This is a genomic window from Citrobacter sp. Cs237 (genome assembly GCF_030332325.1).
In the GTDB taxonomy this organism is placed as follows: Bacteria; Pseudomonadota; Gammaproteobacteria; order Enterobacterales; family Enterobacteriaceae; genus Citrobacter_A; species Citrobacter_A sedlakii.
Map to the genome: position 1 here is coordinate 1 of NZ_JAOWIB010000103.1, position 230686 is coordinate 230686.

Below are 230686 nucleotides of genomic sequence, written 5' to 3' on the forward strand. Positions count from 1 at the left end.
TGCGTGCCGTTGTTCCGTGTCAGTGGTGGCGCATTATAGGGAGTTATTTCGGGCTGACAAGAGGAAATTTAAAATAATTTCGCAACTGTTCCTTTTTTCACCAAAACAGGCGTTAACGTGCCATAAAATAAGCGTTTTGCTGTTTTTGCAGCCGCAATCACACTTCCTGATGGCATACTAATGAATAAGAAAAAGAGAAAGGACAATCAGTCATGCCTTTAAGCGCACAACAATTGGCTGCACAGAAAAACATTTCCTGGGTACTGGCTGAAAAGCTGGCGCAGCGGATCTTAAAAGGGGATTACGCACCCGGCGACATTCTTCCCGGTGAAATTGAACTGGGCGATCAGTTTGGTGTTAGCCGCACCGCAGTAAGAGAAGCCGTCAAAACGTTAACCGCCAAAGGTATGGTATTACCGCGCCCACGTATCGGAACACGGGTCATGCCACAGGCTAACTGGAATTTTCTCGACCAGGAGTTACTGAACTGGTGGATGACAGAGGAAAACTTCCAGCAGGTGATCGATCATTTTCTGGTGATGCGGATAAGCCTTGAGCCACAGGCTTGCGCGTTGGCGGCAACGGTGGGTACGGCAGAACAAAAAGCGCATCTGAATACCTTAATGGAAGAAATGGTCGCGCTAAAAAAGAACTTTAAACGTGAGCGCTGGATTGAAGTGGATATGGCCTGGCATGAGCATATTTATGAGATGAGCGCGAACCCGTTCCTCACCTCTTTTGCCTCACTGTTCCACTCTGTCTATCACACCTACTTCAATGCCATTACCTATAACACCGTTGTGAAACTGGATTTGCACCAGGCGATAGTAGATGCCATTGCGCAAAGCGACGCTGACGGCGCGTTTAAAGCCTGCCAGGCTTTACTGATGGCGCCTAACGAGCGTCCGGGAAACTAACGGGATACAGAATGATCAGAAAAAAAGCGCGCAGTATGGCTGGATTGCCGTGGATAGCGGCAATGGCCTTTTTTATGCAGGCGCTGGACGCCACCATTCTGAACACCGCTTTACCTGCCATTGCGCAGAGTCTCAACCGTTCACCGCTGGCCATGCAGTCCGCCATTATCAGTTATACCCTGACGGTGGCGATGCTGATACCGGTAAGCGGATGGCTGGCCGACCGCTTCGGCACCCGTCGTGTGTTTATGCTGGCGGTGAGCCTGTTTACGCTCGGTTCACTTGCCTGCGCGCTTTCCAGCTCGCTTCCGGAACTGGTTATCTTTCGCGTTGTTCAGGGCATTGGCGGGGCGATGATGATGCCGGTTGCTCGTCTGGCGCTGTTGCGCGCCTATCCACGTAGCGAGCTGCTGCCCGTTCTGAACTTCGTCACCATGCCGGGGCTGGTAGGACCAATTCTGGGTCCGGTGCTGGGCGGCGTACTGGTCACCTGGGCCAGCTGGCATTGGATCTTCCTGATAAACATTCCGATTGGCGTCGCCGGTATTCTTTACGCGCGCAAATATATGCCGAATTTCACCACACCGCGCCGCAAATTTGATATGACTGGCTTCTTTCTGTTTGGCCTCAGCCTGGTGCTCTTTTCCAGCGGAATGGAGCTGTTCGGTGAAAAGATAGTGGCCACCTGGATTGCGCTGAGCATTATCCTGCTCAGCATTGTGCTGTTGCTGGCTTATGTACGCCACGCTCGCCACCATCCTACGCCGCTCATTTCTTTGTCGTTATTTAAGACACGAACCTTTTCCGTCGGAATTACCGGCAACCTTGCGACACGGCTGGGGACCGGGTGCGTGCCTTTTTTGATGCCGCTGATGCTCCAGGTGGGATTTGGTTTTCCGGCGTTAATCGCGGGTTGCATGATGGCCCCCACCGCGCTGGGCTCAATACTGGCTAAATCAATGGTGACCCAGGTGCTGCGCCGTCTGGGTTATCGCACCACGCTGGTGGGGATAACCGTATTTATCGGCCTGATGATTGCGCAATTCTCGTTGCAATCGCCCGCAATGCCAGTCTGGATGCTGATCCTGCCGCTGTTTGTGCTCGGCATGGCGATGTCGACGCAGTTCACAGCGATGAATACCATCACACTTGCCGACCTGACCGATGACAATGCCAGCAGCGGCAACAGCGTGCTGGCCGTAACGCAGCAACTTTCGATTAGCTTAGGTGTGGCGATAAGCGCCGCCGTGCTGCGCATTTATGAAGGCGTAGAGGGAACCAGTACGGTTGAACAGTTCCACTACACCTTTATTACGATGGGCGCGATCACGATCGTGTCTGCGCTGATGTTCATGCTGCTGAAAGCGAAAGATGGTCGCAACCTGATCAAAGACCGTCACGCGCCTAAACCGACCCCCGCTCCATCAGAACAGGAGTGAGCTGCAAACGCTGTTGCTGCAAATCGGGCTGCGCCATGCGATGTATTAGCACATCGATGGCCAGCTCACCCAGTTCATCTTTGGGCTGATGAATGGTAGTCAGCGGCGGCGTCATGTAGCGCGCCAGTTCGATATCGTCATAGCCAATCACCGCCATATCCTGCGGGATCCGCAATCCAGCCTGATACAACGCCTGATACGCGCCGACAGCCATCGCATCATTCCCGGCAAACACGGCCTGGGGTCGCTGCGGATGCGCGAGCAGTTCCTGCATAGCCGCAAACCCGCCGCCAAACTCAAAATTGCCCATGATTTCATAGCCCACAGGAACGGTAAGCCCCGCGCGCTGCATCGCGGCGCGATACCCCTCAACACGCAGCCGGGCCGGCGTTTTATCCAAAGGCCCGGTGATACAGGCGATACGGGTAAAGCCTTTAGCAATAAGATGCTGCGTGGCTAAGTCGCCGCCGAGCAATGAGTTATCCTGAATGAGATCGCTGTCGCCCTCGCCGTCAAAGGGCGACCAGTCCATCATTACGGTGGGGATCGACGGGTAACGCTGCATGATTTCGCGCGACGGCTGGTGCGTTTCGGTACAAAGCAGCAGTAAACCATCTACCCGTTTTTGCATCAGCGTTTCCAGATTGCGGTTCATACGTTGCTCATCGCCTTCGGTATTGCATAATACCAGACTGTAGCCGCGCTCGAAGCAACTGCGTTCTACGCCGCGCACCAGTTCAGAGTAAAAGGGATTGGTACTCGCGGTGATAAGCATACCGATGGTGCGCGTTTGATTCAGCTTCAGGCTACGCGCCAGGGCTGAAGGGGCGTAATTCAACGTTTTGATCGCCGCTTCGACTTTGTCAGTAATCGCTTCACTGACAAAGCGATCCTTATTAATGACGTGCGAAACGGTAGAAGTGGAAACGCCCGCCAGGCGGGCAACATCCTTCATTGTAGCCAAGCGTTACCTCTGCTGACCTAAAAACGCCTCAATTTCTTCACGCCACGGTACGGAAGGCTGAGCGCCTTTACGGGTAACGGCAATCGCTGCGGCGGCGTGCGCGAAACGAATCGCATCAGACAGCGCCTTGTCTTCCAGTAACGCCGCAATTAGCGCGCCGTTAAAGGTATCGCCCGCGGCAATGGTGTCGACAGCCTCTACCTTAAAGCCCGGCACGCGCTGACCTTCACCTTTCACGCTGGCCCAGACACCGCGGCTGCCTAATGTAATGAGCACCGTATCGATACCTTTTTTATGCAGAACCCGCGCGGCTTTTGCCGCATCTTCATCATTTTCGACACGGATACCGGTTAGCTTTTCCGCTTCAGTTTCGTTCGGAGTGATGATATCCACCAGCGCCAGCAGCTCGTCTGATAATACGCGGGCTGGCGCAGGATTCAGTACGACAGTGGTATGATTTTCATGCGCGATGTTGGCGGCTGCCAGTACACTGTCGATCGGCGATTCCAGTTGCATCAGCAATGCGGAAGCCTCAGCGATGCGCTCACGCTGCGCCTCAACCCGCGCAGGCGACAGCGCCGCGTTAGCCCCGGCATGAATACCGATCACGTTTTCACCTTCGCCGTTGACGAAAATCAGCGCTACGCCTGTGGGTTCGCCGTCAATTACGCTGACAGGGTCGACGTTGATATTGTCGCTCGCCAGCTGCTGACGAATGCTACTTCCGATATCGTCATCACCGGTACAGGCAATAAACGCAATGTTTGCCCCGCTGCGTCCCGCAGCCACTGCCTGATTCGCGCCTTTACCACCAAAAGCGACCTGATAGTGATTTCCGGTGACCGTCTCACCAGGTGCAGGAAATGTCTCAAGATTAAGAATATGGTCGGCATTAATGCTGCCGAGAACGACAAGTTTGCCTGCGGTTTTCATGTTCGGGGTGTCCATCAGAGAGCGCCACCGGTGTGACCCGGTGGCGTATGCCACATTTTACTTTTCTTTATTTGATGTCCCTCAGACGACGCGAGGTCGTCTGAATCGCCTACTACTGCTTAATGACCAGCTTCAGGTCAACCGGGTATTTGGCCTGCACTTTCTCGCCTTTCAGTACTTTGTCTGCCGTTTCTACGCCTTTCGCGCCGATCTGGTCAGGTAACTGAGCGATAGTCGCAGCCAGTTTGCCATCATTTACCGCTTTCTCGCCATCTGGCGTGCCGTCAAATCCGACGACCATCACATCAGATTTACCGGCGGTTTGCAGCGCACGCAGTGCGCCCAGCGCCATCTCGTCATTCTGAGCGAATACCGCCTGCACGTCCGGATGCGCGGTCAGCAGGTTCTGCATCACGTTCAGACCTTTAGTGCGGTCGAAGTCAGCTGGCTGGCTGGCCAGTACATTAAATTTGTGTGCGGCGACCGCCTGCTGGAAACCTTCGCCACGTTCACGCGCCGCAGATGTACCGGCTATGCCCTGCAATTCAATGACTTTCGCGCCTTCGCCAGCTTTCTTCGCAATGTAGTCGCCCGCGATTTTGCCGCCCAACACGTTGTCAGACGCGATGTGGCTGACAACATCGCCTTTCGTCGCCTGGCGGTCAAGGGTGATGACCGGGATCTTCGCCTGGTTTGCCATCTTCACGGCATTACCTACCGCGTCGGAATCAGTTGGGTTGATCAGCAGGATTTTAGTGCCACGAACGGTTAAGTCCTGAACGTTCGCCAGCTCTTTCGCCGGGTTGTTCTGAGAATCCAGCACCACCAGGTTGTAGCCCAACTTATCGGCTTCTTTCTGCGCCCCATCTTTCAGGGAAACAAAGAACGGGTTGTTCAGCGTGGAGACCACCAGCGCAATGGTATCTTTCGCCATCGCATTCGCGCTTACGGTGGCGCTTAGCGCAACAGCTGAAACCAGGGTAGCCAGTTTTTTCATGTTCATATTTAAGATGTCCTGTAGTCGTTGTTACTGCTTTTTGTTGTCTACCAGTACCGCCAGCAATATCACCACCGCTTTGACGATCATCTGGTAATAGGAGGAAACACCTAACAAATTCAAACCATTATTCAGGAAACCAAGAATCAATGCGCCGATCAAGGTCCCAACAATGCGCCCTTTACCTCCCGCCAGACTGGTCCCGCCAAGCACAACAGCCGCAATGGCGTCGAGTTCATAGCCCGTCCCGGCTGTAGGCTGCGCGGAGGAAAGACGCGCCACTTCAATGATGCCCGCCAGCGACGCCAGCAGGCCGCAGAGCGAATAAACGATAATTTTGATTTTACTGACGCTGATACCGGACAAGCGGGTTGCCGCTTCGTTACCGCCCAGCGCGTAAATATAGCGGCCCAGCCGGGTATGGTGCAGCATGTACCACGCCGCCAGGAAGACAATCCCCATGATCCACACCGGCGTCGGAACACCCAGCGGACGGCCAATACCGAACCAGCCAAACAGATCGGCGTTTTCGGTAAAGCCGGTATTCACCGGGCTTCCGTTGGTGTAAACCATCGTCACGCCACGTAACAGCAGCATCATTACCAGCGTGGCGATAAACGCCTGTACTCGCCCTTTCGCCACGATAACGCCAGTCACCGCGCCCACGGCGGCACCTAATGCCAGCGCGGCGGCAACGGCCACCAGCGCGTTCACCTCCAGCCCAACAATGGAAGCGGCAACGGCGCCGGTGAGTGCCAGCAGGGAACCGACGGACAGATCGATACCCGACGTCAAAATCACCAGCGTCATCCCGACCGCCATAATGGCGTTTACGGAGGTCTGCTGAAGAATGTTGAACAGGTTATTAACGGTAAAAAAGTTAGGGCTTAAGGTCGATACAATCGCGATCAGCACCAACAGCGCAATGAGCGACTTCTGCTCCATCAACCACGCTTTGGTGAAATAACGGCGACCAGAAACAGCCTGGGTAGTCATTTTTTTTACTCCTGATTCACGCGATTAAGCTTGCCCACAGCGGCAGCCATCAGAACTTCCTGGGTGGCCTGCTCGCGAGTGAATTCACCGCCGAGATGCCCTTCATGCATGACGATAATGCGATCGCTCATGCCTAATACTTCTGGCATCTCAGAGGAGACCAGAATGATGCTCAGGCCATCGGCCTTAAACTGGTTGATCAGCTGATAAATTTCTTTTTTGGCGCCCACGTCGACGCCGCGGGTAGGCTCATCAAGAATCAACACTTTAGGGCGGGTCATCAGCCCGCGGGCAATCGCCACTTTCTGCTGATTCCCGCCGGACAACAGGCCAATCGCCTGCTCCATCGACGGGGTTTTGACGTTAAAGAGACGGATAAAATCGCTCACCGCCTGTTGCTCATCTTTATGCTTCAGGCTGCCGCCGGCACGGCTGAAATAACGCAGCGCGGTCAGTGACATGTTCTCTTTCACTGACATCCCCAACACTAAGCCGTCGCGTTTGCGGTCTTCGGAGATATAGACAATGCCATTCGCCAGTCCGTCTTGTGGCGCGCGGGTGATCACCTCGTGCCCGTCGAGCGTCACGTTACCGCTGGTGCGCGGCAGTGCCCCGTACAGCACTTTCATCAGCTCGGTACGGCCTGCCCCCATCAATCCGGACACGCCGAGGATCTCCCCTTTGCGTAAGGTAAACGAGACATTGTTCACGCCGGGGCCGCACAGGCTGTCGACTTTCAGACGCACGTCGCCCGGCGCTTTATCCAGCCGCGGATACTGATCTTCCAGCTTGCGCCCCACCATCATTTCGATCAGTGAATCTTCGGTCAGCGAGGCCACTTCCCGTTCGGCAATAAACTGCCCGTCACGGAAAACGGTGACGTCGTCGCAGATCTCGAAAATCTCTTTCATGCGGTGGGAGATATAGACAATGCCGCGCCCCTGCGATTTCAGCTCGCGGATAACGCGGAAAAGAGATTCGGTTTCGGTATCGGTCAAAGCGTCGGTCGGTTCATCCATGATGATGACTCTGGACTCAAAGCTCAGCACTTTGGCGATCTCGACCATCTGCTGATCGCCAATCGACAGCTCCCCTACCAGCCGATCGCTCTTAAAGCGCAGGTTGAGCTTCGCTAACAGTTGATCCGCTTCGGCGTACATTTTTTTCCAGTCGATTTTGCCAAAACGGTTAACAAATTCGCGACCAAGAAAGATGTTCTCCGCAATGGTGAGCTGCGGGATCAGGTTCAGTTCCTGGTGGATGATGCCGATCCCGGCTTCTTGCGAAGATTTCGGTCCGTTAAAAGTGGTCTCTTTCCCCAGCCATACCAATGACCCTGCATCGCGGGTATAGATACCGGTCAGCACTTTCATCATGGTGGATTTGCCCGCACCGTTCTCGCCCACCAGCGCCATCACGCGGCCCGGGTAGACGTTGAGTGCGGCGCCGGAAAGCGCCTTCACGCCCGGGAACGACTTATCGATCCCTTTGAGTTGCAGTAATGCGTCCATGGTGGCCTCAGAAAGTGACGCCGGCACAGAGAATGATATTCGCATACGGGGAACACTCCCCGCTGCGAATTACCGCCTGACTGTCTGCGGTTTGTTGTTTAAAGTGTTCATGCGTGGTGTAACGAATTTCAATGGTGTTTCCCTGGTGTTGCTGCAGTTGCTCAAGAGAATTGAGCAACGCTTCGTGGAGTTGCGGATTATGTTGTTTTATTTCCGTCGCGAGAATGGCCGACTCAACCTGCATCTCACGGGTGACAACCTCCAGTACCTGCATGAACGAAGGTACGCCCTGGGTTAATGCCATATCGATACGCGTTGTACTGTTTGGGATGGGTAAACCTGCGTCACACACTACCAGCGTATCGGTATGTCCCAGACGGGAAATCACCGATGAAATCTCAGAGTTAAGTACTGCGCCTTTCTTCATTTTTCTTGCTCCACTAGCGAAACGTTTCGCTGACATCAGTTTTATCTTAACGGTGTTCAGAAAACCATCATGACGTAACAGATTTGTGATCGGCGTCGAAACGTTTCGCTACGTGAAACAGAGCGTCATATGGGCGGGAAGATAAAGCGGGGAGTATGCCGGGTAAGCGAAGCGCCACCCGGCATTTCAAGCAAACTTAAATCTCGACCTGGGTGCCTAACTCAATGACGCGGTTAGGCGGGATCTCAAACTGGTCAGGCGCACGCAGGGCGTTACGTTGCAAAATAAGATACAGTTTGCCCCGCAGGCGTAAGTACCAGGGGCGCTTGCCGATAATTAACGACTCGTGCGACATAAAGAACGACGTCTCCATCATCCGGCAGCTCAGCCCTTCCAGACCGCAACGGTGGAACACTTCCTCTACATTTGGCGTTTCGCGCCAGCCGTAGCTGGCCACCACGCGCCAGAAGGTCGGCGACAGCTGCTCAATCTGTACGCGGCGGACGTTATGCACATACGGTGCATCTTCGGTTCGCAACGTCAGCAGGATCACCCGTTCGTGCAGCACCTTGTTATGCTTCAGGTTATGCATTAACGCGAAGGGGATCACATTCAGCGCACGGGACATATACACCGCCGTCCCCGGCACACGCACCGGCGGTGATTTTTCCAGCGAAGCGATCATCGCTTCCAGCGAGTTTCCGTGCTCATGCATACGGCGCAGCAGACGGAAGCGTTCGCTTTTCCAGGTGGTCATGATAGTGAACATCACCAGCCCCAGAGATAGCGGCAGCCAGCCGCCGGACAGAAGTTTATCGAGGTTGGCGGAAAACAACGGAATATCGATGCACAGGAACGCCACCAGAATCAGCGCCACAAAGTACTTATTCCAGTGCCAGTTTTTACGCGCCACGGTGGTGGACAGAATAGATGTCAGTACCATCGTACCGGTAACGGCAATACCGTATGCCGCCGCCAGGTTGCTGGAATGCTCGAAGCTGACAATAACGATCACCACCGCGATATAGAGCATCCAGTTCACAAACGGAATGTAGATCTGCCCGGACTCCATTTCGGATGTGTGAATAATGCGCATCGGTGACAGATATCCCAGACGAACCGCCTGGCGAGTGAGCGAGAAAACGCCGGAAATGACCGCCTGCGAGGCGATAACGGTCGCCAGCGCGGCAAGGATCAGCAGCGGGATCAGCGCCCAGTCAGGCGCCAGCAGGAAGAACGGGTTTTTGATCGCTTCCGGTTGCTTCAACAACAACGCCCCCTGACCAAAGTAGTTCAGTACCAGCGAAGGCAGCACCACCGAAAACCACGCCAGGCGAATCGGAAACTTACCAAAGTGCCCCATATCGGCATACAGCGCTTCCACACCGGTGATCGACAGCACTACCGCGCCCAACGCAATAAAGGAGACGGTTTTATATTCAAGGAAGAAATGTACCGCCCACATCGGGTTTAATGCGTGCAGGACTTCCGGATTACCGATAATACTGCGCACGCCCAGCACCGCCAGAACCAGGAACCAGGTCAGCATAATCGGCGCGAACAATTTGCCTACCATCCCGGTACCGTGCTTCTGAATCATAAACAGCAGCGTCAGGACGACAATCGACAGCGGTACAATCCAGGTATCTAACTGCGGCGCGACAATTTCCAGACCTTCAATGGCCGACATCACCGAGATGGCTGGAGTGATCACGACCTCGCCATAGAAAAAGCTGCCGCCGATCAGCCCCATGATCACCAACAGGGAGGTCGTTCGCGCAGAGGTATTCCGCCCGGCGAGCGACATCAGCGTCAGGATCCCCCCTTCACCGGCGTTATCCGCGCGCATGACGAAGGTCAGATACTTAATGGAAACAACAAAGATCAGCAGCCAGAAAATTAGCGACAGGAAGCCAAACACGGCATCGCGTTCAACGCCAAAACCAAACTGACCGGACAAACATTCACGAAGTGTATAAAGTGGGCTGGTACCAATATCACCGTAGACAACCCCAATGGCCGCGAGCGTAATCGCAGACAATGATTGCTTTTTATCAGTGCTCATAGACTAGTCTTTCGTTATAAAAGAAATGTGTACCTGGTCCCTTGGCCCACAAAAAAGCGCACAGTATGCACGATTAATCGCAAAATCGTACCCCTAAATGAGTCCAGATTAACCTGGCTCAAAAAAAATAAATCCACCTCCCGGACCCGTTCAGCCCACGGAGCGAAACGTCTATACTCGCTGTTAACGCAGTACTTTTTACAGAAGGACGCCACTCTATTATGGCTCACCCACATCTCTTAGCAGAAAGAATTTCACGTCTGAGCAGTGCGCTGGAAAAAGGATTGTTTGAGCGCAGCCACGCCATTCGACTTTGTCTGCTGGCGGCCCTGAGCGGCGAGAGCGTTTTCCTGCTTGGCCCGCCAGGAATAGCTAAAAGCCTGATCGCGCGCCGGCTGAAATTCGCGTTCCAGAATGCGCGCGCGTTCGAATATCTGATGACCCGTTTTTCCACGCCGGAAGAGGTTTTTGGACCTCTTTCCATTCAGGCGCTAAAAGATGAAGGCCGCTACGAACGCTTAACCGCCGGGTATCTACCCGAAGCGGAAATCGTTTTTCTTGATGAGATCTGGAAAGCGGGTCCGGCCATTCTGAACACGCTGTTAACCGCCATCAATGAACGCCATTTTCGTAACGGCGCGCATGAAGAAAAAATTCCAATGCGCCTGCTGGTGGCGGCGTCCAACGAACTGCCGGAGGCGGACAGCAGTCTGGAAGCACTGTATGACCGTATGCTGATCCGCCTGTGGCTGGATAAAGTCCAGGACAAAACCAACTTCCGCGCCATGCTGACCAGCCAGCAGGACGAAAATGAAAACCCCGTCGCCGCGTCGCTCCAGATTAGCGATGATGAGTATCATCAGTGGCAAAAGGAGATTGGCGCGGTTTTGCTGCCCGATCATGTATTTGAGCTGGTTTTTACCCTGCGCCAGCAGCTGGAAAATGTCCCCAACGCGCCCTATGTTTCTGACCGACGCTGGAAGAAAGCCATACGCCTGTTGCAGGCCAGCGCCTTCTTCAGCGGACGCGACGCGGTGGCGCCAATCGATCTTATTCTGCTGAAAGATTGTCTGTGGTACGACGCCCAGAGCCTGAATTTGATGCAACAACAGCTCGAAATATTGATGACCGGGCACGCCTGGCAGCAGCAGGCAATGCTGACACGCCTTGCCGGTATCGTCCAGCGGCGCATTCAGCTTCAACAGCAACAAAGCGATAAAACCGCTTTTACCGTCATTCGCCAGGGCGGCATGTTCAGCCGCCGTCCACATTACGACTTGCCGCCTGACATCACCGCCTCATCCCTGACGCTGCTGCTACAACAGCCGCTGAAGCTGCACGATATGGAAGTGATCCACATCGCTTTTGAACGTAGCGCGCTGGAGCAGTGGCTGGCGAAAGGTGGAGAGATCCGCGGTAAACTCAACGGGATTGGATTTGCCCAGACGCTGAACATGGAGGTGGATAGCGCTCAGCATCTGGTTGTGCGCGATGTCAGCTTACAGGGCACACGTCTGGCGCTCCCCGGCTCCTCTGAAGAAGCCATGCCCGGCGAAATCAAACAACAGCTGGAAGAACTGGCTAACGACTGGCATCTGCAACATACCCGCTTTAGCGAGCAGCAAAAATGCCTGTTCATTCATAGCGACTGGCTGGGGCGCATTGAAGCCAGCCTGCAGGACGTTGGTGAGCAGATCCGTCAGGCGCAACAATGCTGACGCTGGATACGCTGAATGTGATGTTAGCCGTCAGCGAAGAGGGGATGATCGAAGAGATGATCCTCGCGCTACTGGCCTCGCCGCAGTTGGCTATGTTCTTTGAAAAATTTCCTCGCCTGAAAACAGCGATAACGAACGATCTCCCGCGCTGGCGTGAAGCGTTACGTAGTCGGCTAAAAGATACGAGGGTGCCGCCGGCGCTCACGGAGGAGGTGATGTGCTACCAGCAGAGCCAGCTTCTCTCCAGCGCTCAGTTCGTCGTGCAGCTTCCGCGCATTCTCGCGCTGCTGCACCGATTACATTCTCCCTGGGCCGCGCAGGCTCAGCAGTTGGTGGACAACAATGCGGTGTTTACCCCTGCCCTGCATACGCTTTTTCTCCAGCGCTGGCGCTTAAGCCTGGTCGTGCAAGCCACCACGTTAAACCAGCAGTTGCTGGAAGAAGAACGCGAGCAGTTACTCAGTGAGGTTCAGGAAAGAATGACCCTCAGCGGCCAGTTGGATCCTGTGCTGGCGGAAAACGATACCGCGGCAGGTCGCCTGTGGGACATGAGCGCCGGACAGCTCAGGCGCGGCGATTATCAATTGATCGTCAAATACGGCGACTTCCTGGCCGATCAGCCTGAGCTTCAGCGGCTGGCGGAACAGTTAGGGCGCTCCAGAGAGGCGAAATCCGTCCCGCGTAAGGACGCGCCAATGGAGACTTTCCGCACGCTGGTGCGCGAACCCGCGACGGTGCCTGAGCAGGTTGATGGCATTCAACAGAGTGATGACATTCTGCGTCTGCTGCCACCGGAACTGGCGACGCTCGGCATTACAGAGCTGGAATATGAGTTTTATCGGCGGCTCCTGGAAAAGCAACTGCTCACTTACCGTCTGCAGGGCGAGGCCTGGCGCGAAAAAGTCACCGAGCGGCCGGTGGTTCACCAGGCTGTCGACGAGCAGCCGCGCGGACCGTTTATCGTCTGTGTGGACACGTCTGGTTCCATGGGCGGCTTCAACGAACAGTGCGCAAAGGCGTTTTGCCTGGCGTTGATGCGCATCGCCCTCGCCGATAACCGTCGCTGCGTTATTATGTTGTTTTCCACTGAAGTGGTGCGTTATGAGCTTTCCGGGCCGGAAGGTATCGAACAGGCGATTCGCTTTTTAAGCCAGCGCTTTCGCGGCGGTACGGATATCGCCAGCTGTTTTCGCGCCATCATTGAACGGATGGATGGACGGGAGTGGTCTGATGCCGACGCGGTGGTGATTTCGGACTTTATTGCCCAGCGCCTGCCGGATGACGTGATAAGTCAGGTAGGGGAACTCCAGCGCGTTCATCAACATCGGTTTCATGCGGTAGCGATGTCCGCGCATGGCAAACCCGGCATCATGCGTATTTTCGATCATATCTGGCGCTTTGACACCGGGATGCGAAGCCGCCTGCTGAGACGCTGGCGGCGCTAGAGAATTACAGCAGAGACGAGACGCTTTCACGCACCTGCGCTGGCCACACGCCGCACTGAACCTGACCAATGTGCGGCAGTTGCAGTAACAACATGGTCAGACGGGACTGGCCGATACCACCGCCGATAGTTTGCGGCATTTCACCGCGCAACAGCGCCTGGTGCCACTCCAGGCTCAGACGATCTTCATCGCCGGTCAGTTTAAGCTGGCGTTTCAGCGCGTCGGCATCAACGCGGATCCCCATTGAAGACAGCTCAAAAGCGTCTTCAAGAACCGGGTTCCACACCAGAATATCGCCGTTCAGACCGGCATAGCCCAGATCGGAATCGGAACTCCAGTCGTCGTAATCCGGGGCGCGAACGTCGTGACGATGACCGTCGCTCAGTTTCCCGCCAATGCCGACCAGAAATACTGCGCCCAGTTCTTTGGCGATCGCCCGCTCGCGGCCTTTGGCATCGAGATCCGGGTAACGCGCCAGCAATTCCTGGCTGTGAACGAACTGGATCTGATCCGGCAGGAACGGCGCCAGACCAAACTCTTTGCTTACGGCGGCTTCGGTCGTCTTAATCCCTGCCCAGATCGCCTCTACCGTGCTTTTCAGGGTGGAGAATTGACGCTCGCCGTCACCCATGACGCGCTCCCAGTCCCACTGATCGACATAGACCGAGTGAAGCGGGGAAAGTCGGTCTTCATCCGGGCGCAGCGCTTTCATGTGCGTGTACAGCCCTTCGCCCGCGCTGAAGTCGTGTTGTCCCAGTGTCTGACGTTTCCACTTGGCCAGTGAATGCACCACTTCAAACTGGGCTTCAGGCAACGCCTTCACTTTAACCTGTACCGCTTTTTCACAGCCTGACAAGTTATCCTGCGTGCCATCACCAACCCGGCTGAGAATCGGCGCCTGGACTTCAATCAGACCCAGACGCTCTTCCAACTGGCGAGAGAAGTGCGATTTCACGAAGCTAATTTGACGTTGTTTGGCGATATAAGCGGTTTTCATTGTATTTACTCCTGCGTCCTGTTGCCTCTGATTAAGCAACAGAATGCGGTCATTATTCAATAATCCACAAACAAAAAGCCGTTGTCGATTTTAATTCGATAAAAATCGGGTCTAAAATAGAGTGAATCATTAATCAACATAAGAAAAACCTATGGAAAATTATCAGATCGACAATCTGGACCGCGGCATCCTCGACGCTTTAATGGAAAATGCCCGCACCGCCTACGCCGAACTGGCAAAACAGTTTGGCGTAAGTCCCGGGACCATTCACGTACGTGTAGAAAAGATGAAGCAGGCAGGGATCATCACCGGCGCACGCATCGATGTCAGTCCTAAGCAGTTGGGTTATGACGTTGGCTGCTTCATCGGCATTATCCTTAAAAGCGCGAAAGACTATCCCTCTGCGCTGGCCAGGCTGGAAAGTCTTGATGAGGTCACTGAAGCGTATTACACCACCGGGCACTACAGCATCTTTATAAAGGTCATGTGCAAATCGATCGACGCGCTCCAGCATGTACTTATCAACAAGATCCAAACAATTGATGAAATTCAGTCCACCGAAACGCTGATCGTCTTGCAGAACCCGATTATGCGCACCATCAAGCCATGAATGGCTTTTTTAATCCCACATTTTTCCACAGGTAGATCCCAGCTCGCTCACAGCGTACAATACCCGCCTCTTTAGATGAGCGAGCGATCCATGGCAGATATTACCCTTATCAGCGGCAGCACCCTTGGCGGTGCGGAATACGTAGCGGAACACCTGGCAGAAAAGCTGGAAGACGCCGGTTTTTCAACCGAAACCCTGCACGGTCCGCTGTTAGAGGATCTCTCGCTCTCCGGGATCTGGCTGATAATCAGTTCCACACATGGCGCAGGGGACATTCCGGACAACCTGGTGCCTTTCTATGACGATCTTCAGGCGCAGACCCCCGATCTCTCACAGGTTCGTTTTGGCGCAGTGGGCATCGGTAGCCGCGAATATGACACTTTCTGTGGCGCAATCGAAAAGATAGAAACAGAAATGAAGGGCGCAGGAGCAAAACAGCTTGGCGAAACGCTGAAGATCAACATTCTCGATCACGACATACCGGAAGATCCAGCGGAAGCCTGGCTGGGATCGTGGATTAATTTACTCAAATAAGTGTAAAGATCGTGCGATCGAGTGTGGATAACTCTGTCAGGAAGCTTGGATCAACCGGTAGTTATCCAAAGAATAACCGTTGTTCAGTTTTTGAGTTGTGCATAACCCTTCATTCTGATCCCAGCTTATACGGACCAGGATCACCGATCATTCACAGCTAATGATCCTTACCAGGTCATTGATCTTACTGGCGGGATCCGGCTTATCCACAGCCTGGCGCGATCCTAATAAGAGATCACAATAGAACAGATCTCTAAATAAAAAGATCTTCTTTTTAATACCCAGGATCCCGGGTCTTTCTCCATCGGCTAAAGTTGAGTAGAATCCACCGCCCGGGCTTCAATCCATTTTCATACCGCGTTATGCGAGGCAATTACCATGTTTTATCCGGATCCTTTTGACGTCATTATCATTGGCGGGGGTCATGCAGGCACTGAGGCCGCGATGGCCGCAGCGCGTATGGGTCAACAAACCCTGCTTTTGACACACAATATCGACACGCTGGGGCAGATGAGCTGCAACCCGGCGATTGGCGGTATTGGAAAGGGACACCTGGTAAAAGAAGTGGATGCGCTCGGGGGGTTGATGGCAAAAGCGATCGACCAGGCAGGTATTCAGTTTAGGATACTAAACGCCAGCAAAGGGCCCGCGGTTCGCGCCACGCGCGCCCAGGCGGATCGCGTTCTGTATCGCCAGGCGGTGCGAACGGCGCTGGAGAACCAACCGAACCTGATGATCTTCCAGCAAGCGGTTGAAGATCTGATTGTCGAAAACGATCGTGTGGTTGGCGCAGTAACCCAAATGGGGCTTAAATTCCGTGCGAAAGCGGTCGTTCTCACCGTCGGAACGTTCCTTGACGGCAAAATACATATTGGTCTGGATAACTACAGCGGTGGCCGTGCGGGCGATCCGCCGTCTATCCCCCTTTCCCGCCGCCTGCGGGAACTGCCGCTGCGCGTGAGCCGTCTCAAAACCGGCACACCGCCACGTATTGATGCGCGCACTATTGATTTCAGCGTGCTGGCGCAGCAACATGGCGACAACCCGATGCCAGTCTTCTCGTTTATGGGCAATGCGGCGCAACATCCGCAGCAGGTGCCGTGCTACATCACCCACACCAACGAGAAAACCCATGATGTGATCCGTAATAACCTCGATCGTAGCCCAATGTACGCTGGCGTGATCGAAGGGATCGGCCCGCGTTACTGCCCGTCGATCGAAGACAAGGTTATGCGCTTCGCCGATCGTAACCAGCATCAGATCTTCCTCGAACCTGAAGGACTGACCTCCAACGAGATTTACCCGAACGGCATCTCCACCAGCCTGCCGTTTGATGTGCAGATGCAAATTGTTCGCTCAATGCAGGGCATGGAAAATGCCAAAATCGTCCGTCCGGGTTACGCCATTGAATATGACTTCTTCGATCCGCGTGACCTGAAGCCGACGCTGGAAAGTAAATTCATCCAGGGGCTGTTTTTTGCAGGCCAAATCAACGGTACCACCGGCTACGAAGAAGCAGCTGCGCAAGGTTTGCTTGCCGGTCTTAACGCGGCTCGTCTGTCTGCTGACAAAGAGGGCTGGGCGCCTGCGCGTTCACAGGCCTACCTCGGCGTGCTGGTGGACGATCTGTGTACGCTGGGTACCAAAGAGCCGTACCGCATGTTTACTTCTCGTGCGGAATACCGCCTGATGCTGCGTGAAGACAACGCCGACCTGCGCCTGACCGAAATGGGCCGTGAGCTGGGGCTGGTGGATGATGAACGCTGGGCGCGTTTTAACGAGAAGCTGGAAAACATTGAGCGTGAACGCCAGCGGCTGAAATCCACCTGGGTAACGCCGACAGCGGAAACCGCGGACGAAGTCAACGCTCACCTGACCGCGCCGCTCTCCCGTGAAGCCAGTGGTGAAGACCTGCTGCGCCGCCCGGAAATGACCTACCAACAGCTTACCGCGCTGACGCCGTTTGCGCCTGCGCTTGACGATGTTCAGGCCGCTGAGCAGGTTGAAATTCAGGTGAAATATGAAGGGTATATCGCCCGTCAGCAGGATGAGATCGAAAAACAACTGCGCAACGAGAACACGCTGCTGCCTGCGGCCCTGGATTACCGTCAGGTCTCCGGGCTGTCGAACGAAGTGATCGCCAAGCTTAACGATCACAAACCGGTCTCTATCGGTCAGGCTTCGCGCATTTCTGGCGTGACGCCGGCGGCGATCTCCATCCTGTTGGTATGGCTGAAAAAACAGGGAATGCTGCGCCGCAGCGCATAACGTTTTGAAAAACGCCCGGTGGTGCTACGCTTACCGGGCCTACAAACCCGTAGGGCGGGTTAGCCAGGTGCCACCCGCCACGTAAGCATCTCAACAGGTAATCACCGTGCTCAATAAACTCTCTCGCCTGCTGGCTGACGCTGGCATTTCGCTTACCGATCACCAGAAAAATCAGCTGATTGCGTATGTCGACATGCTGCATAAATGGAACAAAGCCTACAACCTGACCTCAGTGCGCGATCCTAACGAGATGCTGGTCCGTCATATTCTCGACAGCATTGTGGTTGCGCCGCATTTGCAGGGCGAGCGTTTTATCGATGTGGGGACAGGCCCTGGGCTGCCGGGTATTCCGTTGTCCATCGTCCGTCCTGAATCACATTTCACCCTGCTCGACAGCCTGGGGAAGCGGGTTCGTTTCCTGCGCCAGGTACAGCATGAGCTTGCGCTCAAAAATATCACCCCGGTCCAGAGCCGCGTTGAAGATTTCCCCGCTGAACCGCCGTTTGACGGGGTGATCAGTCGCGCGTTCGCCTCACTCAATGACATGGTGAGCTGGTGTCGCCATTTGCCTGGCGAGAACGGCCGTTTCTATGCGTTGAAGGGGCTCCTGCCAGAGGATGAAATCGCCGCGTTGCCTGCGCCGTTCCAGGTTGATTCCATTGTCAAACTGGCGGTGCCGCAGCTGGAAGGCGAGCGTCATCTGGTGGTGATTAAGCCAAATAAAATTTAATTTTTATCAAAAAAATTAAAGAAAAATGGCCCTGTTGCGTGTTAACAGGCGGCGTCATTTGGAGCGCGAAAACGGAGTATGCTTAACGCCATCTTCACTGACTGTTAGCACTTGGGTAACGTGGCTTTTTTTGGTAAAGACAAAATTAGTCAACATGGAAAATATCAGCCTGCTAAAAATCGAGGCTACCAATTAAAATGGCATGTTAAGTTTTTATTAAAAATGTCAATGGTAGGTTTTCGAGGTGTAAGCTGCCGTTTTTAAAACAGTGAGTAAATTTAGGCTTAAATATCAGAAAGTTGAAATGGCATCATTTGCCAAGTAAATATATGGCGTCGGGGCGAATATGCTCAATATGTGATCTGAAGCACGCTTTATCGCCAGTGTTTACGCGGCATTTGCAGTTTTGCTTGAACGTTCACAGTTTGGCAAAAAGTAATAAATGTGGCCTGTCGAAAAATATTTAAACATTTATTCACCTTTTAGCTACTTATTGTTTGAAATCACGAGGGCGCACCGTATAATTTGTCCGCTTTTTGATGCTTGACTCTAAGCCTTAAAGAACGTTTTATACGACACGCGGCATACCTCGTAGGGAGCAGGAGTTAAAAACGTGATGTCTGTGTCGCTCTTGAGTCGAAACGTTGCTCGTAAGCTTCTGTTCATTCAGTTTCTGGCGGTAGTGGCAAGTGGATTGCTGTTCAGCCTCAAAGACCCCTTCTGGGGCACTTCCGCATTTTGCGGAGGTATGGCAGTCTTTCTGCCTAACGTGTTGTTTATGATATTTGCCTGGCGTCACCAGGCGCATACACCTGCTAAGGGCCGAGTGGCCTGGACGTTCGCCTTCGGTGAAGCCTTCAAGGTGTTAGCGATGTTGATATTGCTGGTGGTGGCGCTGGCGGTTTTGAAGGCGGTTTTTTTGCCGCTGATCGTTACGTGGGTTTTGGTGCTGGTGGTTCAGATACTGGCGCCGGCTGTAATTAACAACAAAGGGTAAAAGGCATCATGGCTTCAGAAAATATGACGCCGCAGGATTACATAGGACACCACCTGAACAACCTTCAGCTGGACCTGCGTACATTCTCGCTGGTGGATCCGCATAACCCCCCAGCCACCTTCTGGACGCTCAATATTGACTCCATGTTTTTCTCGGTGGTGCTGGGTCTGTTGTTCCTGCTTATGTTCCGTAGCGTGGCCAAGAAGGCAACCAGCGGCGTACCAGGCAAGTTTCAGACCGCGATTGAGCTGGTGATCGGCTTTGTGCATGGTAGCGTGAAAGACATGTACCATGGCAAAAGCAAGCTGATTGCGCCGCTGGCCCTGACGATCTTCGTCTGGGTATTCCTGATGAACCTGATGGACTTACTGCCTATCGACCTGCTGCCGTACATCGCGGAGCACTGGCTCGGTCTGCCGGCACTGCGTGTGGTCCCGTCTGCTGACGTGAACATCACCCTGTCTATGGCGCTCGGCGTATTTATCCTCATTCTGTTCTACAGCATCAAAATGAAAGGCATCGGCGGCTTCACGAAAGAGTTGACGCTGCAGCCGTTCAATCACTGGGCGTTCATCCCTGTCAACTTAATCCTTGAAGGGGTAAGTCTGCTGTCCAAACCGGTTTCTCTCGGTCTGCGACTGTTCGGCAACATGTATGCCGGTGAGCTGATTTTCATTCTGATTGCTGGTCTGTTGCCGTGGTGGTCACAGTGGATCCTGAATGTGCCGTGGGCCATTTTCCACATCCTGATTATTACGCTGCAAGCCTTCATCTTCATGGTTCTGACGATCGTCTATCTGTCGATGGCGTCTGAAGAGCATTAATTTACCAACACTACTACGTTTTAACTGAAACAAACTGGAGACTGTCATGGAAAACCTGAATATGGATCTGCTGTACATGGCTGCCGCTGTGATGATGGGTCTGGCGGCAATCGGTGCTGCGATCGGTATCGGCATCCTCGGGGGTAAATTCCTGGAAGGCGCAGCGCGTCAACCTGATCTGATTCCTCTGCTGCGTACTCAGTTCTTTATCGTTATGGGTCTGGTGGATGCTATCCCGATGATCGCTGTAGGTCTGGGTCTGTACGTGATGTTCGCTGTCGCGTAGTAAGCGTTGCTTGAATTAAGAGCAATATCAGAACGTTAACTAGATAGAGGCATTGTGCTGTGAATCTTAACGCAACAATCCTCGGCCAGGCCATCGCGTTTGTCCTGTTCGTTCTGTTCTGCATGAAGTACGTATGGCCGCCGTTAATGGCTGCCATCGAGAAGCGTCAAAAAGAAATTGCTGACGGCCTTGCTTCTGCAGAACGAGCACATAAGGATCTTGACCTTGCAAAGGCCAGCGCGACCGACCAGCTGAAAAAAGCGAAGGCGGAAGCTCAGGTAATCATCGAGCAGGCGAACAAACGCCGCGCTCAGATCCTGGACGAAGCCAAAACGGAAGCAGAGCAGGAACGTACTAAAATCGTGGCCCAGGCGCAGGCGGAAATTGAAGCCGAGCGTAAACGTGCCCGTGAAGAGCTGCGTAAGCAAGTTGCTATCCTGGCTGTTGCTGGCGCCGAGAAGATCATCGAACGTTCCGTGGATGAAGCTGCTAACAGCGACATCGTGGATAAACTTGTCGCTGAACTGTAAGGAGGGAGGGGCTGATGTCTGAATTTGTTACGGTAGCTCGCCCCTACGCCAAAGCAGCTTTTGACTTTGCCGTCGAACACCAAAGTGTAGAGCGCTGGCAGGACATGCTGGCGTTTGCCGCCGAGGTAACGAAAAACGAACAAATGGCTGAGCTTCTCTCTGGCGCGCTGGCGCCGGAAACGCTCGCTGAGTCGTTTATCGCAGTATGCGGTGAGCAACTGGACGAAAACGGTCAGAACCTGATTCGGGTCATGGCTGAGAATAACCGTCTGAACGCGCTCCCGGATGTTCTTGAGCAGTTCATTCACCTGCGCGCCGCGAGTGAGTCTATCTCTGAGGTAGAAGTCACGTCCGCGACCGCACTGAGTGAAGAACAGCTTGCGAAGATTAGCGCTGCGATGGAAAAACGTCTGTCACGCAAAGTTAAGCTGAATTGCAAAATCGATAAGTCTGTAATGGCAGGCGTAATCATCCGCTCGGGTGATATGGTCATAGATGGCAGCGTACGCGGCCGTCTTGAGCGCCTTGCAGACGTCTTGCAGTCTTAAGGGGACTGGAGCATGCAACTGAATTCCACCGAAATCAGCGAACTGATCAAGCAGCGCATTGCTCAGTTCAATGTTGTGAGTGAAGCTCACAACGAAGGTACTATTGTTTCTGTAAGTGACGGTGTTATCCGTATTCACGGCCTGGCCGATTGTATGCAGGGTGAAATGATCTCCCTGCCGGGTAACCGTTACGCTATCGCATTGAACCTGGAGCGCGACTCCGTGGGTGCGGTGGTGATGGGTCCGTACGCTGACCTCGCCGAAGGCATGAAGGTGAAATGTACGGGTCGTATCCTGGAAGTTCCGGTAGGCCGTGGCCTGCTGGGCCGTGTGGTTAACACCCTGGGTGCGCCAATCGACGGTAAAGGTCCGGTTGAGCACGACGGCTTCTCTGCTGTTGAAGCTATCGCGCCGGGCGTTATCGAACGTCAGTCCGTCGATCAGCCGGTACAGACCGGTTATAAATCCGTTGACGCCATGATCCCAATCGGTCGTGGTCAGCGTGAATTGATCATCGGTGACCGTCAGACCGGTAAAACCGCGCTGGCAATCGACGCCATCATCAACCAGCGTGATTCCGGCATCAAGTGTGTTTACGTCGCTATCGGCCAGAAAGCCTCCACCATCTCTAACGTGGTGCGCAAACTGGAAGAACACGGCGCGCTGTCCAACACCATCGTGGTGGTCGCAACCGCGTCTGAATCTGCCGCACTGCAATACCTGGCGCCGTATGCCGGTTGCGCAATGGGCGAATACTTCCGTGACCGCGGCGAAGATGCGCTGATCATCTATGATGACCTGTCCAAACAGGCTGTTGCTTATCGTCAGATCTCCCTGTTGCTCCGTCGTCCGCCTGGACGTGAAGCATTCCCGGGCGACGTATTCTACCTCCACTCCCGTCTGCTGGAACGTGCTGCGCGTGTTAACGCCGAATACGTTGAAGCCTTCACCAAAGGTGAAGTGAAAGGGAAAACCGGTTCTCTGACCGCGCTGCCGATTATCGAAACGCAGGCAGGTGACGTTTCCGCTTTCGTTCCGACCAACGTAATCTCCATTACCGATGGTCAGATCTTCCTGGAAACCAACCTGTTTAACGCCGGTATTCGTCCTGCGGTTAACCCCGGTATCTCCGTATCCCGTGTAGGTGGCGCAGCGCAGACCAAGATCATGAAGAAACTGTCCGGTGGTATTCGTACCGCGCTGGCGCAGTACCGTGAACTGGCAGCATTCTCCCAGTTCGCCTCTGACCTTGACGATGCAACCCGTAAACAGCTTGACCACGGTCAGAAAGTGACCGAACTGCTGAAACAGAAACAGTATGCGCCGATGTCCGTTGCGCAGCAGTCTCTGGTTCTGTTCGCGGCAGAACGTGGTTATCTGGCGGATGTAGAACTGGCGAAAATCGGTAGCTTCGAAGCCGCTCTGCTGGCTTACGTCGACCGTGATCACGCTCCGTTGATGCAAGAGATCAACCAGTCCGGTGGCTATAACGACGAAATCGAAGGCAAGCTGAAAGGCATCCTCGATTCCTTCAAAGCAACCCAATCCTGGTAACGTCTGGTGGCCTGCCTTAAGGCGGGCCGCAAGGCATTGAGGAGAAGCTCATGGCCGGCGCAAAAGAGATACGTAGTAAGATCGCAAGCGTCCAGAACACGCAAAAGATCACTAAAGCGATGGAAATGGTCGCCGCTTCCAAAATGCGTAAATCGCAGGATCGCATGGCGGCCAGCCGTCCTTATGCAGATACCATGCGCAAAGTGATTGGTCACCTTGCGAACGGTAATCTGGAATATAAGCACCCCTATCTGGAAGAACGCGACGTTAAGCGCGTGGGCTACCTGGTGGTGTCGACCGACCGTGGTCTGTGCGGCGGCTTGAACATTAACCTGTTCAAAAAACTGCTGGCGGATATGAAAGCATGGTCCGATAAAGGCGTTCAGTGCGACCTCGCAATGATCGGCTCAAAAGGCGTGTCTTTCTTTAACTCCGTTGGCGGCAACGTTGTCGCCCAGGTAACGGGCATGGGGGATAACCCTTCCCTGTCCGAACTGATCGGCCCGGTTAAAGTGATGTTGCAGGCCTACGACGAAGGCCGTCTGGACAAGCTGTACATTGTCAGCAACAAATTTATTAACACCATGTCTCAGGTTCCAACCATCACTCAGATGCTGCCGTTACCGGCTTCAGAAGATGATGAACTGAAACGTAAAGCCTGGGATTACCTGTACGAACCAGACCCGAAAGCGCTGCTGGATACCCTCCTGCGTCGTTATGTGGAATCTCAGGTTTATCAGGGCGTGGTAGAAAACCTGGCCAGCGAGCAGGCCGCCCGTATGGTGGCGATGAAAGCCGCGACCGACAATGGCGGCAGCCTGATTAAAGAGCTGCAGTTGGTATACAACAAAGCTCGTCAGGCCAGCATTACTCAGGAACTCACCGAGATCGTCTCGGGGGCCGCCGCGGTTTAACCAGGTTATTTCGTAGAGGATTCAAGATGGCTACTGGAAAAATTGTCCAGGTAATCGGCGCCGTAGTTGACGTCGAGTTCCCTCAGGATGCCGTACCGCGCGTGTACGACGCCCTTGAGGTACAGAATGGTAATGAGCGTCTGGTGCTGGAAGTTCAGCAGCAGCTCGGTGGCGGTATTGTACGTACCATCGCCATGGGTTCTTCCGACGGTCTGCGTCGTGGTCTGGAAGTAAAAGACCTTGAGCACCCGATCGAAGTCCCTGTAGGTAAAGCAACGCTGGGTCGTATCATGAACGTACTGGGCGAACCAGTAGACATGAAAGGCGACATCGGTGAAGAAGAGCGTTGGGCTATCCACCGTGCCGCGCCGTCCTATGAAGAGTTGTCTAACTCTCAGGAACTGCTGGAAACCGGCATCAAAGTTATCGACCTGATGTGTCCGTTCGCGAAGGGCGGTAAAGTCGGTCTGTTCGGTGGTGCGGGCGTAGGTAAAACCGTAAACATGATGGAGCTGATCCGTAACATCGCGATCGAGCACTCCGGTTACTCTGTGTTTGCGGGCGTGGGTGAACGTACTCGTGAGGGTAACGACTTCTACCACGAAATGACCGACTCCAACGTTATCGACAAAGTATCCCTGGTGTACGGCCAGATGAACGAGCCGCCGGGAAACCGTCTGCGCGTCGCACTGACCGGTCTGACCATGGCTGAGAAGTTCCGTGACGAAGGTCGTGACGTTCTGCTGTTCGTCGATAACATCTATCGTTACACCCTGGCCGGTACGGAAGTATCCGCACTGCTGGGTCGTATGCCTTCAGCGGTAGGTTATCAGCCGACTCTGGCGGAAGAGATGGGTGTTCTGCAGGAACGTATCACCTCAACCAAAACCGGTTCTATCACCTCCGTTCAGGCGGTATACGTACCGGCGGATGACTTGACTGACCCGTCACCAGCCACCACCTTTGCGCACTTAGATGCAACCGTGGTACTGAGCCGTCAGATCGCGTCTCTGGGTATCTACCCGGCCGTTGACCCGCTGGACTCCACCAGCCGTCAGCTGGACCCGCTGGTGGTTGGTCAGGAGCACTACGACACCGCGCGCGGCGTCCAGTCTATCCTGCAACGTTACCAGGAACTGAAAGACATCATCGCCATCCTGGGTATGGATGAACTGTCTGAAGAAGACAAACTGGTGGTAGCTCGCGCACGTAAGATCCAGCGCTTCCTGTCCCAGCCGTTCTTCGTGGCGGAAGTATTCACCGGTTCTCCGGGTAAATACGTTTCTCTGAAAGACACCATCCGTGGCTTTAAAGGCATCATGGAAGGCGAATACGATCACCTGCCGGAGCAGGCGTTCTACATGGTCGGTTCCATCGACGAAGCCGTGGAAAAAGCCAAAAAACTTTAACGCCTTAATCGGAGGGTGATATGGCAATGACTTACCACCTGGACGTCGTCAGCGCAGAGCAACAAATGTTCTCTGGTCTGGTCGAGAAAATCCAGGTAACGGGTAGTGAAGGTGAACTGGGTATTTACCCGGGTCACGCCCCGCTGCTCACCGCCATTAAGCCTGGTATGATTCGCATCGTTAAACAGCACGGTCATGAAGAGTTTATCTATCTGTCCGGCGGCATTCTTGAAGTGCAACCGGGTAGCGTGACCGTTCTGGCTGATACCGCGATTCGCGGCCAGGATCTCGACGAAGCGCGAGCTCTGGAAGCGAAGCGTAAGGCTGAGGAGCACATTAAGAGCTCTCATGGTGACGTGGATTACGCTCAGGCGTCTGCGGAACTGGCCAAAGCGATCGCTAAACTGCGCGTTATCGAGTTGACCAAAAAAGCGATGTAACACCGGCTTGAAAGCATAAAAACCAGTCTCTTTGCAGGCTGGTTTTTTTTTGCCTGGGAAACAGGCGTCAGGCGCGATCTTTCTTTATGTCTCAAAAAAATAGCAAAAACATCGTGCTAACGCTTTAATCAAGGTTCGACGCGACTTTTCGCAAGACAAAAACCGCGTCAATGGTCGAAAATGTCGCTCTCGCCGTCGGAGAAAGTCCGATAATGAGCGTTTTATCTTCTTCCCATTTCACGCTGAAAAAAATGTAGTATTTTCAATGTGAAACGGTATAAATTCGTTCTCAAATTACAGTCAGGACGCGTATGTTGAACAAAGCTATGAGCGTAGTGATCCTTGCCGCAGGCAAAGGCACACGTATGTATTCCGATCTTCCTAAAGTGCTGCATACCCTTGCCGGTAAAGCGATGGTCCAGCATGTCATTGATGCGGCGAATGAATTAGGCGCTTCTCAGGTTCACCTGGTCTATGGACACGGTGGCGATCTGCTTAAAAAGACGCTGAAAAATGACAATCTTAACTGGGTACTCCAGGCTGAACAGCTGGGAACCGGCCATGCGATGCAACAGGCCGCGCCCTTCTTTAGTGATGACGAAGACATTTTAATGCTCTACGGCGACGTGCCGCTGATCTCCGTTGAAACGCTGACCCGACTGCGCGACGCCAAACCGCAGGGCGGCATTGGCCTGCTCACGGTTAAACTGGATGACCCAAGCGGTTACGGGCGCATTACGCGTGAGAACGGTCAGGTTACCGGCATTGTTGAACATAAAGACGCCACCGATGAACAGCGACAGATCCAGGAAATCAATACCGGTATCCTGATTGCTAACGGCGCGGATATGAAGCGCTGGCTGGCGAAACTGAACAATAACAATGCGCAGGGTGAGTACTACATCACCGATATTATTGCGATGGCGTACCAGGAAGGGCGTGAAATCGCCGCCGTGCACCCGGCTCGCATCAGTGAAACCGACGGTGTGAACAACCGTCTGCAGCTTTCCCGACTTGAGCGTATTTACCAGTCCGAGCAGGCGGAAAAGCTGCTGCTGGCAGGCGTGATGTTACGTGACCCGGCGCGTTTCGATCTGCGCGGCGTCCTTAATCACGGGCGCGATGTTGAAATTGATACTAACGTTATCATCGAAGGGAATGTGACGTTAGGTCATCGCGTGAAGATTGGCGCGGGCTGTGTGATTAAAAACAGCGTTATTGGCGATGACTGCGAAATCAGTCCCTACAGCGTGGTGGAAGATGCGCATCTGGAAGCGGCCTGCACCATTGGCCCGTTCGCACGTCTGCGTCCAGGAGCGGAGCTGCTGGAAGGCGCGCATGTGGGCAACTTTGTTGAAATGAAAAAAGCGCGTCTGGGCAAAGGCTCTAAAGCGGGTCATTTGACCTATCTGGGCGATGCGGAAATTGGCGACAATGTGAATATTGGCGCAGGGACGATTACCTGCAACTACGATGGCGCGAACAAATTTAAAACTATCATTGGCGACGATGTCTTTGTCGGTTCTGACACGCAGCTGGTGGCGCCAGTGAGCGTAGGCAAAGGAGCGACCATCGCCGCAGGAACGACCGTGACGCGTGACATCGCGGATAACGAGCTGGTGCTGAGCCGCGTGCCGCAGGTTCATAAGCAAGGCTGGCAGCGTCCGGTGAAGAAAAAGTGATTTTGTCGGCCAGATAAGCGTTAGCGATATCCGGCAGACACGGGATGAGGCGATAAAAATATATCGCCCGCCAACATGCAGTACCCATAAAAATAACCCCACTCTCTACAAGGCTCGGGGCGCCCGGAAAGACGGGTTTTATCTTAAGGATTTCGCATTGTGGCAAAGCGGCAAGCGAATGAGTCAATGGGAGCTTATCTGAGTAAGTGACCATGGCGAAAGCGTGCGGCCAGCACAGCCACGGCGTGAAAGACGAAGGATAAATACAGGTCGAAAGACAACGAGAGGCATAATGCCTGGATTCGGAATCAAAAAAATATGTGTGGAATTGTTGGCGCAATCGCGCAGCGTGATGTAGCTGAAATCCTTCTCGAAGGTTTACGTCGTCTGGAATACCGTGGTTATGATTCTGCGGGTCTGGCGGTAGTGGATGCGGAAGGTCATATGACCCGTCTGCGTCGTCTGGGGAAAGTGCAAATGCTGGCGCAGGCTGCGGAAGAACACCCGCTGCATGGCGGTACCGGCATCGCTCACACCCGCTGGGCAACGCACGGCGAACCTTCAGAAGCAAACGCGCATCCGCATGTTTCTGAACACATTGTGGTGGTGCATAACGGCATCATTGAAAACCATGAACCGCTGCGCGAAACGCTGAAAGCGCGCGGCTACACCTTCGTTTCTGAAACCGACACCGAAGTGATTGCTCACTTAGTGCACTGGGAGCTGGAACAGGGCGGTACGCTGCGGGAAGCGGTCCTGCGGGCGATCCCGCAACTGCGCGGCGCATACGGCACAGTAATCATGGATACCCGCCAGCCGGATACGCTGCTGGCGGCACGCTCGGGTAGCCCGCTGGTGATCGGACTGGGAATGGGCGAAAACTTCATCGCCTCTGATCAGCTGGCGCTGCTGCCCGTGACTCGCCGCTTTATCTTCCTTGAAGAAGGCGATATCGCGGAAGTGACGCGTCGTAGCGTCGCTATTTTTGATAAAACCGGTGCGGATGTGCAGCGCCAGGATATCGAATCCAGTCTGCAATATGACGCGGGTGATAAAGGTATCTACCGCCACTACATGCAAAAAGAGATCTACGAACAGCCGAATGCGATCAAGAACACCCTTACCGGACGTATCAGTCACGGTGAAGTGGATCTGAGCGAGCTGGGACCGAAAGCCAACGAACTGCTGGCGCAGGTTGAGCACATTCAGATCATCGCCTGCGGCACATCTTACAACTCCGGGATGGTTTCTCGTTACTGGTTTGAATCGCTGGCAGGCATTCCTTGCGATGTCGAAATTGCCTCAGAGTTCCGCTATCGCAAATCCGCCGTACGTCGCAACAGCCTGATGATCACCCTGTCGCAGTCGGGCGAAACGGCGGACACGCTGGCTGGCCTGCGCCTGTCGAAAGAGCTGGGCTATCTGGGCTCGCTCGCTATCTGTAACGTGCCGGGGTCATCGCTGGTGCGTGAATCGGATCTGGCGATGATGACCAATGCCGGTACTGAAATTGGCGTGGCGTCGACCAAAGCGTTTACCACGCAGTTGACCGTTCTGCTGATGCTGGTGGCGAAACTGGCGCGTCTGAAGGGACTGGATGCCGCTATTGAGCATGACATCGTGCACGGCCTGCAGGCGCTGCCGAGCCGTATTGAGCAGATGTTGTCGCAGGACAAACGCATTGAAGCGCTGGCAGAAGACTTCTCTGACAAGCATCACGCGTTATTCCTGGGGCGCGGCGATCAGTATCCGATTGCGCTGGAAGGCGCGCTGAAGCTGAAAGAGATCTCTTATATCCATGCGGAAGCGTACGCGGCAGGGGAACTGAAGCACGGTCCACTGGCGCTGATTGACGCGGATATGCCGGTTATTGTGGTGGCTCCGAACAACGAACTGCTGGAAAAACTGAAATCCAACATCGAAGAAGTCCGGGCGCGTGGCGGCCAATTGTATGTATTCGCCGATCAGGATGCGGGCTTTGTCAGCAGCGACAACATGCACATTATCGAGATGCCGCATGTCGAAGAGGTGATCGCCCCTATCTTCTACACCGTTCCGTTGCAACTGCTGGCATATCACGTGGCGCTGATTAAAGGCACCGACGTGGACCAGCCGCGTAACCTGGCAAAATCGGTTACCGTAGAGTAAAACCAGAAGGCCCCGCGAAAGCGGGGCTTTTTTTCTTCATTGTTCTGTTTTTCATCAATTCTCCTGCCGTTTAACTGTGACAAATCGTCATCTTCAGCTATTTTTTTCAGTGTCACAGAAAGAAAATTTTTCTGAAAACAGACTGTCATGTTAATGGCTAACTTACTGAAATATATTGGTTAAATTAACTGGCTTTATGTGAAATTTTCATTGTCATAAAACTGTCATATTTCGTACATTTAACTGTCACCTGTTTGTCCTATTTTGCTCATCGTAGCCACTTAACAATGATTTACGAAAATCTTGCAGGAGACATTATGAAAGTTATGCGTACCACTGTCGCAACTGTTGTCGCCGCGACCTTATCCATGAGCGCTTTCTCTGTATTCGCAGCAGCAAGCCTGACAGGCGCAGGTGCAACTTTTCCTGCGCCGGTGTATGCCAAATGGGCCGATACTTATCAGAAAGAGACCGGTAGTAAGGTTAACTACCAGGGTATCGGCTCCTCCGGTGGTGTTAAACAAATCACAGCAAATACCGTTGATTTCGGTGCTTCTGATGCGCCGTTGTCTGACGAAAAACTGAACCAGGAAGGTCTGTTCCAGTTCCCGACCGTGATCGGCGGCGTGGTGCTGGCGGTAAACATTCCGGGTCTGAAATCGGGTGAACTGGTACTGGATGGTAAAACCCTGGGCGATATCTACCTGGGTAAAATCAAGAAGTGGGATGACGAAGCCATCACCAAACTGAACCCGGGTCTGAAACTGCCTTCGCAGAATATCGCCGTGGTTCGTCGTGCTGACGGTTCCGGTACTTCCTTCGTCTTTACCAGCTACCTGGCGAAAGTGAACGAAGAGTGGAAAACCAAAGTGGGTTCTGGCTCTACCGTAAACTGGCCGACCGGTCTGGGCGGTAAAGGTAACGACGGTATCGCCGCATTTGTACAGCGTCTGCCGGGCTCTATTGGTTACGTTGAGTACGCTTACGCGAAGCAAAACAACCTGGCTTACACCAAGCTGATTTCTGCCGATGGCAAACCGGTTAGTCCGACGGAAGAGAGCTTCTCCAACGCGGCGAAAGGCGCAGACTGGAGCAAATCTTTCGCTCAGGATCTGACGAACCAGAAAGGTGACGATGCGTGGCCAATCACGTCCACCACCTTCATCCTGGTCCACAAAGAGCAGAAGAAACCTGAGCAGGGCGCAGAAGTGCTGAAGTTCTTCGACTGGGCTTACAAAAATGGCGGCAAACAGGCGAACGACCTGGACTACGCCAGCCTGCCAGACAGCGTGGTTGAGCAGATTCGTGCTGCATGGAAGACCAACGTGAAGGACAGCAGCGGTAAAGCGCTGTACTAAATACCCGCATATTGTGAGCCGCAGCGGTATTGGCTGCAGCTCGAATTATTTAGGGTATGGCATTACGTTAGCCAGGAAGCACGATAAAATACGCGCTTCCTGGCCCAAACTTAAAGAGTGATTTATGGCTGCAACCAAGCCTGCTTTTAACCCACCGGGTAAAAAGGGTGACATGATCTTCAGCGCGCTGGTAAAACTGGCTGCGCTGATTGTGCTATTGATGTTGGGTGGCATTATTGTCTCTCTGATCATCTCCTCCTGGCCGAGCATTGAGAAGTTTGGTTTCTCATTCCTGTGGACCAAAGAATGGGATGCGCCAAACGATATCTACGGCGCGCTGGTGCCGATCTACGGTACGCTGGTGACCTCTTTTATCGCACTGCTGATCGCCGTTCCGGTGAGCTTCGGCATTGCGCTGTTTCTGACAGAACTTGCTCCCAACTGGCTGCGTCGTCCGCTGGGTATCGCCATTGAACTGCTGGCGGCAATCCCCAGTATCGTTTACGGCATGTGGGGGCTGTTTATCTTTGCGCCGCTGTTCGCCACTTACTTCCAGGAGCCGGTCGGCAATATTCTTTCCAACATTCCGTTTGTTGGCGCGCTGTTCTCCGGCCCGGCGTTTGGTATCGGTATCCTCGCGGCAGGCGTGATCCTCGCCATCATGATCATTCCGTACATTGCGGCGGTGATGCGTGACGTATTTGAACAAACCCCGGTAATGATGAAAGAGTCAGCCTACGGCATCGGCTGCACCACCTGGGAAGTTATCTGGCGTATCGTCCTTCCGTTCACCAAAAATGGGGTGATTGGCGGCATTATGCTGGGCTTAGGCCGCGCGCTGGGTGAAACCATGGCGGTGACCTTTATTATCGGTAACACGTACCAGCTCGATAGCGCGTCGCTATACATGCCTGGCAACAGCATTACCTCTGCGCTGGCGAACGAATTTGCGGAAGCTGAATCCGGTCTGCACGTTGCGGCGCTGATGGAACTGGGCCTGATCCTGTTCGTGATTACCTTTATCGTACTGGCCGCGTCTAAGTTTATGATTATGCGCCTTGCGAAGAACGAGGGGGCACGCTAATGGCTACGCTTGAAATGCAAAATACCGCTGCGCTGGCAGAGTCCCGTCGCAAAATGCAGGCGCGTCGCCGCGTGAAAAACCGTATCGCCCTGACGCTTTCTATGGCAACGATGGCGTTTGGTTTGTTCTGGTTAATCTGGATCCTGATGTCCACCATTACGCGTGGTATCGACGGGATGTCGCTGGCGCTGTTCACCGAAATGACGCCGCCGCCGAATACCGCGGGCGGGGGCCTTGCGAACGCCCTGGCGGGTAGCGGTCTGCTGATTCTGTGGGCGACTGTATTCGGCACGCCGTTGGGCATTATGGCGGGGATTTATCTGGCTGAGTATGGTCGTAAGTCCTGGCTGGCTGAAGTGATTCGCTTTATTAACGACATTCTGCTTTCCGCTCCGTCTATTGTGGTCGGTCTGTTTGTCTACACCATCGTGGTGGCGCAGATGGAGCACTTCTCCGGCTGGGCTGGCGTAATCGCGCTGGCGCTGCTGCAGGTGCCAATCGTGATCCGTACGACCGAAAACATGCTGAAACTGGTGCCGGACAGCCTGCGAGAAGCCGCTTACGCGCTGGGCACGCCGAAATGGAAGATGATTTCGGCGATCACCCTGAAGGCGTCTGTTTCCGGGATCATAACTGGCGTGCTGCTGGCTGTTGCGCGTATTGCCGGTGAAACCGCGCCGCTGCTGTTTACCGCGCTCTCCAACCAGTTCTGGAGCACGGACATGATGCAGCCGATCGCCAACCTGCCGGTGACGATCTTTAAATTTGCGATGAGCCCATTCGCGGAATGGCAGCAACTGGCCTGGGCCGGGGTGCTGATCATCACCCTTTGCGTACTGTTGCTGAACATTCTGGCGCGCGTCATTTTCGCGAAGCAGAAACACGGTTAAATTTTTACGGCGCGGCACATCGCGGCGCCGAATGAGGAAATGAGTCAATGAGTATGGTTGATACTGCCCCGGGTAAGATTCAGGTTCGTGATTTGAACTTCTACTACGGCAAATTCCATGCCCTGAAGAATATCAACCTGGATATCGCGAAGAACCAGGTGACGGCATTCATCGGTCCGTCTGGCTGTGGTAAATCCACGCTGCTGCGTACCTTTAACAAGATGTATTCGCTCTATCCGGAGCAGCGTGCGGAAGGTGAAATTATGCTGGACGGTGACAACATCCTGACCAATACCCAGGATATCGCCCTGCTGCGTGCGAAAGTGGGGATGGTGTTCCAGAAACCAACGCCGTTCCCGATGTCGATTTATGACAACATCGCCTTTGGCGTGCGTCTGTTTGAGAAACTCTCCCGTGCGGATATGGACGAGCGCGTGCAGTGGGCATTGACCAAGGCCGCATTATGGAACGAAACCAAAGATAAACTTCACCAGAGCGGGTACTCTCTCTCCGGTGGTCAGCAGCAGCGTCTGTGCATTGCGCGCGGTATCGCCATTCGCCCGGAAGTGTTGCTGCTGGATGAGCCGTGTTCAGCGCTGGACCCGATCTCAACCGGGCGTATCGAAGAGCTGATCACCGAGCTGAAGCAGGATTACACCGTAGTGATCGTTACTCACAACATGCAGCAGGCTGCGCGTTGTTCTGACCACACGGCGTTTATGTACCTGGGCGAGTTGATTGAGTTCAGTAACACGGACGATCTGTTCACTAAGCCCGCGAAGAAACAAACCGAAGATTATATTACTGGCCGCTACGGTTGATTTGCCTTAGTGCATGTGGAGAAACCATGGACAACCTCAATCTTAATAAACACATTTCCGGCCAGTTCAACGCAGAGCTGGAAAGCATTCGCACCCAGGTGATGACCATGGGCGGCATGGTCGAGCAGCAGCTTTCTGATGCGATCACCGCAATGCATAACCAGGACAGCGAACTGGCGAAACGTGTTATCGACGGCGATAAACACGTTAACATGATGGAAGTGGCGATCGACGAGGCCTGCGTGCGCATTATTGCCAAGCGCCAGCCGACGGCGAGCGACCTGCGTCTGGTGATGGCGATCATCAAAACCATCGCCGAGCTGGAGCGTATTGGCGACGTGGCGGACAAAATCTGCCGTACCGCGCTGGAGAAGTTCTCTCAGCAGCACCAGCCTCTGCTGGTGAGTCTGGAGTCACTGGGCCGCCATACCGTGCAGATGCTGCACGACGTGCTGGATGCGTTTGCGCGCATGGACCTTGACGAAGCGGTCCGTATCTACCGTGAAGACAAAAAGGTCGATCAGGAATACGAAGGCATTGTGCGCCAACTAATGACCTACATGATGGAAGATTCACGTACCATTCCGAGCGTCCTGACGGCGCTGTTCTGTGCGCGATCCATTGAGCGTATCGGCGACCGTTGCCAGAATATCTGCGAATACATCTTCTACTTCGTGAAGGGACAGGATTTCCGTCACGTTGGCGGTGACGAACTGGACAAGCTGCTGGCGGGTAAAGATCCGAAAGAGTAAGGTTTAAGGCGGGCGGCGCTTAGCGCTTACCCGCCCTGTTTTCATTTAACGCGTAATATTCCACCCACGCGCTTTCCACAAAGCGGGCAGTTGCGCCAGTTCGGTAAAGGTCGTCACTTTGGGATGTTCGATCGGCTTGTTGTGCGGATCGGCGCAAAAATAGAAAACTTCCATTCCCGCATCAATCCCCGACTGGGCGCCAGCGGATGAATCATCCACCAGAATACAGTTTTCAACGTTAACGTTCATCGCTTTAGCGGCATGTAACATCAAGGCCGGATCGGGCTTCCAGCGTTGAATATCGTAGCCGCTGAACAGTTTTTCCGGGAAATGATGCAACATACCGAGCTTGCCCAGCGAGTGCTGCATTTTGCTTACTGGCCCGTTAGAGACCACGCAGATCGGCACCGTCATCGCATCCAGCAGCGCGTTTGCACCGGCAATAACCTCCAGTTCGGCGTCGAAAAGGCGTGCGACCTCGGCGCGATAAACGGGTTCTAAGTCGGCTATTGCCAGCGAAACGCCCTGTTCCTCATTAATGATATCAATGATTTCGTAGAGCTTGACGCCTTTAAAGCGCTTAAACACTTCGTCGAGATCGAGGGTGATACCGAATTCCTGGAACATCGCCACATACGCGCGGGAACAGATAACTTCACTGTCAACCAGCGTACCGTCACAGTCGAAAAATACCGCTTCAATTCCGGACATGCCTTTCCCTTTTTACGAGTTTAACGTTTACGTACTGCGCGATCGTGAGACGCAATCGTTGCCGTATAAGCAAATTCAATGAAAAAAACATCACACAACCGCCCCCTATTGTCGCATTTTGGTATAGGATAGCGACGAATTTTCCCTCCTTGTTCGGAAATTGATAATGAGTCAACAACACACAACCCAGACTTCTGGTCAGGGGATGCTGGAACGCGTGTTTAAACTGCGCGAACATGGCACGACGGCACACACCGAAGTGATCGCCGGTTTCACCACCTTCCTGACGATGGTTTACATCGTTTTTGTGAACCCGCAAATTCTCGGCGTCGCTGGCATGGACACCAGCGCCGTCTTTGTTACTACCTGTCTGATTGCCGCGTTTGGCAGCATCCTGATGGGGCTGTTCGCTAACCTGCCCGTGGCGCTGGCGCCCGCGATGGGCCTGAACGCCTTCTTTGCGTTCGTTGTGGTTGGCGCGATGGGGCTGCCGTGGCAGGTTGGTATGGGCGCGATTTTCTGGGGCGCGGTTGGTTTGCTGCTGCTGACCATCTTCCGCGTGCGTTACTGGATGATTGCTAACATCCCGGTCAGCCTGCGCGTGGGGATCACCAGCGGTATCGGCCTGTTTATTGGGATGATGGGGCTGAAAAACGCCGGTGTTATCGTCGCGAACCCGGAAACCCTGGTGAGCATTGGTAACCTGACCTCCCACAGCGTGCTGCTGGGCGTACTCGGCTTCTTTATCATCGCGATCCTCGCCTCCCGCAATATTCATGCCGCGGTGCTGGTGTCTATTATCGTTACCACCCTGTTGGGCTGGCTGCTGGGCGATGTGCATTACAATGGTATCGTCTCCGCTCCGCCGAGCATTTCTACCGTGGTTGGCCATGTCGATCTGGCGGGTTCGTTTAATCTCGGTCTGGCGGGGGTTATCTTCTCCTTCATGCTGGTCAACCTGTTCGACTCCTCCGGTACGCTGATCGGCGTTACTGATAAAGCGGGTCTGGCCGATGAGAAAGGAAAATTCCCGCGCATGAAACAGGCGCTGTTTGTCGATAGCGTCTCTTCCGTAACGGGGTCGTTTATCGGGACATCTTCCGTGACCGCCTACATTGAGTCGTCTTCCGGCGTGTCCGTTGGCGGGCGCACCGGTCTGACGGCCGTGGTTGTCGGTCTGCTGTTCCTGCTGGTGATCTTCCTGTCGCCGCTGGCGGGGATGGTGCCGGGTTACGCAGCGGCTGGCGCGCTGATCTACGTCGGCGTGCTAATGACCTCCAGCCTGGCGCGCGTGAAATGGGAAGATTTAACCGAGTCTGTTCCGGCTTTTATTACCGCGGTGATGATGCCGTTCAGCTTTTCGATTACTGAAGGGATTGCGCTGGGCTTTATCTCTTACTGCGTGATGAAATTGGGTACCGGACGACTGCGCGATCTCAGCCCATGTGTGGTGGTGGTTGCTCTGCTGTTCGTGCTGAAGATTGTGTTTATCGACGCGCACTAATATTGCGATGTTGCCGGATGGCGCAACGGCGTCTCCGGCAAATGTCTAAGAAGATTGGCGCTTACGCTTTTACGCGCTGGATGTAATCGCCAAATGCCGTTAACTGCCCGGTCAGGTGGTCCAGCGTGCTTTGATCAATCACTTCTCCGCTTTGCGGATCCACTTTGTTCTGAATAACACCGCCCATAAATTCCGGCTTGTTCATCACCATTGCATCCAGGAACACCAGAATCTGACGCAGATGATACTGGCAGCGCGCGCCGCCAATCGCGCCCATTGAGCTGGTCTGAATCAGCACCGGCTTGCCAGTCAGCGGCTGATCGGGAAGGCGGGACAGCCAGTCGATGGCATTCTTCAGACCGCCGGGTACCGAATAGTTGTATTCCGGCGTAACGATGACGACGCCGTCGGCATGGCGGATCTGTTCGGCCAGCGCTTCGACGCTCGCCGGGAAACCCTCCTCCTGCTGCAGGTCTGCGTCGTAAAGCGGAATATCAGCGATAGACGGGAGTGGACTTACCTCCATTCCTGCCGGAGCGATCTTCGGCAGCGTACGGGCGACCATTCCATTAAACGACCCTTTGCGCAGACTTCCCAGTAACGTGACAACCTTTAACGTTTCAGACATGGTGACTCCATCAGTTATGCGTATAAGACTTCGCCGCGGATAATTGCGCGAATCGCATCAGACGACCCGTTTCCGCATTAGCGCGGGTCTGGATATCAGGCAGGTTTTTCCAGCCCTGCTTACCATCAAACTCCCAAACCTGTAATTTATCAATGCCTGGCGTAACCGCCACTGACCACACCAGCAGATCTTCCGCATCGCAGATCGCTTCCAACGGTGCGACATGCGCGCACTTCAGGCGCCCCGCGCCCGGCAGCAGTTGAAGCTCGCGGGGATCGTCATTGCGAACATCGCCAGTGAGTTTCAGGATGCTCTGACGCAAGGTGATCATCTGCGCGCGCGCCTCGTTGGGATCGTTTTGCTTGCTGATCCACAGACGTTCATTACTGGAGAAGACAGGGGGTGGCGAACAGTGAGGCGGGACAAAGCTGCGGGTGGCGCGCTGAAGTTCCATATCCAACCCGCATTCGCCTTCGGTCGCCAGTGCCACACCAACGACATTTCCTGCGTAGGCGATAGAAAAACTGGGGAGATTTTGCTCACGAAACGCGGGTTTGCCTTTCGCTTTTATGATGATTTCCGGTAACTCAAGCGTGCCATACAGCATGAACATCAGCTCGGCGAGAAGGCCTCTGGACGCCAGGAAACGTGTCTGTCGATGCGCCGGAAGGTTTCGCGCGTCAAGGTGGCAGGAGGTGGGTAAACGCACTGAAATCAAATGCCCCTCCGTGAGTATCCCTCTGGCAAAATGTATCCCCATTTTTCGCTCCATGATTAATGGTCCTTAATAATGACGAGAGTAACATTTACGTGATTTATGGACATAGGAAATCACAAAAAAGTGCGACCGAAACCGCGTCTCTTACGTGCTTTTACATTTCAGGGAAAAGATGCCAAAGAAGTGGCGTCAGAAAGAAGCTGACCGGATGTTGGCATCTGCCGCCATCCGGCGCTATTTGGGTTACTTACCAATACAGAAGCTGGAGAAAATCCGTCCCAGCAGATCGTCCGAGGTAAACTCGCCGGTGATCTCACTCAGCGCCTGCTGCGCCAGACGCAGTTCCTCCGCCAGCAGTTCGCCCGCCCAGGCGCCCAGCAGCTGGTTTTTGCCCTGCTGGAGATGTTCTGCGGCTTCAGCCAGCGCCTGAAGATGACGGCGACGGGCCAGGAAGCCGCCTTCCATATTGGTGTCAAAGCCCATGCTCTGCTTGAGATGGTTACGCAGTACATCTACACCTTCGCCGGTTCGCGCAGAGAGGCGAACCAGTGAGTGACCATTCACCTCGCTGATGCCCAGCGTCTCTCCGGTAATGTCCGCTTTATTACGTACGACAGTTATCGGCAATTTAGCCGGCAGACGGGCGATAAAGTCCGGCCAGATCTCCGCCGGGTCGACGGCGTCGGTCGTGGTGCCGTCCACCATAAACAGCACGCGGTCGGCCTGCTCGATCTCCTGCCAGGCGCGCTCGATACCGATACGCTCAACCTCGTCGCTGGCATCGCGCAGACCGGCGGTGTCGATGATGTGCAGCGGCATGCCGTCGATATGGATATGCTCGCGCAGCACGTCGCGGGTGGTGCCAGCAATGTCGGTCACAATCGCTGCTTCACGTCCCGCCAGCGCATTCAGGAGGCTCGATTTCCCGGCGTTAGGGCGTCCGGCAATGACCACCTTCATCCCTTCGCGCAGCAGGCTACCCTGACGCGCTTCGGCGCGCACCGCGTCGAGGTCGGCAATAACGTCATTCAACTGCGCTTCGATTTTGCCATCCGACAAGAAATCGATCTCTTCATCCGGGAAGTCAATGGCCGCTTCCACGTAGATACGCAGGTGAGTGAGCGCTTCCACTAGATGATTAACGCGGGTGGAAAACGCCCCCTGAAGCGAGTTCAGCGCCGAACGCGCCGCCTGTTCGGAACTGGCGTCAATCAGATCGGCAATGGCTTCTGCCTGTGCCAGATCGAGCTTATCGTTAAGAAACGCACGTTCGGAAAACTCGCCGGGACGGGCGATACGCAGACCAGGAAGGGTCAGAATGCGTTTTAACAGCAGATCGAGAATGACCGGGCCACCGTGTCCTTGTAGCTCCAGCACGTCTTCGCCCGTGAAAGAGTTCGGGCCGGGGAACCACAGGGCGATCCCCTGATCCAGCGCCGAGCCGTCGGCATCCTTAAACGGCAGATAGTCGGCATAGCGCGGCTTGGGCAGTTTACCCAGAACGGCTTCGGCCACCTCGCGCGCTTTCAGGCCGGAGATGCGCAGAATACCGACGCCCCCGCGTCCCGGTGGGGTTGCCTGGGCGACGATAGTGTCGTTATGGCTCATGATTGCTCTCTCTAAAATGTAAAAAAGGCGGTCTATTGACCGCCTTCTCTGGCATTAACTTTACCGTAGATTCTCGAAATAATTCAAGTTGCAGGAAGGCGGCAAGTTAGTGAGGCCCCAGGAGCTGACTGGGGCGAACTAACGAAGCCAACGCATCTGCGGCTTGAAGAATGAAGATAATCAGGATTTTTTCTTCTCGCGGCTATGCAGACCACGTTTTTCCAGCCCGCGATAAATCAGCTGCTGCTGGATAATGGTCACCAGGTTGCTGACGATATAGTACAGCACCAGACCTGACGGGAACCACAGGAAGAACACGGTGAAGATGACCGGCATAAAGGTCATGATCTTCTGCTGCATCGGGTCGGTCACGGTGGTCGGCGACATCTTCTGGATGAAGAACATCGTCACGCCCATCAGGATCGGCAGGATGTAGTACGGGTCCTGTGCGGACAGGTCATGGATCCACAGCGCGAACGGCGCGTGACGCAGCTCCACGGAACCCATCAACATGTAGTACAACGCCAGGAAGATAGGCATCTGGATCAGCAGCGGGAAGCAGCCGCCCAGCGGGTTAACCTTCTCTGCTTTGTACAGCGCCATCATCTCCTGGCTCTGACGCTGTTTGTCGTCGCCCAGACGCTCACGCATGGCCTGAATCTTCGGCTGCAGCATACGCATCTTCGCCATGGAGGTGTACTGCGCTTTGGTCAGCGGGTACATGATGCCACGAACGATAAAGGTGATGATGATGATCGAGAAGCCCCAGTTACCCACGAAGCTGTGGATCCACTTCAGCAGTTTGAACAGCGGTTGAGAGATGAACCACAACCAACCGTAATCCACGGTCAGATCCAGGTGCGGTGCAACGGCCGCCATTTTATCCTGAATTTCCGGGCCAACCCACAGGGTGCTGGTCATCGCGCCAGTCTGACCAGGCTGTACCAGTACCGGCTGAGATTTATAGCCGATAGCCGCTACGCCGTTGCCCAGATTCGCGGTATAGAAGTTGTTGGTGCCGTCGTTACGCGGAACCCATGCCGTTGCGAAATACTGTTGCAACATTGCGACCCAACCGTCTTTAGCGTTGACGTTCAGGTTTTCGTTTTCAGCAATGGTGTCGAATTTGTATTTCTCATACTTCTCATCCGGCGTGGAGTACGCTGCGCCACGGAAAGTATGCAGCGCAAAGTTGCTGCTTCCGGTGTCACGATGAGACGGCAGATTGATGGATTGCTTCAACTGACCAAAGGTGGAGATCTCCAGCGGTTTCTCGCCGGCGTTCTGCACGCTGTAGTTGACGTTGACCGCATAGTCGCCACGTTTCAGGACGAACGTTTTCGTAAACGTGTTGCCTGCGGCGTCGGTATAGGTCATCGGGATCTGCAATTCGTTTTGACCGTCTGCCAGTACAAACGCGTCTTTTTCAACGTTGTACAGCGGACGCGGACCGTTAGCCGGGTTATCCGGGCCGTCGCGACCGGTCAAACCACTCTGGGCCTGATAGATAAACTGTGGGGTAGTTTCCAGCAGTTGGAATGGTTCGCTGGAACCGAGCTCTTTCGGGTAAGCGGGCAGCAGGGCCTGTTCCACATCACCACCACGGGTGTTAATGGTCAGATCAAGCACGTCAGTCTTAACCGTAATCAGTTTCCCCTGGCCACTGGCCGGTACGCCCTGGTCGGCGGCGCTACCCGCTGCGGTGGTCGTTGTCTGCGTGGTCTGTTGGGTCTGGGGTTGCGGATTTTTATCCTGCTCCCAGGCTTGCCAGATCATGAAAGACACGAACAGCAAAGCGATGATAAGAAGATTGCGTTGCGAATCCATCGTTAGTGTTCTCTGGTATCAAATGGTCCGGGCGGGACGGGATCGTCACCACCAGGGTGTAAAGGGTGGCATTTTAATACGCGTTTCACCGTCAACCAACTGCCTTTTATCACTCCAAACCTGCGCAATGCCTCAATTCCGTAGCTTGAACAGGTTGGCGTGAAACGACAGTGCGGCCCAAGCAGCGGACTGATCAGGCGTTGATAGACCCGAATAAGGGCTATCAGGACCCGCGAGCCAGGCGACAGTGGCGGCGCCATAATTTTTCCAACGCTTCCGAGAGAGCACGGTTATCGAGGTCGGCAACCCCCTTTTTCGCCACCACCACGAAGTCCATTGCAGGAAGTTCGTGCTGACGCAGACGAAAGCTTTCACGCGTCAGACGTTTAATCCGATTGCGTTCATGGGCGCGTCGAACGTTTTTCTTGGCGACGGTAAGACCGATACGGGGATGCCCCAGCGAATTCAGGCGGCCGAGGATGGTGATTTGCGGCGTGCCAGCCCGTTGTGGCTGCTGGAAGACGAATGTGAAATGATTGGGAGTTAACAAACGTAACTCCCTGGGAAATGCGAGCTTAACCACTCAGGGGTTAGCTTTATTACTTGGAAACGGTCAGACGAGCGCGGCCTTTAGCACGACGACGTGCCAGAACCTGACGACCATTTTTAGTAGCCATACGAGCACGGAAGCCGTGAGAACGGTTGCGCTTCAGTACAGACGGTTGAAAAGTGCGTTTCATGGCGATTTCTACCTAAACTTGAATAAATTCACTGACTTTTGCGTATACCCGAACGAGTTTCGAACGACTTACGCCACAGTGTGGGTGATTAAAGAGGCCGGATTGTAATAATTGTACACTCCGGAGTCAATTCTCTTTCCTTAAATCCCTGCCTTTTTCCGCACCTTTTCGCACGAAAAACAGACAGCGTTGACGCCGTTTCACAGGCATCGCGCGACGGGTGGAGAATTATACGGACTGGTGGGTAAAGCGCAAGGATCGCCCGGGATCTTTATTAGATCGTTTAAGGCGTAAACCGTCTTTACTCATTAAATTTTCCGATATGGGCGCGAAATCGCCCTGATCCTCTCCAGGATCGTTTACACTTACCCCGTCTTGTGAAGACCTGTGGATAAATCGGGAAGAATCTGTGAGAAACAGAAGATCTCTTTCTCAGTTTACGCTATGATCCGCGGTCCCGATCGTTTCCAGAGATCCTGATCGGGTAAAATTGCAGATAGCAATTCGCACGTCACCCTTTGCATAGGGTCTTGTCGATGTGCGTCAACAATCATGAATGTTTCAGCCTTTGTCATTTATCGACTTTTGTTCGAGTGGAGTCCGCCGTGTCACTTTCGCTTTGGCAGCAGTGTCTTGCCCGATTGCAGGATGAGTTACCAGCCACAGAATTCAGTATGTGGATACGCCCGTTGCAGGCGGAACTGAGCGATAACACGCTGGCTTTGTATGCGCCAAACCGTTTTGTGCTCGATTGGGTAAGAGACAAGTATCTCAATAATATCAATGGGCTGCTGAATAATTTTTGCGGCGCTGACGCCCCGCAGCTACGCTTTGAGGTCGGCACGAAGCCGGTCACCCAGACGCTGAAGACGCCGGTCAATAACAATGTTGCCGCGCCCGCTCAGGTGGCTCAGGTACAACCGCAGCGTCAGGAACCCGCGGCGGCGCGTCCCGGCTGGGACAACGTACCGGCGCCCGCTGAGCCTACCTACCGTTCTAACGTTAACGTGAAACACACGTTTGATAACTTCGTCGAAGGTAAATCTAACCAGCTGGCGCGCGCGGCGGCGCGTCAGGTGGCGGACAACCCTGGCGGCGCCTATAACCCGTTATTCCTGTATGGCGGCACCGGTCTGGGGAAAACCCACCTGTTGCACGCGGTAGGAAACGGTATTATGGCGCGCAAGCCCAACGCGAAAGTCGTGTATATGCACTCCGAACGCTTTGTGCAGGACATGGTGAAGGCCCTGCAAAACAACGCGATCGAAGAGTTCAAACGCTACTACCGTTCCGTTGACGCGCTGCTGATCGATGACATTCAGTTCTTTGCCAATAAAGAACGATCCCAGGAAGAATTTTTCCACACCTTTAACGCCTTGCTCGAAGGTAATCAGCAGATCATTTTGACGTCGGATCGTTATCCTAAAGAGATCAACGGCGTCGAGGATCGTTTGAAATCCCGCTTTGGTTGGGGGTTGACGGTGGCGATCGAACCACCTGAACTGGAAACCCGCGTGGCGATCCTGATGAAAAAGGCAGATGAAAACGACATTCGTCTGCCTGGCGAAGTGGCGTTCTTTATCGCCAAGCGACTGCGCTCTAACGTGCGTGAGCTGGAAGGGGCGCTGAACCGCGTGATTGCTAACGCCAACTTTACCGGTCGGGCGATCACCATCGACTTCGTTCGCGAAGCGCTGCGCGATCTGCTGGCGTTGCAGGAAAAACTGGTCACTATCGACAATATTCAGAAGACAGTGGCGGAGTATTACAAAATCAAGATTGCGGATCTGCTGTCCAAGCGTCGTTCTCGCTCGGTAGCGCGTCCGCGTCAGATGGCGATGGCGCTGGCCAAAGAGCTTACCAACCACAGTCTGCCGGAAATTGGCGACGCGTTTGGCGGGCGTGACCACACCACCGTACTCCACGCCTGCCGCAAGATTGAGCAGTTGCGTGAAGAAAGCCATGATATTAAAGAAGATTTCTCCAATTTAATCAGAACATTATCTTCGTGACGCTATGAAATTTACCGTTGAACGTGAACATTTATTAAAACCGCTTCAGCAGGTCAGCGGCCCGCTGGGTGGTCGTCCTACGCTGCCGATTCTCGGTAACCTGTTGCTGCAGGTGGCTGACGGTACGCTTTCGCTGACCGGTACCGATCTTGAAATGGAAATGGTGGCGCGCGTTGCGTTGATTCAGCCGCATGAGCCTGGCGCGACCACTGTCCCGGCACGCAAATTCTTTGATATTTGCCGTGGCCTGCCGGAAGGCGCTGAAATCGCCGTTCAACTGGAAGGCGATCGCATGCTGGTGCGCTCTGGTCGCAGCCGATTTTCGCTTTCCACCCTGCCTGCCGCCGACTTCCCGAATCTGGACGACTGGCAAAGCGAGGTCGAATTCACGTTGCCGCAGGCGACGATGAAACGTCTGATTGAGGCCACGCAATTCTCCATGGCGCATCAGGATGTGCGTTACTATTTAAACGGTATGCTGTTCGAAACGGAAGGTGAAGAGCTGCGTACGGTGGCGACCGATGGTCACCGTCTGGCGGTCTGCTCCATGCCGATCGGCCAGTCGCTGCCGAGTCATTCAGTGATTGTGCCGCGTAAAGGCGTGATTGAACTGATGCGTATGCTCGATGGCGGCGAAAACCCGCTGCATGTGCAGATCGGCAGCAACAACATCCGCGCTCATGTGGGCGACTTTATCTTTACGTCCAAGCTGGTGGATGGCCGCTTCCCGGACTACCGTCGCGTGTTGCCGAAAAATCCGGATAAACATCTGGAAGCCGGCTGCGATATTCTTAAGCAGGCGTTTGCCCGTGCGGCGATCCTCTCGAACGAAAAGTTCCGCGGCGTGCGCCTGTATGTGAGTGAAAACCAGCTCAAAATTACCGCCAATAACCCGGAACAGGAAGAAGCAGAAGAAATTCTGGATGTGACTTATCCGGGAACGGAAATGGAGATCGGCTTTAACGTCAGCTACGTGCTGGATGTGCTGAATGCGCTGAAGTGTGAAACCGTGCGCATTATGCTGACCGACTCCGTCTCCAGCGTACAGATTGAAGATGCCGCATCACAAAGCGCGGCATACGTCGTCATGCCTATGAGACTTTAGTGAAAAATATCGGGCTATCTTGCTTGCCATTATCAACCTGGGCTGTGCTCGCCCCTGTCACGTACTTCGTGTACGCTTCAGGGTTTGTGCGCAGTCCGCGTTGAAACTGGCTGCGCCGATTACGCCCTGGCCCGAAGAAACCCTGATATGTCACTGACGCGCCTTTTAATCAAAGACTTCCGCAATATCGAAAGCGCGGATCTCGCTTTATCCCCCGGCTTTAACTTCCTGGTTGGCGCCAACGGCAGCGGCAAAACCAGCGTGCTCGAAGCCATCTATACGCTCGGCCATGGCCGGGCGTTTCGCAGTTTGCAGCCAGGCCGCGTGATTCGCCATGAACAGGACGCGTTTGTTCTGCATGGACGTTTGCAGGGCGCAGAGCGGGAAACCGCCATCGGCCTGACCAAAGACAAACAGGGCGACAGCAAAGTGCGCATCGATGGCACCGACGGTCACAAGGTCGCGGAGCTGGCGCACCTGATGCCAATGCAACTGATTACCCCCGAGGGGTTTACTTTGCTCAATGGCGGCCCCAAATACAGAAGAGCGTTCCTCGATTGGGGATGCTTTCACAACGAAACCGGATTCTTTACCGCCTGGAGCAACCTGAAGCGGCTGCTGAAACAGCGTAACGCCGCGCTGCGCCAGGTGAGTCGTTACGAACAACTGCGTCCGTGGGATAAAGAACTCATTCCGCTGGCGGAACAAATCAGCACCTGGCGCGCTGCGTACAGCGCCGGTATCGCGCAGGATATGGCGGACACCTGCCAGCAGTTCCTTCCTGAATTCACGCTCTCGTTCTCTTTCCAGCGCGGCTGGGAGAAAGAGACGGAGTATGCCGAGGTGCTGGAGCGCGGTTTCGAACGCGACCGCATGTTGACTTACACCGCGCACGGTCCGCACAAAGCGGATTTTCGCATTCGCGCCGATGGCGCGCCGGTGGAAGATACCTTGTCGCGTGGGCAGCTTAAGCTGCTAATGTGCGCCTTACGTCTGGCGCAAGGCGAATACCTCACCCGCGAGAGCGGGCGGCGGTGTTTGTACCTGATAGATGATTTTGCCTCTGAACTTGATGATGCGCGTCGCGGGCTGCTGGCCAGCCGCTTAAAAGCGACGCAATCGCAGGTCTTCGTCAGCGCAATCAGCGCTGAACACGTTCTGGACATGTCGGATGAAAATTCGAAGATGTTTACCGTGGAAAAGGGTAAAATAACGGATTAACCCAAGATTAAATGAGCGAGAAACGTTGATGTCGAATTCTTATGACTCCTCCAGTATCAAAGTCCTGAAAGGACTCGATGCGGTGCGTAAGCGCCCGGGTATGTATATCGGCGACACGGATGACGGCACCGGTCTGCACCACATGGTATTTGAGGTGGTAGATAACGCTATCGACGAAGCGCTCGCGGGTCACTGTAAAGACATTATCGTCACGATCCATGCTGACAACTCCGTTTCCGTACAGGATGACGGGCGTGGCATCCCGACCGGTATCCATCCGGAAGAGGGCGTCTCGGCGGCGGAAGTGATCATGACCGTCCTGCACGCAGGCGGTAAATTCGATGATAACTCCTATAAAGTGTCCGGCGGTCTGCACGGCGTTGGTGTTTCCGTGGTAAACGCCCTGTCCCAGAAACTGGAACTGGTTATCCAGCGCGATAACAAAATCCACCGTCAGATTTATGAGCACGGCGTACCGCAGGCTCCGCTGGCGGTGACCGGCGACACTGACAAAACCGGTACGATGGTCCGTTTCTGGCCAAGCCTGGAAACCTTCACCAACGTCACTGAGTTCGAATACGAGATCCTGGCGAAACGTCTGCGTGAGCTGTCCTTCCTCAACTCTGGCGTCTCTATTCGCTTGAAAGACAAGCGCGACGGTAAAGAAGACCACTTCCACTATGAAGGCGGCATCAAGGCGTTCGTTGAGTATCTGAACAAAAACAAAACGCCGATTCACCCGAATATCTTCTATTTTTCTACAGAAAAAGACGGTATCGGCGTGGAAGTGGCATTGCAGTGGAACGACGGTTTCCAGGAAAACATCTACTGCTTTACCAACAATATTCCGCAGCGTGACGGCGGTACACACCTTGCGGGCTTCCGGGCGGCGATGACCCGTACCCTGAACGCCTACATGGACAAAGAAGGTTACAGCAAAAAAGCCAAAGTCAGCGCCACCGGCGACGACGCCCGTGAAGGCCTGATTGCCGTGGTGTCCGTGAAGGTGCCGGATCCGAAGTTCTCCTCCCAGACCAAAGACAAGCTGGTGTCGTCTGAGGTGAAATCGGCGGTGGAACAGCAGATGAATGAACTGCTGAGCGAATACCTGCTGGAAAATCCGTCTGACGCGAAAATCGTTGTCGGTAAGATTATCGACGCGGCGCGCGCCCGTGAAGCGGCGCGCCGCGCCCGTGAAATGACTCGCCGTAAAGGCGCGCTGGACTTAGCCGGTCTGCCGGGTAAGCTGGCGGACTGTCAGGAACGCGACCCGGCGCTGTCCGAACTGTACCTCGTGGAAGGGGACTCCGCGGGCGGCTCTGCGAAGCAGGGGCGTAACCGCAAGAACCAGGCGATTCTGCCGCTGAAGGGGAAAATCCTTAACGTCGAGAAAGCGCGTTTCGACAAGATGCTCTCTTCGCAGGAAGTGGCCACGCTTATCACCGCGCTGGGCTGCGGCATTGGTCGCGACGAGTACAACCCGGACAAACTGCGCTATCACAGCATCATCATCATGACCGATGCGGACGTCGACGGCTCGCACATCCGTACGCTGCTGTTGACCTTCTTCTACCGTCAGATGCCGGAAATCGTCGAGCGCGGGCACGTCTACATTGCTCAGCCGCCGCTGTACAAAGTGAAGAAAGGCAAGCAGGAACAGTACATTAAAGACGATGAGGCGATGGATCAGTACCAGATCTCCATCGCGCTGGACGGTGCGACGCTGCATGCCAACGCCAGCGCGCCGGCGCTGTCCGGTGAAGCGTTAGAAAAACTGGTGTCTGAGTACAATGCGACGCAAAAAATGATTGGTCGTATGGAGCGTCGTTTCCCGAAAGCACTGCTGAAAGAGCTGGTTTATCAGCCGACGCTGGTGGAAGCCGATCTTTCTGACGAGCAGAAGGTCACCCGTTGGGTGAACGCGCTGATCGCCGAGCTGAACGAGAAAGAGCAGCACGGCAGCATGTGGAAGTTCGACATTCAGCACAATGCGGAACAGAACCTCTACGAGCCGATCGTCCGGGTACGTACTCACGGCGTGGATACCGACTATCCGCTGGATCACGAGTTTGTGACCGGTGCGGAATACCGTCGCATCTGCACGCTGGGCGAGAAACTGCGTGGTCTGATCGAAGACGACGCATTTATCGAACGTGGCGAACGTCGTCAGCCGGTCGCCAGCTTCGAGCAGGCGCTGGACTGGTTGGTGAAAGAGTCTCGTCGTGGCCTCGCTATTCAGCGTTATAAAGGTCTGGGCGAGATGAACCCGGAACAGCTGTGGGAAACCACCATGGACCCGGAAAGCCGTCGTATGCTGCGCGTTACCGTGAAAGATGCGATTGCCGCCGACCAGCTGTTTACCACGCTGATGGGCGATGCCGTCGAACCGCGTCGCGCCTTTATCGAAGAAAACGCCCTGAAAGCGGCGAACATCGATATTTAATCGGACCACAAAAGGGGAAATCCGTTTCCCCTTTCAATCCTCCTTTTGATAGCTGTTTTTTGAGCGGAATCGCGTTAGCATGAGTCAGGACTCATTTAATGCGGGGAATTCATGGCTATCAAACTCATTGCTATCGATATGGATGGCACCCTTCTGCTGCCCGATCACACCATTTCGCCTGCGGTAAAAAACGCGATTGCCGCTGCCCGGGAAAAGGGGGTCAACGTAGTGTTAACCACCGGTCGTCCCTATGCTGGTGTGCACAGCTACCTGAAAGAACTCCATATGGAACAGCCTGGCGACTACTGCATCACGTATAATGGCGCGCTGGTGCAGAAAGCAGGCGATGGCAGTACCGTTGCGCAAACAGCGCTAAGCTACGACGATTACCGTTACCTGGAAAAACTCTCCCGCGAAGTGGGTTCACACTTTCACGCCCTGGATCGCAACACGTTATATACCGCCAACCGTGACATAAGTTATTACACCGTGCATGAGTCCTACGTTGCGACCATTCCGCTGGTGTTCTGTGAAGCGGAAAAAATGGACCCGGCAACCCAGTTCCTGAAAGTGATGATGATTGACGAGCCCGCGATCCTCGATAAAGCCATTTCCCGCATTCCGGCAGAAGTGAAAGAGAAGTACACGGTACTGAAAAGTGCGCCGTACTTCCTCGAAATCCTGGATAAACGCGTCAATAAAGGCACCGGCGTGAAGTCGCTGGCCGATGCGCTGGAGATCAAGCCGGAAGAGATTATGGCGATTGGCGATCAGGAAAATGATATCGCCATGATTGAATACGCTGGTATGGGCGTGGCGATGGACAACGCTATACCGTCGGTGAAAGAGATCGCCAACTTTGTCACCAAATCCAATCTGGAAGACGGCGTGGCATACGCAATCGAAAAGTTTGTGCTGAATTAATGCCTGATCGTTAACACGCGAGCCGTTATTCGGCAAACAACCCCACCCGCATTTATTGCGGGTTTTTTTATGTCTTTCGTTTCTCTCTCATAACATTTTTATTACCGATTGTCGTTTTTGTGATCTAAATTGTAGTACAACACAATAGTGTTGTACTACAGTGCGCGCATTGCAATGACGAATGACGTCACGTTAGTACTACAAAATTGAGGCGAATTTCAGCGGTAACGGTAAAGTAGAGCGGTACATTCAGAGCAGAAGGACTTTTCATGACTCTCAATAAAACCGATCGCATCGTTATCACGCTGGGCAAACAGATTGTTAGCGGTAAGTACGTACCTGGTTCAGCGCTTCCGGCAGAAGCGGAGCTGTGTGAGGAATTTGAAACCTCACGCAACATCATTCGCGAAGTGTTCCGTTCGCTGATGGCGAAACGCCTTATTGAAATGAAGCGTTATCGCGGGGCGTTTGTTACGCCACGTAATCAGTGGAATTACCTTGATACTGACGTCCTGCAATGGGTACTGGAAAACGACTACGACCCGCGCCTGATTAGCGCAATGAGTGAAGTGCGTAACCTGGTCGAACCGGCTATAGCACGCTGGGCAGCGGAACGCGCGACCTCAAGCGATCTGGCGGAAATCGAGTCGGCGCTCAATGACATGATCGCCAACAACCAGGATCGGGATGCCTTCAATGAAGCGGATATTCGCTACCACGAGGCGGTGTTGCAGTCGGTACATAACCCGGTTTTACAGCAGCTTAGCGTGGCGATTAGCTCGCTACAGCGGGCAGTTTTTGAACGGACCTGGATGGGCGATGAGGCCAACATGCCAAAAACGCTCCAGGAACATAAGGCGCTATTCGATGCAATACGGCATCAGGATAGCGATGCGGCAGAGCAGGCGGCCTTAACCATGATCGCCAGCTCGACACGAAGGCTCAAGGAAATCACATGACAGCACGCTACATCGCAATTGACTGGGGATCGACCAATCTGCGCGCCTGGCTATATCAGGGCGAGCAGTGCCTGGAGAGCAGGCAATCCGAAGCGGGCGTAACGCGTCTGAACGGTAAATCCCCGGAGGCGGTGTTAGCAGAAGTGACCGATGCCTGGCGCGACGGCGCTACGCCGATAGTGATGGCGGGAATGATCGGCAGTAACGTGGGCTGGAAAATCGCCCCTTATTTACCGGTTCCCGCCAGTTTCTCGGCCATTGGCGAGCATGTAACGTCTGTTGGCGACAATATCTGGATTATTCCCGGGCTTAGCGTTTCGCGCGAGGATAATCATAACGTGATGCGTGGCGAAGAAACCCAACTGCTGGGCGCCCGTACGCTCTCTCCTTCCGCTGTCTATGTCATGCCCGGAACCCACTGCAAATGGGTGCAGACCGATGCTGAGCAAATCCACGATTTTCGCACTGTGATGACAGGAGAACTGCATCACCTGCTGCTGCGTCATTCGCTGGTGGGCGCAGGTTTGCCTGATCAGGTTCCGTCTCCGGAGGCGTTCGCCGCCGGTCTGGAGCGCGGTCTCACCTCGCCTGACGTTCTGCCAAAACTCTTTGAAGTTCGCGCTTCCCACGTGCTGGGAAGCCTGCCGCGAGAGCAGGTCAGCGAATTTTTATCCGGCCTGCTGATTGGCGCGGAAGTCGCCAGTATGGGCGATTTTATCCCAGGCGAGCAGGCCATCACCCTTGTTGCTGGCTCATCGCTGACCGCGCGCTATCAGCAGGCATTTCACGCTGTCGGGCGCGAGGTGGCGACGGTAGCCGGCGATACGGCATTTCAGGCAGGCATAAGGAGCATCGCACATGCAGTGGCAAACTGACCTTCCGCTAATCGCAATTCTACGCGGCATTACGCCCGACGAAGCGCTGGCACACGTCGGCGCGGTCATCGACGCCGGTTTCGATGCGGTTGAAATTCCGCTTAACTCTCCGCAATGGGAAAAAAGCATTCCGACAGTCGTCGATGCGTTTAGTAACAGGGCGCTGATCGGGGCCGGAACGGTACTTAAACCCGAACAGGTAGACCAGCTCGCACAGTGGGGATGCAGGCTGATTGTTACGCCAAATATCAACCCAGACGTGATTCGCCGCGCGGTGGGCTACGGCATGACCGTCTGCCCGGGATGCGCTACGGCCACAGAAGCCTTTACCGCTCTCGATGCGGGCGCGCAGTCTCTCAAAATTTTCCCGTCGTCGGCCTTTGGCCCGGATTACATCAAAGCGCTGAAAGCGGTCTTACCCCCCAGCGTGCCGGTCTTTGCCGTGGGCGGCGTAACGCCGGAAAACCTGGCGCAGTGGATAAACGCAGGCTGTGTGGGGGCGGGGCTGGGCAGCGATCTCTATCGTGCGGGTCAGTCAGTGGAACGAACCGCGCAGCAGGCGGCAGCATTTGTTAAAGCGTATCGAGAGGCAGTGAAATGAAGATAACGAAAATCACCACGTACCGTTTACCTCCGCGGTGGATGTTCCTGAAAATCGAAACCGATGAAGGCGTAGTTGGCTGGGGCGAACCGGTCATTGAAGGACGCGCGCGCACGGTGGAAGCGGCAGTCCATGAATTTGGCGATTACCTGATTGGTCAGGATCCAGCGCGTATCAACGATTTGTGGCAGGTCATGTACCGGGCCGGGTTTTACCGCGGCGGCCCGATCATGATGAGCGCCATCGCCGGTATTGACCAGGCGTTATGGGATATCAAAGGGAAAGTGCTGAACGCGCCGGTATGGCAACTGATGGGCGGTCTGGTGCGGGATAAAATCAAAGCCTACAGCTGGGTCGGCGGCGACCGTCCTGCAGAGGTGATTGATGGCATCAATAAGCTGCGTGGGATTGGTTTTGACACCTTCAAACTCAATGGCTGCGAAGAGCTGGGCGTTATCGACAATTCTCGGGCGATAGACCGCGCCGTCAATACCGTGGCGCAAATCCGTGAAGCCTTTGGCAGCGAAATTGAGTTTGGCCTGGACTTCCACGGGCGCGTCAGCGCGCCGATGGCAAAAGTGCTAATTAAAGAGCTGGAGCCGTATCGCCCGCTGTTTATTGAGGAGCCGGTACTGGCCGAGCAGGCGGAATACTATCCGAAACTGGCAGAACAGACGCACATTCCGATCGCGGCGGGTGAACGTATGTTCTCGCGCTTTGAGTTCAAACGCGTGCTGGAAGCCGGCGGCATTGCGATATTACAGCCCGATCTCTCCCACGCGGGCGGCATCACTGAATGCTACAAGATTGCCGGGATGGCGGAAGCGTACGATGTGGCCCTGGCGCCGCACTGCCCGCTTGGACCCATCGCACTGGCGGCCTGTCTGCATGTGGATTTTGTCTCCCGCAACGCGGTGTTCCAGGAGCAAAGCATGGGTATTCACTACAACCAGGGCGCGGAGCTGCTCGACTTTGTGAAGAATAAAGAAGACTTCAACATGGAAGGCGGTTTCTTCAGGCCATTAATGAAACCGGGTCTGGGCGTAGAAATTGATGAAGCGAAGGTCATCGAGCTGAGCAAAAATGCGCCGGACTGGCGTAATCCTTTATGGCGTCATGAAGACGGCAGCGTAGCGGAGTGGTAATACGCGCCATACTTCGCGCATTCCGGTTACGTTTTTAATTAAAAAAATTAAACACACCCTCTGTAAATTACAGGGCATGGTGAGCGGCTTCGCTATGCCCAAAATCTGGAGACAGATTGCGATGGATATTCCAGTTACTGCTGCAAAAACCGGGCGTCGTCGTTATGTGACGCTGATTATGATCTTTATTACCGTGGTGATTTGCTATGTTGACCGTGCCAACCTTGCCGTGGCTTCAGCGCATATCCAGGAGGAGTTTGGCATCAGCAAAGCGGAAATGGGCTATGTTTTCTCGGCGTTTGCCTGGCTGTATACGCTGTGCCAAATCCCCGGCGGCTGGTTCCTTGACCGCGTGGGGTCGCGCCTGACTTACTTTATTGCCATTCTCGGCTGGTCGGTGGCGACCCTGTTCCAGGGATTCGCGACCGGATTGCTGTCGCTGATTGGCCTGCGTGCGATTACCGGGATTTTCGAAGCGCCCGCTTTCCCTACCAACAACCGGATGGTGACCAGTTGGTTCCCGGAGCATGAACGCGCTTCCGCTGTGGGTTTTTACACCTCAGGGCAGTTTGTCGGCCTGGCATTCCTCACTCCACTCCTTATCTGGATCCAGGAGCTGCTAAGCTGGCACTGGGTGTTTATCGTCACTGGCGGGATTGGCATTATCTGGTCGCTGATCTGGTTTAAGGTCTACCAGCCGCCGCGCCTGACCAAAAGTATCAGCAAAGCGGAACTGGACTATATTCGTGACGGCGGCGGCCTGGTGGACGGCGACGCGCCGGTGAAGAAAGAGGCGCGCCAGCCGCTGAGCAAAGCCGACTGGAAATTGGTGTTTCACCGCAAGCTGGTGGGCGTCTATCTGGGGCAGTTTGCGGTAACCTCGACGCTGTGGTTCTTTTTGACCTGGTTTCCGAACTACCTGACGCAGGAAAAAGGCATCACTGCCCTGAAAGCCGGTTTTATGACGACGGTGCCTTTCCTCGCCGCGTTCTTCGGTGTCCTGCTTTCCGGCTGGCTGGCAGACAAACTGGTGAAAAAAGGCTTCTCCCTCGGCGTGGCGCGTAAAACGCCGATTATCTGCGGCCTGTTAATCTCAACCTGTATTATGGGGGCGAACTACACCAACGATCCGGTCTGGATTATGACTCTGATGGCGCTGGCCTTCTTTGGCAATGGGTTTGCCTCTATCACCTGGTCGCTGGTTTCATCGCTTGCCCCGATGCGACTGATCGGCCTGACCGGCGGCGTTTTTAACTTTGTCGGTGGGCTCGGCGGGATCACCGTACCGCTGGTTATTGGTTACCTGGCGCAGGATTACGGCTTTGGCCCGGCGCTGGTCTATATTTCAGCCGTTGCCCTGGTGGGCGCCCTTTCTTATATCCTGCTGGTGGGGGATGTAAAACGCGTCGGTTAAGGCGTGTTTACCAGCCTGCCAGCGTTAACGGTGGGCTGGTCATCCTGCGTTACGGGAATATGCGCCACGCCGCTTTGCATGATCCACCTACGGGTCATCGCCGAGGTTAATACCCGACTCTTCAGGATTTTGCCATACAGCTTAAGGCGTAATTTGCGGGTCGCTTTTCGGTAAGCGCTATTTTTGTCCGCTGTTTCCTGCCCGAAAATACCGTGAAGGATCTCCGCGCTGTCCAGCGCATAGCTGATGCCTTCCAGTGAGCTGGCGCTGATAAATCCTGCCGCTTCGCCAATCAGAAAGGCATTCTCTTTACCGCAGACGAAGTCCGCCCAGCGCGACGGGAACAGAACCGTGCATTTCTCGCTTTTTACCGGTTTGCCGAAGCGGAACTGAAATGCTTCCATCCTGGCTTTTAATGCTTCAAATCGGGCTTGTCCGTCCTTCATCGGATACGCCCCGCCAAAGATAAAATAGCCATCCTTACTGATGCTCCAGGAATAACAGTCCGTTGCGGCGTTATCGAAAATACAGGAATAAAACGGCACCGGATGGCTTTCCGCAAACCACTGCTGGATAGCGACGTATTTGCGAATCCGATGTTGTGGATAAAGAACACGGCGTACCAGTGAGTTTGCGCCATCGGCACCGACCAGATAGCGGGCGCTAATCTGCTGCTCCCAGCCGTCGGCGCGAAAAATAACGTGCCATTTGCCCTCTTCCCGCCAGACTTTACGGCACAGGCTGTCGTGGTAAACCTGCACATCGTCAGGGATCAGCGACTTCATCCATAAATCAAAGGCATGGCGATTAATGTTGATGTAACTGCGCGGGTAGTTACGCGTGAGGGCTGCGTCAACGTCTACCGTTCTAACGCTGAATATTTGCGGATTAGCGATCACGTCCACAGGGAGCGTCATTCCGTCGCGAATAAATGAACGTTGTGCATCTGGCGCCAGCAGGCCGCCGCAAGGTTTAGTAAAGCCTTCGTTTCCGCACTGACGCTTTTTATCCAGCGCGATGACCCGCATCTTACCGCTTAACTTACGCGCCAGGGCTGCGCCCGCCGGGCCAAGGCCAATAATCGCAACGTCGAAATGTTCCATCTTTCTGTCCGCAAAAATAAAGATGACGCTACGCTAAAGCCTGAAAGTGAAGTCCTTGTGAAGTATGATGAGCAAAATCGTTTTGCAACGGGCTAACTCATGAAGCAAGTCACCTTTACGCCGCGTCATCATCAGCTGACCAATATCAATACCTGGACGCCGGACAGCAGCTGGCTGGTTTTTGATGTTCGCCCGTCCGGCGCGTCGTTTACGGGAGATACCATTGAGCGGGTCAATATACATACCGCTGAGCGGGAGGTGATTTACCGTGCCGATCGGGGGGCGCACGTTGGCGTCGTGACCGTTCATCCGCAGGTTGAAAAATATGTGTTCATTCACGGACCGGAGCATCCGGATGCGCACTGGCAGTACGATTTTCATCACCGTCGCGGAGTCATCGCTGAAGCGGGAAGCGTGTCGACTCTTGATGCGATGGACATCACCGCGCCCTGGACGCCTGGCGCGTTGCGTGGCGGCAGTCATGTCCATGTGTTTAGCCCGAACGGGACATTTGTCAGCTTTACCTATAACGATCATGTGCTTCATGAGCGCGACCTGGCGCTGGATTTACGCAACGTTGGCGTCGCGACGCCGTATGGTCCGGTTACTGTTTCCGCAGAGCATCCCCGTGAGTACAGCGGCAGCCACTGGTGTGTACTGGTCAGTCAGACCACGCCTTCGCCACAGCCGGGTAGCGATGAAATCAACCGCGCCTACGAAGAAGGCTGGGTGGGCAACGCTGCGCTGGCGTTTATTGGCGACACGCTTTCCGTGACGGGCGAAAAGGTGCCGGAACTGTTTCTGGTCGATCTCCCTCAGGATGAGGCGGGCTGGAAAACCCCCGGCGACGCGCCGCTGGAAGGAACGGCGTCAACCTTGCCCGCGCCGCCGCGCGGCGTGAATCAGCGTCGCCTGACGTTCACCCACTCGCGTCGTTTCCCGGGGCTGGTCAACGTGCCGCGCCACTGGGTACGTAGCAATCCACAGGGAAGCGAAATTGCCTTTTTGATGCGCGATGATAAAGGGATTGTGCAGCTCTGGCTTATTCCGGCGCAGGGTGGCGAACCGCGGCAGTTGACGCGCCATGCTACGGGCATACAGTCTGCGTTTAACTGGCATCCGTCGGGAAAATGGCTGGGATTTGTGCTGGATAACCGCATCGCCTGCTGCGATGCGCAAAACGGGGTGACGACGTTTCTGACCCAGCAACACGGGAATCCGCCGTCTGCGGATGCCGTCGTGTTCTCGCCGGATGGCAAGTGGGTGGCATGGATGGAAGACGTTGACGGTTTCCGGCAGCTTTGGGTGACAGAAACCAGTCTGTAATTATTGTACGGGCATTCTGGCTGGCGGGATCACGGCATTGGTGGCCTGAGTGCTCTCCTCGCTTTTTTCAACGCGCGACCTGACCGAGCTGTCTTTGCGGAACAAATCCCACGGCAAAAGAATCGTGTCCATTACCGCGGTAAAAGGCATATCCAGAACCGCCAGCGATTTGGTGCCCCAGTTGGTTTCATCGTCGCCAATCATCGCGGCGCTGGCGCGCGTGCCTGGGTAAGTTCCCTCTTTACCGCCAGTATGTGACATTACGCTGGAGCAACCGCTCAGTATAACCATCCCACTGCACATCATCAGCGTTAACAACACATTTCTTATCATGATTTATTCATCTATTGATTATGGGTGTTTGCATGATGAGTTATAGCTGTCCCTTGCCAGAAAAACATCCTCATCATGTCGCTCTGTGGCGGTTATCGCACTTTACCATTACGTGCCTTACCCACCCAGTCTATGCAATAGACACCAAACTGCAAAAAAAAGTCCGCCGGACGCGCTTGAAAAGTTCGCAATCAGACCCATTTTGATGTTGTAGACGAATGAAGGACACGCCTGATGGGTGTTCTGACTACCAGACCTGTCCATGATGGAAGGTCATATATTCTCGCTGATTTCAGGAGCTATTGATTATGCGTAACTTTGATTTATCCCCGCTGTACCGTTCTGCAATTGGTTTTGACCGCCTGTTTAACCTGCTAGAGAACAACCAGAGCCAGAGCAATGGCGGCTACCCTCCGTATAACGTTGAGCTGGTAGACGAAAACCACTACCGCATTGCGATTGCCGTTGCCGGTTTCGCAGAAAGCGAACTGGAAATTACCGCGCAGGATAACCTGCTGGTGGTGAAAGGCGCTCACGCGGATGAGCAAAAAGAACGTACTTACCTTTACCAGGGCATTGCGGAACGCAACTTTGAGCGCAAGTTCCAGTTAGCCGAGAACATTCATGTTCGTGGCGCGAATCTGGTAAACGGACTGCTGTATATCGAGCTTGAGCGCGTGATTCCGGAAGCGAACAAACCGCGCCGTATCGAGATCAACTAATTCCGCGGGCCGCGCTGCGCGGCCTGTTAAACAGTGCTTGCCGTCAGGGAGCACAGGCGAATCTGCGGATTCGCAAGCTTAACTCGCTTCTTAGAAGGAGAAACAACGATGCGTAACTACGATTTATCCCCTCTGCTGCGTCAATGGATCGGTTTCGACAAACTGGCCAGCGCGTTGCAAAATGCCGGTGAAAGCCAGAGCTTCCCGCCCTATAACATCGAAAAAAGCGACGATAACCACTACCGCATTACCCTTGCGCTGGCCGGTTTTCGTCAGGAAGATCTGGACATTCAACTGGAAGGCACACGGTTAACGGTAAAAGGCACCCCCGTACAGCCTGAAAAAGAGACCAAATGGTTACATCAGGGGCTGGTCAGCCAGGCGTTCAGCCTGAGCTTCACCCTGGCTGAAAATATGGAAGTCTCCGGCGCCACTTTCGTTAACGGGTTGCTGCATATCGATTTAACCCGCAATGTGCCGGAAACCCTTGCTCCGCAACGTATCGCCATTAGCGAACGTCCCGCGTTAAACAGCTAATAAAATAGCTCCTTGCCATTGCCCCGCCAGAAATGACGGGGCTTTTTTGTGTGAAGCGTACAACACGCCCGTCTTAAGCGCCTTTCCGGTTTTTTGTAACATCATAATGTGCGCCAGTCTGCATATATGCCTGAACGATTCAGTCATAATCCTTATAAATTCAAATGTTATTCACAGGGAATAAAAATGAGTGATATAGCATTGACGGTCAGCGTTCTGGCGTTGGTGGCAGTTGTCGGATTATGGATCGGCAATATCAAGGTGCGGGGTGTCGGCTTCGGCATTGGGGGCGTGCTGTTCGGCGGGATTATCGTCGGCCACTTTGTCGACCAGGCAGGCGTGACGCTGAGCGGCGATATGCTGCACTTCATCCAGGAGTTTGGCCTGATCCTCTTTGTCTACACTATTGGCATTCAGGTGGGGCCGGGCTTCTTCGCCTCGCTGCGCGTTTCAGGCTTACGTCTCAACCTGTTTGCGATTCTGATAGTCATCATGGGCGGCCTGGTCACCGCAATCCTGCATAAAATCTTCGCTATCCCGCTGCCGGTGGTGCTGGGGATATTTTCTGGCGCGGTGACCAATACCCCGGCGCTGGGGGCAGGGCAGCAAATTCTGCGCGATCTGGGTACGCCCATGGAGGTGGTGGATCAGATGGGGATGAGCTACGCGATGGCTTATCCGTTTGGTATTTGCGGCATTTTGCTGACCATGTGGCTGATGCGGCTGATTTTCCGCGTCAATGTCGATGCGGAAGCGCGACAGCATGAATCGACGCTCACTCATGGACATTCACTGATACAGACCATCAATATCCGCGTTGAAAACCCTAACCTCAACAATATGGCGATCCAGGATGTGCCCATCCTGAACAGTGACAAAATTATCTGCTCGCGTCTGAAGCGTGAGGAGACGCTAATGGTGCCGTCGCCGACCACCGTCATTCAGATTGGCGATCTGTTGCACCTGGTTGGGCAGCCCGGCGATCTGCATAACGCCCAGCTGGTTATCGGTCAGGAAGTGGATACCTCGCTTTCAACGCGGGGCACCGATTTACGCGTTGAGCGGGTGGTGGTGACTAACGAAAAAGTGCTCGGCAAGCGCATCCGCGATCTGCATTTTAAGGAACGTTACGATGTGGTGATCTCCCGACTCAACCGCGCAGGCGTTGAGCTGGTCGCCAGTAGCGATGCCAGCTTGCAGTTTGGCGACATTCTCAATCTGGTGGGCCGTCCAGCCTCGATCGATGCCGTGGCCAATGTCGTTGGAAACGCCCAGCAGAAGCTGCAGCAGGTACAGATGTTGCCGGTATTTATTGGTATCGGTTTGGGGGTATTGCTGGGCTCCATTCCGCTGTTCATTCCTGGCTTCCCGGTGGCCTTAAAACTGGGGCTGGCGGGTGGGCCGCTGATTATGGCGTTGATCCTCGGCCGTATCGGCAGCGTCGGTAAGCTGTACTGGTTTATGCCGCCGAGCGCCAACCTGGCGTTGCGGGAACTGGGTATTGTGCTTTTCCTGGCGGTTGTCGGCCTGAAATCAGGCGGTGACTTTATCGATACCCTGACCCAGGGCGAAGGCTTAAGCTGGATTGGCTACGGCATATTTATCACCGCGATCCCGCTGATTACCGTTGGTCTGCTGGCGCGAATTTTCGCCAAAATGAACTACCTGACGCTGTGCGGAATGCTGGCCGGTTCAATGACCGATCCGCCCGCGCTGGCGTTTGCGAATAACCTGCATGCCACCAGCGGCGCGGCGGCGCTCTCTTATGCCACGGTGTATCCGCTGGTGATGTTCCTGCGAATTATCACGCCGCAACTGCTGGCGGTGATTTTTTGGGGGTTAGGATAACGTTGGCTGCCGGATAGCGCTGTGAATTGCGCTTATCCGGCATACTCATTTTTACGTTTCAGCACTGCCGATGGCGCATAGCCAAATTTCTGTTTAAACGCCTTGCTGAAGTGAAACGAATCAAAAAAGTTGAGCCTGTCCGCCACCTGCCCGACGGTATTTCCCTCTTGCTTTAACAGCGACAACGCCAGTTCCAGCCGGGCATCCAGTACATATTCCTTCGGCGTCTTGCCGGTATAGCGTAAAAAGAGCCGACGTAGCCAGGCTTCGCTACAGGGAAGCGTTGCCGCCATATCAGCGACGCTCCAGCGCTGTTGCAAACTGGCATGGAGAGTGGCAATAAGTTTTTCAATTTGCAGACGTTGCGGATCTTTTTTACCTTCTGCGTCAATAAGACAAATCCACTGATAAATTATTTTGGTGAGAAACGCGACGGCAAGGTTATTTTTGATCGGCTCTGGCGACGTGATTAATTGTGAGACATATTCCAGTTCATTATTATAATCCTCACCCTGATAAATAACGCTTTGTTGACGAACAGGAATATCCATAACGCTGGTGGGCGTAAACTCCATCCAGTATTGTTCCCACAGCAATCCGTCACAATGATAAGACTGAATATCCGTCGGTTTTAAAAAAATGATGCAATTGCCATTAAGTGTAATTTGTTCACCGTCTTTTAAGCGTATTTTTCCGCACCCCTGAACGGTATACACAGCGACCCAGGCGTTGGCGATTAGCGGTTTTTTCTTATCGCGTGGCCAAATAACCCGATACTGTTCATCGGCGAAGGTGTGCCACAGCGATATCAATGAAATGCCGCTGGAGATCACATTTTCATTAATCAACAGCGGAATATTGTACGTCGTTTCGTTTTTTACATGCGAACTTTGCAAATTTCCATTCATTTTAATTTCTCGCCGGAGAATTATGCTCACAACCTGAACATAACAGAAAAGGATCCGTTCAGGGATATGACGTATGTACTTTAAGAAATCTGACTGCCTGAACCGGCCTGTTATTGCTCTTCCCTACACCGAGCGCGCCGGGACATAAACACTAAAAGGGCTAAGAGATGAATACGCTACAAATTTTGAGCTTTGTCGGCTTTACGCTGTTGGTGGCGGCGATCACCTGGTGGAAAGTACGCAAAACGGATACCGGTTCGCAACAGGGATATTTTCTGGCGGGGCGTTCACTCAAAGCGCCGGTTATCGCCGCGTCGTTAATGCTGACCAACCTGTCCACCGAACAGTTGGTGGGCCTTTCTGGCCAGGCGTACAAGAGCGGGATGTCGGTCATGGGATGGGAAGTGACGTCCGCTGTTACCTTAATTTTCCTCGCGCTGATCTTCCTGCCGCGTTATCTCCAGCGCGGCATCGCGACCATTCCTGATTTTCTTGAAGAGCGCTATGACAAAACGACGCGCATTATTATTGACTTCTGCTTTCTGATTGCGACTGGCGTCTGTTTTCTGCCGATCGTGTTGTATTCCGGCGCGCTGGCGTTAAACAGCCTGTTTCATATCAGCGAATCGCTGCAAATATCCCACGGCGCGGCGATCTGGCTGTTGGTTATTTTACTCGGGCTGGCGGGGATTATTTACGCGGTTATCGGCGGTCTGCGGGCAATGGCGGTGGCCGACTCTATCAACGGTATCGGTCTGGTGATTGGCGGTCTGTTAGTGCCCATATTTGGCTTAATGGCCATGGGGCAAGGCAGTTTTTTACAGGGTATTGAACAGCTCACTACCGTGCATGCGGAAAAATTAAACTCCATTGGCGGGGCGAACGATCCGTTGCCCATTGGCGCGGCGTTTACCGGCCTGATTCTGGTAAACACTTTTTACTGGTGCACAAATCAGGGCATTGTGCAGCGCACGCTGGCGTCGAAAAGCCTGGCGGAAGGGCAAAAAGGGGCGTTATTAACAGCCGTACTGAAAATGCTCGACCCGCTGGTGCTGGTATTGCCGGGATTGATTGCGTTTCACCTGTATCAGGATTTACCTAAAGCGGATATGGCGTACCCGACGCTGGTGAATAATGTGTTGCCGGTTCCGCTGGTGGGTTTTTTTGGCGCGGTATTATTTGGTGCGGTGATCAGCACCTTCAACGGTTTTCTTAATAGCGCCAGCACGTTATTCAGCATGGGCATTTATCGCCGCATCATCAACCCGCAGGCGCAACCAGACCAGCTTGTGCGCGTCGGACGTAAATTCGGCTTCTTCATCGCCATTATTTCCGTTCTGGTGGCGCCGTGGATCGCCAACGCGCCGGAAGGGCTTTACAGCTGGATGAAACAGCTTAACGGCATCTATAACGTACCGCTGGTGACGATTATTATCATGGGCTTTTTCTTCCCGCGGATTCCTGCCCTGGCGGCAAAAGTGGCGATGGCGCTGGGAATTGTCAGTTATATCACCATCAACTATCTGGTGAAGTTTGATTTTCACTTCCTCTATGTCCTGGCCTGTACCTTCTGCATCAATGTTTTCGTCATGCTCATCATCGGCGCGATCAAACCGCGCGCCACGCCGTTCAGGTTTCAGGACGCGTTTGCGGTGGACATGCAGCCGTGGAAAAACGCGAAGATCGCCTCCGTTGGCATCCTGTCCGCCATGATTGGCGTCTATTCCGGCCTCGCGCAGTTTGGTGGTTATTCTACCCGCTGGCTGACCATTCTCAGCTACGGCATAACAGCGCTGGTCATTGTTTATTTGATCTACAGCAGTTGGCAGACCCGCCGTTCTGCCGCTGCGACCTGTGTCCCTGACGCTAAGGAAAACGCATGACCCGGCCTAACTTTCTGTTCATCATGACCGACACTCAGGCAACCAATATGGTTGGGTGTTACAGCGGTAAGCCGCTGAACACGCATCATATTGACCAGTTGGCCGCCGAAGGCATCCGCTTCAATTCCGCCTTTACCTGTTCGCCGGTGTGCACGCCCGCCCGCGCGGGACTGTTTACCGGCATCTACGCCAATCAGTCCGGACCGTGGACGAACAATGTCGCGCCGGGGAAAAATATCTCCACGATGGGGCGTTATTTTAAAGACGCTGGTTATCACACCTGTTATATCGGGAAATGGCATCTTGACGGGCACGACTATTTTGGGACTGGCGAATGCCCGCCGGAATGGGACGCTGACTACTGGTACGACGGGGCGAATTACCTGGCGGAACTGAGTGAGAAAGAGATCGCCTTGTGGCGTAACGGCCTGAACAGCATAGACGATTTACAGGCCAACAACATTGATGAGACGTTTACCTGGGCGTATCGCATCAGCAACCGGGCGGTGGATTTTCTTCACCAGCCCGCCCGCGCTGACGAGCCATTTTTGATGGTTGTCTCCTACGACGAACCGCACCATCCGTTTACCTGCCCGGTTGCGTATTTGCAGAAATATCAGGATTTTTATTACGAACTGGGGGCGAAAGCGCGCGATACGCTGGCAAACAAGCCTGAACATCATCGCTTGTGGTCCCAGGCGATGCCCTCGCCGGTGGGCGAAGACGGACGCTATTACCACCCGCTCTACTTCGCCTGCAATGATTTTGTTGACGATCAGATCGGACGGGTCATTAATGCTTTAACGCCGGAGCAACGGGAAAATACCTGGGTGATCTACACGTCCGATCATGGCGAAATGATGGGCGCGCATCGGCTGATCAGTAAAGGGGCGGCGATGTACGATGACATCACGCGCATACCGCTGATCATCCGTTCGCCACAGGGCGAGCGCCGTCAGGTGGATACGCCGGTCAGCCATATCGATCTGCTGCCGACCCTGATGGCGCTGGCGGGTATGGATAAGCCGGATATTCTGCCGGGTGAAAATATTCTGGCCGCGCATTCGCCGCGCGGCGTGATGGTGGAGTTCAACCGCTACGAGATTGAACACGACAGCTTTGGCGGGTTTATTCCGGTGCGCTGCTGGGTGACGGAGGAGTACAAGCTGGTACTTAACCTGTTCACTACTGATGAACTCTATGACCGGAAAAACGATGCGGATGAGTTAAATAACCTGATCGATGACCCCGGTTTCACTGAGGTTCGCAACACGATGCACGATGCGCTACTGGATTATATGGACAAAATCCGCGATCCGTTTCGAACGTACCAGTGGAGTCTGCGCCCGTGGCGCAAAGACGCGCAGCCGCGCTGGATGGGCGCTTTCCGCCCGCGTCCTGAAGACGGTTATTCGCCGGTTGTACGTGATTACGATACCGGTTTGCCCACTCAGGGCGTGAAAGTGGAGGAGAAAAAACAGAAGTTCTGACTACAATGTTTGCTTGCCCAGCCTGCGTTTACGCCTACCCGTAGGCCGAATAAGGTGTCAGCCGCCCCGGCGCCAGGCAATATTGATGAAAAGGAGTCCTGATGAAGATTTCCCGCCTTGGAGAAGCGCCGGACTACCGCTTCTCGCTGGCAAACGAGCGTACATTTCTGGCGTGGATCCGCACCGCGCTGGGTTTTCTGGCGGCAGGCGTCGGTCTCGACCAGCTCGCGCCGGATTTCGCCACGCCGGTGATTCGTGAACTGTTGGCCCTACTGCTGTGCCTGTTTTCGGGCGGTTTGGCGATTTACGGCTATCTTCGCTGGCTGCGTAACGAAAAGGCGATGCGCCTGAAAGAAGATTTACCCTACACGCATAGCTTGCTGATTATCAGCCTGATTTTGATGGTTGTGGCGGCGATCGTCATCGCGCTGGTGCTGTATGCCGGATAGCCGGAAAGCGCGGCGGATTGCCGACCCCGGGTTACAGCCTGAACGCACATCGCTGGCCTGGTTTCGCACACTGCTGGGCTATGGCGCGTTGATGGCGCTGGCGGTCAAACACAACTGGCATCAGGCCGGATTTCTGTTCTGGGTCTCCATCGCGGTGCTGGGGGTGGTCGCGATTATCCTCTGGCGCTACACCCTGAATCGTAACCTGATGGACGTGATGCACCCGGATTTTTCGCAATCCAGAGCAGTGCGTGACAAATTTATGATCTCCCTCGCGGTGTTATCCCTCGCAATACTGTTTGCTGTTACGCACATTCGCCAACTTATTGCCTTTATCGGGAATTTCGCATGACAGGATGTCAGGTCATGGCCAAGCCGGCCAGTTCACGTTGTAACCTTGATTGTCGTTACTGTTTTTATATCGATAAACCCAGCCAGCCAGTGATGGATGACGCCACGCTCACGGCGTTTATCCAGCAACATATTGCTGCGCAGTCGGGGCCGGAGGTGCTGTTTGCCTGGCAGGGCGGCGAACCGACCCTTTGTGGCCTGGATTTTTTCCACCGCGTCGTTGCCTTACAAAAACAGTACGGCGAGGGGAAACAGATCCGCAACGCCTTCCAGACAAATGGCATAGTACTTAATGACGACTGGTGTCGTTTTCTGCATGACAACGGCTGGCTGGTTGGACTGTCGCTGGATGGTCCGGCGGCGCTGCACGACGCGTATCGCGTGAGCCGAAGCGGGCGCCCAACCCATCATAACGTCATCAACGCACTGGAGAAGCTTGTCGCGCATCGCGTCGCGTTCAACCTGTTGGTGGTGGTCAATCGGCTCAACAGCCAGCAGCCAGAGGAAATGTATCGCTATCTTCGTCAGCTCGGCACGCCGTTTTTGCAGTTTATTCCGTTGGTGGAATATGACGAAACCGGCGCGTTGAGCGCAGAGTCCGTCGAGCCGCGGGCGTGGGGGGATTTTTTGAGCCGCGTGTTTGACCTCTGGGTGCGGGAAGATATTGGCCGCGTCTATATCCAGCTTTTCGATTCGACGCTGGGCGTATGGTGCGGCTACCCGTCACAGATGTGTGCGTTAAGTAAAACCTGCGGTCATGCGTTTGCGCTGGAGGCGAATGGCGATCTGTATCAGTGCGACCATTACGTTTATCCGCAGTATCTGTTAGGTAATATTCATCACACGTTATTGAAAGTCATCAATGAGATGCCGCAGGTGGAGGCATTTGGTCGCAGTAAAAACACCACCCTGACCGCAACCTGTCAGCGCTGCGTCTGGCTAAAATTCTGCCATGGCGACTGCCCTAAACATCGGGATGCCTCAGGAAAAAGCCCGCTGTGCGCGGGCTACAGAGCCTTTTTTTCCCATACTGCGCCATATATGCGGGTGATGCGCGACCTCATTAAAAGGCATCGCTCACCGATGGAACTGATGGCGATGCTGCGCTAAGTGGCGGCAGACCGGTTACGCACTGCGCCATCCGGCCTGTTTCAACAGGAAACTAACGCCCTTTCGCAAGGTATTGCGCCATTTCCGCTTCCGGCACCATGCCGCCGCCGGTTGCCCAGACCACATGCGTCGCGCTGGCGAGCTGAGACGGCGTAAAACGGTGCATTCGCGAGTAGTCCGCCGAGGCGCAAACGCGTTGCGGCCCGGCCATACCCGCCAGTGCTGACGGTTCCAGACGGATATTTTCTTCCTGCGCCAGCCAGCCCAGCATGTCGTACATGGTCTGATCGTCGAGGGTATATAGCCCGTCCAGCAGGCGCTCCATGGCCCGGCCAACAAATCCTGAGGCGCGTCCCACGGCCAGCCCGTCAGCGGCGGTCACGTTATCAATCCCAATGTCCTGCACCGAGAGCGCGTCATGCAGGCCGGTATACACGCCGAGCAGCATACACGGCGAATGGGTTGGTTCGGCGAAAAAGCAGTGAACATGGTCGCCGAAGGCCAGTTTAAGACCAAACGCCACCCCGCCAGGACCGCCGCCCACGCCGCACGGCAGATAGACAAACAGCGGATGCGCGGCGTCCACCACCCGCCCCTGTTTTTCAAACTGCGCCTTCAGACGCTGCCCGGCCACCGCATAGCCTAAAAACAACGTGCGCGAGTTTTCATCGTCGATAAAGAAGCAGTTCGGGTCGGCCTCCGCCGCCTTGCGCCCCTGCTCCACCGCCACGCCGTAATCCTCTTCATACTCAACCACGGTAACGCCGTGGCTGCGCAGTTTAGCCTTTTTCCACGCGCGGGCGTCAGCGGACATATGCACGGTGACCTTAAAGCCGATGCGGGCGCTCATAATACCGATCGACAGCCCGAGATTGCCTGTTGAACCTACCGCAATACTGTACTGGCTGAAAAAGGCTTTGAACTCCGGACTGAGAAGCGCGCTGTAATCATCTTCGGTGGTCAACAGACCGGCTTCCAGCGCCAGTTTCTCTGCGTGAGCCAGCACTTCATAAATGCCGCCACGGGCTTTAATGGAGCCGGAGATTGGCAGATGACTGTCTTTTTTGAGCAGGATTTCGCCGCTGATGGCCTGTCCATACTCTTTTTCCAGCCGTTGTTGCATTGCCGGAATCGCCACCACGTCAGATTCAATAATCCCGCCGCTAACAGCGGTTTCCGGAAAGGCTTTCGCGAGATACGGCGCAAAGCGGGCCAGCCGGGCGTGCGCACCTTTTACGTCGGCTTCCGTTAACCCCACATAGGGTAAACCTTCTGCAAGAGAGGTCGTGGCAGGGTTAAACCAGGTGGTTTCTTTCAGCGCCACCAGATCCTCTACCAGGGGATAACGGGTCATGAGTTGTTGAATGTTTTCCATAGTACGTCTCTTTGCATTCAGATGATAAAGGAAAGCAGGAATGTGCAGGCCAGCGCAATGACCGAGGCGATAAATGTCGCGGTCGTATAATATTTGAACGTTTCATTCAGCGTTGCGCCACAATACTGCTTCACCAGCCAGAAGAGGGAATCGGTCACGATCGTGCAGCCAATGGCGCCGGAACCGATGGCAATGGCGATGATCTCAGGACTTACGTTGGGATAGAGCGGCAGCATCGGGGCGACAATCGCCGTTGCCCCCATCATCGCGACGGTGGCGGAACCGACCGCGGCATGAAGAATCAACGCCACCAGCCAGGCCAGCAGGATCGGATGCATATCCATGTTCGAGAGGATCACCGCCAGCGTATCCGCCAGTCCGCTACTTTTAAGGATCGCGTTAAACGCGCCGCCAGCACCGATAATCAGCAGGATATTGGCAATCGAACCGAAGCCGTTTTCGGTGTGGGTCAACATCGTGCCCATGCTCATCTGCTGGCGCAGGCCAAGAATGTAATAAGCCACAAAGACGGCGATGAACATGGCGGTAATTGGGTTGCCGATAAACTCCAGCAGCGTATACAACGTGCTGCCTTTGGCCATGTTTAACTCTGCGACGGTTTTCAGCAGCATCAGGCCAATGGGCAGCAGCACGGTAAACAGCGTTGCGCCTAAAGACGGCAGCGTACTTTCTTCGCGCACCTTAAGGTCGGAAAACTCGGCCGGTACTGCCTTAAACGGCAGGCGGTTGCCGAGAAACTTCAGGAACAGCGGCCCGCCAACCAGCGACGCCATCAACCCTACCAGCAGGCCGTAAACGATCACCGAACCGATATCTGCGCCCAGTTTATTCGCCACAAACAGGGCGGCCGGGTGCGGCGGCACCACGCAGTGGACGGCCATCAGCGCGGTACAAAGCGGAATGGCGAGCTTAAGCAGCGAGGTATTGGTTTTCTTCGCAATAGAGAACGCCAGCGGAATGAGCAGCACCACGCCCACTTCCACAAACAGGGTGATCCCGCAGATCAGCCCCACCAGCACCATAATGACGTCGGCGGAGAGCCAGCGGCAACGCTGGAGCGTCAACCCGATGCGTTCCGCCGCGCCGGAAACTTCCATCATTTTGCCAAGAATGGTGCCAAGCCCGATAACTGCGGCGAGGAAGCCCAGCGTACCGCCGATCCCGCTTTCAACGGCATTGACCATGTCCAGCGGTCCCATGCCCATCATGGTTCCCACGAAGAAGCTGGCGAGCAACAGCGCCAGAAACGGGTGGAATTTGAATTTCACGATGGTCAATACAATTAACACGATGCTTACCAGCAGCGTGCTCACAACCCAGATTTGAGAGTGCATATCTCACCTTGCCCTGTGATTTACCTGCTTCCATTGGACGAAAAAACAGCACGCGCTGACAAACGATATAAATACGCTTTCACATGAACCAGATTGAACCAAACAGGTGATATATGTCGAAAAAAGAGGCGTAATTGCGATCTGATTCACTGTAGTTCATCTTAGTGCTGAATTTTTGCGCGCGATTTTTTACACTTTGTCAGGGATTGTTTTTACTGAGGCATCGATGGAACCTGTTCGCGACGTACGCAACCAGCTACTGAACGGCTGGCAGCTCTCTAAACTCTACACTTTCGAAGTGGCGGCCCGGCATCAGTCGTTTGCCCTGGCGGCCGACGAACTCTCGCTCACGCCGAGCGCCATCAGCCATCGCATTAACCAACTGGAAGAGGAACTGGGGATTCAGCTGTTCGTGCGGTCGCACCGTAAGGTTGAGCTGACCCATGAAGGCAAGCGGGTATTCTGGGCGCTGAAGTCATCACTGGATACGCTGAACCAGGAAATACTCGATATTAAGAATCAGGAACTGTCCGGGACCCTTACCGTCTATTCGCGACCATCCATTGCGCAATGCTGGCTGGTGCCCGCGCTGGGCGACTTTACCCGACGTTATCCCTCCATTTCCCTAACGATCCTGACTGGAAACGACAACGTCAATTTACAGCGGGCCGGGGTTGACCTGGCGATCTACTTCGACGACGCGCCGTCTGCACAGTTGGCGCACCATTTTTTAATGGATGAGGCCATTCTGCCGGTCTGCAGCCCGGACTATGCGCGCCGTTTCGCGTTGGAGGGACGGCTGGCAAATCTGCGTCACTGTACGCTGCTGCACGATCGTCAGGCGTGGAGCAACGATTCGGGAACCGACGAGTGGTACAGCTGGGCGCAGCATTTTGAGGTGAATTTGCCGCAATCGTCAGGGATTGGCTTCGATCGTTCGGATTTAGCGGTGATTGCCGCAATGAATCATATTGGCGTGGCGATGGGGCGTAAGCGGCTGGTGCAGAAACGTCTGGAGAGTGGTGAGCTGGTCGCCCCATTCGGTGAAATGGCCTTAACCTGTCATCAACATTATTACATGACAACGCTGCCCGGCAGGCAGTGGCCGAAAATCGAGGCGTTTATCGGCTGGTTACACGAACAGGCCGGACGCTAAGCCCGGCCTGCCAGGGTTAAATGGCCTGTCCCTGATGCGACAGGCGGGACGCCAGCGGCAACCAGCAAAGTAAAATCAGCAGTCCCATCAAAGACATTAACAGACCGAGACTGCCCTGGCCGGTTTGCGGCAGCATCGCCGAAAGCCAGGCCAGCACGCCGGAGCCGATATTTTGCAGGCCGCCGACCAGCGCGCCCGCCGTCCCGGCGAGAAACGGAAACGGCTCCATTGCGCCGCTGGTCGCCAGCGGGAACAGCATACCTGCGCCAAAGAAAAACAGCGCAGCGGGGATCAACAGCGTCCAGACATTCATCACGCCGAACCAGCCGGGGACCCACATCATCAGTCCCGCCAGCAGACAGCTAATCACTGACTGCCACATCAGTGTGGAAAAGCGCTTATTCGGCCGACCGGCAAACCACGCGCCGAAAAACGCCGCCGGAATCGGCAGGATAAACAGAATGCTGACCACCATGCTGTTCAGGCCGAGTACGGCGCCCATCAGCACGCCGGAACAGGCTTCAAATACCGCAATCCCGGCCAGACCGCCAATCAGCATCAGCAGATAACAGTTAAACGCGCCGTTGCCGAACAGGGTTTTATAGCTGACGATAAGTCGCGTGCGTGGCGCACCCGCCGGGCGCGTTTCCGGCATCCAGCGCGCCATGCTGAAGGTGACGCCCGCGCAAAGCACCAGCAGGAAAACGTAACAGGCGCGCCAGTTCCACATTGTATCCAGCAGGCCGCCGAGCAGGGGAGCCAGCAGCGGGCTGACCAGAATCCCCATATTCAGCAGACTGTTGGCGTGGCGCAGTTGCGTGCCTTCGTACAGGTCACGCGGCAGGGTACGCGCCATCACGCCGCCGACGCCGGTACCCATCCCCTGTAGCGCGCTGGCGGCAATTAATACCGTCAGGCTATGGGTGGTTATGGCAACAAGGGTGGCGAGCATAAAAATGGACATCCCGACGAGGATCACCGGGCGACGGCCCACACGGTCAGACAGGGGACCATAGATCAGTTGCGACACGCCGTAAGTCAGAAGATAGGCCGCCATTACGCTCTGAACGGCCCCTTCCCGGACGTTCAGATCTCGCGCCATATCGGCGATGGCGGGGATATAAATGGTTTGCGCCATCTGACCGACCGCCACAAGTAGTACCAACATCAACAACAAATTGACGCTTCTCTGCCTTTTCATTTCGCTGATTACTTTTCAAAAAGAGAAAAAATAAGAATAAGGTGCTGTGCATTCCCATAAATGCGAGTGAAATCTACCACACAAAACGCAGAAGGCCAGTGAGCAGGCAGGAATGAAAAACAGCTGAACGGCAGGAAATGTAAACAAATAGCGGCAATAAATGTTGCCGGAATGCATCAGGTTACATCGCTGTCGGATAAGGCGTAAGCGCCGCCACGCGACTGTCACGCCTCACGACAGACGCAGTAAAATCGCCCCGGCGGCAATGCCTCCGGCGGCTACCAGCCGCAGTCCGGCGACTCGCTCTTTCAGCAGAAGCCAGGCGATCAGCGCGCCAAACAGAATGGAGGTTTCCCGCAGCGCGGCGACCACCGCCAGCGGCGCCTGGGTCATTGCCCACAGCGCCAGGCCATAGGAGCCCATGGTGCCGATACCGCCAAAAATCCCTTTTTTCCAGTGCTGTGCCAGATAGCGCGACGCTTCGCGACGCCGGGCAAGCATTGCCCAGCCGAGCAGACACGAACCGTTGAGGAAAAAGGTCCACAGCGTATAGCCCAGCGCGGTTTCCGACAGCCTGACGCCGGTACCGTCTACCAGCGTGTATCCGGCAATGAAACAGGCGTTAATCAGTGCGAGCACAATACCCTGCTGCGAACTGGCGCGACCGTTAAAAGCCATGCCGAGGATTGCCAGGCAGATCACCGCAATGCCCGTCCACGCCAGTGACGACAGACTGTCCCCCAGAAACAACACGCTGATAACCGCGACCAGTAACGGCGCAGTGCCGCGCATCAGCGGGTAGGTTTGGCTCATGTCCGAAACCTGATACGTCCGCGCGACCAGCACGGTGTAAATGACCTGCAGGGCGGTTGAAGCGGCTAAAAACGGGATGCTGGCGCTTGAGGGCTGCGGCGCGAAAGGCAGGAAGATTAACGCCATGATGGCGGCCGATCCGCTGACGCTGATAGCGGCATACAGCTTATCGTTTCCGGCTTTCACAATGGCGTTCCAGCTGGCATGCAGCAGTGCGGCGAACAGCAAAATACAGAAAACGGAAAGGGTCATGGCTCAGGCATCGTCAGGGAGTGTCATAAAAACGTAACATAACCAGCGGACGCACGCATCCGGGGAAAGCGCCATGTGAAAGGGGAGCGGTTGCCCGCTCCCCTTTGGTGCGACTTGAATCTGAATTACTTGTAATATTTCAGAACGGCATCAAGCAGTTGCATAACTGCAACAATGAGTTTCAGGATAAGAATGGTGATATCCACGAGGCTCATACGCGTCTCCTTATGGTAAAAGGAGCACGGTGCTGACGTGCCTTTCCGCCGCCTGTTGCCAGCACCTTCGTTGACATAACACAGTGTGCTCTCTGGGGGGGTTAAGGCGCTGACGGCACCACCCGTTTCAGCCAGGACTTCATTGCGCCGGTTAACGATGCGGCCCCACCTGACACACTGTGTACTGAGTTATTATAGATAAATACTGTATGGATGAACAGTAATTTATGGACAGATTTAATCTTCTGATCCATACTCAAAAACGTCAAAATTCGCGCCGAAATTGCGTGTTCCTCACAGAACGCGTATACTTTTGCTGTTGACATAACACAGTGTGCTTTGCGGTCACCAACCGCATTACGCTGAAAAAACCTCGCTCCGGCGGGGTTTTTTGTTTTTAGCGTTTTTTTCCCTGAAACGTGATCGTTGACGCATTTTCAAGCAGATGAAATTTTTTCCATTGTCTCGCTTAAAAAGCTGTGCTTGTATAAATCCAGTTAATGAATAAACAGACAAGGCCCCTAATGACCCCTTTCATGCTGACTGCGACCCTACTAAACACTGCGCCATCTCGCGCAGCGGTCGTCGTGCGTGTGGTGGTGGTCGTCGGCAATGCGCCGTAGGGTCCGGAACAACACACGATTCCAAAACCCCGCCGGCGCAAACCGGGCGGGGTTTTTCGTTTAGAGACCTGCCCGGCGCCCCGGCCAAGAAAAAAGGACTGGAGCATGGCAAGTTCGGGCACAACAGCAACATCCACGCGTAAGCGCTTTACCGGCGCGGAATTTATCGTTCATTTTCTGGAGCGACAGGGTATTCAGATTGTCACCGGTATTCCCGGCGGGTCGATACTCCCCGTCTACGACGCCTTAAGCCAGAGCACGCAAATTCGTCATATTCTGGCGCGTCATGAGCAAGGGGCGGGTTTTATCGCCCAGGGCATGGCGCGTACCGACGGCAAACCCGCCGTTTGTATGGCCTGTAGCGGGCCTGGCGCAACCAACCTGGTGACCGCTATCGCCGATGCGCGTCTGGACTCTATCCCGCTGGTTTGCATCACCGGCCAGGTTCCGGCGTCGATGATTGGCACCGACGCCTTCCAGGAAGTCGACACCTACGGCATTTCTATCCCCATCACAAAACACAACTATCTGGTCAGACATATCGATGAATTACCGCAGGTGATGAGCGACGCCTTTCGCCTTGCTCAGTCAGGTCGTCCTGGCCCGGTGTGGATAGACATACCTAAGGACGTCCAGACCGCAGTTTTTGAGATCGACGCGATGCCCGCTCCGGCGGAGAAAATGGCGGCGCCAGCCTTTAGCGAGCAGAGCGTGCGCGACGCGGCGGCAATGATTAACGCGGCGAAGCGTCCGGTGCTGTATCTCGGCGGCGGCGTGATTAACGCCCCCGAGCGGGTACGCCAACTGGCGGAAAAAGCGCAGTTGCCGACCACCATGACGCTGATGGCGCTGGGCATGTTGCCGAAGGCGCATCCGTTGTCGCTGGGTATGCTGGGGATGCACGGCGCGCGCAGTACCAACTACATCCTGCAGGAGGCCGATCTGCTGGTGGTGCTGGGCGCGCGTTTTGATGACCGGGCGATTGGCAAAACCGAACAGTTCTGCCCGAACGCCAGAATTATTCACGTGGATATCGACCGCGCCGAGCTGGGCAAAATCAAGCAGCCGCACGTGGCTATTCAGGCGGACGTGGACGAGGTACTGACACAGTTAATTCCGCAGATTGAGGCGCAGCCGCGCACGGAGTGGCATCAGCTGGTGCGCGATCTGCAGCGCGAGTTCCCGTGTACCATTCCGCAGGAAAGCGATCCGCTCAGCCACTACGGGTTGATTAACGCCGTAGCCGCCTGCGTGGATGACAACGCGATTATTACCACCGATGTGGGGCAGCACCAGATGTGGGCGGCGCAGGCGTATCCGCTGAACCGTCCGCGCCAGTGGCTGACCTCCGGCGGTCTGGGCACCATGGGCTTTGGCCTGCCCGCGGCGATTGGCGCGGCGCTGGCGAACCCGGACAAAAAAGTGCTGTGCTTCTCCGGCGACGGTAGCCTGATGATGAACATTCAGGAGATGGCGACCGCCAGCGAAAACCAACTGGATGTGAAAATCATCCTGATGAATAACGAAGCGCTGGGGCTGGTGCATCAGCAGCAGAGCCTGTTTTACAAGCAGGGTGTGTTTGCCGCCACTTATCCGGGAATGATTAACTTTATGCAGATTGCCGCCGGGTTTGGTCTGGAAACCTGCGATTTAAATAACGAAGCCGACCCGCAGGCGGCGCTGCAGGCGATTATCAGCCGTCCGGGTCCGGCGCTGATCCACGTGCGTATTGATGCAGAAGAAAAAGTGTATCCGATGGTACCGCCGGGCGCGGCCAATACTGAGATGGTGGGGGAATAAGCCATGCAGAAACAATCACATGAAAACGTTATTCTGGAACTCACCGTCCGTAACCACCCCGGCGTCATGACGCACGTCTGTGGGTTGTTCGCCCGTCGCGCGTTTAACGTGGAAGGGATCCTCTGCCTGCCGATTCAGGGCAGCGACCAAAGCCGCATCTGGCTACTGGTGAACGATGATCAACGTCTTGAGCAGATGATCGCCCAGATCGACAAGCTAGAAGATGTGGCGAAAGTGGTGCGCAACCAGTCCGATCCCACCATGTTTAACAAAATTGCGGTATTCTTCGAATAAATCGCTCATTGCTTGAACACCCGCGCGCTTATCGTTAAGGTAAGCGCGTTTTTTTATCCGCCCGCCAGGAACGCGCTATGACCACCATCGCCCTTATCGACGACCATCTTATCGTCCGCTCTGGATTCGCCCAGCTTCTGAACCTTGAGCCTGATTTTCAGGTGGTGGCTGAGTTTGGTTCCGGGCGTGAGGCGCTTGCTGGCCTGCCGGGGCGCGGCGTGCAGGTGTGTATCTGCGACATCTCAATGCCTGACGTTTCCGGGCTGGCGTTGCTGAGTCAACTGCCAAAAGGCATGGCGACCATCATGCTTTCGGTACATGACAGCCCGGCGCTGGTGGAGCAGGCGCTAAACGCCGGCGCACGGGGATTTCTTTCCAAACGTTGCAGCCCGGACGAGCTGATTGCCGCTGTGCATACGGTTGCGACCGGCGGCTGCTATCTGACCCCGGATATCGCCATCAAGCTGGCTGCGGGCAGGCAGGATCCGCTGACAAAACGCGAGCGTCAGGTGGCGGAAAAACTGGCGCAAGGGATGGCGGTCAAAGAGATTGCCGCCGAGCTGGGCCTCTCGCCTAAAACGGTGCACGTGCATCGCGCGAATCTGATGGAAAAACTGGGCGTTAACAATGACGTTGAGCTGGCGCGCAGAATGTTTGACGGCTGGCAATGAACACGCATCTTTCCCGATTTATCACCGTAATCGCCTGCTTTTTTATCTTCTCCGCCGCCTGGTTTTGCCTGTGGAGCATCAGCCTGCATCTGGTGGAGCGCCCTGAGCTGGCGGTGCTGCTGTTCCCCTTCGGCCTGCGCCTGGGGTTGATGTTGCAATGCCCGCGCGGCTACTGGCCGGTGCTGCTGGGCGCGGAGTGGCTGCTGGTTCTCTGGCTGGCGCAGGAAGTGGCGCTGGCGCACCCGATATTATTGATGATCGGCAGTGCGCTAACGCTGATACCGGTGGCGCTGATCTCCCGTTACCGTCACCAGCGCGACTGGCGCACATTGTTGCTACAGGGGGCGGCTCTCACCGCAGCGGCGCTGTTGCAGTCCTTGCCCTGGCTTGGGCAGGGAGAGCAGGCGTGGAACGCCCTGCTGCTGACGCTCACCGGCGGCTTAACGCTGGCCCCCATCTGTCTGGTGTTCTGGCATTATCTCACCAGCGCCATCTGGCTGCCGCTTGGTCCGGCGCTGGTTTCGCAGCCGGTAAACTGGCGCGCCCGGCATCTCATCTGGTATCTGCTGCTGTTTGTGGTCAGCCTGTGGCTACAGCTTGGTCTGCCTGCTGAATTATCGCGCTTCACGCCGTTTTGTCTGGCGCTGCCGATCATCGCGCTGGCCTGGCACTACGGCTGGCAGGGAGCATTGATTGCGACGCTGATGAACGCCATCGCGCTGATCGCCAGCCAGACCTGGCACGATCATCCGGTGGATTTACTGCTTTCACTGCTGGCGCAAAGCCTCACCGGACTGCTGCTTGGCGCAGGGATCCAACGCTTGCGCGAGCTGAACCAGTCGCTGCAAAACGAACTGGCGCGCAACCACCGTCTGGCGGAACGGCTGCTGGAAACTGAAGAGAGCGTCCGCCGGGAGGTGGCGCGCGAACTGCACGATGACATCGGTCAGACCGTTACCGCCATCCGCACCCAGGCCGGTATCGTTCAGCGACTGGCGGGAGATAACGGCGGCGCGAAGCAGAGCGGGCAGTTGATCGAACAGCTGTCGCTCGGCGTGTACGATTCGGTACGTTGTCTGCTGGGGCGCCTGCGCCCGCGTCAGTTGGACGATCTTACGCTTGAACAGGCCATACGTTCTTTGATGCGTGAAATGGAGCTGGAAAGCCGCGGCATCATCAGCCATCTCGACTGGCGGATAGACGAGTCTGCGCTCAGCGAAAGCCAGCGGGTGACGCTGTTCCGCGTCTGTCAGGAAGGGCTGAACAATATCGTCAAACATGCCAGCGCCAGCGCGGTCACGATACAGGGCTGGCAGCAGGACGAGCGCCTGATGCTGGTGATTGAAGATGACGGCTGCGGCCTGCCGCCGGGCTCCGGTCAGCAGGGATTTGGCCTGACTGGTATGCGGGAACGCGTGACGGCGCTCGGCGGTTCGCTCTCTATTTCCTGTACTCACGGCACGCGCGTCAGCGTTTCGTTGCCGCAGCGTTATGCCTAAGGAGCGGCGATGTTTCAGTTTTTAAAGGCCCCGGCCAGCGCGCCGTTGATGACCGATAAACAGGAAATTGATGCCCGCTACCGCTACTGGCGACGGCATATTCTGTTAACCATCTGGCTTGGCTATGCGCTGTTTTATTTTACCCGTAAGAGCTTCAATGCCGCCGTGCCGGAGATCCTCGCCAGCGGCGTGCTGACCCGCAGCGATATCGGTCTGCTGGCGACGCTGTTTTATATCACCTACGGTCTGTCGAAGTTTGTGTCGGGTGTCGTCAGCGACCGCTCGAACGCGAGATACTTTATGGGGGCAGGACTTATCGCCACTGGCATGGTGAATATTCTTTTCGGCTTTTCCTCCTCGCTGTGGGCGTTTGCGCTACTGTGGGCGCTGAACGCCTTTTTTCAGGGATGGGGCGCGCCGGTGTGCGCGCGTTTGCTCACCGCCTGGTACTCGCGCAACGAGCGCGGCGGCTGGTGGGCTATCTGGAATACCGCACACAACGTCGGCGGCGCGCTGATCCCCATCGTGATGGCCGCCACCGCGCTGCACTACGGTTGGCGGGCAGGGATGATGATTGCCGGAACGTTGGCGATTGCCGTCGGCATTGTGCTGTGCTGGCGGCTGCGCGACCGCCCCCAGGCCGTGGGTCTACCGCCCGTGGGCGACTGGCGGCACGATGCGCTGGAGATTGCCCAGCAGCAGGAGGGCGCAGGCCTTAACCGTAAAGCGATCCTCACCAAATACGTGCTGCTTAACCCGTACATCTGGCTGCTGTCGCTCTGTTATGTGCTGGTGTACGTGGTGCGCGCGGCCATCAACGACTGGGGCAACCTGTATATGTCTGAGACGCTGGATGTGGATCTGGTGACCGCCAACTCGGCAGTGACCATGTTCGAGCTGGGCGGATTTATTGGTGCGCTGGTGGCGGGCTGGGGCTCGGACAAACTGTTCAATGGCAACCGTGGCCCGATGAACCTCATTTTTGCCGCCGGGATCCTGCTTTCCGTCGGCTCGCTGTGGCTGATGCCGTTCGCCAGCTACGTGATGCAGGCGGCGTGTTTCTTCACGACGGGCTTTTTCGTTTTTGGCCCACAAATGCTAATCGGCATGGCGGCGGCGGAGTGTTCGCACAAAGAGGCGGCGGGCGCGGCCACCGGCTTTGTCGGGCTGTTTGCCTATCTTGGCGCCTCGCTTTCCGGCTGGCCGCTGGCGCAGGTGCTGGAGATCTGGCACTGGACGGGATTCTTTGTGGTGATTAGCGTGGCATCGGGCATTTCTGCACTCTTGCTGCTGCCATTTTTAAACGCACAGGCGCCGCGCATGGTCAGCGAAGCGTGATGTACCTCACCTTTTAACCGCAAACGGGACAAAACTAAGACATTTTCCCGGTTTTACCTGGACGCTGTCTCAGGCTCAATTCCCGGCTGATTTTTACAATGCCTGCCATTCGCAGGTAAAAAATTAGCTCGGGAGAGATCTATGCTGGCCTTTCTGAATCAGGTGCGCAAGCCGACCCTGGATCTGCCGCTCGATGTGCGGCGTAAGATGTGGTTCAAACCGTTCATGCAGTCTTATCTGGTGGTCTTTATCGGCTACCTGACCATGTACCTGATCCGCAAAAACTTTAACATCGCCCAGAACGACATGATCTCGACCTACGGGCTGAGCATGACGCAACTGGGGATGATTGGCCTTGGCTTCTCCATCACCTATGGGGTGGGGAAAACGCTGGTTTCTTATTATGCTGACGGTAAGAATACCAAGCAGTTCCTGCCGTTTATGCTGATCCTCTCGGCGATCTGTATGCTCGGCTTCAGCGCCAGCATGGGCAGTGGCTCTGTCAGCCTGTTCCTGATGATCGCCTTCTACGCCCTGAGCGGTTTCTTCCAGAGTACCGGCGGGTCGTGCAGCTACTCCACCATTACCAAATGGACCCCGCGGCGCAAGCGCGGCACCTTCCTTGGCTTCTGGAACATCTCTCATAACCTCGGCGGCGCGGGCGCGGCTGGCGTGGCGCTGTTCGGCGCGAACGTCCTGTTCGACGGCCACGTGATCGGTATGTTTATCTTTCCGTCGGTTATCGCCCTGATTGTCGGCTTTATCGGCCTGCGCTTCGGCAGCGATTCCCCGGAATCTTACGGTCTCGGCAAAGCCGAAGAGTTGTTCGGCGAGGAGATCAGCGAAGAGGACAAAGAGACCGAAGAGAACGAGATGTCCAAATGGCAGATCTTTGTTGAATACGTGCTGAAAAACAAAGTGATCTGGCTGCTGTGCTTCTCGAATATCTTCTTGTACGTCGTGCGCATCGGCATCGACCAGTGGTCAACCGTGTATGCTTTCCAGGAGCTGAAGCTCTCGAAAGAGGTGGCGATTCAGGGCTTTACCCTGTTCGAAGTGGGCGCGCTGGTCGGCACGCTGCTGTGGGGCTGGCTCTCGGATCTCGCCAACGGCCGTCGCGCGCTGGTGGCGTGTATCGCGCTGGCGCTGATTATCGCCACGCTCGGCGTATACCAGCACGCCAGCAACCAGTATGTCTACCTGGCGTCCCTGTTTGCGCTCGGCTTCCTCGTCTTTGGCCCGCAGTTGCTGATCGGCGTGGCGGCGGTCGGCTTCGTGCCGAAAAAAGCGATCGGCGCCGCCGATGGGATCAAAGGCACCTTCGCCTACCTGATCGGCGACAGCTTCGCCAAGCTGGGCCTGGGGATGATCGCCGACGGCACGCCGATTTTCGGCCTCACCGGCTGGGCGGGCACCTTCGCGGCGCTGGATGCGGCAGCGATTGGCTGTATCGTCCTGATGGCGATGGTGGCGGTGCTGGAAGAACGTAAGATCCGCCGTGAAAATCGTGCCCAGAAATTAAAAGTAGCCTGAGTGTGCAGGTAACTTCTTTGCCCGGTGTGGGATGCCGGGCTTTTTTGTTCTGAACTCCACTCTTTACCCCGCTTTACACACCCGCTCCGTCTGATGCTCTACAGTGTTATTTTGCTGCCGCCTTTCGCGCAGCCTTTGGCCTTTATTTCCTGGAGAGCTTGCATGATGTCCCGACGATTATCCTGTCTGGCGCTGTTGATGGCGCTGGCGCCCCCCGCAATGGCTGCGGATGCCCCCACATACGGCGAGAAGCTGGAAGGTTTCGACTACGGCTGGCCGGTAAAACACTTTACGTTTACCTCGCAGAATCAGTCTCTGGATATGGCTTATCTGGACGTGAAGCCGGAAAAACCTAACGGCCGCACCGTGGTGCTGATGCACGGCAAAAACTTCTGCGCCGGAACGTGGGATGGCACGATCCGCGCGCTGTCGGCGAGCGGTTATCGGGTGATCGCTCCCGACCAGATCGGCTTCTGTAAATCCACCAAGCCGGAGAGCTATCAGTTCACCTTCCAGCAGCTGGCGGATAATACCCATGCGCTACTGGAGAAGCTGGGCGTTGAACGGGCGACGGTGATCGGGCATTCCACCGGCGGCATGCTGGCGACCCGCTACGCGCTGATGTGGCCGCAGCAGGTGGAGCAGCTGGTGATGGTCAACCCGATAGGCCTGGAGGACTGGAAAGCGCGCGGCGTGCCGCATATTACGGTCGACCAGTGGTACCAGCGCGAGCTGAAGGTCAGCGCCGACGGCATTCGTCAGTACGAGAAAAATACCTACTACGCCGGAGAGTGGAAGCCGGAGTACGAGCGTTGGGTCACCATGCTCGCCGGGCTGAACAACGGGCCGGGAAAAGAACGTGTGGCCTGGAACTCGGCGCTGCTCTACGACATGATCTACACCCAGCCGGTGATCTACGAATTTAGCGAACTCAACATGCCGGTATTATTGATGATCGGCACCAGGGACAACACCGCCATCGGGAAAGATCTCGCCCCGCCGGAGATCCGCAAAACGCTCGGCAACTATGCGGTGCTCGGGAAGGAGACGGCGAAGCGCATCCCGCACGCGACGCTGGTGGAATTTAACGACATGGGCCATGCGCCGCAGATGCAGGACCCCGCGCGCTTCCACGAGGCGCTGCTTAAGGGGCTTCAGGCTCGCTGACTGGTTTGCAGTAACAGCCCGCGCAGCCACGCCTGCGCGGGATTGCGGTGCGTTCTGCCGTGCCAGGCCATGCTTTTGGTAAAGCCAGGCACGGGAACTGGCGTCTCGCAGACGAACATCCCCGTCTGATTTTCCGCGATGCGTGACGGCACGACGGCAATCATATCGCTGAGGGCCAGCACGTCCGGCAGGACTAAAAAGTGGCTCACCGAGAGTCCCACGTGCCGCGTCCGGCCAATTTTCTCCAGCGCGCTATCGGTTACCCCGCGAAAGCCGTCTCCCTCGTAAGAGACCAGCACATGCTCAAGGGCGCAAAATCGGTCTACCGTCATTGGCTCTCCGGCGTTTGGATGATCGGCGCGCATCATGCATACGTACCGTTCATCATAAAGCGCACGGCTGTGAAGCTCCTCGGGCGTGGTATGGGGGGTGATCAACGCCACGTCAATATCGCCCTGCTCAAGCTGGCTGACAAGGCTGCCGGGGGTAACGGGCACCACGCGCACGCGGATGCCAGGCGCCTGTGCCTTAAGGGCGGCGATAAACGGCACAACAACCGCGCGCAGGGCGTAATCCGTAGCGGCAAGAGTGAAGGTGAGGCGAGCGGTATTAGGGTCAAAGGCAACGGGCTGAAGCAGTACGTCGATATCCGCGAGAATGCGCTTCACCGGAGCGGCCAGCGCTTCCGCGCGCGTGGTTGGCACCATGCCGTGCGGGGCGCGGATAAAGAGCGGATCGTCGAAGTAGTCCCGCAGGCGGTTGAGCATGCCGCTGACCGCAGGTTGGGTCAGAGCAAGACGCGCCGCCGCGCGGGTGACGCTGCGTTCATCCAGCAGAGCGTCGAGCGTTTTCAGCAGGTTAAGATCCAGCGTGCGCAGATCCGCTTTCATGACGATTTTCCACCTCTTTTCCGTTCACTATTATGGCGCTGCCCGCTGTCGACGCATTGCGTTTCCCGCTATGATGAGCGGCTAGTCTAAGGAGAACGCATGGTCTGGATAATGCTGGCAACGCTTGCCGTGGTGTTTGTGGTTGGGTTTCGCGTCCTGACTTCCGATTCCCGCCGCGCCATCAAACGTTTAAGCGAGCGTCTGGGAGTCACCCCGATGCCGGTCGAGTCGATGATTGACCAGTTCGGCAAAACGCCGGGCAATGAGTTTATCCGCTACCTCGAGCGCCCCGACGAGGCGCACCTGCAGAATGCCGCCCAGGTGCTGCTGATCTGGCAGGTCTGCGTTGTCGACGGTAGCGAAGAGAATCTGCATTCCTGGCACCGCATGCTGCGTAAAGCCCGTCTGGCCGCGCCGATCACCGATGCGCAAATCCGCCTCGCGCTCGGCTTCATGCGCGAGATAGAACCCGATCCGCAGGAGCTTAACGCCTTCCAGCTGCGCTATAACCAGCTTTTCCTCCCGGAAGAGGGCGTGTTTTATCTTCACTGATATCACGAAACGTGATGAAGAGTATAAAGCATCGTCATTAGATTTATATCTGCCACAGGCGCACCATCACCTCATCCACTCGCTGATGAGGTGAACCATGAAACAATCCGCCATTATCTGGCCGAACGACTACCTGCCAGGCACCACCGATAACTTTGCATCCAACGAAATCATCGTCGCCGGGCTGAGCGCAAAAGAGATTTGGGCGCAGCTTAACGACACAACCCTGTGGCCGAACTACTACAGCAACGCCGAAGATATCCGTTTTCACGACGGCAGCGGTCCGGAACTGAGCGCCAACGCTCGCTTTCGCTTCACGACCTTTGGCTTCCCGGTTGAGGCGCAGGTCACGGAGTATGTTCCACCCGTGGACGGTGAAGCCGCACGGATCGCATGGCACGGCTGGGTGGAGGGCGATGCCAGCTCGCGTCTGGATGTGATCCACGCCTGGCTGTTTGAAGACTTGCCGGGAAACCGCGTCCGTATTCTGACTCAGGAGTCACAGAAAGGCGTTCCTGCACAGGAACTTGCTCGCACCGTGCCGAATCCGATGATTAACGGGCACCAGGAATGGATCGTCGGGCTGGCGAATGCGGCGATGCAAGAAAAGTTGTCGAAACGTTAAATTCGTCACACTTTTGATGATAAACTGCGCGACTTTTCCGCACGTTTTTATCTCAGGTGATGCCATGACAGAACATATCCAGCCCACAATTCCACCGCAGGCCAAAGCGGTTTCGCGCCCAAACTGGTCGGCGGTCTTTGCCGTGGCGTTTTGTGTAGCCTGCCTGATTACCGTTGAGTTTCTGCCGGTTAGCCTGCTGACGCCGATGGCGCAGGATCTGGGCATCACCGAAGGCGTAGCCGGGCAGTCGGTGACGGTGACGGCGTTTGTCGCGATGTTCGCCAGCCTGTTTATTACCCAGATCATTCAGGCCACCGATCGCCGTTACGTGGTGATCCTGTTTTCTGTGCTGTTGACGCTCTCCTGCCTGCTGGTCTCTTTTGCGCATTCCTTTACGCTGCTGCTGGTGGGGCGTGCCTGCCTTGGGCTGGCGCTCGGTGGATTCTGGGCGATGTCGGCGTCGTTGACGATGCGACTGGTGCCGCCGAGAACGGTGCCGAAGGCGCTGTCGGTAATTTTTGGCGCGGTCTCCATCGCGCTGGTGATCGCCGCTCCGTTGGGCAGCTTTTTGGGTGGGATTATCGGTTGGCGCAACGTCTTTAACGCTGCGGCAGTGATGGGCCTCCTGTGCATCGTCTGGATTGTAAAATCGCTGCCGTCGCTGCCCGGCGAGCCGTCACATCAGAAGCAGAATATGTTCAGCTTGCTCAATCGCCCAGGGGTGATGGCCGGGATGATCGCCATTTTTATGTCCTTTGCCGGACAGTTCGCGTTCTTCACCTATATTCGCCCGGTGTATATGAATCTGGCGGGATTTGATGTCGATGGCCTGACGCTGGTCTTGCTGAGCTTCGGAATTGCCAGCTTTGTCGGTACTTCGCTCTCGTCCGTTATCCTCAAACGTTCGGTGAAACTGGCGCTGGCCGGTGCGCCGTTGGTACTGGCGGTGAGCGCGCTGGTGCTGACCCTGTGGGGGGACGATAAGACGGTAGCGGCAGTCATTGCGGTTATCTGGGGACTGGCGTTTGCGCTGGTGCCGGTGGGCTGGTCGACATGGATCACCCGTTCGCTTGCCGATCAGGCAGAAAAGGCTGGATCCGTTCAGGTCGCCGTGATCCAGCTTGCCAATACCTGCGGGGCTGCGGTGGGAGGCTATGCACTCGATAACCTCGGCCTGCTGTCGCCCCTGATGCTTTCCGGCAGCCTGATGCTGCTGACGGCGCTTCTGGTGGCAGCGAAAGTGCGCATAAAGGATATGCAATGATCGCCTGAGCCGAGAGCTGGCCTACCTGCAGGTAGGCCAGCTACATCCACATACTGCCGTCAGAACCACGCTTCCCACATCGCGCCAATGTTGAAATCATCCAGGGTTTCGTCATCCGTACCGTTCACTCGCGCGGTGCGGTCGTTTTCCACCTTGCCGCCCGTCACATAGAAGCGCAGCATCGGACGGAACTCCGGCCCCATCGCGATCGACATGTTCTGTGACAGAGTCAGCTTCCAGCCTGAGTTATCGCCGCCGGTGTCATAATCGACACGCTGATAACCCGCCTCCAGCCAGGTAGAGTGGACGTCGTTCCAGAAATACATTGGACGCACGATCGCGCCATAGTTCTTACGGTTTTCACTCTGATCGGAACTGTTGTCGTAGTCATGGAACGCCAGCAGATACTCCACCTGCGCCTGCTGCGTGAATTTGTGGCTACCTTCGAAGCTGGCGTAAACGGTGGTCAGATCGTCGGTTTTGTTGTAAACGCTGTTATCTGAGTTGTCGGAATAGCGGGCGATCACTTTGTTCACTCCGCTGTCGTTAGTATGGCTGACCACAAACGCGCCTTGCCAGGCTTTCAGGCGCTCTTCGCTGTCGACGGCTTTCGAGTCAAAGCCGTAGTTGGCGTAGATTTCCAGATCCAGCGGGCCGAGCTTCATGCCGTGAATTTTCGAGGTCACTGCATAATTGCCCTTATCGCCAGTGCCGGAGCCGCCGGTACAGGTAATGCGCGACGGGTTCGCTTCGTCTTCCATGACTTCCGGGCTGCACGACTCCACCGCGGCCACGGTCGCCACGTCAAACTGGACGCCGCCAATGTCGACGTTTTTCACCCCGGCTCCCTGACCGTCGTGGTTCATCCAGAAATAGTCGTTGATACCCTGTTGAGGACGCTGGTGGAAGTCGCGGCCCGCCCAAATGTAAGCGTTCGGGTTAGAGGCCAGCACGTTCGTCACGCCCGCGTAGGCTTTTTTGAGGTTTACCTCATCGCCCCAGTGGTCGATCATTACGTTAATATCCCAGATGGCGCCGTTATCGCTTTTGAAGGCTTTCGACAGTTGGAATTCCCCGCCGTTGCTTTCATTACCCAGACGACCAATCGCCGACGCGCCGTTATAGGAACCGTCGACGCCGACATATTTCTGATCGCCGCTCTGGAAGTGCGCCCCGTAGCGCGCGTAGCCGCTAAATTTCACGCCAAAGGGGATGGCCATATCCGGAGACTGGGCGGCGCTTTGCGGTTCGTTAATGACATCGGCTTTCTGCGCTATCGCGGCGTCCATTTTCGCCTGCCGCTCCGCCAGCGCTTTATCCACGGCTTTAGCGACGATAGCGTCGATCTGTTCCTGAGTAAATTCCTGTGCGAGCGCAGATATGGGACACAGCGCGGCCATGACCGCCAGCGTTACTGGAAGTTTTTTTATCATGTTCATGGTTATCTCATTGGCACTTTATCCTTCAGGCTGCTTTCGCATTCTGAACAGATGTGACCATTAATTTATTTTAAGATAATAACCATCCCGTCTCGGTTTAATTGCTATCACCAAAACAAGTTGATCTGTTTTTTATATAAAGGGTACAGAAAACGTTTATTTAATCGTGGTGTCGTCTCCGTGTATTATTTAAATGAATTTAGCGTTGATAGAGATGAATAATTTCCTCTGATAGCTCGCGGGCTAGCAGCGACGTCATTAAATGATCCTGCGCATGCACCATAATTAATGTCATCGGTTGCCGGGCTTCCCCGGCATCCTGTTCGATCAATTTGGTTTGCATGTGGTGAGCCTGACGCGCATAGCCATCAGCCTCACGAAGCAGGCTTTTCGCTTCGTCAATGTTGCCAGCGCGCGCGGCGTGCAGCGCCTCAAAGCAGAGGCTGCGTGACTGTCCGGCATTGACGATGATTTCCATTACCGCTTCTTCTAATGCAATCATGATGTTCTCGTATTAATCGAATCCATTACTGGCGGCAGTTTTCGCAAACCACTCGCCGCTCTTTTTCACCGTACGCTGTTGCGTGTCTAAATCTAACTGCACAAAGCCGTAGCGGTTTTTATAACCATTGAGCCATGACCAGTTATCAATAAAGGTCCACATATGGTAGCCAAGGCAATTGCAGCCTTCGCTTATTCCTTTATGCAGCCATTTAAGATGTTCTGTGACAAACTCAATACGGTAGCTGTCGTTAATTTTCCCGTCCTGAATAAAGCGCTGTTCGTTTTCCACACCCATGCCGTTTTCGGAAATAAAACAGCGCGGATTGCCGTAATTATCCCGCAGGTTGGTAATAATATCGTAAATACCCGGCTCATAAATTTCCCAGCCGCGATACGGATTCATTTTACGCCCCGGCATTTCGTAATAATCAAATAAACACTCCGGCATAAACGGCGCGTCAGGATTGACGGCGCTGTCCCGGCACTTCACCCGGCGCGGCTGGTAGTAGTTGATCCCCAGCAGATCGATTTTGCCGTCGGCGATCAGCTGCGCGTCGCCGGGCTGGCAGGCCGGAAGCTGGTCGTACTCTTTCAGCAGCGTCACCAGGTCCGCCGGATATTCCCCTTTCAGCACCGGGTCGAGGAAGCTACGGTTAAACAGCAGGTCCGCATGGTGCGCGGCCTTCACATCCGCCGGGTTTTGCGAGCGCGGATAGGAGGGCGTCAGGTTGAGGACGACGCCGATCTCACCGTCATAATTTCCGGCGCGATACGCTCGCACCGCCGTAGAATGTGCCAGCACGGTGTGATACGCCACGGTAGCTGCGCGTCTGAAATCCACCACGTTCGGGTAATGGAAGTCATACAGATAGCCGCCTTCAACCGGTACAATCGGCTCGTTGAAGGTGAACCAGTGCTTCACCCGGTTGCCGAACAGGTCGAAACACGTTTGCGCGTAGCGGCCAAACGCGTCCACAACATCGCGGTTTTCCCAGCCGCCTTTTTCCTGCATCACCATCGGCATATCGAAGTGGAACAGGGTAATAAACGGCGTGATGCCCTGCGCCAGCAGCGCGTCGATAACATTGTTATAGAAGGCCACCGCCTCGGGATTCACCTCGCCGGTACCGTCCGGGATAAGACGTGTCCAGCTGATCGAAGTGCGAAAGCTGTTATGGTTTAACTGCTTAAGCAGTGCGATATCCTCTTTCCAGCGCTGATAAAAGGTCGAGGTGTTCGTCGGGCCAACCCCCTGATGGAAACGGCCAGGCTGGCGATCGAACCACGCATCCCATGTGGTCTGGCTTTTGCCGCCGTTCAGGCTATCCCCTTCGGTTTGCAGCGCTGAGCAGGCGCTGCCCCACCAGAAGTTTTCAGGAAAACGGTATCTCATTGTTCTGACTCCTTGATTCATTATGAGTTGCTACGGGCTGCATTCGCCACGGAGACGGCATCCTGCGCTTTTTGTTCTTCTGTTTTCATCAGCGAACGTTCGTAGGCGCGCAGGAACGGCAGGTATATCAGCGCCGACATCACCATACAGATGAGACACATTACCACCGGGCTAAAGGCCCAGTTCGCCGCCCAGGAGGCGCCGATCGGCGCGGGCGTGGTCCACGGCGTTAAAGAAACCACCTGCTCCAGCCAGCCCAGACGGGTCGCGGTGTAAGCCAGTACGGCGTTGATCATCGGCACAAAAACAAACGGAATAAACAGCATCGGGTTCATGATGATCGGCGCGCCGAACAGAATAGGCTCATTGATGTTGAAGAAACTAGGCACAATTCCCATTTTGCCGATAGTTCGCAGGTGCGTGACGCGGCTGCGCAGGAGCAGGAAGGCCAGCGGTAAGGTAGACCCTACGCCGCCAATCAGCAGGTAATGGTCCCAGAACCCTTGCAAATAAACGTGCGGCAGCGCGGCGCCAGCCGCCAATGCGGCCTGATTGGCAGAGAGGTTAGCCATCCAGAACGGGTTCATGATGCCAGTGACAATCAGCGCGCCGTGGATCCCGGCGAACCAGAAAATCTGACACAGCAGGACAGAAAGTAAAATCGCGGGCAGCGAATCCGATGCCGACACCAGCGGCTCCAGCAAATGCATAATCGCCTGCGGAATAATCATCCCGGTCTGCGCTTCAATAAACAGATTCAGCGGATGCAGGGTGGCGATCACTACCAGAACCGGAATCAGGATTTCAAACGAACGGGCGACACCGGTTGGCACTTCTTTTGGCAGGCGGATCGTCACGTTGTGCTGCTTTAGCCAGGCGTAGACGCGGGTAGAATAAATGGCGGTGATTAACGCGGTGAAGATCCCCTGACCGGAAAGGTACTGAGTGGAAATGTTACCGTCGGCATACGGGGCGGCGACCAGCAAAAACGCCATAAACGCCAGCAGGCCGGACATGATCGGATCGAGGTTAAACTGACGGCCCAGGCTTGCGCCGATGCCGACGGAGATAAAGAACGTCATAACGCCCATGCTGAGGTTAAACGGCAGCATCAACTGTTCACGATACGTGGCGGAGAAATCAAGCCAGCCACGGGCAAAGCTGTTGGTGGTTTCGGCAGAAAACGGCGGGAAGATAAACACCAGCATAAACGAGCCGATGATCATAAACGGCAGCGCCGCGGTAAAACCGTCACGAATCGCAATCACATACTTTTGCTGGCCCAGTTTCCCGGCAAGAGGAGTGATGGATTGTTCTATGACAGCAACCATTGACTGATATAACGAACTCATAATGACACCTTCTAGTGTGTCGCTTCAATCAGCGACAGAGCATAGTCCAGCACCTTGTCACCGCGTTGCATTCCGTAATCCAGCATATCGATTGCTTGTACGGGTATACCCTGGGTGGCAGCCTTCTCAGAGAGCGTGTTAAGCATGTACTTTACCTGGGGGCCGAGCAGCACCACCTGGTAATTTGGAAACTGAATGTCAAATTCGGAAACGCCGTAGGCGTCAATTTGTACCGGTAGTTTCCGTTCCTCCGCTGCTTCGACCATTTTACGAACCAGCAGACTGGTAGACATCCCTGCGGAACAACACAACATAATCCTGAACATTGTTAACCATCCTCAAAATGTAAAAACTTATTGCGAGTCTGATTTGATATCATACGGAAACCGGTTTCCATTTGAAGCAAACAGAACTGTGACACTCATCAAGAACTTATTCTTATAAGGCTAATTATTTGGATTCAGCTCACGATTTTGGCTGCAAAAATGTCTTTTTGAGTGAAAATGGAAAATCGGTTTCCATGAAAAACGGAAACAGCTATACTGCCTTTGGCGATAAAATGAGCCAATGTTAACTTCAGGATTTGAGGAGCCAGGCGGGCTCTGTCAGGGGAGAATGATGTCTACTATCAACGATGTATCGCGTTTGGCTGGCGTGTCGAAAGCCACGGTGTCGCGCGTGTTGAGCGGATCGCGTGGGGTAAAGGAAGCCAGCCGTCTTGCCGTACTGAAAGCGGTGGATGAGCTAAATTACCGCCCGAATGTGATTGCCCAGTCGCTGCTAAGCCAGACCACGGGCTGTATCGGCGTGATATGCGCCCAGGACAACATCAACCAGACGACGGGCTATCTTTATGCGCTGGAAAAGCATCTGAGCCAGCACCAGAAACATCTGCTGCTTCGCTTTGCCAATACCAAAGCGGAAGTGCTGAGCGCACTCGACGAGCTGAGCTGCGGTTTGTGTGACGATGTGCTGATCATTGGCGCGCGTTTTCCACTGAACATTAACCAGGAGAACGTCATTCTGGTGGACTGTCTGGAAGTGGGGGACGACGTTAACAGCATCCAGTTCGATCACGCTTTCGCGACCGAAACCGCCTGTAACTATCTCATCAGCCAGAATCGCCGACAGATTGCGCTGATTCATCCTCACGGGATGGGTTTTTCCGATCAGGTTTTACTGGGCTATAAACTTGCACTGGAGAAAAACTTCCTGCCGTTTAACCGTAACCTGGTCTTTATGGACGCGACGTCGTCTTCCGTGGCCCTGCAGGAGCTGCTGAATAACGCCTCGACGCTCAACTTTAACGCGCTGTTGGTGGCGGACGAACAGCAGGCGCAGCGGGTTATTCCGCAACTGCAGGCGTTCAATAAGTCCGTTCCGGAAGACATTATGGTTTTCAGCCTGGCGGGATCGCTGCATCTGCCGGGTATTCCCACCATTCCGGCAATTGAATATTCTATGGACGCCATGGCGGCGCGTATTGTCGGTTGGCTCAATGAAAAAACGCAGCATATGCTGGGATCGTATACCCTGCGCGGCGACCTCATTATTCCGGACGTGCATCAGCGATAATTATGATGACCGGGCGTGGGGCTGCGGCTTCACGCTTACATATCCGGGCATTCAACCTTACCTAACGCTTCCCAATAGTTGTTCTGGTTATTTCTCTCCATCGCCACAATCGCTTCGCGAATATGCAACTGATTCCCTTCTGTAGACATAATGGTTTTTTCCCATGCGTCGTCAGAAGGCGATCCCTTCGGCGAGCAGAGCTTTCGTAGATCCTTCAGAATGGTATTTTTCTCGTGTACTGACTGGAGCGCGCCATAAGGCGAGTCGGCCCGGGCGAATCCCGATAGGGTAAAAAGTACGGCAACCATCGTCATAACGGCGAGTTTCATGGTAATAATCCTTTTGTCGATGCGCTTCTCGTTAAGAATAAGTGTAGACGGTAGGCGGCTCACTCGGCATTCCGTGTGAATGCTGAAAATAAAGTAAGCCAGAAGCGGTATGTTTCAGGAGGATAATATGCAGATACAGGTTACAGAGACGGTTACCGAAGACGATCAGAACGCACTGCTCACCGGGTTACGCGCTTATAATCTTCAGTTCCTGAAAACGACCCATTTTGGCAATCTGGCGGTGTACTGGCGCAATGATCGCGAGATTATCAAAGGGGGGCTGATTGGCGAAATCAAAGGCGAGTGGCTGTGTATAAAATACCTGTGGATGGATGAATCGTTGCGCAGGGGCGGCTACGGCAGACAGCTGATGCAGGCAGCGGAACAGGCAGCGCAGGAGCGAGGCTGCCGTCACGCGCTGGTGGATACCATGAGTTTTCAGGCGCTGCCGTTTTATCAGAAGAACGGATATCAGCTAAAAATGACTCTCGATAATTTCCCGGAAGAAGGCGCGTCGAGACATTATTTAACGAAGACATTTTGATGACCGGTGAGTGAGCCTCTGGAACGTCTTTCACTTTCTTACGCAGCAGAATCGTGTATGTTCTGAACAATCAGTTAATGCTTAAGCGGTAGAGAGATGAGAAGGATTGAGATCGTTCTGGGTGAGCTTGAAAGGTTGACGCGTGGGCTGGAAACGGCGGATTTGGCGCAGGAAACGGCGTTTACCGCAGAAGCGATCGGCTTTAACCTCGGGCTGGCGCGCAATTCGGTCAGTAAAGATCTCAATCAATTGTGGAACGATGGCCTGGTCATCAAAAGTCGGGGAAGACCGGTATTTTTCCTGCATTGCCAGGCGCTGGAAACGCTTTTAGGTCGTAAGCTGACGGATGCCGAGCGTGAAGTACGCTCGGTTGCCGAACTGCTGCCGCAGCAGGAAATGGCATCCGTCGACGATCCGTTTACCGGCCTGATTGGCTACGATCGCAGCCTGCGCGATGCGGTGGAAAAGGGTCGCGCCGCAGTGCTTTATCCCCATGGTCTGCACGTACTGCTGACCGGTCCTTCTGGCGTCGGTAAGACGTTCTTTGCCGAGCTGATGCATCGCTTTGCCTGTGAACATACCGCAGGTTCCCCGCCGCCCCTGGTCTATTTTAACTGTGCGGAGTATGCCCATAACCCGGAGCTGCTTTCGTCGCATCTTTTTGGTCATCGGCAGGGAGCGTTTACCGGTGCGAACGAAAACAAGCCCGGCCTGGTCGAACAGGCTGACGGCGGCTATTTGCTGCTCGACGAGGTCCATCGTCTGCCCTACGAAGGGCAGGAAAAATTATTTTCCCTTCTCGATAAAGGCGAATATCGCCCGTTAGGTTCCAGCGCCGCGGCAAGGCCGATTTCGGTACGGCTGATTTGCGCCACCACGGAAGCGGTCAACTCTTCACTGCTGCGGACTTTCCAGCGACGTATCCAGGTGACAATCGACCTGCCCGGTATTCGCCAACGTTCTGTTGAGGAACAGGTGGAGCTGATTGTCGGGTTCTTGCAGCGCGAAAGCCGTAAAATCGAGCGTACGGTGAGCATCGATAAATCGCTGCTGCTGTGGCTGCTGAACAAGCCGCTGGAAGGAAATATCGGCCAGCTTAAAAGCGATATTCAGTTTCTCTGCGCGCAGGCGTGGGCGGCAGGCATGACGGAACACAACGAGACGCTACAGCTCGACAAACGGCTGGTGGAGATGCCGTTTCAGGCTTCGGTGGAGCAACGTTTGCTGGTCGATGCGTTGTTCAACGGTCAGGAGCGCCTGAGCATTGATGCCCGCACGCTGCCAGCGCTGAAAACTTCGCTTGCTACGGGGGCGGAGATTGAAGAGAGCGATCTGTTTTACAGCTTTTTGACTCGCGAATACGTCAATTTGCGCAACAGTAACGTGCCGCCAGCGGAAACGCTGGCGATACTGAAAAATAAACTCAGTTCTATTTTTGAGTACGGCCTTTACAGCCGCGACAGTATTGCGCACCCCCCGCGCTATGGTAGCCAGATTGAAGAACGCGTCACGCTGCTGATTGCTTGCGTGGAGCAGGTACTGGGCTTTTCCCTGCCGCAAAATCTGATAAATCCTCTGCGAAAACACTTTCTGGCGCTGATTGGCTATGTGCAACGGGGCCTGATTCCGCAGCTTTACTCCTCCAGCCTGATCCTCGATCGCTGTAAAGATGAATATGACAACGCCACGCTGTTATGCCGAAAAATCAACGAATTGTTGCATATTCAGTGCCCGGCGACGGAAGTGGTCTGGCTGTGCCTGTTTCTGAAAGAGTGTCGTCACTACCGTCAGCGCATAGACGCCAGTCCGGAGTGCGGGGTGATTCTGGTCGCCCACGGCGCGACAACGGCGACCAGCCAGGCGCAGTATGTGAATCGCGTGCTGGAGCGGGAATTGTTCTGCGCTATCGATATGCCGTTTGAACAGTCGGTACATGACACGCTGGAAACCCTTATCCAGATGATTCAGGCGCATCGCTGGCAACGGCTGATCCTGATGGTGGATATTGGTTCACTGGTCCATTTTGGCAGCACCATCAGTAAGTTATTTCAGATCGACGTATTGTTGGTACCCAATATTACCCTTACCAGTCTGTTGGAAGTGGGGCTGGATTTAAGTTATGAAACCAGCGACTTGCCGCAGTTGGCGGCGTTAATACAGAGCAAAAGCATACCCTGCCAGCTCTGTACGCCTCAGCAGGAAAACAGCGGGAAAGTCTTGGTTATCTCCTGCATTACCGGCATGGGCACGGCAGAAAAAATTAAAAAGGTGCTGGAGGAGAGTTTTGGCGAACTGATGTCGCAGGATACGCGAATGGTCATCCTGGATTACAACGAAGTGCGCAGCCTTGAGCGCGTCCAGCAGGCGCTAAATGCCAGCGAACGCCTGGCGGGGATTGTCGGTACCTTCCAGCCGGGGCTGCCGGATATTCCGTTTATCTCGCTGGAAGAACTGTTTTCTGAACAGGGTCCGGAACTGGTACTGAGCCTGCTGACGCCAGATCTATCCAGTGCGGAACGCCGCCTGGAAATGGAGCGCAGTGCGATGCGTTTTATCAGCGCCCTGACGATGGAAAGCATTATTAATCATATTTCAGTGCTTAACCCGCAGCGCATTTTGAAAGAGATGGAAGGCGTGCTCAACCATCTAACCAGCGCGCTTTCGCTGAAGCCAAGCCGCCAGGTGACACTACGCTTTCTGATCCACTGCTGCTGCATGGTTGAGCGTATCGTGATTAACCGCAAACCGTTACAGATGGCGCTGGAAAACAAGCCGGAACTCGATGTCCGCGCGTTTAGTGTCATCAAATCCGCTTTTTTGCCCATCGAAGAAGCCTATGCGATTCGGTTGTCGGACGCGGAATATTTTTATATTTACGAACTTCTCTATAGCTGATCCCTTAACTGGCGCGGCCCGCCGCTTCGCCAGTTCACCTGTCTTGCCTGCGTGACACAAACTCTGGCACAGCTCTTGCTCTTATTACTGACGTAAACGTAATGAAGCCAGGAGGCCATTTTGACTACCACTCAACCGTTGCCCCACATCTTGCTGCTGACCCATGGCGGCTGGGGACAACAGCTTTGCAACAGCCTGCGCATGGTGATGGGCGAAATTAACGGCGTAACGGAAATTGCGCTGATGCCTGTCGATACGCTGGGTGAGTTTTATCAGCGCGTCGAAGCCGTTGTCCAAACCCTGCCGGAAGGCTCGCTCATCCTGACCGACTTTATTGGCGGCACGACGTCCAACGTGGCGGCGCGGTTGAGCGCTGACTATCCGGTGGCGGTGATTTCCGGCTTAAACGCATCGCTGCTGCTGGAGGCGCTGGACCGACGTGAACATGGCGCGCTCACCGCCTGCGTGACCGATCTGGTTGAAGCCGGGCGCAGCAGTTGCCTGGACGTTGTCGCTCACGTTCGTCAATTACAACACGCAAAAGAGGGATAAAACGATGGCAAAGGTCGTGTTATGTCGTATCGACAGTCGTCTGATTCACGGGCAGGTCGTCACCAAGTGGGTCGGACAATCGCAGGCTAACCGTATCGTCGTCGTCAGCGACGAACTGGACGCCGATCCGTTTATGAAAAATATCTACCTGATGGCCGCGCCGCCGAACATCAAAGTGGACTGCTACGGCAACCAGAGCTTTGCCGCCGCGTGGAAGGAGAATCAGCTTGGCGACGGCAGCGTACTGGTGCTGTTTCCGTCCCTTGCCGCCGTGCAGGACGCCGTTCAACTGGGCTTTGACGTCAGCACCCTTCAGGTGGGCGGTTTAGGCGGTGGGCCCAACCGTAAGGCGGTTTTTCAGAACATCACACTGGATGAAAAAGACGTTGGCATTCTTAACGACCTGAAAAATCGCGGTATTCAGGTGTACTTCCAGACTATCCCGGAAGATAAGCCACAGTCTCTGGACGATATCCTGAAAAAATTCTAACCCTCTGATAATGGGATAACACTATGGATACCTTACTTTTTGCAAGCCTGATGGGGTTGTATTACTGGTTTGCCCGTTTACGCCTTGGCTACACTTTCTCGGCCATGCTGTTACAGCCTGTGGTCATCGCGGTCTTTGTCGGTCTGCTGCTCGGCAATATGCAGACGGCGATGATCATTGGCGCCGGTATGCAGTTGGTTTATCTCGGCGTGACCTCTACCCCTGGCGGCAATGTGCCGTCCGATCCGGCGCTGGCGGCCTGTATTTCCATTCCGATTGCGGTTAAGGCCGGGATGGACCCGAACCTGGCCATCGCGCTGGCGATACCGTTTGGCGTTATCGGCGTGTTCCTCGACCAGTTGCGCCGTACGCTGAATGCCGCCTGGGTACATATGGCTGACAAACACGCGGAAACGGCGAACATGGCCGGCATAATGCGCTGCGCCTTCCTCTACCCGGCGTTACTCGGGCTGGTACTGCGTTTTCCGGTGGTATTCGCCGCCAACTACTTTGGCCAGAACGTGGTGGAAAGTTTCCTCAAGCTGATGCCGCACTGGTTGACCCACTCCTTTGAAATCATGGGCGGGATCCTGCCGGCGCTGGGCTTCGCCATCACCATTATGGTGATCGGTAAAAAGAGCCTGCTGCCGTGGTTTATCGGAGGATTCTTCGCGGTGCTGTATCTCAAGGTCGACATCATGGCAATGGCCATCTTCGGCACCTGTGTGGCCTTCCTGATTAAAGGCCTGGCGAAAAATGAAGGAGCAGCATGATGAGCAGCGACGTAATGCAACATGAACTGGTTGAGCGTGCGCGGGAAAGCGGGGCGCTGACCAAAGCGGATATCACCAAAGCGTGGTTTATCTACTGGCTGGGCGCGGAAGTGTCTAACTCGTATGAACGTTTACAAAGCCTGATTTTCTGCGCCTCAATGACGCCGATCATCAAAAAACTCTACCCGCAAAAAGAGGAGCAGGTGGAAGCGCTCAAGCGTCACCTGAACTTTTTTAACTCGGAGCAGACGTTTGGCGCGGTTATCCAGGGGATCTCTATCGCCATGGAGGAACAGAAAACGCGCGGCGAACCGATCAGCGACGCATCAATTACCGGCATCAAAACCGGTCTGATGGGGCCGCTGGCCGGGATGGGGGACTCTATCGTCTGGGCGGCGGTGATGCCGCTGTTGATTGCGATTTTTATCCCATTCGCGGCAAATGGCAGCGCATTCGGCGGTATTGCGCCGCTAATCCTCTATCCGGCGATCACCCTGGCGATAAGCTATGGACTGATCCACAAGGGTTACACGCTCGGTCGCGACTCCATCGTAGGGCTGTTACAAGGGGGGCGAATCAAGGAACTGATCTACGGCGCCAACGTGCTGGGGCTGATCATGATGGGGGCGCTGTCGGCGAGCTACGTCAAAATTACCACGCCGTTGAAGATCAGTGCGCTGAAAGGGTCTGAAGTGGTGGTTCAGCAGATCCTTGACTCCATTGCGCCGGGCCTGCTGCCGCTGGCGGCGGTATTTGCCATCTATATCTTCCTGGTGAAAAAAGGGCCGCGTTACACCACCATTTTGCTGTCCATTGTCGCGCTTAGCGTGGTGTGTTCGCTTCTGGGAGTGTTGTAAGCCATGACGCAAAATATCTATCAACAGCTCGGGCTTAAGCAGGTGATTAACGCCTGCGGCAAGATGACCATTCTTGGCGTCTCCAGCGTCGCGCCGGAGGTGATGCAGGCCACGGCGCGGGCGGCCTCATCTTTTGTAGAGATTGACCGGCTGGTGGACAGTACCGGCGAGCGGGTTTCGCGCTATACCGGCGCGGAAGACAGTTACATCACTTCCTGCGCGTCGGCAGGGATTGCGATTGCCGTCGCTGCAGCCATTACGCGCGGCGACCCGCATCGCGTGGCGTTGATGCCAGACAGTACGGGAATGGCGAATGAAGTGGTGATGTTGCGCGGGCACAACGTTGATTATGGCGCGCCAATCGGTACTGCGATCCGTCTGGGCGGCGGACGCGTGGTGGAAGTGGGAGCGAGTAATCTCGCCGCCCGCTGGCAGTTGGAGAGCGCGATTACCGACGCCACAGCGGCGCTGCTGTACGTGAAGTCTCACCATTGCGTACAGAAGGGCATGCTGGAGATAGAAGATTTCGTGCAGGTGGCAAGCATTCATAACCTGCCGCTGATTGTGGATGCCGCGGCCGAAGAAGATCTCCACTCCTGGGTGGCGAGTGGCGCAGATATGGTGATCTACAGCGGCGCGAAAGCGTTCAATGCGCCAACGTCAGGGTTTATTACCGGCAAACAGCGGTGGATTAGCGCCTGTAAGGCGCAGCATCACGGGATCGCGCGGGCGATGAAGATTGGCAAGGAGAACATGGTCGGCCTGGTAACCGCTCTGGCGCATTATCACCAGGGGCAAGCCGTGGTTAGCGCAGAACAGCTGCAACCGGTGGCAGAGGCGATTTCAGCGATCCGCGGATTTCATGCCGATATCGAACAGGACGAGGCTGGACGTGCGATCTGGCGCATTCGCGTCAGGGTCAATGCCGGGGAACTGGGGTTGAGCGCCCGTGAAGTTGAGGCGCAACTGCGCGGCGGAGAGATTGCTATTTATGCCCGCCGCTACAACCTCCATCAGGGCGTTTTTAGCCTCGACCCACGTACGGTCGCCGAGGGGGAGATGGCGCTGATTGTCGCGCGGCTTAAGGAGATTGCAGAACATGCAGCAGATTAATTTTTATCGTCAGCGTGTGGCGATTAACGTGCTGGCGAAAGACATCGCCAATGCCCGGGAAATCTACGACGCCGCAGAGGGACATGCGGTGATTGGCATTCTCTCCGCGCAGTTTTCGTCGGTAGACGAAGGCGTACAGGAGGTGAAACGCTGGATGGAAGAAGTACCGTCCATCTCGGTTGGGTTGGGGGCGGGCGATCCGGCGCAGTATTACAAGGCGGCGATGATTGCCGCCCAGGTGCGCCCGGCGCACGTCAATCAGACCTTTACCGGCAGCGGTTTTGCGGCGGGGGCGCTGGCGGCGACGGGAGGTGAGCTGACGCATATCAATGCGCTGGTCAGCCCGACGGGGACGCCTGGCGAAGTGCTGATCTCCACTGGCGTCAGCAGCAGCCAGGGAACACCGGCGCGTGTTTCCTGCGATGCCGCCGTGCGAATGATGCAGGATATGGGCGCGCACGCGGCGAAGTTTTTCCCAATGGGCGGCGAGACGTCGCTGCCGGAGCTATATGTGCTGGCGACCACCGCGGCGCGTAACGGCATGACGCTGATCGAACCGACTGGCGGTATCGATCTGGCTAATTTCGGCGTGATTCTGCAAACCTGCATGGAAGCGGGCATGCCTCGCGTGATGCCGCATGTGTACAGTTCAATTATCGACCCGCAAACCGGCAATACACGTCCTGAAGATATCGTCAGGTTAATGGAAATTGTCAAAGCATTGGTCTGAACCGGAGGGTGTTGCGTGCGAGTCGCGCAGCGCCATTTGCTTTAACATTGAATTCCGCTTTATGCCTTTTTCTTCTTATTGATACCGATAATCCGCGTCATTTGCAGATTATGGAACTGGAAGGCGCGCAGTTACCGCGCGTGCTCGACGACCCGAAAGTCGATGTGGCGATCATCAGCACCACATATATCCAGCAAACCGGGCTTTCACCGATGCATGACAGCGTTTTTATCGAAGATAAAAATTCGCCTTACGTGAATATCCTGGTGGCGCGGGAAGATAACAAAGACGCGGAAAACGTGAAGGTATTTTTGCAGTCTTATCAGTCGCCGGAAGTGGCAAAGGCGGCAGAAAAAATCTTTAACGGGGGCGCGGTGCCGGGCTGGTAACAAAGACCAACGCCGCGCCGGAGGTATTACGCCGCCCTGGCGCGGCGGCGGGAGTCCATTGAAATCAAAACGACTGACGAGAGGATCAGTAGCGTGCCAAGCCAGTCCGGCAAGGTAAACGTAATGCCTAACAGCAGTAGCGACAGTAGCGCGCTGCTCAGTGGTTCCGCGCAGCTTAAAATGCTCGCTTTCGGCCCGCCTATCATCTGCGCGCCTTTCAGGTACAGGCTAAAGGTTAATGACGTACCCACCACCACCAGATAGAAAAACGCCAGAATCAGGCTGCCATTCACCACAAAATTGGTCCCTTCTCCGGCATAAAACGGCAGCAGACACAGACCTCCAATTAACATACTCCAGCCAACGATCGGTAATGTGCCGTAACGGGCAATCAGCGTGGAAGGGTAGGTAGTGTAAAACGCCGCAGCAAACGCTGAGGCAATTCCCCAGAACAGCGCGGCGGGAGAAATCGACAGTGACGTTGGATTACCGTGGGTCACTAACAAAAAGGTGCCCACCAGAGACGTCAGGATCGCGGTTAATACCAGTACGCCGGGACGAGCCTTACGCACCAGCGCAAACCACGCGACGATGATGGTGGGGGACAGAAACTGCAATACTGTGGCGGTCGCGGCGTTTGATTTTTCAATGGTCAGCAGGAAGGTAAGCTGTACAGTAAGCGCGCCTAGAATGGAAAACAGCAGCAGACTCAGGGCATCCTGACGATTTTTGAAGGCCGAAAAGATTTTGTCGCCATGAACGAATGACAGCATCAGCAAAATCATCCCGGCGAAGATCAAACGCGTCATGGTCAGAAACGGCGAAGACATCTGGCTCTGCTCCATAATGTACTGCGCGCAGACGCCGGAACTTCCCCACAATACGGCGGCAACCAGGACGTTGAACATCCCTTTTCTGGTGGAACCCATATTTTCCTCAGTATTGATTTTTGGCGTGGTTTTACCGTCATGATAGCAGATTAGGCAGGCGGTTTATCATCCACAGAACAGGGGGATTTCCTCTCGACGTAACAATAAAAAACCAGGAATGAGGGAGATTGCACCTTTTTTCGCCGCGTTCTATTGTGATGATGTATCAACACCTGGAAGGAACACATTATGGGTAAGCGTCGTGGTTTAACGGCTGTGCTGGCCACTCTGGTTTCTCTCTCCCTGCTTGCTGCCCCTGTTATGGCAAACCCGGGAAATGGGAATGGTAATGGCGGCGGCCATGGTAATAGCAGTGGTAATCATGGAAATAAAGGCAACCAGGGAAATCAGGGGAATAAAGACCACAAAGGAAATTCCGGCGATAAAAAGAACGTCTCATCCGACAAACGTAAAAATTACGGTAAGCCCGATCATGTTGACTCCGACATCAGTTTTGCAACAGCGCGTCATCTGGCCGTGAACTACGGTCTGACGGGTTACGACGCCTTACCGCCGGGGATCGCGAAGAACCTGGCGCGCGGTAAACCGCTTCCTCCAGGCATCGCCAAAAAAGCCGTACCGGCCTCAATGCTTGGCGAACTGCCTTACTATCCGGGGTATGAATGGCGAATCGTTGGCGACGACCTGGTGCTGATTGCGCTCAGTACTGCCGTGGTCACGGCGATTATTAACGGGGTATTTGATTAAGCCTCTATACAACGTAACAAAAAGTCGGGAGATTCCCGGCTTTTTTATATCCGGAATTCGCCATTTTCATTCTAATGAATAAACTCTTTTCCGTAGCACGGACAATGGGGACGGGGCAGCATAATGATTTAATGCACGAGAATTAATAAGCAATAACGACGGATATTTTGGCGGAAGATCACAGGAGTCGAACCTGCCCGGGACCGCTGGCGGCCCCAACTGGATTTGAAGTCCAGCCGCCTCACCGGAGACGACGATCTTCCGCGCCTGCATTGCTACATGGAGGCGGGCGCATTATAGCCACTTTCGCAAGGTTTCCACATCCCCCTGCGTCATTTTTTAATTTACCTTTCGCCTTACCATGATCGGTTTCATATAAAACCTCTTAAATTCCGTTAGTTACAATTTTTCACATCTTCTGGCGCAACCGCGATCACAGAAAAGAAGAATCGTAATTTGATAACAAAATATCGGAATACCCGCCCCCAGGAGGATGGTTTACAAAAACTGTAACCGGTATCAGCGCGTCAGGGGATGCAAAATGAAGAATCCTGTGTTGTCCGTTAAAGAGAAGATTGGCTATGGGATGGGTGATGCCGCCAGCCATATTATTTTCGATAACGTTATGTTGTACATGATGTTTTTTTATACCGATATTTTTGGTATCCCCGCAGGGTTCGTCGGTACGATGTTTTTACTGGCGCGGGCGCTAGATGCTATTTCAGACCCATGTATGGGGCTATTAGCTGACCGCACGCGTTCTCGCTGGGGGAAATTTCGCCCATGGGTGCTGTTTGGCGCGCTGCCGTTTGGTTTGGTGTGCGTACTGGCATACAGTACGCCGGAGCTCAGCCTCAATGGCAAAATGATCTATGCCGCGGTGACTTATACCCTGCTGACCCTGCTTTATACCGTGGTAAATATCCCCTACTGCGCGCTGGGCGGTGTGATAACTAACGACCCGGCGCAGCGTATTTCTTTGCAATCCTGGCGTTTTGTGTTGGCGACGGCAGGCGGCATGCTCTCCACCGTGTTAATGATGCCGCTGGTGGACTTTATCGGCGGTGGCGATAAAGCGCTCGGTTTTCAGGGCGGGATCGCGGTGCTGTCCGTCGTGGCGTTCCTGATGCTGGCGTTCTGCTTTTTCACCACCAAAGAGCGCGTGGAAGCGCCGCCTAACAGCACTTCAATGCGTGAGGATCTGCGCGATATCTGGCAAAACGACCAGTGGCGGATTGTCGGCCTGCTTACCATTCTTAACATTCTCGCCGTCTGCGTCCGCGGCGGCGCCATGATGTATTACGTCACCTGGATTATGGGGACGCCGGGGGTGTTTGTCGCCTTCCTCACCACCTACTGCGTCGGCAACCTCATTGGTTCTGCGCTGGCGAAACCGCTCACCGACTGGAAATGCAAAGTCAGCGTATTCTGGTGGACCAATGCCGCGCTGGCGATGCTTAGTCTGGCGATGTTCTTCGTGCCGATGCACGCCAGCATCACTATGTTTGGTTTTATCTTCGTGATTGGCGTACTGCACCAGCTGGTGACGCCAATCCAGTGGGTGATGATGTCGGATACCGTCGATTATGGCGAATGGCGCAACGGTAAACGCCTTACCGGTATTAGCTTCGCGGGCACGCTGTTCGTGCTGAAACTCGGCCTTGCACTGGGCGGAGCACTCATTGGCTGGATGCTGGCGGGCGGGGGCTACGATGCCGCAGCGAAAGCCCAAAACGGCGCGACAATCAGCATCATCATTGCCCTGTTCACTCTCGTCCCGGCTATCTGCTACCTGCTGAGCGCCGTGATTGCCAAACGCTATTACACCCTGAAAACGCCGTATCTGAGAACAATCCTCGACCAGTTGGCACAGGGCGCGCGCCGCAATCAGCACGAATTTACGCATAAAGAATTTCAGAACTTAAGGAACTGAGCATGAAAATTAGCGACGGTAACTGGCTGATCCAGCCTGGTCTTAACCTGATTCATCCCATCCAGGTCTTTGACGTCGAACAGCATGGCAATGAACTGGTGGTCTATGTCGCGCCGCGTGACGTTCGCGAACGTACATGGCAACTGGATACCCCCCTGTTTACCCTGCGCTTTTTCTCGCCGCAGCAAGGCATTGTGGGAGTGCGCATGGTGCATTTTCAGGGCGCGCTGGACAACGGCCCGCATTACCCCCTGAACGTGCTGGATGACGTGAAGGTTGAGATTGAAAATAACGATGAATACGCCGAGCTGAAAAGCGGCGATCTGAGCGTTCGCGTAACCAAAGGCGAATTCTGGTCGCTGGATTTCTTGCGCAACGGCGTGCGCATTACGGGCAGCCAGCTGAAAAATAACGGCTACGTGCAGGATACCCATACCCAGCGTAACTACATGTTCGAGCGTCTCGATCTCGGCGTGGGCGAGACGGTATACGGGCTGGGCGAGCGCTTTACTGCGTTGGTGCGCAACGGCCAGACGGTTGATACCTGGAACCGTGACGGCGGCACCAGTACCGAGCAGTCCTATAAAAACATTCCTTTTTACCTGACGAATCGCGGTTATGGCGTGCTGGTAAACCATCCGCAGAACGTGTCGTTTGAAATCGGCTCAGAGAAAGTGTCGAAAGTGCAGTTCAGCGTGGAAAGCGAGTATCTGGAATACTTCGTCATCGACGGGCCGACTCCGAAAGCGGTGCTGGACCGCTATACCCGGTTTACCGGGCGTCCGGCGCTGCCGCCAGCGTGGTCCTTCGGGCTGTGGCTGACCACCTCGTTCACCACCAACTACGATGAAGCCACGGTAAACAGCTTTATTGACGGCATGGCGGCGCGCAACCTGCCGCTGCACGTCTTCCATTTTGACTGCTTCTGGATGAAAGCCTTTCAGTGGTGCGATTTCGAATGGGATCCGGTAACGTTCCCGGACCCGGAAGGAATGATTCGTCGCCTGAAAGAGAAAGGGCTAAAAGTCTGCGTCTGGATCAACCCGTACATCGGGCAAAAATCGCCAATATTTAACGAGTTGAAAGAGAAAGGCTATTTGTTGAAGCGCCCGGATGGTTCCTTGTGGCAGTGGGATAAATGGCAGCCCGGGCTGGCGATTTATGACTTCACCAACCCGGAAACATGCCAGTGGTATGCCGACAAATTGAAGGGGCTGGTGGATATCGGCGTTGACTGTTTCAAAACTGACTTCGGCGAGCGCATTCCGACAGATGTTCAGTGGTTTGACGGCGCCGATCCGCAGAAAATGCACAACCATTACGCCTATCTCTACAACAAACTGGTGTGGAACGTGCTGAAAGAGACCGTGGGCGAAGAAGAGGCGGTGCTGTTTGCCCGTTCAGCCTCCGTCGGTGCGCAACAGTTTCCGGTGCACTGGGGCGGAGACTGCTACGCCAACTACGAATCGATGGCGGAGAGCCTGCGTGGCGGCTTGTCCATCGGTCTGTCCGGCTTTGGTTTCTGGAGCCACGACATTGGCGGCTTCGAAAACACCGCCCCGGCGCACGTTTACAAACGCTGGTGCGCGTTTGGGCTGCTTTCGAGCCACAGTCGCCTGCATGGCAGTAAATCTTACCGGGTGCCGTGGGCCTATGACGATGAGTCCTGCGATGTAGTCCGTTTCTTTACCGAACAGAAATGCCGCCTGATGCCGTATCTGTATCGTGAGGCAGCGCGGGCGAACGAACGCGGGACGCCGATGATGCGCGCAATGATGCTGGAATTCCCGGACGATCCGGCGTGTGATTATCTCGATCGCCAGTACATGCTCGGCGATTCGGTGCTGGTGGCGCCCGTGTTCAGCGAGGCGGGGGATGTTCAGTTTTATCTGCCGGAAGGCCGCTGGACGCATCTGTGGCGTAACGACGAAATTCAGGGGAACCGCTGGCATAAACAGCAGCACGATTTTCTCAGCCTGCCGGTTTATGTACGCGACAACACACTGTTAGCGCTGGGCAACAACAGTCAGAAGCCGGACTACCCATGGCATGAGGGCACTGCGTTCCAGTTATTCCACCTTGAGGATGGGCGTGAAGCGGCTTGCGAAGTGCCTGCGGCGGACGGTGCTGTGATGTTTACGCTTAAGGCGTTACGTCAGGGCAATGTTCTGACCATGACGGGCACAGGCAAAGCGCGGAACTGGTCCGTCTGCTTGCGCAACGTGCAGACGCTGAGCGGCGTGAAGGGCGGCTCACATGAGGGTAGCGAGTGGGGCGTAGTGGTGAAAGCAGAAGGGGATGAGATTGTTATCCACCTTTGAGTCGTAAGAGAAAGAACCCGATGGCGCCAACGCCGCCATCGGGCTTGTTTACTGGGCAGTCGTCGACACGACTCCGCCAGTCATGGTCTGCGTCACCTGTTGTTGCTCGGCGTTTACCGCATGCAACTGTCCGTTGACCGTGGGTTTCAGTGGCACGTCCGCCTGTATGCTGCCGCTGGCGGTTAGCTGAATATTTCCATCGCCAGCGAGGGGCAGCGCAGGCCATCCCCACTGCTGCAGCACGTTAACCGGTACGCCGCGTCCGGTCAGGCTAATTTGTGTCTGGCGCTGCGGAAGCTGCGATACGCTGGCAGTTGCCTCCAGCAATCCTTTTTCTGTGAATGCGCTCAGTTCGCTGATATTCACCGTACTGGCGTTGGCTGTCAGCGACAGTGACGGTCGGCGCACGTCTACCCGGTTGAAGGTTGCGGCCGCCGCATTCAGCGTTGCGTTTCCGCTCCAGACACCCCATTTGCGATCCTGTACCAGACCGAGGTTCGCGCCGTAGCCATCCAGCGCGGTCAACTGCCAGGGAAAGGTCGGGTCGATATCGATCAGCAAATTGCGGCTGGCGCTCAATTTTTTTAGCGTCAGGCTGTTCAGCCAGGCGGGTAGCGGTTTCATCCACTGCTTTTTCCAGTTTTCCGGCAGGGTGTACTCCACTCCAGCCAGCGCGGCGTCATCCAGCACCAGCGCTTTGCCGTCGCGCAGCCAGTTGCCCGACGTTCTGATCATCCCACCTTCCCAGCGGGAGGTGAACTGGCGCAGCGCAATGCCCTGCGGTGAAAACTCCGCGTTCAGGATAGGATCAAACAGGTGTAGCGAACCGAAGATGAATTCGCTGGCGTTCATCGACAGCTTACCTTCCTGACTTTGCCAGTCGTCCTTGCTGAAGGTCAGATTGCGCAGACTGAGATCAAGGTCGGTTACCGCCCAGTCCGGTCCTTGCAGGCGGGCGTCGGTCACTTCGAGACGGCCAATCTGCAAGGAAGGAACGGTTGTCAGCGGGGCAAAAAAGTCGCTGAGCGACTTATCGCTTTGTAGCCGGATATCGTTCAGGCGCAGATTTTCCACCATCCAACTGCCGTCGGCATTGCGCCTTGCCACTCCGGTTAATGCGCCGCGGGCCACGTCTGCGCCAATGTTGCTTAAGTTCACCTGCTCGTTATCGATGCTGCCTTCAATCAGGACGTTGGTGGCAGGAACGTCGTTCAGGGTCAGTGAACCCGCGCTCAGTTGAATTTGCGCTTTTCTGCCAAGGACGTGACCGGCTTCCGGCAACCACGGGATCACGCCGCCATTTACCCGCTGGGCGCTCAGATCCCATTCGCTGCCCGGGCTGTTAAACGCCATCCCCTGTAACTGCAGGCGATCGGCCTGGAAGGGGAAGGGCGCCGTCTGGAGCGAAATGTTCAGCGTGCCGTCTTTTAGCAAGATGGTGTCGACATGAAAGGGATCGGTGAGCTGGCGGCTGCTCAGGCCAATATCGACAGTTTTCGCCACCAGCGTGGCCGGTTGGCCGTCGCGACCAAAGGTAACGTTTTCCAGCAGAACATGCGTAGGCGAGGAAAAGCGATGATCCATCGCATCAAAGGCCAGACGATACTGACTGTTCTCTGATACCCAGGCGCTGACGTGCTCTGCTCCCCAACGGGTTTGCAGCAGAAAATAGAGGCCGAGAATCACCACCAGAAGGGCGATGAGCAAATAGAGAATCAGCTTTCCAATAAATTTCATGGTCTTCCATCCCGCGAATACATATAGCTGAGTTATGCACGATTTACGCGCGATCCTCAAGGCAGGAATCGTGAAAGAGTATTATAGCGACGGTGAATTGAACTCACCGTCGCATAAGGCTTACTGCTTTTCAGGCGGGAAAATCAGATTCAGAACGATAGCGGTAATCCCTCCGGCGGCGATGCCGGAAGAGAGCAGGTTTTTCACCCAGTCTGGCGCAAATTGCAGGATCAGCGGCTGCTGTGACACGCCAAGACCGACCGCCAGTGAGAGTGCGATGATCAGGATAGCGCGGCGGTTCAGCGGCTCGCGGGACACAATGCGCACGCCAGAAGCGGCGATGGTGCCGAACATCACCAGCGTTGCGCCACCCAGCACCGGCTCCGGAATATGCTGTACAAAACCGCTTACCGCCGGAAACAGACCGAGCAGGATCAGCATCAGCGCCACTACGAAACCAACGTAGCGGCTGGCAACGCCGGTCAGTTGAATCACGCCGTTATTCTGGCCGAAGCAGGAATTCGGGAACGTGTTAAAGACGGCAGAGACGAAGGAGTTCAGGCCGTTTGCCAGTACGCCGCCCTTCAGGCGCTTCATATACAGCGGGCCAGAGACCGGTTGTTCAGAAACGTCAGATGTGGCGGTGATGTCGCCGATAGTTTCCAGTGACGTGATCATAAAGACCAGCATCAGCGGCAGCAGCAGGCTCCAGTCGATACCCAGGCCATAGTACAGCGGCGTTGGCACCATGATCAGTTCCTGGGAGGCTGGCGCGGTGTTTTCCGGCAGCATCCCCATAAACCACGCCAGCGCGTAACCCGCCGCCATCGCGATAACCAGTGAGGCGACGCGCAGGTACGGGTTGCGTTGACGGTTAAGCAGAATAATCAGCAGCAGCACCACGCCTGCCAGCAGCAGGTTTTTCGGCGCGCCGAACGTATTGTCGCTCATGGCGGCATAACCACCGCCAATAGACGTCAGACCGACCTGAATCAGCGACAGGCCGATAATCATCACCACGACGCCTGAAACCAGCGGCGTAATGATGCGGCGCGCGAGGTGCAACACACGGGAAATTACCATTTCGGTGCAGCTTGCCAGCATTAGCGTACCAAACAGCGCGGCCATCATGGTTGGGACATCTGCGCCGCCGGTCTTCAGCGCGGTGCCGCCCATGATCAGCGGCGCCACGAAGTTAAAACTGGTTCCCTGAATCGATAACAATCCCGAACCGACCGGCCCCCACGCTTTAATCTGAATAATCGAGGCCACGCCGGAGGCGAACAGCGACATGCTGATGATGTGTTGCGTATCCTGTGCCGGTAACCCGAGCGCCTGACAGATAAGCAGTGCCGGGGTAATGACCGCAACAAACATCGCCAACAGGTGCTGGCAGGCGGCGAAAAGGGTTTGCGGTAGCGGCGGGCGATCTTCCAGACGATAAATCAGTTCACTGTTTTGATTATGCGCAACCGGTTGCGCACTTTCTGATTCAAGGGTGTTAACAGACATCAGAGGCAATCCCGTGGTGGAAAAGCGGGCATTTTAGCTGACCAGAAGGTAAAAGCAAACGATTGCCACTCGCTAATCCTAATATTTAAAACAACTAACCTCACCTTTTTATATAACTTTTACTGCCTTTCTGCTTAAAATCCATGCCGATTACTCATGAAGAGCAGAAATTTCAGGAAACCGTGCATGTACGAACCATGCACACAACAGGAGCTAGTCTATGTTTCATCTCGATACGTTATCGACACTTGTTGCCGCAACGCTAACGCTTCTACTGGGGCGCAAGCTGGTCCAGTCAGTCTCCTTTCTGAAGAAATACACCATTCCGGAACCCGTTGCCGGTGGCTTACTGGTCGCGCTGGCTTTGCTGGTGCTGAAAAAGAGCATGGGCTGGGAAGTTGACTTTGACATGACCTTGCGTGACCCGTTAATGCTGGCCTTTTTTGCCACCATTGGTCTAAACGCGAACATCGCCAGCCTGCGCAAAGGGGGCCGCGTCGTTGGTATCTTTTTGATCGTGGTGGTTGGTCTGCTGCTGATGCAAAACGCTATCGGCATCGGAATGGCAAGCCTGCTGGGACTGGACCCGTTAATGGGGCTGATTGCCGGGTCAATTACGCTGTCCGGCGGTCACGGCACCGGCGCGGCGTGGAGTAAGTTGTTTATTGAGCGCTACGGTTTTGCGAACGCCACGGAAGTGGCAATGGCCTGCGCGACCTTTGGTCTGGTGCTTGGCGGGCTGATCGGGGGGCCGGTTGCCCGTTATCTGGTGAAGCATTCCACCACGCCGGATGGTATCCCTGACGATCAGGAAGTGCCGACAGCGTTTGAAAAACCGGACGTTGGACGCATGATCACCTCGCTGGTGCTGATCGAAACCATCGCCCTCATCGCCATCTGTCTGACCGTGGGGAAAATTGTTGCCCAGTTGCTGGCGGGTACGGTGTTTGAACTGCCTACCTTTGTCTGCGTACTGTTTGTCGGCGTGATCGTCAGCAATGGTCTGGCGCTGCTGGGCTTTTACCGCGTCTTTGAACGTGCCGTGTCCGTTATGGGCAACGTCAGTCTGTCGCTGTTCCTGGCGATGGCGCTGATGAGTCTGAAGTTGTGGGAGCTGGCTTCGCTGGCGCTGCCGATGCTGGCTATTCTGGTGGTGCAGACGATCGCCATGGCGCTGTACGCTGTGTTCGTGACCTGGCGCATGATGGGTAAAAACTACGACGCGGCGGTGCTGGCGGCAGGACACTGTGGATTTGGCCTGGGCGCCACGCCGACGGCAATTGCCAATATGCAGGCAATTACCGACCGGTTTGGTCCGTCGCATATGGCATTTCTGGTGGTTCCAATGGTTGGCGCGTTCTTCATTGATATCGTCAACGCGCTGGTAATCAAACTGTATCTGCTGCTGCCGATTTTCGCGCAGTAAACCTGGGGGCGGCGTAACGCCGCCACGACATCGGGAACGGTCAGGCGTTGGAATAGCGCTCCGTTTCCGGCATCCAGCGTTCGATAAGCGCTTTTGCCTGCTGCGGATACCTTTCATGAATATGACGCGCAATGCGCTGAACTTCGGGAATAATGGCCTGATCGCGCAGTAAATCCGCTACTTTAAACTCGGCATTGCCCGTCTGGCGTGTGCCGAGCAATTCGCCGGGACCGCGAATTTCTAAGTCTTTTTGCGCAATCACGAAGCCATCGTTACTGTCGCGCAGCACCTGCAGTCGTTTCTGAGCCGTCTTCGATAGAGGAGACTTGTAAAGCAGTACGCAGTGAGAAGCAACCGCGCCGCGACCAACGCGCCCACGAAGCTGATGCAACTGCGCCAGCCCCAGACGCTCCGGGTTTTCGATGATCATCAGGCTGGCATTAGGGACATCCACACCCACTTCAATGACTGTCGTCGCAACCAGCAGATGCAGTTCACCTTGCTTAAACGCCGCCATCACAGCCTGCTTCTCCGCTGGTTTCATCCGGCCATGCACCAGGCCGACGTTCAGCTCCGGTAGGGCCAGCTTCAGCTCTTCCCACGTCGCTTCTGCGGCCTGCGCTTCCAGCAGGTCCGACTCTTCAATCAGCGTGCACACCCAGTAAGCCTGACGCCCTTCCTGTGTACAGGCGTTGCGCACCCGGTCGATAATGTCACTGCGCCGGGTGTCCGGAATGGCGACGGTGGTGACGGGCGTGCGTCCCGGCGGCAGTTCATCGATAACGGACGTGTCGAGATCCGCATAAGCGGTCATCGCGAGGGTGCGTGGGATCGGCGTGGCGGTCATGATTAGCTGGTGTGGATGGAAACCTTGCTGCTCGCCTTTTTCCCACAGCGCCAGACGCTGATGTACGCCAAAACGGTGCTGTTCGTCGATAATCACCAGGGCAAGACCGTTAAACTGCACCTGCTCCTGGAAAATAGCGTGTGTTCCCACCACCATTTGCACCTGTCCGCTGGCGATCGCCTCCTGCTGGGCCAGACGCGCCTTCCCTTTCTGCTTGCCGGCCAGCCAGCCCACTTCCACGCCAAGCGGCGCAAACCAGTTACGGAAGTTATTGGCATGTTGTTCTGCCAGCAGTTCGGTGGGCGCCATCAGCGCGACCTGCTTGCCGTGCGCAATCGCCCGCAGTGCGGCAAGCGCCGCCACCAGCGTTTTACCGGAGCCAACATCGCCCTGCACCAGACGCATCATCGGAACGTCCAGCGCCATATCTCGTTCGATTTCCGCGACAACGCGCGCCTGTGCGCCCGTGGGTTTAAACGGCAGCGACGCTAAAAGTTGGTTTTTGAGCGTGTCGTTGGCGCTCAGCGGTTGCGCATGGAAACGCTGCGCTCCGGCGCGAAGCGCCAGCATACTCAGATTATGCGCCAGTAATTCTTCAAGGATCAGTCGTCGCTGCGCCGGATGCTGACCGGTTTCCAGATCGCTCAGTAGTAGCGTCGGCGGCGGACGGTGGAGGGTACGCAATGCTTCCGGCAGGCTCATCATGCCCTGCGCGAGTTCCGGCGGCAGCAGTTCGGCAATGGCGCAGGTATCCAGCAGGTCTAACGCCTGGTCGGTCAGCTTGCGCAGCGTCGCCTGCTTGACGCCTTCAGTGGTCGGATAGACAGGGGTCAGGGTTTCCTGTAACTCAGGGGTGCTGAGATCGCCCTGGATACGGTATTCCGGATGAATCATCTCGGCACCGTATTTCCCGCGCTTCGCTTCGCCATAAGCCAGCACCCGACGTCCGCTGGCAAGGCTGTTTTTCATTGCTGCGCTGAAGTTGAAAAAGCGCAGGGTGAGAATGCCGGAGCCGTCGCTTATCTGGCATGTCATCATCCGGCGACCGCCAAAAGTGATGTTGCAGTTCAGCACTTCGCCTTCGACCGTGGCATAAATGCCCGGCAACAGTTCGCCGATGGGATAAAGATGGGTGCGATCTTCATAGCGCAGAGGGAGATGCAAAAGAAGATCCTGCACGGTGTGCAGGCCGATTTTTGCCAGTTTGCTGCTTTGCGCCGCGCCAACGCCCGTTAAGGAACTGAGCGGGACAGCGTCTAACAAGCGGCCCGACACGGGAATTACCCTGCGGCCTGCATGGTGGACCACCAGGAGGCATCCGCCTCGATCTCACCCTGCTGGTTCACCCGCGGGTAGGGCAAGCCTTTACGCCTGGCGACTTTCGCCAGCACCGGATAGCCGCCCTCAAACAGCAGACGCTGCTGTTCGTCCTTTGGCAGCATACTGTTTTCGCGCAGGTACATGCCCGCGTTCTGTCGTTGACGCTGGGCTTCGTAAAGAATCAGCGCGGAAGCGACGGAGACGTTCAGTGATTGCACCATGCCGATCATCGGAATAATAATATCCTGATCCGCAAGGGCTAATGCTTCCTGGGTAATACCGGTTTTTTCCTGCCCCATCAGGATGCAGGTGGGACGGGTATAATCAATGTCGCGAAAATCGACCGCTTTGTCAGACAGATGGGTCGCCAGAACCTGCATGCCCTGACCTTTCAGATGGTTGACCGCCTCGCCAATGGTGCGGTGCGTTTTTACCTGCACCCAACTGTTGCTACCCGCTGCCGCGGAGGCCATGGTGCGCATGCGGCTGCCCGGCCAGACGGCGTGGACTTCATGAACGCCAACAGCGTCTGCGGTACGAATGATCGCAGAAACGTTATGAGGTTTATGAACCTGCTCCATGCAGACGGTCAGATCAGGCTGCCGCCTGGCGAGCATTTCACGGATACGCGCATAACGTTGTTCATTCATAAAACTAGTTTCGGTTACGGGTGACTTTAATCACGTCCGGCATGACGCGGATTTTGCGCATGATATTCGCCAGATGCACGCGATCGCGCGCGGTAAGACGAATAAAGGCGCTGTAGACGCGACCATCTTTTTCTTCTGTATTCAGGCTTTGAATATTGGAGGTCGTGGTGTTAATTGCCGCCGTCAGGTTAGCCAGCGCGCCCTGATGGTTAAACATATCCACTTTGATCTCGGTGATAAATTCCTGCGCCGTCTCTTTGTCCCACTCAACGGCCATAAACTTCTCTGGCTCTTTCTGGTAGCCGCGGATGTTACGGCAGGACTCGTGGTGAATCACCAGGCCTTTACCGGGGCTGACGTGGGCGATGATCGGGTCGCCTGGGATCGGACGGCAGCATTTGGCGAAGGTAATCAGTACGCCGTCTGCGCCTTTGATCGGCAGATGTCCGTGGCCCGTTGCGGCAGGCTGCGCCGTCGTGGTAGACGCCTCACCCTGCTGCAGGTTTTTCGCCACCACCACGCTCATGGCGTTACCGAGGCCGATTTCCGCCAGCAGGTCGTCAAGCGTGGCCAGTTTCATACGTTCAAGCTCGCGCTGGATATTCTCCTGCGGAATTTCAGCCAGTTTACGGCTACCGCCCAGGGCATGGTTGAGCAGGCGGCGTCCGAGGCTAACGGAATCGTCACGTTTAAGGTTTTTCAGCAGTTGACGAATCTTGGCGCGGGCTTTTGAACTGACAACGAAGTTAAGCCACGCGGCATTGGGACGAGCGCCCGGCGCGGTAATGATCTCCACCGTCTGACCGCTGGTAAGCGGCTGTGACAGCGGGTAAGGCTGTCTGTCGACGCGAGCGCCCACGCAGGCGTGACCGATGTCGGTGTGCACGGCGTAAGCGAAGTCGACCGGGGTGGCACCGGCTGGCAGTTCGACAATGCGGCCTTCCGGGGTGAAAACGTAAATCTCATCCGGGAAAAGATCGGATTTAACGCTTTCAATAAACTCAAAGGAGCTGCCTGCGCTTTGCTGTAGCTCAAGCAGACTCTGCATCCAGCGCTGAGCGCGGATTTGCGCGGTGGTGCTGGTCTCGCCATGCTCTTTATAAGCCCAGTGCGCCGCAACCCCCATCTCCGCCATCTGATCCATATCTTCAGTGCGAATTTGCACCTCAACAGGAACGCCGTGTGGGCCGATCATTGAGGTATGCAGCGACTGATAGCCGTTCGCTTTCGGAATGGCGATATAGTCCTTCACGCGGCCAGGACGCGGCTTGTAAAGGCTGTGCATCTGGCCGAGCACGCGGTAGCAAGTGTCGGCGTCATGAACGATGACGCGGAAGGCGTAAATGTCCATGATCGAATGAAAACGCTGCTCTTTAAGCACCATTTTGCAGTAGATGGAATAGAGATGCTTCTCGCGTCCACTGACGCGACAGGGAATCCCTGCTTCCTGTAGCCGTCCTTCAATTTCAGAGAGGATTTTCTGGATCATCTCTTTACGGTTGCCGCGAGCGGCTTTGACGACTTCTTTAATTACCCGATAGCGGTTGGGATACAGCGCCTCAAAACCCAGCTCTTCCAGCTCGGTTTTAATGTGATGGATACCTAAACGGTGTGCCAGCGGGCTGTAAATTTCAAGCGTTTCGCGGGCGATGCGGCGACGTTTATCCGGGCGCAAAGAACCCAGTGTGCGCATGTTATGGGTACGGTCAGCAAGTTTGATGAGAATGACGCGGATATCCTGCACCATCGCCATAATCATCTTGCGAAAGTTTTCGGCCTGCGCCTCTTTCTTGTCGCGGAACTTAAGCTTATCTAGCTTCGATACCCCTTCGACCAGTTCAGCAACGCTTTTACCAAATAGCTGCTCCATGTCCTGGTAGGTGGCGGGGGTATCTTCAATCACGTCATGCAACAGCGCGGCCATCAGCGTTTCATAGTCGAGCTTCATCTCGGCCAGAATGCAGGCTACGGCAACAGGGTGCGTGATGTAAGGTTCACCGCTTGAACGTGTCTGGCCCTCGTGAGCGTCACGTGCAACGAGATACGCCTGCCGAAGACGTTTGATTTGGTCTTCAGGCAGGTAGGTTTGAATCAGCTGATTCAGGCTTTCAAACAGATACAAGGGCGACCCGCTTTGTGATTAACGACGACCTTCAGCAATCGCGGTAACGGCTTGTAATTCAGCGGCTTCCTGCTCTTGCTGTTCCTGGCGCTCACGTACGTCGAGGATCTGGTTGTTGATCAGACCTTCTTCGATTTCGCGCAGTGCGATTACGGTAGTTTTATCGTTTTCTTCCGGTACGAGCGGATCCTTTCCGCCTACCTGCATCTGACGAGCGCGACGCGCGGCGACCAGTACCAGGTCAAAACGGTTACCAATTTTCTCTACAGCGTCCTGAACAGTTACGCGTGCCATACTTAAAATGCTCCACAGGTGAAGAAATGACTGGGCATAATACTGAAAGTGGGTTCAGTCTGCCAACAGTTTGCTGATTAAAGCGTCATGGCGCTGCTTTTGGCGGCTCATGCGCAGACGTTCGGCGCGAATGATGGTTTTCAGATCGCCCAGCGCGGTGTCGAAATCATCATTCACAATAAGATAATCATATTCGGCGTAATGGCTCATTTCTGCAACAGCCTGCGCCATCCGTTTTGCGATAACGTCTTCGCTATCCTGACCACGACCACGTAGACGGCGGTCCAGTTCGATTTTGGAGGGCGGCAAAATGAAGATACTCCGCGCATGCGGCATTTTCTGCCGAATTTGCTGAGCGCCCTGCCAGTCGATATCCAGAAAAACATCCACGCCCGTTGCGAGAACTTGCTCAATCGCCTCGCGCGAAGTGCCGTAGTAATTACCGAACACTTCGGCGTGCTCAAGGAAGGCATCCTGACCGATCATGGTTCTGAACTCATCGTGGTTGACGAAGAAATAGTGTTCGCCGTGAACCTCACCCGGGCGCGGCGCGCGCGTGGTGTGAGAAACAGAAACCTGGGTGTCGTACAACGGTTGGGTTTTCAATAAAGCCTGAATCAGACTGGATTTACCCGCGCCACTGGGGGCAGAAACAATATAAAGCGTGCCTTGAGCCATGAGTATCTTACGTATGTGATTATCAAATTGAACCTACATACGGGCTTATTATACACGTCACCGCAACGCGACGTAGCTTTTGTCACACTTTTTGCGCCAGATTGTTGCGTTTTGCGAGCCTGTTTCCTGATTTAACCGACATTCTCTGCAACAACCGCGAATGTCTGGAAGCCCGTGCGCAAAAGAATATATTGCCGCTCGGCTTTACCTGTGTGACGCGCTATACCTGCTCGCCAACAGATACGGGAGGCGGTAATGAAAAGAGGGATAGCGATCATAGTAGGGCTGCTGTGGTGTTCGCAGGTCTGGGGGTTATGCCCGACGTGGTCGGCGGCCAGAGCTCAGGACGAGTTATCCCGTTTACAACAACAGATTTCACGTTGGGACGACGCCTACTGGAAGGAGGGGAAAAGCAACGTAGAGGACGGCGTTTACGATCAGTTGCGTGCCCGACTGGCTCAGTGGCAGCGCTGCGTTGGCGAAGACGTATTGCCCGGCGACTTGCCGCCCGCTATTGGCGGCGCTGCCTCCCATCCGGTTGCCCATACCGGTGTTAAAAAGCTGACGGATAAGCGCGCGGTGCGACATTGGATGCGTGAGCGCGGCGATCTGTGGGTGCAACCAAAAGTGGATGGCGTAGCGATTACCCTGGTGTATCGGGAGGGCGCGTTAACCCAGGCGATCAGCCGTGGCGATGGCCTGAAAGGCGAAGACTGGACCGCAAAAGCGCAGCGAATATCAGCCATTCCCCAGACCGTGACGGGGGCGCTGGCAAACAGCGTTCTGCAGGGTGAAATCTTTTTGCCCCGGGAGGGGCATATACAGAAAAAAATGGGGGGCATGAATGCACGTTCAAAGGTGGCTGGCCTGTTGATGCGCAAGGATAACGCCAGCGCATTACGTTCGCTGGGCGTTTTCATCTGGGCCTGGCCCGACGGACCTGATCGCATGGCTGTAAAACTCAGGCAACTGAGCGCTGCGGGCTTTACGTTGACGGAAAAGTATACTCTGTTAGTGAAAAGCGCTGAAGACGTTGAGCGTGCCCGCACGCGGTGGTGGACGTCAGGCTTGCCTTTTGTGACCGATGGTGTCGTTGTCCGGACTGGCGACGAGCCAGCATCGCGCGACTGGTTGCCGGGGCAGGGAAACTGGCTGGCGGCCTGGAAATATCCGCCAGTGGCCCAGGTGGCGGAAGTCACGGCGATCCATTTCACGGTCGGTAAGAGCGGAAAAGTTGCAGTAGTGGCGATGCTCGCTCCCGTCATGCTGGATGATAAACGGGTGCAGCGGGTGAATCTCGGTTCGATCAGGCGCTGGCAAGAGTGGGATATCGCGCCGGGCGATCATATTCTTGTCAGCCTTGCCGGACAAGGGATCCCGCGCATTGATAAGGTGGTCTGGCGCGTTAGCGATCGGACAAAACCCGCGCCGCCGGAAAATCGCTATAACTCGTTGACCTGTTTCTATGCCACCGCTGAATGCCAGGAGCAGTTTCTCTCCCGGTTGGTCTGGATTGGCTCGCGTGGCGCGTTAGGGATAGAGGGGATAGGTGAGTCGGGTTGGCGAGCGCTTCATCAACATCATCATTTTGCGCATATCTTTTCGTGGCTTGCTCTGACGCCTGAGCAAATCAAGAACACGCCTGGGTTAGCGCAGGCCAAAGGCGAGCAGCTTTGGCATCAGTTCAACCTCGTCCGCAAACAGCCGTTTACCCGCTGGCTAATGGCGATGGGAATACCACTGACGCAGACCGCGTTAAATGCCAGTGGGGCGCGTTCATGGCAGCAGATGGTCTCGAACAGCGCACACTACTGGCAGCAACTTCCCGCAACAGGCGCACGCCGTGCTGCATGGGTTATCCAGTGGCTCGCTCACGCAGAAATAAAAGCGCTCAGCCAGTGGCTGGGGAGTCAGCGTATTGATGGCTTTAGCGCTCAGTGACCCTCATGGCGATAATAAAATACCGGCAAACCCAGCTTAAGACGGAGCGCCAGCAAACGTGCGACAAAACCGAACATTAGCGTTGAGATCACAACAACGTCATGGCTGGAGACATAGTGCTGCAAGATAATGTAAAGCACGGCGGAGGCGAAGGAGACGCCAGCGTACAGTTCTTTCTGAAAGACAAGCGGAATGCGTTTGCAGAACATATCGCGTAATACGCCGCCGAAAACGCCCGTTGTCACGGCAGCAACGACGGCAATTATGGGGCCGTGCCCCATATCCAGCGCGACCTGGGCGCCAATTATTGAAAAGACGACCAGCCCTAAAGCGTCTAACACCAGAAAGAGTTTGCGCAGGTAAGGCATCACCGGTGCCACAATGGTGGTCAGAACAGCGGCGGTGGCGACGATGATGACGTATTCGGGATGTTTCACCCAACCGAGAGGATAGTGACCAAGCAGAATATCGCGAACGGAACCGCCACCGATGGCTGTCGCGGTAGCAATAATAATGACGCCAAAAGTATCCATACGGCGACGACCCGCGGCCAGCGCGCCCGTCATGGCCTCAGCGGTGATTCCTATCAGGTACAGAATATGTAACAGCATGGCTCTCCCTCATCTTTAGCGCGGTAGAGAGTAGCGATTTGTGCGGTATATCACGATTGAGATTTTCTAACGCAATGGCTTTTTAATAAATTTCGCTTATGCGACTATGCCACTCAACCCATCTTACATAGGGTATTCGATAAAAAGAGGTTGTTATAATGATGAGAAAATATAATGCCTGGGAGGCAGATAAGTTGATATTCAGGGAAACGTAACGCCGCCCGAACGCAGCGGGCGACGTTTGATGGCATTTACTCGATATTCTGGATCTGCTCGCGCATTTGCTCGATCAACACTTTCAGTTCGATGGCGGAGTTAGTGACGTCGGCATTGATAGATTTTGACGCCAGCGTATTCGATTCACGGTTGAATTCCTGCATCATGAAGTCCAGACGGCGGCCCACCGCCTCTTTTTTCTTCAGGATGTTGTAGGTTTCTTTGACGTGAGCTTCCAGGCGATCCAGTTCTTCCGCCACATCAATACGCTGGGCCATCATCACCAGCTCCTGTTCCAGACGGTTATTTTCCAGCTGCACCTGAGCGTCTTCCAGTTTGGCGACCAGACGTTCACGTTGCCATTGCAGGATTTCCGGCATATGGGCGCGAACTTTTACCACTTCGGCGCTGACGCCCTCCAGACGCTGTTCGATGAGCGCTTTCAGTGCTTGCCCTTCTGTTTCGCGGGCAATAATGAAGTCGTCCAGCGCGCCGTCCAGCGCGGTCAGGATTTCAGCGGCAATGGCATCGAGATCCTGCTCCTGAGCTGCCATAACGCCGGGCCAGCGCAGGATATCAACCGGATTGATTTCCCCTTCATCGCTCTGCATTTTGACCCAGTTGGCCGCGTTCACCAGCTGTTTGGCGAGTTTCTCATTGAGAATAAGTTCGCCCTGCGCGCTGGCGTCGGGCTCAAAACGTAGCGTGCATTCGATTTTCCCACGCGTCAGGCGCGTACGGATACGTTCGCGAACAACAGGCTCAAGGCTACGGAACTGCTCCGGCAGACGAAAGTAAGTTTCCAGATAACGCTGGTTTACCGAGCGCATTTCCCAGGTCGCGCTACCCCATTCACCCTTGATTTCACGCCGGGCGTAGGCGGTCATACTGCGGATCATAGACGTTCCTGTTTTTAAAGGAGAGATGGGACGATTATAGCCATCCCGGCCTTGTCAGGATAGGAATAAGAGCGGGAAGTCCGTATAATGCGCAGCCACATTCGTTTCAAGCCGGAGATTTCAATATGCGTCCAGCAGGCCGTAGCGCTAATCAGGTGCGTCCCGTAACCCTGACCCGTAACTATACAAAACATGCTGAAGGCTCGGTGCTGGTCGAATTTGGCGATACTAAAGTGCTGTGCACCGCCTCGATTGAAGAAGGCGTCCCGCGCTTTCTGAAAGGGCAGGGCCAGGGCTGGATCACGGCGGAATATGGCATGTTGCCGCGCGCGACCCATACCCGTAACGCACGTGAAGCGGCGAAAGGTAAGCAGGGTGGGCGCACGATGGAAATCCAGCGTCTTATCGCCCGCGCGCTGCGCGCTGCGGTGGATCTCAAAACGCTGGGCGAATTTACCATCACGCTGGACTGCGACGTGATCCAGGCCGACGGCGGTACGCGTACGGCATCCATTACTGGTGCCTGCGTTGCGCTGGCCGATGCGCTGAATAAGCTGGTGGCAAGCGGTAAGCTAAAAACCAATCCAATGAAAGGCATGGTGGCGGCTGTGTCCGTCGGGATCGTCAACGGCGAAGCGCTTTGCGATCTGGAGTACGTCGAAGACTCCGCTGCAGAAACAGACATGAATGTTGTGATGACCGAAGACGGGCGCATCATTGAAGTACAGGGCACGGCAGAAGGCGAGCCGTTTAGCCATGAAGAACTGCTCACCCTGTTGGCGTTGGCCCGGGGGGGAATCGAATCCATTGTCGCGACGCAGAAGGCGGCGTTGGCAAATTGATTTTAAGGCGACCAGTGAGTCGCCTTTTTTTTGTCTGCGGTTTTCGAAACAGATTTCGTAAATGATGAAAGTGAAAGAGGAGCGAATCCATGAAACCATATCAGCGCCAGTTTATTGAATTTGCGCTTAACAAACAGGTACTCAAGTTTGGCGAATTTACGCTGAAATCCGGGCGCAAAAGCCCCTATTTCTTCAACGCCGGGCTGTTTAATACCGGGCGCGATCTGGCACTGTTAGGCCGTTTTTATGCCGAAGCGTTAGTGGATTCCGGAATTGAATTCGATCTGCTCTTTGGTCCTGCTTACAAAGGCATCCCGATTGCGACAACCACCGCGGTCGCGCTGGCTGAGCACCATGACAAAGATCTGCCGTACTGTTTTAACCGCAAAGAAGCGAAAGATCACGGCGAGGGCGGTAGCCTGGTCGGTAGCCCGCTGCAGGGGCGCGTTATGCTGGTCGATGATGTGATCACTGCCGGTACCGCGATACGCGAGTCGATGGAGATTATCCAGGCCAACGGCGCGACGCTGGCAGGCGTGCTGATCTCTCTGGATCGTCAGGAACGGGGTCGCGGTGAAATCTCCGCCATTCAGGAGGTTGAACGCGACTACGGCTGTCAGGTGATTTCTATCATCACCCTGCAAGACCTGATTGCCTATCTTGAAGAGAAGCCGGAAATGGCTGGTCATCTGGCGGCGGTGCGGGCGTATCGCGAAGCGTATGGTGTGTAATTTACGGACCCGGTAGCGTTGCGCTTACCGGAGCTGTGTTATTTCTTTGTAAGCCGGATAAGGCGAAACCGCCATCCGGCTTTTTGTTATTGCAACTGCGCAGCGAGCAACGGCCAGCGGGCGTCGAAATCATCCGTAGGACGGTATTTGAATTCGCTACGCACAAAACGTGAAAGCATGCCTTCACAGAAGGCCAATATCTGGCTTGCCAGCAGCGTTTCGTCCGTAACGTATCCTTCGCCTTCGCGCATACGCTTTTCGCGCAGCACTTGACGTAGCTGCGCCTCTATACGCTCAAACAGTTGATTAATGCGACCCTGCAAACGGTCCTGTTCAAACATCAGCGCATGGCCGGTCAGGATACGCGTCAGCCCAGGGTTACGTTCACCGAATCCCAGAATCAGCAACACAATCAGACGCAAACGGGTGCTGGTGTCTTTTTCATCTTTCAGTATCAGGTTGATACGCGTGATCAGGCTGTCTTCGATAAACTCTATCAGGCTATCGAACATGCGAGTCTTGCTGGGAAAGTGACGATACAACGCCGCTTCGGACACGCCGACAGAAGCCGCCAGTTTTGCCGTGGTGATGCGTTGGCTTCCATCGCTGGATTCCAGCATCAGCGCCAGAGACTGAAGTATTTCTTCGCGACGGTTCCTTTTCGCAGTTTGTTTTTCTGCCATGTTACAAAATACCCCTGAAAATAAGCACTTGCCAGGCGAGCATCCACACTATGACCGCAAACCCGGCGTTTGCGGTGATGTTATGACGTTATTGGGATGCGTAATGCCTTACTTACGACCGGAATGGCCGAAACCGCCCTCACCACGATCGGTGGCGTCAAAATCTTCTACCAGATTAAATTCAGCCTGCACAACCGGCACGAAAACCATCTGCGCAATACGTTCGCCTGGCTCAATGGTGAAGCTGTCCTGCCCACGGTTCCAGACAGAAACCATCAACTGCCCCTGATAGTCGGAATCGATCAGGCCCACCAGGTTGCCCAATACGATACCATGCTTATGGCCCAGGCCAGAACGCGGCAGAATAACGGCAGCCAGAGACGGATCGGCGATATGAATAGCCAGGCCGGTTGGCAGCAGGGTGGTTGCGCCCGGCGCCAGTTCTACGGCGTCATCGAGACAGGCTCGCAGGTCAAGTCCGGCAGAACCGGAGGTGGCATAGGTCGGCAGCGGGAATTGCTTGCCAACACGCGGGTCCAGAATCTTAACGTCGATTTTTTTCATCATAACGGGTCACGATCTCGTCGAGTAATAATTGGCCCAGGAGTGCTTTGCGCTCAAGCGGTAAGACTTTATCTCCATCCTGCCAGAAAAGGTGTAACGCATTGCTGTCGCTATTAAATCCTTGATTAGAAAGCGAAACGTCGTTAGCGCAGATCAGATCAAGGTTTTTACGGATACGCTTTTGCCGGGCGTATTCTTCCACATTATTTGTTTCCGCGGCAAACCCAACGACAAAGGGGCGAGAATCTTTCAGCGCGGCGACCCCGGCGATAATGTCAGGGTTTTTGACCATTTTTACTGTTAATTCATCACCCTGCGTGGCCTGTTTTTTTATTTTTTCACTGGCGACGGCGGCGGCCCGATAGTCTGCCACCGCCGCACAGCCGATAAAAATATGCTGTTGCTTAACGGCGGACTGGACCGCAGCTTCCATCTCCAGTGCGGTCATGACGTCTACACGCTGTACAAAAGGCGGCGTGGGTAATGACACCGGACCGGAAACCAGCGTGACGTTTGCGCCACGGCGAGCGGCAGCGGCGGCGATAGCAAAGCCCATCTTACCGGAGCTGTGATTGGAAATATAACGCACCGGATCGAGCGGCTCGCGCGTCGGGCCCGCGGTAATCATGATGTTAAGATGTTGCAGGTCGTTGACAGGCGAAAAATGCGCCGCGGCCATATCAACGATAGTCAGGGGATCCAACATCCGCCCCGGACCGACATCGCCGCACGCCTGGCTACCGCTATCCGGTCCCCAGATTATCAGGCCGCGAGAGGCGAGCACCGCCAGATTATGCTGTGTGGCGGCAGCGCGGTACATTTGCTGGTTCATCGCCGGTAACACGGCAACGGGCGCCGGTGTCGCCAGACAAATCGTGGAAACCAGATCGTTGGCCATCCCCGCGGCAACCCGTGCGATGAGATCCGCCGTGGCGGGGGCAAGAATCACTAAATCAGCCCATTTTCCCAGCTCAATATGACCCATTGCGGCTTCCGCTGCGGGATCAAGCAGGCTGTCCGAAACAGGATACCCGGAAACCGCCTGTAGGCTCAGTGGGGTGATAAAGGCTTTTGCCGCTTCGGTCATTGCCACACGGACATCAGCGCCGCGTTCGCGCAGGCGACGCACCAGTTCAGGGGTTTTGTAGGCGGCTATGCCGCCGCTGACGCCGAGAACGATCTTTTTACCGGCCAGGCTCATCATGATATTTCCTGTTGGGTGACACCAGAAGGCGGACATTTTATCACAATCCTTAAACTGCCGTGTGCTCGCTCATGAATCACTTTGCGAGGCGCTACGCAGGCGTGAAAACTCACCGTCGAATCCCCAAAAGCGCTATGCCAACATGCCCGCTGGCAGAGGGGAGAGAAAAATGGAAACCGTTGAGTGCAGATGGCCGAGGGAAAAATTGTTGGCGCAGGGGGTTGAGACGCTCACGGATGCCGAGCTGCTGGCGCTCTTTTTACGTACGGGAACGCAGGGGAAAGATGTTTTTACGTTGGCGAAAGAGATCCTCAACCATTTTGGGTCTTTGTATGGTTTGCTGACTGCCGACTACGCCCAGTTCGTTAAGGTCACAGGGATTGGCGTGGCAAAGTATGCGCAGTTGAAGGGAATTGCGGAGCTGGCGCGGCGCTTTTATGACGTTCGGCTTAAAGAAGAAAATCCGTTACTGAGTCCGGAAATGACGCGAGCGTTTCTGCGCAGCCAGTTCGCCGGCGAAGAACGTGAGGTGTTTATGGCGATTTTCCTTGACGCTCAGCACAAGGTTATTAAACATAGCCGCCTTTTCTCGGGGACGCTGAGCCATGTTGAGGTGCATCCACGTGAAATTGTTCGGCAGGCGATCAAAATTAACGCTTCAGCGGTGATCCTTGCCCATAATCACCCGTCGGGGTGTGCAGAGCCGAGCAAAGCGGATAAACTCATCACCGAGCGTGTGGTAAAATGCTGCCAGTTCATGGACATCCGTGTGCTTGATCATCTTGTTATGGGGCGCGGCGAGTACGTTTCTTTTGCGGAACGCGGTTGGATTTGACCGACTTTGCGCGATCCATCGGGATCTTTGTCTGTTCGGGACTTGAGCACATCGCTGACTCAGCGTATACTACGCCACCTTTGAGAATCTCGGGTTTGGCATTTGGGCCTGGCAATCGAGAGTTCAATAGAACTATGCGATGACCGGGCTGTAAAGCCTGACGAGGCGCCGATACCCCATACGAAGCTCGAGCTAATTTGATTTTTGGAGAATAGACATGTCCCGAGTCTGCCAAGTTACTGGCAAGCGTCCGGTGACCGGTAACAACCGTTCCCACGCACTGAACGCGACTAAACGCCGCTTCCTGCCTAACCTGCACTCTCACCGTTTCTGGGTTGAGAGCGAAAAGCGTTTTGTCACCCTGCGTGTATCTGCTAAAGGTATGCGTGTAATTGATAAGAAAGGCATCGAAACAGTTCTGTCCGAACTGCGTGCCCGTGGCGAAAAGTACTAAGTACTTAAAGAGGAAATAAATCATGGCTAAAGGTATTCGTGAGAAGATCAAGCTGGTTTCTTCTGCTGGTACTGGTCACTTCTATACCACTACGAAGAACAAACGTACTAAGCCGGAAAAACTGGAGCTGAAAAAATTCGATCCAGTTGTTCGTCAGCACGTGATCTACAAAGAAGCGAAAATTAAATAATTCTCGCTTTGCTGTAACGAAAAACCTCGCTCAGGCGGGGTTTTTTGTTTTCTGGCTGTCCCCATATAAGTGAGAACGGAAACACAACCGGAGACGCTATGCCTGAATTACCTGAAGTCGAAACCAGCCGCCGCGGTATTGAGCCGCATCTGGTCGGGGCCAAAATTCTGCATGCTCATGTGCGTAATGGCCGTCTGCGTTGGCCAGTCTCTGAAGAGATCTATCGTCTGAGCGACCAGCCGGTGCTCAGCGTTCAGCGCCGTGCCAAATATCTTCTGCTGGAGCTTCCTGACGGATGGATCATTATCCATCTGGGAATGTCGGGCAGCTTGCGTATCCTTCCTGAAGAGCTTCCTGCTGAAAAGCATGATCACGTCGACTTAGTGATGAGCAATGGTAAAGTTCTGCGCTACACCGATCCTCGTCGTTTTGGCGCCTGGCTGTGGACGAAGGTGCTGGAAGGGCATAACGTGCTGGCGCATCTGGGGCCTGAACCGCTCAGCGACGATTTCAACGGCGAGTATTTGCATCAGAAGTGCGTGAAAAAGAAAACGGCGATTAAACCCTGGCTGATGGACAACAAGCTGGTGGTGGGCGTCGGGAATATTTACGCCAGTGAGTCTCTGTTTGCCGCAGGCATTCATCCTGACCGCCTGGCATCGTCGTTGTCTGAAGCGGACTGTGAACTGTTGGTGCGGGTGATTAAGGCCGTTTTACTGCGATCCATCGAGCAGGGTGGGACGACGCTAAAAGATTTTCTGCAAAGTGATGGCAAGCCGGGCTATTTTGCTCAGGAACTGCAGGTGTATGGCCGTAAGGGCGAGCCGTGTAGAGTGTGCGGTACGCCGATTATCGCGACGAAACACGCCCAGCGGGCGACGTTTTACTGTCGCCGCTGTCAGAAGTAAAACGTAAAGAGATGGCCGGATGACATCCGGCATTAGCCGTTTAGTTAAGCTTATCCATTAACGCTTGATGGATATTGTCTGGCAGGAAGTGGGTGACATCGCCCGCATGGCGCGCGACCTCTTTAACCAGCGACGAAGAAATAAAAGACCACTCCTTCGACGGCATTAAAAACACGCTTTCCAGCTCTGGCATCAGATGACGGTTCATGTGCGCCAGCTGCATCTCATATTCAAAATCCGCCACGGCGCGGAGTCCGCGAATCAGGATAGTCGCCTGCTGTTCGCGGGCAAAATTCGCCATCAAATCACTGAACCCCCGCACCTCGACGTTGGGCAAGTGCGCAGTAGCCTGGCGCGCGAGGGCGACGCGCTCGTCCAGCGAAAACAGGGGTTTTTTACTGGGGCTGGCAGCAATCGCCAGAATGATGTGGTCAAACATCTGCGTGGCGCGCGTGATGATATCGATATGGCCGTTGGTCAGCGGATCAAACGTGCCCGGATAGATTGCCCGTTTTTGCATAACAGCCCTCAATGCGTTTTCGGTGGCAGATAAGGTTCCAGCAGTTGCAGTAAGCGCTGGAGCGCGCCCTGGTTCTGGTACAGCACTTCAACTGCGTGACGACCATAAAAATTACGATAATCGGCGTCGGTCAGTAAAGAGGAAACTTCTTTGGCGAGGCTGGTGGCGTCGGTGACGGTAATCAGACCGCTGGCTTGCTCCAGACGAGCGCAGATATCTTTAAAGTTAAAGGTGTGAGGGCCCATCAACACCGGGATCGCGTGCGCGGCAGCTTCCAGCGGGTTATGCCCACCTCGCTCAACCAGCGATCCTCCGACAAAGGCGAGATCCGCAATGCCGTAAAGCAGCATGAGTTCACCCATTGTATCGCCAACCACCACCTGGGTACTGGCCGAGGGCACCTCGCCAGAAGAGCGAGTGGTGTAACTGAGACCTGCCTCACGAACGAGATTAATCGCATCCGGGAAGCGCTCCGGATGACGGGGCACCAGGATCAGCAGCAGGTTGGGGAACTGGTGGAGCAATGCCTGATGCGCGGCGATGACAATACTCTCTTCGCCATCATGAGTGCTGGTGGCGATCCACACCGGGCGGTGGGGAGCCCACTGACGGCGCAGCGTAACCGCTTTTGCCGCAAGCTGCGGCGTAACGGAGATATCAAACTTCAGGCTGCCGGTTACGGTGACCTGATTATTCTTCGCGCCCAGCGTCACAAAGCGCTGACCATCTTCTTCATTTTGCGCCGCAATTAGCGTAATACGGCGAAGGATTCGGCGGATAAATTTCCCCAGCTTCGCGTAACCGTTGGCAGAACGGGCGGAAAGACGCGCATTGGCGATGACCAGCGGGATGTTGCGCTTATGCAGCGCGGCGATCAGGTTCGGCCACAGTTCGGTTTCCATAATCAATACCAGTTTGGGGTCGACCTTATTGAGGAAGCGGCCAAGCGCATCGGGTAAATCATAGGGAAGATAGACGTGCTGGACATCGCTGCCGAAAGCGGACTGAACCCGCTCAGAGCCGGTTGGCGTCATGGTGGTGACGGTAATCGGCAGATCAGGATAGCGATGCCGTAACGCGCGAACTAAAGGAATAGCCGCCAGCGTTTCGCCGACGGAGACAGAATGAAGCATGATCCCGCCCGGCTTAAGAGGGTGGCGGTAAAAGCCGTAGCGTTCACCCCAGCGTTTACGGTAGGCCGGGGCCTTACGTCCGCGCACCCACAGCCGTATCCAGATCAGCGGCTGAATCAGGTAAAGAAGGGCGGTGTAAAGCAATTCGAGCATAGTAAATAGCTGACTTATGGATGTGCTGGGGATTCTATGTATTTAGCCAGGGCTTTACCATTACTTTTCCTGTTTTTGACTTAAATAGCCTTAAGTCTGGCTAATAAAGTCTGTCAGACACAGAATTTTTGCATTTTTATGCGATTTATTGATTTTTGCGCCCTGAAGCGGGCATCGTGCGTTTGATAAGCCGTTAAGAAAGCCCAGATAAATTAATTATCAATTTGATTTAAAAAACAAAAAATCGCTAATTGCTTAAAGTTTATTCGTGTCGGATCGCAGCGAAAGAAGTGATACACTAGCGGATAAAAGTCAGTGCGGTATCAGTAATCAGGTAGCTGTTGAGCCTGGGGCGGTAGCGTGCTTTTTTCTGCTTAAATTACCGGATAGTCACAACAAAAGAGTCGCGTGTGGAAAAGCCTTTTCGAAAAATTCTGGTTATCAAGATGCGTTTCCACGGGGATATGCTTTTAACCACTCCCGTTATTAGTACGCTGAAAAAAAATTATCCTGACGCCAAAGTCGATGTGCTTCTTTACCAGGACACGATACCTATTTTGTCTGAAAACCCTGAGATAAATGCGCTTTATGGCATCAGTAATAAGGGGGCGGGAACGGCAGATAAAATCAAAAATGCGCTTTCGCTGATTAAGACTTTACGCAGCAATCAGTATGACCTGGTCATTAATCTTACCGACCAGTGGATAGTGGCGCTGATAGTCCGGTGCCTGAATGCCAGGGTAAAAATATCCCAGGACTTTGCCAACCGTCAGTCCGCCTTCTGGAAAAACAGTTTTACGCACCTCGTTCCCTACCGCGGCGAACATGTCGTCGAGCGGACATTGTCTGCGCTCTGCCCGCTTGGGCTGGAGCATATGGTAACGGAAACGACGATGAGTTATCTGCCAGAGCACTGGGAAAACATGCGTCAGCAGCTGGCGAAACTCGGCGTGACGCGCCAGTATGTGGTGATTCAGCCAACTGCAAGGCAATTATTTAAGTGCTGGGATAACGAAAAATTTTCCCGCGTCATTGATGCCCTTGAACGTCGTGGTTATCAGGTTGTGCTGACGTCTGGCCCGTCCGCAGACGATTTAGCCTGCGTAGAAGAAATCGCGCAGGGGTGTGAAACCAAACCGGTTACTGGCCTTGCGGGAAAAACCCGCTTCCCTGAATTAGGCGCGTTGATCGACCATGCCGTGCTCTTTATTGGCGTCGATTCTGCACCCGGACACATTGCCGCCGCGGTTAAAACACCGGTGATATGCCTTTTTGGCGCGACAGACCACGTTTTCTGGCGTCCCTGGACTGACAATATTATTCAGTTTTGGGCGGGAGATTATCAGACAATGCCTCAGCGACGTGAACTGGATCGAAATAAAAAATATATGTCCGTTATACCTGCAGAGGACGTGATTGCGGCGACTGAAAAAATGTTGCCACAAAATGCGCAAATTATTGGGATGGATGCGTCGGTATGATCGTTGCTTTTTGTCTGTATAAGTATTTTCCGTTTGGCGGATTACAACGTGACTTCCTGCGTATTGCGCAAACCGTCGCTGCGCGTGGACATCAGGTTCGCGTTTACACTCAGTCCTGGGAAGGGGAATATCCCGAAGGATTCGAACTGATTCACGTGCCGGTAAAATCACGGACCAACCACGGACGTAATGCAGAGTATTACGCGTGGGTGCAGGCGCATCTGCGAGCGCATCCGGTGGATCGGGTCGTCGGCTTTAACAAAATGCCGGGTCTGGATGTCTATTTTGCCGCTGATGTCTGTTATGCCGAGAAGGTTGCGCAGGAGAAAGGTTTTTTCTATCGCCTGACATCCCGTTACCGCCATTATGCGGCGTTTGAACGGGCGACGTTCGAACAGGGTAAGCCCACGCAACTGATGATGCTGACCGATAAACAGATTGCTGATTTCCAGAAGCATTATCAAACCGAAGCGGAACGTTTCCATATCCTCCCGCCAGGGATCTATCCGGACAGAAAATACAGTGCGCAAATCCCGGACGCTCGCGAGGTTTATCGTCAGAAGAACGGGATCGCCGGACAGCAAAATTTGTTGTTGCAGGTGGGGTCCGACTTTACGCGTAAAGGCGTGGATCGATCGATTGAAGCGCTGGCTTCCCTGCCGGAGGCGCTGCGCCACAATACGCTGCTGTATGTTGTTGGCCAGGACAAGCCCAGAAAATTTGAAGCGCTGGCGGAAAAACGCGGCGTACGGGGTAATGTGCATTTTTTCTCCGGGCGTAATGATGTGGCAGAGCTGATGGCCGCCGCTGATATACTGCTGCACCCTGCTTACCAGGAAGCGGCGGGTATCGTTTTGCTTGAGGCGATTGCCGCCGGGTTGCCGGTCCTCACGTCGGCGGTATGTGGTTTTGCCCACTATATTGAAGACGCTAACTGTGGTGTTGCCATCACTGAGCCCTGGAAACAAGAAGCACTAAACGACATTTTACGTAAAGCGCTGACGCAGCCATCATTGCGCAACGCATGGGCTGAAAACGCACGCCATTATGCGGATACGCAAGATTTGTACAGTCTGCCGGAAAGAGCGGCCGACATCATTACAGGTGGTCTGGATGGTTGAACTGAAGGAACCGTTAGCCACGTTATGGCGCGGTAAAGATGCTTTTGAGGAAGTTAAAACGCTGCAGGGAGACGTTTTCAGGGAACTGGAAACCCGCCGTACGCTGCGATTTGAACTGGCGGAGAAAAGCTATTTCCTTAAATGGCATCGGGGCACTTCTCTCAAAGAGATCGTCAAAAATTTACTTTCGCTACGCATGCCGGTTTTAGGAGCTGACAGAGAGTGGAACGCCATCCATCGTCTCCGGGATGTGGGAGTGGATACTATGCACGGAGTGGGTTTTGGTGAGAAAGGTTTAAATCCGCTGACCAAAACTTCGTTTATTATTACCGAAGATCTAACGCCCACTATCAGCCTGGAAGATTATTGCGCGGAATGGGCGTCAAACCCGCCTGACGTAAAGATTAAGCGAATGCTTATTCACCGCGTCGCAACGATGGTTCGTAAAATGCACGCGGCCGGTATCAATCACCGCGACTGCTATATTTGCCACTTTCTCCTGCACCTGCCCTTTTCGGGGCATGAGAGCGAGCTTAAGGTGTCCGTCATCGATCTCCATCGTGCGCAAATTCGAAGCAAAGTGCCTCGCCGCTGGCGCGATAAAGATCTGATCGGCTTGTATTTCTCGTCCCTGAATATTGGCTTGACGCAGCGGGATATCTGGCGGTTTTTGCAGGTGTACTTTGAGGCGCCATTAAGCGCGATTTTACAGGATGAGTCGCAATTGCTTGTCCAGGCTGAAGCAAAAGCTGCACGGATAAAAGAACGTACAATAAGAAAGAATCTTTAAAAAATTTACTATTATCACATCGACTCAGCAGCTAAAGAAAATATTATGATTATTGTTTCTGTATTACGATTAAGTAAAGATTTTACAACACAGCATGCCCAATGGTTGCATAAACAATTAGTAGGTTATAATTCAGTTTGTTTAACCGATGCTAAGTATATTAAAGGTGTAAACACCGCGCCTCTTTTATATAATTGGCCTGGCTGGTGGTCTAAAATCGAACTTTTTAATCCAGAACACCCTGTTTTGGGGAAAGAAGATATATTATATATGGATCTAGATACGGTAATAACAGGGGATATATCTGACTTTCTCAAAGTTGAAGGTTTAACTATGCTTAGCGATTTTGGAGATCCTAATAACGTAAACTCTTCATTAATGAAGATTTCATGTGCAGATAAAGAAAAGGTTTGGAAGGCATTTATAAATAATCCTATGGAGATAATGGAAAAATGTCAGACGCCAGAATTATGGGGTGATCAGGGGTTTATTGGTTCAATTACAACTCCTCAACGCTGGCAAGATATATTGCCAGGGAAAGTAGTAAGTTATAAAGCAAATATAGCGAAGCCAGGAATGATTGGATTCAATCAAAATTTATACGATGGCATCGCAAATGGAGAGCTGCCTTCTGATGCAAGGATTGTATGCTTCCATGGTTCTCCAAGACCCTGGAATACTGTCTTTTCTTGGGTTCCACGGTTTAACTTTGAAACTTATTTAAAAGCTACTGTCAAAAACTTGAAAAAAGAAATAAAAAATAAATTATCATAGGTTAAGAAATGTTAATGCTAGGTTAGATAATGAAAAATATTAGAGTTTTATTATGAGAATAGCATTTATAGGTGAGGCTGTTTCAGGTTTTGGTGGCATGGAAACGGTTATCCGGGATGTCATTAACCACTTACAAGAAAAACCCTTCGGGCATACGTGCGATATGTTTTTCTTTTGTCGAAATGACAAAATGGATAAAGCATGGTTGAATAATATCAACTATTCATGCTCTTTCTCAAACACCCGACTCGGTTTTTTGCGTCGCGCAAAGCATATTAATGCATTTAGCCAGTGGCTAAAAGAAACACGGCCTGATGTTGTGATTTGCATTGACGTGTTATCTTGTCTTTTTGCCAGTAAAGCGCGAAAAAAATCGGGTGTGGATTTCACCCTTTTTTCCTGGCCGCATTTTTCGCTTGATCATAAAAAACATGCTGAGTGTATCATCCATGCAGATTACCATCTGGCAATAAGCTCCGGGATTAAAGAGCAGATGATAGCGCGTGGTATAGAGCAAAGTCGAATCAGCGTTATTTTTAATCCGGTATCAAGAAAATCGACTATCGTTTATCCCCCTGAGCTGGGTCAGCCTGCGGTATTCCTTTACGTTGGGCGCATGAAGTTCGAAGGGCAAAAAAGAATCAAGGACTTGCTCGATGGGCTGTCTCGAGCGGAAGGTGATTGGCGACTACATGTGATTGGCGATGGTTCTGATTTTGAGAAATGTCAAAAGTACGGGCAGGACCTGGGGATTGGCGAACGTATTACCTGGCATGGATGGCAGGGTTCTCCGTGGGATGTGGTAAATAATAAAATTCAAAATGTTTCAGCGCTTCTTTTAACTTCATCCTTTGAAGGATTCGGTATGGCAATCCTTGAGGCCATGTCGTATGGTATCCCTTGTATCAGTTCTGACTGTATGTCAGGTCCGCGGGATATGATACAGCCGGGAATTAATGGCGAGCTGTACTCACCCGGGGTTATCACACAATATATTAATCATTTGAACAATATTATTTCTGGCAAAATAAAATATAATAATAATCTGATTCCAGCGACTATTGAAAAATTCTATAATGATGTCTATTTTGAAAATTTAGAAAGCATAATATCTTCCAAAAATAATAAGTGATCACTATGACGACAAAGTACTTTGACGAAAAAGTCATTCAGCAGACTTTAGATTATAATTATACAGAGCATAGTGATGTTGAATGCTTTAACATTGCCTATGGCATCGACAAGAACTTTCTGTTTGGCTGTGGCGTATCCATTGCTTCTATTCTGATCGCTAACCCAGAAATACCGCTGGCATTTCATGTCTTCACAGATTTTTTCAGCGATGACGATCGTGCGCGTTTTCATGCGCTGGCTAAACAATATTCTACTCGTATCGCTGTCCATTTAGTGGATTGCGAGCAACTCAAATCATTACCCAGCACAAAAAACTGGTCCTACGCGACATACTTTCGATTTATCATCGCCGATCGCTTTGCGGGTAAAACCGATAAGGTGCTGTACCTGGATGCGGATATTGCCTGTAAAGGAAGCATTCAGGAACTGGTTGATCTGCATTTTACCGAGCACGAAATTGCAGCAGTTGTTGCCGAAGGAGAAACCGAATGGTGGACGAAACGTTCGGTCAGTCTGGCAACGCCGGGTCTGGTGTCCGGTTATTTCAATGCAGGCTTCTTACTTATCAATATTCCTCGCTGGGCGCAGGAAGATATCTCGCGTAAAGCCATTGAGATGTTGCGCGATCCGGATGTTGTTCAGCGCATAACGCACCTGGATCAGGATGTACTCAATATGCTGTTGGTGGGCAAGGCGCGTTTTGTGGATAAAAAGTTCAATACCCAGTTCAGCATTAACTATGAATTAAAGGAAAGGGTGTTAAACCCTGTCAATGAAAGCACCGTTTTTATACATTATATCGGCCCGACAAAACCATGGCATCAGTGGGGAAATTATCCAGTTGCTCAAAGCTTTTTGAATGCGAAAAAGTTGTCACCCTGGTCTAGTGTTGACTTGCTAAAACCTAAAAATAGCCATCAGTTGCGCTATGCAGCAAAGCACATGTTTAATCAGAAAAAGTACGTTGCTGGTGTGATGGATTATTTATATTACTTTAAAAGTAAGCTTGTTAAATAAATATAACTATAGGTGATGCAGTGAACTCATTTCCTGAAATAGAGATAACAGAGTTTAAAGTTTTTGATGAACGCTTAAATGACTGCGATGAAACGTTACATATCTCTTATGGCATTGATGAGAATTATCTTGATGGCGTGGGTGTCTCCATTTCTTCTGTTCTCCTGCATAATAAAATAAATGTCGAATTTCATATCCTTTGCGATCGCTATGTCCAGGGCTTCATTGAAAAAATAGCCTTACTTGCGAATCAGTATCACGTTAAAATTTCGCTTTACACCATTAACGTGAGCTGCCTTGAAGTTTTGCCAAGAACAAAGGTCTGGTCCAGGGCAATGTATTTTCGCCTGTTTGCATTTAATTATCTTCGTCAAAAAATGGATAGATTACTCTATCTTGATGCCGATGTTGTCTGCAAAGGATCGCTTGAGGCACTTTTAGCGATAGATCTGACAGATAAAATTGCTGCGGTTGTTAAAGATGTTGATTCTATCCAGGCAAAAGTTGATGAGCGCTTACCCGCTTATCATCTACAGGGGCGCTACTTTAACTCTGGTGTTGTGTTAGTCAATCTCCAGCAGTGGACGGCGCAGTGTTTAACAGAACATGCGCTTTCACTGTTAACCGGAGAAGAAGGTCAATCCCCATTTTTCAAATATCCCGATCAGGATGTGTTAAATATCCTGCTAATTGATAAAGTGGTCTTTTTACCACGCGAATACAATACTATTTATACCATTAAAAGTGAATTGAAAGATAAAACACATCTGAATTATTTAAACGTCATTACAAATAATACAAAATTGATTCATTATACCGGGGCAACTAAACCCTGGCATGCTTGGGCAAAGTATCCTTCTGTTATTTATTTCACCACTGCGCAGGTTAAATCACCATGGCAGACTGTCCCGGCTAAAAATGCAAGAACCATGGTGGAGTACAAAAAAAGGTATAAACATCTTCTGGTTCAGAAGCATTATTTACAAGGAATAATCGCAGGCGCCGCCTATCTCTATCGAAAAATTTTAGCGAAATAAATTTCCCACAATTATGATTACTGAAACAAAAATAAAAAATTATACTGTCTTCGTTAAACAAGACGGGCAAAAATACATCGATATTTTCACTGATTTTCTTAACCACAATCTTAGCGTATTAAAAGTCTTTCGTAGTATTGAAGATACCAAGGTCGTATTGATCGATACCGAGCATGGTAAATATATTCTGAAGATTTTTCACCCTAAAGTAAAAAACACTGAGCGATTTTTCAAATCGCTGGTTAAAGGGGACTACTACGAAAAACTTTTCTACCAGACGGATCGTGTTCGCCAGGAAGGGTATGATGCGTTAAATGATTTTTATCTGTTGGCAGAAGTGAAAACGCTGCGTTATGTCCACACCTATATCATGATTATTGAGTACATCGAAGGTGTGGAACTGGCCGACATGTCTGACATCTCGTCTGACATAAAGAGCAAGATTAAGCATTCGATCGAGGGACTTCACCAACATGGTATGGTCTCAGGCGACCCGCATAAGGGTAACTTTATATTACAGGATGGTGAGATAAGGATCATTGACCTGTCCGGAAAAAGACCCTCTCGTCAACGGATGGCTAAAGACAGAATCGATTTAGAACGTCATTATGGCATTGAAAACACGAGCAAAGATCTGGGTTACTATCTTTTGGTCTACAAGAAAAAATGGCGTAATTTTTTGCGTCGTCTGAAAGGCAAAAGTGTGCGCTAAGTTTGACTGTGATATCCCGGATATTGCAATTGGCAAGTCTAAATGCAAAAATGGCGTTGTATATTTTATGAGCAGGTTCAGTGCTCTATTTCGATTACCCTCGCTAAAGATAAGCTATGAACACTTACCTCAAAGATTCATCGTGATTTAAGTTGCATGATTAACATACAGGTTTTATATGAGTAATGTTAAGTTTTTAACTCGCGCCGGTGTTCAGCAGCTTACTGAAAGCAGAACATCTGAAAACGTTATCATTTTCTTGTCGGGGCCTACGTCCCGAGGGACGCCACTGTCTCTTTTACGCAACAATGATGTCATCACCGTTAACGGCGCGGCGGAATACTTGCTCAGTAATGGTATTACCCCTTTCATTTATGTCTTAACAGACGCACGCTTTCTGCTGCAACGGCGTGAGGACTTTTATAAGTTCAGCCGCGGCAGTAAATTTACCTTCGTCAATATGGACGTTTATGAGGCCGCATCGGAAGAAGACAAGTGCTACATGCGCGCTCATTGCTTCATTTTGCGCGCGTTTTATAAGCGTGAAAAAGGCGGGATTTTCAAGAAGTTGAAGCTGGAAACGCTGTCTCGATGGAACAAGAAACTGTTGATCAACGTCCCTGTCTCTAAGCGCGGAAGGCTGGTTGGCTTTAGTAAGGATATCAGCTTCGGCTATTGTTCATGCCATACCGTGGCGTATACCGCAATGCAAATAGCATATTCGCTGGGGTACGATAACACTATCTGTTCCGGGCTGGACATTACCGGCAGCTGCGCGCGTTTTTATGACGAAAGCATTAACCCGATGCCGTCAGAGCTTAGCAAGGATCTGGTCAAAATCTTGCCCTTCTTTAAATTCATGCGTGCACAAGTGCCAGACTTTCAGATTTACAACCTCTCTGACGACACGGCGATTGGCTACGACATCATTCCTTTTATCAGACCTGCTGATGTCGCTACCCTTGCGCCTAAGAAAAGCGTATTGAAAAAAACGCTTGGACTGCACGATCATGCGGATTCTTATGTAGGCTAATTTCAATCCTGTTTTTTATTGTAATGTGGTAATTAGCATGGGCTTAGGTGCTTTCCATAAGAAAAAAAGATATTTTTTTAATAAAATCAAAATTAACGCTTTATCTTTCTTCTTTCCCAAAAATACAACGCCAAAAATCAACGCGCCAGCAATCCGGTCATGTTTGCTTATTCATGACAACAACAAGTTAGGCGATTTAATTGTCCTGAGCTCGCTTTACCGGGAACTGACCACTCGTGGCGTTAAGCTCTCTATCTTAACGACCGCCGCAGGAAAAGACTTTCTCGCGGGTAATAACAAGATACAGCGTTTTTTTATTAAAACCTCATCTAAAATCAGCGATGTACTGGCCCTACGTAAGCAGCTGAAGCAGGCGTCTTTCGATATCGTTCTCGATCCTTTCGAAACAATGCCTTCTTTTACTCATGCGTTACTCTTATCTGGCGTCAGGCGCTCGCATGTTCTTGGCTTTGATAAATGGTATAAGCGTTACTACACCGTGTATCATCCGCATGACGAAAAACTCGCTGCGCATATGTGTACGCGGGCGAGTGAAATACTGCATTATTTTTATCCCGATACCGATAATTCGTTCGATGTCAGTTATGATCTGCCGCTCACCGCAGAGGTCGAAAACGCGGTCGTGAATTTCATCGGCGATACGAAGATTATTATAATTAATGCTCTGGGCGCGAAGAAAATCTGCCGTTTAACAGCGGAGCAGATTGCAACGATCTATTCCCGTATTCGTGAACGGCAACCTGAGTTTCGGGTGATTTTTACCGGCCTGCCGCAAGATGTGCGCTCTATTGCGATACCGGACATTGAAACGCTGCCGTTTAACGCGTTTATTTATACCGTTGCCCTGACAAAATTCAGCCAGTACGTTATTTCTGTGGACACCGCGCTGGTTCATATTGCTTCGGCTTATCAGATCCCTACGCTCGCGCTCTACCCCAACGCGCGACACGACGCTTATCCCTCGCACCTAATCTGGGCGCCGAATAATTGCAACGCATTGCAGGTAGTCTCTCCCACCTGTACGGTGAAAGATATTCGTTCCGATGTATTGATTGATTCAGTGGACGCGTTATTTGACCGCCATCCAAAGTGAGCGGATGCCCGCTTTGGATGGCGTGAAAGGAATCACTGCTGAACACGTCTTTCTGGCGGGCGATTTTTCTTGATAAGCAGCATCAGTGCGACAGCCGTGATCAAAATGATCGGGATACTGCGTGACCAGAGAATCACATCGCTCATTCCCGTGCCAATAATCGCTAACGTCAGGGCAAACAGCCCTAAAGAGCGGTGATAGTACACCGTATAAAACAGCGCGGCGTAAAACAGCAAAGTCGATAGAATCCCGGCAATACCTTTCAGCGAGGCCGCTTCAACCAGCTCATTGTGCAAGTGAACGTTGGAAAATTCTAAAGCCCCGCGAAGATAAGGATGCGCATTCGCCAGCTCTTCCATACGCTGCGCCCGAACATCTGCCGAGCGTGCGGCAAGCGGTGATTCTTTGAAAATATCAAAACCAATCTCATACATCGCCAGGCGTGCGCCAAGCGAACTGACACTGTTGCCATTGTTATATTGCGCCAGGTCCGCAACCGCTTCATGGTAGCGGCTATAAATCGGCTTGCTGAAGACCGCAACAAGGACAACGAAGGCAACCAAAAAACCAATCACCGAAAAGAACAATTTTTTGGGGGTCTTAAGATAGCCCGCCACCAGTGCCAGCGCGCATATCACCGGAAAAATAAGCAGCGCTGAACGCGTCTGGGTGAGGGCAAGCGCAAAGAACACGGCAGCAGCGTTAAGCAGAAACAGCACCGGGTGCTTGCGCTGGGTATACAGTATTGATATCGCGCTGACGATGCCGACAAACATGATCGAATATGCTGCGCCTGTTGCCGTACCAATACCAAAATCCAGACGGGAGATACCGGTTGTGGTTTTTACATAGTAGCCATAACCGGCAATGAAAAACGACAGCGAATACAGAATATACAGCGGCCACTCTTTATTCATCTTTATTTTCGAGGTCAGCGCCAACAGTATGAGAAAGGCCCCAAAGATAAAGATTTTCGCCGTATTCAAATAACTATGGTACGTCGCCCGAAAGGGTGAATCATCTACTTTAAAGGCGGAATACCAGCTGACGTTGATGACGCCGATAAGCAGAACAGAAAGGGGTAACAGCCAGTATCGCGGCGAATAACTTTCCGGCTTGCCGCGTAACATAAGCGCCAGCAGACCGAAAATCGCCGTAATATTATACAGCTTCATACTCAAATTATTATTGAACAGCGCGACGACAAGAGTGACGAAGCAAAGTAACCAGGTAGTCAACTCCAGCACTGTGGACATCTTCCTGGCACCGGTTTGCCAGGAATGTAAAGAGTTCAAGGCTAACATTCATGTACCTTTAGAATAATGATGATATTCCGTTCAGAACGGTGTGGGCATCAAGCTTGGCTAAATTATTTTCGGGTGAACGACACGCTATCTGGTTTTTCCCGTACCCCCCAATTAACCCCGGATCCGTTGGGCCATACAGCGTAATATTCGGTCGATCGAGCGCCGCCGTCAGGTGGCTAAGCCCCGTATCGACGGAAACCACATATTTTGCGCCTGCCAGTACGCGCGCAACTTCTTCCAGACTCATCCTCGGTAAGACCTCAACGTGAGCGAACCCTTCGGCAAGTCTTCTCGCCCGTGCTTCTTCATGAGGCGCGCCCCACGGCAATTTGATGCTGATATCGTTGTCAGCCAACAAACCAATTAGCGCTCGCCAGTTTGCTTCCGGCCAGTGTTTATCATCGCGCGTGGTTGCGTGCAAAAATACCGCGTAGGGTTGCGCAGTATCCTGTTCAGATGTCAGGAAATGCCGCGCGATAGCATAATCGCCTTGCGAGGATGGTTTGGAGTAATTCAGGCTTTTTGCGAACAGTTCGCGGGTACGCTCTACGGCATGCTGCTGCCTGGCAATGTAATGGCGGCGATGATAAAACAGAGCGGCCAGCGGCTCGCGTGCGCTCTGCCAGTCCATACCATGCTTTACGCCATGTGCGAGGCGAGTCACCAGCGCAGCGCTTTTAACCAATCCCTGGGCGTCGATAACGGCATCATAGCGTTCTGCCTGTACCGCCTCGCGGAAAGCGTTACGCTCCGCTTTAACCGACGCGGAAAACCAGGCTTTACGCCAGCGACGAATCGCAACGGGAATGACGCGGTTTACCGCCGAATGCCACGAGGGGATCTGCGCGAATCCTTCTTCGACCACCCAGTCAAACTGAATACCCGGTATCGCCTGTTGTGCATCGGTGAGCGCCGGAAGGGTATGCAACACATCACCCATTGAGGATGTTTTGACGATCAGAACCCGCATTCGTCAGGCTTCCTCTTGTAATAACAGCGCGTTCAGGGCTTCCAGCACCTGCGCTGGAGTAATGTCGATCAGACTCTGATGGTACCCTTCTGCCGCATCGCCTTTGCGCACTTTGTGATAGCCGGTAATCAGGCGAATCACCCGCGCTTTATGTGAAAGCGGCGGCGTGAAGTCAGGGCTGCTGGGGCCGTAGAGGGCAACCAGCGGACGGTTAAGGGCCGCGGCGACGTGCATCAGCCCGGAGTCATTGCTGACGACGGCTTTACAGGCGCCGATCAAAATGACGGCCTGCTCCAGCTGGGTGTCGCCTGCCAGATTGCGGCACCACGCCTGCTGCTCATCGTTTAAGGACGCTAAAATCTCGTTCCCGGCTTCGTGATCTTTCGCCGAACCGAACAGCACAACCTGATAGCCTTCGTCTATCAGCTGTTTCGCCAGTTCCGCGTAATGATAGTGTGGCCAGCGTTTGGCAGGTCCAAATTCCGCGCCAGGGCAAAAGCCGATCATGGGCCGCTCATCTGAAAGCGAAAATTCACAACAGGTCAGGGATTTTTCACCTTCGCTCACCTGCAACTGCGGCCACAGCAGCGGCTGCGGCAGATCTTTCGCGCTGTGCATTACGCCCTTGTCGTAAGCCAGCGCGACATAGCGTTCCACCATCAAGGGCCAGGCCGCTTTGTCCAGCACACGCGCGTCGTTTAGCAGACCGTAACGCATCTCGCCGCGCCAGCCTGTGCGCTGCGGTACGCCCGCAAAGAAGGGCACAAGGGCTGATTTGAAGGAGTTGGGCAGCACATATGCGCGGTCATAGCGTTTCTCGCGCAGGCTATGGCCGAGCCTGCGGCGTTCGCCGAGCGCCAGCGTCCCATGGCCGAGTGGCATTGGGATCGCTTCGTTCACTTCCGGCATTCGCGACAACAGCGGACGGCACCATGCGGGCGCCATCACGTCGATTATCGCCTGGGGATAGCGCGCCTTGAGCGTGCGATAGAGACTTTGCGACATCATCATGTCGCCCACCCAGGACGGGCCGATCACCAAAATTTTCATTCACTTCATCCTTCAAGCTGTCTCTGCGTTGGCTGCCTGCGTTCACTCCGGTCACTTACTTTAGTAAGTGACCGGAGACTCACTTAGTTGCCGCCTTGATACCGCTCGAATGATTTTGTGAATTTGTATCGCTGTCGCGGTTCAGCCAGGCCATATATTCCGTTACGCCTTCGGCTACGGTCTTAAACGGCTTGTCATAGCCCGCCGCGCGCAGGTTGGTCAGGTCCGCCTGCGTGAACGCCTGGTAGCGGCCTTTCAGTTTTTCCGGGAACGGGATGTACTCAATCTCGCCTTTTTTATGGAAAGCCAGCGTCGCGTCAGCCACGGCCTGGAAGGATTCTGCACGACCGGTGCCGAGGTTATAGATACCGGACACGCCGTTTTCCCAGAACCACAGGTTCACATCCGCCACATCGCCCACGTAAACAAAGTCACGCTTGAAGCCGTCGCTGCCTTCAAACAGTTTCGGGCTTTCGCCATTATTCAACTGGGTGTTCAGGTGGAACGCCACGCTCGCCATGCTGCCTTTGTGGCCTTCGCGCGGACCGTAAACGTTGAAGTAGCGGAAGCCAACAATCTGGGAGTTCGCTTCTGGCAGGATCTGACGCACGTACTCATCAAACAGGAACTTAGAATAGCCGTAAACGTTTAGCGGCTGCTCATATTCGCGGGATTCGATGAAATCAGAGGTGCGACCGCCGTAGGTGGCGGCGGAAGAGGCGTACAGGAACGGAATTTCACGCTCCAGGCAGTAGTGCAGCAGCTCTTTGGAGTACTGATAGTTATTGTCCATCATGTACTTGCCGTCCCACTCGGTCGTGGAGGAGCACGCGCCTTCGTGGAAAATGGCCTCTACCTCGCCAAACTCTTCGCCCGCCATAATCTGGATTAAGAAATCTTCTTTATCCATATAGTCGGCAATGTTCAGGTCCACCAGGTTCACAAACTTGGTGCCGTCTTTCAGGTTGTCCACCACCAGGATATCGGTGATGCCTTTATCATTCAGGGCTTTAACGATGTTGCTGCCGATAAAACCCGCGCCGCCGGTAACGATGATCATAACTGTAACCTATGAATTATGGAGTCAGAGACTATCTCAGACACGAATACTTCTATCATATCACTACCTGGCCCTGGCTTCAGCCATTCACCGATTACGCGTGTGGGTACGCGTGATTTATCCTGCATTTTAAAGAAGTGCTAATGCGTCATCTCGTATCAGCGTCCAGGGTTAGGTAAGATGTGCTGAAATTTGCCCAGTCTGGAGAATCGCAATGCGTGGGGATTTTTACAAACAGTTAACCAACGATCTGGAAACCGCCCGGGCGGAAGGATTGTTTAAAGAAGAGCGCATTATCACATCTGCTCAGCAGGCAGATATCACTGTGGCGGATGGAAGCCACGTCATTAACTTCTGCGCCAACAACTATCTCGGGTTGGCTAACCACCCTGAACTGATTGCGGCGGCAAAAGCAGGAATGGATTCTCACGGGTTTGGTATGGCCTCGGTGCGCTTTATTTGCGGTACCCAGGACAGCCACAAGCACCTTGAGCAAAAGCTGGCAAACTTCCTGGGAATGGAAGATGCCATCCTCTACTCCTCCTGCTTCGACGCCAACGGCGGCCTGTTCGAAACGCTGCTGGGCGCAGAAGACGCGATTATCTCCGACGCCCTGAACCACGCCTCTATTATCGACGGCGTGCGTTTATGTAAAGCGAAACGCTTCCGCTATGCCAACAATGATATGGCCGAACTGGAAGCTCGCCTGAAAGAAGCGCGTGAAGCCGGGGCCCGTCATGTACTGATCGCTACCGACGGCGTGTTCTCGATGGATGGTGTGATCGCCAACCTGAAAGGCGTCTGCGACCTGGCGGATAAATACGACGCGCTGGTGATGGTTGATGACTCTCACGCGGTGGGCTTCGTGGGTGAAAACGGGCGTGGCTCCCATGAGTATTGCGACGTGATGGGACGCGTGGACATCATCACCGGGACGTTGGGCAAAGCGCTCGGCGGCGCGTCTGGCGGCTACACTGCGGCGCGTAAAGAGGTGGTGGAATGGTTACGTCAGCGCTCCCGTCCGTATCTTTTCTCCAACTCTCTGGCGCCGGCGATTGTCGCCGCCTCCATAAAAGTACTGGAGATGGTGGAATCCGGCGGCGAGCTGCGCGACCGCCTGTGGGCGAACGCGCGCCAGTTCCGCGAGCAGATGTCTGCGGCAGGTTTCACCCTTGCGGGCGCCGACCACGCCATCATTCCGGTGATGCTGGGCGATGCGGTGGTGGCGCAACAATTTGCCCGTGAGCTGCAAAAAGAGGGTATTTACGTAACAGGATTCTTCTATCCGGTGGTGCCGAAAGGCCAGGCGCGCATTCGTACCCAGATGTCCGCCGCCCATACGCCGGAGCAAATCACGCGCGCGGTTGAGGCGTTCACGCGCATAGGTAAACAACTGGGCGTTATTGCCTGAGGATCAAAGATGAAAGCGTTATCCAAACTGAAAGCGGAAGAGGGCATCTGGATGACCGACGTTCCTGAACCGGAAGTCGGACACAACGATCTGCTGATTAAAATCCGTAAAACAGCCATCTGCGGCACTGACGTTCACATCTACAACTGGGATGAGTGGTCGCAAAAAACCATCCCGGTACCTATGGTTGTCGGGCACGAATACGTCGGCGAAGTGGTCGGCATCGGTCAGGAAGTCAAAGGCTTTAAAATTGGCGACCGCGTCTCTGGCGAAGGACACATTACCTGTGGGCACTGCCGTAACTGCCGCGGTGGCCGTACGCACCTGTGCCGCAACACGATCGGCGTGGGTGTGAACCGCCCAGGCTGCTTCGCCGAATATCTGGTGATCCCGGCATTCAACGCCTTCAAAATCCCGGACAATATTTCTGACGATCTGGCGTCTATCTTTGACCCGTTCGGTAATGCGGTGCACACGGCGCTGTCGTTCGATCTGGTGGGCGAGGATGTGCTGGTTTCCGGCGCGGGTCCTATCGGGATTATGGCGGCAGCGGTGGCGAAACACGTCGGGGCACGCAACGTCGTCATCACCGACGTTAACGAATACCGTCTGGACCTGGCGCGTAAGATGGGTATTACCCGTGCGGTTAACGTGGCGCAGGAGAGTCTGACCGACGTGATGGAAGCGTTGGGGATGACCGAAGGCTTCGATGTAGGGCTGGAAATGTCTGGCGCGCCGCCGGCGTTCCGCACCATGCTTGATACCATGAACCACGGTGGTCGCATCGCGATGCTGGGGATCCCGCCCTCTGACATGTCAATCGACTGGACGAAAGTGATCTTTAAAGGGCTCTTCATCAAAGGCATTTATGGCCGCGAGATGTTTGAAACCTGGTACAAGATGGCGGCGCTGATCCAGTCGGGTCTGGATCTTTCTCCTGTCATCACCCATCGTTTCTCGATTGATGACTTCCAGAAGGGCTTTGACGCGATGCGTTCAGGTCAGTCGGGGAAAGTCATCCTGAGCTGGGATTAATCGTAAAAAGGCCGGTGTTTTCCGGCCTTTTTATTCGGCAATATCTGAAATCCTGTAAAGTTTTGTCATTGTCATAAATATTACGTAATTACTCACTAGTCTGATTTTGCTGTTCATTCCAACGCTTTATTCTGCCGTTACCGTCAACGTTTAAAAATAGTATGCACCAGCCTTAATTGTTTCTTAACACTAAGGCTGTACAAAGGCGGGTAACTTCAGAGGTAATCGGTAATTTATGATGAATAGTACAAACAGACTCAGCGTCATTATCCCGCTTTATAATGCGGGTAATGATTTCAAAGCCTGCATGGAATCACTCATCGCGCAAACATGGACTGCCCTGGAAATAATTATTGTTAATGACGGTTCAACGGATAACTCTGTTGAAATAGCAACGCATTACGCCGAAAACTACCCACACGTTCGCCTGCTGCATCAGGCCAATGCCGGGGCGTCGGTCGCGCGTAACCGGGGAATGGCTGCCGCCACCGGGCAATATATCGCTTTCGTCGATGCGGATGATCTGGTTTATCCTCACATGTACGAAACGCTGATGACGATGGCGCTGGAAGATAATCTCGACGTCGCGCAATGTAATGCGGACTGGAGCGAACGTTCCTCCGGCGACACCTGGCAATCTATTCCCACCGATCGTATTCGCTCAACAGGTGTATTAACGGGTCCGGACTGGCTCCGTATGGCGCTGTCTTCTCGGCGCTGGACGCACGTGGTATGGATGGGGGTTTATCGCCGCGACGTGATTGAAAAAAATAACATCAGATTTATTCCGGGATTACATCATCAGGATATCGTGTGGACCACAGAGTTTATGTTTAATGCCCGTCGCGCACGCTATACCGAAGAGTCGTTATATAAGTATTTCCTGCATGATAATTCCGTTAGTCGTTTAAAACGACAGGGCAATAAAAACCTTAATTATCAGCGCCATTATATTAAAATCACCCGCTTACTGGAAAAGCTGAATCGCGATTATGCCGACCGAATTACCCTTTATCCGGAGTTTCGTCAGCAAATAACGTATGAAGCATTACGCGTGTGTCATGCTGTACGCAAAGAGCCGGATATATTGACGCGTCAACGCATGATTGCCGAGATTTTCACCTCGGGCATGTATAAACGGATGATAATGAACGTGCGTAGCGCGAAGGTCGCGTATCAGGCGCTGCTGTGGTCTCTACGACTTTATCGCTGGCGCGACAAAACACGCTCGCACCATCGCACCGCCCGTCAAGCCCTTAACCTGGGTTAACGCCACCCTTGCTGGGGGCCTTCCCCCAGCCCTGCCACTGATGCTGGTACCAACTGACCAGCGTGCTCTGACGAATGCTCTCGCTTATGACGCTGAAGAATCGGTCGGTATAAACTGGTTCGGGTGCCTTCTTCGCGTTACACACCTTCACTCCGCGGAACGGATTACGCGGCGCGTCGTTGTTTTTCGGCGGGGTCAGGTTCGGCGTCGAAGTATCCACCTGCGGTTCGTTAAGCAGGGTGCTTGGACGCACCAGCGTGATATCGGCTGGCAGGTTATACACCATCTGTTGGAGCACACGCACCGTTGACGGATGCGGATGTCCGATCGCGATCGCAGACCCGTTTCGACGAGCCAGATCGATGGCGCGGTTAAACTGGCGGCGAATGTCCGCTTCGTTTTGCGTGTCGTCGAGAAACACTTTACGCTTGATAACCTTCACACCCGTACCGGACGCTGCGCGCATGGCCTGGCTATTGCCGATGGTCATGCTGTCGAGAAAATAGAGATCGTAGCGTTCCAGCGCCTGCATCACTTTCTGCATGCCAAACAGGCTGGAGGTCATCGCGCTGCCCATATGGTTATTTAGCCCGACAGCGTAGGGAACTTTGCTGACCGCCTCGCGCACAATACGTTCGATCTCATTGCTGCTCATCTCCGGGCGCAGCGTGTCTTTTTCCAGCGGCTGCTTACTGAGTGGGGCCATCGGCAGGTGAATCAACACCTCATGACCGCTGTTGTGCGCTTTGGTCGCCATTTCGCGGGCGTGAGGCGCATTAGGCAGTACCGCAACGGAGATTGCGTCTGGCATCGCCAGTACCTGATTTTCATAATGCGGACGGTAGCCGAAATCGTCGATTACGATGGCGAGTTTGCCAGCAAAAGCGGGGGAGGCGAAGGCCAGCAGGCTGGCGAATGAAAGAACAGTACGACGAAAGTGAGGCAAAACTTATCTTCCCAACCACGGCTGTGGATTGACGGCCTGACCCTGGCGACGGATTTCAAAATAGAGCGACGGTCTGCCCTGACCCCCGCTGCTGCCGACCAGCGCAATGGGCTGACCGGCGCGAACCTGTGTCCCCACGCTGACCAGCGCGCTCTGGTTATAGCCGTAAAGGCTCATGTCGCCCTTGCCGTGTTCGACGACGACGACCAGCCCGTAGCCCTGCAGCCAGTCCGCCAGAATCACCCGACCATCGGCAATGGCTTTGACTTCAGTGCCTTCAGACGCACCGATAACCATCCCTTTCCAACGTAGCTCACCTTGCAGCCGTTCGCCATATCGATGCAGCGTTGGCCCGCGAACCGGCCAATAAGCCTGACCGCGCGGCGAGCCTAAACCGCCGGTGCGCGACATCAGCGATTTCTCGCTTTCGGTCGGTTTATAGGTGGTGCCTTTACGGGTCGCCTCTTTCTGTCGATTACGTACTGCTTCCGCCTCGCGCGCTTCGCGTTCCGCCCGCGCTTTGGCGGCGGCTTCCGCTCGCGCAATGCTGTTACGCAGACGGGATTCGTTAGCGCGCAGTTCGCTCAGCTGCTGCTGGCCTTGCTGGATTGAGGACTCCAGTCCGGCGAGCGTTTTTTTCCGTTCGTTACGCGCCTGCTCCAGCTTCGCCTGCTGGGCGCGCTGTTCGTATAACAGCGTCTGTTGCTGGCTTTGCTTCTCTTCCAGCTCGGCGCGTTGTGCGGCGACCTGCTCGCGGGTTTGCTTCAGCTCGGTAATGGTTTCTTGCCGCGCCTGATTCAGATAGCCGAAATAGGCCTGTAAACGCTGGCCGCGCTGGCTCTCTTCACCACTGAGGATAAGCTGAATGCCGGTATGCTCGCCCTGACGAAACGCCGCATCCAACTGTGCGGCGAGGCTGCGTTCCTGGCTGGCTTTTTGCTGCTCCAGCTTTGCGATGGAGGCGTTCATCTCATCAATTTGCTTGTTGAGCTGAGCGAGAGTGTTTTGGGTTTCGCGCAGTTTACGCGCGGCGACGGAAATCGCTTCTTCCTGTGCTTTCAACTGCGCTTGCAGGGTTGCGCGCTGCTGCTGCTGCTGGCGCACGGCGCGCTCTTTGGCGGCGATATCCGCCTGGATGGATTTGAGCTGATCGCGGTCATCCGCGTGGGCGGAAAAGGCGCACAACAATACGCCAGCGCTCAACACGCTGGCGTAAATCAGGGGCCTGACTGAAAACCGTTGCGTTTTCATGACCCCTTGTTTGGTATTCATCGCCTTTCCCCTCATGGGGAGGGATTATTCCACGATGAACAGCGGCTTACCAGTCATCTCTTGCGGGATTTCCATACCCATCAGCGTCAGCATGGTCGGCGCGATATCGGAAAGTTTACCGCCTTCCACCGCTTTTACGTTTTTGTCACCCACGTAAATCAGCGGAACCGGCAGGTTCGTGTGCGCCGTGTGCGCCTGACCTGTCGCCGGATCGCGCATCTGCTCGGCGTTACCGTGGTCCGCAGTGATCAGCAACTGTCCGCCAACGGATTCAACGGCTTTCGCGACCTGCTCAACGCAGTGATCCAGTGCTTCCACTGCTTTCACGGCTGCTTCCATCACCCCGGTATGACCGACCATATCGCCGTTCGGGTAGTTACAGATGATGGTATCGTACTTCCCGCTTTCGATAGCGGCGACCAGTTTTTCAGTCAACTCCGCAGAGCTCATTTCCGGCTGAAGATCGTAGGTCGCCACTTTCGGTGAATTAATCAAAATGCGTTCTTCACCGGCAAATGGCTCTTCCACGCCGCCGTTGAAGAAGAAAGTCACATGCGCGTATTTTTCCGTTTCGGAGATACGCAACTGGGTTTTGTCATTCTTCGCCATCCACTCGCCGAAAGTGTTTGCCAGAGAGGCTGGTGGGTAGGCGACGGCCGTTTTGATGTCCGCCGCGTATTCGGTCAGCATGACAAAATTCAGGTTAACCACTTTCTTACGCGCAAAGCCGTCGAAGTCAGTGTTAACAAATGCCCGTGTGATTTCACGCGCGCGGTCGGCACGGAAGTTCATGAAAATCAGCGCATCGCCGTCTTCCATTGCCGCATCGGCCTGGCCTTCCGCACGAATCACGGTCGCTTTAACGAATTCATCGTTTTCGTCGCGAGCGTAAGCGGCCTGCAGGCCTTCAACCGCGGTTGCGTACTGGAATTCGCCTTTTGCCAGGGTCATCAGATCATAAGCCTGTTCAACGCGATCCCAGCGGTTGTCGCGGTCCATGGCGTAATAACGTCCGATAATAGAAGCGACGCGGCCTTTGCCCAGCGCGGCAAACTTGTCTTCGAAGGCTTTCAGTGAGGATTCAGCGCTGCGCGGCGGGGTGTCGCGACCGTCGAGAAACGCATGCAGGTAGATTTTCTCCGCGCCGCGTTCAGCGGCCAGTTCCACCATCGCCATGATGTGGTCTTCGTGGCTGTGTACGCCGCCCGCCGAGAGCAGGCCCATGATGTGAACCGCTTTACCCGCGTTTTTCGCCTGGTCTACCGCCGCGGTCAGCACCGGATTGGCAAAGAAGGTACGTTCTTTAATTTCGACATCCAGACGCGTCAGGTCCTGATACACGATGCGGCCCGCGCCCAGGTTAACGTGACCTACTTCTGAGTTACCCATCTGACGGTCAGGAAGACCCACTTCCAGACCGGACGCGTCAATCAGCGTATGCGGACGTTGCGCCCACAGCGCGTCCATTACGGGCGTTTTCGCAGAGAAAATGGCGTTATCCTGGCTCTCTTCACGGTAACCATAGCCATCGAGAATGACCAGCACCATAGGTTTTTTCGAAACCGACATTGTGAAACCTCACACTAAAGAAACAAAAATTTTGCGTAATTTTACTACAGCTGAATCGATAAAATAGCCTCAGAAGATCAAATAATAGGGCCGCGCGGCGCATGGACGGCGCGGTTTTACGCTATTTTTTCCATTGCGCCCCGCAAAAATGCAATCCAGTGCACGCGCTGGCTGTATTTGCGCCATCGCGCAGGTATACTCCTTCCCTGGTTTTTAATCACTGAGTCGGGAGTTGTTACCCCCCATGCAAGAAATTATGCAATTTGTTGGTCGCCATCCCATACTGAGTATCGCTTGGATTGCGTTACTGGTGGCGGTTTTATTCACCACGTTTAAAGGCCTGACCTCAAAAGTGAAGGTCATCACCCGTGGTGAAGCCACGCGTCTTATCAACAAAGAAGACGCCGTTGTTGTCGATTTACGTCAGCGTGACGATTTCCGTAAAGGCCATATCGCAGGCGCTATCAACCTGCTGCCAAGTGAAATCAAAGCGAACAACGTGGGCGAACTCGATAAGCACAAAGACAAACCGGTGATCGTGGTCGACGGTTCCGGCATGCAGTGTCAGGAAGCGGCAAACGCGCTCATCAAGGCAGGCTTTGAAAAAGTGTCCGTGCTGAAAGAAGGCGTTGCTGGCTGGAGCGGCGAGAATCTTCCGCTGGTTCGCGGCAAATAAACTCGCCGCTGGCACGAAATCCACAGATAAAGCGAATATCGGAGAGATGTATGGCCAATATCGAGATCTACACCAAAGCAACCTGCCCGTTTTGCCATCGCGCGAAAGCGTTGTTAAACAGCAAGGGCGTGAGTTTCCAGGAGCTTCCGATTGACGGCGACGCCGTAAAACGGGAAGAAATGATCAAGCGCAGTGGCCGTACAACGGTTCCGCAGATTTTTATTGATGCACAGCACATTGGCGGCTGTGACGACTTGTATGCGTTGGATGCGCGTGGTGGACTTGATCCCCTGCTGAGCTAACGTCATCACAGACTTAGGCTGTATTTTAAGGACAACACTAAAAGGGTTTTCTACACATGTCAGAACAAAATAACACCGAAATGGCTTTCCAGATCCAACGTATTTACACCAAAGATGTCTCTTTCGAAGCGCCAAATGCGCCGCATGTTTTCCAGAAAGACTGGCAGCCAGAGGTTAAACTTGATCTTGATACCGCATCTACCCAACTGGCAGATGATGTGTACGAAGTTGTACTGCGTGTCACCGTAACCGCTTCCCTGGGTGAAGAAACGGCGTTCCTGTGCGAAGTTCAGCAGGGCGGTATTTTCTCCATTAGCGGTATTGAAGGCACCCAGATGGCGCATTGCCTGGGCGCATACTGCCCGAACATTCTGTTCCCGTATGCCCGCGAATGCATCACCAGCCTGGTTTCACGCGGTACGTTCCCGCAGCTGAACCTTGCGCCGGTTAACTTCGATGCGCTGTTCATGAACTATTTACAGCAGCAGGCTGGCGAAGGTACTGAAGAACATCAGGATGCCTGATGAACCCACGTAATGCTTCAATGACAGTGATTGGTGCCGGCTCGTACGGCACCGCTCTCGCCATCACCCTGGCGAGAAACGGCCACCCGGTTGTCCTGTGGGGCCACGATCCGCAACATATTGCGACGCTTGAGCGCGATCGCTGTAACGTCGCGTTTCTTCCTGACGTGCCTTTTCCCGATACGCTCCATCTCGAAAGCGACTTAGCCACCGCGCTGGCGGCGAGCCGCGATATTCTGGTGGTAGTGCCAAGCCATGTGTTTGGGGAAGTGCTGCGACAAATCAAACCGTTGCTGCGTGCTGACGCGCGGCTGGTCTGGGCGACAAAAGGGCTTGAAGCCGAGACGGGACGCCTGTTGCAGGACGTTGCGCGCGAGGCGCTGGGCGATCAAATTCCGCTGGCGGTCATCTCCGGTCCGACCTTTGCGAAAGAGTTGGCGGCGGGATTACCGACGGCCATCTCGCTGGCGTCAACTGACGACACCTTCGCCGACGACCTTCAGCAGCTGCTTCACTGCGGCAAAAGTTTCCGCGTCTACAGCAATCCGGACTTCATTGGCGTTCAACTTGGCGGCGCGGTGAAAAATGTGATTGCGATTGGCGCCGGGATGTCAGACGGCATCGGCTTTGGCGCTAACGCTCGCACCGCGCTTATCACGCGTGGACTGGCGGAAATGTCGCGTCTGGGCGCGGCGCTGGGCGCCGATCCGGCCACCTTTATGGGGATGGCGGGACTGGGCGATCTGGTGCTGACCTGTACTGACAATCAGTCGCGTAACCGCCGCTTTGGCATGATGCTCGGTCAGGGCATGGATGTGCAAGGCGCGCAGGACAAGATTGGACAGGTGGTGGAAGGCTACCGCAATACGAAAGAAGTCCGCGAGTTGGCGCACCGTTTTGGTGTCGAAATGCCAATAACCGAGGAAATTTATCAAGTATTATATTGCGGAAAAAACGCGCGCGAGGCAGCATTGACCTTATTAGGCCGTACACGCAAGGACGAGCGTAGCCGCCACTAGTCGCAAGGATCTGTTTTCGTCAATGACCCGGCCCGCGAAGAACGGGCCGGTCGTTAGCCTCATTACCTGGAGTTCGCAATGCCGTGTGAAGAACTGGATATCGTCTGGAACAATATTAAAGCCGAAGCCCGTGCCCTGGCCGATTGTGAGCCAATGCTGGCCAGTTTTTACCACGCAACGCTACTCAAGCATGAAAACCTGGGCAGTGCGCTAAGCTACATGCTGGCGAACAAACTGGCCTCGCCGATTATGCCTGCGATTGCCATTCGGGAAGTGGTGGAGGAAGCCTACGCCGCCGACCCGGAGATGATTGCCTCGGCAGCCTGCGATATTCAGGCGGTGCGCACTCGCGACCCGGCGGTTGATAAATATTCCACCCCGCTGTTATACCTGAAGGGTTTTCACGCCCTACAGGCTTATCGCATCGGCCACTGGTTGTGGAACGAAGGTCGCCGCGCGCTGGCTATCTTCTTACAAAATCAGGTATCTGTGACGTTCCAGGTCGATATCCACCCGGCTGCGCGGATCGGACGCGGGATCATGCTCGACCACGCCACTGGCATCGTGGTGGGCGAAACCGCGGTAATTGAAGATGACGTGTCGATTCTGCAGTCGGTCACCCTTGGCGGCACCGGCAAAACCAGCGGCGATCGCCATCCGAAGATCCGTGAAGGGGTGATGATTGGCGCCGGGGCGAAGATCCTTGGTAATATTGAAGTTGGACGCGGAGCAAAAATCGGCGCGGGTTCTGTGGTGTTACAGCCTGTACCGCCGCACACCACCGCCGCAGGGGTGCCAGCGCGCATCGTCGGCAAGCCGGACAGTGATAAACCGTCGATGGATATGGATCAGCATTTTAACGGGATACATCATACGTTCGAATACGGCGACGGAATCTGATTTCGGGCTATCTTACATGCCAGCCTGAATCCAGGCTGTGCTTGCCACCTCACGGGCTATGCGTATGCTCCGGTGACTGCGTGCAGACTGTGTTCAATGTGGCGGCGTCGATAACGCCCGAAAAAAATGCCCCGTCTGCGTGATTCGTTGGCGGGGTAAGCGTAGCGTCGTCACCCGACAACCCTCAGCTACGCAATACCGCGCCGGGATACCCTAACTGTCGCCACGCCTCGTACACCACCACCGACACCGCGTTTGACAGGTTCATACTGCGACTGTCCGGCATCATCGGAATCCGAATTTTTTGCTCCGCAGGCAAGGCATCAAGAATGCTGGCAGGTAAGCCGCGCGTCTCCGGGCCAAACATCAAATAATCCCCGTCCTGATAGCTCACCGCGCTGTGGGCGGGCGTCCCTTTGGTGGTGAGGGCAAACAGACGCTGTGGCTTTTCGGCTTTCTGAAACGCCGCGTAATCACGATGGCGCGCCACGGCGGCAAATTCATGGTAGTCCAGTCCCGCACGACGCAGGCGTTTGTCGTCCCAGGTAAAGCCCATCGGCTCAATGATATGCAGACGAAAGCCCGTGTTAGCGCACAGGCGAATGATGTTGCCGGTATTGGGTGGGATTTCTGGTTCGAATAAAACGATATTAAGCATGTTTGCTGCCCCTTCAATTGCGCGGGGCAGCATAGCACGTTCACTACGCGGCATCACCCTGCGCGAGGGGGGCCAGCGCCGCGGGAAGGTTGCCGATCTCCTGAACCAGCGAGTCTTTGCTGATTTCGCTAATGGATTTCGCGCCGGTCAGCGTCATCGCGACTTTCATCTCTTTCTCGATCAGGTTCAGCAGGTTGGCGACGCCCGCCTGGCCGGCGGTGGCCAGCGCGTAAAGATACGCGCGGCCCAGCAGCACACTGTCTGCGCCCAGCGCAATCATGCGTACCACGTCAAGCCCGTTACGGATACCACTGTCGGCCAGAATAGCGATGTCGCCTTTTACCGCGTCGGCAATCGCGGGCAGGGCGCGCGCGGAGGAGAGCACGCCGTCGAGCTGGCGTCCGCCGTGGTTAGACACCACAATGCCGTCCGCACCAAAGCGCACCGCGTCGCGAGCGTCTTCCGGATCGAGGATCCCTTTGATCACCATCGGGCCGTCCCAGAAGTCACGGATCCATTCAAGGTCTTTCCACGAAATTGACGGATCGAAGTTATTTGCCAGCCAGCCGATGTAATCTTCCAACCCGGTTGGTTTGCCAAGATAGGTCGAAATGTTGCCTAAATCATGCGGACGACCGTTCAGGCCTACGTCCCACGCCCATTGTGGATGGGTCACCGCCTGCCAGTAACGGCGCAGCGCGGCGTTTGGACCGCTCATGCCCGAATGTGCGTCGCGGTAGCGCGCGCCGGGTGTTGGCATATCGACCGTAAAGACCAGCGTTGAACAGCCTGCCGCTTTCGCCCGCTCCAGCGCGTTACGCATAAAACCGCGGTCGCGCAGCACGTACAGCTGGAACCACATCGGACGGTTAAGGGTCGGCGCCACCTCTTCGATTGGGCAAACGGACACGGTGGAAAGGGTAAACGGAATCCCCTTCGCATCCGCGGCGGCAGCGGCCTGCACTTCGCCTCGACGGGCGTACATGCCGCAGAGGCCAACCGGCGCCAGCGCCACCGGCATCGACAGCTTTTCTTTAAAGAGGGTGGTTTCCAGGCTTAAGTCAGACATGTTTTTCAAAACGCGCTGACGCAGCGCCACTTCCGATAAATCCTCTACGTTGCGGCGCAGGGTGTATTCCGCATAGGCGCCGCCGTCAATGTAGTGGAACAGAAACGGAGGCAGAATGCGCTGGGCTGCGGCGCGATAATCGCTGGCTGCTGAGATAATCATGCTTTGTTCTCCCTGGAATGCTCATAGTGGTCGCCGGGCAGGCGGGTGATTCGCGCCTGGCGGGCCTGATCTTCATCAAATTGTTTAATGGTGGCGTGGACGAAGCTGAGATGCGCCATCATCGCTTTACGCGCGCCGTCGGCGTCACCGGCAAGAATGGCGTCCATGACCGCCTGATGTTGCTCCGTCAGCTTTGCAAAGACCGGCGGGACAAGGTACATACGCTGGCGACTCTGTTTTACCGACGAGTGCAGTACGTCGAAGAATCCGCGCATGGTCTGCAACAGCACCACATTGTGTGACGCCTCGGCGATGGCGAGATGAAACCGAACGTCGGCCTGAGAGGCGATGTCCGGATCTTCGCTGAGGGTCGCGTCAAAGCAGAGCCTGATTTTTTCTTTATCTGCCTGGGTAGCGCGCAGGGCGGCATGCCAGGCGGTGCTGGCTTCGATGGCGTGGCGGGCTTCCAGAATGTCGAAGCTGTAGTCCGGGTCGTCGGCCATCAGCGTTTTGAGCGGCTGTACGATGTTTTGCTCGGACCACTCTTCATGCTGCCAGCGGACAAACGTCCCTCCGCCGCGACGGCTGAGCAGGACGCCTTCGCTCACTAATTTCGCCAGCGCTTCGCGCAAAGAGTTGCGCGACACACCAAGCTGCTGGGCAAGCTGGCGTTCGGCGGGCAGCTTCATACCCGCCTCCAGTTGCTGTTCTTCAATCAGCGCCCGCACACGAGAGGCTATCTCGTCGGACAGGCGTTTTGGCATCACAATCACGGGATCATCCAGGTTAAGACATACGCCTGAAGCGTGGTGATCACGCCCACCATGCAGGTGAAGATCAGGCTGTGTTTGACGGTGAAACGGAACAAGTCCGACTCTTTACCGACCAGTCCTACCGCCGCGCAGGCGATAGCAATGGACTGCGGCGAAATCATCTTGCCGGTGACCCCGCCGGTGGTGTTTGCAGCGACCATCAGCACATCCGACACGCCAATTTGCTGGGCGGCGGTAGCCTGCAGCGCGGCAAACAGCGCATTCGATGAGGTGTCTGAGCCGGTGAGGAACACGCCCAGCCAGCCGAGGAACGGCGAGAAGAAGGTGAAGGCGCTGCCGGTATGCGCCAGCGCTAATGCCAGCGTTGACGAAAGACCAGAATAGTTAGAGATAAACGCGAACGCCAGCACCATCCCGATGGAGTAGATAGGCAGCGCCAGCTCCTTCAGGGTGCTGCCAAAGGTCTGGATGGCGGCGGAAAGCTTCATCTTTAGCCAGACGATGGACAGCAGCGCGGCGAACAGAATGGCGGTACCGGTCGCTGAGAACCAGTCGAATTTATACACGGCGGCATAGGCGGTTGCTTCGTTGACTACCGGCGGCATGCGGGCAATCAGCTTGTCGAGGAACGGAACCGGGATGTTAATCACCCAGTCGTACAGCGCGCCGCCTGGGGCGAACAGTGCTTTAAACGGCGGTACGCTCCACAGCGTCACGGTGGCGGTCAGGAACAGGAACGGCGACCACGCGCGAACAATCTGTCCTGCGGTGTAGCCAGTGCGCGCCAGCGTCTGATCCACATGGGAAGCCCCCATATCCGCAAAGCGGAAAATACGCACCGGCTGCCAGCGTTTCAGGAACAGGGTCAGACAGACCAGCGACACCAGTGAGGAAATGATGTCCGGCAACTCCGGACCGATAAAGTTGGAGCTGAGGTATTGAGCAATCGCGAACGAGCCGCCCGCTACCATCACCGCGGGCCAGGTCTCTTTAATGCCGCGCCAGCCGTCCATAATCGCCATGATCCAGAACAGTACGATGATGGTCAGGAACGGCAGCTGGCGGCCCACCATCTGGCCGATCTCAAAACTGTCCAGTCCGGTTACCTGCCCGGCAACCAGAATCGGGATCCCCATTGCGCCAAACGCCACTGGCGCAGTGTTGACGATCAGGCAAAGCCCGGCGGCGTAAAGCGGATTAAAGCCCAGTCCAACCAGCAACGCGGCGGTAATCGCCACCGGGGCGCCGAACCCCGCAGCCCCCTCCAGAAACGCGCCAAAGGAGAAGCCGACGATCAGCATCTGCAGGCGCTGGTCAGGGGTAATCGACAGAATCGACGAGCGGATAATGTCGAACTGCCCGGTTTTCACCGAGATTTTGTAGACAAACACAGCGGCGATAATGATCCAGGCAATCGGCCACAAACCATAGAAGAAACCATACACCACCGAGGCCAGCGCGCGATCGACCGGCATTTTGTAAAACAGCAGCGCCACAGCCAGCGCGATAACCACCGTCCACGAGGCGGCAACATAGCCTTTCAGCTTGAGCTTGATCAGCGCGAAGAAGAAAAACAGAATCGGGAGCGATGCGATCAGGCTGGACAGCCAGATATTCCCGGCCGGATCGTAGTTTTGTTGCCAGAGATTCATTGCAGGTCTCCTGAGGGCCACGCGCATAATGCTATGAGTCTGTGCTCATCTCGACATCACATTATGTGTAAAAGTGGCCCTGCCAATATTGTTGTGTAGGGATAATGACAACAAATGGTTAACCAAATGTTATGTATTGGCAACGATAGTGTAAGGCTAAATCAGCGAAGTGTGAACCAGCGGACGCAAAGGAGGGGGATTGGTAGGGCCAATTTACGCGTGGATCAGGGCGGCGAAGCGCCACCCGTAACGCATTTAGAATTCAGTCTTTGAAAAGCCGGTCATTTCTTCCAAATCCATTTCACGGCCCAGGGCGGTCATTGGATGTACGACCACCAGACCACGCACGCTTTTTTTCAGCTTGCCCATATCGGCCTGCTCTTTTTTACTGATTGCGCGGCGGAACGGCATATTCATCAGCTTTTGCGCTTCTTTGCTCAGTTTCTGGCTGTGCACTTCGCGCAGGCGGGCGATCTCCGTTTCGAGCGTGGTTTTCTCTTTTTCCAGCTCCGCGTACTTATCGGCGGCCTCGACCAGCGACAGTTCAGCCTGCTGGTGGCGAACAGCATCAAGGCGATCGCTCAGGCGTTTAATTTCGTTTTTTTCGACTTCTTTCATGGTATGGCTTCTGATAGAAATAAAGGGAATGCCCTATAGTATGCGCGCTGAGCGGGTTTCTTCACAATCAATCGCTAAAAAATAATCAAAACGGATACGAATGGCCACGCAGACATCATAGTTACCTGGCTGATAAAAAAGGCTTTTTGCCAGGAAAAGGGTCAGGCTCGCCATTTTCTGCGCAGGATCATGTTTAAGCACGTTTTCCTCAACCCGTTCGCGTTTCTGATCCTAAACTAAAATTGGCGGCTGCGTTTGTTTACAGCGTTGACAGAGGGAGGACTTCTCATGGCGAAAATGGGTGAAAATGTTCCACATCTGATTGATAAAGCGATTGATTTTATGGCCTCAAGTCAGGCGTTCCGGGAATACCTGAATAAAACGCCTGCGCGCGATACGGTCCCGAATGATATCCCGCTGGAGCATGCGAAGATGTATCTCGACCGGCTGGAATATTATCGGCAGCTGTATCAGCCAAAGCTGGAAGATAAGGTGTGAGACAACCGGGCCTATTTCTGGAAGGCTTTTTTTAAGCTGATTTTAGAAATCAGCTCAGTCAGGGAAAGCACCATTGTCGAGCGTACCGCTTGCTGGTAGCGCTGGATTTGCATGGCGTACAGCGCCGGGTCGGAGGCATCAAACTGCGGCGGCGGCGGTAGCGCCGTCACGCAGTGAAGTTCGCCGAACGGTCCGAGAATTTCATCGTCGGTAAACGCGTACTCATTGCCATCATGGTTCATCTCTTCACGCAGCGCCATCAATAGCTCCGCATCCTCATACTCTGGACGACTCAGCACGCCGAGGCCATAGATAAGTTTCAGGCGCACCGACAGATCGCCCAGCGGTCCGTCGCCGTCGAGTAACGGTTCTACTGCGTATTTCACCGCGTAGTCGTCTTTGCGAAACACCTGAAGCACCAGAATGTTCACCGCCTCGGTGAGTAACTCGACGGCGGTGATCAGGAAACTTCGTACGGTTTTGCCAGCATTCAGACGCTCAAGCACACGGTTTTCAAAGGCCTGGGTTTCTTCCATTATTGCCTGCATATCTGACAATCTTTCATTCGGGCGCAGGTTCGCCTGCGCCGTATTTTGCATCATTTGATCGCGTTATACGCGTTTACGGCCTCGGCCACGACTTCGCTGCTGGCATCCAGTCCGGAAACCTGCGCCAGAGCGGCCTGCGGGCCTTTGTCGGCAATCAGCGCCGCCAGTTCCTGCGCCTGCGGATCGTCTTCGCTACGGAAATGCATCGCCGCGGCAATGCCTTTCACCAGGTTCAGATGCGGCAGGCCATATTCCAGCGTGCCCAGCAGTGGTTTGATCAACCGATCACCGGCGCTCAGTTTCCGCAGCGGCTGACGGCCAACGCGCTCAACGTCGTCTTTCAGGTACGGGTTTTCGAAACGGCCAAGAATTTTCTGGATATACGCCGCGTGCTTGTCTGCATCAAAACCGTAGCGTTTGATCAGCACCGCGCCGCTCTCCTCCATCGCCCCTTTTACCACCGCGCGGATTTTCTCGTCGAGGATCGCGTCGCGGATAGTCTGATGACCGGTCAATTTTCCGAGGTAGGCGGTTATAGCATGCCCGGTGTTCAGCGTGAAGAGTTTACGTTCGACAAATGCCATCAGGTTATCAGTTAATTCCATTCCCGGGATGTCCGGCAGCGCGCCTTTAAACTGCGTTTTGTCGACAATCCACTCGCTGAACGTTTCAACGGTCACTTCCAGCGGATCGTGCGTAGCGGAGGCGGAAGGGGGAACAATACGATCCACCGCGGAGTCGACGAAGCCGACGTGCGCCTCCACCCATGCCTTGTCATCTTCCGCCAGCGCGTTCATGACATGGCCTTTCAGCTGCGTGGTGCCACGGACCATGTTTTCACAGGCGATGATGTTCAGGGGGGTGTCGATACCCTGCGCTTTGCGCTGCGCCAGCCCTTTTGCGATGGCAGGCGCGATGCGCTCAAGCACGACCGGACCAACGGCAGTGGTCACCAGATCCACTTGGGCGATTAGCTTAACCACGTCGTCGCCGATGCTGCTTACCGCATCAACGCCGGTAACGGTATCCACCTGCTCATTTTCACCCACCACGTGCACCTGATAGCTATGACGGGCGTTCAGGGCGTCGAGCACGACCTGATTTACATCAGCGAATGTCAGTTGTATCCCCGCGTCTGCCAGCAATTTGCCGATAAAGCCACGTCCGATATTACCTGCGCCAAAATGTAATGCTTTCATAGTAGTAACCTTCGTTAATGTTTTTACCCAAGAGGGCTGGGGTGAAAAGCGGTTCCTCACCCAAACCCTCTCCCTTACAGGAGAGGAAAATAGGGGCCCGGCAAACGCAAGCGCTACCGGGCAAATGCACTTACTTACGACCTGCCAGCAGCTCAAGCACTTCTTCGACGCTGGTGGTGTTAGCCAGACGTTCGATAACGGTTTCATCATCCAGCGCGTTGGTCAGGCTGGTGATCACCTGGATGTGCTCGTTATTGCGTGCGGCGATACCAATAACCAGACGGGCGATATCATCCTCTTCTTCACCGAAGCGAACGCCTTGCGGATACTGGCAGAACACGACACCGGTTTTCAGTACGCGATCTTTGGCTTCCACCGTACCGTGCGGAACCGCAATGGATTCGCCCAGATAGGTCGGGGTCAATTTTTCACGCGCCAACATCGCGTCAACGTATTCCGGCTCAACGTAGCCGCCTTTAACCAGTTGTTCACCGGCAAAGCGAATGGCTTCTTCTTTGGTGGCCGCGGTACGGCCGAGGAAGATGTTCTCCGCGCTCAGTTTGAACAGATGAGCGTTACTTTCGTCAAAGCTGTCCTGCAGGCTGGTACGCACTTTCTCTTCATTGTCTGTGTGACGCTGCGCCGCAACCAGACGTTCGGTCAGGCTGGCGTACAGACCGCTGTCGAGGAAATTGGTCAGCGAAATATGCTGTGCCTGTGGAACCTGACGCATTGCGCGCTCGGTGAGATCGCGGTGGGTGATGACCAGGTCAACATCCGGCGGCAAGTTATTGATGGCGCTGTTGGTCACTGAAATCTGAGACAGACCGGCATCCTGTACTTTCTTACGCAACACGCCTGCGCCCATCGCGCTGGAGCCCATACCGGCGTCGCAGGCTACGATGATTTTACGCACATGGCTCAGGTCGTTGGTGACATCGCCTGCAGACAGCGGCGTGCCGCCTTTGGATTCTGCTTTCATGTCCTGCATACGACGGGTGGCCGCTTCAATGTCGTCTTCTTCTTTCACCTTGCTGGTTTTCAGCAGAATCGCCGAGACCACGAAGGAGACCGCCATGGCCGCACAGATTGCCGCGATGTTAGCGAAGTAGGCGCCTTTTGGCGTCATCGCCAGCACCGCCAGAATAGACCCCGGAGACGCCGGAGACACCAGACCGCCGTTCAGCAGCGTCAGGGTGAACACGCCGGTCATGCCGCCGAGGATAACGGCCAGAATCAGACGTGGGTTCATCAGCACGTAAGGGAAGTAAATTTCATGGATCCCGCCCAGGAAGTGGATGATAGCCGCACCGCCCGCAGACTGTTTTGCACTGCCACGACCAAAGAACATGTACGCCAGCAGCACGCCCATCCCCGGGCCCGGGTTGGCTTCAATCAGGAAGAAGATGGATTTGCCCATCTCGTGCGACTGCTGAATACCCAGCGGCGAGAAGATACCGTGGTTGATGGCGTTGTTGAGGAACAGGATTTTCGCTGGTTCAACAAAGATGGACGCCAGCGGCAGCATGTCATGGACAACCATGAAGTTGACGCCCGCCGCCAGAATTTTTGACAAACCTTCCACCAGCGGACCAATACCGAGGAACGCCAGAATCGCGAGGATCATCCCGATGATGCCAGCGGAGAAGTTATTCACCAGCATTTCAAAACCGGACTTGATCTTACCGTCTACCCAGTTGTCGAATTTCTTGATGCAGTAGCCGCCCAGCGGACCTGCAATCATGGAGCCGAGGAACATCGGCATGTCTGCGCCGACGATCACGCCCATGGTGGTGATCGCCCCGACCACGCCGCCGCGCTCGCCGCCCACCAGTTTACCGCCGGTATAACCGATCAGCAGTGGCAGGAGATAGGTAATCATCGGGCCGACCAGCTTCGCCAGCGTTTCGTTTGGCAACCACCCTGTCGGAATAAATAATGCGGTGATAATACCCCACGCGATAAACGCGCCGATATTTGGCATCACCATATTGCTGAGGAATCGACCAAAGCTTTGCACTTTGATCTTAATATCGGATGACATAAAAACACCCCTTCTTATGTTTGCTGTCGCGCAGGCCGGAAGCCCGAGGTTTTGTTAATGTGGCGGCAGAGGTAGCCGGACCCTGTAGATATTGCGAAATCTGGCACTGAATCGATCAGCTGTCCAGTCTGCGCCCTTTTGTGTGATGTGAATCACATAAATATAGGGGGTAGGGAGGTATTTAATGTGATTTGCATCACGAAATAGTTGTATGGAAAAACATCAAAGTGGATTTTTGAACCATTAACGGCACAAAAATGTGATTTGTTTCACGTTTTTGTTTTAACGGTTTGTTGAATATTTGTGATTTAAATCACAATAAATTTTCAGTCGAATTTGCCCTGATGTGATGTAGCGCAGGTTCTGCGTTTGCCGCGCCATTGAGTTATTAACTGCATTTGCCCTTTATACCCTATAGAACATGCATTGTTCCTCATGAGGCTGATAGCAATGAAAACGTCTTTTTTATTTTACTTGTCGTAACAGGCGTATATCGCATAAAACATATCTCTCATTTTCAGCACAACAGTGCGGTGTTTCGTTGGCAGTCTGCTAACTTTCATTCTCTTTGCACGCATCTGAGCCATACTGAATACTGTTGATTATTCTTTGGCGCATTGTCTTCCCCTACGTTGGCATAAAGGACCCGGTATGAAACTCATAGGTAGCTACACCAGCCCGTTTGTACGCAAAATCTCGATTCTGCTGCTGGAAAAGGGCATCACCTTCGAATTTGTTAATGAACTGCCGTACAACGCGGAAAACGGCGTGGCGCAGTACAATCCATTGGGGAAAGTCCCGGCGCTGGTGACCGATGATGGAGAATACTGGTTTGATTCGCCAATCATTGCCGAATATATCGAACTGCTGGACATCGCCCCGGCGATGCTACCGCGCGAGCCGCTGGCGTCGCTGAAGGTGCGCCAGCTTGAAGCCCTGGCTGACGGTATTATGGATGCTGGCCTGGTGTCGGTGCGTGAACAGGCGCGACCGGCGGCGCAGCAGTCGGAAAATGAGCTTCTGCGTCAGCGTGAAAAAATCACCCGCAGTCTGGATGCGCTGGAAGGCTATCTGGTGGACGGAACCATTAAACCCGATACGGTGAATCTGGCGACTATCGCGATTGCTTGCGCCGTGGGCTATCTCAACTTCCGTCGCGTGTCGCCGGGCTGGTGCGTGGACCGTCCTAACCTGGTAAAACTGGTGGAAACCCTGTTTAGCCGCGAAAGTTTTGCCCGCACGGAACCGCCAAAGGCTTGATACGTATTATGTCCGCCTGAGCCATCTCACGTTACAATCCCCCTTATGTCGAAACGCCTCTCCGCACATGGAGAGGATTACCAACCGCCAGGCTATCCCATGACAACCGAAACGCGTTCGCTGTACAGTCAGCTTCCTGCCATTGATCGCTTATTGCGTGAAAGTGCATTTCTTACCCTGTGTGACAGCCACGGGCATACCCGTGTCGTTGAACTCCTTCGCCAGATGCTGGACGAGGCCAGAGAGACGATACGTGATACCCAGGCGCTGCCCGTGTGGAGCGACAACTGGGCGCAGGAAGTTAGCGTCCGTCTGCAGAAAGCGGCTCAGAGCGCGCTGCGTCCGGTAATCAATCTGACCGGTACGGTGCTGCACACGAATCTTGGCCGCGCATTGCAGGCGGAAGAGGCGATAGCGGCGGTGGCGCAGGCCATGCGTTCACCGGTGACGCTGGAGTACGATCTCGACGGCGCCGGGCGCGGCCACCGTGACCGCGCGCTGGCGGAGTTACTGTGCCGCATTACCGGCGCGGAAGACGCCTGTATCGTCAATAACAACGCGGCGGCGGTATTGTTAATGCTGGCGGCAACGGCGGCGGGGAAAGAGGTGGTGGTCTCGCGCGGCGAACTGGTAGAGATTGGCGGCGCGTTTCGCATTCCTGACGTGATGCGCCAGGCGGGCTGTACGCTTCATGAAGTAGGCACCACCAACCGCACGCACGCGAAAGATTATCGCCAGGCGGTAAATGAAAACACCGGGCTGTTGATGAAGGTCCACACCAGTAACTACAGCATTGAAGGCTTTACCAAAGCGATAGACGAGAGCGAACTGGCGCAGATCGGCCAGCAACTGGATATTCCGGTGGTGGCCGATCTTGGCAGCGGTTCGCTGATTGACCTCAGCCAGTACGGTCTGCCAAAAGAGCCGATGCCGCAGCAACTGATTGCCGCGGGCGTCAGTCTGGTGAGCTTTTCCGGCGATAAACTGCTCGGCGGTCCGCAAGCGGGTATTATCGTCGGCAAAAAAGAGATGATTGCGCAACTGCAAAGTCACCCACTGAAACGCGCGTTGCGGGCGGATAAAATGACCCTTGCGGCGCTGGAGGCGACGCTACGGCTGTATCTGCATCCGGAAGCGTTGGCGCAAAAACTGCCGACATTGCGGGCGTTAACCCGCCCTCAGGAGGCGATTACCGCCCAGGCGCAGCGGTTACAGGTCTCGCTTGCCAAACATTATGCAAATGACTTTGCGGTCAGCGTGACGCCGTGTCTGTCGCAGATCGGCAGCGGTTCATTACCGGTTGATCGCTTGCCGAGCGCGGCATTAACCTTTACCCCGCACGACGGGCGCGGCAGCCGTCTGGCGGCGCTGGCGAGCCGCTGGCGAGCGCTACCCGTTCCGGTTATTGGGCGGATTAACGATGGTCGCCTGTGGCTGGATTTGCGCTGCCTTGAAGATGAGACCCGGTTTATGGAGATGTTGTTGAAATGATTATTGCGACCGCCGGACACGTTGACCACGGGAAAACGACGCTGCTACAGGCGATCACGGGCGTGAATGCCGATCGTCTGCCGGAAGAAAAAAAGCGCGGGATGACGATCGATCTGGGCTACGCCTACTGGCCGCAGCCGGACGGGCGCGTGCTGGGTTTTATCGACGTGCCCGGACATGAAAAGTTTCTCTCTAATATGCTGGCGGGCGTGGGCGGTATCGATCATGCGCTGCTGGTGGTGGCCTGCGATGATGGCGTGATGGCGCAAACCCGCGAGCACCTGGCGATATTACAATTAACCGGCAGCCCGACGCTGACGGTGGCGTTAACCAAGGCCGACCGGGTTGATGACGCACGTGTGTCAGACGTTGAGCAGCAGGTACAAGAGGTGCTGCGTGAGTATGGCTTTGCCGGGGCGACGTTATTCGTGACCGCCGCCAATGAAGGGCGAGGCATTGAGGCGCTACGCGAACACCTGCAGCAGTTACCGGCACGCCAGCATGCCAGTCACCAGACCTTCCGTCTGGCTATCGACCGCGCCTTTAGCGTAAAGGGCGCCGGGCTGGTGGTGACGGGGACGGCGCTGAGCGGAGAAGTGCAGCAAGGCGACACGCTGTGGCTGACGGGCGTCAACAAACCCATGCGCGTGCGCGGATTGCACGCGCAAAATCAGGCGACAGAACGCGCGCATGCCGGGCAACGTATCGCGCTGAATATCGCCGGTGACGCCGAAAAAGAACAGCTGCGCCGGGGTGACTGGCTGCTCTCGGCAAAACCCCCCGAGCCGTTTAGCCGTATTATTGTGGCGCTGGAAAACCACGCGCCGTTAACCCAATGGCAGCCGCTGCATATCCACCATGCCGCCAGTCATGTCACCGGACGAGTCTCGCTGCTGGACAATAACCTCGCGGAGCTGGTTTTCGACACCCCGCTGCTGCTGGCGGATAACGATCGGCTGGTACTGCGCGATATTTCTGCGCGGGCCACGCTGGCGGGCGCGCGCGTGGTTGCGCTTAACCCCCCGCGTCGTGGAAAGCGTAAGCCGGACTATTTACAGTGGCTGGCGTCGTTGGCAGAAACCACCGACGATGGCGCCGCGCTTGCTGTGCATCTTCAGCGCGGAGCGGTGAATCTGCCTGCATTTGCCTGGGCGCGCCAGCTTAATGGCGACGGTATGCGACAGTGTGTCCAGCAGCATGGGTTTATCCAGGCAGGCGACAGTCTGCTAAACGCCCCGGTTGCCGCCCGCTGGCAGCGTAAAATTCTCGACACGCTGGCGACCTATCATGAGCAACACCGCGATGAGCCGGGGCCTGGGCGTGAACGCCTGCGGCGGATGGCGCTGCCGATGGAAGATGAAGCGCTGGTGCTGTTGCTGATTGAGCAAATGCGTGAAAGCGGCGAAATTCATAGCCATCATGGCTGGTTGCATTTGCCCGATCACAAAGCGGGATTCAGCGATGAGCAGGCGGCGATCTGGCAAAACGTGGAGCCGCTGTTTGCAGACGACCCCTGGTGGGTACGCGATCTTGCGCGGGAAACGGCCACGGAGGAGCAGACCATGCGCCTTGTGCTACGGCAGGCGGCACAGCAGGGAATGATTACTGCGATCGTAAAAGATCGTTATTACCGTAACGATCGCATTGTTGCCTTCGCCACGCTGATCCGTGAGCTGGATCAAGAGAGAGGGTCAACGTGCGCGGCGGATTTCCGTGACCGTCTGGGCGTTGGGCGTAAACTGGCCATTCAGATTCTGGAATATTTTGACCGCATCGGCTTTACCCGCCGCCGTGGCAACGATCATTTATTACGCGATGCGTTATTATTCCCGGCCAGACAATAACATTACTTATTTATATTTCAAATGAATTGAGATAATATAAATAGTGATTCCTATGAAAGCACATTAGTTTATTATCCTAATGTGCTTTTTTAATGTTTCTTTGGGAAAATAACAGCAACGATCATATTTTATTATTTCTCACCCTCGTATGCTTTTGCTCTTTTTCAACATTAAGGATTGAGCAAATGGCTGCTTCTACATTTTACATTCCATCCGTGAATATTATTGGTGCTGATGTATTAAATGACGCAATGAATACGATGGTGGAATATGGCTTTCGCCGCACGTTAATTGTGACAGACACGATGCTCACCCGGTTGGGTATGGCGGATAATATTCAAAACGCGTTGCAGGAACGCGCTATTTTCAGCGTGATCTATGACGGTACCCAGCCAAACCCGACCACCGAAAACGTGGCTGAAGGGCTGAAACTGCTGCAGGAGAATAACTGCGACAGCGTGATTTCGCTGGGCGGCGGCTCACCCCATGACTGTGCGAAAGGCATTGCGCTGGTGGCGGCAAACGGCGGCGATATTCGCGATTATGAAGGGGTTGATCGTTCTGCTAAACCGCAGTTGCCGATGATTGCCATTAATACCACCGCAGGCACGGCGTCGGAAATGACCCGTTTTTGCATTATTACCGATGCTGAACGCCACATTAAAATGGCGATTGTCGATAAACACGTTACGCCGCTGCTTTCCGTCAACGACTCAACTTTGATGATGGGAATGCCGAAGTCGCTGACCGCCGCAACGGGTATGGACGCGTTAACCCACGCCATTGAAGCGTACGTTTCCATCGCGGCGACGCCAATCACCGATGCCTGCGCGCTGAAAGCCGTGGCCATGATTAGCGAAAAACTGACCGTCGCGGTGGAAGACGGCGGTAATGCGCAGGCGCGGGAAGCGATGGCCTACGCGCAGTTCCTGGCGGGAATGGCCTTTAATAACGCCTCGCTGGGTTATGTTCACGCGATGGCGCACCAGCTCGGCGGTTTCTACAATCTGCCGCACGGCGTGTGCAATGCGGTGCTGTTGCCGCACGTTCAGGTGTTTAACAGCCAGGTCGCGGCGGCGCGTCTGCGTGACTGCGCAGCGGCGATGGGCGTCAACGTGGAAGGGTTGAACGACGCCGAAGGCGCCGCGGCCTGTATCGACGCCATACGCACGCTGGCGCAGCAGGTGAATATTCCGGCAGGGCTGCGCGATCTCGGCGTGAAGGAGGAGGATATTCCGCTGCTGGCGACCAATGCGCTGAAAGATGCCTGCGGGCTGACTAACCCGATCCAGGCGACACACGAGCAGATCGTGGCGATCTTCCACGCTGCGATGTAAAACGCCGACCGGATGGCGCTACGCTTTACAGATCTGTACGGTTCAGCCTGATCCGATAAAGCGCAGCCGCCATCCGGCAAGTTAACCGCGGCTCAGTTTCTGCTTTGCCAGCCATACCGCGCCGAGTCGTCCCGCCTGATTACCCAACTCGCAGGGTAAAATCGGTACTTTCAGCGCTTCCCACTCCTCGAAGCGCTGCAAATATTTATCCAGTAATTTATAGATCTTTTCCTGCTCGCTGATGCCGCCGCCAATCAGTATCGCCTGCGGATCGAACATTGAAATCACGCTATACACTCCGCGCGCAAGGAAATGCGCCCATTGTTCAATCGCTTCGCGCAGGTGAACGTCGCTCTCCATGCGCTCGAACAGCGCTTCGCCGTCGGGCATTTCATCTTCGGGGACCGCCAGCGCCCGGCGGCACGCCTTCATCAGACCGCTCGCGGAGGCGACTTCATGCATGCATTCACCGTTATCGCCTACGGGGATCACGCCAAATTCGCCCGCCCGGTAGTGCGAACCGCGATAAATGTCGCCTTCCACCACGATCCCGCCGCCGATGCCGGTACCAATAGTGATGCAGACAAAGCTCTCATAGTCCCGACCCGCGCCGCGCCAGCGTTCGCCCAGCGCCGCGCAGTTGGCGTCGTTTTCCGCCGTGACGGGCAGGTCCGTCAGTTGGGCGAACAATTCGCAGAGATTCTCGTTATCGAGATAATCGAGTGCGCCGGCCTTTGCCGCCTGGCCCGTGTGGGTGTTGATATGACCAGGAAAGCTCACGCCGATCGCGGCGATATCGTGCGCTTTCTGATACGCCTCCACGACCGCTTTCCACTGCTGTTTAAAGGCATTCTTATCGTCCGGCGTGTCGAATTCATCCGACGTCAGTTCGTTGCCGTTTTCATCAATGACGCCATGTTTAATATGGGTACCGCCCACGTCGAAGCCGATAAATAGCTGCATTGCACGTATCCTTATAAGACCCAGAGCTTATAAGTATGGCTCAGCGGCAAAAACGAAACGTAAAGTAAGGTAATCCGTGATATAGCTCGTAAAGCCGCCAACGACTGGCGAGAAAATCGCCAGCGGCGTCTACCCTTGTTATACACCTGCGGCAAGGAGACGATCATGACGAATAACCCCCCTTCAACACGTATTCAGCCCGGCGAGTACGGTTTTCCGCTGAAGCTAAAAGCCCGTTATGACAATTTTATTGGCGGTGACTGGGTTCCTCCGGCTGACGGCGAATATTACCAGAACCTGACGCCGGTTACCGGGCAGCTATTGTGTGAAGTCGCCTCATCCGGCAAACGCGATATTGATCTGGCGCTTGATGCGGCCCACAAGGTGAAAGATAAATGGGCGCAAACCTCCGTTCAGGACCGAGCCGCCATTCTGTTTAAAATAGCCGACCGAATGGAGCAAAATCTGGAACGGCTCGCCACGGCGGAAACCTGGGATAACGGCAAGCCCATCCGTGAAACCAGCGCAGCTGACGTGCCGCTGGCCATCGACCATTTTCGTTATTTTGCTTCCTGCATACGCGCCCAGGAGGGCGGGATCAGTGAAGTGGACAGCGATACCGTAGCCTATCATTTCCACGAGCCGCTCGGCGTGGTGGGGCAGATTATCCCGTGGAACTTCCCACTGCTGATGGCGAGCTGGAAGATGGCGCCAGCGCTGGCGGCGGGGAACTGCGTAGTGCTCAAACCCGCGCGCCTGACGCCGCTGTCCGTTCTGCTATTAATGGAGGTGATTGGCGACCTGCTGCCGCCGGGCGTGGTTAACGTCGTGAACGGCGCGGGGGGCGAGATTGGCGAATATCTGGCGACCTCTAAACGCATCGCCAAAGTTGCGTTCACCGGTTCGACGGAAGTCGGACAGCAGATCATGCAGTACGCCACGCAGAACATCATTCCGGTAACGCTGGAACTGGGCGGCAAATCGCCAAACATCTTTTTTGCCGATGTGATGGACGAAGAAGATGCGTTCTTTGACAAGGCGCTGGAAGGGTTCGCGCTGTTTGCCTTTAACCAGGGCGAGGTCTGTACCTGCCCGAGCCGCGCGCTGGTGCAGGAGTCGATTTACGAACGCTTTATGGAGCGCGCCATTCGTCGAGTGGAAAGCATCCGCAGCGGTAATCCCCTCGACAACGTGACGCAAATGGGGGCGCAGGTTTCCCACGGTCAGTTGGAAACCATCCTTAATTATATTGATATCGGTAAAAAAGAAGGCGCGGATATCCTTACCGGTGGGCGGCGTAAGCAACTGGAAGGCGAACTAAAAGATGGTTATTACCTCGAACCGACCATCCTGTTCGGCAAAAATAATATGCGCGTCTTCCAGGAAGAAATCTTCGGTCCGGTACTGGCGGTCACCACCTTTAAAACGATGGAGGACGCGCTGGAACTCGCCAACGATACGCAATATGGCCTGGGCGCGGGGGTCTGGAGTCGTAACGGCAATCTGGCTTATAAAATGGGGCGCGGAATTCAGGCCGGACGTGTCTGGACTAACTGCTATCACGCTTATCCTGCGCATGCGGCATTTGGCGGCTATAAGCAGTCGGGCATCGGCCGTGAAACCCATAAAATGATGCTGGAACATTACCAGCAGACCAAGTGTCTGCTGGTGAGCTATTCCGACAAACCGCTGGGACTGTTTTAACTGGCTGCGTTACCAGTATCGGCTACTCTTGGCGGGCCTACGCGTCCTGTAGGTCCGCTAAGAGTTTTCCGCTATCCATATGATGAGTTAATGGTATAAAGCGGCTGTTGCTTTTAACGCTTCACTGAAGGTATAAATATCATCTAGACTTTCAATAGGATAGCGTGTTTCATTTTTTTCCAGATCGAATAAACCAATATATTTTTGGGTTCGGTTAAAATGCAGTCGACACAACGGCTTTCGATTATTATCGTCGATTAGAATACCAAAATAGCTTTTGGTATCGCGGTGTACAATTCGTGGAGCATCAATAACTGTGCGAGCGATTGCCTTAACGATATGAAAACCTTCAAGTTCGTCTATCGTTGTTGAAATATCATTAACGTCTTTTATGACAGTATGTTGGTCCGTTTCTTCAGGTATTTCCAACTGCGGGTTGATATTACCATCCATTGCTGATTTAAGTCGTTCATTTATTTGCGCATTGATATATTGACTGGCTGCTTTTCTGGTTAGAACAGTAAATGTATCTTTAACCTTCTGAGTAATCATTCCATCATGAATCCTCGATGCAAAGAACTTAACAAAATCGTCTTCTGGATTTGTCAATTGTGAATGAAGCAATTTTTTTATTAAGCTGACGTACTTTAATTCCCCGGCGGCATTGATAATGGATTCTAAGTCAAATGCAGACTTCGTTAGTTTTTTTATCTCCGGAACAAGCATTTCATCCAAATCAAGAAGATTGATCTCAAGAAATGGTTTTTCATCCATTTTATTTGTGGCGTCTAAATCTGTAAAAAATTTATATTCTTGACCATTGGTCAAAATAGATATTCTTGCATTAGTGACATGAAAATATCGGAAAAGCTGAGAGGCATGATTAATATTCAGTGGTTCGCCAATTTTTTTACATTCTATCAGCATTTGTATTTCGCCATTCTTTAGTATGGCATAGTCAATTTTTTCACCTTTTTTGGTGCCGATATCGCAAACAAATTCTGGGATAACTTCAGTGGGGTCAAAGACATCATAACCTAACACGTTGTTAATGAAAGGCATGACAAACGCATTTTTTGTGGCTTCTTCCGTCTCAATAGCTCCAGATTGCTGTTTTATTTTAGAGGCCAGCAGGTTTAACTTTTCTATAAATTCAACAGACATAACTTTCCTTATAATACAGTAACATAACTCGAAAACATTAAGTTGGCATCAGCTGGCTATTAAACATCAGTAAACTGAAAAGCTAGCAGTCATTAAGCAGACAGGTTTGATGAACAAGAAGCATTTTGCGCAAAAAAAAACGCCACGAAAATGATTTCCGTCACGTATTGAGTAAAGTTAAAAGACTAATGTGGCATGAGATATTTGGTGTGAAGGGTGCTTTGTTATCCTTTTTGGGCAGCGGAAGTATGTCCGCTGTACCATATTTCAGTCCAGCACCTTAACCTGCAGAGGGCGGAAACGACTGTAAATCCATAATCCCAGGCAAGCAATCGATCCAACGAAAACGGTGAACAGGACGGTGATAAACAAACCGCTAAACAATGCGGTGGGGATCGCCAGTAAACCCTGTACCGGTTGGTCGTTCCATTTCACCATGTTAAAGCCGAAAAGGCTCAGCACGCCGCAAATGAAGCTGAAAAGCATCATGGGAATACCGAGGCCTATCAACAATAACCGGTAGATAGCCGAGGCTTTGATGCGTTTGAAGCGGGTTGAAGATGTATCGTCCGTGCTGCTCATGATGCTCCTTAGTGTGTTTGCCAGAAGGTGGTCGCCGCATTATTCCTTTAAATGTACTTGTCTGGCAAACGTCGCTTCCGTGGATGGTGGCCTGGCACAGTGGTACCGTAGAATAAATAAGGCGCAAGCCGCCATCCAGTAATTTAGCGCGGCTCCCTCATCGTTCGTTAACCCAGATCCGCATTTCGCCTTCGCCCCGATTGGCCCAACTGAACCACGGAATAAAGGTCAGCGTGTGCGGCTGCCAGGCGCCGGGAGCGCGATCATAGTGCCAGAGTGCGCTTTGCGCGGCGTCGGGGGCGCTCTGTTTTAACCCTTCCGCCTGGATCAGCATCTTATGGGCAAAAAGGCCTTTACCCTCAAAGATCCGCAGATCGCTCTCTTTTGGTAACCACAGATTATGCAGCTCCTCGCCGTTGTCGGCTTGTTCAAGGCAATACACCAGCGGTCCGCGCTGAAGGGCGACTTTACCCGCGACGTGGCGTACCCGCGGGTTGCCATACACCCGGCGCACCGGCATCGGTAGCGTCAGCCCGATGGTGTCGCCTTCCTGCCAGTCACGGGTGATGTGCAGATAGCCTTTGCGGATATCCTGGCTGACCTCGTCGCCGTTAAGCGTTACGCGGGCATCTGAACACCAGTCCGGCAGGCGTAGCGCCAGCGTATGCCGCACAGCTTGTGGCGAGTCGATGGTAATACTGACGTGCTCCTGCCACGGATAGTTGCCGTCAATACGCAGCCTGAGAGAGCCGTTTTCCGTCTGCAGTTCAATACTGTTACCCACGTAGAGGTTGATATACAGCGCTTCCGGACGCGGCGTATAGATGTAATGACCCAGCGAAGTCAGAGCCCTGGCGATGTTCGGCGGGCAGCAGGCGCAGCCAAACCAGCGCTGGCGCACGGGCTTCACGTGGTCATAGATATGATTAAATTTTAATGACTGCGGATGCACTTCCAGTGGGTTAACGTAGAAAAAGTGCTTTCCGTCGAGCGCCATTCCGCCAAGGACGGTGTTATATAACGCGCGTTCCATGACGTCGGCGTACTGGCTGTCTGCTTCCAGTTCAATCATCCGCCGGGCGAACATCATCAGGCCGATTGAGGCGCAGCTTTCCGCATACACGGTATCGTTCGGCAGATCGTAGTCGCTGCTGAAGGCTTCGCCGCTACCCTGCGAACCGATCCCGCCGGTGATATACAATTGGCGTTGCGCCATGTTCCGCCATAAGCGCAGACAGTCCTGACGCTTGCGTTCATCCTGGCTAAGCCGCGCCAGATGCGCCACTCCGGTCATCAGATACACAAAACGCACCGCATGGCCCGTCGCCGTTTGCTGCTCTGAAAGCGGCTGGTGCGCCTGGCTGTAGGCTTTATCTTTCACCATCCACGCCGGGCCGTAGGTATGCCAGTAAGATGTTTGCCCACGCTTTTCGTACTCCAGATCGTAAAAGTGCGGCTGCGTTCCACGTTGTTCAACAAAGTAATTCACCAGCGCCAGATAGCGCGAACACCCCGTCGCTTCATACAGCCGCATCAGCGCCAGCTCGATCTCCGGATGGCCCGGATAGCCGTGCAACTGATGTTCGCCGGGGCCGAATACGCTGTCGATATGGTCCGCCAGACGGCAAACGACCTCCAGCAGGCGGCGTTTGCCGGTGGCCTGGTAGAAGGCCACGCCCGCCTCAATCATGTGTCCGGCGCAGTAAAGCTCATGGCACTCCGCCAGGTTGGTCCAGCGCTCTTGCGGGGCTTTGACGGTAAAATACGTATTGAGATAGCCGTCGTCACACTGGGCGGCGGCGACCAGCTCAATCACCTCATCGGCGGTCTTTTCCAGTGACGGGTCTGGCTTCTGGCACAGGGACCAGGCCACGGCCTCCAGCCACTTGGCAACATCGCTGTCCTGAAAAACCATGCCATAAAATTCCCCGGACTGCTGTCCTGCCGCGATGCGGAAGTTTTCGATCGCATGGCTGGGATCGGCCTCCGGAATACGGTCGTTCAGCGCGTCCCATTGATAAGGGATCACGACGTCGCGAACCAGGCGTTGATATTGTCCGAGGAACGGATCGCTGACCTTCAGCATGTGCAGGTCGACTTCCGGTACGTTCATGGTGGGCTCCTTATAAATGAACATGACGCTGACGCAGGTCGCTGGCGATTCGCGTCATCATGGGGTTATTAAGTTTGCAATAGCGGATCGACAGCGCCAGCAGCAGATGGAACAGGGCGGGAAGCAGGGTTTCCATTGCGGTAATGCCGCCAAGCGACTGCGCCGTCTGGTTTTCCGCCCCCGGCTGGTAGGCGACAAGAATGAACAGCAGGCTGATGATCCCGGCGCTGGAAGCCCAGGCCAGCTTGATGAAAAACAGGTTAAAGGCGAAGTTCATGCCGGACGAACGCACGCCGGTTTTCCACTCGCCGTAGTCATCGGCGAACGCCATCAGCGAAAAGTGCAGCGGCAACGTGAAGCCAAGAATAATACCGTTACCGAGGATCACCCCCAGCCACAACGTCTGCCAGGCCGGACCGGTGGGTAATAACCACATCAGCACCGCCAGCGCCGCCAGTACCAGGTTGGTGGCGGAGTAAAGTTTGACGGTGTCCACGTGTCGTGTCAGCGGGCTGACGAGCACCGAGCCGATAATCGAAGCGAAGGTCACCATTGTAAAAAACAGTGAGGTATAAGCGGTGCTGCCTTCCAGCACATAGGTGATGAAATACATGTACCCGCCGCCGCGAATGTTGAAGACGTTAATCAGCAGGAACGACATCACCAGCATCAGCAGCAACTGATCGTTTTTACGCAGCCCGGCAAGGTGCTCGCGCAGCGTAAATTTTCCCATCATCTCAATCGGCACGCGCTCGCGTACCCAGAAGAAACAGCACAGAAACATGATGACCGCGACCGCACAGAGCACGCCGACGCCCAACTGGTAGCCCTGGGCGGCGTTACCTTTGCCAAAGATATCGACCATCCACGGCAAACCAACAGAGACCAGAAAGCCCGCCACGCCGCAAAGCACAAAGCGCCAGGACTGACAGGAAATCACCTCATTGTGCCGGGTGGTCATGGTGTTGATCAGTGCGCAATAGGGCACGTTGATCGCGGTATAACCAACGGAAAGCAGCAGATAGGTGCCAAACGCCCAGGCGATTTTGACCCCCATACTGGCGTCCGGCACGGTAAAGGTCAGCACGCCGATGACGCCAATGGGAATGGCCACCCACAGCTGCCAGGGGCGAAAGCGCCCCCACCGGCTTTGCGTGCGGTCGGCAATCACCCCCATGATGGGGTCGGAAACGGCATCAAATACGCGCAGGGCAATAAACAGCGTGCCGACTAACGCGGGCGTTAATCCAAACACATCGGTATAGAAAAAGGTGAGAAAGTTCATGATCAGGCAGGTAATAACGGTGCCGCCTGCATCTCCCAGGCCGTAGCCTATTTTTTCACGCACCGAGAGCGCATCGTCGACGCGGCCTTGTGCGAGTTGATCGCGGGTAATCGGTGTAGAGGTCATAGTTATTCCTCGCTAAATGAGGTTTCGGTCAGTGATTATTTTTTTATGACTGATGACCTGATTAATTCTGCCTGGAAGCGGCGATGCAACAAGGCAACGAAAGAGTAAAAAAAGATGACGATTCCGACCTCTGTGCAAAAGTGTGAGGCAGATCCGGTGATTGGCTTATTTTTAGATAATAATCAATAGGTAAAGATATTATTAGCTTCTTTTAAAGCGGGAATTTCCATATCTATGCTCGAATTATCCATGACGCTTCCGATCAAAGTTCAAAACGGCGGATTATTTCTTTCCCGGGGGATCGGACGTCACCCGGCGAGGACATTGTCGTCGTGGGAAATTATTTTCGTTGAAAAAGGTCTGCTGACCATTCAGGAAGAAGAAAACCGATTTTGCGTGGAAGCGGGAGAAAGTTTGCTGCTCTGGCCCCAGCGTCGCCATGTTGGGGTAGAAGATTTTCCCGCTGATCTGCGTTTTTATTGGCTGCATTTCGAGGTAAAAGCGCCGGACAACGATCCGAGATGGCTGACGCACCTTTCAGTGCCGCAGCACACGCGTGTGGCGGATCCGCAGGCGCTGATCGCGCTTTTTCGCCAGTTCATGATAGAGCAGGAAAAAATGCAACGCAGTCCGGCGCTGGAATTTATTGTGTTGCTGATATTACAGCAAATGGCTCAGCCTTCCCGACCTACTGATAATACGCAGGAGGCGGGCGTTTCGCTGGCATGGAAAGCGCAACAGTTGATCCGCACGCAATATCATCGTCCTCTTTCCACCGCTATTATGGCGCGAGAACTACACTGTAATGCGGATTATCTGGGGCGAGTTTACCGGCGCGTTTTTCATTTAACGCTGACCGAGGCGATTCATCGTCAGCGCGTGCGGGCGGCGGAGAAATTATTGATCAGCGATGCGCGATCCTTAAAAGAGGTTGCTGAACAATGCGGCTTTAGTGACGTGGGCTATTTTCGACAAATTTTCCGTAAGCATACTGGTCTGACTCCTGCCGTCTGGAAACGACGTTACTGCAAAGAACATGTTAATTCATGAGCCTGCTTTACCGCTTCCATAGAAGAAAAATTTGCAATTTGCGTTAAATATGTATGATTAACTTGCAGGGTTGAGCAGACCCCCCTCTTTAGGGGGATTATCTGAAATTTTGCCCTATGGTGTAACAATATGTTGAATAATCGTTTGTTGCAGAGGGAAAATCTGCATCTTTCCCGTGGGAATACGGAAAATACCTCCGCGGGGATCTATTGAAATTAATGCTATTTTTTTTAAACTTGCGATAGACATTAACTACAAGGACTTAATCATGTTTATCTTTCGATAGTGAATTAAACGTGAGTGCTGCAAAATGGAATACCAGTTACATGGATTTATGATTGGTCGTGAAATTTTTTTTGATATAAGCGAGTCAAGAATCTTCAGGCTGCCAGTAAATAAAATGGACAGCGTGATTACTTTCGGCGGCGTTTTTTTTAATCATACCATGCTGCGTCTGTTTGTTTACCTTTTACTTAACGCCCGCACCCATTATGTGTCAAAAGATGAATTACTCGTCAACATCTGGGAAAAAAATGAATTAAGCGCTTCCACACAACGTCTGTCAACGATGGTGAAAAATTTAAATAACAAATTAAATATGCTTGGCCTGCCGCAGCATTCTATCGTTAGCGTAAAAGGAAGCGGATACATACTGGCACTGGATAATATCCAGGCGCTCTATAGCGTCGTCGATGAGGCCGATTATCAAATTTAGATGCCTCTCAATCTGGTGTCAGTTTATTCCGTAGCGTGATGTCGCCTGCGGATTATTCCCCCTGGGCGTTGTCGTCCAGGGTTTTTTTTATGCCGGAACGGTGAGCAATCTTTGGCAAAATCCCAGAACGCCTCGGGCATCTGACAAAATTTCACCGTATCCCCTGTGCGATCAAAGCGACAACGCTATGCTCTCTGGCACTCTGTCATTTTTGGGCGATCGGAGTGAGCTATGAACCGGTTTATTATGGCGGATGCGATGAAATGTATTGGCTGTCGTACCTGCGAAGTCGCATGCGTGGTCTCGCATCAGGAAAATCAGGACTGTGCGGCGGTATCGGCAGGACAGTTTGTTTCACGTATTCAGGTCATTAAAGAGAACACGTTTACCACCGCGGTCGCCTGCCATCAGTGTGAAGATGCGCCATGCGCCAACGTTTGTCCAACGAACGCGATTCGCCGCGATCGTGGGCACGTTTTTGTGGAGCAGAAACGGTGTATCGGCTGTAAAAGCTGTATGCTGGCCTGTCCGTTTGGCGCCATGAATGTCACCGTTCAGACTTCACGGGTTCAGGCGATCAAATGCGATCTCTGCTGGCACCGCGAGACGGGACCGGCCTGCGTCGCGGCTTGCCCAACGGGAGCATTACAGTGTGTGAATGCGGCAGATATTCAGCGCCAGCGTTTGCATGCGCAACCGCTGTAAAAAGGATGGCCCGGCTTGCGTTAGCCGGGCCGTTTCGCCAGGCTATTGATTTTCCGCCCAGGCGCGTTCAACTTCTTCCGCCAGTATCTTCACGCCAGCTTCAATCTTTTCTGGGTCCGGCACGTAGTTCATACGCATGCATTGATGCGTGTGCGGCCAGGGTTTATCCAGACCGGGGAAGAAATAGTGCCCCGGCACCATGAGCACGCCGCGCGCTTTAAGACGCTGGTACAGCAGCTCGGTGGTGATGGGCAAATCCTGAAACCACAGCCAGAGGAAAATCGCCCCTTCCGGTTTGTGGATCAGGCAACGATTTTCCGGCAAATAGCGGCGAATGATCGCGAGAGTTTGCTGAACGCGCTGATAATAGAACGGTTTAATTACCGTTTCCGACAAACGCAACAGATCGTTACGTTTGATCATTTCGTTCATTATCGCCGGCCCGATGCCGCCCGGGGCAAGACTGATAATGCCGTTCATATTGGCGATCGCCGTGATGATTTTTTCATTGGCGATGATGATGCCGCAGCGCGAGCCAGGCAGACCCAGCTTGGAGAGGCTCATACACAGCACAATGTTTGGGTTCCACAGCGGACGCGCTTCGCTGAAGATAATGCCCGGGAACGGGACGCCGTAGGCATTATCGATCACCAGCGGAATGCCGTGCTGGTTAGCAAGCGAGTCGAGCTTCATCAGTTCTTCATCGGTAATCACGTTCCCCGTAGGGTTTGTCGGGCGTGAGACGCAAATCATCCCCGTATCTTCACCAATGTGCAGATGCTCAAAGTCAACGTGATACTTGAACTGCCCTTCCGGTAGCAGCTCAATATTGGGCCGTGCAGAGACAAACAGATCTTCTTCCAGCCCTGAATCCGCGTAGCCGATGTATTCCGGCGCGAGGGGGAACAGCACCTTTTTTGTGCTGCCATCAGCGCGGCGACCGGCAAACAGGTTAAACAAGTAGAAAAACGCGCTTTGACTGCCGTTTGTTAGCGCAATATTCTGTGGTTCGATATCCCAACCCAGATTCTCACGGAGTAGCGAAGCGAGCGCGCTGAGCAGCTCGGTTTTTCCCTGTGGACCGTCATAATTGCAAAGCGCATCAGTGGCTTTGCCGTTTTCCAGCATTCCGGCAAGCAACGAATGGAAATAATCCTGCATCGCCGGGATTTGTGCCGGATTACCGCCACCCAGCATGATAGCGCCGGGGGTGCGTAAACCGTTGTTGAGGTCTTCCATCAGGCGGGTAATGCCTGAATGACGGGTGAATTTGTCGCCAAAAAGTGAAAATGTCATAACGGATGGTCTGTCAAACGCTGAATCAAAGTGGCTTACCTTAACGCCAGCACTGGCAGGGTGCAAATCGGGTCTGTCATGGGGTCTTGACGTTTTATGCTGGATATCCTGACCACCATGGTATTTCCTGTTGCGGCGTCGGGCGCGCTATGGAACCAGACGCCGCTTCCGCTTAGCGCTGTCCGGCCCAGACAACCATCACTTTGTCGTCTCCGGCCTGGCGCACGAAGCCGTATCCCTGCGTCAGGGTGAGCGTGGTTTGCTTACCCGTGCCGACTGCCGGATGCCTGGCCCTGAACTGACCGAGCCGCTGCCAGTGCGCGATGTTAGCAGCAGATTTCCCGCTGACATCCTGCCAGTTCATCTGTGACCGAGTGCCCTGTAGCGGATCTGAACCGGTCGGACCAAAGGGCCGCGCCGACTCATCGCCATAAAAAATTTGTACCGCGCCCGGCGTCAGGAGTAGCAACTCCGCCGCGTTGCTGCCACCTTCGCGGAACAGGCGAGTATCGTGGGACGACAGATAAGTCAGCACGTTGAAACTCTGCAACTTTTCCGCCATTTGCTGCCAGGTGGGATCGATAGCCGCCAGGCAATCAATCGCTTTCGCCGCTTGCTCCTGGTAATCAAAGTTAATCATTGCGTCAAAGCCGTGGCGATAGTAGTCACTTTGCATCACCCCGTGTCCCCAGGCCTCACCGGTCATCCAGAAAGGCTTGTCATCAAGCGCCTTGTCCGGGTTGGCTTTTTTCCATTCGACCAGCGCGGCGCTGGCCTGCGTTTTTAACTGTTGCCACGCCGGAAGCTCGACATGTTTGGCCGTATCCACGCGGAATCCATCAATCCCGAAGTCGCGGACCCAGCGGCTCAGCCAGTGGGTCAGATAGTCCCGCGGCGTAAACCCGTCAATGGCTTTAGCATGGGTATCCGTTTTATGTCGATAAAACGCCGGCAGACCGGAAGGGTGTGTGGATTCGGTTTTCAGATCCGGCAAGAAGGCCAGCGACATTGTGAGATCGTCAAAGCCTGGGCTGTCGTACTCGCCGATATCGGTGCGTATCCACCCTTTGCCCCACCATTTTTCCCATGCTGCTTTGTCGCTGAAGTTAATGTAATCGTTAAAACTGTGCCAGTTCTGCCCGGCGGCAGGTTTCCAGTCGGTCCAGCGTTCGCCGAGGATCTTTTGCCGTTCTTCGTCGGAAAGATAAAGCGCGCCGAAGCCGAATTCTTGCATGTCGGCCAAGGTTGCATAGCCCGTATGGTTCATCACCACGTCAAAAAGAATGCGGATCCCCCGCTGGTGGGCACCGTCAACCAGTGCGCGCAGGTCGTCTTCGTTGCCCATATTAGCGTCGAGACGGGTCCAGTCCTGGGTGTAATAGCCGTGGTAGGCATAATGCGGGAAATCGCCTTTCGTCCCGCCGCCAACCCAGCCGTGGATTTGCTCAAACGGCGCGCTGATCCACAGCGCATTGACGCCCAACTGTTGCAGGTAGTCCAGCTTGCGGGTCAGGCCGCGTAAGTCACCGCCGTGAAAGGTGCCGATCTCTTCCATGCCGTCTTTGTGACGACCATAACTTTGGTCGTTACCGGGATCGCCGTTTTCAAAGCGATCGGTCAGCACAAAATAAACGGTAGCGTTGTGCCAGTCGAACGGGGCTGGCGCGTCGGTTTCTGCCCGCTCAAGCAACAACAGACCATTGCTGTCCGGCGCGGGTTGCAGGGTGATTTTGCCGTTTTTGACCATTGCAGTCTGCTGACTGTAGAAATCGCGGACTACCGACCCTTCAGGAAAAGTCGGCGCCACATCAAACGTCAGCGGGGATCCGTCCCATTTCGGACACTGGCGAATCACGCTAGCGACCGGTTCCGCATCGCGCTGGAGCGTAATCATTAACGTCGGCGTCCCTGAGCGCGTGTCGATTTCCAGTGTGTAATCGCCGTCTCTGAACAGCCGCCACTGCGGCGGCGCGCCTTCGCAGGGCTTCAGCGACAGCATCTGATTGAGTTTTATGGCATTCGCTGGCTGCCAGCACTGTTGGTCAAAATTGAGCGTCAAAGGGCGGGTACCCTTCGTGAGCGTTGCGTGGCTGGAAAATGTCCCCGATCCCCCGGCAGTAAATGCCGGAAAGCCCTGAGCCGTCCACGATGAGGCAACGGCGATCCCCGGCAGCAGCGCCAGAGCAACGGCGGCAAGTTTCATAGTGCGGTCCTTATTGCGGCGATTTTGACCAGTTTGCCTGAGAACCCGTGGGGAAAACTCATCCCCTCGTGGTATTCGATCAGGATGAGGCGCGCGGATGAGCGATCGCCGGCAAAAAATGGCCTTAATTTGCGATAACCCCCACATTTTTCTCGAATGACTTCGGTGCGGGATGGTTTATGCGTGACATGATTTCGGATTTAGACTATTTCTTGAGATGCTCTTGATCGTTATTTTTGATATGATTTGAGATTCAGCTCTCAAAATTATGAATAAGATAAGGTGTTGGAATGATTCAATCCGACCAGGAGACCTAATGATATTGACGCCCATGCGACGATATGGGGCAATGATTCTTATGTTACTCACCTTCGTATTTTCGGGTGGGGTGCTGGCAAAGACGCACACGACAACATCGAGTCAAAAGTCCCACATAACAACAGTCAGTGATAAAAAGGTAAGCAGTAAACAAGAGTATTCTCGCAATAGTGCAAAGAGTCGTTCACTTCCTGATTTGCGAAAATACCCTTCCGGAACACCGCGAAAAAAAGCGTTTCTCCGGACGGTTATGCCTTATATTACCAGCCAAAATGCGGCGATCACCGCAGAACGTAACTGGCTGATTTCAAAACAGTACCAGAACCGCTGGTCGCCGTCTGAGCGTACGCGTTTGAAAGATATCGCGAAGCGCTACAAGGTGAAGTGGTCCGGCAACACGCGCCACATTCCGTGGAATACGCTGCTGGAACGCGTGGACATCATCCCGACCAGTATGGTGGCGACGATGGCGGCGGCAGAAAGCGGCTGGGGAACCTCTAAACTTGCGCGAACCAACAATAACCTGTTCGGTATGAAATGCGCGAAAGGGCGTTGCACCAATGCGCCAGGCAAGGTGAAAGGCTACTCGCAGTTCGACTCGGTAAAAGAGTCCGTGAGCGCGTACGTCACCAACCTGAACACGCACCCGGCTTACGCCTCATTCCGCAAGTCGCGCGCGCAGCTGCGTAAAGCGGATCAGGAAGTCACGGCGACTGCGATGATTCATAAGCTGAAGGGCTATTCGACGAAGGGACAGAGTTATAACAATTATCTGTTCGCGATGTATCAGGATAACCAGCGCTTAATCGCTGCGCATATGTAAGCAAAACGCCGGATGGCGGCTTCGCCTTATCCGGCCTGCAGCGTCCTGCAGGCCCGGTAAGCACAGCGCCACCGGTTTTTTTTCGCCCTCCTGGCGATGCCTGATCTCACACGCGCCTCTCCTCACATCAATACTTCACTGTTCACATCGCGGTACTCTTTTGGCGTCGTACCATATTCTTTTTTGAACACGGAATAGAAATATTGTAGCGAAGGGTATCCACACATTTGGGAGATTTCGTTAATCGACAAGGTGGTGGAGATCAGCAGGCTCCGGGCTTTCTCCAGCTTTTCTGCATGGATCACGGCGTGAATCGTTTCGCCGACCTCCTCTTTAAAACGTTTTTCGAGATTTGAACGGGAAATGCCGACGGCATCCAGGACCTGCTCTACCTTAATGCCTTTGCAGGCGTGATTACGGATAAAATGCATAGCCTGAATCACCGCAGGGTCAGTAAGGGAACGGTAGTCCGTAGAGCGTCGTTCGACCACACGAACCGGCGGTACCAGAATCCGCTGGAGCGGCATTTCCTCATTCGCGAGCAGACGGTGCAGCAGCTTTGCGGCCTGATAGCCCATCTGCCGCGCCCCTTGCGCCACCGATGACAGCGCCACGCGGGACAGATAGCGGGTCAGCTCCTCGTTATCAATCCCAATTACGCACAGCTTTTCTGGCACCGGAATATGAAGATGCTCACACACCTGCAGGACATGGCGGGCGCGGGCGTCGGTCACCGCGATAATACCGGTTTGCGGCGGCAGGGTTTGCAGCCAGTCCGCCAGTCGATTCTGCGCGTGTTGCCACAGCTCCGGCGCGGTTTCCAGCCCCTGGTATACTACGCCCCGGTATTTTTCTTCCGCCACCAGTTGGCGGAAAGCGTGCTCGCGCTCCGCGGCCCAGCGTTTCCCACTGGACGGCGGCAGTCCGTAAAAGGCGAAACGGTTGATGCCTTTCTCTTTCAGATGCAGGAAGGCGCTCTCGACCAGAGCATGGTTATCGGTGGCGATGTAATGTACCGGCGGGTAATTTTCCGCGAGGTGATAGGAGCCGCCTACGCCGACGATGGGAACGTCAACGTCGACCAGCAAACGCGCGATTTCCGCATCGTCGTAGTCGGCAATCACGCCATCGCCTAGCCATTCTTTGATGTTATCAATGCGGGCGCGAAAATCTTCTTCTATGAATATATCCCATTCAGACTGCGACGCTTGTAAATATTCACCGACACCCTCTACAACCTGGCGGTCATAGGCTTTATTCGCATTAAATAACAGGGTAATACGGTGACGTTTATCAAACATAAGAACATATCCTGAACAATGTGAACATGGGCTGGTCGATACTATCACTGGCGTGGCGCCATGCGAAATTGACCATAGCGAAGCGAGGAAGGCAATTCTCATTTCTTATCTGGCGGTTACGGTTTTTTGTTTATTTCTCAACCTTCGAGCTGGATCGCTTTTTATCCCCCCTCATTTCTGCGGTTTTGCGCCTTTTTTTGGGAGCCAGCGCACATTTGGGTATTCTCTTAATGGCGGTGTGAAATAACGTAATTGAGCTCTAAATCGGGAAATTCCAGTATTAAGTCATCGCAATTACTCGCTGTATTACCTGATTACGGAGCTTATTATGCAGGCTTATTTTGACCAACTCGATCGCGTGCGTTTCGAAGGCGCCAAATCCACGAATCCTTTAGCGTTTCGTCATTACAATCCTGATGAAGTCGTGCTGGGCAAACGGATGGAAGATCATCTGCGCTTTGCTGCCTGCTACTGGCATACCTTCTGCTGGAACGGGGCGGATATGTTCGGCGTCGGCGCGTTCAACCGTCCGTGGCAGCAACCGGGTGAAGCGCTGGCGCTGGCAGAACGTAAAGCAGATGTCGCGTTTGAGTTTTTTCACAAGCTGAATGTTCCGTTCTACTGCTTCCACGATGTCGATGTTTCTCCGGAAGGCGCGTCGCTGAAAGAGTATAAAAACAACTTCGCCCACATGGTCGATGTGCTGGCCGCGAAACAAGAAGAAAGCGGCGTGAAGCTGCTGTGGGGCACCGCAAACTGCTTCACCAACCCACGTTACGGCGCAGGCGCAGCGACCAACCCGGACCCGGAGGTCTTCAGCTGGGCGGCCACGCAGGTGGTGACGGCGATGGAAGCCACTCATAAGCTGGGCGGCGAAAACTACGTGCTGTGGGGCGGTCGTGAAGGCTATGAAACCTTGCTGAACACCGACCTGCGTCAGGAACGCGAACAAATTGGCCGCTTCATGCAGATGGTCGTTGAGCACAAACACAAAATTGGCTTCCAGGGAACGCTGCTGATCGAGCCGAAACCGCAGGAGCCCACCAAGCATCAGTATGATTACGACGCGGCGACCGTCTATGGCTTCCTGAAGCAGTTTGGTCTGGAAAAAGAGATCAAACTGAATATTGAAGCGAACCACGCCACGCTGGCAGGCCACTCTTTCCATCATGAAATTGCGACCGCGATCGCGCTGGGCCTGTTTGGATCTGTTGATGCTAACCGCGGCGACGCGCAGTTGGGCTGGGATACCGACCAGTTCCCGAACAGCGTTGAGGAAAATGCGCTGGTCATGTATGAAATCCTGAAAGCGGGCGGCTTCACCACTGGGGGCCTGAACTTTGACGCCAAGGTCCGTCGTCAGAGCACCGACAAATACGATCTGTTCTACGGTCATATCGGCGCGATGGACACCATGGCGCTGTCGCTGAAAATCGCTGCGCGCATGATCGAGGATGGCGAGCTGGATAAACGCGTGGCGAAGCGTTATGCAGGCTGGAACAGCGAACTGGGTCAGCAGATCCTCAAAGGCCAGATGTCGTTAAGCGAACTGGCACAGTATGCTGAACAGCATAACCTGGCGCCGGTTCATCAGAGTGGACATCAGGAGCAGTTGGAAAACCTGGTGAACTATTATCTGTTCGACAAATAAGCGTTTTTGCCGGGCGGCGCTCTGTTTGCCCGGCCTACGGTTGTTGTAGGCCCGGTGAGCTTCGCGCTGCCGGGCCTTTTCATTGAAGGAACCCACAACATGTATATCGGGATCGATCTTGGCACCTCGGGCGTGAAGGCTATTTTGCTCAACGAGCAGGGCGAGGTTGTGGCATCGCAAACGGAAAAGCTCACCGTCTCTCGTCCCCACCCGCTTTGGTCTGAGCAGGACCCCGAGCAGTGGTGGCTGGCGACCGACCGCGCCATAAAGGCGCTCGGCAAACAACATTCGTTGAGCAATGTTAAAGCGTTGGGGATTGCCGGACAAATGCACGGCGCGACGTTACTTGACGCCCGACAGCGCGTTTTGCGTCCCGCCATTTTATGGAACGACGGGCGCTGCGGCGAAGAATGCGCGCTACTGGAGACGCAGGTTCCGCAGTCGCGTGAAATCACCGGCAACCTGATGATGCCCGGCTTTACCGCGCCGAAGCTGCTCTGGGTGAAGCGCCATGAGCCGGATATTTTCCGCCAGGTGGCGAAAGTGCTGCTGCCGAAGGATTATCTGCGTTTACGTATGACGGGCGAGTTTGCCAGCGATATGTCGGATGCGGCGGGAACAATGTGGCTGGATGTTGAAAAGCGCGACTGGAGCGACGTGATGCTGAATGCCTGCGGCCTGAGCCGTGACCATATGCCCACGCTGTTTGAAGGCAGCGACATCAGCGGAACGCTGCTACCAGAGATCGCGATGGCGTGGGGAATGCCGTCGGTATCGGTTGTCGCGGGTGGGGGAGACAATGCGGCGGGGGCTGTGGGCGTCGGGATGATTGATGCCAATCAGGCCATGCTGTCGCTGGGTACCTCCGGGGTTTATTTTGCCGTCAGTGAAGGATTTCTTAGCAAGCCGGAAAGTGCCGTGCACAGCTTCTGTCACGCGTTGCCGGGCCGCTGGCATTTGATGTCGGTGATGCTGAGCGCGGCGTCCTGCCTTGACTGGGCGGCAAAACTCACCGGGCTGGAAACCGTCCCCGCACTGTTGGCGGCGGCCCAGAAAGCGGATGACAGCGCCGATCCCGTCTGGTTTTTACCGTATCTTTCCGGCGAGCGGACGCCGCATAACAATCCACAGGCGAAGGGGGTTTTCTTTGGTCTGACGCACCAGCACGGTCCGGCTGAACTGGCGCGCGCGGTGCTGGAAGGGGTAGGTTATGCGCTGGCCGACGGGATGGATGTCGTGCATGCCTGCGGCGTGAAGCCGCAAGGCATTACGCTTATCGGCGGCGGCGCGCGTAGCGCCTGGTGGCGACAAATGCTGGCAGATATCAGCGGATTGCAGTTGGATTACCGCACGGGGGGCGATGTCGGGCCAGCGCTTGGCGCAGCCCGTCTGGCGCAGATCGCCGTCAATCCGGAGAAGCCGTTATCTGAGTTGCTGCCGGAGCTGCCGCTGGAACAAACGCATCTGCCTGACGCACAGCGTCATACGCTTTATCAGCAGCGACGCGAAACGTTCCGCCGTCTTTATCAACAGTTACATCCCCTGATGTCCTGATCGCACTCCCTCCTGCATACAGGAGGGATTTATTCTGCGTATAGAAATGATTTATAAATAAATTATTTATATGAATTTATTCTTAAATTCTTTCACTTAAGTCTTTTTTAATTGTTGTTCCTGTCGGGTTATCCCTAATCTGCATAACACGCGTTGGATAAGGAGATCCCAGTGAAAGGCGCAACGTTGATTGCATGGCTGTTATGTATTTCAGGCACGTTGACTTACGTTATTGGCCTATGGCGAGCATGCCCGTTACTCAGTGGAAAAGGCTATTTTCTCGGGGTGCTGATGACCGCATGGTTTGTCACATGGGTTTATCTACGAGAAATGACGCGTGGTCAACTTGACGAACGCTTTATTGTCGTCTGCAAACTGGTGGCATTAATTACGATGGGTTTATTTTGCGTCGGAATTATGAATGCGCCGCTCACGACAGTGGAGAAAGTGATTCACCCCATTGCTCTCTTTGTCAGTCTTCTGGGGTTTGTTCGTCTCATACGTGCGTCAGATTAGTAAAATAATGATTTTATTATTGTGGTGCCTGACCTGTTTATTATTGCGGCGATTGAAACGCCGTCTTGCCTGAAGTCGTTAATTCTTACTCTCTACGCCCGGTCATCACAGACCGGGCGTTTTGTTTCAGCTAACCAGTCGGCGGGTATCGACCCGCTGCAACAGCATTGACAGCAGTAAACTGACGCAAAGCGTTGCGCTAAAAATCCACAGCATGTCCAGCGGCGGCCAGCGCTTGATCTCCAGGCCGCTGGTGCGCAACGCGTGAATGATCAACGCATGGAACCCGTAAATGCCCAGCGAATGGCGGGAGATCAGCCCAAGCCCCGGAAGCGTTCCGCCATTCAGCGTGTTTTTCACCAGCGTCAGTAGCGCGATGGCGCAGATAAACACCATTGGCCCACAATAAAGATACCAGGTATCAGCGAAATTACCGCGCCACTGTAGCTCGTGCAGCGTGCCACGAGAAATAACCCCGACGGCGACAATAAATACCACGGCGCTTAGCCAACTTAGCGCCCGTTTTTGTGTCTCCATCATGCCGATCGCACGTCCCAACATGCCATAGAGGATGTAATAGAAGGTGTCGCCGTTGATATACAAATTGATGGGCAACCATTCAACCCCGCCGATTTTTTGCGGTACGGTATTGGGGTTGGCGACAATCCCTGTCACGACCATCAGCACCAGCAGCATCTTGCCGCTGACGTTTTTTACCTGGATCAGCGGTGAAACCAGGTAGATCACGGCGATCGCAAAGAAAAACCACAGATGATAGAACACCGGTTTTTGCAGCAGATTTTTGAGAGAAAGTTCGGCGTTAATAGAGGTAAACAGCGTGATGTATGCCAACGCGACGGCGCTGTAGAACAAAAGGCACAGGGCGATGCGCACGAAATGGCGCTTTTGCGCGCTGCGTTCGCCAAAAAAGAGATAACCTGAAATCATAAAAAACAGCGGTACGCTGACGCGGGAAGCGGAATTCAGGATATTCGCGAGATCCCAGTTCGCGGGGCTGACGCTGTGGGCGTTGGTGATGTACCAGGTCGTGGTATGGATCATCACCACCATCAAACAGGCGATCCCTCGCAGGTTGTCAATCCAGAAAATTTTGGGCTGCATCAGTTCCTCTGTTTCGATGTTAAAAAAGGTCTGACTCACATTTCATCAGCCTGTCTTGTTGGAAAAATCTGAGTTTTTACGCTAAAGCTTGTGATGGCCCGATAGGGTTCGCAAAAATATGTTTGCCCTGCACCGTAATAATAATAAAACGTTCTCATCCACCAGGCGGTAATAAAATGATGATAAAGCCACTCTTTTCAGCCGTTGTCTTCGTCATGCTGACGGGCTGCGCCGTGACGCCGCCACCGCCGCAAAAGGCGCAGCAGGCAAAAATGAGCCCAACGCGCTCGCTGGATATGGAAGCGCTCTGCAAAGATCAGGCGGCCCGACGTTACAACACGGACACGAAAGAAATTGATGTCACCGGCTTCGAACAGTTTCAGGCAAGCTATGAGATGCGCGGTTATACCTTCCGTAAAGAGAGTTTTGTCTGCTCTTTTGACGCGGATGGGCAGTTTTTACATCTTTCCATGCGCTAAGCCCTGCCTTTTTCCCGTTACGTACTGTATATCTTGCAGTCAGCGGGTATACTGGACCCTTCCTTTAAATCCACACGTATCCAGCACGAAATAATATGCAAAAGTTTGATACCAGGACCTTCCAGGGCTTGATCCTGACCTTACAGGATTACTGGGCTCGCCAGGGCTGTACCATTGTTCAACCATTGGACATGGAAGTCGGCGCGGGAACTTCTCATCCCATGACCTGCCTGCGCGCGCTGGGGCCAGAACCGATGGCGACTGCTTATGTGCAGCCTTCTCGTCGTCCGACCGATGGTCGTTATGGCGAAAACCCGAACCGTTTACAGCACTATTACCAGTTCCAGGTGGTGATTAAGCCGTCTCCGGACAACATTCAGGAACTGTATCTTGGCTCGCTGAAAGAACTGGGTATGGACCCGACCATCCACGATATCCGTTTCGTTGAAGATAACTGGGAAAACCCGACGCTGGGCGCCTGGGGACTGGGCTGGGAAGTGTGGCTGAACGGTATGGAAGTGACGCAGTTCACTTACTTCCAGCAGGTTGGCGGCCTGGAGTGTAAGCCGGTTACCGGTGAGATCACCTACGGCCTGGAACGTCTGGCGATGTACATTCAGGGCGTAGACAGCGTTTATGACCTGGTCTGGAGCGACGGCCCGTTGGGTAAAACCACCTACGGCGACGTGTTCCATCAAAACGAAGTGGAGCAATCCACCTATAACTTCGAATACGCGGATGTGGATTTTCTCTTTACCTGCTTCGAGCAGTACGAGAAAGAAGCGCAGCAGCTGCTGGCGCTGGAAAACCCGCTGCCGCTACCCGCTTACGAGCGTATTCTGAAGGCCGCCCATAGCTTCAACCTGCTGGATGCGCGTAAAGCCATCTCCGTCACCGAGCGTCAGCGCTACATTCTGCGCATTCGCACCCTGACCAAAGCAGTGGCAGAAGCTTACTACGCTTCCCGTGAAGCCCTCGGCTTCCCGATGTGCAATAAAGACAACTAAGAGGCGGCCATGTCTGAGAAAACTTTTCTGGTGGAAATTGGCACTGAAGAGCTGCCACCAAAAGCCCTGCGCAGCCTGGCTGAGTCCTTTGCTGCGAACGTCACTGCGGAGCTGGATAACGCTGGCCTCGCACACGGCAACGTTGAATGGTTTGCCGCGCCGCGCCGTCTGGCGCTGAAAGTGGCGAACCTTGCGGAGTCCCAACCCGATCGCGAAGTGGAAAAACGCGGTCCGGCGATTGCGCAGGCCTTCGACGCAGAAGGCAATCCGAGCAAAGCGGCTGAAGGCTGGGCGCGCGGCTGCGGTATCACCGTCGACCAGGCCGAGCGTCTGACCACGGACAAAGGCGAATGGCTGCTGTATCGCGCTCATGTGAAAGGCGAGCGCGCCGAAGTATTGCTGCCGAACATGATCGCCACGTCTTTGACGAAGTTGCCGATTCCGAAACTGATGCGTTGGGGCGCGTCTGACGTCCATTTCGTGCGTCCGGTTCATACGGTAACGCTGTTGTTGGGCGACAAGGTGCTGCCGGCAACGATTCTGGGTATCCAGTCCGATCGCGTGATTCGCGGTCATCGCTTTATGGGCGAGCCAGAATTCACCATCGACAATGCCGATCAGTATCCGCAAATTTTGCTGGAGCGCGGTAAAGTCATGGCCGACTATGAAGCGCGTAAAGCGAAAATCAAAGCTGACGCCATTGAGGCGGCGCGCAACATTGGCGGTAACGCCGACCTGAGCGAAAGCCTGCTGGAGGAAGTCACCTCGCTGGTGGAATGGCCGGTGGTGCTGACCGCGAAGTTCGAAGAGAAATTCCTTGCGGTGCCGTCTGAAGCGCTGGTTTACACCATGAAAGGCGACCAGAAATACTTCCCGGTTTACGCAAATGACGGCAAACTGCTGCCGAACTTTATCTTCGTCGCCAACATTGAATCCAAAGATCCGCAGCAGATCATCTCCGGTAATGAGAAGGTGGTTCGCCCGCGTCTGGCGGATGCGGAGTTCTTCTTCAATACCGACCGTAAAAAACGTCTGGAAGATCATCTGCCGCGTCTGCAAACCGTATTGTTTCAGCAGCAACTGGGTACGCTGCGTGACAAAACCGATCGCATTCAGGCGCTGGCTGGCTGGATTGCCGGTCAGATTGGCGCAGACGTGAACCACGCGACCCGGGCGGGCCTGCTGTCAAAATGCGACCTGATGACCAATATGGTCTTTGAGTTCACTGACACTCAGGGCGTCATGGGCATGCACTATGCTCGCCACGACGGCGAAGCAGAAGATGTGGCCGTCGCGCTGAACGAGCAGTATCAGCCGCGCTTTGCGGGCGATGCGCTGCCGTCTAATCTGGTAGCCTGCGCGCTGGCGATTGCGGACAAAATGGACACTCTGGCGGGTATCTTCGGCATTGGTCAGCATCCGAAAGGAGATAAAGATCCGTTCGCGCTGCGTCGAGCCGCGCTGGGCGTACTGCGCATCATCGTCGAGAAAAACCTGAATCTGGATCTACAGACACTGACCGAAGAAGCTGCGCGTTTGTATGGCGACAAGCTGACCAACGCGAACGTCGTGGACGATGTGATCGACTTTATGCTCGGTCGTTTCCGCGCCTGGTACCAGGATGAAGGTTATAGCGTTGACACCATTCAGGCGGTACTGGCGCGTCGTCCGACGCGTCCGGCAGACTTCGACGCGCGTATGAAGGCCGTCTCACACTTCCGTACGCTGGAAGCCGCGTCGGCGCTGGCGGCAGCAAACAAGCGTGTCTCCAATATTCTGGCGAAGTCTGATGAAACGCTGAATGACATCGTTCACGCATCCGTACTGAAAGAGGCGGCGGAAATGGCGCTGGCCAGAGACCTGGTGGTACTGCGTGACAAGCTGCAGCCGTACTTTGCCGAAGGTCGCTACCAGGACGCGCTGATTGAACTGGCTTCCCTGCGTCAACCAGTGGATGAGTTCTTTGAGAATGTGATGGTTAATGCGGAAGACAAAGAGGTGCGTATCAACCGTCTGACGCTGCTGTCTAAACTCCGTGAGCTGTTCCTGCAAGTCGCGGATATTTCGCTGCTGCAATAAGCGAATCGTTAATAATAAAAAGCCTGCCATTGCGCGGGCTTTTTTATTGTCAAAAAATGATTAATAGAATCGCTAATAATATTCTGCTAAATGACAATGTATAATTCATTGAGCGGAAGAAAATACTTTAGGAATTTATTAACGAAGGCAAACACGATATTTGCAGTAGAATGCAGACGGGTGCTTGAGACTGGCTGTCTCAGGTATTCACCAGATGGCAGACAGAGAAAAGCCCCACCTGACAATAAATCAAAGTGAGGCCGCCTCTATGCCTGAACACCATAAGAGTAGCCTCTTACCTGTTGAAAATCAACACCGGAGGCTGATGATGCCGCAAAGATGTATATTGTGCAGTTTAATAGTGATATGTCTCACTATTTTATTATTTACCTGGATGGTTCGTGATTCATTATGCGAATTACATATCAGACAGGGAAATAATGAACTGGCGGCGTTTTTAGCCTGTGAAGTGAAACAGTAAGAGCATCTGGCGGGGCGTTGTCCCCGCCATTCTTCTGGTGTGAAGCATTCTCAATGCACCCTTTTACTCTTTGCGTTACTGTGTTTTTCGCCCGATCGGCATAGCGCTATCGGGCATTATCATTATGCGTTTATTGTAACCGCAATTCCGTCAGACAGGTCTGGCTGTCTTCTCTTGTCGCAATAGCATGAGACGCCATTTTCCCGTTGTAGCTCACCTCGATTATCCCCTCCATATTGCGCGGCAGCCACACGCCGATAAAGCCGTTCTGATGGCTTTTCATCGGTTTCTCAATTAGCACATCGCCTTTGCTGTCCGTGATTTTGACGTTAAATGTGGTGTCAGGCATTTCCCCCTGGCAGCCGGAGAGGCTGTGGTTAAAGCAGGGATGGGTCTGGCGCTGGTAGGGCGCAAAGGAAAGATAAAACTTTTCGCCCAACGGCAGTGTATACGCCTGTTCGCCGGAAGAGAGTTTCAGCGCCGTACTGGTAATGGAGGCAGACAGGGGGAGCGGGCGCGCCTGCGGCGTCTGGTCAAGCGCATCGACCATCTGTTCGACGGTTTTACCGGCAAGCCCATGTTCCGCCAGGAAAGCGGCTTGAGGAGAAGCAGCGAAAACAGTGCCGCTGGCGAACAGGCCCAGCGTCAACAGCAGAGGACGTATAGACATTGTATCAATTCCATGTGAAAAGAAAGGATGTCACTATAAAGCTTTCCCTAAGGGGAAGGTCAAAGCCAGACGAGGTAAAGTAATGCAAAGACAGGAGGGCAGGACGGAGATAAAAAAAATCCCCGCCGTCTGGCAGGGATTCTGAATACTGAGCTTTTAAAGCTTACAGGCTGGTTACGTTGCCAGCTGCCGGGCCTTTAGCGCCGCTTTCGATGGTGAAGGAAACTTTCTGACCTTCATCCAGAGATTTGTAGCCATCGTTCTGGATAGCAGAGAAGTGTACGAACACGTCTTTAGAGCCATCGTCAGGAGTGATGAAGCCGAAGCCTTTGTCAGCGTTGAACCATTTTACGATACCAGTCATTTTACCGGACATAGTGTATTACCTTTTAAAAAATAAGTGTGCCTTTCGGCGATATGGCGTGCTTTACAGATTTTTTAAGCGTTAAAGGAAATGCGCACTACGAGGGGTATCAACGATAACTCTTGAAGGGGACTGCCTTACTAAACTGCTTTAATGGTCTGTACGTCAAACCGTTGAACGCATTAACTCATGTAACGCCGGGTGATGCAACTTTTATTTTACTTCTTTCTGCTTTATGGTCGAAAAACGGTCCTGAAACAGGACCGTTCATCCTAAGAGACAGGTCATTCCATCAACTGCTTACTGAGCGCCGGGTTAGCTTGTATCAGGCGCATCAGCTTCAATTCGGTACTCGAAGGCTTCACGCGTTTCGATTCCCATTCCTGAACCATGGCGACAGACACGCCTAACGCTCTGGCGAAATCGTCAATTTTAAGTCCGCTGCCCCGTCTGCACTGTTCAATGTCAGTGAGGGAGGCGGATTTTTGCGTCAGGGTCGTTCTTGGCAATTCATCTTTAAAAACAATTTGTTCCAGGCTGCTCAGCAGCTCAAACATCGGATCTTTATATTCCATTTAGAACTCCTGTAAATCACACAGCGGGATCGTGAATTTCATCGAAGCCAGTTAAGAATAGTCGTAAAAGAGAAAGTTTGTGGGCCGTCACAGTTTTTAGTGGATGAAAAGACACGTTTCAGCGCCGCGTAGGATTATTTTGTAGCCTGCTAAGAATCTGATAATGAGCGGATTACGCTACGGTAAAGGACGTATTGTAAAGATTGCAAAAATATGACGCTTCCCGACAGGCGCGCGCCTGTCGGGAAAACATCAGGCTTTTTGCGTGGCGTTGCCCGGTTCTTTTGCCGTCCCCGGCGACGTGGAAAGCTGGCGATTGCCCACCCAATATTTCACCATCAGGGCGAAGGCGGAAACCAGCGCAGGGATCGCCAGGAAGGTGAAAATGGTTTCAAAAGCCAGTTGCGCCTGCATCAGGAACGCGCCGCTAAACGCGCCAAGAATGCCGCCGAAGCGACCCAGACCCAGCATCCATGCCACGCCGGTGGCGCGCCCCTGAGTCGGATAAAACCCGGCAGCCAGCGCGGGCATGGACGATTGCGCACCATTCATTATCGTCCCGGCGATAAAGACCATCACGCCCATTAATACCAGACTGCTGGTAGAGAACCCGACCAGGCAGACGAACACCCCGGTCAGCAGCCAGCCCACCGCCACCACTTTGTTCGGGTTGAACTTATCCATTAACGCGCCGAGCACCAGAACGCCAATACCGCCGCCCAAAGGGAAGAGGGCGGTAATAATCGACGCCTGGCTCAGGGTCGCGCCCGTTTCGCGGATCAGCAGCGGCAGCCAACTGGTCAACAGATAAAAAATCAGCAGACCCATAAAGTAGGTCAGACAGAGCATGACTGTTCCGAGCGCATAGCGCGGTGAGAAGATCACGCCCAGCGCCGATTTCTCTTTCACCTGGCCGGTTTCATGCAACACAAAATGGGTGGCGTCGGGGACGGGGGCGATGCGGCGCAGAATCGCGCCAATTTGCTGTTGGGATCTGTTTTTAACCACCAGATAACGGGCCGATTCCGGCAGCAGAAACACCAGTATTACCGCCAGCGCCAGCGGCATCACGCCGCCGAGGATCAGTACGCTCTGCCAGCCGTAGTGTGGTATTAACCACGCAGAGATAAAGCCACCCATTGATGAGCCGATCGGAAAGCCGACAAACATCAGGTTCACCAGCAGCGCGCGGCGGCGCTCCGGGGCATATTCGCTCATTAAGGTGGCGGCATTCGGCATCGCCGCCCCCAGCCCCAGCCCGGTTAAAAAACGCAGCGCGGTCAACTGATTGAGCGAACTGGCAAAGGCGGTCAGCAGGCTGAAGCCGCCGAAGACGATGATCGACATGATCAACACCTTTTTGCGGCCAATCCGGTCCGCCATCGGACCTGCGGTCAGCGCCCCGACGGCGAGGCCGACCAGCGCGGCGCTCATGACTGGCCCGAGCGCGGATTTTTCCACGCCCCATTCGGAAACCAGATCGGAGGCAATGAAGCCAATAATGGCGGTGTCGAATCCGTCCATCGCGACGGTCACAAAGCACAGCACGAGAATCATCCACTGGTATTTCGAGAAAGGATGCTCGTTAATAAACGCTTGAATATCAGTCGTTCTGTTTGTCATGCGGTTATTCCTGCAAAAGCAAGGCGGGGGGACAGAGGCTTTTTTATATTCTCCACCGCAGGCGTTGAAATTGAATGTGCGATTATCGAACATTTATTCGTTAATCGTTCATTTAATCAAAACATTGAAGTGACGCCTGGGCAATCGTTCCGCCGTGGTTAACGTGCGATAATCGGTCGAATTAGCCGGATATTGTCGGTAAACGGAGTAAAAGCGCTGATAAATCATAGTGCTATTTCTGTACCGCGCCATTCTTCTGACCGCGGTAATTGTGATGCAATTAACAATAAAGTAACAAGTCAGGGAAGGATGTCTGGTGATATAAATTCCGCCACAAGATTATGCAGAAGGGGTATCCTGCGAAGCTGACCTGGACTATCCTTGTGAGCGTCAGGCACGCGTATTGCGTTGTGCGCATTTTTGGGTGAAAGGAGTATAAAAATGGCGACAGGTAAGTCCTGCTCTCGCTGGTTTGCGCCTCTTGCGGCGTTATTAATGGTAGTTAGCCTGAGTGGGTGTTTTGATAAAGAAGGCGATCAGCGTAAAGCGTTTATCGATTTTCTGCAGAATACGGTGATGCGTAGCGGTGAACGCTTACCGACACTGACTGCCGATCAGAAAAAAACATTCGGTCCGTTTGTATCTGATTACGCGATTTTGTACGGCTATTCGCAGCAGGTGAATCAGGCGATGGACGCCGGTCTGCGCCCGGTCGTTGATAGCGTAAACGCCATCCGTGTGCCGCAGGATTATGTCACGCAACGCGGGCCTCTGCGCGACTTAAACGGTTCGTTGGGCGTATTGGGCCAACAGCTACAGAACGCGAAGCTGCAGGCCGATGCGGCGCATGGCGCGCTGAAACAGGCCGACGATCTGAAGCCGGTGTTCGATCAGGCGTATAAAAAAGTGGTAACTACTCCAGCCGAGGCGTTACAGCCGCTGATTCCGGCCGCGCAAATCTTTACCCAGCAACTGGTGCAGGTGGGCGATTTTATCGCGCAGCAGGACACCCAGGTGAGCTTCGTGGCGAATGGTATTCAGTTCCCGACTTCGCAGCAGGCAAGCCAGTACAATACGTTGATTGGACCGCTGGCTTCGCAGCACCAGGCTTTTAACCAGGCCTGGAGTGCGGCGGTGAATGCCGTTCAGTAACCGTTAAAAGCCCGAGGGCGAAGTGGCCAGTCGGGCCAGTTCACGCCCCTGCCAGACGAGGCGACGCCGCCCTCCGGCAGGGGTATCCATTACCCCGCCACCTGCGGATTCACGCAGTTCTTCCTGACCTTTCCTTGCAGTGCGTCAAGCAAATTATCCACCGCGCAGGCCGCCATGTTGTAGCGGGTTTCATGCGTTGCCGAGCCGATATGCGGTACCGCCACGACGTTGTGCATTGACAGCAATGGAGAGTCAACCGGCAGCGGCTCCTGTTCAAACACATCCAGACCGGCGGCCTGAATCTCACCGTTTTGCAGGGCGGTCACCAGCGCCTTTTCGTCGACCACCGGACCGCGCCCGGCATTAATGAAAATAGCCGAACGCTTCATATGGGCGAACTGTTCCGCGCCAAACAGATGATGCGTTTCGTCGGTCAGCGGCAGGATCAGACAGACAAAATCTGCTTCCTGCACTAGCGTATCAAGATCGCAGTAACGCGCGTTGAAACGTTCTTCCGCTTCGGGATGGCGGCGGCGGGCGTTGTAAAGAACCGGCATACTGAAGCCAAAATGCGCACGCTGCGCCAGCGCGAGACCAATACGTCCCATACCGACGATACCCAGCGTTTTATGGTGTACATCAGTGCCAAACCAGTCAGGGCCAATACTTTTGGTCCATTGGCCCGCTTTAACGCGTTCGGCGACGTCCACCACCCGGCGGGCGGTCGCCAGTACCAGCGCCATGATCGTGTCGGCCACGGTCTCCGTCAGTACGGTCGGCGTGTGCATCAGCAGCACGTTACGCGCGTTCAGCGCCTCCACGTCAAAATTGTCGTAACCAACGGAAATGGTTGAGGCGGCACGCAACCTCGGCATCTTCTCCAGCAGCGCGCTGTCGACGGTTTGACTGGAGCCGAGCAGACCTTCCGCGTTGGCAAACGCCTGGGCGTACTGTTCAACCGTCTCCGGGCGCAGGTTCGGCACCTGGGTAACGGTGACATGTTCTTCCAGGCGGTGCAGTAAATCGTCGGGTAACGCTTTATAGAGAATAATGGACGGCTTCATACGACTCTCCATGAATGTGGTTTTACGCGTGGCGTGCGCCAGTCGGTAACTGCTGATTATTCGCGGGTCTGACAATCAGAGTTAGCCATACGGAGGCGAAAAGCGCCACCCCCATAAAAATGTACGAGGCGGACGGGCTGCCGGTGACGCCGTTCAGGTAGCCGACGAACCATGAGCCTAAGAACGAACCCAGCGCGCCCATACTGTTGATGAGCGCCATCGCGCCGCCAGCGACGTTACGCGGCAGCATTTCGGGAATGATGGCGAAGAAAGGCCCGTACGGGGCATACATCGCCGCCCCGGCAATCACCAGCAGGATGTACGAGGCCCAGAAATTATTCGCGCCGACCGCCCAGGAGCCGATGAAGGCGAAAGCGGCAATCAATAGCAGCGGCCAGACGAACAGTTTGCGGTTCTGCAATTTATCCGATGCCCAGGAGGCCAGAATCATCGCGACCGTTGCTGCCAGGTACGGCACGGAGGAAAGCCAACCGACTTCGACCATGCCGAGGTTCGCGCCACCGTCGCGAATAATGGATGGCAGCCACAGCACGAAGCCGTACACGCCGATGCTCCAGGTAAAATATTGCAGGCACAGCAGGATAACGTTACGGGAGCGAAACGCCTCGCCGTAGTTACGGACGGCCTTGATGCCCTGTTGCTCCTGTTCGAGTTGGGTTTGCAGCGCTGTTTTTTCCGCATCGGACAGCCAGCCGACCTGCGCCGGTTTGTCGCGAACCAGCGCCCACCAGCAGAATGCCCACAGAATGGCGGGAACGCCTTCGATGATAAACATCTCGCGCCAGCCGAGCGCCTGGATCAGATAACCAGAGACCACCGACATCCACAACACAGTCACCGGATTGCCGAGGATCAGGAACGTGTTGGCGCGGGAACGCTCCGAACGAGTAAACCAGTTGCTGATGTAAATCAGCATGGCGGGCATAACTGCGGCTTCGACCACGCCAAGGATAAAGCGGATCGCGGCCAGCGCGGGAATGTTGCTGACCACGCCGGTCAACGACGCGCAGCCGCCCCATAAGATCAGACAGACGAAGATCAGCTTGCGCACGCTGCGGCGCTCGGCGTACACCGCGCCGGGGATCTGGAAGAAAAAATAGCCCAGGAAGAACAGCGCGCCGAGCAGCGATGAGATCCCTTTGGTAATCCCGAGATCCTCGTTAATGCCCGCTGCGGAAGCGAAGCTGAAGTTTGCGCGGTCAAGATACGCCAGGCTGTACGTGATAAACACGATTGGCATGATGTACCACCAGCGTTTTGCTGCATTTGTTGAGCTTGCCATAGTCAACCTCTGTTGTTTATGCCGCCGCTGTCTGTAGGGTACAGGGGGCCGTTATCATGACGTGACGTTATTCGCCTAACGTTTCACGTGTGGGTAAACCTTCGCTGTCGCCCTGTACCTGAATCGCGAGCGCGCCAATTTTATTGCCGCGGGCGACTGCCTGAGCCAGCGTGCGGCCTTCCAGCAGGGCGCTGATAACACCGACGGCGAAACCATCTCCGGCGCCGACGGTGTCCACAACGTTGTCCACCTTGACCGGCGCAACGCTGCCTTTTTCACCGTCGTGGGTTTTATACCAGGCGCCGTCTGCGCCCGTTTTCAGCACCACGGCCTTCACGCCGTGACGCAGGTAGAAATCCGCAATCCCTTCCGGCGTCTGCTGGCCGGTTAATATCATTCCTTCCTTCAAGCCCGGCAGCACCCAGTCGGCCTGAAAGGCGAGACGGTTGAGCTTCTCGACCATTTCTTCTTCGCTTTTCCACAACGTTGGGCGCAGGTTGGGATCGAAAGATATACGCTTTCCCTGAGCCTTAAAGGTGCGTGCGGTATGCGCCAGTAATTCATATGAACTGCTGGACAGCGCCGCCGCCACGCCGCTCAGGTGCAAATGACGGGCGCGGGAGAAGTATTCTGCGTCAAAGTCTTCCAGTGAAAGACGGCTGGCCGCAGAGCCTTTACGAAAATATTCCACAATGGGATCGGTTCCATTTTCAACTTTCGATTTTAGCTGAAAGCCTGTGGCGTAACCGTTGTCAACGGTCACGCCACAGGCGTCAATCCCCTCTTTGTGCAGGGTGTTGAGCACAAAGCGCCCGAAACTGTCGTTTCCTACCCGGCTTACCCAGCCGACCTTCAGGCCGAGCCTGGCCAGTCCGGTCGCCACGTTCAGTTCGGCGCCGGCCACGCGCTTGATAAAGCGATCGACGTCCGCCAGATCCCCGGTTTCTGTCGCGACAAACATCGCCATCGCTTCGCCAAGGGTGATGACGTCCAGTGCATTTTTCATGGGTTACTCCTTGCGTAAAACGTCGACGTAGCGGCGGGTGACGGCGGTCAGATCGGCCCCTTCCAGCGGAAACTCGATACCGCGCGGTACGTGTGCAGGCAGCGCTGAGAGAAGCGCCAGCCAGCGCGGGTCGGCCCGATCCGGCGGGATAGCGCGGTAGCTGTCGTGGTGCCGTGTCGCTGCCTTAACGTGGACGTATCCAACAGAGGACGCCAGTGCATTGGCGGCCTCTTCCGGCGAGTCGCCTACCCACAACCAGTTGCCCATATCAAACGTCAACTGTACCGCAAGCGCCTGCTGCTGGCAGGCGGCGTTAAAGCGCCGCATTGATTCAAGACGACCGCAGGCGGTCTGGTCGTTTTCCACCACCAGCGCCATGCCGCTGCTTGTGAGCCAGTCGCGCAGCGTGTCAAACGAATCAGTATGCTGAAAATGGCCGAGTGAAACTTTCAGCCATAGCGCACGCAGCGTTTGCGCTTCCTGAAGCAGCGCGGGTAACTGCGGGTTGAGGCTGGCGTCGGTGACGAACAGCGGTTGCGGCACGGAGTAGCAGGCCTGCAGCCCGACGCTTTCGATGGCTGAGGCCAGCGCCGGCAGGGCGTTCAGTTCCGCGTCGGTAAACATCTCGCGGCGTATCTCAACGCCGTCGGCGCCGGCGTTGGCGATCACCGGCAGCATCGCGATTTGTCCGCCCGCATCGCGTACGGTGTCATAACCATACGCGGCGGTGACCACCATAATTTTTCTCTGCATGAGGACCCCCGATCTTGCGTGCTTTTTATTACGCTAGATGGAACCGGTTCCAAAGAAAAGTGTAGTGTGTCGAAATTATGATCGCCATCACGAAGGGAGATTAACGGGCGGTAGAACCGCGGACGATCAGCTCGCCGGAAAAAACCTGCTCATGGATAGCCTCGCTGCCGCCTTCTATGCGGCGGACTACCTGCTCTACCGCGGCGTAGCCAATCTGCCATGTGGGTTGTTTTAACGTGGTGATGCCAACGCCCGCCAGCTCTGCCCATTCCAGCTCGTCAAAGCCCAGCAGGCCGATGTCGCTGCCCCAGTTGAGGCCAATGCGCTTCAGCGAACGGGCGACCTGCAACGTCAGCGCGCCGTTAGCCGAAATAACCGCCTTACGCATACCACGGTGCTGCTGGTGAAATTGACGCAAGGTGTTATCTAACTGCGCGTTTTCCGCCAGCGGGACTTCGGCGTTCTCTGCGACCACGCCAGGGTAGCGCGCCAGCGTGGCGCGAAAAGCGTTGAGGCGTTCGCGGCGGGTATTGACGGTCCCCAACGGCTCGCTAAGAAACAGCAGCGCCTCAAAGCCTTGCTCGATCAAATGCTCAGTGGCGGTGGTTGCGGCCTGCGTGTTATCCAGTCCTACCACGTCGCAGGCGAAGTCAGGAATTTTCCGGTCGATCAGCACCATTGGCAGCGCGGATTGTTGCAGACGGTTTAAGCCATCCTCGCGCATACCGACAGCGTTCACCACAATCCCTTCGACCTGATAGCTGCGCAGGAGATCAAGGTAGTGCAACTCCTGATCCACTTCGTTGTTGGTGTTACAGACCAGTGGGGTAAAACCCTTCTCGCGGCAGGCGGCTTCTATACCGCTGAGCACGTTAACGGAGTAAGGGTTGGTGATATCGGCGATAATCAGGCCGATGAGTCGGGTGCGGCCTCGCTTCAGGCTGCGCGCCATCAGGCTTGGGCGATAGTCGAGATCAGCAATGGCTTTTTCAATACGCGCCAGCAATGCCTCTGAAAGCAGATGCTTTTCGCCGTTCAGATAGCGTGAAATACTGGTTTTACCGGTTTTTGCCGCTTTCGCCACGTCGCTGATGGTGGGGCGCCCTGATTTGCTCATCGCTGATTTCCTTACTTTAGATGAGCATACCTTAGCGCGAAAATACCCGGTGGCGCTACGCCTGGCGGGTAGGGGAATCGATTTTCCGGGCCGGAAGGCGTTCAGGCCGCCATCCGGCACAAGAATTACTGAATAGGGCTTAAGGTGATTTCGACGCGGCGGTTCTGGGCTTTGCCTTCCGCGGTGCTGTTGCTGGCGATCGGGTTCGCCGGACCCATACCGCTGGTGCGGATACGGTTAGCGTCTACGCCCTGAGCGATCAGCGAGCTGGCAACGCTATCGGCACGCTGTTGCGACAGACGCATATTCAGATCGTGGCCGCCTGTGCTGTCGGTATAGCCAATGACGTTGACGGCGGTTTTCGGGTATTCCTTCAGTACCATCGCGACACCCGTTAGCGTGTTCGCTCCCGCTGGCTTCAGCGTGGCGCTGCTGCTGTCAAAGGTGACATTGTTCGGCATATTCAGAATGATGTTGTCGCCGCTGCGCGTGACGCTCACGCCGGTTCCCTGCATTTTTTCACGCAGCTTCGCTTCCTGCACGTCCATGTAATAACCCACGCCGCCGCCCAGCGCCGCGCCGGCTGCTGCGCCTATCAGCGCGCCTTTGCCGCGATCTTTCTTCGAGGATGACAGCGCCCCAATACCCGCGCCAACCAGCGAGCCAATCCCGGCGCCGACGCCGGATTTACCCGCTTCGCGTTCACCGGTGTAGGGGTTGGTTGTGCAGCCAGATACCGCCAGCGCGCCGCTCACGATAGCGGCAATGACTAAAACACGTTTCTTCATCTTAATTCCTTAATGTCTTTCTTATTTTTACCACGGCAAGCGTGGCGGTAGATTATGACGTGTGAAGTTGAAGAAAATTCCAGGGATCTCTCTGAAATTTGTAAGTAACATTGAACAGAGAAATACATCTACCCCTCTTCAGGAGCGCCATTTTGCCAACGCACAAACCGGTGTTAACCGCGGCCCACTGGGGGCCTGTCCTCGTGGAAACAGACGGAGAGACCGTCATTTCTTCCCGCGGCGCGCTGCCCACGGAGCATCCCAATTCGCTGCAAAGCGCAGTTCGCGATCAGGTGCACAGCAAAACCCGGGTGCGTTATCCCATGGTACGTAAAGGTTTTCTTGCCTCGCCGGAAAGGCCACAGGGCGTGCGGGGACAGGATGAATTTGTGCGGGTGAGCTGGGACGACGCCCTGGCGCTTATCCATAAGCAGCACAAACGTATTCGCGATACCTATGGCCCGTCCTCTATTTTTGCCGGTTCCTACGGCTGGCGCTCCAACGGCGTGCTACACAAAGCCGCCACGCTGTTGCAGCGTTATATGGCGTTGGCAGGGGGCTACACCGGGCATCTGGGGGATTATTCCACCGGCGCGGCGCAGGCCATCATGCCGTATGTGGTAGGCGGCAGCGAGGTTTATCAGCAGCAGACCAGTTGGCCCGTTGTGCTGGAACACAGCGATGTGGTTGTACTCTGGAGCGCCAATCCCCTGAATACGCTAAAAATTGCCTGGAACGCTTCGGATGAAAAGGGAATCGCTTACTTTGATGCGCTGCGGCGCAGCGGCAAACGGGTGATCTGCATTGATCCTATGCGATCGGAGACCGTCGATTTTTTTGGCGATAACATGGAATGGATCGCGCCGCACATGGGCACTGACGTGGCGCTAATGCTCGGTATTGCCCACACGCTGGTGGAAAATGGCTGGCATGATCAGACATTTCTGGCGCGCTACACCACGGGCTACTCACTATTTGCTGAATACCTCACTGGACAGCGCGACGGCATAGCCAAAACCGCTGAGTGGGCGGCCGACATTTGCGGCATTCCGGCAGAAAAAATCCGCGAACTGGCGGCGATTTTTCACAATAACATCACTATGCTGATGGCCGGTTGGGGAATGCAGCGCCAGCAGTTCGGCGAGCAAAAGCACTGGATGATTGTCACTCTTGCGGCAATGCTTGGGCAAATCGGTACCCCGGGGGGCGGTTTTGGTCTCTCTTATCACTTCGCCAACGGTGGAAATCCGACGCGCCGCTCCGCCGTGCTGGCCTCAATGCAGGGGAGCTTGCCTGGCGGCACTGATGCGGTGGATAAAATCCCGGTTGCGCGCATTGTCGACGCGCTGGAAAACCCCGGCGCGTCTTATCAGCATAACGGCATGGATCGTCACTTTCCGGATATCCGTTTCGTCTGGTGGGCGGGTGGCGCCAACTTTACCCATCATCAGGACACCAACCGACTGATTCGTGCCTGGCAGAAGCCGGAGCTGGTGGTGATTTCCGAATGCTTCTGGACCGCAGCCGCTAAACACGCCGACATTGTACTGCCCGCCACCACCTCCTTTGAGCGCAACGATCTCACAATGACTGGCGATTACAGCAACCAACATCTGGTGCCGATGAAACAAGTTGTGCCGCCGCAGTATGAAGCGCGCAATGATTTTGACGTGTTTGCCGAACTGAGCGAGCGCTGGGAGCGCGGCGGCGGACAACGTTTTACCGAAGGGAAAAGCGAACGGGAATGGCTGGAGACATTCTACAACATCGCTGCCCAGCGTGGGGCCAGCCAGCAGGTAACATTGCCGCCGTTTGCGACTTTCTGGGAAGCCAACCAGCTGATAGAAATGCCGGAAAACCCGGACAACGCGCGGTTTGTGCGTTTTGTTGATTTCCGTCGTGACCCGGCTGCGCATCCGTTAAAAACCGACAGCGGCAAAATCGAAATCTATTCCCGGCGCATTGCCGGTTACGGCTATGCGGATTGTCCCGGGCACCCGATGTGGCTGACGCCGGACGAGTGGCACGGCAATGCGCAGAAAGGCCAGCTTCAGGTGCTGTCGGCGCATCCGGCCCATCGTCTGCACAGCCAGCTTAATTACAGCGAACTGCGTGAACGCTATGCGGTGGCGGATCGTGAACCGGTTACAATTCATCCCGACGACGCGCTGGCGCGCGGCATCCGTGACGGCGATACGGTGCGGGTGTGGAATCATCGCGGGCAGATTCTCGCAGGGGCCGTGGTGAGCGCTGGCATTAAGCCGGGCGTGATCTGCATTCACGAAGGAGCATGGCCGGATCTGGATCCTGCCGCCGGAGGCATCTGCAAAAACGGCGCGGTGAACGTGCTGACCAAAGATTTGCCCAGTTCCCGACTGGGCAACGGCTGCGCGGGGAACACCGCGCTGGCGTGGCTGGAGAAATATTGCGGCCCCGCGCTGACGCTTACGGCGTTTGATCCGCCTGCCAGCTCATAATCCAGGTGGGATGCTGGGTATCCTCCTGCCATGCGCTGTCTTCAATACGAAAGCCCATCGCATGGTAGAAGTTCACCGCGTTCTGGTTTTTTTGATACACCTCAAGACTCAACTGCGTAAAGCGCTGTTGCACATACCGCACCAGCGCTTTGCCGATCCCACTGCGCAGCGCGTCAGGCGTGACAAACAGCGCGCCTAAAAAACGATCTTCCAGAACGCTAACGAACCCTTTCAGAACGTCGTTATCCTCCCACACCCAGGTTCTGGCGGCGGGCAGATACACGTCGCGCACGATCGTTTCGCTCTCGCGCCAGTAGTGTTCAGGAATAAACGGATGGGCAAAGATCGTGCTTTCCAGCCACAGCGCCAGAATCGCCGTCCTGTCGGCGCTACGGGATTCGCGAATCATATTTTTCTCCCGGGTGGCAAAAACAGCCGGTGATATGGTCATTGACCAGTCCGCACGCCTGCATAAAGGAATAGCAAATGGTCGTACCGACGAACTTGAAGCCCCGTTTTTTCAACGCTTTTGACAGCGCGTCGGAGGCGGGCGTAGAGGTTGGGATCTCGCTCAGCGTGGCGGCCTGCGTCACTTGTGGTTGATGGTCGACAAATGACCAGACGAACTGCGCAAATGGTTCGCCGTTTTGCTCCATCGCAAGCCAGGCGCGGGCATTGCCAATGATGGCCTGAATTTTTCCGCGATGACGGATGATGCCCGGGTCGAGCAGCAGCCGTTCGACATCCTCTTCCTGCATCGCCGCCACGCGAACGGGATCGAACTGGTGGAAATTGGCGCGATAGTTCTCGCGCTTTTTCAGCACCGTAATCCACGACAGGCCGGCCTGCTGGCCTTCAAGGCAGATCATTTCAAACAGTTTTTTACCGTCGGTTTCGGGGACGCCCCATTCTTTGTCATGGTAGGCAATATAAAGCGGGTCCTGGCTGACCCAGCCGCATCGTTCCATACTTTCCCTCGCTCTCTGAATTGCCTTAAAAATTTCATTCTGCGCGCCTTGACGCGTCTGCGAAAAAGACAATATTTAATACAGGGCTTTTAGCCTGTCATCCTTCTCACAATGACAATAATATCGCCGATTTCGGCTCTCCTCTGGAGTCGCATTGATGATGACAAAAAAAGACGGTGGTCGCCGGGAAATCGTTCTGCTGGCGAGCGTGGTGGCCTGTTCGCTATACATCAATACCGCCAGTGCGTGGCAACAAGAATATATCGCCGAAGCGCCATCCGGACATACGACTGAACGCTATACCTGGGACAGCGATCACCAACCGCGTTATGACGACATCCTGGCGGAACGGATCAAATCCTCGCAAAACGTGCCGGGCTTGAGCGTTAACTTTGCGGATGCGTCGCCCCATGAGGCGACCAGTGGCATGAGCATGGGCTGGAATTTCCCGGTTTCAGAGACGGTGATGACCGGGCCGGTCGCCGCGCTCCATTACGACGGTACTACTACATCGATATATAACGAATTTGGCGACAGCGTGATGAATTTGTCCGCCGATCCGTTATGGCATGCCAGCGTGAGTACGCTGGGCTGGCGGGTGAATTCGCAATTTGGCGAGATCAGACCGTGGGCGCAGGTCAGCTATAACCAGCAATATGGCGATAGCATCTGGAAAGCGCAGTCCGGGCTAAGCCGCATGGCGGCTACCTCACAAGACAACAGCTGGCTGGATGTGACCGTGGGGGCGGATATGCTGCTTAATCCGCACATGGCCGCTTACGCAGCGCTCACTCAGGCGGAAAATACGCCCAACACCACCGATTACCTCTATACGATGGGAGTCAGCGCCAGATTTTAACCTTGAATTTACAACTAAACCTTAGCCATAACATGGCATGCAATGATAGTGAGCACTAACTTACAATATAAAAATCAACTTGCTGAATATATGTCTCGTCATTCATTCCAGATTCCAGGCATTTCATTCCGTTCTGACGGCACTTCATGCCGTTTTTTCCCCGCATAAAATGCATTTCGTTATGGTTGTCGGCAGTGAATTTCCCCTTTTGTTTATGCAGGAATACTGCCATGAAAACTTCAACGTATCAGCGCACCCGTTGGTTGACCCTTATCGGCACCATTATTACGCAGTTTGCCCTGGGTTCTGTTTACACCTGGAGCCTGTTTAACGGCGTATTGTCCGAAAAACTGGATGAACCCGTCAGCCAGGTCGCCTTCTCTTTTGGCCTGCTAAGTCTGGGGCTGGCGATTTCATCTTCCGTTGCCGGAAAGTTACAGGAGCGATTTGGCGTTAAACGGGTGACGATGGCGTCAGGCATTTTGCTTGGGCTGGGCTTCTTCCTGACCGCACATTCTTCGAATCTGATGATGCTGTGGCTGAGCGCTGGGGTGCTGGTAGGACTGGCGGATGGCGCAGGTTACCTGTTAACCCTGTCCAACTGTGTGAAGTGGTTCCCGGAGCGCAAGGGGCTGATCTCCGCTTTCGCCATTGGCTCCTATGGTCTGGGCAGCCTGGGTTTTAAATTCATCGACAGTCAACTGCTGGCGACCGTCGGTCTGGAAAAAACCTTCGTAATTTGGGGCGCGATTGTGCTGGTAATGATTGTCTTTGGCGCCACGCTGATGAAAGATGCGCCGAACCAGGAGGTCAAAACCAGGAATGGCGTTGTGGAAAATGATTACACGCTGGCGCAATCGATGCGTAAACCGCAGTACTGGATGCTGGCGGTCATGTTCCTGACGGCGTGTATGAGCGGTTTGTACGTGATCGGCGTGGCGAAAGATATTGCGCAGGGCCTGGCGCATATGGACGTCGCGTCTGCGGCCAATGCGGTGACGGTTATTTCTATCGCAAACCTGTCTGGTCGTCTGGTGCTGGGGATCCTGTCGGACAAAATTGCCCGCATTCGCGTTATTACGATTGGCCAGGTGGTGTCGCTGGTGGGGATGGCCGCTCTGCTGTTTGCGCCGCTGAACGCGATGACCTTCTTTGCCGCTATTGCCTGCGTCGCCTTTAACTTTGGCGGCACCATCACTGTCTTCCCGTCGCTGGTGAGCGAATTTTTCGGCCTGAATAATCTGGCGAAAAACTATGGCGTGATTTACCTCGGCTTTGGCATCGGCAGCATCTGCGGTTCGATCATCGCCTCGCTGTTCGGTGGCTTCTACGTCACCTTCTGCGTGATTTTCGCCCTGTTGATTCTCTCGCTGGCGCTGTCTACCACCATTCGCCAGCCAAAACGCGATGTAATGAATATGGCGCATGCCTGAATAAAATAAACAATGACAGGACCAGCCGCGTGGCTGGTCTTTTTGTTATTAGCAGTCGCGTGAAAAATCCGTTTTCAAACTTGAATATTTGTAAAAATCTGCTTCGATCACATTATCTGCTGCCACTTTTTCCCTTCCTTGTGGTCTACTTAGCCGCGCGTGTAGATCTTTCCTGTCTGACTACCTTCGCAATTTGTCCTGCCCGGCTGGGTTAGCCGAAGCGCAGGCTGTGTTTACCCCTCGATTTCCAGGGCTTGCTTGCATGAAATACATTACGTCGATGACGCAGCAAAAGCTGAGCATTTTGCTTGCTGTCTATATCGGTCTGTTTATGAATGGCGCGGTTTATTTCCGTCGGTTTGACGGTTATGCGCAGGATTTTACCGTATGGAATGGAATCGCCGCGGTTGTTGAATTGGCTGGCACTGTGCTGGCTACCTTCTTCTTTTTACGTCTCTTTTCCCTGTTAGGCCGTACGGCCTGGCGCGTTCTGGCTTCGCTACTGGTGCTGATCTCCGCTGGCGCAAGCTATTACATGACCTTTATGAATGTCATGATTGGTTACGGTATTGTGGCTTCAGTCATGACCACCGATATCGACCTGTCAAAAGAGGTTGTTGGCTGGACGTTTATTCTTTGGGTGGCTGGCGTAAGCCTCATCCCGCTGGTGTTGATCTGGTTTAACCGCTCGACGGACACCTTTTTGCGTCAGCTTTGTACGCCAAAAGTACGCTGGCGCAGCGCGCTCACCGTTCTGATGGCGGCTTTTCTGGTGTGGGCGCCGATTCGCCTGCTGGAGCTGCACCAGAAGCGCGCCGATCGCATCGCTGGCGTCGACATGCCAAGCTACGGCGGGGTGCTGGCGAACTCGTATCTGCCAACAAACTGGCTGTCCGCACTGGGCCTGTACGCCTGGGCGCAGGTTGATGAATCGTCAGATAACAAATCGCTTATCAATCCGGCGAAAAAATTCACGTATACGCCAACCCAGAATCTTGATGACACCTACGTGATTTTCATCATTGGCGAAACCACGCGTTGGGATCACATGGGCATGCTGGGCTATGAACGTGATACCACGCCGAAGCTTGCGAAAGAGAAGAATCTGGCAATGTACCGCGGCTACTCCTGCGATACCGCCACCAAGCTGTCGCTGCGCTGCATGTTCGTGCGTCAGGGCGGGGCGGAGGATAATCCACAGCGCACGCTGAAAGAGCAAAACGTATTTGCAGTGCTTAAACAGTTAGGTTTTAGCGCCGATCTGTACGCGATGCAGAGCGAGATGTGGTTCTACAGTAACACGATGGCCGACAACATCGCCTATCGCGAGCAGATCGCTGCGGAGCCGCGCAACCGGGGCAAAGCGGTGGATGATATGCTGCTGGTGAACGAAGTTTCGCGTTCCCTGGAGAATAACCCGCAGGGCAAACATCTGATTGTGTTGCATACCAAAGGTTCCCACTATAACTACACTCAGCGCTACCCGCGCGAGTTCGCCCAGTGGAAGCCGGAATGTTATGCCATCGACCGTAAGTGTCCGAAGGACCTGATGATTAACTCTTACGATAACTCCATAACCTATGTGGACCACTTTATCGATAGGGTGATTGATCAGGTGCGCGATAAGAAAGCGATTGTGTTCTACGCGGCGGATCACGGCGAATCGATTAACGAGCGCGAGCATTTGCACGGCACGCCGCGTAAGCTGGCGCCGCCGGAGCAGTTCCGCGTACCGATGATGGTCTGGATGTCGGACAAATATCTCGAGAATCCGGCCAACGCGCAGGCATTCGCGCATCTGAAGAAAGAGGCGGAAATGAAGGTGCCGCGTCGTCACGTTGAGCTGTACGACACGATTATGGGTTGTCTCGGCTACACCTCGCCCAACGGCGGGATTAACGAGTATAACAACTGGTGCCATGTCCCTGACGGGAAGAAATTTGCCGCACAATAAGCGGCCTGATGACTTTCTCGCCGATTAAATGGCATTTTGCGACTAAGGGATTGACGGGGGCGCGCCTGAGCAGTAAGATGCGCCCCGCATTCGGTGATTGGCGCAGCCTGGTAGCGCACTTCGTTCGGGACGAAGGGGTCGGAGGTTCGAATCCTCTATCACCGACCAAATTTAAAGCCCTGCTCAACGAGCAGGGCTTTTTGCATTTGAAGCCAGTGAAGATGAGAACCTCCGGGGAGAAGAGGTTCGACCCGAGCGATCACCGACCCAATTCGAGACTCTGCTATCTTCATTTTTGCTACAAAAATTGCGCCTTACTTCTCACTATTCGTTAACGATTTTGTGACATATTCCATTGTCTTTTTTTATCTTTGCATCAATCTTTTTTTGCGTTACTTATGGCTGACCCCAGCATTTTCCGCTGTGCGTTTTAACGTTCATGGCATTAATCGCTCAGATATACAGCATTTCGTCAGAAATTTTTCATAATCTGCACAAAACTTAATCACCAAATGTTGCGAAATATTAAGATTTATATTCTGGCATTACGCGCGTAGCATAAATTTCTCTGCTGAAAATACCCCTCTGGAGTTTTTTTAATCTTTGTTTGTCAATTCTCACCGTTGTCGTAAAACGCGGTTAGCTGTATTGACGTTTTCACATTCTGTTGACAGATTGTAGGGCATGAGGGGCATTTCATGAAGAATCCGCGCTGCAACTCAGTCGTTTAAGTGAATGGAATCCCCACCTCATCACGCCGACCCGGCCGGTCAAAAATAAAAAAGGCCAGGCGGCGCTAACCCACTGCAAAGGGTAAAACAACAACATCACATTTGGAGCAGAAGAATGAGTATTTCCTTGAAGAAGTCAGGGATGCTGAAGCTTGGTCTGAGCCTGGTGGCTATGACCGTCGCAGCAAGCGTACAGGCTAAAACCCTGGTCTATTGTTCAGAAGGTTCTCCTGAAGGGTTCAACCCGCAACTCTTTACCTCTGGCACAACCTATGATGCCAGTTCAGTACCAATCTATAACCGTCTGGTGGAATTTAAAACCGGCACCACCGAAGTGATCCCAGGCCTTGCGGAAAAATGGGAAATCAGTGAAGACGGGAAAACCTACACCTTCCACCTCCGTTCTGGCGTGAAGTGGCAATCCGGCAAAGAATTCAAACCGACGCGCGACATGAACGCCGACGACGTGGTCTTCTCCTTCGATCGTCAGAAAAACGCGCAAAACCCGTACCATAAAGTGTCCGGCGGCAGCTATGAATATTTCGAAGGGATGGGCCTGCCCGATCTGATCAGCGAAGTGAAAAAAGTGGACGATATGACCGTCCAGTTTGTGCTGACGCGTCCGGAAGCGCCGTTCCTCGCCGACCTCGCGATGGATTTTGCTTCTATTCTTTCTAAAGAATATGCGGACAACATGCTGAAAGCCGGTACGCCGGAAAAAGTGGATCTGAACCCTATCGGCACCGGTCCGTTCCAGTTGCAGCAGTACCAGAAAGACTCCCGTATCCTCTATAAAGCCTTTGACGGCTATTGGGGCACCAAGCCGCAAATTGACCGCCTGGTCTTCTCCATCACGCCTGACGCCTCTGTGCGCTATGCCAAACTGCAGAAGAACGAATGCCAGGTGATGCCGTATCCGAACCCGGCAGACATCGCGCGCATGAAGCAGGATAAAAACATCAACCTGATGGAGCAGGCGGGTCTGAACGTGGGTTACCTCTCGTTCAACACCGAGAAGAAACCGTTTGATGACGTCAAAGTGCGTCAGGCGCTGACCTATGCGGTGAACAAAGAAGCGATCATCAAAGCCGTTTACCAGGGCGCGGGCGTTGCGGCCAAGAACCTGATCCCGCCAACCATGTGGGGTTATAACGACGATATCAAAGACTACACCTACGATCCTGAGAAAGCGAAAGCGTTGCTGAAAGAAGCAGGGCAGGACAAAGGTTTCACCGTCGAACTGTGGGCAATGCCGGTACAGCGTCCTTACAACCCGAACGCGCGCCGTATGGCGGAGATGATTCAGGCGGACTGGGCGAAGATCGGCGTGCAGGCCAAAATTGTCACCTACGAGTGGGGTGAGTACCTGAAACGCGCCAAAGCGGGTGAGCATCAGGCGGTCATGATGGGCTGGACCGGCGATAACGGGGATCCGGACAACTTCTTCGCGACGCTGTTCAGCTGCGCGGCGGCGAAAGACGGTTCCAACTACTCTCGCTGGTGCTACAAGCCGTTTGAAGATCTGATTCAGCCAGCGCGCGCCACCGATGATCACAACAAGCGTATTGAACTATACAAACAAGCTCAGGTGGTAATGAACGAGCAGGCACCGGCCCTGATCATCGCTCACTCCACCGTATATGAGCCGGTGCGTAAAGAAGTCAAAGGCTATGTGGTGGATCCGTTAGGCAAACACCACTTCGATAACGTCTCTGTCGAATAATTAAACGCTATCGTCAGGTAAGCGCTACGCCCCCGAAGATCGGGCAGGCGTAGCGCCACCCGGCAGCAGTGCTTTATTCCTTCTCTGTAAGCGGGAAGGGATAAGATTTGTGAGCAATACAGACTCACGGTTCCACGCCGTGCGTCCTGAGAGAGAATCCGGGTTATGTTGCAGTTCATTCTCCGACGTTTGGGACTCGTCATCCCTACGTTTATCGGTATCACCCTTCTCACCTTCGCGTTTGTCCATATGATCCCCGGCGATCCGGTGATGATCATGGCGGGTGAGCGTGGTATCTCCCCTGAGCGTCATGCTCAACTGTTGGCTGAACTCGGTCTCGATAAACCGATGTGGCAGCAGTACCTCCATTATATCTGGGGAGTCATGCAGGGTGATTTAGGCATCTCGCTGAAAAGCCGTTTGCCGGTGTGGGACGAGTTCGTGCCGCGCTTTAAAGCGACGCTGGAACTTGGCGTCTGCGCCATGATTTTCGCCACCGCGGTGGGCATTCCGGTTGGCGTGCTGGCCGCCGTCAAGCGCGGGTCCATTTTCGATCACACCGCTGTTGGCCTGGCGCTGACAGGTTATTCCATGCCGATCTTCTGGTGGGGGATGATGCTGATCATGCTGGTCTCCGTACACTGGAACCTGACGCCGGTTTCCGGGCGTGTCAGCGACATGGTGTTTCTTGATGATACCAATCCGCTGACCGGTTTTATGCTGATCGACACCGCCATCTGGGGCGAAGAGGGCAACTTTATTGATGCGGTTGCGCACATGATTCTGCCCGCAATGGTCCTCGGCACGATTCCGCTGGCGGTTATCGTGCGTATGACCCGCTCGTCGATGCTGGAAGTGCTGGGTGAAGACTACATTCGTACCGCCCGCGCCAAAGGGCTGACCCGCATGCGGGTCATTATTATTCACGCGCTGCGCAACGCCATGCTGCCGGTGGTCACCGTGATTGGCCTGCAGGTGGGCACGCTGCTGGCGGGCGCCATTCTGACCGAAACCATCTTCTCGTGGCCTGGCCTCGGACGCTGGTTGATTGATGCGCTGCAACGACGCGATTACCCGGTGGTACAGGGCGGGGTGCTGCTGGTGGCGACGATGATTATCCTCGTCAACCTGCTGGTTGACCTGCTGTACGGCGTGGTGAACCCGCGTATTCGTCATAAGAAGTAAGGGGCCATCATGTCACAGGTTACTGAAAATAAAGTTATTGCCGCACCGGTGCCGATGACCCCGCTACAGGAGTTCTGGCACTATTTCAAACGCAACAAAGGCGCGGTTGTTGGCCTGGCGTATGTCGTCATCATGATCCTGATTGCGGTATTCGCCAACGTTCTTGCGCCCTATAACCCGGCGGAACAGTTTCGCGATGCGCTGCTCGCGCCGCCGGCCTGGCAGGAAGGCGGGAGTCTGGCGCACCTGCTGGGTACCGACGATGTGGGTCGCGACGTGCTGTCGCGACTGATGTATGGCGCGCGCCTGTCGTTGCTGGTCGGCTGCCTGGTGGTGGTGCTGTCGCTGGTGATGGGCATCGTGCTTGGGCTGATTGCCGGTTACTTTGGCGGCATTGTTGATAACGTCATTATGCGCGTGGTCGACATCATGCTGGCGCTGCCGAGCCTGCTGCTGGCGCTGGTGCTGGTAGCGGTCTTTGGGCCGTCAATCGGTAACGCCGCGCTGGCGCTGACCTTTGTCGCCCTGCCGCACTATGTCCGGCTTACCCGCGCGGCGGTGCTGGTGGAGGTGAACCGCGACTACGTGACGGCTTCCCGCGTGGCGGGCGCTGGCGCGATGCGTCAGATGTTCATCAATATCTTCCCGAACTGCCTCGCGCCGCTGATCGTTCAGGCGTCGCTCGGTTTCTCTAACGCCATTCTCGATATGGCCGCACTCGGCTTCCTCGGCATGGGTGCGCAACCGCCAACGCCGGAGTGGGGCACCATGCTCTCCGACGTGTTGCAGTTTGCGCAAAGCGCCTGGTGGGTCGTGACCTTTCCGGGTCTGGCGATCCTGCTGACGGTGCTGGCATTTAACCTGATGGGTGACGGTCTGCGTGATGCGCTCGATCCCAAGCTGAAGCAGTAAGAGGTTCGAGATGGCGTTATTAAATGTAGATAAATTATCGGTGCACTTCGGCGACGAAGGCAGCGAATTCCGCGCCGTAGACCGGATTAGTTACAGCGTGAATCAGGGCGAAGTGGTCGGTATCGTGGGCGAATCAGGTTCCGGTAAGTCCGTCAGTTCACTGGCGATAATGGGGCTGATTGACTATCCCGGGCGGGTAAACGCCGAAAACCTGGTGTTTAACGATCAGGATCTGAAACGCATCTCTGAGAAAGAGCGGCGCAACCTGGTGGGCGCCGAAGTGGCGATGATTTTCCAGGACCCGATGACCAGCCTGAACCCCTGCTACACCGTCGGTTTCCAGATCATGGAAGCCATCAAGGTACATCAGGGCGGCAACAAGAAAACCCGCCGTCAGCGGGCCATCGACCTGCTGACACAGGTGGGGATACCGGACCCGGCGTCGCGTCTGGACGTGTATCCGCATCAGCTTTCCGGCGGGATGAGCCAGCGCGTGATGATCGCGATGGCCATTGCCTGTCGGCCAAAACTGCTGATTGCCGACGAACCGACGACGGCGCTGGACGTGACTATCCAGGCGCAAATCATCGAGCTGCTGTTGGAACTGCAACAGAAAGAGAACATGGCGCTGGTGCTGATTACGCACGATCTGGCGCTGGTGGCGGAAGCGGCGCATAAAATCATCGTGATGTACGCCGGTCAGGTCGTGGAAACGGGCGATGCGCACGATATCTTCCGCGCGCCGCGTCATCCGTACACCCAGGCGCTGCTTCGCGCGCTGCCGGAGTTCGCTCAGGACAAAGCGCGGTTGGCGTCTTTGCCGGGTGTGGTGCCAGGGAAATACGACCGTCCCACGGGCTGTCTGCTCAATCCGCGCTGCCCCTATGCCACCGATCGCTGCCGCGCAGAAGAACCTGCGCTGAACCAACTGGACGGCGGACGTCAGTCAAAATGCCACTACCCACTCGATGATGCCGGGAGGCCCACACTATGAGTACGCACGAGGCCATCTTGCAACAGCCGCTGTTGCGGGCCATCGACCTGAAAAAACATTATCCAGTGAAGAAGGGGATCTTCTCTCCTGAACGGCTGGTGAAAGCGCTGGACGGCGTGTCGTTCACCCTTGAGCGCGGTAAAACGCTGGCGGTGGTGGGCGAGTCCGGCTGCGGGAAATCGACGCTTGGTCGTTTGCTGACGATGATCGAAACGCCGACCGGCGGCGAGCTGTACTATCAGGGGCAGGATCTGCTCAAGCACGACCCGCAGGCGCAGAAGCTGCGTCGGCAGAAAATCCAGATTGTGTTCCAGAACCCGTATGGTTCACTGAACCCGCGTAAGAAAGTGGGGCAGATTCTGGAGGAGCCGCTGCTTATCAATACGTCGCTCAGCAAAGCGCAGCGTCGCGAAAAAGCGCTGGCAATGATGGCGAAAGTGGGGCTAAAAACCGAACACTACGATCGCTATCCGCATATGTTTTCCGGCGGCCAGCGTCAGCGTATCGCCATTGCCCGTGGTCTGATGCTGGACCCGGACGTGGTGATTGCCGACGAGCCGGTCTCTGCGCTTGACGTTTCTGTCCGCGCGCAAGTGCTGAACCTGATGATGGATTTGCAGCAGGATCTGGGGCTGTCCTACGTCTTTATCTCCCACGACCTGTCGGTGGTTGAGCACATTGCCGATGAAGTGATGGTGATGTATCTGGGCCGTTGCGTCGAGAAAGGGACGAAGGAGCAAATTTTCAACAACCCGCGCCATCCGTATACGCAGGCGCTGCTCTCCGCCACGCCGCGTCTGAATCCGGACGAGCGTCGCGAACGTATCAAACTGACCGGCGAGTTGCCCAGCCCGCTGAATCCACCGCCCGGCTGCGCGTTCAATGCGCGCTGCCGCCGTCGCTTCGGCCCTTGCACCCAGTTGCAGCCGCAGTTGAAGGAGTACAACGGTCAACTGGTCGCCTGTTTTGCTGTCGATCAGGACGAGAATGGGCAGAAGCCGGTGACGTAACCTTCCCGCAAGGCCGGATGGCGCTTGCGCCTGATCCGGCCTTTTCTCTGTTACTCAATCAATTTCAGCAGCGGCGACAGGCACAGCAGTACGCCGTACAGCAGTATCAGCCAGGTTTTCAGGCCACGCAGTTTTTCCAGTTGCGCGACCTTGTATATCAGGAAGCAAGGGATCAGGCAGGAGACAATGCCGTATAGCGGGCTGCCGAGCTGGAAGAACACCAGCACCGACACGCGAAATGAGACCCAAATCACCAGCGTCGTCACGATAAACGCACAGATCCCAAGCGTGATCATGCGCGAAGGAATGCGCTCCACGTTGACGATACGACCCAGCAGATTCAGCACAATCCCTTTCATTGCCTCGTGGAAGCCGAGATAAATACCAAAAAACGCGGTCAGGACGGCGAAGATATTCAGTACCGTCGAGGTAATATGGATCACCGGACCGGGAATAACCTGAGCCGCCAGCGCCAGGGCGGAGATGTTTTGCTCGAATGCCGACACCGCTTCTTCGTGGCTGATGGAAAAGGTAAACGAGAAAGAGAAAAACAGAATCACCGCAATCAGCGTGATATAGCTGATGCGGTGGGTGCGAATTGCCATCCGGGTTGCCAGCACCCTGTCGGCCTCACGCTTGCGATAGGCGATGTTCATCGGATTCAGCACCTGAATAAACACCGCCGAAAAGAAGCAGAACGGAATAGTAAGCAAGACGTCGCGAAAAAACACCGATGCCTGGGGAAAGGCGGTGATATTGGCGAAATTCCAGTGTGGAATCATCGCCAGGCCAAATACCACGATGATCCCCACTTTTACCACCACCATCGGCCCGGAGATTTTGAACAGCAGTTTCTCGCCGCCCGAGGCGATAGCGACCAGCGCTGCGAAGATGGCCGCTTTAAAAAGCAGCGACTGGGAGAGATCGGTCTGGGTCAGGCCAAAGGTACGCAGATAAGACGCGCTGTCGAATACCACGGAAAGCGAATAAATAAAGATGCCGTGGATGATCATCAAAAAATAGATCACCCCGAGAAAAACGCCCCAGTTTTTGCCGAGATAATGACTGATGACGTCGGTGTAGTCATGGCAGGTTTCGCTTTGCGAAAGCGTTTTGAGATACACGTCCTGTACGATCCAGGTCGCCGGATAAGCGATAAGCGACGCGGTGATAAATACCCAAATCCCTTTAAGTCCAATCTGCACCGGCATCAGCACCGTACCCGCGCCAATCGCCATACCAATGCACAGCAATACCCAACCAAAGTCGTAGCGGGTAAAAGGAAGTCTGCGCGAAACCTGTTCGCTTGAGCCGTTAAGATGAGAAAGTGATGTGTCGTGCTGCATGAAGTCCCCTGCCAGAAATAGCCTTCACGGCGTCATGGCCGCAAGGGGACGCAATTCTACAGAAGCGCAGGAGACACTGCCAGCCGATTGAGGATTTGCGAGACGCCACGCAGAGTAAAACACGGGCGGATGTGTAGGCAAACCGCTTGCCGTAGAATCCGCAGCAAGCCGGGGCAACCCGGTGAGGCGCAACGTTGCGGGGGCTTGATCCCTGGCGGCGTTTGTTGCTGGATAAAGAGAAAACCCCCGCACGTTGTTCGGTAAAAACCTGGCAACAAAACGGGGGCTAATCTTGAACCTCAACAATTCAAGGATAGCCGCGAACGGTTGCCATTGCAACACAGGCGGCTATATGACGCTGATTCAGTTAGGCATTGCCTTCTGGCACGATTTAGCGGCTCCAACCATCGCGGGAATAATCGCGGGAATGGTTGTGAACTGGTTACGTAGCAGGAAGTAATCCTCTGACGGGCGTCTGCCTGCCGCAGTGGCAACATGCGCCCGAACCGGGCCGCAGGGATATCCTTGCGGCCTTTTTCGTTTACTGCGGATACGGCACCCAGTCGCCGCCGTTCAGGCGCACGTAGGGTTTATCCTGGTACTGAATCACCACCGCGTTGGCGTTTTCCGAGACCGCCGCGGTTTGCGGCAGATTACTGGTGAGCTTCGTCCAGTCAACCGGATCTTCGGAGAAGATCTTGCCGTCAAGCACGCGCACCACCAGTTCTGAGATGGCCAGATAGCTGCTCGGTTGGGTAATTTCAATCGGCGCGCCCTGATGCGGCGCTTTCATGCCAAAGAATTTCACCCCGGCGGGGACGTTGGTGATCGACGGGCTGGGGATATCGCGCAGACCGGAGACCTGCATTCTGTCGCCTTTCAGCGCCCCGCCATGTTCCGGCACCACCACCACCATGACTTTACGGCCAGACTTCTCGAGCTGCGTAAAGAACGCATCCAGTTCATCGAAGAATTTCTGCGCACGCGCTTTGTAATCCGCCGTTTTGCTCACGCCAGGATAGTGGTTGCCATCGTGCAGCGGCAGGGTGTTATAGAAGGTTGCGCTGCGCGAATCTTTGTCCTTTTCGGTGGTTTCAAGCCAGCGGTTAAGCACTGCCGTATCGTCATAGACTGGCGAGCCGTCAAAGCCCAACAGCGGCACCGGTAAACCACTCTGATCCATCAGCTCAGCCTGCATACCGCCGTTTTCGCGCACTTCTTTCAGGAAGCCGCCGAACTCACCGTTGTGACCCATCATCAGATGCTGGGCGAAGCCCAGTTTCGACAGATTATCAAACAGATAGCATTCATTGCCGGCTGGTTGATACAGATTGGTATGTGACGGCTGACCGCAGCTGGCGCGCAGCAGGCGAATCGCCGCCGGACCGCTGTAAGAGGTCGCCGAGTTAAAGTGCTTAAACTGAATATCAAAATGCGACCACAGCGGATGCGACATCAGCCCCGCCGCTTCGATATCGGACCACGAAAGCGAGCAGATGTTGATCACCAGCAGTTCAAACGGCTGGGCATCTTCCGGCAGCGCCGCCGGGAAGGGCGTTTTACGTTTTGCTTCCGCGTTGTAAAAGGTGTTCAGCCAGGCGTTGAGGTTGGCGGACGTCGGTGGCGCGGTTTGCGCCGGGATATCACCGACAACCGGCGCGCCTTCAGCGGTGGCGATCGTGGCCGCCGCGGTACCGCCGGTGGTCGTGACGGTGTTGGTCGGCTGACCGGCAGGCCACAGTGAAAAACTCGGCCCCGCCAGCGTCAGAACGTTTAGCCAGACCATTATGGCCACCACAAAAACGGTGACGCGAACCCACTGCGCCAAAAACAGCCACGCCACGAGCAGCACGAACACCGCGCCGATCATTTGCCAGTTAATAAAGCGGGTGACCAGATCGAGCATATAGTCAGTGCTGAACGCCGCGACCTGGGAGCCCTGGCTCATTATACTCTCTGGCCCTGGCAGCCAGGTATCGTGCCAGAACAGGGCAAAACCAATCGGAATGGCGATCCAGTGGCGAAGGCGATGCAGGCTGTAGCGCGGAATCGGCATCAGCAGGAACGCCATGAACACCAGGTTCATCAGGGCGTGGAAGTTAAGATAGCCTGCCCAGAGCAGACCAAATTTCACCAGAAAATAGAAATTCCAGCCCGAAAGTCCGCGCCAGTATTGCCAGAGAGGCGAAGGCGGCGAGGCATGTTGAGTATGTTGAGTCATTTTTTGGTCGCTCTGGGAATTACCGTGCGGCGCAATGTTCCGGCCGGTTTGACATAACGAGGTTTAGCAAATAGCAGACGGGCGGTGTTGCTGAGACGGCGCAGAGAATGACGCGCCAGATAGCCCAGTGGAAAAAAAATCAGCGCGCAGACGACGATGATTTGCAGAATATCGCTGATGGTCATCATGATGAACGCTCCATTTCATCGTCCAGTAAGCGCAGCGGCTGAGGAATTCGACGCCAGACCTTACCATCGTGTTCAGCGTTCAGTACGGGTTTGACCTCCTGGGTGAGCGGCAGCGGCTGACCCCACAGCTCCGGCGACAGCAGACGCATTTGCACCAGTTCGGCGCTGATCTGATTGTCCTCGAACCACACCATGCGGTTAGAGAACAGATCGCCGGTCGGCAGCGGAAAGATGTGATTCAGGGCGGTGTCGAGATCGTTGACCCGGCAGAACGACAAAAACAGCACCAGTCGGTTGCCGCCAATGGTCACAATATCGCCGGTACGGTGTGGGCGGCAAAGCGTTAACGCCTGTTCCACGCGAATACCTGGCACTGGACGCAGCGCCACCATCACCCCTTTGCCGTCGGCGGGGAGTAGGGTATTGCTCATCATATTATTCACCGCGTCACAGAAGACATCCCACTTCTGAAAGCCGCGCAGCTTCATCGGCTGGGTCATCGACAGCAGGGTGGTGATATCTTCCGGCACATAACGGCTGAACTGTTGGCCCTGCACGCTTTCAATCAGCGTCAGGCAGCGGGAAAGCGGGGCGTTCCACGGGATCACCATATTAGCGCCGCAGCCCAGCAGCAGACGTTCGTCGGTGGCGCGCAGGCTGGCGATATTTTCCCGCACAAGAATTTTTAGCGCGCTGCCGCGCTGGCGGCGCAGGGTGTGGATGCTGCGCGCCAGCGGTTCAATCTGACGATTTTGCTGGAGAGAAAAGACCAATGTCGCCGCCTGGGCGGTACGGGCCTCATTGAATAATGCTTCATTACTGTCGAATAATTTCCAGTGCTCCGACAGCGGCGGCGCACCTTCCAGTACGGTCACGTTACTGAGGATCCGCTTTTCGTCGCTGCGGGGCTGGATGTCGGCTTCGGCCTCTTGCGCCAGTTCCCAGCGACCCTGGCGATGGCGAATGGTCAACTGTTGGCGGGCGCTGACTCCTTTCTCGTTGCACCAGAAGGCGATATCCAGCAGGTGCTGGTCGCCCTGAAAACGCATGCTGGCAAGACCAGACAGCGAGCGATATTCCCCCATTAACAGCGAGAACTGTTTGTCATTATTATTCCCAGGGTTAAGCACCAGAACAGAACAACGATGAAGACGTGTCCATTTATTCATTTTATCCAGCCACTGACGCAATCGTTCCGCTGGAATATTTTGCCACGCATTATTTGCGCATATAAGGATGAATAAGTAATGGGTAGGATCAACTGAGCAGAGTATATCGCGGGACATAAAGTATAGTCCCTTCTCTGAATCTGGCATCGAAAATAACTGAATTTTTTCCGGACCTTGCGTTTCGTCTAATTTGAAAACTTTCCCTGGATCGCTGCCCATACTCATCGCCGCGACTTTTGCAGTCCCGGTTTGAAAAGCAATCGTTTGATTCGCCAGGCTGATAGCATCTTCACTGCGATCAGTGTTAACCCACCAGACACCGCCAGTTGGCATATGGCGAAGTTCATCCCATAATGATGAGATACCTATTGAAAATACTGGGTCCACAGCGTTCCTCGGGTCGCTATTTGTCTGCTTATCAGTTTACTAGCGAAAGCGCAGAAATAAACCTAACATTGAAATTAAAACGTATCAGATTTAGCATGTGAATCAATTTGGCTGGCAGGAAGCCTCTTTACGTCGGCCTTTCCGATTCCATGACTCGTATTCTTTGAGTGATGAAAAATCAGAAAATGCGCGGATTCTGACGCCATCAATTTTCGTTGGGAAGGGGGCTGAATGCAAACAGAAAAAATGTCTGAAGCATGGCGAGTATATTCAAAGGGATAAAAAAATATGTCTGACAACGAACCCGATACGCTGCCTGATTCAGCTTTAGGCTATACCTTTCAAAACGATTTCCTGGCCCTGAGCCAGGCTTTTTCATTGCCTGAATTCGATTACACCGATATATCCCAACGTGAACAGCTTGCCGCTGCGATTAAACGCTGGCCGCTGCTGGCTGAATTTGCGCAACAAGAATAAGGGAGTCGTGGATGGCTATTCTGGGACTTCAGGGCATCCGTGGTGGCGTAGGCACGACGTCTATCACTGCGGCGCTGGCCTGGGCATTACAACTGTTAGGTGAAAACGTCCTGGTGGTGGATGCCTGCCCCGATAATTTGCTACGCCTGTCATTTAATGTCGACTTTGTGCATCGCGACGGCTGGGCCAGAGCGCTGCTGGACGGGCGTGACTGGCGCGAAGGCGGAATGCGCTATACCTCGCAGCTCGATTTGCTGCCGTTTGGCCAGCTCACGGCGCAGGAACGTGACTACCCCGATCAATGGCAGGAACGGCTCGGCGAGATTGTCCCTGGCCTCCAACGGCTAAAAGAGAGCGGCAGGTATTCCTGGATTTTACTCGATTTGCCCACCGGCGCCGCGCCGCTCACTCGCCAACTGGTCAACGCCTGCGATCGTACGCTGGCGGTCGTCAAAGCCGATGCCAATTGCCATATTCGCCTGCATCAGCAGGCGCTGCCCGCCGGTTCGCATATTTTGATTAACGATTTACGCATTGGCAGCCAGATGCAGGACGATCTTTACCAGGTCTGGCTCCAAAGCCAGCGTCGGCTGTTGCCGATGGTTATTCATCGCGATGAAGCCCTGGCCGAATGCATGGCGGCGAAACAGCCACTGGGAGAATACCGCAGCGATTCGCTGGCCGCCGAAGAAGTGTTGACGCTGGCGAACTGGTGTTTATTGCATTATTCAGGCCGCAAAGACGCCGCCGGGAGCGCAACATGAGTATCCTGTCCCGGTAGTTGCTTATCCCGCCGGTCAGCGCGCGCCTGAGCGAGCGCTATCAGGGCTACCGTCGTCATGGCGCGCCAGCGTTTAGCGCGGCCCTGGGCTGTTTTTGGGCCGTTCTGGCATGGGTGTTCATCCCGCTGGAGCATCCGCGCTGGCAGCGGATCCGCGCCGCGCACAAGGCGCTTTACCCGCATATCAACGCCGCTCGTCCGCGCCCGTTAGATCCCGCCCGCTACGTTATTCAAACGCTCTGGCTGATGGCGACCGCCTCGCGTCGACAAACGGCCCAACCGCGCTGGCAGACCTTTTCCCGCCTGGAAGGCGTCCGGGGCCGTTATCATCAGTGGCTGGATAAACTGCCTGAACGGGTCACGCAAAACACAACCCATCTTGATAAGCAAAAGGAACTGGGGCATCTGAGCGCTGGCGCGCGCCGTTTAATCATTGGGATTATTGTCACTTTCTCGCTGATACTGGCGCTGATCTGCGTGACGCAGCCGTTCAACCCGCTGGCGCAGTTTATCTTCCTGATGCTGCTATGGGGCGTTGCGCTGATTGTACGGCGGATGCCGGGGCGTTTCTCGGCGCTGATGCTGATTGTGTTGTCGCTGACCGTATCATGTCGCTATATCTGGTGGCGCTACACGTCCACCCTGAACTGGGACGATCCGGTAAGCCTGGTTTGTGGACTGATCCTGCTGTTTGCCGAAACCTACGCGTGGATTGTGCTGGTGCTGGGCTACTTCCAGGTGGTCTGGCCGCTCAACCGTCAGCCGGTGCCGTTGCCCAAGGATATGTCGCAGTGGCCGTCGGTGGATATTTTCGTTCCGACCTACAACGAAGAGCTGCACGTAGTGAAAAACACCATCTACGCGTCGCTGGGCATCGACTGGCCGAAAGATAAGCTCAACATCTGGATTCTCGACGACGGCGGGCGGGAAGAGTTTCGCCAGTTTGCCCAGAATGTCGGGGTCCACTATATCGCCCGCACCACCCATGAGCACGCCAAGGCCGGGAACATCAACAATGCGCTGAAGTACGCCAAAGGCGAATTCGTGTCGATCTTCGACTGCGACCATGTGCCGACGCGCTCGTTCCTGCAAATGACCATGGGCTGGTTCCTGAAAGATAAAAAACTGGCGATGATGCAGACGCCGCACCACTTTTTCTCGCCGGACCCGTTCGAACGTAACCTTGGCCGCTTCCGCAAAACCCCCAACGAAGGCACGCTGTTCTATGGGCTGGTGCAGGACGGCAACGACATGTGGGACGCCACCTTTTTCTGCGGCTCCTGCGCGGTGATTCGCCGTAAGCCGCTGGATGAAATAGGCGGTATTGCCGTCGAAACCGTCACCGAAGATGCGCACACCTCGCTGCGTCTGCACCGTCGCGGTTACACCTCGGCTTACATGCGTATTCCGCAGGCGGCGGGGCTGGCGACCGAAAGTTTGTCCGCCCATATCGGCCAGCGTATCCGCTGGGCGCGCGGGATGGTGCAAATTTTCCGCCTCGACAACCCGCTTACCGGGAAAGGGCTGAAATTCGCCCAGCGGTTATGCTACGTCAATGCGATGTTCCACTTTCTGTCGGGGATCCCACGGCTCATCTTCCTGACCGCGCCGCTGGCGTTCTTGTTGCTGCATGCCTATATCATCTACGCGCCCGCGCTGATGATTGCGCTGTTCGTACTGCCGCATATGATTCACGCCAGCCTGACCAACTCGAAGATTCAGGGAAAATACCGCCACTCCTTCTGGAGTGAGATCTACGAAACGGTGCTGGCCTGGTACATCGCGCCGCCGACGCTGGTGGCGCTGATTAATCCGCATAAGGGCAAATTTAACGTCACCGCGAAAGGCGGGCTGGTGGAAGAAGAGTATGTCGACTGGGTGATCTCCCGTCCGTATATCTTCCTGGTGCTGCTTAACCTGGTCGGCGTGGCGGTAGGTATCTGGCGTTATTTCTACGGGCCGGAAAGCGAAATGCTCACCGTCATCGTCAGTATGGTGTGGGTATTCTATAACCTGATTATCCTCGGCGGCGCGGTGGCGGTGTCAGTGGAAAGTAAACAGGTACGCCGTTCTCACCGCGTGGAGATCTCAATGCCAGCGGCGATTGCTCGCGAAGACGGTCATTTGTTCTCGTGTACCGTGCATGACTTCTCCGACGGCGGTCTGGGGATCAAAATCAACGGTCAGGCGCAGGTGCTGGAAGGGCAAAAGGTGAATTTACTGCTTAAGCGTGGACAGCAGGAGTATGTCTTTCCCACCCAGGTGGCGCGCGTATGGGGTGAACAGGTGGGGTTACAACTGATGCCGCTGACCACTAAACAGCATATCGATTTTGTGCAATGTACGTTTGCCCGTGCGGATACATGGGCGCTCTGGCAGGACAGCTATCCGGAAGACAAACCGCTGGAAAGCCTGCTCGATATTCTGAAACTGGGGTTCCGCGGCTATCGCCATCTTGCGGAATTTGCCCCAGCGTCGGTCAAAGTAATTTTCCGGTCTCTGACGTCTCTGGTTGCCTGGATTGTGTCGTTCATTCCTCGCCGTCCGGTGCAGGATGATATGGCGGTGCAACCACCGGCTCAGGTTATGGCTCAACAATGATGATAACGCGATGAAAAGAAAACTTTCCTGGATTTGTGCGATGGCAATGGGGATGAGCGCTATCCCCAGTTTCATGTCGAATGCGGCGCCAGCAATACAACCGCAGACAGCGGCTGAGCCAACCGCGGCCCCGGTCATTCCCGTTCAGGCGGACGACAATCAGCCGGTGGGCCAGGTGATGCCGGGCGTGCCGGGAGCGGATGCGCCGATCGTCGCGCAAAATGGTCCTTCGCGTGATGTGAAACTGACGTTTGCGCAAATCGCGCCGCCGCCGGGCAGTATGGTGCTGCGCGGCGTTAACCCGAACGGCAGCATTGAATTTGGCATGCGCAGTGATGAAGTGGTCACGAAGGCGATGCTGAATCTGGAATACACGCCGTCGCCATCGCTACTGCCCGTTCAGTCCCAGCTCAAGGTCTATCTGAATGATGAGCTCATGGGCGTGCTACCCGTCACCCAGGAACAGCTTGGCAAAAAGACGCTGGCGCAGATCCCCATCAACCCGCTGTTTATCACCGATTTCAACCGCGTACGGCTGGAGTTTGTCGGCCATTACCAGCAGGTATGTGAAAACCCGTCCAGCAGTACGCTGTGGCTGGATGTAGGTCGCAGCAGCGTACTCGATCTCACCTACCAGACGCTGGAAGTGAAAAACGATCTCTCGCACTTCCCGGTTCCGTTCTTTGACCCGCGCGACAACCGCGCGATGACGCTGCCGATGATCTTCGCCGGCGCGCCCGATCTTAAACTGCAGCAGGCCGCCTCTATCGTCTCGTCATGGTTTGGTTCCCGCTCAGGCTGGCGCGGGCAGCACTTCCCGGTGCTGTATAATCAACTGCCGGATCGGAATGCGATTGTGTTCGCCACTAACGACAGCCGTCCCGACTTCCTGCGCGAGCAGCCGCCGGTGAAAGCGCCGACGATCGCGATGATCGACCATCCGGAGAACCCCTACGTAAAACTTCTGGTGGTGATGGGGCGTGATGAAAACGATCTGTTGCAGGCGGCGAAAGGTATTGCGCAGGGCAACATTCTGTTCCGCGGCAGCAGTGTCGAAGTGAACGAGGTAAAACCGCTGCTGGCGCGTAAACCGTACGATGCGCCGAACTGGGTGCGGACCGATCGTCCGGTAACCTTTGGCGAGCTGAAAACCTATGAGCAGCAGTTGCAGTCCAGCGGCATCGAGCCGGCCGCCATCAACGTTTCCCTTAACCTGCCGCCGGACCTGTATCTGCTGCGCAGTACCGGTATTGATATGAACCTCAACTACCGTTACACCACGCCGCCGACCAAAGACAGTTCGCGCATGGATATCAGCCTGAATAACCAGTTCCTGCAAGCCTTTAGCCTCACCAGCAACGAAAAGAACAACCGTCTGCTGCTGCGTCTGCCGGTGCTGCAAGGGCTGCTGGATGGTAAAACCGACGTCTCGATCCCGGCGCTGAAGCTGGGGGCGGTGAACCAGTTGCGTTTTGACTTTGAGTACATGAACCCGATGCCTGGCGGTACGGTGGATAACTGTATTACCTTCCAGCCGGTGCCGAACCATGTGGTGATCGGCGACGACTCGACCATCGACTTCTCGAAGTACTATCACTTTATTGCGATGCCGGATCTGCGCGCCTTTGCGAACGCGGGTTTCCCGTTCAGCCGAATGGCCGATCTTTCTGACACCATCGCCGTGATGCCGAAAACGCCGAATGAAGCGCAGATGGAAACACTGCTGGAGGCGACGGGCA

213 protein-coding genes, 2 tRNA genes, 1 pseudogene and 1 other annotated feature (1 of these 217 cut by a window edge) are annotated in these 230686 nt (G+C 54.5%); of the genes and pseudogenes, 128 read left to right on the top strand and 88 right to left on the bottom strand.

Features of this window, described 5'->3' with window-relative positions:
* The first annotated feature begins 212 nt into the window (after positions 1–212).
* Positions 213–917 (top strand): FadR/GntR family transcriptional regulator, encoded by a 705-nt coding sequence (locus OGY07_RS10525; protein WP_199957844.1) that lies wholly within the window; start codon positions 213–215, stop codon positions 915–917.
* An 11-nt stretch (positions 918–928) separates the two neighbouring features.
* On the top strand, positions 929–2356 hold the full coding sequence (gene mdtD / locus OGY07_RS10530; protein ID WP_286600402.1) for a multidrug transporter subunit MdtD: 1428 nt from the start codon (positions 929–931) through the stop codon (positions 2354–2356).
* Here mdtD and rbsR read toward each other — a convergent pair.
* The 7 genes from rbsR to kup all read right to left on the bottom strand — a co-directional run bounded on the left by rbsR (position 2322) and on the right by kup (position 10249).
* Positions 2322–3320, bottom strand: coding sequence for a ribose operon transcriptional repressor RbsR (gene rbsR / locus OGY07_RS10535; RefSeq protein ID WP_286600404.1), 999 nt, complete (start codon positions 3318–3320; stop codon positions 2322–2324). The two genes, mdtD and rbsR, sit on opposite strands and share 35 nt — an antisense overlap.
* Positions 3321–3323: 3 nt before the next feature.
* Positions 3324–4253 carry a ribokinase gene (gene rbsK / locus OGY07_RS10540; RefSeq protein ID WP_060570011.1) on the bottom strand — a complete coding sequence of 310 codons (930 nt, stop codon included), beginning with the start codon at positions 4251–4253 and terminating at the stop codon, positions 3324–3326.
* Positions 4254–4365: 112 nt separating this feature from the next.
* Positions 4366–5256 carry a ribose ABC transporter substrate-binding protein RbsB gene (gene rbsB, locus OGY07_RS10545; RefSeq protein WP_042287369.1) on the bottom strand — a complete coding sequence of 297 codons (891 nt, stop codon included), beginning with the start codon at positions 5254–5256 and terminating at the stop codon, positions 4366–4368.
* 24 nt (positions 5257–5280) lie between these two features.
* Positions 5281–6246, bottom strand: a complete 966-nt coding sequence (rbsC, locus tag OGY07_RS10550) for a ribose ABC transporter permease (protein ID WP_042287366.1) — start codon at positions 6244–6246, stop codon at positions 5281–5283.
* A gap of 5 nt (positions 6247–6251) precedes the next feature.
* Entirely contained in the window at positions 6252–7757 is a 1506-nt protein-coding gene (gene rbsA, locus OGY07_RS10555; protein WP_042287363.1) for a ribose ABC transporter ATP-binding protein RbsA, read from the bottom strand.
* A 7-nt stretch (positions 7758–7764) separates the two neighbouring features.
* Positions 7765–8184: a D-ribose pyranase gene (gene rbsD / locus OGY07_RS10560; RefSeq protein ID WP_042287361.1), complete on the bottom strand. Its 420-nt coding sequence runs from the start codon at positions 8182–8184 to the stop codon at positions 7765–7767.
* A 196-nt stretch (positions 8185–8380) separates the two neighbouring features.
* Complete coding sequence (kup, locus tag OGY07_RS10565; protein WP_042287358.1) at positions 8381–10249, bottom strand: low affinity potassium transporter Kup; 1869 nt, start codon at positions 10247–10249, stop codon at positions 8381–8383.
* A 221-nt stretch (positions 10250–10470) separates the two neighbouring features.
* On the opposite strand from kup, the gene ravA reads away from it, so the two are divergent.
* A complete protein-coding gene (gene ravA, locus OGY07_RS10570; RefSeq protein ID WP_060569950.1) occupies positions 10471–11967 on the top strand; it encodes an ATPase RavA in 1497 nt (498 codons plus the stop codon).
* Positions 11961–13412, top strand: a complete 1452-nt coding sequence (gene viaA, locus OGY07_RS10575) for an ATPase RavA stimulator ViaA (protein WP_286600431.1) — start codon at positions 11961–11963, stop codon at positions 13410–13412. The genes ravA and viaA overlap by 7 nt, the downstream gene beginning before the upstream one ends.
* Positions 13413–13416: 4 nt before the next feature.
* On the opposite strand, the gene asnA is transcribed toward viaA, so the two are convergent.
* Complete coding sequence (gene asnA, locus OGY07_RS10580) at positions 13417–14409, bottom strand: aspartate--ammonia ligase (RefSeq protein ID WP_042287349.1); 993 nt, start codon at positions 14407–14409, stop codon at positions 13417–13419.
* Positions 14410–14560: 151 nt separating this feature from the next.
* Here asnA and asnC point away from each other — a divergent pair, with 151 nt between their 5' ends.
* The 20 genes from asnC (at position 14561) to phoU (ending at position 34788) form a co-directional block, all read left to right on the top strand.
* A complete protein-coding gene (asnC, locus tag OGY07_RS10585; RefSeq protein WP_000433016.1) occupies positions 14561–15019 on the top strand; it encodes a transcriptional regulator AsnC in 459 nt (152 codons plus the stop codon).
* Between the two features lie 90 nt (positions 15020–15109).
* Positions 15110–15553: an FMN-binding protein MioC gene (gene mioC, locus OGY07_RS10590; protein WP_042287345.1), complete on the top strand. Its 444-nt coding sequence runs from the start codon at positions 15110–15112 to the stop codon at positions 15551–15553.
* Between the two features lie 378 nt (positions 15554–15931).
* Positions 15932–17821 carry a tRNA uridine-5-carboxymethylaminomethyl(34) synthesis enzyme MnmG gene (mnmG, locus tag OGY07_RS10595; RefSeq protein ID WP_286600435.1) on the top strand — a complete coding sequence of 630 codons (1890 nt, stop codon included), beginning with the start codon at positions 15932–15934 and terminating at the stop codon, positions 17819–17821.
* A gap of 106 nt (positions 17822–17927) precedes the next feature.
* A complete protein-coding gene (rsmG, locus tag OGY07_RS10600; protein ID WP_042287339.1) occupies positions 17928–18551 on the top strand; it encodes a 16S rRNA (guanine(527)-N(7))-methyltransferase RsmG in 624 nt (207 codons plus the stop codon).
* A 616-nt stretch (positions 18552–19167) separates the two neighbouring features.
* Complete coding sequence (atpI, locus tag OGY07_RS10605) at positions 19168–19548, top strand: F0F1 ATP synthase subunit I (protein ID WP_042287337.1); 381 nt, start codon at positions 19168–19170, stop codon at positions 19546–19548.
* 8 nt (positions 19549–19556) lie between these two features.
* Complete coding sequence (gene atpB / locus OGY07_RS10610; RefSeq protein ID WP_042287334.1) at positions 19557–20372, top strand: F0F1 ATP synthase subunit A; 816 nt, start codon at positions 19557–19559, stop codon at positions 20370–20372.
* A 46-nt stretch (positions 20373–20418) separates the two neighbouring features.
* Entirely contained in the window at positions 20419–20658 is a 240-nt protein-coding gene (atpE, locus tag OGY07_RS10615; protein ID WP_000429386.1) for a F0F1 ATP synthase subunit C, read from the top strand.
* Between the two features lie 59 nt (positions 20659–20717).
* Positions 20718–21188, top strand: coding sequence for a F0F1 ATP synthase subunit B (gene atpF, locus OGY07_RS10620; protein WP_003023796.1), 471 nt, complete (start codon positions 20718–20720; stop codon positions 21186–21188).
* 14 nt (positions 21189–21202) lie between these two features.
* Positions 21203–21736: a F0F1 ATP synthase subunit delta gene (gene atpH, locus OGY07_RS10625; RefSeq protein ID WP_060569954.1), complete on the top strand. Its 534-nt coding sequence runs from the start codon at positions 21203–21205 to the stop codon at positions 21734–21736.
* A 12-nt stretch (positions 21737–21748) separates the two neighbouring features.
* Entirely contained in the window at positions 21749–23290 is a 1542-nt protein-coding gene (gene atpA / locus OGY07_RS10630; protein ID WP_042287327.1) for a F0F1 ATP synthase subunit alpha, read from the top strand.
* Positions 23291–23340: 50 nt separating this feature from the next.
* Complete coding sequence (gene atpG / locus OGY07_RS10635; RefSeq protein WP_042287324.1) at positions 23341–24204, top strand: F0F1 ATP synthase subunit gamma; 864 nt, start codon at positions 23341–23343, stop codon at positions 24202–24204.
* A 26-nt stretch (positions 24205–24230) separates the two neighbouring features.
* The gene (gene atpD / locus OGY07_RS10640; RefSeq protein WP_042287321.1) at positions 24231–25613 is read left to right on the top strand and encodes a F0F1 ATP synthase subunit beta; all 1383 of its coding nucleotides are present in this window, start codon (positions 24231–24233) and stop codon (positions 25611–25613) included.
* Positions 25614–25633: 20 nt separating this feature from the next.
* Positions 25634–26053, top strand: coding sequence for a F0F1 ATP synthase subunit epsilon (locus OGY07_RS10645; RefSeq protein WP_001251971.1), 420 nt, complete (start codon positions 25634–25636; stop codon positions 26051–26053).
* A 311-nt stretch (positions 26054–26364) separates the two neighbouring features.
* Positions 26365–27735, top strand: coding sequence for a bifunctional UDP-N-acetylglucosamine diphosphorylase/glucosamine-1-phosphate N-acetyltransferase GlmU (gene glmU, locus OGY07_RS10650; RefSeq protein WP_205613148.1), 1371 nt, complete (start codon positions 26365–26367; stop codon positions 27733–27735).
* A 318-nt stretch (positions 27736–28053) separates the two neighbouring features.
* Positions 28054–29883, top strand: a complete 1830-nt coding sequence (glmS, locus tag OGY07_RS10655) for a glutamine--fructose-6-phosphate transaminase (isomerizing) (protein WP_042287315.1) — start codon at positions 28054–28056, stop codon at positions 29881–29883.
* 317 nt (positions 29884–30200) lie between these two features.
* On the top strand, positions 30201–31241 hold the full coding sequence (pstS, locus tag OGY07_RS10660) for a phosphate ABC transporter substrate-binding protein PstS (protein ID WP_042287304.1): 1041 nt from the start codon (positions 30201–30203) through the stop codon (positions 31239–31241).
* 124 nt (positions 31242–31365) lie between these two features.
* Positions 31366–32325: a phosphate ABC transporter permease PstC gene (gene pstC, locus OGY07_RS10665; RefSeq protein WP_042287300.1), complete on the top strand. Its 960-nt coding sequence runs from the start codon at positions 31366–31368 to the stop codon at positions 32323–32325.
* Positions 32325–33215: a phosphate ABC transporter permease PstA gene (gene pstA / locus OGY07_RS10670; RefSeq protein ID WP_042287297.1), complete on the top strand. Its 891-nt coding sequence runs from the start codon at positions 32325–32327 to the stop codon at positions 33213–33215. Before pstC ends, pstA begins: the two co-directional genes overlap by 1 nt.
* A 47-nt stretch (positions 33216–33262) precedes the next feature.
* Positions 33263–34036: a phosphate ABC transporter ATP-binding protein PstB gene (gene pstB, locus OGY07_RS10675; RefSeq protein ID WP_286600452.1), complete on the top strand. Its 774-nt coding sequence runs from the start codon at positions 33263–33265 to the stop codon at positions 34034–34036.
* Between the two features lie 26 nt (positions 34037–34062).
* The gene (phoU, locus tag OGY07_RS10680; protein WP_012907987.1) at positions 34063–34788 is read left to right on the top strand and encodes a phosphate signaling complex protein PhoU; all 726 of its coding nucleotides are present in this window, start codon (positions 34063–34065) and stop codon (positions 34786–34788) included.
* 45 nt (positions 34789–34833) lie between these two features.
* Here the strand turns inward: phoU and yieH are convergent, their stop codons facing one another.
* On the bottom strand, positions 34834–35499 hold the full coding sequence (gene yieH, locus OGY07_RS10685; RefSeq protein ID WP_060569957.1) for a 6-phosphogluconate phosphatase: 666 nt from the start codon (positions 35497–35499) through the stop codon (positions 34834–34836).
* A 166-nt stretch (positions 35500–35665) separates the two neighbouring features.
* On the opposite strand from yieH, the gene adeP reads away from it, so the two are divergent.
* Positions 35666–37003 carry an adenine permease AdeP gene (gene adeP, locus OGY07_RS10690; RefSeq protein ID WP_286600455.1) on the top strand — a complete coding sequence of 446 codons (1338 nt, stop codon included), beginning with the start codon at positions 35666–35668 and terminating at the stop codon, positions 37001–37003.
* A gap of 61 nt (positions 37004–37064) precedes the next feature.
* Here adeP and OGY07_RS10695 read toward each other — a convergent pair whose 3' ends face one another.
* The 8 genes from OGY07_RS10695 to OGY07_RS23475 form a co-directional block, all read right to left on the bottom strand.
* On the bottom strand, positions 37065–37631 hold the full coding sequence (locus OGY07_RS10695; RefSeq protein ID WP_286600457.1) for an NADPH-dependent FMN reductase: 567 nt from the start codon (positions 37629–37631) through the stop codon (positions 37065–37067).
* Positions 37632–37641: 10 nt separating this feature from the next.
* Positions 37642–38391: a 4'-phosphopantetheinyl transferase family protein gene (locus OGY07_RS10700; protein WP_181822285.1), complete on the bottom strand. Its 750-nt coding sequence runs from the start codon at positions 38389–38391 to the stop codon at positions 37642–37644.
* A gap of 201 nt (positions 38392–38592) precedes the next feature.
* On the bottom strand, positions 38593–39957 hold the full coding sequence (gene mnmE, locus OGY07_RS10705) for a tRNA uridine-5-carboxymethylaminomethyl(34) synthesis GTPase MnmE (RefSeq protein ID WP_060569960.1): 1365 nt from the start codon (positions 39955–39957) through the stop codon (positions 38593–38595).
* Positions 39958–40137: 180 nt separating this feature from the next.
* Entirely contained in the window at positions 40138–41784 is a 1647-nt protein-coding gene (gene yidC, locus OGY07_RS10710) for a membrane protein insertase YidC (protein ID WP_042287260.1), read from the bottom strand.
* 2 nt (positions 41785–41786) lie between these two features.
* Positions 41787–42044, bottom strand: a complete 258-nt coding sequence (gene yidD / locus OGY07_RS10715) for a membrane protein insertion efficiency factor YidD (RefSeq protein WP_001307474.1) — start codon at positions 42042–42044, stop codon at positions 41787–41789.
* Complete coding sequence (gene rnpA / locus OGY07_RS10720; RefSeq protein WP_042287256.1) at positions 42008–42367, bottom strand: ribonuclease P protein component; 360 nt, start codon at positions 42365–42367, stop codon at positions 42008–42010. Before rnpA ends, yidD begins: the two co-directional genes overlap by 37 nt.
* 16 nt (positions 42368–42383) lie before the next feature.
* A complete protein-coding gene (gene rpmH / locus OGY07_RS10725) occupies positions 42384–42524 on the bottom strand; it encodes a 50S ribosomal protein L34 (protein WP_000831330.1) in 141 nt (46 codons plus the stop codon).
* A gap of 228 nt (positions 42525–42752) precedes the next feature.
* On the bottom strand, positions 42753–42833 hold the full coding sequence (locus OGY07_RS23475) for a hypothetical protein (RefSeq protein ID WP_420245489.1): 81 nt from the start codon (positions 42831–42833) through the stop codon (positions 42753–42755).
* A gap of 296 nt (positions 42834–43129) precedes the next feature.
* Here OGY07_RS23475 and dnaA point away from each other — a divergent pair, with 296 nt between their 5' ends.
* The 10 genes from dnaA (at position 43130) to OGY07_RS10775 (ending at position 55223) form a co-directional block, all read left to right on the top strand.
* Positions 43130–44536 carry a chromosomal replication initiator protein DnaA gene (dnaA, locus tag OGY07_RS10730; RefSeq protein WP_060569962.1) on the top strand — a complete coding sequence of 469 codons (1407 nt, stop codon included), beginning with the start codon at positions 43130–43132 and terminating at the stop codon, positions 44534–44536.
* Between the two features lie 4 nt (positions 44537–44540).
* Entirely contained in the window at positions 44541–45641 is a 1101-nt protein-coding gene (gene dnaN / locus OGY07_RS10735) for a DNA polymerase III subunit beta (protein WP_042287249.1), read from the top strand.
* 147 nt (positions 45642–45788) lie between these two features.
* Positions 45789–46862, top strand: a complete 1074-nt coding sequence (recF, locus tag OGY07_RS10740; RefSeq protein WP_060569963.1) for a DNA replication/repair protein RecF — start codon at positions 45789–45791, stop codon at positions 46860–46862.
* A 28-nt stretch (positions 46863–46890) separates the two neighbouring features.
* Positions 46891–49305: a DNA topoisomerase (ATP-hydrolyzing) subunit B gene (gene gyrB, locus OGY07_RS10745; protein WP_199957833.1), complete on the top strand. Its 2415-nt coding sequence runs from the start codon at positions 46891–46893 to the stop codon at positions 49303–49305.
* A gap of 111 nt (positions 49306–49416) precedes the next feature.
* On the top strand, positions 49417–50229 hold the full coding sequence (gene yidA, locus OGY07_RS10750) for a sugar-phosphatase (RefSeq protein WP_060569964.1): 813 nt from the start codon (positions 49417–49419) through the stop codon (positions 50227–50229).
* A 269-nt stretch (positions 50230–50498) separates the two neighbouring features.
* Complete coding sequence (gene dgoR, locus OGY07_RS10755; RefSeq protein WP_042287238.1) at positions 50499–51188, top strand: D-galactonate utilization transcriptional regulator DgoR; 690 nt, start codon at positions 50499–50501, stop codon at positions 51186–51188.
* Positions 51185–52063 (top strand): 2-dehydro-3-deoxygalactonokinase, encoded by an 879-nt coding sequence (locus OGY07_RS10760; protein WP_286600490.1) that lies wholly within the window; start codon positions 51185–51187, stop codon positions 52061–52063. Before dgoR ends, OGY07_RS10760 begins: the two co-directional genes overlap by 4 nt.
* Positions 52047–52664 (top strand): 2-dehydro-3-deoxy-6-phosphogalactonate aldolase, encoded by a 618-nt coding sequence (locus OGY07_RS10765; RefSeq protein WP_286600493.1) that lies wholly within the window; start codon positions 52047–52049, stop codon positions 52662–52664. Before OGY07_RS10760 ends, OGY07_RS10765 begins: the two co-directional genes overlap by 17 nt.
* Entirely contained in the window at positions 52661–53809 is a 1149-nt protein-coding gene (gene dgoD / locus OGY07_RS10770) for a galactonate dehydratase (RefSeq protein WP_042287229.1), read from the top strand. The genes OGY07_RS10765 and dgoD overlap by 4 nt, the downstream gene beginning before the upstream one ends.
* 76 nt (positions 53810–53885) lie before the next feature.
* Entirely contained in the window at positions 53886–55223 is a 1338-nt protein-coding gene (locus OGY07_RS10775) for an MFS transporter (protein WP_060569967.1), read from the top strand.
* Here OGY07_RS10775 and cbrA read toward each other — a convergent pair.
* Positions 55220–56326, bottom strand: a complete 1107-nt coding sequence (cbrA, locus tag OGY07_RS10780; RefSeq protein ID WP_286600496.1) for a colicin M resistance lipid reductase CbrA — start codon at positions 56324–56326, stop codon at positions 55220–55222. The genes OGY07_RS10775 and cbrA overlap by 4 nt on opposite strands.
* Before the next feature lie 99 nt (positions 56327–56425).
* Here cbrA and OGY07_RS10785 point away from each other — a divergent pair, with 99 nt between their 5' ends.
* Positions 56426–57652 carry a YidR family protein gene (locus OGY07_RS10785; protein ID WP_205613139.1) on the top strand — a complete coding sequence of 409 codons (1227 nt, stop codon included), beginning with the start codon at positions 56426–56428 and terminating at the stop codon, positions 57650–57652.
* Here OGY07_RS10785 and OGY07_RS10790 read toward each other — a convergent pair whose 3' ends face one another.
* Positions 57653–57985 carry a YceK/YidQ family lipoprotein gene (locus tag OGY07_RS10790; protein ID WP_042287219.1) on the bottom strand — a complete coding sequence of 111 codons (333 nt, stop codon included), beginning with the start codon at positions 57983–57985 and terminating at the stop codon, positions 57653–57655.
* A 242-nt stretch (positions 57986–58227) separates the two neighbouring features.
* Positions 58228–58300, top strand: a sequence feature (ROSE (Repression Of Heat Shock gene Expression) occurs in the 5'-region of heat shock genes and acts as an RNA thermometer to modulate expression.).
* Here OGY07_RS10790 and ibpA point away from each other — a divergent pair.
* From ibpA to OGY07_RS10805, 3 genes are all read left to right on the top strand, one after another.
* Positions 58294–58707 carry a small heat shock chaperone IbpA gene (gene ibpA, locus OGY07_RS10795; RefSeq protein WP_001532742.1) on the top strand — a complete coding sequence of 138 codons (414 nt, stop codon included), beginning with the start codon at positions 58294–58296 and terminating at the stop codon, positions 58705–58707. (Overlaps the previous feature by 7 nt.)
* Before the next feature lie 108 nt (positions 58708–58815).
* Positions 58816–59244 (top strand): small heat shock chaperone IbpB, encoded by a 429-nt coding sequence (gene ibpB / locus OGY07_RS10800; RefSeq protein ID WP_042287214.1) that lies wholly within the window; start codon positions 58816–58818, stop codon positions 59242–59244.
* A gap of 186 nt (positions 59245–59430) precedes the next feature.
* Positions 59431–61092, top strand: coding sequence for a putative transporter (locus OGY07_RS10805; protein ID WP_042287210.1), 1662 nt, complete (start codon positions 59431–59433; stop codon positions 61090–61092).
* A gap of 32 nt (positions 61093–61124) precedes the next feature.
* Here OGY07_RS10805 and OGY07_RS10810 read toward each other — a convergent pair whose 3' ends face one another.
* Complete coding sequence (locus OGY07_RS10810; RefSeq protein WP_060569971.1) at positions 61125–62000, bottom strand: helix-turn-helix transcriptional regulator; 876 nt, start codon at positions 61998–62000, stop codon at positions 61125–61127.
* A 167-nt stretch (positions 62001–62167) separates the two neighbouring features.
* Here OGY07_RS10810 and OGY07_RS10815 point away from each other — a divergent pair, with 167 nt between their 5' ends.
* The 5 genes from OGY07_RS10815 (at position 62168) to OGY07_RS10835 (ending at position 67283) form a co-directional block, all read left to right on the top strand.
* Positions 62168–63883, top strand: coding sequence for a solute:sodium symporter family transporter (locus tag OGY07_RS10815; RefSeq protein ID WP_286600503.1), 1716 nt, complete (start codon positions 62168–62170; stop codon positions 63881–63883).
* The gene (locus OGY07_RS10820; protein ID WP_286600505.1) at positions 63880–65373 is read left to right on the top strand and encodes a sulfatase-like hydrolase/transferase; all 1494 of its coding nucleotides are present in this window, start codon (positions 63880–63882) and stop codon (positions 65371–65373) included. Before OGY07_RS10815 ends, OGY07_RS10820 begins: the two co-directional genes overlap by 4 nt.
* 101 nt (positions 65374–65474) lie before the next feature.
* Entirely contained in the window at positions 65475–65822 is a 348-nt protein-coding gene (locus OGY07_RS10825; RefSeq protein WP_042287198.1) for a YidH family protein, read from the top strand.
* A complete protein-coding gene (locus OGY07_RS10830) occupies positions 65812–66174 on the top strand; it encodes a DUF202 domain-containing protein (RefSeq protein WP_286600509.1) in 363 nt (120 codons plus the stop codon). The genes OGY07_RS10825 and OGY07_RS10830 overlap by 11 nt, the downstream gene beginning before the upstream one ends.
* Positions 66171–67283: an anaerobic sulfatase maturase gene (locus tag OGY07_RS10835; protein ID WP_286600511.1), complete on the top strand. Its 1113-nt coding sequence runs from the start codon at positions 66171–66173 to the stop codon at positions 67281–67283. The genes OGY07_RS10830 and OGY07_RS10835 overlap by 4 nt, the downstream gene beginning before the upstream one ends.
* 52 nt (positions 67284–67335) lie before the next feature.
* On the opposite strand, the gene dsdA is transcribed toward OGY07_RS10835, so the two are convergent.
* Positions 67336–68658, bottom strand: coding sequence for a D-serine ammonia-lyase (gene dsdA, locus OGY07_RS10840; protein ID WP_060569976.1), 1323 nt, complete (start codon positions 68656–68658; stop codon positions 67336–67338).
* Between the two features lie 17 nt (positions 68659–68675).
* On the bottom strand, positions 68676–70013 hold the full coding sequence (dsdX, locus tag OGY07_RS10845; protein WP_042287186.1) for a D-serine transporter DsdX: 1338 nt from the start codon (positions 70011–70013) through the stop codon (positions 68676–68678).
* Between the two features lie 226 nt (positions 70014–70239).
* Here dsdX and dsdC point away from each other — a divergent pair, with 226 nt between their 5' ends.
* A complete protein-coding gene (dsdC, locus tag OGY07_RS10850; protein WP_042287184.1) occupies positions 70240–71169 on the top strand; it encodes a DNA-binding transcriptional regulator DsdC in 930 nt (309 codons plus the stop codon).
* A gap of 16 nt (positions 71170–71185) precedes the next feature.
* Here dsdC and emrD read toward each other — a convergent pair whose 3' ends face one another.
* The 3 genes from emrD to tisB form a co-directional block, all read right to left on the bottom strand.
* The gene (gene emrD, locus OGY07_RS10855) at positions 71186–72370 is read right to left on the bottom strand and encodes a multidrug efflux MFS transporter EmrD (protein WP_042287181.1); all 1185 of its coding nucleotides are present in this window, start codon (positions 72368–72370) and stop codon (positions 71186–71188) included.
* A gap of 231 nt (positions 72371–72601) precedes the next feature.
* Positions 72602–73435: an EamA family transporter gene (locus tag OGY07_RS10860; RefSeq protein WP_060569979.1), complete on the bottom strand. Its 834-nt coding sequence runs from the start codon at positions 73433–73435 to the stop codon at positions 72602–72604.
* A gap of 125 nt (positions 73436–73560) precedes the next feature.
* Positions 73561–73650, bottom strand: a complete 90-nt coding sequence (gene tisB, locus OGY07_RS10865) for a type I toxin-antitoxin system toxin TisB (protein WP_042287176.1) — start codon at positions 73648–73650, stop codon at positions 73561–73563.
* Between the two features lie 524 nt (positions 73651–74174).
* Between tisB and ivbL the strand changes: the two genes are divergently transcribed.
* From ivbL to OGY07_RS10905, 8 genes are all read left to right on the top strand, one after another.
* The gene (ivbL, locus tag OGY07_RS10870; protein WP_042287173.1) at positions 74175–74273 is read left to right on the top strand and encodes an ilvB operon leader peptide IvbL; all 99 of its coding nucleotides are present in this window, start codon (positions 74175–74177) and stop codon (positions 74271–74273) included.
* Between the two features lie 105 nt (positions 74274–74378).
* Positions 74379–76073 (top strand): acetolactate synthase large subunit, encoded by a 1695-nt coding sequence (gene ilvB / locus OGY07_RS10875; RefSeq protein ID WP_042287169.1) that lies wholly within the window; start codon positions 74379–74381, stop codon positions 76071–76073.
* A gap of 3 nt (positions 76074–76076) precedes the next feature.
* A complete protein-coding gene (ilvN, locus tag OGY07_RS10880) occupies positions 76077–76367 on the top strand; it encodes an acetolactate synthase small subunit (protein WP_012908032.1) in 291 nt (96 codons plus the stop codon).
* Between the two features lie 77 nt (positions 76368–76444).
* Positions 76445–77038 carry a response regulator transcription factor UhpA gene (uhpA, locus tag OGY07_RS10885; protein ID WP_042287167.1) on the top strand — a complete coding sequence of 198 codons (594 nt, stop codon included), beginning with the start codon at positions 76445–76447 and terminating at the stop codon, positions 77036–77038.
* Complete coding sequence (gene uhpB / locus OGY07_RS10890; protein WP_200035967.1) at positions 77035–78537, top strand: signal transduction histidine-protein kinase/phosphatase UhpB; 1503 nt, start codon at positions 77035–77037, stop codon at positions 78535–78537. Before uhpA ends, uhpB begins: the two co-directional genes overlap by 4 nt.
* A gap of 9 nt (positions 78538–78546) precedes the next feature.
* Complete coding sequence (locus tag OGY07_RS10895; RefSeq protein WP_042287162.1) at positions 78547–79875, top strand: MFS transporter; 1329 nt, start codon at positions 78547–78549, stop codon at positions 79873–79875.
* A gap of 141 nt (positions 79876–80016) precedes the next feature.
* Positions 80017–81408, top strand: coding sequence for a hexose-6-phosphate:phosphate antiporter UhpT (uhpT, locus tag OGY07_RS10900; RefSeq protein WP_181822302.1), 1392 nt, complete (start codon positions 80017–80019; stop codon positions 81406–81408).
* 162 nt (positions 81409–81570) lie between these two features.
* A complete protein-coding gene (locus OGY07_RS10905) occupies positions 81571–82575 on the top strand; it encodes an alpha/beta fold hydrolase (RefSeq protein ID WP_286600520.1) in 1005 nt (334 codons plus the stop codon).
* Here the strand turns inward: OGY07_RS10905 and OGY07_RS10910 are convergent.
* Positions 82563–83465: a LysR family transcriptional regulator gene (locus OGY07_RS10910; RefSeq protein WP_181822304.1), complete on the bottom strand. Its 903-nt coding sequence runs from the start codon at positions 83463–83465 to the stop codon at positions 82563–82565. The genes OGY07_RS10905 and OGY07_RS10910 overlap by 13 nt on opposite strands.
* Before the next feature lie 99 nt (positions 83466–83564).
* Between OGY07_RS10910 and OGY07_RS10915 the strand changes: the two genes are divergently transcribed.
* The 3 genes from OGY07_RS10915 (at position 83565) to nepI (ending at position 85906) form a co-directional block, all read left to right on the top strand.
* Positions 83565–84017, top strand: coding sequence for a DUF1198 domain-containing protein (locus OGY07_RS10915; protein ID WP_205612640.1), 453 nt, complete (start codon positions 83565–83567; stop codon positions 84015–84017).
* 97 nt (positions 84018–84114) lie between these two features.
* Positions 84115–84642 carry an SRPBCC domain-containing protein gene (locus tag OGY07_RS10920; RefSeq protein WP_003861040.1) on the top strand — a complete coding sequence of 176 codons (528 nt, stop codon included), beginning with the start codon at positions 84115–84117 and terminating at the stop codon, positions 84640–84642.
* A 64-nt stretch (positions 84643–84706) separates the two neighbouring features.
* Positions 84707–85906: a purine ribonucleoside efflux pump NepI gene (gene nepI, locus OGY07_RS10925; RefSeq protein WP_042287396.1), complete on the top strand. Its 1200-nt coding sequence runs from the start codon at positions 84707–84709 to the stop codon at positions 85904–85906.
* Positions 85907–85965: 59 nt separating this feature from the next.
* Here nepI and OGY07_RS10930 read toward each other — a convergent pair whose 3' ends face one another.
* From OGY07_RS10930 to OGY07_RS10950, 5 genes are all read right to left on the bottom strand, one after another.
* Entirely contained in the window at positions 85966–87345 is a 1380-nt protein-coding gene (locus OGY07_RS10930) for a carbohydrate porin (RefSeq protein WP_286600525.1), read from the bottom strand.
* Between the two features lie 199 nt (positions 87346–87544).
* The gene (locus tag OGY07_RS10935; RefSeq protein WP_008786514.1) at positions 87545–87847 is read right to left on the bottom strand and encodes a PTS lactose/cellobiose transporter subunit IIA; all 303 of its coding nucleotides are present in this window, start codon (positions 87845–87847) and stop codon (positions 87545–87547) included.
* 12 nt (positions 87848–87859) lie between these two features.
* Positions 87860–89242, bottom strand: coding sequence for a 6-phospho-beta-glucosidase GmuD (gene gmuD, locus OGY07_RS10940; protein WP_286600527.1), 1383 nt, complete (start codon positions 89240–89242; stop codon positions 87860–87862).
* 20 nt (positions 89243–89262) lie between these two features.
* A complete protein-coding gene (locus OGY07_RS10945; protein WP_060569989.1) occupies positions 89263–90594 on the bottom strand; it encodes a PTS sugar transporter subunit IIC in 1332 nt (443 codons plus the stop codon).
* A gap of 11 nt (positions 90595–90605) precedes the next feature.
* Positions 90606–90920: a PTS sugar transporter subunit IIB gene (locus OGY07_RS10950; protein ID WP_042287136.1), complete on the bottom strand. Its 315-nt coding sequence runs from the start codon at positions 90918–90920 to the stop codon at positions 90606–90608.
* A 292-nt stretch (positions 90921–91212) separates the two neighbouring features.
* On the opposite strand from OGY07_RS10950, the gene OGY07_RS10955 reads away from it, so the two are divergent.
* Positions 91213–92169, top strand: coding sequence for a LacI family DNA-binding transcriptional regulator (locus tag OGY07_RS10955; protein WP_286600785.1), 957 nt, complete (start codon positions 91213–91215; stop codon positions 92167–92169).
* 35 nt (positions 92170–92204) lie between these two features.
* On the opposite strand, the gene OGY07_RS10960 is transcribed toward OGY07_RS10955, so the two are convergent.
* Complete coding sequence (locus OGY07_RS10960; RefSeq protein WP_042287129.1) at positions 92205–92498, bottom strand: YicS family protein; 294 nt, start codon at positions 92496–92498, stop codon at positions 92205–92207.
* Positions 92499–92625: 127 nt separating this feature from the next.
* On the opposite strand from OGY07_RS10960, the gene OGY07_RS10965 reads away from it, so the two are divergent.
* From OGY07_RS10965 to OGY07_RS11005, 9 genes and pseudogenes are all read left to right on the top strand, one after another.
* Positions 92626–93042: a GNAT family N-acetyltransferase gene (locus tag OGY07_RS10965; RefSeq protein WP_042287393.1), complete on the top strand. Its 417-nt coding sequence runs from the start codon at positions 92626–92628 to the stop codon at positions 93040–93042.
* A gap of 96 nt (positions 93043–93138) precedes the next feature.
* Positions 93139–95937, top strand: coding sequence for a transcriptional regulator DagR (gene dagR, locus OGY07_RS10970; RefSeq protein ID WP_205612636.1), 2799 nt, complete (start codon positions 93139–93141; stop codon positions 95935–95937).
* Between the two features lie 120 nt (positions 95938–96057).
* A complete protein-coding gene (locus tag OGY07_RS10975) occupies positions 96058–96489 on the top strand; it encodes a PTS sugar transporter subunit IIA (protein WP_042287124.1) in 432 nt (143 codons plus the stop codon).
* A gap of 4 nt (positions 96490–96493) precedes the next feature.
* Entirely contained in the window at positions 96494–96979 is a 486-nt protein-coding gene (locus tag OGY07_RS10980) for a PTS sugar transporter subunit IIB (RefSeq protein ID WP_042287119.1), read from the top strand.
* Positions 96980–97002: 23 nt separating this feature from the next.
* Complete coding sequence (locus OGY07_RS10985) at positions 97003–97752, top strand: PTS mannose/fructose/sorbose/N-acetylgalactosamine transporter subunit IIC (protein WP_042287117.1); 750 nt, start codon at positions 97003–97005, stop codon at positions 97750–97752.
* Entirely contained in the window at positions 97749–98609 is an 861-nt protein-coding gene (locus OGY07_RS10990) for a PTS system mannose/fructose/sorbose family transporter subunit IID (RefSeq protein ID WP_167333852.1), read from the top strand. Before OGY07_RS10985 ends, OGY07_RS10990 begins: the two co-directional genes overlap by 4 nt.
* A 3-nt stretch (positions 98610–98612) precedes the next feature.
* A complete protein-coding gene (dgaE, locus tag OGY07_RS10995; protein WP_286600538.1) occupies positions 98613–99722 on the top strand; it encodes a D-glucosaminate-6-phosphate ammonia lyase in 1110 nt (369 codons plus the stop codon).
* Positions 99709–100452: a 2-dehydro-3-deoxy-phosphogluconate aldolase gene (gene dagF, locus OGY07_RS11000; RefSeq protein ID WP_269677714.1), complete on the top strand. Its 744-nt coding sequence runs from the start codon at positions 99709–99711 to the stop codon at positions 100450–100452. Before dgaE ends, dagF begins: the two co-directional genes overlap by 14 nt.
* 74 nt (positions 100453–100526) lie before the next feature.
* A pseudogene (locus OGY07_RS11005) lies at positions 100527–100841 on the top strand (MetQ/NlpA family ABC transporter substrate-binding protein); the annotation flags it as partial.
* A gap of 26 nt (positions 100842–100867) precedes the next feature.
* Here the strand turns inward: OGY07_RS11005 and OGY07_RS11010 are convergent.
* On the bottom strand, positions 100868–101770 hold the full coding sequence (locus OGY07_RS11010; RefSeq protein ID WP_042287101.1) for a carboxylate/amino acid/amine transporter: 903 nt from the start codon (positions 101768–101770) through the stop codon (positions 100868–100870).
* A 189-nt stretch (positions 101771–101959) separates the two neighbouring features.
* On the opposite strand from OGY07_RS11010, the gene OGY07_RS11015 reads away from it, so the two are divergent.
* Positions 101960–102478, top strand: a complete 519-nt coding sequence (locus OGY07_RS11015; protein ID WP_286600541.1) for an anti-virulence regulator CigR family protein — start codon at positions 101960–101962, stop codon at positions 102476–102478.
* Between the two features lie 168 nt (positions 102479–102646).
* Here OGY07_RS11015 and OGY07_RS11020 read toward each other — a convergent pair.
* Positions 102647–102741: transfer RNA gene (locus tag OGY07_RS11020), tRNA-Sec, on the bottom strand.
* A gap of 278 nt (positions 102742–103019) precedes the next feature.
* Between OGY07_RS11020 and OGY07_RS11025 the strand changes: the two genes are divergently transcribed.
* Both OGY07_RS11025 and yicI read left to right on the top strand, forming a co-directional pair.
* On the top strand, positions 103020–104411 hold the full coding sequence (locus OGY07_RS11025; protein ID WP_286600543.1) for a glycoside-pentoside-hexuronide family transporter: 1392 nt from the start codon (positions 103020–103022) through the stop codon (positions 104409–104411).
* A 2-nt stretch (positions 104412–104413) separates the two neighbouring features.
* A complete protein-coding gene (yicI, locus tag OGY07_RS11030) occupies positions 104414–106732 on the top strand; it encodes an alpha-xylosidase (protein ID WP_286600546.1) in 2319 nt (772 codons plus the stop codon).
* Between the two features lie 48 nt (positions 106733–106780).
* Here the strand turns inward: yicI and OGY07_RS11035 are convergent, their stop codons facing one another.
* Entirely contained in the window at positions 106781–108469 is a 1689-nt protein-coding gene (locus OGY07_RS11035; protein ID WP_286600548.1) for an AsmA family protein, read from the bottom strand.
* 120 nt (positions 108470–108589) lie between these two features.
* On the bottom strand, positions 108590–109981 hold the full coding sequence (gene xanP / locus OGY07_RS11040; RefSeq protein WP_199957426.1) for a xanthine/proton symporter XanP: 1392 nt from the start codon (positions 109979–109981) through the stop codon (positions 108590–108592).
* A gap of 220 nt (positions 109982–110201) precedes the next feature.
* Here xanP and gltS point away from each other — a divergent pair, with 220 nt between their 5' ends.
* Entirely contained in the window at positions 110202–111407 is a 1206-nt protein-coding gene (gene gltS / locus OGY07_RS11045; RefSeq protein ID WP_060570289.1) for a sodium/glutamate symporter, read from the top strand.
* Between the two features lie 40 nt (positions 111408–111447).
* Here gltS and recG read toward each other — a convergent pair whose 3' ends face one another.
* Genes recG through gmk form a run of 5 tightly spaced genes read right to left on the bottom strand, consistent with a single transcriptional unit; the run spans position 111448 to position 117318 of the window.
* Complete coding sequence (gene recG / locus OGY07_RS11050; RefSeq protein WP_060570288.1) at positions 111448–113529, bottom strand: ATP-dependent DNA helicase RecG; 2082 nt, start codon at positions 113527–113529, stop codon at positions 111448–111450.
* A 5-nt stretch (positions 113530–113534) separates the two neighbouring features.
* The gene (gene trmH, locus OGY07_RS11055) at positions 113535–114224 is read right to left on the bottom strand and encodes a tRNA (guanosine(18)-2'-O)-methyltransferase TrmH (protein WP_286600554.1); all 690 of its coding nucleotides are present in this window, start codon (positions 114222–114224) and stop codon (positions 113535–113537) included.
* 4 nt (positions 114225–114228) lie between these two features.
* Positions 114229–116346, bottom strand: a complete 2118-nt coding sequence (gene spoT, locus OGY07_RS11060) for a bifunctional GTP diphosphokinase/guanosine-3',5'-bis pyrophosphate 3'-pyrophosphohydrolase (protein WP_042287072.1) — start codon at positions 116344–116346, stop codon at positions 114229–114231.
* An 18-nt stretch (positions 116347–116364) separates the two neighbouring features.
* Complete coding sequence (gene rpoZ / locus OGY07_RS11065) at positions 116365–116640, bottom strand: DNA-directed RNA polymerase subunit omega (protein ID WP_000135058.1); 276 nt, start codon at positions 116638–116640, stop codon at positions 116365–116367.
* A gap of 54 nt (positions 116641–116694) precedes the next feature.
* Complete coding sequence (gene gmk, locus OGY07_RS11070; RefSeq protein WP_042287070.1) at positions 116695–117318, bottom strand: guanylate kinase; 624 nt, start codon at positions 117316–117318, stop codon at positions 116695–116697.
* Between the two features lie 255 nt (positions 117319–117573).
* Here gmk and ligB point away from each other — a divergent pair, with 255 nt between their 5' ends.
* Positions 117574–119259: an NAD-dependent DNA ligase LigB gene (gene ligB, locus OGY07_RS11075; RefSeq protein WP_286600559.1), complete on the top strand. Its 1686-nt coding sequence runs from the start codon at positions 117574–117576 to the stop codon at positions 119257–119259.
* Here ligB and OGY07_RS11080 read toward each other — a convergent pair.
* A complete protein-coding gene (locus OGY07_RS11080) occupies positions 119253–119870 on the bottom strand; it encodes a trimeric intracellular cation channel family protein (protein WP_042287064.1) in 618 nt (205 codons plus the stop codon). The genes ligB and OGY07_RS11080 overlap by 7 nt on opposite strands.
* A gap of 251 nt (positions 119871–120121) precedes the next feature.
* Entirely contained in the window at positions 120122–120985 is an 864-nt protein-coding gene (locus OGY07_RS11085; protein WP_042287061.1) for a YicC/YloC family endoribonuclease, read from the bottom strand.
* A 125-nt stretch (positions 120986–121110) separates the two neighbouring features.
* On the opposite strand from OGY07_RS11085, the gene rph reads away from it, so the two are divergent.
* Entirely contained in the window at positions 121111–121827 is a 717-nt protein-coding gene (rph, locus tag OGY07_RS11090; RefSeq protein ID WP_042287059.1) for a ribonuclease PH, read from the top strand.
* Positions 121828–121916: 89 nt separating this feature from the next.
* Positions 121917–122558 carry an orotate phosphoribosyltransferase gene (pyrE, locus tag OGY07_RS11095; protein ID WP_042287057.1) on the top strand — a complete coding sequence of 214 codons (642 nt, stop codon included), beginning with the start codon at positions 121917–121919 and terminating at the stop codon, positions 122556–122558.
* Between the two features lie 86 nt (positions 122559–122644).
* Here pyrE and slmA read toward each other — a convergent pair whose 3' ends face one another.
* The 3 genes from slmA to coaBC form a co-directional block, all read right to left on the bottom strand.
* Positions 122645–123241 (bottom strand): nucleoid occlusion factor SlmA, encoded by a 597-nt coding sequence (gene slmA, locus OGY07_RS11100; RefSeq protein WP_042287055.1) that lies wholly within the window; start codon positions 123239–123241, stop codon positions 122645–122647.
* Positions 123242–123349: 108 nt separating this feature from the next.
* On the bottom strand, positions 123350–123808 hold the full coding sequence (gene dut / locus OGY07_RS11105) for a dUTP diphosphatase (RefSeq protein WP_060570270.1): 459 nt from the start codon (positions 123806–123808) through the stop codon (positions 123350–123352).
* The gene (gene coaBC, locus OGY07_RS11110; RefSeq protein WP_181823223.1) at positions 123786–125006 is read right to left on the bottom strand and encodes a bifunctional phosphopantothenoylcysteine decarboxylase/phosphopantothenate--cysteine ligase CoaBC; all 1221 of its coding nucleotides are present in this window, start codon (positions 125004–125006) and stop codon (positions 123786–123788) included. Before coaBC ends, dut begins: the two co-directional genes overlap by 23 nt.
* A 172-nt stretch (positions 125007–125178) precedes the next feature.
* On the opposite strand from coaBC, the gene radC reads away from it, so the two are divergent.
* From radC to mutM, 4 genes are all read left to right on the top strand, one after another.
* Entirely contained in the window at positions 125179–125844 is a 666-nt protein-coding gene (gene radC / locus OGY07_RS11115) for a RadC family protein (RefSeq protein WP_042287048.1), read from the top strand.
* 217 nt (positions 125845–126061) lie between these two features.
* A complete protein-coding gene (gene rpmB / locus OGY07_RS11120) occupies positions 126062–126298 on the top strand; it encodes a 50S ribosomal protein L28 (protein ID WP_003024071.1) in 237 nt (78 codons plus the stop codon).
* A 22-nt stretch (positions 126299–126320) separates the two neighbouring features.
* Positions 126321–126488, top strand: a complete 168-nt coding sequence (rpmG, locus tag OGY07_RS11125) for a 50S ribosomal protein L33 (RefSeq protein ID WP_001051798.1) — start codon at positions 126321–126323, stop codon at positions 126486–126488.
* A gap of 98 nt (positions 126489–126586) precedes the next feature.
* Positions 126587–127396, top strand: coding sequence for a bifunctional DNA-formamidopyrimidine glycosylase/DNA-(apurinic or apyrimidinic site) lyase (gene mutM, locus OGY07_RS11130; protein WP_042287044.1), 810 nt, complete (start codon positions 126587–126589; stop codon positions 127394–127396).
* 40 nt (positions 127397–127436) lie between these two features.
* Here mutM and coaD read toward each other — a convergent pair whose 3' ends face one another.
* Positions 127437–127916, bottom strand: coding sequence for a pantetheine-phosphate adenylyltransferase (coaD, locus tag OGY07_RS11135; RefSeq protein WP_060570268.1), 480 nt, complete (start codon positions 127914–127916; stop codon positions 127437–127439).
* Positions 127917–127924: 8 nt separating this feature from the next.
* On the bottom strand, positions 127925–129202 hold the full coding sequence (waaA, locus tag OGY07_RS11140; protein WP_181822325.1) for a lipid IV(A) 3-deoxy-D-manno-octulosonic acid transferase: 1278 nt from the start codon (positions 129200–129202) through the stop codon (positions 127925–127927).
* Between the two features lie 410 nt (positions 129203–129612).
* Here waaA and rfaQ point away from each other — a divergent pair, with 410 nt between their 5' ends.
* From rfaQ to OGY07_RS11190, 10 genes are all read left to right on the top strand, one after another.
* The gene (rfaQ, locus tag OGY07_RS11145) at positions 129613–130683 is read left to right on the top strand and encodes a lipopolysaccharide core heptosyltransferase RfaQ (protein ID WP_286600577.1); all 1071 of its coding nucleotides are present in this window, start codon (positions 129613–129615) and stop codon (positions 130681–130683) included.
* Positions 130680–131804, top strand: a complete 1125-nt coding sequence (locus OGY07_RS11150; RefSeq protein WP_181822327.1) for a glycosyltransferase family 4 protein — start codon at positions 130680–130682, stop codon at positions 131802–131804. Before rfaQ ends, OGY07_RS11150 begins: the two co-directional genes overlap by 4 nt.
* A complete protein-coding gene (rfaP, locus tag OGY07_RS11155) occupies positions 131797–132594 on the top strand; it encodes a lipopolysaccharide core heptose(I) kinase RfaP (RefSeq protein WP_286600580.1) in 798 nt (265 codons plus the stop codon). Before OGY07_RS11150 ends, rfaP begins: the two co-directional genes overlap by 8 nt.
* A 45-nt stretch (positions 132595–132639) precedes the next feature.
* A complete protein-coding gene (locus tag OGY07_RS11160; protein WP_286600582.1) occupies positions 132640–133368 on the top strand; it encodes a hypothetical protein in 729 nt (242 codons plus the stop codon).
* A 52-nt stretch (positions 133369–133420) separates the two neighbouring features.
* Positions 133421–134500: a lipopolysaccharide 1,6-galactosyltransferase gene (waaB, locus tag OGY07_RS11165; RefSeq protein WP_286600584.1), complete on the top strand. Its 1080-nt coding sequence runs from the start codon at positions 133421–133423 to the stop codon at positions 134498–134500.
* A gap of 5 nt (positions 134501–134505) precedes the next feature.
* On the top strand, positions 134506–135519 hold the full coding sequence (gene waaO / locus OGY07_RS11170) for a lipopolysaccharide 3-alpha-galactosyltransferase (RefSeq protein ID WP_199957435.1): 1014 nt from the start codon (positions 134506–134508) through the stop codon (positions 135517–135519).
* Between the two features lie 20 nt (positions 135520–135539).
* The gene (locus OGY07_RS11175) at positions 135540–136556 is read left to right on the top strand and encodes a glycosyltransferase family 8 protein (RefSeq protein ID WP_286600587.1); all 1017 of its coding nucleotides are present in this window, start codon (positions 135540–135542) and stop codon (positions 136554–136556) included.
* A gap of 13 nt (positions 136557–136569) precedes the next feature.
* Positions 136570–137268, top strand: coding sequence for a lipopolysaccharide core heptose(II) kinase RfaY (gene rfaY, locus OGY07_RS11180; RefSeq protein WP_042287017.1), 699 nt, complete (start codon positions 136570–136572; stop codon positions 137266–137268).
* A 178-nt stretch (positions 137269–137446) separates the two neighbouring features.
* On the top strand, positions 137447–138301 hold the full coding sequence (gene waaZ / locus OGY07_RS11185; protein ID WP_200035535.1) for a 3-deoxy-D-manno-oct-2-ulosonate III transferase WaaZ: 855 nt from the start codon (positions 137447–137449) through the stop codon (positions 138299–138301).
* A 37-nt stretch (positions 138302–138338) separates the two neighbouring features.
* A complete protein-coding gene (locus tag OGY07_RS11190; protein ID WP_286600591.1) occupies positions 138339–139415 on the top strand; it encodes a glycosyltransferase family 9 protein in 1077 nt (358 codons plus the stop codon).
* Between the two features lie 32 nt (positions 139416–139447).
* Here the strand turns inward: OGY07_RS11190 and OGY07_RS11195 are convergent, their stop codons facing one another.
* The 4 genes from OGY07_RS11195 to rfaD all read right to left on the bottom strand — a co-directional run bounded on the left by OGY07_RS11195 (position 139448) and on the right by rfaD (position 143802).
* The gene (locus OGY07_RS11195) at positions 139448–140719 is read right to left on the bottom strand and encodes an O-antigen ligase family protein (RefSeq protein ID WP_286600593.1); all 1272 of its coding nucleotides are present in this window, start codon (positions 140717–140719) and stop codon (positions 139448–139450) included.
* Positions 140720–140729: 10 nt separating this feature from the next.
* Complete coding sequence (rfaC, locus tag OGY07_RS11200; protein ID WP_286600596.1) at positions 140730–141692, bottom strand: lipopolysaccharide heptosyltransferase RfaC; 963 nt, start codon at positions 141690–141692, stop codon at positions 140730–140732.
* A gap of 3 nt (positions 141693–141695) precedes the next feature.
* Positions 141696–142742 carry an ADP-heptose--LPS heptosyltransferase RfaF gene (rfaF, locus tag OGY07_RS11205; protein WP_042286999.1) on the bottom strand — a complete coding sequence of 349 codons (1047 nt, stop codon included), beginning with the start codon at positions 142740–142742 and terminating at the stop codon, positions 141696–141698.
* Between the two features lie 79 nt (positions 142743–142821).
* Positions 142822–143802: an ADP-glyceromanno-heptose 6-epimerase gene (rfaD, locus tag OGY07_RS11210; protein ID WP_060570257.1), complete on the bottom strand. Its 981-nt coding sequence runs from the start codon at positions 143800–143802 to the stop codon at positions 142822–142824.
* A 214-nt stretch (positions 143803–144016) separates the two neighbouring features.
* Between rfaD and kbl the strand changes: the two genes are divergently transcribed.
* From kbl to OGY07_RS11225, 3 genes are all read left to right on the top strand, one after another.
* Positions 144017–145213: a glycine C-acetyltransferase gene (kbl, locus tag OGY07_RS11215; protein WP_042286993.1), complete on the top strand. Its 1197-nt coding sequence runs from the start codon at positions 144017–144019 to the stop codon at positions 145211–145213.
* 9 nt (positions 145214–145222) lie between these two features.
* On the top strand, positions 145223–146248 hold the full coding sequence (tdh, locus tag OGY07_RS11220; protein ID WP_060570255.1) for an L-threonine 3-dehydrogenase: 1026 nt from the start codon (positions 145223–145225) through the stop codon (positions 146246–146248).
* A gap of 235 nt (positions 146249–146483) precedes the next feature.
* Positions 146484–147518 (top strand): glycosyltransferase, encoded by a 1035-nt coding sequence (locus tag OGY07_RS11225; RefSeq protein ID WP_181822336.1) that lies wholly within the window; start codon positions 146484–146486, stop codon positions 147516–147518.
* Here OGY07_RS11225 and OGY07_RS11230 read toward each other — a convergent pair.
* Genes OGY07_RS11230 through gpmM form a run of 3 tightly spaced genes read right to left on the bottom strand, consistent with a single transcriptional unit; the run spans position 147505 to position 151305 of the window.
* Positions 147505–148464 carry a divergent polysaccharide deacetylase family protein gene (locus OGY07_RS11230; RefSeq protein WP_060570254.1) on the bottom strand — a complete coding sequence of 320 codons (960 nt, stop codon included), beginning with the start codon at positions 148462–148464 and terminating at the stop codon, positions 147505–147507. The two genes, OGY07_RS11225 and OGY07_RS11230, sit on opposite strands and share 14 nt — an antisense overlap.
* A 3-nt stretch (positions 148465–148467) precedes the next feature.
* Positions 148468–149751 (bottom strand): murein hydrolase activator EnvC, encoded by a 1284-nt coding sequence (envC, locus tag OGY07_RS11235; RefSeq protein ID WP_042286984.1) that lies wholly within the window; start codon positions 149749–149751, stop codon positions 148468–148470.
* Positions 149752–149760: 9 nt separating this feature from the next.
* Positions 149761–151305, bottom strand: a complete 1545-nt coding sequence (gene gpmM / locus OGY07_RS11240; protein WP_060570252.1) for a 2,3-bisphosphoglycerate-independent phosphoglycerate mutase — start codon at positions 151303–151305, stop codon at positions 149761–149763.
* A 244-nt stretch (positions 151306–151549) separates the two neighbouring features.
* On the opposite strand from gpmM, the gene OGY07_RS11245 reads away from it, so the two are divergent.
* The 5 genes from OGY07_RS11245 (at position 151550) to cysE (ending at position 154726) form a co-directional block, all read left to right on the top strand.
* Positions 151550–151981, top strand: coding sequence for a rhodanese-like domain-containing protein (locus OGY07_RS11245; protein WP_042286978.1), 432 nt, complete (start codon positions 151550–151552; stop codon positions 151979–151981).
* Positions 151982–152031: 50 nt separating this feature from the next.
* Positions 152032–152283: a glutaredoxin 3 gene (gene grxC, locus OGY07_RS11250; protein WP_012908148.1), complete on the top strand. Its 252-nt coding sequence runs from the start codon at positions 152032–152034 to the stop codon at positions 152281–152283.
* Between the two features lie 56 nt (positions 152284–152339).
* Positions 152340–152807 (top strand): protein-export chaperone SecB, encoded by a 468-nt coding sequence (secB, locus tag OGY07_RS11255; protein ID WP_003024155.1) that lies wholly within the window; start codon positions 152340–152342, stop codon positions 152805–152807.
* Positions 152807–153826, top strand: coding sequence for an NAD(P)H-dependent glycerol-3-phosphate dehydrogenase (gene gpsA / locus OGY07_RS11260; RefSeq protein WP_181822338.1), 1020 nt, complete (start codon positions 152807–152809; stop codon positions 153824–153826). The genes secB and gpsA overlap by 1 nt, the downstream gene beginning before the upstream one ends.
* Positions 153827–153904: 78 nt before the next feature.
* Complete coding sequence (gene cysE, locus OGY07_RS11265; protein WP_042286927.1) at positions 153905–154726, top strand: serine O-acetyltransferase; 822 nt, start codon at positions 153905–153907, stop codon at positions 154724–154726.
* 184 nt (positions 154727–154910) lie between these two features.
* On the opposite strand, the gene trmL is transcribed toward cysE, so the two are convergent.
* The 5 genes from trmL to OGY07_RS11290 form a co-directional block, all read right to left on the bottom strand.
* Positions 154911–155384, bottom strand: coding sequence for a tRNA (uridine(34)/cytosine(34)/5-carboxymethylaminomethyluridine(34)-2'-O)-methyltransferase TrmL (gene trmL, locus OGY07_RS11270; RefSeq protein ID WP_205612617.1), 474 nt, complete (start codon positions 155382–155384; stop codon positions 154911–154913).
* 43 nt (positions 155385–155427) lie between these two features.
* Positions 155428–156615: an FMN-dependent L-lactate dehydrogenase LldD gene (gene lldD, locus OGY07_RS11275; RefSeq protein WP_042286923.1), complete on the bottom strand. Its 1188-nt coding sequence runs from the start codon at positions 156613–156615 to the stop codon at positions 155428–155430.
* The gene (gene lldR / locus OGY07_RS11280; protein ID WP_286600606.1) at positions 156612–157388 is read right to left on the bottom strand and encodes a transcriptional regulator LldR; all 777 of its coding nucleotides are present in this window, start codon (positions 157386–157388) and stop codon (positions 156612–156614) included. Before lldR ends, lldD begins: the two co-directional genes overlap by 4 nt.
* Complete coding sequence (gene lldP, locus OGY07_RS11285; protein WP_286600608.1) at positions 157385–159040, bottom strand: L-lactate permease; 1656 nt, start codon at positions 159038–159040, stop codon at positions 157385–157387. The genes lldR and lldP overlap by 4 nt, the downstream gene beginning before the upstream one ends.
* A 255-nt stretch (positions 159041–159295) precedes the next feature.
* Entirely contained in the window at positions 159296–159658 is a 363-nt protein-coding gene (locus OGY07_RS11290) for a YibL family ribosome-associated protein (protein WP_286600609.1), read from the bottom strand.
* 288 nt (positions 159659–159946) lie between these two features.
* Between OGY07_RS11290 and OGY07_RS11295 the strand changes: the two genes are divergently transcribed.
* Positions 159947–160156: a hypothetical protein gene (locus OGY07_RS11295; RefSeq protein ID WP_042286912.1), complete on the top strand. Its 210-nt coding sequence runs from the start codon at positions 159947–159949 to the stop codon at positions 160154–160156.
* An 11-nt stretch (positions 160157–160167) separates the two neighbouring features.
* Here the strand turns inward: OGY07_RS11295 and mtlR are convergent, their stop codons facing one another.
* The 3 genes from mtlR to mtlA all read right to left on the bottom strand — a co-directional run bounded on the left by mtlR (position 160168) and on the right by mtlA (position 163947).
* Positions 160168–160758 (bottom strand): mannitol operon repressor MtlR, encoded by a 591-nt coding sequence (gene mtlR / locus OGY07_RS11300; RefSeq protein WP_042286909.1) that lies wholly within the window; start codon positions 160756–160758, stop codon positions 160168–160170.
* The gene (gene mtlD / locus OGY07_RS11305) at positions 160755–161903 is read right to left on the bottom strand and encodes a mannitol-1-phosphate 5-dehydrogenase (RefSeq protein ID WP_199957450.1); all 1149 of its coding nucleotides are present in this window, start codon (positions 161901–161903) and stop codon (positions 160755–160757) included. Before mtlD ends, mtlR begins: the two co-directional genes overlap by 4 nt.
* Before the next feature lie 130 nt (positions 161904–162033).
* Entirely contained in the window at positions 162034–163947 is a 1914-nt protein-coding gene (mtlA, locus tag OGY07_RS11310) for a PTS mannitol transporter subunit IICBA (protein WP_060570247.1), read from the bottom strand.
* Positions 163948–164598: 651 nt separating this feature from the next.
* Here mtlA and OGY07_RS11315 point away from each other — a divergent pair.
* From OGY07_RS11315 to yiaY, 4 genes are all read left to right on the top strand, one after another.
* Positions 164599–165207, top strand: coding sequence for a glutathione S-transferase (locus OGY07_RS11315; protein WP_042286899.1), 609 nt, complete (start codon positions 164599–164601; stop codon positions 165205–165207).
* 99 nt (positions 165208–165306) lie between these two features.
* Entirely contained in the window at positions 165307–166698 is a 1392-nt protein-coding gene (selA, locus tag OGY07_RS11320) for an L-seryl-tRNA(Sec) selenium transferase (RefSeq protein WP_042286896.1), read from the top strand.
* Positions 166695–168542 (top strand): selenocysteine-specific translation elongation factor, encoded by a 1848-nt coding sequence (gene selB / locus OGY07_RS11325; protein ID WP_286600615.1) that lies wholly within the window; start codon positions 166695–166697, stop codon positions 168540–168542. Before selA ends, selB begins: the two co-directional genes overlap by 4 nt.
* Positions 168543–168727: 185 nt before the next feature.
* Positions 168728–169879: an L-threonine dehydrogenase gene (gene yiaY / locus OGY07_RS11330; protein WP_286600617.1), complete on the top strand. Its 1152-nt coding sequence runs from the start codon at positions 168728–168730 to the stop codon at positions 169877–169879.
* A gap of 81 nt (positions 169880–169960) precedes the next feature.
* Here the strand turns inward: yiaY and OGY07_RS11335 are convergent, their stop codons facing one another.
* Positions 169961–170842 carry an ROK family protein gene (locus OGY07_RS11335; protein WP_286600619.1) on the bottom strand — a complete coding sequence of 294 codons (882 nt, stop codon included), beginning with the start codon at positions 170840–170842 and terminating at the stop codon, positions 169961–169963.
* A 165-nt stretch (positions 170843–171007) separates the two neighbouring features.
* On the opposite strand from OGY07_RS11335, the gene aldB reads away from it, so the two are divergent.
* Positions 171008–172546, top strand: a complete 1539-nt coding sequence (gene aldB, locus OGY07_RS11340; RefSeq protein WP_199957459.1) for an aldehyde dehydrogenase AldB — start codon at positions 171008–171010, stop codon at positions 172544–172546.
* Between the two features lie 87 nt (positions 172547–172633).
* Here aldB and OGY07_RS11345 read toward each other — a convergent pair whose 3' ends face one another.
* The 4 genes from OGY07_RS11345 to OGY07_RS11360 all read right to left on the bottom strand — a co-directional run bounded on the left by OGY07_RS11345 (position 172634) and on the right by OGY07_RS11360 (position 177816).
* Positions 172634–173710: a type I restriction endonuclease gene (locus tag OGY07_RS11345; RefSeq protein ID WP_286600622.1), complete on the bottom strand. Its 1077-nt coding sequence runs from the start codon at positions 173708–173710 to the stop codon at positions 172634–172636.
* 267 nt (positions 173711–173977) lie between these two features.
* Positions 173978–174292 (bottom strand): hypothetical protein, encoded by a 315-nt coding sequence (locus tag OGY07_RS11350; RefSeq protein WP_042286880.1) that lies wholly within the window; start codon positions 174290–174292, stop codon positions 173978–173980.
* A gap of 157 nt (positions 174293–174449) precedes the next feature.
* Complete coding sequence (locus OGY07_RS11355; RefSeq protein ID WP_286600626.1) at positions 174450–176405, bottom strand: glycoside hydrolase family 127 protein; 1956 nt, start codon at positions 176403–176405, stop codon at positions 174450–174452.
* A 10-nt stretch (positions 176406–176415) separates the two neighbouring features.
* Positions 176416–177816: an MFS transporter gene (locus tag OGY07_RS11360; RefSeq protein WP_286600628.1), complete on the bottom strand. Its 1401-nt coding sequence runs from the start codon at positions 177814–177816 to the stop codon at positions 176416–176418.
* Positions 177817–178050: 234 nt separating this feature from the next.
* Between OGY07_RS11360 and OGY07_RS11365 the strand changes: the two genes are divergently transcribed.
* From OGY07_RS11365 to OGY07_RS11375, 3 genes are all read left to right on the top strand, one after another.
* Positions 178051–178866, top strand: coding sequence for an AraC family transcriptional regulator (locus OGY07_RS11365; protein ID WP_181822346.1), 816 nt, complete (start codon positions 178051–178053; stop codon positions 178864–178866).
* Between the two features lie 310 nt (positions 178867–179176).
* On the top strand, positions 179177–179581 hold the full coding sequence (locus tag OGY07_RS11370) for a winged helix-turn-helix domain-containing protein (protein ID WP_042286870.1): 405 nt from the start codon (positions 179177–179179) through the stop codon (positions 179579–179581).
* A gap of 231 nt (positions 179582–179812) precedes the next feature.
* Entirely contained in the window at positions 179813–180286 is a 474-nt protein-coding gene (locus tag OGY07_RS11375) for a 4Fe-4S dicluster domain-containing protein (RefSeq protein WP_286600631.1), read from the top strand.
* A gap of 42 nt (positions 180287–180328) precedes the next feature.
* On the opposite strand, the gene avtA is transcribed toward OGY07_RS11375, so the two are convergent.
* Entirely contained in the window at positions 180329–181582 is a 1254-nt protein-coding gene (avtA, locus tag OGY07_RS11380; RefSeq protein WP_286600633.1) for a valine--pyruvate transaminase, read from the bottom strand.
* 172 nt (positions 181583–181754) lie between these two features.
* Entirely contained in the window at positions 181755–183785 is a 2031-nt protein-coding gene (gene malS / locus OGY07_RS11385) for an alpha-amylase (RefSeq protein WP_286600635.1), read from the bottom strand.
* Between the two features lie 316 nt (positions 183786–184101).
* Between malS and OGY07_RS11390 the strand changes: the two genes are divergently transcribed.
* The gene (locus OGY07_RS11390; protein ID WP_060570237.1) at positions 184102–184926 is read left to right on the top strand and encodes a protein bax; all 825 of its coding nucleotides are present in this window, start codon (positions 184102–184104) and stop codon (positions 184924–184926) included.
* A gap of 122 nt (positions 184927–185048) precedes the next feature.
* On the opposite strand, the gene xylR is transcribed toward OGY07_RS11390, so the two are convergent.
* Positions 185049–186227, bottom strand: a complete 1179-nt coding sequence (gene xylR / locus OGY07_RS11395) for a D-xylose utilization transcriptional activator XylR (RefSeq protein ID WP_042286856.1) — start codon at positions 186225–186227, stop codon at positions 185049–185051.
* Between the two features lie 328 nt (positions 186228–186555).
* Here xylR and xylA point away from each other — a divergent pair, with 328 nt between their 5' ends.
* The 3 genes from xylA (at position 186556) to yiaB (ending at position 189948) form a co-directional block, all read left to right on the top strand.
* On the top strand, positions 186556–187878 hold the full coding sequence (xylA, locus tag OGY07_RS11400; RefSeq protein WP_042286853.1) for a xylose isomerase: 1323 nt from the start codon (positions 186556–186558) through the stop codon (positions 187876–187878).
* Positions 187879–187977: 99 nt separating this feature from the next.
* Complete coding sequence (gene xylB, locus OGY07_RS11405; protein ID WP_286600639.1) at positions 187978–189432, top strand: xylulokinase; 1455 nt, start codon at positions 187978–187980, stop codon at positions 189430–189432.
* Between the two features lie 171 nt (positions 189433–189603).
* Positions 189604–189948: an inner membrane protein YiaB gene (gene yiaB, locus OGY07_RS11410; protein WP_042286847.1), complete on the top strand. Its 345-nt coding sequence runs from the start codon at positions 189604–189606 to the stop codon at positions 189946–189948.
* A 126-nt stretch (positions 189949–190074) separates the two neighbouring features.
* Here the strand turns inward: yiaB and OGY07_RS11415 are convergent, their stop codons facing one another.
* A complete protein-coding gene (locus tag OGY07_RS11415) occupies positions 190075–191070 on the bottom strand; it encodes an acyltransferase (RefSeq protein WP_060570300.1) in 996 nt (331 codons plus the stop codon).
* A 176-nt stretch (positions 191071–191246) separates the two neighbouring features.
* Here OGY07_RS11415 and OGY07_RS11420 point away from each other — a divergent pair, with 176 nt between their 5' ends.
* From OGY07_RS11420 to hokA, 4 genes are all read left to right on the top strand, one after another.
* Entirely contained in the window at positions 191247–191549 is a 303-nt protein-coding gene (locus tag OGY07_RS11420) for a YsaB family lipoprotein (protein WP_042286840.1), read from the top strand.
* 95 nt (positions 191550–191644) lie between these two features.
* Positions 191645–192556 carry a glycine--tRNA ligase subunit alpha gene (gene glyQ / locus OGY07_RS11425; protein WP_060570235.1) on the top strand — a complete coding sequence of 304 codons (912 nt, stop codon included), beginning with the start codon at positions 191645–191647 and terminating at the stop codon, positions 192554–192556.
* A gap of 9 nt (positions 192557–192565) precedes the next feature.
* A complete protein-coding gene (glyS, locus tag OGY07_RS11430; RefSeq protein WP_042286836.1) occupies positions 192566–194635 on the top strand; it encodes a glycine--tRNA ligase subunit beta in 2070 nt (689 codons plus the stop codon).
* A 328-nt stretch (positions 194636–194963) separates the two neighbouring features.
* A complete protein-coding gene (gene hokA, locus OGY07_RS11435; RefSeq protein ID WP_120714894.1) occupies positions 194964–195116 on the top strand; it encodes a type I toxin-antitoxin system toxin HokA in 153 nt (50 codons plus the stop codon).
* Between the two features lie 130 nt (positions 195117–195246).
* Here hokA and cueP read toward each other — a convergent pair whose 3' ends face one another.
* The 4 genes from cueP to OGY07_RS11455 all read right to left on the bottom strand — a co-directional run bounded on the left by cueP (position 195247) and on the right by OGY07_RS11455 (position 198348).
* Positions 195247–195786, bottom strand: a complete 540-nt coding sequence (gene cueP, locus OGY07_RS11440) for a copper-binding periplasmic metallochaperone CueP (protein WP_269677619.1) — start codon at positions 195784–195786, stop codon at positions 195247–195249.
* 163 nt (positions 195787–195949) lie between these two features.
* Positions 195950–196162: a transcription antiterminator/RNA stability regulator CspE gene (gene cspE / locus OGY07_RS11445; protein ID WP_000014594.1), complete on the bottom strand. Its 213-nt coding sequence runs from the start codon at positions 196160–196162 to the stop codon at positions 195950–195952.
* 272 nt (positions 196163–196434) lie between these two features.
* The gene (locus tag OGY07_RS11450) at positions 196435–196725 is read right to left on the bottom strand and encodes an HTH-type transcriptional regulator (RefSeq protein WP_042286829.1); all 291 of its coding nucleotides are present in this window, start codon (positions 196723–196725) and stop codon (positions 196435–196437) included.
* Positions 196726–196977: 252 nt separating this feature from the next.
* Complete coding sequence (locus OGY07_RS11455) at positions 196978–198348, bottom strand: MFS transporter (RefSeq protein ID WP_200035549.1); 1371 nt, start codon at positions 198346–198348, stop codon at positions 196978–196980.
* Positions 198349–198789: 441 nt separating this feature from the next.
* Here OGY07_RS11455 and OGY07_RS11460 point away from each other — a divergent pair, with 441 nt between their 5' ends.
* Positions 198790–199500 (top strand): DUF3053 domain-containing protein, encoded by a 711-nt coding sequence (locus OGY07_RS11460; protein WP_042286824.1) that lies wholly within the window; start codon positions 198790–198792, stop codon positions 199498–199500.
* 89 nt (positions 199501–199589) lie between these two features.
* Here the strand turns inward: OGY07_RS11460 and ghrB are convergent, their stop codons facing one another.
* The 6 genes from ghrB to OGY07_RS11490 form a co-directional block, all read right to left on the bottom strand.
* The gene (ghrB, locus tag OGY07_RS11465) at positions 199590–200564 is read right to left on the bottom strand and encodes a glyoxylate/hydroxypyruvate reductase GhrB (protein ID WP_060570233.1); all 975 of its coding nucleotides are present in this window, start codon (positions 200562–200564) and stop codon (positions 199590–199592) included.
* Positions 200565–200586: 22 nt separating this feature from the next.
* Complete coding sequence (locus OGY07_RS11470; RefSeq protein ID WP_042286817.1) at positions 200587–201867, bottom strand: MFS transporter; 1281 nt, start codon at positions 201865–201867, stop codon at positions 200587–200589.
* A gap of 67 nt (positions 201868–201934) precedes the next feature.
* Entirely contained in the window at positions 201935–202873 is a 939-nt protein-coding gene (locus OGY07_RS11475) for a sugar kinase (protein WP_286600648.1), read from the bottom strand.
* A gap of 3 nt (positions 202874–202876) precedes the next feature.
* The gene (locus tag OGY07_RS11480; RefSeq protein WP_060570231.1) at positions 202877–203626 is read right to left on the bottom strand and encodes a sugar phosphate isomerase/epimerase family protein; all 750 of its coding nucleotides are present in this window, start codon (positions 203624–203626) and stop codon (positions 202877–202879) included.
* 100 nt (positions 203627–203726) lie between these two features.
* Complete coding sequence (locus tag OGY07_RS11485) at positions 203727–204743, bottom strand: LacI family DNA-binding transcriptional regulator (RefSeq protein WP_042286807.1); 1017 nt, start codon at positions 204741–204743, stop codon at positions 203727–203729.
* Between the two features lie 125 nt (positions 204744–204868).
* Positions 204869–205531 (bottom strand): OmpA family lipoprotein, encoded by a 663-nt coding sequence (locus OGY07_RS11490; protein ID WP_042286803.1) that lies wholly within the window; start codon positions 205529–205531, stop codon positions 204869–204871.
* A 152-nt stretch (positions 205532–205683) separates the two neighbouring features.
* Between OGY07_RS11490 and OGY07_RS11495 the strand changes: the two genes are divergently transcribed.
* Positions 205684–208008: a molybdopterin guanine dinucleotide-containing S/N-oxide reductase gene (locus OGY07_RS11495; protein ID WP_286600652.1), complete on the top strand. Its 2325-nt coding sequence runs from the start codon at positions 205684–205686 to the stop codon at positions 208006–208008.
* Here OGY07_RS11495 and OGY07_RS11500 read toward each other — a convergent pair.
* A complete protein-coding gene (locus OGY07_RS11500) occupies positions 207977–208417 on the bottom strand; it encodes an N-acetyltransferase (RefSeq protein WP_060570228.1) in 441 nt (146 codons plus the stop codon). The two genes, OGY07_RS11495 and OGY07_RS11500, sit on opposite strands and share 32 nt — an antisense overlap.
* Positions 208398–208976 carry a DNA-3-methyladenine glycosylase I gene (gene tag, locus OGY07_RS11505; protein WP_042286797.1) on the bottom strand — a complete coding sequence of 193 codons (579 nt, stop codon included), beginning with the start codon at positions 208974–208976 and terminating at the stop codon, positions 208398–208400. Before tag ends, OGY07_RS11500 begins: the two co-directional genes overlap by 20 nt.
* Positions 208977–209133: 157 nt before the next feature.
* Here tag and OGY07_RS11510 point away from each other — a divergent pair, with 157 nt between their 5' ends.
* The 9 genes from OGY07_RS11510 to dppF all read left to right on the top strand — a co-directional run bounded on the left by OGY07_RS11510 (position 209134) and on the right by dppF (position 219777).
* Positions 209134–209835: an autotransporter domain-containing protein gene (locus tag OGY07_RS11510; RefSeq protein ID WP_042286794.1), complete on the top strand. Its 702-nt coding sequence runs from the start codon at positions 209134–209136 to the stop codon at positions 209833–209835.
* Between the two features lie 230 nt (positions 209836–210065).
* Positions 210066–211268 carry an L-lactate MFS transporter gene (locus OGY07_RS11515; protein ID WP_060570227.1) on the top strand — a complete coding sequence of 401 codons (1203 nt, stop codon included), beginning with the start codon at positions 210066–210068 and terminating at the stop codon, positions 211266–211268.
* A 262-nt stretch (positions 211269–211530) separates the two neighbouring features.
* Positions 211531–213222 (top strand): kdo(2)-lipid A phosphoethanolamine 7''-transferase, encoded by a 1692-nt coding sequence (eptB, locus tag OGY07_RS11520; RefSeq protein ID WP_286600657.1) that lies wholly within the window; start codon positions 211531–211533, stop codon positions 213220–213222.
* Positions 213223–213313: 91 nt separating this feature from the next.
* Positions 213314–213390 (top strand) — tRNA-Pro (locus OGY07_RS11525).
* Between the two features lie 678 nt (positions 213391–214068).
* The gene (dppA, locus tag OGY07_RS11530) at positions 214069–215676 is read left to right on the top strand and encodes a dipeptide ABC transporter periplasmic-binding protein DppA (protein WP_042286785.1); all 1608 of its coding nucleotides are present in this window, start codon (positions 214069–214071) and stop codon (positions 215674–215676) included.
* 165 nt (positions 215677–215841) lie between these two features.
* The gene (dppB, locus tag OGY07_RS11535) at positions 215842–216861 is read left to right on the top strand and encodes a dipeptide ABC transporter permease DppB (RefSeq protein WP_042286783.1); all 1020 of its coding nucleotides are present in this window, start codon (positions 215842–215844) and stop codon (positions 216859–216861) included.
* 9 nt (positions 216862–216870) lie between these two features.
* On the top strand, positions 216871–217773 hold the full coding sequence (gene dppC / locus OGY07_RS11540) for a dipeptide ABC transporter permease DppC (RefSeq protein ID WP_042286779.1): 903 nt from the start codon (positions 216871–216873) through the stop codon (positions 217771–217773).
* Between the two features lie 10 nt (positions 217774–217783).
* Positions 217784–218767 (top strand): dipeptide ABC transporter ATP-binding protein, encoded by a 984-nt coding sequence (gene dppD, locus OGY07_RS11545; RefSeq protein WP_042286777.1) that lies wholly within the window; start codon positions 217784–217786, stop codon positions 218765–218767.
* Complete coding sequence (dppF, locus tag OGY07_RS11550) at positions 218764–219777, top strand: dipeptide ABC transporter ATP-binding subunit DppF (RefSeq protein ID WP_286600661.1); 1014 nt, start codon at positions 218764–218766, stop codon at positions 219775–219777. Before dppD ends, dppF begins: the two co-directional genes overlap by 4 nt.
* 50 nt (positions 219778–219827) lie before the next feature.
* Here the strand turns inward: dppF and OGY07_RS11555 are convergent, their stop codons facing one another.
* A complete protein-coding gene (locus OGY07_RS11555) occupies positions 219828–221123 on the bottom strand; it encodes an SLC5/6 family protein (protein ID WP_269536047.1) in 1296 nt (431 codons plus the stop codon).
* Between the two features lie 352 nt (positions 221124–221475).
* Between OGY07_RS11555 and OGY07_RS11560 the strand changes: the two genes are divergently transcribed.
* Positions 221476–221583, top strand: a complete 108-nt coding sequence (locus OGY07_RS11560; RefSeq protein WP_286600663.1) for a type I toxin-antitoxin system toxin Ldr family protein — start codon at positions 221476–221478, stop codon at positions 221581–221583.
* Between the two features lie 81 nt (positions 221584–221664).
* Here the strand turns inward: OGY07_RS11560 and bcsG are convergent, their stop codons facing one another.
* Genes bcsG through bcsE form a run of 3 tightly spaced genes read right to left on the bottom strand, consistent with a single transcriptional unit; the run spans position 221665 to position 225088 of the window.
* Positions 221665–223344 (bottom strand): cellulose biosynthesis protein BcsG, encoded by a 1680-nt coding sequence (gene bcsG / locus OGY07_RS11565; protein WP_060570224.1) that lies wholly within the window; start codon positions 223342–223344, stop codon positions 221665–221667.
* The gene (bcsF, locus tag OGY07_RS11570; protein WP_042286766.1) at positions 223341–223532 is read right to left on the bottom strand and encodes a cellulose biosynthesis protein BcsF; all 192 of its coding nucleotides are present in this window, start codon (positions 223530–223532) and stop codon (positions 223341–223343) included. The genes bcsG and bcsF overlap by 4 nt, the downstream gene beginning before the upstream one ends.
* Positions 223529–225088: a cellulose biosynthesis c-di-GMP-binding protein BcsE gene (gene bcsE, locus OGY07_RS11575; protein WP_042286763.1), complete on the bottom strand. Its 1560-nt coding sequence runs from the start codon at positions 225086–225088 to the stop codon at positions 223529–223531. Before bcsE ends, bcsF begins: the two co-directional genes overlap by 4 nt.
* 288 nt (positions 225089–225376) lie before the next feature.
* Between bcsE and bcsR the strand changes: the two genes are divergently transcribed.
* The 4 genes in view from bcsR to bcsB are tightly spaced (at most 17 nt apart) and all read left to right on the top strand, a layout consistent with a single transcriptional unit that may run on beyond the window.
* Positions 225377–225565 (top strand): cellulose biosynthesis protein BcsR, encoded by a 189-nt coding sequence (gene bcsR / locus OGY07_RS11580; RefSeq protein WP_042286759.1) that lies wholly within the window; start codon positions 225377–225379, stop codon positions 225563–225565.
* 11 nt (positions 225566–225576) lie between these two features.
* Positions 225577–226329, top strand: coding sequence for a cellulose biosynthesis protein BcsQ (bcsQ, locus tag OGY07_RS11585; RefSeq protein ID WP_060570223.1), 753 nt, complete (start codon positions 225577–225579; stop codon positions 226327–226329).
* A 17-nt stretch (positions 226330–226346) separates the two neighbouring features.
* Positions 226347–228947: a UDP-forming cellulose synthase catalytic subunit gene (bcsA, locus tag OGY07_RS11590; RefSeq protein ID WP_286600670.1), complete on the top strand. Its 2601-nt coding sequence runs from the start codon at positions 226347–226349 to the stop codon at positions 228945–228947.
* Between the two features lie 10 nt (positions 228948–228957).
* A protein-coding gene (gene bcsB / locus OGY07_RS11595; RefSeq protein ID WP_286600674.1) for a cellulose biosynthesis cyclic di-GMP-binding regulatory protein BcsB crosses the window boundary here: on the top strand, positions 228958–230686 show its 5' portion. It continues 623 nt past the right edge of the window; only the first 1729 of its 2352 coding nucleotides appear in the window; its start codon is at positions 228958–228960; the stop codon falls past the right edge of the window.

Bases quoted from the DNA above. Each gene is read 5' to 3' on its own strand.
- OGY07_RS10525 (WP_199957844.1), top strand. From the start codon at position 213: ATGCCTTTAAGCGCACAACAATTGGCTGCACAGAAAAACATTTCCTGG.
- mdtD (WP_286600402.1), top strand. From the start codon at position 929: ATGATCAGAAAAAAAGCGCGCAGTATGGCTGGATTGCCGTGGATAGCG.
- rbsK (WP_060570011.1), bottom strand. From the start codon at position 4,253: ATGAAAACCGCAGGCAAACTTGTCGTTCTCGGCAGCATTAATGCCGAC.
- rbsB (WP_042287369.1), bottom strand. From the start codon at position 5,256: ATGAACATGAAAAAACTGGCTACCCTGGTTTCAGCTGTTGCGCTAAGC.
- rbsC (WP_042287366.1), bottom strand. From the start codon at position 6,246: ATGACTACCCAGGCTGTTTCTGGTCGCCGTTATTTCACCAAAGCGTGG.
- rbsA (WP_042287363.1), bottom strand. From the start codon at position 7,757: ATGGACGCATTACTGCAACTCAAAGGGATCGATAAGTCGTTCCCGGGC.
- rbsD (WP_042287361.1), bottom strand. From the start codon at position 8,184: ATGAAGAAAGGCGCAGTACTTAACTCTGAGATTTCATCGGTGATTTCC.
- kup (WP_042287358.1), bottom strand. From the start codon at position 10,249: ATGAGCACTGATAAAAAGCAATCATTGTCTGCGATTACGCTCGCGGCC.
- ravA (WP_060569950.1), top strand. From the start codon at position 10,471: ATGGCTCACCCACATCTCTTAGCAGAAAGAATTTCACGTCTGAGCAGT.
- viaA (WP_286600431.1), top strand. From the start codon at position 11,961: ATGCTGACGCTGGATACGCTGAATGTGATGTTAGCCGTCAGCGAAGAG.
- asnA (WP_042287349.1), bottom strand. From the start codon at position 14,409: ATGAAAACCGCTTATATCGCCAAACAACGTCAAATTAGCTTCGTGAAA.
- asnC (WP_000433016.1), top strand. From the start codon at position 14,561: ATGGAAAATTATCAGATCGACAATCTGGACCGCGGCATCCTCGACGCT.
- mioC (WP_042287345.1), top strand. From the start codon at position 15,110: ATGGCAGATATTACCCTTATCAGCGGCAGCACCCTTGGCGGTGCGGAA.
- mnmG (WP_286600435.1), top strand. From the start codon at position 15,932: ATGTTTTATCCGGATCCTTTTGACGTCATTATCATTGGCGGGGGTCAT.
- atpI (WP_042287337.1), top strand. From the start codon at position 19,168: ATGTCTGTGTCGCTCTTGAGTCGAAACGTTGCTCGTAAGCTTCTGTTC.
- atpB (WP_042287334.1), top strand. From the start codon at position 19,557: ATGGCTTCAGAAAATATGACGCCGCAGGATTACATAGGACACCACCTG.
- atpE (WP_000429386.1), top strand. From the start codon at position 20,419: ATGGAAAACCTGAATATGGATCTGCTGTACATGGCTGCCGCTGTGATG.
- atpH (WP_060569954.1), top strand. From the start codon at position 21,203: ATGTCTGAATTTGTTACGGTAGCTCGCCCCTACGCCAAAGCAGCTTTT.
- atpA (WP_042287327.1), top strand. From the start codon at position 21,749: ATGCAACTGAATTCCACCGAAATCAGCGAACTGATCAAGCAGCGCATT.
- atpG (WP_042287324.1), top strand. From the start codon at position 23,341: ATGGCCGGCGCAAAAGAGATACGTAGTAAGATCGCAAGCGTCCAGAAC.
- atpD (WP_042287321.1), top strand. From the start codon at position 24,231: ATGGCTACTGGAAAAATTGTCCAGGTAATCGGCGCCGTAGTTGACGTC.
- OGY07_RS10645 (WP_001251971.1), top strand. From the start codon at position 25,634: ATGGCAATGACTTACCACCTGGACGTCGTCAGCGCAGAGCAACAAATG.
- glmU (WP_205613148.1), top strand. From the start codon at position 26,365: ATGTTGAACAAAGCTATGAGCGTAGTGATCCTTGCCGCAGGCAAAGGC.
- glmS (WP_042287315.1), top strand. From the start codon at position 28,054: ATGTGTGGAATTGTTGGCGCAATCGCGCAGCGTGATGTAGCTGAAATC.
- pstS (WP_042287304.1), top strand. From the start codon at position 30,201: ATGAAAGTTATGCGTACCACTGTCGCAACTGTTGTCGCCGCGACCTTA.
- pstC (WP_042287300.1), top strand. From the start codon at position 31,366: ATGGCTGCAACCAAGCCTGCTTTTAACCCACCGGGTAAAAAGGGTGAC.
- pstA (WP_042287297.1), top strand. From the start codon at position 32,325: ATGGCTACGCTTGAAATGCAAAATACCGCTGCGCTGGCAGAGTCCCGT.
- pstB (WP_286600452.1), top strand. From the start codon at position 33,263: ATGAGTATGGTTGATACTGCCCCGGGTAAGATTCAGGTTCGTGATTTG.
- phoU (WP_012907987.1), top strand. From the start codon at position 34,063: ATGGACAACCTCAATCTTAATAAACACATTTCCGGCCAGTTCAACGCA.
- yieH (WP_060569957.1), bottom strand. From the start codon at position 35,499: ATGTCCGGAATTGAAGCGGTATTTTTCGACTGTGACGGTACGCTGGTT.
- adeP (WP_286600455.1), top strand. From the start codon at position 35,666: ATGAGTCAACAACACACAACCCAGACTTCTGGTCAGGGGATGCTGGAA.
- OGY07_RS10695 (WP_286600457.1), bottom strand. From the start codon at position 37,631: ATGTCTGAAACGTTAAAGGTTGTCACGTTACTGGGAAGTCTGCGCAAA.
- OGY07_RS10700 (WP_181822285.1), bottom strand. From the start codon at position 38,391: ATGGGGATACATTTTGCCAGAGGGATACTCACGGAGGGGCATTTGATT.
- mnmE (WP_060569960.1), bottom strand. From the start codon at position 39,957: ATGAGCCATAACGACACTATCGTCGCCCAGGCAACCCCACCGGGACGC.
- yidC (WP_042287260.1), bottom strand. From the start codon at position 41,784: ATGGATTCGCAACGCAATCTTCTTATCATCGCTTTGCTGTTCGTGTCT.
- yidD (WP_001307474.1), bottom strand. From the start codon at position 42,044: ATGGCGCCGCCACTGTCGCCTGGCTCGCGGGTCCTGATAGCCCTTATT.
- rpmH (WP_000831330.1), bottom strand. From the start codon at position 42,524: ATGAAACGCACTTTTCAACCGTCTGTACTGAAGCGCAACCGTTCTCAC.
- OGY07_RS23475 (WP_420245489.1), bottom strand. From the start codon at position 42,833: ATGAGTAAAGACGGTTTACGCCTTAAACGATCTAATAAAGATCCCGGG.
- dnaN (WP_042287249.1), top strand. From the start codon at position 44,541: ATGAAATTTACCGTTGAACGTGAACATTTATTAAAACCGCTTCAGCAG.
- recF (WP_060569963.1), top strand. From the start codon at position 45,789: ATGTCACTGACGCGCCTTTTAATCAAAGACTTCCGCAATATCGAAAGC.
- gyrB (WP_199957833.1), top strand. From the start codon at position 46,891: ATGTCGAATTCTTATGACTCCTCCAGTATCAAAGTCCTGAAAGGACTC.
- yidA (WP_060569964.1), top strand. From the start codon at position 49,417: ATGGCTATCAAACTCATTGCTATCGATATGGATGGCACCCTTCTGCTG.
- dgoR (WP_042287238.1), top strand. From the start codon at position 50,499: ATGACTCTCAATAAAACCGATCGCATCGTTATCACGCTGGGCAAACAG.
- OGY07_RS10760 (WP_286600490.1), top strand. From the start codon at position 51,185: ATGACAGCACGCTACATCGCAATTGACTGGGGATCGACCAATCTGCGC.
- OGY07_RS10765 (WP_286600493.1), top strand. From the start codon at position 52,047: ATGCAGTGGCAAACTGACCTTCCGCTAATCGCAATTCTACGCGGCATT.
- dgoD (WP_042287229.1), top strand. From the start codon at position 52,661: ATGAAGATAACGAAAATCACCACGTACCGTTTACCTCCGCGGTGGATG.
- OGY07_RS10775 (WP_060569967.1), top strand. From the start codon at position 53,886: ATGGTGAGCGGCTTCGCTATGCCCAAAATCTGGAGACAGATTGCGATG.
- cbrA (WP_286600496.1), bottom strand. From the start codon at position 56,326: ATGGAACATTTCGACGTTGCGATTATTGGCCTTGGCCCGGCGGGCGCA.
- OGY07_RS10785 (WP_205613139.1), top strand. From the start codon at position 56,426: ATGAAGCAAGTCACCTTTACGCCGCGTCATCATCAGCTGACCAATATC.
- OGY07_RS10790 (WP_042287219.1), bottom strand. From the start codon at position 57,985: ATGATAAGAAATGTGTTGTTAACGCTGATGATGTGCAGTGGGATGGTT.
- ibpA (WP_001532742.1), top strand. From the start codon at position 58,294: ATGCGTAACTTTGATTTATCCCCGCTGTACCGTTCTGCAATTGGTTTT.
- ibpB (WP_042287214.1), top strand. From the start codon at position 58,816: ATGCGTAACTACGATTTATCCCCTCTGCTGCGTCAATGGATCGGTTTC.
- OGY07_RS10805 (WP_042287210.1), top strand. From the start codon at position 59,431: ATGAGTGATATAGCATTGACGGTCAGCGTTCTGGCGTTGGTGGCAGTT.
- OGY07_RS10810 (WP_060569971.1), bottom strand. From the start codon at position 62,000: ATGAATGGAAATTTGCAAAGTTCGCATGTAAAAAACGAAACGACGTAC.
- OGY07_RS10815 (WP_286600503.1), top strand. From the start codon at position 62,168: ATGAATACGCTACAAATTTTGAGCTTTGTCGGCTTTACGCTGTTGGTG.
- OGY07_RS10820 (WP_286600505.1), top strand. From the start codon at position 63,880: ATGACCCGGCCTAACTTTCTGTTCATCATGACCGACACTCAGGCAACC.
- OGY07_RS10825 (WP_042287198.1), top strand. From the start codon at position 65,475: ATGAAGATTTCCCGCCTTGGAGAAGCGCCGGACTACCGCTTCTCGCTG.
- OGY07_RS10830 (WP_286600509.1), top strand. From the start codon at position 65,812: ATGCCGGATAGCCGGAAAGCGCGGCGGATTGCCGACCCCGGGTTACAG.
- OGY07_RS10835 (WP_286600511.1), top strand. From the start codon at position 66,171: ATGACAGGATGTCAGGTCATGGCCAAGCCGGCCAGTTCACGTTGTAAC.
- dsdA (WP_060569976.1), bottom strand. From the start codon at position 68,658: ATGGAAAACATTCAACAACTCATGACCCGTTATCCCCTGGTAGAGGAT.
- dsdX (WP_042287186.1), bottom strand. From the start codon at position 70,013: ATGCACTCTCAAATCTGGGTTGTGAGCACGCTGCTGGTAAGCATCGTG.
- dsdC (WP_042287184.1), top strand. From the start codon at position 70,240: ATGGAACCTGTTCGCGACGTACGCAACCAGCTACTGAACGGCTGGCAG.
- emrD (WP_042287181.1), bottom strand. From the start codon at position 72,370: ATGAAAAGGCAGAGAAGCGTCAATTTGTTGTTGATGTTGGTACTACTT.
- OGY07_RS10860 (WP_060569979.1), bottom strand. From the start codon at position 73,435: ATGACCCTTTCCGTTTTCTGTATTTTGCTGTTCGCCGCACTGCTGCAT.
- tisB (WP_042287176.1), bottom strand. From the start codon at position 73,650: ATGAGCCTCGTGGATATCACCATTCTTATCCTGAAACTCATTGTTGCA.
- ivbL (WP_042287173.1), top strand. From the start codon at position 74,175: ATGACCCCTTTCATGCTGACTGCGACCCTACTAAACACTGCGCCATCT.
- ilvB (WP_042287169.1), top strand. From the start codon at position 74,379: ATGGCAAGTTCGGGCACAACAGCAACATCCACGCGTAAGCGCTTTACC.
- ilvN (WP_012908032.1), top strand. From the start codon at position 76,077: ATGCAGAAACAATCACATGAAAACGTTATTCTGGAACTCACCGTCCGT.
- uhpA (WP_042287167.1), top strand. From the start codon at position 76,445: ATGACCACCATCGCCCTTATCGACGACCATCTTATCGTCCGCTCTGGA.
- uhpB (WP_200035967.1), top strand. From the start codon at position 77,035: ATGAACACGCATCTTTCCCGATTTATCACCGTAATCGCCTGCTTTTTT.
- OGY07_RS10895 (WP_042287162.1), top strand. From the start codon at position 78,547: ATGTTTCAGTTTTTAAAGGCCCCGGCCAGCGCGCCGTTGATGACCGAT.
- uhpT (WP_181822302.1), top strand. From the start codon at position 80,017: ATGCTGGCCTTTCTGAATCAGGTGCGCAAGCCGACCCTGGATCTGCCG.
- OGY07_RS10905 (WP_286600520.1), top strand. From the start codon at position 81,571: ATGATGTCCCGACGATTATCCTGTCTGGCGCTGTTGATGGCGCTGGCG.
- OGY07_RS10910 (WP_181822304.1), bottom strand. From the start codon at position 83,465: ATGAAAGCGGATCTGCGCACGCTGGATCTTAACCTGCTGAAAACGCTC.
- OGY07_RS10915 (WP_205612640.1), top strand. From the start codon at position 83,565: ATGGTCTGGATAATGCTGGCAACGCTTGCCGTGGTGTTTGTGGTTGGG.
- OGY07_RS10920 (WP_003861040.1), top strand. From the start codon at position 84,115: ATGAAACAATCCGCCATTATCTGGCCGAACGACTACCTGCCAGGCACC.
- nepI (WP_042287396.1), top strand. From the start codon at position 84,707: ATGACAGAACATATCCAGCCCACAATTCCACCGCAGGCCAAAGCGGTT.
- OGY07_RS10930 (WP_286600525.1), bottom strand. From the start codon at position 87,345: ATGAACATGATAAAAAAACTTCCAGTAACGCTGGCGGTCATGGCCGCG.
- OGY07_RS10935 (WP_008786514.1), bottom strand. From the start codon at position 87,847: ATGATTGCATTAGAAGAAGCGGTAATGGAAATCATCGTCAATGCCGGA.
- gmuD (WP_286600527.1), bottom strand. From the start codon at position 89,242: ATGAGATACCGTTTTCCTGAAAACTTCTGGTGGGGCAGCGCCTGCTCA.
- OGY07_RS10945 (WP_060569989.1), bottom strand. From the start codon at position 90,594: ATGAGTTCGTTATATCAGTCAATGGTTGCTGTCATAGAACAATCCATC.
- OGY07_RS10950 (WP_042287136.1), bottom strand. From the start codon at position 90,920: ATGTTCAGGATTATGTTGTGTTGTTCCGCAGGGATGTCTACCAGTCTG.
- OGY07_RS10955 (WP_286600785.1), top strand. From the start codon at position 91,213: ATGTCTACTATCAACGATGTATCGCGTTTGGCTGGCGTGTCGAAAGCC.
- OGY07_RS10960 (WP_042287129.1), bottom strand. From the start codon at position 92,498: ATGAAACTCGCCGTTATGACGATGGTTGCCGTACTTTTTACCCTATCG.
- OGY07_RS10965 (WP_042287393.1), top strand. From the start codon at position 92,626: ATGCAGATACAGGTTACAGAGACGGTTACCGAAGACGATCAGAACGCA.
- dagR (WP_205612636.1), top strand. From the start codon at position 93,139: ATGAGAAGGATTGAGATCGTTCTGGGTGAGCTTGAAAGGTTGACGCGT.
- OGY07_RS10980 (WP_042287119.1), top strand. From the start codon at position 96,494: ATGGCAAAGGTCGTGTTATGTCGTATCGACAGTCGTCTGATTCACGGG.
- OGY07_RS10985 (WP_042287117.1), top strand. From the start codon at position 97,003: ATGGATACCTTACTTTTTGCAAGCCTGATGGGGTTGTATTACTGGTTT.
- OGY07_RS10990 (WP_167333852.1), top strand. From the start codon at position 97,749: ATGATGAGCAGCGACGTAATGCAACATGAACTGGTTGAGCGTGCGCGG.
- dgaE (WP_286600538.1), top strand. From the start codon at position 98,613: ATGACGCAAAATATCTATCAACAGCTCGGGCTTAAGCAGGTGATTAAC.
- dagF (WP_269677714.1), top strand. From the start codon at position 99,709: ATGCAGCAGATTAATTTTTATCGTCAGCGTGTGGCGATTAACGTGCTG.
- OGY07_RS11010 (WP_042287101.1), bottom strand. From the start codon at position 101,770: ATGGGTTCCACCAGAAAAGGGATGTTCAACGTCCTGGTTGCCGCCGTA.
- OGY07_RS11015 (WP_286600541.1), top strand. From the start codon at position 101,960: ATGGGTAAGCGTCGTGGTTTAACGGCTGTGCTGGCCACTCTGGTTTCT.
- OGY07_RS11025 (WP_286600543.1), top strand. From the start codon at position 103,020: ATGAAGAATCCTGTGTTGTCCGTTAAAGAGAAGATTGGCTATGGGATG.
- yicI (WP_286600546.1), top strand. From the start codon at position 104,414: ATGAAAATTAGCGACGGTAACTGGCTGATCCAGCCTGGTCTTAACCTG.
- OGY07_RS11035 (WP_286600548.1), bottom strand. From the start codon at position 108,469: ATGAAATTTATTGGAAAGCTGATTCTCTATTTGCTCATCGCCCTTCTG.
- xanP (WP_199957426.1), bottom strand. From the start codon at position 109,981: ATGTCTGTTAACACCCTTGAATCAGAAAGTGCGCAACCGGTTGCGCAT.
- gltS (WP_060570289.1), top strand. From the start codon at position 110,202: ATGTTTCATCTCGATACGTTATCGACACTTGTTGCCGCAACGCTAACG.
- trmH (WP_286600554.1), bottom strand. From the start codon at position 114,224: ATGAATGAACAACGTTATGCGCGTATCCGTGAAATGCTCGCCAGGCGG.
- rpoZ (WP_000135058.1), bottom strand. From the start codon at position 116,640: ATGGCACGCGTAACTGTTCAGGACGCTGTAGAGAAAATTGGTAACCGT.
- gmk (WP_042287070.1), bottom strand. From the start codon at position 117,318: ATGGCTCAAGGCACGCTTTATATTGTTTCTGCCCCCAGTGGCGCGGGT.
- ligB (WP_286600559.1), top strand. From the start codon at position 117,574: ATGAAAAGAGGGATAGCGATCATAGTAGGGCTGCTGTGGTGTTCGCAG.
- OGY07_RS11080 (WP_042287064.1), bottom strand. From the start codon at position 119,870: ATGCTGTTACATATTCTGTACCTGATAGGAATCACCGCTGAGGCCATG.
- OGY07_RS11085 (WP_042287061.1), bottom strand. From the start codon at position 120,985: ATGATCCGCAGTATGACCGCCTACGCCCGGCGTGAAATCAAGGGTGAA.
- rph (WP_042287059.1), top strand. From the start codon at position 121,111: ATGCGTCCAGCAGGCCGTAGCGCTAATCAGGTGCGTCCCGTAACCCTG.
- pyrE (WP_042287057.1), top strand. From the start codon at position 121,917: ATGAAACCATATCAGCGCCAGTTTATTGAATTTGCGCTTAACAAACAG.
- slmA (WP_042287055.1), bottom strand. From the start codon at position 123,241: ATGGCAGAAAAACAAACTGCGAAAAGGAACCGTCGCGAAGAAATACTT.
- dut (WP_060570270.1), bottom strand. From the start codon at position 123,808: ATGATGAAAAAAATCGACGTTAAGATTCTGGACCCGCGTGTTGGCAAG.
- coaBC (WP_181823223.1), bottom strand. From the start codon at position 125,006: ATGAGCCTGGCCGGTAAAAAGATCGTTCTCGGCGTCAGCGGCGGCATA.
- radC (WP_042287048.1), top strand. From the start codon at position 125,179: ATGGAAACCGTTGAGTGCAGATGGCCGAGGGAAAAATTGTTGGCGCAG.
- rpmB (WP_003024071.1), top strand. From the start codon at position 126,062: ATGTCCCGAGTCTGCCAAGTTACTGGCAAGCGTCCGGTGACCGGTAAC.
- rpmG (WP_001051798.1), top strand. From the start codon at position 126,321: ATGGCTAAAGGTATTCGTGAGAAGATCAAGCTGGTTTCTTCTGCTGGT.
- mutM (WP_042287044.1), top strand. From the start codon at position 126,587: ATGCCTGAATTACCTGAAGTCGAAACCAGCCGCCGCGGTATTGAGCCG.
- coaD (WP_060570268.1), bottom strand. From the start codon at position 127,916: ATGCAAAAACGGGCAATCTATCCGGGCACGTTTGATCCGCTGACCAAC.
- waaA (WP_181822325.1), bottom strand. From the start codon at position 129,202: ATGCTCGAATTGCTTTACACCGCCCTTCTTTACCTGATTCAGCCGCTG.
- OGY07_RS11150 (WP_181822327.1), top strand. From the start codon at position 130,680: ATGATCGTTGCTTTTTGTCTGTATAAGTATTTTCCGTTTGGCGGATTA.
- rfaP (WP_286600580.1), top strand. From the start codon at position 131,797: ATGGTTGAACTGAAGGAACCGTTAGCCACGTTATGGCGCGGTAAAGAT.
- OGY07_RS11160 (WP_286600582.1), top strand. From the start codon at position 132,640: ATGATTATTGTTTCTGTATTACGATTAAGTAAAGATTTTACAACACAG.
- waaB (WP_286600584.1), top strand. From the start codon at position 133,421: ATGAGAATAGCATTTATAGGTGAGGCTGTTTCAGGTTTTGGTGGCATG.
- waaO (WP_199957435.1), top strand. From the start codon at position 134,506: ATGACGACAAAGTACTTTGACGAAAAAGTCATTCAGCAGACTTTAGAT.
- rfaY (WP_042287017.1), top strand. From the start codon at position 136,570: ATGATTACTGAAACAAAAATAAAAAATTATACTGTCTTCGTTAAACAA.
- waaZ (WP_200035535.1), top strand. From the start codon at position 137,447: ATGAGTAATGTTAAGTTTTTAACTCGCGCCGGTGTTCAGCAGCTTACT.
- OGY07_RS11190 (WP_286600591.1), top strand. From the start codon at position 138,339: ATGGGCTTAGGTGCTTTCCATAAGAAAAAAAGATATTTTTTTAATAAA.
- OGY07_RS11195 (WP_286600593.1), bottom strand. From the start codon at position 140,719: ATGTTAGCCTTGAACTCTTTACATTCCTGGCAAACCGGTGCCAGGAAG.
- rfaC (WP_286600596.1), bottom strand. From the start codon at position 141,692: ATGCGGGTTCTGATCGTCAAAACATCCTCAATGGGTGATGTGTTGCAT.
- rfaF (WP_042286999.1), bottom strand. From the start codon at position 142,742: ATGAAAATTTTGGTGATCGGCCCGTCCTGGGTGGGCGACATGATGATG.
- rfaD (WP_060570257.1), bottom strand. From the start codon at position 143,802: ATGATCATCGTTACCGGCGGCGCGGGTTTTATCGGCAGCAACATCGTT.
- kbl (WP_042286993.1), top strand. From the start codon at position 144,017: ATGCGTGGGGATTTTTACAAACAGTTAACCAACGATCTGGAAACCGCC.
- tdh (WP_060570255.1), top strand. From the start codon at position 145,223: ATGAAAGCGTTATCCAAACTGAAAGCGGAAGAGGGCATCTGGATGACC.
- OGY07_RS11225 (WP_181822336.1), top strand. From the start codon at position 146,484: ATGATGAATAGTACAAACAGACTCAGCGTCATTATCCCGCTTTATAAT.
- envC (WP_042286984.1), bottom strand. From the start codon at position 149,751: ATGAGGGGAAAGGCGATGAATACCAAACAAGGGGTCATGAAAACGCAA.
- gpmM (WP_060570252.1), bottom strand. From the start codon at position 151,305: ATGTCGGTTTCGAAAAAACCTATGGTGCTGGTCATTCTCGATGGCTAT.
- OGY07_RS11245 (WP_042286978.1), top strand. From the start codon at position 151,550: ATGCAAGAAATTATGCAATTTGTTGGTCGCCATCCCATACTGAGTATC.
- grxC (WP_012908148.1), top strand. From the start codon at position 152,032: ATGGCCAATATCGAGATCTACACCAAAGCAACCTGCCCGTTTTGCCAT.
- secB (WP_003024155.1), top strand. From the start codon at position 152,340: ATGTCAGAACAAAATAACACCGAAATGGCTTTCCAGATCCAACGTATT.
- gpsA (WP_181822338.1), top strand. From the start codon at position 152,807: ATGAACCCACGTAATGCTTCAATGACAGTGATTGGTGCCGGCTCGTAC.
- cysE (WP_042286927.1), top strand. From the start codon at position 153,905: ATGCCGTGTGAAGAACTGGATATCGTCTGGAACAATATTAAAGCCGAA.
- trmL (WP_205612617.1), bottom strand. From the start codon at position 155,384: ATGCTTAATATCGTTTTATTCGAACCAGAAATCCCACCCAATACCGGC.
- lldD (WP_042286923.1), bottom strand. From the start codon at position 156,615: ATGATTATCTCAGCAGCCAGCGATTATCGCGCCGCAGCCCAGCGCATT.
- lldP (WP_286600608.1), bottom strand. From the start codon at position 159,040: ATGAATCTCTGGCAACAAAACTACGATCCGGCCGGGAATATCTGGCTG.
- OGY07_RS11290 (WP_286600609.1), bottom strand. From the start codon at position 159,658: ATGAAAGAAGTCGAAAAAAACGAAATTAAACGCCTGAGCGATCGCCTT.
- OGY07_RS11295 (WP_042286912.1), top strand. From the start codon at position 159,947: ATGGCGAAAATGGGTGAAAATGTTCCACATCTGATTGATAAAGCGATT.
- mtlR (WP_042286909.1), bottom strand. From the start codon at position 160,758: ATGATGCAAAATACGGCGCAGGCGAACCTGCGCCCGAATGAAAGATTG.
- mtlD (WP_199957450.1), bottom strand. From the start codon at position 161,903: ATGAAAGCATTACATTTTGGCGCAGGTAATATCGGACGTGGCTTTATC.
- mtlA (WP_060570247.1), bottom strand. From the start codon at position 163,947: ATGTCATCCGATATTAAGATCAAAGTGCAAAGCTTTGGTCGATTCCTC.
- OGY07_RS11315 (WP_042286899.1), top strand. From the start codon at position 164,599: ATGAAACTCATAGGTAGCTACACCAGCCCGTTTGTACGCAAAATCTCG.
- selA (WP_042286896.1), top strand. From the start codon at position 165,307: ATGACAACCGAAACGCGTTCGCTGTACAGTCAGCTTCCTGCCATTGAT.
- selB (WP_286600615.1), top strand. From the start codon at position 166,695: ATGATTATTGCGACCGCCGGACACGTTGACCACGGGAAAACGACGCTG.
- yiaY (WP_286600617.1), top strand. From the start codon at position 168,728: ATGGCTGCTTCTACATTTTACATTCCATCCGTGAATATTATTGGTGCT.
- OGY07_RS11335 (WP_286600619.1), bottom strand. From the start codon at position 170,842: ATGCAGCTATTTATCGGCTTCGACGTGGGCGGTACCCATATTAAACAT.
- aldB (WP_199957459.1), top strand. From the start codon at position 171,008: ATGACGAATAACCCCCCTTCAACACGTATTCAGCCCGGCGAGTACGGT.
- OGY07_RS11345 (WP_286600622.1), bottom strand. From the start codon at position 173,710: ATGTCTGTTGAATTTATAGAAAAGTTAAACCTGCTGGCCTCTAAAATA.
- OGY07_RS11350 (WP_042286880.1), bottom strand. From the start codon at position 174,292: ATGAGCAGCACGGACGATACATCTTCAACCCGCTTCAAACGCATCAAA.
- OGY07_RS11355 (WP_286600626.1), bottom strand. From the start codon at position 176,405: ATGAACGTACCGGAAGTCGACCTGCACATGCTGAAGGTCAGCGATCCG.
- OGY07_RS11360 (WP_286600628.1), bottom strand. From the start codon at position 177,816: ATGACCTCTACACCGATTACCCGCGATCAACTCGCACAAGGCCGCGTC.
- OGY07_RS11365 (WP_181822346.1), top strand. From the start codon at position 178,051: ATGCTCGAATTATCCATGACGCTTCCGATCAAAGTTCAAAACGGCGGA.
- OGY07_RS11370 (WP_042286870.1), top strand. From the start codon at position 179,177: ATGGAATACCAGTTACATGGATTTATGATTGGTCGTGAAATTTTTTTT.
- OGY07_RS11375 (WP_286600631.1), top strand. From the start codon at position 179,813: ATGAACCGGTTTATTATGGCGGATGCGATGAAATGTATTGGCTGTCGT.
- avtA (WP_286600633.1), bottom strand. From the start codon at position 181,582: ATGACATTTTCACTTTTTGGCGACAAATTCACCCGTCATTCAGGCATT.
- malS (WP_286600635.1), bottom strand. From the start codon at position 183,785: ATGAAACTTGCCGCCGTTGCTCTGGCGCTGCTGCCGGGGATCGCCGTT.
- OGY07_RS11390 (WP_060570237.1), top strand. From the start codon at position 184,102: ATGATATTGACGCCCATGCGACGATATGGGGCAATGATTCTTATGTTA.
- xylR (WP_042286856.1), bottom strand. From the start codon at position 186,227: ATGTTTGATAAACGTCACCGTATTACCCTGTTATTTAATGCGAATAAA.
- xylA (WP_042286853.1), top strand. From the start codon at position 186,556: ATGCAGGCTTATTTTGACCAACTCGATCGCGTGCGTTTCGAAGGCGCC.
- xylB (WP_286600639.1), top strand. From the start codon at position 187,978: ATGTATATCGGGATCGATCTTGGCACCTCGGGCGTGAAGGCTATTTTG.
- OGY07_RS11415 (WP_060570300.1), bottom strand. From the start codon at position 191,070: ATGCAGCCCAAAATTTTCTGGATTGACAACCTGCGAGGGATCGCCTGT.
- OGY07_RS11420 (WP_042286840.1), top strand. From the start codon at position 191,247: ATGATGATAAAGCCACTCTTTTCAGCCGTTGTCTTCGTCATGCTGACG.
- glyQ (WP_060570235.1), top strand. From the start codon at position 191,645: ATGCAAAAGTTTGATACCAGGACCTTCCAGGGCTTGATCCTGACCTTA.
- glyS (WP_042286836.1), top strand. From the start codon at position 192,566: ATGTCTGAGAAAACTTTTCTGGTGGAAATTGGCACTGAAGAGCTGCCA.
- hokA (WP_120714894.1), top strand. From the start codon at position 194,964: ATGCCGCAAAGATGTATATTGTGCAGTTTAATAGTGATATGTCTCACT.
- cueP (WP_269677619.1), bottom strand. From the start codon at position 195,786: ATGTCTATACGTCCTCTGCTGTTGACGCTGGGCCTGTTCGCCAGCGGC.
- cspE (WP_000014594.1), bottom strand. From the start codon at position 196,162: ATGTCCGGTAAAATGACTGGTATCGTAAAATGGTTCAACGCTGACAAA.
- OGY07_RS11450 (WP_042286829.1), bottom strand. From the start codon at position 196,725: ATGGAATATAAAGATCCGATGTTTGAGCTGCTGAGCAGCCTGGAACAA.
- OGY07_RS11455 (WP_200035549.1), bottom strand. From the start codon at position 198,348: ATGACAAACAGAACGACTGATATTCAAGCGTTTATTAACGAGCATCCT.
- OGY07_RS11460 (WP_042286824.1), top strand. From the start codon at position 198,790: ATGGCGACAGGTAAGTCCTGCTCTCGCTGGTTTGCGCCTCTTGCGGCG.
- ghrB (WP_060570233.1), bottom strand. From the start codon at position 200,564: ATGAAGCCGTCCATTATTCTCTATAAAGCGTTACCCGACGATTTACTG.
- OGY07_RS11470 (WP_042286817.1), bottom strand. From the start codon at position 201,867: ATGGCAAGCTCAACAAATGCAGCAAAACGCTGGTGGTACATCATGCCA.
- OGY07_RS11475 (WP_286600648.1), bottom strand. From the start codon at position 202,873: ATGAAAAATGCACTGGACGTCATCACCCTTGGCGAAGCGATGGCGATG.
- OGY07_RS11480 (WP_060570231.1), bottom strand. From the start codon at position 203,626: ATGCAGAGAAAAATTATGGTGGTCACCGCCGCGTATGGTTATGACACC.
- OGY07_RS11485 (WP_042286807.1), bottom strand. From the start codon at position 204,743: ATGAGCAAATCAGGGCGCCCCACCATCAGCGACGTGGCGAAAGCGGCA.
- OGY07_RS11490 (WP_042286803.1), bottom strand. From the start codon at position 205,531: ATGAAGAAACGTGTTTTAGTCATTGCCGCTATCGTGAGCGGCGCGCTG.
- OGY07_RS11500 (WP_060570228.1), bottom strand. From the start codon at position 208,417: ATGATTCGCGAATCCCGTAGCGCCGACAGGACGGCGATTCTGGCGCTG.
- tag (WP_042286797.1), bottom strand. From the start codon at position 208,976: ATGGAACGATGCGGCTGGGTCAGCCAGGACCCGCTTTATATTGCCTAC.
- OGY07_RS11510 (WP_042286794.1), top strand. From the start codon at position 209,134: ATGATGACAAAAAAAGACGGTGGTCGCCGGGAAATCGTTCTGCTGGCG.
- OGY07_RS11515 (WP_060570227.1), top strand. From the start codon at position 210,066: ATGAAAACTTCAACGTATCAGCGCACCCGTTGGTTGACCCTTATCGGC.
- eptB (WP_286600657.1), top strand. From the start codon at position 211,531: ATGAAATACATTACGTCGATGACGCAGCAAAAGCTGAGCATTTTGCTT.
- dppA (WP_042286785.1), top strand. From the start codon at position 214,069: ATGAGTATTTCCTTGAAGAAGTCAGGGATGCTGAAGCTTGGTCTGAGC.
- dppB (WP_042286783.1), top strand. From the start codon at position 215,842: ATGTTGCAGTTCATTCTCCGACGTTTGGGACTCGTCATCCCTACGTTT.
- dppC (WP_042286779.1), top strand. From the start codon at position 216,871: ATGTCACAGGTTACTGAAAATAAAGTTATTGCCGCACCGGTGCCGATG.
- dppD (WP_042286777.1), top strand. From the start codon at position 217,784: ATGGCGTTATTAAATGTAGATAAATTATCGGTGCACTTCGGCGACGAA.
- dppF (WP_286600661.1), top strand. From the start codon at position 218,764: ATGAGTACGCACGAGGCCATCTTGCAACAGCCGCTGTTGCGGGCCATC.
- OGY07_RS11555 (WP_269536047.1), bottom strand. From the start codon at position 221,123: ATGCAGCACGACACATCACTTTCTCATCTTAACGGCTCAAGCGAACAG.
- OGY07_RS11560 (WP_286600663.1), top strand. From the start codon at position 221,476: ATGACGCTGATTCAGTTAGGCATTGCCTTCTGGCACGATTTAGCGGCT.
- bcsG (WP_060570224.1), bottom strand. From the start codon at position 223,344: ATGACTCAACATACTCAACATGCCTCGCCGCCTTCGCCTCTCTGGCAA.
- bcsF (WP_042286766.1), bottom strand. From the start codon at position 223,532: ATGATGACCATCAGCGATATTCTGCAAATCATCGTCGTCTGCGCGCTG.
- bcsR (WP_042286759.1), top strand. From the start codon at position 225,377: ATGTCTGACAACGAACCCGATACGCTGCCTGATTCAGCTTTAGGCTAT.
- bcsQ (WP_060570223.1), top strand. From the start codon at position 225,577: ATGGCTATTCTGGGACTTCAGGGCATCCGTGGTGGCGTAGGCACGACG.